At 28.4% G+C, this 230,686-nt stretch carries 192 protein-coding genes, 14 tRNA genes and 1 other RNA gene (2 of these 207 only partly in view); 74 read left to right on the forward strand and 133 right to left on the reverse strand.

The annotated features are described in order from the left end of the window. Nucleotides 1-713, reverse strand: the 5' portion of a protein-coding gene (locus tag U881_RS0103815; protein WP_051374040.1) for a hypothetical protein. It extends 52 nt beyond the left edge of the window; the window shows 713 of its 765 coding nt (coding positions 1-713); the start codon lies at nucleotides 711-713; the stop codon falls past the left edge of the window. Next, entirely contained in the window at nucleotides 655-1,245 is a 591-nt protein-coding gene (locus tag U881_RS0103820) for an ATP-dependent Clp protease proteolytic subunit (protein WP_024653296.1), read from the reverse strand. Before U881_RS0103820 ends, U881_RS0103815 begins: the two co-directional genes overlap by 59 nt. 234 nt (nucleotides 1,246-1,479) lie before the next feature. On the opposite strand from U881_RS0103820, the gene U881_RS10790 reads away from it, so the two are divergent. From U881_RS10790 to U881_RS0103850, 6 genes are all read left to right on the forward strand, one after another. Next, nucleotides 1,480-2,535 (forward strand): NAD(P)/FAD-dependent oxidoreductase, encoded by a 1,056-nt coding sequence (locus U881_RS10790; RefSeq protein ID WP_038363626.1) that lies wholly within the window; start codon nucleotides 1,480-1,482, stop codon nucleotides 2,533-2,535. Between the two features lie 328 nt (nucleotides 2,536-2,863). Next, entirely contained in the window at nucleotides 2,864-3,823 is a 960-nt protein-coding gene (locus tag U881_RS0103830; protein ID WP_024653297.1) for a ribonuclease Z, read from the forward strand. A gap of 21 nt (nucleotides 3,824-3,844) precedes the next feature. Beyond that, entirely contained in the window at nucleotides 3,845-4,771 is a 927-nt protein-coding gene (locus U881_RS0103835) for an ABC transporter ATP-binding protein (protein WP_024653298.1), read from the forward strand. Beyond that, complete coding sequence (locus U881_RS0103840; protein ID WP_024653299.1) at nucleotides 4,768-5,502, forward strand: ABC transporter permease; 735 nt, start codon at nucleotides 4,768-4,770, stop codon at nucleotides 5,500-5,502. The genes U881_RS0103835 and U881_RS0103840 overlap by 4 nt, the downstream gene beginning before the upstream one ends. Before the next feature lie 7 nt (nucleotides 5,503-5,509). Continuing rightward, a complete protein-coding gene (locus U881_RS0103845) occupies nucleotides 5,510-7,024 on the forward strand; it encodes a GldG family protein (RefSeq protein ID WP_024653300.1) in 1,515 nt (504 codons plus the stop codon). 9 nt (nucleotides 7,025-7,033) lie between these two features. Beyond that, complete coding sequence (locus U881_RS0103850; RefSeq protein ID WP_024653301.1) at nucleotides 7,034-8,041, forward strand: DUF4340 domain-containing protein; 1,008 nt, start codon at nucleotides 7,034-7,036, stop codon at nucleotides 8,039-8,041. Here the strand turns inward: U881_RS0103850 and U881_RS0103855 are convergent. Beyond that, a complete protein-coding gene (locus U881_RS0103855) occupies nucleotides 8,004-8,522 on the reverse strand; it encodes a hypothetical protein (RefSeq protein ID WP_024653302.1) in 519 nt (172 codons plus the stop codon). The genes U881_RS0103850 and U881_RS0103855 overlap by 38 nt on opposite strands. A gap of 28 nt (nucleotides 8,523-8,550) precedes the next feature. Then, a complete protein-coding gene (locus U881_RS0103860) occupies nucleotides 8,551-9,951 on the reverse strand; it encodes a hypothetical protein (protein ID WP_024653303.1) in 1,401 nt (466 codons plus the stop codon). 105 nt (nucleotides 9,952-10,056) lie between these two features. Here U881_RS0103860 and U881_RS0103865 point away from each other — a divergent pair, with 105 nt between their 5' ends. Genes U881_RS0103865 through U881_RS0103875 form a run of 3 tightly spaced genes read left to right on the forward strand, consistent with a single transcriptional unit; the run spans nucleotide 10,057 to nucleotide 12,333 of the window. Then, nucleotides 10,057-10,497, forward strand: coding sequence for a septum formation initiator family protein (locus tag U881_RS0103865; RefSeq protein ID WP_024653304.1), 441 nt, complete (start codon nucleotides 10,057-10,059; stop codon nucleotides 10,495-10,497). A 37-nt stretch (nucleotides 10,498-10,534) separates the two neighbouring features. Next, entirely contained in the window at nucleotides 10,535-11,476 is a 942-nt protein-coding gene (locus U881_RS10795; RefSeq protein WP_038363694.1) for an ABC transporter permease subunit, read from the forward strand. Between the two features lie 5 nt (nucleotides 11,477-11,481). Next, the gene (locus tag U881_RS0103875) at nucleotides 11,482-12,333 is read left to right on the forward strand and encodes an ABC transporter permease subunit (protein ID WP_024653305.1); all 852 of its coding nucleotides are present in this window, start codon (nucleotides 11,482-11,484) and stop codon (nucleotides 12,331-12,333) included. Between the two features lie 7 nt (nucleotides 12,334-12,340). Here U881_RS0103875 and U881_RS0103880 read toward each other — a convergent pair whose 3' ends face one another. Then, nucleotides 12,341-12,958 carry an endonuclease III domain-containing protein gene (locus U881_RS0103880; RefSeq protein ID WP_038363630.1) on the reverse strand — a complete coding sequence of 206 codons (618 nt, stop codon included), beginning with the start codon at nucleotides 12,956-12,958 and terminating at the stop codon, nucleotides 12,341-12,343. Between the two features lie 102 nt (nucleotides 12,959-13,060). Between U881_RS0103880 and U881_RS0103885 the strand changes: the two genes are divergently transcribed. Both U881_RS0103885 and U881_RS0103890 read left to right on the forward strand, forming a co-directional pair. After that, nucleotides 13,061-13,134 (forward strand) — tRNA-Arg (locus tag U881_RS0103885). Between the two features lie 9 nt (nucleotides 13,135-13,143). Beyond that, nucleotides 13,144-13,216: transfer RNA gene (locus U881_RS0103890), tRNA-Pro, on the forward strand. A 78-nt stretch (nucleotides 13,217-13,294) separates the two neighbouring features. On the opposite strand, the gene U881_RS0103895 is transcribed toward U881_RS0103890, so the two are convergent. From U881_RS0103895 to U881_RS0103905, 3 genes are all read right to left on the reverse strand, one after another. Further along, nucleotides 13,295-15,676, reverse strand: coding sequence for a P83/100 family protein (locus tag U881_RS0103895; RefSeq protein ID WP_024653307.1), 2,382 nt, complete (start codon nucleotides 15,674-15,676; stop codon nucleotides 13,295-13,297). A gap of 127 nt (nucleotides 15,677-15,803) precedes the next feature. Next, a complete protein-coding gene (locus tag U881_RS0103900) occupies nucleotides 15,804-17,489 on the reverse strand; it encodes an outer membrane protein assembly factor BamB family protein (protein WP_038363698.1) in 1,686 nt (561 codons plus the stop codon). Between the two features lie 22 nt (nucleotides 17,490-17,511). Next, the gene (locus U881_RS0103905) at nucleotides 17,512-19,143 is read right to left on the reverse strand and encodes an ABC-F family ATP-binding cassette domain-containing protein (RefSeq protein WP_024653309.1); all 1,632 of its coding nucleotides are present in this window, start codon (nucleotides 19,141-19,143) and stop codon (nucleotides 17,512-17,514) included. 156 nt (nucleotides 19,144-19,299) lie between these two features. Here U881_RS0103905 and groES point away from each other — a divergent pair, with 156 nt between their 5' ends. Beyond that, nucleotides 19,300-19,572 (forward strand): co-chaperone GroES, encoded by a 273-nt coding sequence (groES, locus tag U881_RS0103910; protein ID WP_024653310.1) that lies wholly within the window; start codon nucleotides 19,300-19,302, stop codon nucleotides 19,570-19,572. Nucleotides 19,573-19,777: 205 nt separating this feature from the next. After that, entirely contained in the window at nucleotides 19,778-20,452 is a 675-nt protein-coding gene (mnmD, locus tag U881_RS0103915; RefSeq protein WP_024653311.1) for a tRNA (5-methylaminomethyl-2-thiouridine)(34)-methyltransferase MnmD, read from the forward strand. A 33-nt stretch (nucleotides 20,453-20,485) separates the two neighbouring features. Here the strand turns inward: mnmD and valS are convergent, their stop codons facing one another. Together valS and U881_RS0103925 are read right to left on the reverse strand one after the other, a co-directional pair. Further along, entirely contained in the window at nucleotides 20,486-23,107 is a 2,622-nt protein-coding gene (valS, locus tag U881_RS0103920) for a valine--tRNA ligase (RefSeq protein ID WP_024653312.1), read from the reverse strand. Next, nucleotides 23,107-24,102, reverse strand: coding sequence for a tRNA dihydrouridine synthase (locus tag U881_RS0103925; RefSeq protein ID WP_024653313.1), 996 nt, complete (start codon nucleotides 24,100-24,102; stop codon nucleotides 23,107-23,109). Before U881_RS0103925 ends, valS begins: the two co-directional genes overlap by 1 nt. A gap of 228 nt (nucleotides 24,103-24,330) precedes the next feature. Here U881_RS0103925 and U881_RS0103930 point away from each other — a divergent pair, with 228 nt between their 5' ends. Next, nucleotides 24,331-26,382: an ATP-dependent DNA helicase gene (locus U881_RS0103930; protein WP_024653314.1), complete on the forward strand. Its 2,052-nt coding sequence runs from the start codon at nucleotides 24,331-24,333 to the stop codon at nucleotides 26,380-26,382. Here the strand turns inward: U881_RS0103930 and U881_RS0103935 are convergent. Next, nucleotides 26,379-27,200: a septal ring lytic transglycosylase RlpA family protein gene (locus U881_RS0103935; protein WP_024653315.1), complete on the reverse strand. Its 822-nt coding sequence runs from the start codon at nucleotides 27,198-27,200 to the stop codon at nucleotides 26,379-26,381. The two genes, U881_RS0103930 and U881_RS0103935, sit on opposite strands and share 4 nt — an antisense overlap. Before the next feature lie 142 nt (nucleotides 27,201-27,342). On the opposite strand from U881_RS0103935, the gene U881_RS0103940 reads away from it, so the two are divergent. Next, nucleotides 27,343-28,350, forward strand: coding sequence for an L-threonylcarbamoyladenylate synthase (locus U881_RS0103940; protein WP_024653316.1), 1,008 nt, complete (start codon nucleotides 27,343-27,345; stop codon nucleotides 28,348-28,350). Between the two features lie 7 nt (nucleotides 28,351-28,357). Here the strand turns inward: U881_RS0103940 and U881_RS0103945 are convergent, their stop codons facing one another. Both U881_RS0103945 and plzA read right to left on the reverse strand, forming a co-directional pair. Continuing rightward, entirely contained in the window at nucleotides 28,358-29,446 is a 1,089-nt protein-coding gene (locus U881_RS0103945) for a tetratricopeptide repeat protein (RefSeq protein ID WP_235048129.1), read from the reverse strand. Between the two features lie 7 nt (nucleotides 29,447-29,453). Then, the gene (gene plzA / locus U881_RS0103950; protein WP_024653318.1) at nucleotides 29,454-30,242 is read right to left on the reverse strand and encodes a c-di-GMP-binding receptor PlzA; all 789 of its coding nucleotides are present in this window, start codon (nucleotides 30,240-30,242) and stop codon (nucleotides 29,454-29,456) included. 480 nt (nucleotides 30,243-30,722) lie between these two features. Between plzA and U881_RS0103955 the strand changes: the two genes are divergently transcribed. The 5 genes from U881_RS0103955 (at nucleotide 30,723) to U881_RS0103975 (ending at nucleotide 38,393) form a co-directional block, all read left to right on the forward strand. Then, a complete protein-coding gene (locus U881_RS0103955; RefSeq protein WP_024653319.1) occupies nucleotides 30,723-33,557 on the forward strand; it encodes a penicillin-binding protein 1A in 2,835 nt (944 codons plus the stop codon). Nucleotides 33,558-33,563: 6 nt separating this feature from the next. Beyond that, nucleotides 33,564-33,962: a ParB N-terminal domain-containing protein gene (locus U881_RS0103960; protein ID WP_024653320.1), complete on the forward strand. Its 399-nt coding sequence runs from the start codon at nucleotides 33,564-33,566 to the stop codon at nucleotides 33,960-33,962. 35 nt (nucleotides 33,963-33,997) lie between these two features. Continuing rightward, nucleotides 33,998-35,572, forward strand: coding sequence for a glucose-6-phosphate isomerase (locus U881_RS0103965; RefSeq protein ID WP_024653321.1), 1,575 nt, complete (start codon nucleotides 33,998-34,000; stop codon nucleotides 35,570-35,572). Nucleotides 35,573-35,658: 86 nt separating this feature from the next. Further along, nucleotides 35,659-37,041, forward strand: a complete 1,383-nt coding sequence (locus U881_RS0103970) for an L-cystine transporter (RefSeq protein WP_038363633.1) — start codon at nucleotides 35,659-35,661, stop codon at nucleotides 37,039-37,041. Nucleotides 37,042-37,061: 20 nt separating this feature from the next. Next, complete coding sequence (locus U881_RS0103975) at nucleotides 37,062-38,393, forward strand: CoA-disulfide reductase (protein ID WP_024653323.1); 1,332 nt, start codon at nucleotides 37,062-37,064, stop codon at nucleotides 38,391-38,393. Between the two features lie 28 nt (nucleotides 38,394-38,421). Here U881_RS0103975 and U881_RS0103980 read toward each other — a convergent pair whose 3' ends face one another. From U881_RS0103980 to U881_RS0103995, 4 genes are read right to left on the reverse strand one after another with little or no spacing between them, the layout of a single operon-like run. Next, nucleotides 38,422-39,765, reverse strand: coding sequence for an ATP-dependent 6-phosphofructokinase (locus tag U881_RS0103980; protein ID WP_024653324.1), 1,344 nt, complete (start codon nucleotides 39,763-39,765; stop codon nucleotides 38,422-38,424). A gap of 34 nt (nucleotides 39,766-39,799) precedes the next feature. Beyond that, nucleotides 39,800-40,771 carry a nucleotide-binding protein gene (locus tag U881_RS0103985; RefSeq protein WP_024653325.1) on the reverse strand — a complete coding sequence of 324 codons (972 nt, stop codon included), beginning with the start codon at nucleotides 40,769-40,771 and terminating at the stop codon, nucleotides 39,800-39,802. Between the two features lie 12 nt (nucleotides 40,772-40,783). Further along, nucleotides 40,784-41,566, reverse strand: a complete 783-nt coding sequence (locus U881_RS0103990; protein ID WP_024653326.1) for a potassium channel family protein — start codon at nucleotides 41,564-41,566, stop codon at nucleotides 40,784-40,786. Between the two features lie 6 nt (nucleotides 41,567-41,572). Next, on the reverse strand, nucleotides 41,573-42,892 hold the full coding sequence (locus U881_RS0103995) for a TrkH family potassium uptake protein (protein WP_024653327.1): 1,320 nt from the start codon (nucleotides 42,890-42,892) through the stop codon (nucleotides 41,573-41,575). A gap of 90 nt (nucleotides 42,893-42,982) precedes the next feature. Between U881_RS0103995 and cyaB the strand changes: the two genes are divergently transcribed. After that, a complete protein-coding gene (cyaB, locus tag U881_RS0104000) occupies nucleotides 42,983-43,510 on the forward strand; it encodes a class IV adenylate cyclase (RefSeq protein ID WP_024653328.1) in 528 nt (175 codons plus the stop codon). Here the strand turns inward: cyaB and U881_RS0104005 are convergent. The 18 genes from U881_RS0104005 to U881_RS0104085 all read right to left on the reverse strand — a co-directional run bounded on the left by U881_RS0104005 (nucleotide 43,487) and on the right by U881_RS0104085 (nucleotide 62,358). Next, nucleotides 43,487-44,926 (reverse strand): hypothetical protein, encoded by a 1,440-nt coding sequence (locus U881_RS0104005; protein WP_024653329.1) that lies wholly within the window; start codon nucleotides 44,924-44,926, stop codon nucleotides 43,487-43,489. The two genes, cyaB and U881_RS0104005, sit on opposite strands and share 24 nt — an antisense overlap. Continuing rightward, complete coding sequence (gene pgsA / locus U881_RS0104010; RefSeq protein ID WP_024653330.1) at nucleotides 44,916-45,539, reverse strand: CDP-diacylglycerol--glycerol-3-phosphate 3-phosphatidyltransferase; 624 nt, start codon at nucleotides 45,537-45,539, stop codon at nucleotides 44,916-44,918. Before pgsA ends, U881_RS0104005 begins: the two co-directional genes overlap by 11 nt. A gap of 1 nt (nucleotide 45,540) precedes the next feature. Next, the gene (gene thrS / locus U881_RS0104015) at nucleotides 45,541-47,292 is read right to left on the reverse strand and encodes a threonine--tRNA ligase (RefSeq protein WP_024653331.1); all 1,752 of its coding nucleotides are present in this window, start codon (nucleotides 47,290-47,292) and stop codon (nucleotides 45,541-45,543) included. A gap of 162 nt (nucleotides 47,293-47,454) precedes the next feature. Continuing rightward, nucleotides 47,455-48,774, reverse strand: a complete 1,320-nt coding sequence (rodA, locus tag U881_RS0104020; RefSeq protein WP_024653332.1) for a rod shape-determining protein RodA — start codon at nucleotides 48,772-48,774, stop codon at nucleotides 47,455-47,457. 3 nt (nucleotides 48,775-48,777) lie between these two features. After that, nucleotides 48,778-50,577, reverse strand: coding sequence for a penicillin-binding protein 2 (gene mrdA, locus U881_RS0104025; RefSeq protein WP_024653333.1), 1,800 nt, complete (start codon nucleotides 50,575-50,577; stop codon nucleotides 48,778-48,780). A gap of 5 nt (nucleotides 50,578-50,582) precedes the next feature. Then, on the reverse strand, nucleotides 50,583-51,065 hold the full coding sequence (locus U881_RS0104030; RefSeq protein WP_024653334.1) for a hypothetical protein: 483 nt from the start codon (nucleotides 51,063-51,065) through the stop codon (nucleotides 50,583-50,585). Further along, on the reverse strand, nucleotides 51,062-51,907 hold the full coding sequence (gene mreC / locus U881_RS0104035; RefSeq protein ID WP_024653335.1) for a rod shape-determining protein MreC: 846 nt from the start codon (nucleotides 51,905-51,907) through the stop codon (nucleotides 51,062-51,064). Before mreC ends, U881_RS0104030 begins: the two co-directional genes overlap by 4 nt. A gap of 2 nt (nucleotides 51,908-51,909) precedes the next feature. Then, nucleotides 51,910-52,959, reverse strand: a complete 1,050-nt coding sequence (locus U881_RS0104040) for a rod shape-determining protein (RefSeq protein ID WP_024653336.1) — start codon at nucleotides 52,957-52,959, stop codon at nucleotides 51,910-51,912. A gap of 12 nt (nucleotides 52,960-52,971) precedes the next feature. Further along, a complete protein-coding gene (locus U881_RS0104045) occupies nucleotides 52,972-53,937 on the reverse strand; it encodes a tetratricopeptide repeat protein (protein WP_024653337.1) in 966 nt (321 codons plus the stop codon). 20 nt (nucleotides 53,938-53,957) lie between these two features. After that, an RNA gene (rnpB, locus tag U881_RS11545) (RNase P RNA component class A) lies at nucleotides 53,958-54,301 on the reverse strand. 25 nt (nucleotides 54,302-54,326) lie between these two features. Beyond that, the gene (locus tag U881_RS0104050) at nucleotides 54,327-55,085 is read right to left on the reverse strand and encodes a zinc ribbon domain-containing protein (protein WP_024653338.1); all 759 of its coding nucleotides are present in this window, start codon (nucleotides 55,083-55,085) and stop codon (nucleotides 54,327-54,329) included. Between the two features lie 14 nt (nucleotides 55,086-55,099). Beyond that, a complete protein-coding gene (gene rpoD / locus U881_RS0104055; protein ID WP_024653339.1) occupies nucleotides 55,100-56,992 on the reverse strand; it encodes an RNA polymerase sigma factor RpoD in 1,893 nt (630 codons plus the stop codon). Next, nucleotides 56,985-58,757 carry a DNA primase gene (gene dnaG / locus U881_RS0104060; protein ID WP_024653340.1) on the reverse strand — a complete coding sequence of 591 codons (1,773 nt, stop codon included), beginning with the start codon at nucleotides 58,755-58,757 and terminating at the stop codon, nucleotides 56,985-56,987. Before dnaG ends, rpoD begins: the two co-directional genes overlap by 8 nt. A 6-nt stretch (nucleotides 58,758-58,763) precedes the next feature. Beyond that, nucleotides 58,764-59,798, reverse strand: a complete 1,035-nt coding sequence (gene mltG, locus U881_RS0104065; RefSeq protein ID WP_024653341.1) for an endolytic transglycosylase MltG — start codon at nucleotides 59,796-59,798, stop codon at nucleotides 58,764-58,766. 231 nt (nucleotides 59,799-60,029) lie between these two features. Next, nucleotides 60,030-60,112 (reverse strand) — tRNA-Tyr (locus tag U881_RS0104070). A gap of 4 nt (nucleotides 60,113-60,116) precedes the next feature. After that, a tRNA-Thr gene (locus U881_RS0104075) sits at nucleotides 60,117-60,191 on the reverse strand. 70 nt (nucleotides 60,192-60,261) lie between these two features. Then, complete coding sequence (locus tag U881_RS13265) at nucleotides 60,262-60,582, reverse strand: hypothetical protein (RefSeq protein WP_024653342.1); 321 nt, start codon at nucleotides 60,580-60,582, stop codon at nucleotides 60,262-60,264. Between the two features lie 6 nt (nucleotides 60,583-60,588). After that, on the reverse strand, nucleotides 60,589-62,358 hold the full coding sequence (locus tag U881_RS0104085) for a hypothetical protein (RefSeq protein ID WP_024653343.1): 1,770 nt from the start codon (nucleotides 62,356-62,358) through the stop codon (nucleotides 60,589-60,591). A gap of 123 nt (nucleotides 62,359-62,481) precedes the next feature. On the opposite strand from U881_RS0104085, the gene U881_RS0104090 reads away from it, so the two are divergent. After that, nucleotides 62,482-63,705 (forward strand): CCA tRNA nucleotidyltransferase, encoded by a 1,224-nt coding sequence (locus tag U881_RS0104090; protein ID WP_024653344.1) that lies wholly within the window; start codon nucleotides 62,482-62,484, stop codon nucleotides 63,703-63,705. On the opposite strand, the gene rnc is transcribed toward U881_RS0104090, so the two are convergent. From rnc to U881_RS0104160, 14 genes are all read right to left on the reverse strand, one after another. Further along, nucleotides 63,677-64,408, reverse strand: a complete 732-nt coding sequence (gene rnc / locus U881_RS0104095; protein ID WP_024653345.1) for a ribonuclease III — start codon at nucleotides 64,406-64,408, stop codon at nucleotides 63,677-63,679. The two genes, U881_RS0104090 and rnc, sit on opposite strands and share 29 nt — an antisense overlap. A 5-nt stretch (nucleotides 64,409-64,413) precedes the next feature. Beyond that, nucleotides 64,414-64,656, reverse strand: coding sequence for an acyl carrier protein (acpP, locus tag U881_RS0104100; protein ID WP_024653346.1), 243 nt, complete (start codon nucleotides 64,654-64,656; stop codon nucleotides 64,414-64,416). Between the two features lie 22 nt (nucleotides 64,657-64,678). Beyond that, nucleotides 64,679-64,861, reverse strand: coding sequence for a 50S ribosomal protein L32 (gene rpmF, locus U881_RS0104105; RefSeq protein WP_024653347.1), 183 nt, complete (start codon nucleotides 64,859-64,861; stop codon nucleotides 64,679-64,681). A 51-nt stretch (nucleotides 64,862-64,912) separates the two neighbouring features. Further along, nucleotides 64,913-65,410 (reverse strand): pantetheine-phosphate adenylyltransferase, encoded by a 498-nt coding sequence (coaD, locus tag U881_RS0104110; protein ID WP_024653348.1) that lies wholly within the window; start codon nucleotides 65,408-65,410, stop codon nucleotides 64,913-64,915. A gap of 19 nt (nucleotides 65,411-65,429) precedes the next feature. Continuing rightward, complete coding sequence (locus tag U881_RS0104115; RefSeq protein ID WP_024653349.1) at nucleotides 65,430-65,984, reverse strand: hypothetical protein; 555 nt, start codon at nucleotides 65,982-65,984, stop codon at nucleotides 65,430-65,432. A gap of 834 nt (nucleotides 65,985-66,818) precedes the next feature. Further along, nucleotides 66,819-67,181 carry a 50S ribosomal protein L19 gene (gene rplS / locus U881_RS0104120; RefSeq protein WP_024653350.1) on the reverse strand — a complete coding sequence of 121 codons (363 nt, stop codon included), beginning with the start codon at nucleotides 67,179-67,181 and terminating at the stop codon, nucleotides 66,819-66,821. After that, complete coding sequence (trmD, locus tag U881_RS0104125) at nucleotides 67,159-67,881, reverse strand: tRNA (guanosine(37)-N1)-methyltransferase TrmD (RefSeq protein ID WP_024653351.1); 723 nt, start codon at nucleotides 67,879-67,881, stop codon at nucleotides 67,159-67,161. The genes rplS and trmD overlap by 23 nt, the downstream gene beginning before the upstream one ends. Beyond that, nucleotides 67,878-68,378, reverse strand: coding sequence for a ribosome maturation factor RimM (rimM, locus tag U881_RS0104130; protein ID WP_024653352.1), 501 nt, complete (start codon nucleotides 68,376-68,378; stop codon nucleotides 67,878-67,880). The genes trmD and rimM overlap by 4 nt, the downstream gene beginning before the upstream one ends. Nucleotides 68,379-68,381: 3 nt before the next feature. Continuing rightward, nucleotides 68,382-68,630 carry a KH domain-containing protein gene (locus U881_RS0104135; RefSeq protein WP_024653353.1) on the reverse strand — a complete coding sequence of 83 codons (249 nt, stop codon included), beginning with the start codon at nucleotides 68,628-68,630 and terminating at the stop codon, nucleotides 68,382-68,384. 9 nt (nucleotides 68,631-68,639) lie between these two features. Then, nucleotides 68,640-68,891, reverse strand: coding sequence for a 30S ribosomal protein S16 (rpsP, locus tag U881_RS0104140; protein WP_024653354.1), 252 nt, complete (start codon nucleotides 68,889-68,891; stop codon nucleotides 68,640-68,642). After that, complete coding sequence (gene ffh / locus U881_RS0104145) at nucleotides 68,888-70,237, reverse strand: signal recognition particle protein (protein ID WP_024653355.1); 1,350 nt, start codon at nucleotides 70,235-70,237, stop codon at nucleotides 68,888-68,890. The genes rpsP and ffh overlap by 4 nt, the downstream gene beginning before the upstream one ends. A gap of 60 nt (nucleotides 70,238-70,297) precedes the next feature. Then, nucleotides 70,298-71,506: a host adaptation transcriptional regulator BadR gene (gene badR / locus U881_RS0104150; protein WP_024653356.1), complete on the reverse strand. Its 1,209-nt coding sequence runs from the start codon at nucleotides 71,504-71,506 to the stop codon at nucleotides 70,298-70,300. A 265-nt stretch (nucleotides 71,507-71,771) separates the two neighbouring features. Beyond that, nucleotides 71,772-73,781: an elongation factor G gene (gene fusA, locus U881_RS0104155; RefSeq protein ID WP_024653357.1), complete on the reverse strand. Its 2,010-nt coding sequence runs from the start codon at nucleotides 73,779-73,781 to the stop codon at nucleotides 71,772-71,774. Between the two features lie 130 nt (nucleotides 73,782-73,911). Further along, nucleotides 73,912-74,433, reverse strand: coding sequence for a Dps family protein (locus U881_RS0104160; RefSeq protein WP_024653358.1), 522 nt, complete (start codon nucleotides 74,431-74,433; stop codon nucleotides 73,912-73,914). A 69-nt stretch (nucleotides 74,434-74,502) separates the two neighbouring features. Here U881_RS0104160 and U881_RS0104165 point away from each other — a divergent pair, with 69 nt between their 5' ends. Beyond that, complete coding sequence (locus U881_RS0104165) at nucleotides 74,503-74,967, forward strand: CAP domain-containing protein (RefSeq protein ID WP_024653359.1); 465 nt, start codon at nucleotides 74,503-74,505, stop codon at nucleotides 74,965-74,967. A gap of 32 nt (nucleotides 74,968-74,999) precedes the next feature. Beyond that, a tRNA-Val gene (locus U881_RS0104170) sits at nucleotides 75,000-75,073 on the forward strand. A 121-nt stretch (nucleotides 75,074-75,194) separates the two neighbouring features. Here the strand turns inward: U881_RS0104170 and mvk are convergent. Genes mvk through U881_RS0104200 form a run of 6 tightly spaced genes read right to left on the reverse strand, consistent with a single transcriptional unit; the run spans nucleotide 75,195 to nucleotide 81,472 of the window. Then, the gene (gene mvk / locus U881_RS0104175; RefSeq protein ID WP_024653360.1) at nucleotides 75,195-76,088 is read right to left on the reverse strand and encodes a mevalonate kinase; all 894 of its coding nucleotides are present in this window, start codon (nucleotides 76,086-76,088) and stop codon (nucleotides 75,195-75,197) included. Next, nucleotides 76,089-77,030 carry a GHMP family kinase ATP-binding protein gene (locus U881_RS0104180; RefSeq protein WP_024653361.1) on the reverse strand — a complete coding sequence of 314 codons (942 nt, stop codon included), beginning with the start codon at nucleotides 77,028-77,030 and terminating at the stop codon, nucleotides 76,089-76,091. After that, on the reverse strand, nucleotides 77,021-77,959 hold the full coding sequence (mvaD, locus tag U881_RS0104185; protein WP_024653362.1) for a diphosphomevalonate decarboxylase: 939 nt from the start codon (nucleotides 77,957-77,959) through the stop codon (nucleotides 77,021-77,023). The genes U881_RS0104180 and mvaD overlap by 10 nt, the downstream gene beginning before the upstream one ends. 1 nt (nucleotide 77,960) lies before the next feature. Further along, on the reverse strand, nucleotides 77,961-79,211 hold the full coding sequence (locus tag U881_RS0104190; RefSeq protein WP_024653363.1) for a hydroxymethylglutaryl-CoA reductase, degradative: 1,251 nt from the start codon (nucleotides 79,209-79,211) through the stop codon (nucleotides 77,961-77,963). Beyond that, nucleotides 79,201-80,265, reverse strand: a complete 1,065-nt coding sequence (gene fni, locus U881_RS0104195; RefSeq protein WP_024653364.1) for a type 2 isopentenyl-diphosphate Delta-isomerase — start codon at nucleotides 80,263-80,265, stop codon at nucleotides 79,201-79,203. Before fni ends, U881_RS0104190 begins: the two co-directional genes overlap by 11 nt. Further along, nucleotides 80,249-81,472, reverse strand: a complete 1,224-nt coding sequence (locus U881_RS0104200) for a hydroxymethylglutaryl-CoA synthase (RefSeq protein ID WP_024653365.1) — start codon at nucleotides 81,470-81,472, stop codon at nucleotides 80,249-80,251. The genes fni and U881_RS0104200 overlap by 17 nt, the downstream gene beginning before the upstream one ends. 100 nt (nucleotides 81,473-81,572) lie before the next feature. Here U881_RS0104200 and mnmA point away from each other — a divergent pair, with 100 nt between their 5' ends. Then, nucleotides 81,573-82,637 carry a tRNA 2-thiouridine(34) synthase MnmA gene (mnmA, locus tag U881_RS0104205; protein WP_024653366.1) on the forward strand — a complete coding sequence of 355 codons (1,065 nt, stop codon included), beginning with the start codon at nucleotides 81,573-81,575 and terminating at the stop codon, nucleotides 82,635-82,637. A 39-nt stretch (nucleotides 82,638-82,676) separates the two neighbouring features. Here the strand turns inward: mnmA and U881_RS0104210 are convergent, their stop codons facing one another. From U881_RS0104210 to U881_RS0104230, 5 genes are all read right to left on the reverse strand, one after another. After that, nucleotides 82,677-84,584, reverse strand: a complete 1,908-nt coding sequence (locus tag U881_RS0104210) for a methyl-accepting chemotaxis protein (RefSeq protein WP_038363707.1) — start codon at nucleotides 84,582-84,584, stop codon at nucleotides 82,677-82,679. Nucleotides 84,585-84,622: 38 nt separating this feature from the next. Beyond that, complete coding sequence (locus U881_RS0104215) at nucleotides 84,623-86,851, reverse strand: methyl-accepting chemotaxis protein (RefSeq protein WP_024653368.1); 2,229 nt, start codon at nucleotides 86,849-86,851, stop codon at nucleotides 84,623-84,625. Between the two features lie 171 nt (nucleotides 86,852-87,022). Next, on the reverse strand, nucleotides 87,023-87,949 hold the full coding sequence (locus tag U881_RS0104220; RefSeq protein WP_024653369.1) for an ABC transporter permease: 927 nt from the start codon (nucleotides 87,947-87,949) through the stop codon (nucleotides 87,023-87,025). Beyond that, nucleotides 87,921-89,072 carry an ABC transporter permease gene (locus U881_RS0104225; protein ID WP_024653370.1) on the reverse strand — a complete coding sequence of 384 codons (1,152 nt, stop codon included), beginning with the start codon at nucleotides 89,070-89,072 and terminating at the stop codon, nucleotides 87,921-87,923. The genes U881_RS0104220 and U881_RS0104225 overlap by 29 nt, the downstream gene beginning before the upstream one ends. After that, on the reverse strand, nucleotides 89,072-90,652 hold the full coding sequence (locus U881_RS0104230) for an ABC transporter ATP-binding protein (protein ID WP_024653371.1): 1,581 nt from the start codon (nucleotides 90,650-90,652) through the stop codon (nucleotides 89,072-89,074). The genes U881_RS0104225 and U881_RS0104230 overlap by 1 nt, the downstream gene beginning before the upstream one ends. 213 nt (nucleotides 90,653-90,865) lie before the next feature. On the opposite strand from U881_RS0104230, the gene U881_RS0104235 reads away from it, so the two are divergent. From U881_RS0104235 to U881_RS0104250, 4 genes are read left to right on the forward strand one after another with little or no spacing between them, the layout of a single operon-like run. Further along, a complete protein-coding gene (locus tag U881_RS0104235) occupies nucleotides 90,866-91,528 on the forward strand; it encodes an HAD family hydrolase (protein WP_024653372.1) in 663 nt (220 codons plus the stop codon). Further along, a complete protein-coding gene (locus U881_RS0104240; RefSeq protein WP_024653373.1) occupies nucleotides 91,525-92,388 on the forward strand; it encodes a hypothetical protein in 864 nt (287 codons plus the stop codon). Before U881_RS0104235 ends, U881_RS0104240 begins: the two co-directional genes overlap by 4 nt. Beyond that, nucleotides 92,382-93,428 (forward strand): hypothetical protein, encoded by a 1,047-nt coding sequence (locus tag U881_RS0104245; protein WP_024653374.1) that lies wholly within the window; start codon nucleotides 92,382-92,384, stop codon nucleotides 93,426-93,428. The genes U881_RS0104240 and U881_RS0104245 overlap by 7 nt, the downstream gene beginning before the upstream one ends. After that, nucleotides 93,425-93,946: a hypothetical protein gene (locus tag U881_RS0104250; protein WP_024653375.1), complete on the forward strand. Its 522-nt coding sequence runs from the start codon at nucleotides 93,425-93,427 to the stop codon at nucleotides 93,944-93,946. Before U881_RS0104245 ends, U881_RS0104250 begins: the two co-directional genes overlap by 4 nt. Nucleotides 93,947-93,948: 2 nt before the next feature. Here U881_RS0104250 and U881_RS0104255 read toward each other — a convergent pair whose 3' ends face one another. From U881_RS0104255 to U881_RS0104290, 8 genes are all read right to left on the reverse strand, one after another. Beyond that, the gene (locus tag U881_RS0104255; RefSeq protein WP_024653376.1) at nucleotides 93,949-94,389 is read right to left on the reverse strand and encodes a response regulator; all 441 of its coding nucleotides are present in this window, start codon (nucleotides 94,387-94,389) and stop codon (nucleotides 93,949-93,951) included. Nucleotides 94,390-94,437: 48 nt separating this feature from the next. Then, the gene (locus U881_RS0104260; protein WP_024653377.1) at nucleotides 94,438-94,926 is read right to left on the reverse strand and encodes a chemotaxis protein CheX; all 489 of its coding nucleotides are present in this window, start codon (nucleotides 94,924-94,926) and stop codon (nucleotides 94,438-94,440) included. Nucleotides 94,927-94,938: 12 nt separating this feature from the next. Then, a complete protein-coding gene (locus U881_RS0104265) occupies nucleotides 94,939-96,336 on the reverse strand; it encodes a CheR family methyltransferase (RefSeq protein WP_024653378.1) in 1,398 nt (465 codons plus the stop codon). A 7-nt stretch (nucleotides 96,337-96,343) separates the two neighbouring features. Next, a complete protein-coding gene (locus tag U881_RS0104270; RefSeq protein WP_024653379.1) occupies nucleotides 96,344-98,950 on the reverse strand; it encodes a chemotaxis protein CheA in 2,607 nt (868 codons plus the stop codon). Between the two features lie 73 nt (nucleotides 98,951-99,023). Next, nucleotides 99,024-100,061 carry a flagellar filament outer layer protein FlaA gene (locus U881_RS0104275; RefSeq protein ID WP_024653380.1) on the reverse strand — a complete coding sequence of 346 codons (1,038 nt, stop codon included), beginning with the start codon at nucleotides 100,059-100,061 and terminating at the stop codon, nucleotides 99,024-99,026. Nucleotides 100,062-100,143: 82 nt separating this feature from the next. Next, entirely contained in the window at nucleotides 100,144-100,683 is a 540-nt protein-coding gene (locus tag U881_RS0104280; RefSeq protein WP_024653381.1) for a hypothetical protein, read from the reverse strand. Beyond that, entirely contained in the window at nucleotides 100,673-101,677 is a 1,005-nt protein-coding gene (locus U881_RS0104285) for an N-acetylmuramoyl-L-alanine amidase family protein (RefSeq protein ID WP_407637305.1), read from the reverse strand. The genes U881_RS0104280 and U881_RS0104285 overlap by 11 nt, the downstream gene beginning before the upstream one ends. Then, nucleotides 101,661-102,620: a glycosyltransferase family protein gene (locus tag U881_RS0104290; RefSeq protein ID WP_024653383.1), complete on the reverse strand. Its 960-nt coding sequence runs from the start codon at nucleotides 102,618-102,620 to the stop codon at nucleotides 101,661-101,663. The genes U881_RS0104285 and U881_RS0104290 overlap by 17 nt, the downstream gene beginning before the upstream one ends. 45 nt (nucleotides 102,621-102,665) lie before the next feature. Between U881_RS0104290 and U881_RS0104295 the strand changes: the two genes are divergently transcribed. After that, the gene (locus tag U881_RS0104295) at nucleotides 102,666-103,322 is read left to right on the forward strand and encodes a hypothetical protein (RefSeq protein ID WP_038363646.1); all 657 of its coding nucleotides are present in this window, start codon (nucleotides 102,666-102,668) and stop codon (nucleotides 103,320-103,322) included. On the opposite strand, the gene U881_RS0104300 is transcribed toward U881_RS0104295, so the two are convergent. The 3 genes from U881_RS0104300 to U881_RS0104310 are packed head-to-tail and all read right to left on the reverse strand — an operon-like array spanning nucleotide 103,323 to nucleotide 104,524. Beyond that, nucleotides 103,323-103,751 carry a DUF192 domain-containing protein gene (locus U881_RS0104300; protein WP_038363649.1) on the reverse strand — a complete coding sequence of 143 codons (429 nt, stop codon included), beginning with the start codon at nucleotides 103,749-103,751 and terminating at the stop codon, nucleotides 103,323-103,325. A 2-nt stretch (nucleotides 103,752-103,753) separates the two neighbouring features. Further along, nucleotides 103,754-104,164: a hypothetical protein gene (locus U881_RS0104305; RefSeq protein ID WP_024653386.1), complete on the reverse strand. Its 411-nt coding sequence runs from the start codon at nucleotides 104,162-104,164 to the stop codon at nucleotides 103,754-103,756. A gap of 12 nt (nucleotides 104,165-104,176) precedes the next feature. Next, the gene (locus U881_RS0104310; RefSeq protein ID WP_024653387.1) at nucleotides 104,177-104,524 is read right to left on the reverse strand and encodes a primosomal protein N'; all 348 of its coding nucleotides are present in this window, start codon (nucleotides 104,522-104,524) and stop codon (nucleotides 104,177-104,179) included. A gap of 97 nt (nucleotides 104,525-104,621) precedes the next feature. Between U881_RS0104310 and era the strand changes: the two genes are divergently transcribed. Together era and lysS are read left to right on the forward strand one after the other, a co-directional pair. Next, nucleotides 104,622-105,494, forward strand: a complete 873-nt coding sequence (gene era, locus U881_RS0104315; RefSeq protein WP_024653388.1) for a GTPase Era — start codon at nucleotides 104,622-104,624, stop codon at nucleotides 105,492-105,494. 85 nt (nucleotides 105,495-105,579) lie between these two features. Continuing rightward, nucleotides 105,580-107,145: a lysine--tRNA ligase gene (gene lysS / locus U881_RS0104320; RefSeq protein WP_024653389.1), complete on the forward strand. Its 1,566-nt coding sequence runs from the start codon at nucleotides 105,580-105,582 to the stop codon at nucleotides 107,143-107,145. A gap of 85 nt (nucleotides 107,146-107,230) precedes the next feature. Here lysS and gpmA read toward each other — a convergent pair whose 3' ends face one another. After that, complete coding sequence (gene gpmA / locus U881_RS0104325; RefSeq protein WP_024653390.1) at nucleotides 107,231-107,980, reverse strand: 2,3-diphosphoglycerate-dependent phosphoglycerate mutase; 750 nt, start codon at nucleotides 107,978-107,980, stop codon at nucleotides 107,231-107,233. A 216-nt stretch (nucleotides 107,981-108,196) separates the two neighbouring features. Between gpmA and rpiA the strand changes: the two genes are divergently transcribed. Beyond that, nucleotides 108,197-108,883: a ribose 5-phosphate isomerase A gene (gene rpiA, locus U881_RS0104330; RefSeq protein ID WP_024653391.1), complete on the forward strand. Its 687-nt coding sequence runs from the start codon at nucleotides 108,197-108,199 to the stop codon at nucleotides 108,881-108,883. On the opposite strand, the gene psgB is transcribed toward rpiA, so the two are convergent. Then, complete coding sequence (gene psgB, locus U881_RS0104335; RefSeq protein WP_024653392.1) at nucleotides 108,870-109,976, reverse strand: HemN-related non-iron pseudo-SAM protein PsgB; 1,107 nt, start codon at nucleotides 109,974-109,976, stop codon at nucleotides 108,870-108,872. The two genes, rpiA and psgB, sit on opposite strands and share 14 nt — an antisense overlap. A 118-nt stretch (nucleotides 109,977-110,094) precedes the next feature. Here psgB and U881_RS0104340 point away from each other — a divergent pair, with 118 nt between their 5' ends. Next, nucleotides 110,095-110,943, forward strand: coding sequence for a DnaJ C-terminal domain-containing protein (locus tag U881_RS0104340; protein WP_024653393.1), 849 nt, complete (start codon nucleotides 110,095-110,097; stop codon nucleotides 110,941-110,943). On the opposite strand, the gene U881_RS0104345 is transcribed toward U881_RS0104340, so the two are convergent. The 6 genes from U881_RS0104345 to groL form a co-directional block, all read right to left on the reverse strand. Continuing rightward, nucleotides 110,940-112,091, reverse strand: a complete 1,152-nt coding sequence (locus U881_RS0104345) for a hypothetical protein (protein WP_024653394.1) — start codon at nucleotides 112,089-112,091, stop codon at nucleotides 110,940-110,942. The two genes, U881_RS0104340 and U881_RS0104345, sit on opposite strands and share 4 nt — an antisense overlap. Nucleotides 112,092-112,114: 23 nt before the next feature. Further along, nucleotides 112,115-113,011: a protein translocase subunit SecF gene (gene secF, locus U881_RS0104350; RefSeq protein WP_024653395.1), complete on the reverse strand. Its 897-nt coding sequence runs from the start codon at nucleotides 113,009-113,011 to the stop codon at nucleotides 112,115-112,117. Next, nucleotides 112,995-114,758 (reverse strand): protein translocase subunit SecD, encoded by a 1,764-nt coding sequence (secD, locus tag U881_RS0104355; protein ID WP_024653396.1) that lies wholly within the window; start codon nucleotides 114,756-114,758, stop codon nucleotides 112,995-112,997. Before secD ends, secF begins: the two co-directional genes overlap by 17 nt. A gap of 72 nt (nucleotides 114,759-114,830) precedes the next feature. Further along, nucleotides 114,831-115,154 (reverse strand): preprotein translocase subunit YajC, encoded by a 324-nt coding sequence (gene yajC, locus U881_RS0104360; protein WP_024653397.1) that lies wholly within the window; start codon nucleotides 115,152-115,154, stop codon nucleotides 114,831-114,833. 14 nt (nucleotides 115,155-115,168) lie between these two features. Further along, the gene (locus U881_RS0104365) at nucleotides 115,169-115,465 is read right to left on the reverse strand and encodes a hypothetical protein (protein WP_024653398.1); all 297 of its coding nucleotides are present in this window, start codon (nucleotides 115,463-115,465) and stop codon (nucleotides 115,169-115,171) included. Between the two features lie 60 nt (nucleotides 115,466-115,525). Further along, nucleotides 115,526-117,160: a chaperonin GroEL gene (gene groL, locus U881_RS0104370; protein WP_024653399.1), complete on the reverse strand. Its 1,635-nt coding sequence runs from the start codon at nucleotides 117,158-117,160 to the stop codon at nucleotides 115,526-115,528. Between the two features lie 223 nt (nucleotides 117,161-117,383). Here groL and U881_RS0104375 point away from each other — a divergent pair, with 223 nt between their 5' ends. The 3 genes from U881_RS0104375 to U881_RS0104385 all read left to right on the forward strand — a co-directional run bounded on the left by U881_RS0104375 (nucleotide 117,384) and on the right by U881_RS0104385 (nucleotide 120,705). Further along, nucleotides 117,384-119,072 carry a hypothetical protein gene (locus U881_RS0104375; RefSeq protein WP_024653400.1) on the forward strand — a complete coding sequence of 563 codons (1,689 nt, stop codon included), beginning with the start codon at nucleotides 117,384-117,386 and terminating at the stop codon, nucleotides 119,070-119,072. A 91-nt stretch (nucleotides 119,073-119,163) separates the two neighbouring features. Then, complete coding sequence (locus tag U881_RS0104380) at nucleotides 119,164-119,703, forward strand: transcriptional repressor (RefSeq protein ID WP_024653401.1); 540 nt, start codon at nucleotides 119,164-119,166, stop codon at nucleotides 119,701-119,703. A 12-nt stretch (nucleotides 119,704-119,715) separates the two neighbouring features. Then, nucleotides 119,716-120,705, forward strand: coding sequence for an alpha/beta hydrolase (locus U881_RS0104385; RefSeq protein WP_024653402.1), 990 nt, complete (start codon nucleotides 119,716-119,718; stop codon nucleotides 120,703-120,705). Nucleotides 120,706-120,743: 38 nt separating this feature from the next. On the opposite strand, the gene U881_RS0104390 is transcribed toward U881_RS0104385, so the two are convergent. After that, entirely contained in the window at nucleotides 120,744-122,303 is a 1,560-nt protein-coding gene (locus U881_RS0104390) for a PTS transporter subunit EIIC (protein WP_024653403.1), read from the reverse strand. Between the two features lie 48 nt (nucleotides 122,304-122,351). Continuing rightward, a complete protein-coding gene (locus U881_RS0104395) occupies nucleotides 122,352-123,047 on the reverse strand; it encodes an N-acetylmannosamine-6-phosphate 2-epimerase (RefSeq protein WP_024653404.1) in 696 nt (231 codons plus the stop codon). Between the two features lie 150 nt (nucleotides 123,048-123,197). Here U881_RS0104395 and ylqF point away from each other — a divergent pair, with 150 nt between their 5' ends. The 5 genes from ylqF (at nucleotide 123,198) to U881_RS0104420 (ending at nucleotide 127,934) form a co-directional block, all read left to right on the forward strand. Beyond that, complete coding sequence (gene ylqF / locus U881_RS0104400; protein WP_024653405.1) at nucleotides 123,198-124,046, forward strand: ribosome biogenesis GTPase YlqF; 849 nt, start codon at nucleotides 123,198-123,200, stop codon at nucleotides 124,044-124,046. Between the two features lie 83 nt (nucleotides 124,047-124,129). Next, complete coding sequence (locus U881_RS0104405) at nucleotides 124,130-125,173, forward strand: ABC transporter ATP-binding protein (protein WP_024653406.1); 1,044 nt, start codon at nucleotides 124,130-124,132, stop codon at nucleotides 125,171-125,173. A gap of 5 nt (nucleotides 125,174-125,178) precedes the next feature. Further along, nucleotides 125,179-125,976, forward strand: a complete 798-nt coding sequence (locus U881_RS0104410; protein WP_024653407.1) for an ABC transporter permease — start codon at nucleotides 125,179-125,181, stop codon at nucleotides 125,974-125,976. A gap of 14 nt (nucleotides 125,977-125,990) precedes the next feature. Next, nucleotides 125,991-126,782: an ABC transporter permease gene (locus U881_RS0104415; protein ID WP_024653408.1), complete on the forward strand. Its 792-nt coding sequence runs from the start codon at nucleotides 125,991-125,993 to the stop codon at nucleotides 126,780-126,782. A gap of 102 nt (nucleotides 126,783-126,884) precedes the next feature. Then, nucleotides 126,885-127,934, forward strand: a complete 1,050-nt coding sequence (locus U881_RS0104420; RefSeq protein WP_024653409.1) for an ABC transporter substrate-binding protein — start codon at nucleotides 126,885-126,887, stop codon at nucleotides 127,932-127,934. 43 nt (nucleotides 127,935-127,977) lie between these two features. Here the strand turns inward: U881_RS0104420 and U881_RS0104425 are convergent, their stop codons facing one another. After that, on the reverse strand, nucleotides 127,978-129,303 hold the full coding sequence (locus tag U881_RS0104425; protein ID WP_024653410.1) for a Na+/H+ antiporter NhaC family protein: 1,326 nt from the start codon (nucleotides 129,301-129,303) through the stop codon (nucleotides 127,978-127,980). Nucleotides 129,304-130,157: 854 nt separating this feature from the next. Next, nucleotides 130,158-131,591: a glucose-6-phosphate dehydrogenase gene (gene zwf, locus U881_RS0104430; RefSeq protein WP_024653411.1), complete on the reverse strand. Its 1,434-nt coding sequence runs from the start codon at nucleotides 131,589-131,591 to the stop codon at nucleotides 130,158-130,160. Nucleotides 131,592-131,763: 172 nt separating this feature from the next. Between zwf and U881_RS0104435 the strand changes: the two genes are divergently transcribed. The 5 genes from U881_RS0104435 to U881_RS0104455 all read left to right on the forward strand — a co-directional run bounded on the left by U881_RS0104435 (nucleotide 131,764) and on the right by U881_RS0104455 (nucleotide 141,837). Continuing rightward, nucleotides 131,764-133,209, forward strand: a complete 1,446-nt coding sequence (locus U881_RS0104435) for a nicotinate phosphoribosyltransferase (RefSeq protein ID WP_024653412.1) — start codon at nucleotides 131,764-131,766, stop codon at nucleotides 133,207-133,209. Between the two features lie 3 nt (nucleotides 133,210-133,212). Then, the gene (locus U881_RS0104440; protein WP_024653413.1) at nucleotides 133,213-136,428 is read left to right on the forward strand and encodes an exodeoxyribonuclease V subunit gamma; all 3,216 of its coding nucleotides are present in this window, start codon (nucleotides 133,213-133,215) and stop codon (nucleotides 136,426-136,428) included. Nucleotides 136,429-136,434: 6 nt separating this feature from the next. Then, nucleotides 136,435-139,881, forward strand: a complete 3,447-nt coding sequence (recB, locus tag U881_RS0104445) for an exodeoxyribonuclease V subunit beta (protein ID WP_024653414.1) — start codon at nucleotides 136,435-136,437, stop codon at nucleotides 139,879-139,881. A gap of 8 nt (nucleotides 139,882-139,889) precedes the next feature. Beyond that, entirely contained in the window at nucleotides 139,890-141,728 is a 1,839-nt protein-coding gene (gene recD / locus U881_RS0104450; RefSeq protein WP_024653415.1) for an exodeoxyribonuclease V subunit alpha, read from the forward strand. A 35-nt stretch (nucleotides 141,729-141,763) separates the two neighbouring features. Further along, a tRNA-Asp gene (locus tag U881_RS0104455) sits at nucleotides 141,764-141,837 on the forward strand. A 57-nt stretch (nucleotides 141,838-141,894) separates the two neighbouring features. On the opposite strand, the gene pfkB is transcribed toward U881_RS0104455, so the two are convergent. Further along, entirely contained in the window at nucleotides 141,895-142,812 is a 918-nt protein-coding gene (gene pfkB / locus U881_RS0104460) for a 1-phosphofructokinase (protein ID WP_024653416.1), read from the reverse strand. A 128-nt stretch (nucleotides 142,813-142,940) separates the two neighbouring features. Between pfkB and U881_RS0104465 the strand changes: the two genes are divergently transcribed. Then, nucleotides 142,941-144,800: a fructose-specific PTS transporter subunit EIIC gene (locus U881_RS0104465; RefSeq protein WP_024653417.1), complete on the forward strand. Its 1,860-nt coding sequence runs from the start codon at nucleotides 142,941-142,943 to the stop codon at nucleotides 144,798-144,800. A gap of 42 nt (nucleotides 144,801-144,842) precedes the next feature. Here U881_RS0104465 and U881_RS0104470 read toward each other — a convergent pair whose 3' ends face one another. After that, nucleotides 144,843-145,568, reverse strand: a complete 726-nt coding sequence (locus tag U881_RS0104470; protein WP_024653418.1) for a hypothetical protein — start codon at nucleotides 145,566-145,568, stop codon at nucleotides 144,843-144,845. A gap of 101 nt (nucleotides 145,569-145,669) precedes the next feature. Between U881_RS0104470 and U881_RS0104475 the strand changes: the two genes are divergently transcribed. After that, nucleotides 145,670-146,938: a M18 family aminopeptidase gene (locus U881_RS0104475; RefSeq protein WP_024653419.1), complete on the forward strand. Its 1,269-nt coding sequence runs from the start codon at nucleotides 145,670-145,672 to the stop codon at nucleotides 146,936-146,938. A 57-nt stretch (nucleotides 146,939-146,995) separates the two neighbouring features. Continuing rightward, on the forward strand, nucleotides 146,996-147,517 hold the full coding sequence (gene rnmV / locus U881_RS11900) for a ribonuclease M5 (protein ID WP_235048138.1): 522 nt from the start codon (nucleotides 146,996-146,998) through the stop codon (nucleotides 147,515-147,517). On the opposite strand, the gene U881_RS0104480 is transcribed toward rnmV, so the two are convergent. The 3 genes from U881_RS0104480 to U881_RS0104495 form a co-directional block, all read right to left on the reverse strand. After that, nucleotides 147,479-147,550, reverse strand: a tRNA-Asn gene (locus U881_RS0104480). The genes rnmV and U881_RS0104480 overlap by 39 nt on opposite strands. A 75-nt stretch (nucleotides 147,551-147,625) precedes the next feature. After that, nucleotides 147,626-149,725, reverse strand: coding sequence for a LysM peptidoglycan-binding domain-containing protein (locus U881_RS10800; protein WP_038363710.1), 2,100 nt, complete (start codon nucleotides 149,723-149,725; stop codon nucleotides 147,626-147,628). After that, on the reverse strand, nucleotides 149,682-150,644 hold the full coding sequence (locus U881_RS0104495; RefSeq protein ID WP_024653420.1) for a hypothetical protein: 963 nt from the start codon (nucleotides 150,642-150,644) through the stop codon (nucleotides 149,682-149,684). The genes U881_RS10800 and U881_RS0104495 overlap by 44 nt, the downstream gene beginning before the upstream one ends. 99 nt (nucleotides 150,645-150,743) lie before the next feature. Here U881_RS0104495 and mfd point away from each other — a divergent pair, with 99 nt between their 5' ends. Both mfd and U881_RS0104505 read left to right on the forward strand, forming a co-directional pair. After that, nucleotides 150,744-154,121 carry a transcription-repair coupling factor gene (gene mfd, locus U881_RS0104500; protein ID WP_024653421.1) on the forward strand — a complete coding sequence of 1,126 codons (3,378 nt, stop codon included), beginning with the start codon at nucleotides 150,744-150,746 and terminating at the stop codon, nucleotides 154,119-154,121. A gap of 11 nt (nucleotides 154,122-154,132) precedes the next feature. Next, the gene (locus U881_RS0104505) at nucleotides 154,133-155,359 is read left to right on the forward strand and encodes an acetate kinase (RefSeq protein ID WP_024653422.1); all 1,227 of its coding nucleotides are present in this window, start codon (nucleotides 154,133-154,135) and stop codon (nucleotides 155,357-155,359) included. 78 nt (nucleotides 155,360-155,437) lie between these two features. Here U881_RS0104505 and U881_RS0104510 read toward each other — a convergent pair whose 3' ends face one another. Next, entirely contained in the window at nucleotides 155,438-155,983 is a 546-nt protein-coding gene (locus U881_RS0104510) for a DJ-1 family glyoxalase III (RefSeq protein WP_024653423.1), read from the reverse strand. A 16-nt stretch (nucleotides 155,984-155,999) separates the two neighbouring features. Then, nucleotides 156,000-156,073: transfer RNA gene (locus U881_RS0104515), tRNA-Met, on the reverse strand. Between the two features lie 412 nt (nucleotides 156,074-156,485). Between U881_RS0104515 and U881_RS0104520 the strand changes: the two genes are divergently transcribed. Then, a complete protein-coding gene (locus tag U881_RS0104520) occupies nucleotides 156,486-158,030 on the forward strand; it encodes a glycoside hydrolase family 3 N-terminal domain-containing protein (protein ID WP_051374045.1) in 1,545 nt (514 codons plus the stop codon). Here the strand turns inward: U881_RS0104520 and U881_RS0104525 are convergent. After that, complete coding sequence (locus tag U881_RS0104525; protein ID WP_024653425.1) at nucleotides 158,020-158,979, reverse strand: DHH family phosphoesterase; 960 nt, start codon at nucleotides 158,977-158,979, stop codon at nucleotides 158,020-158,022. The genes U881_RS0104520 and U881_RS0104525 overlap by 11 nt on opposite strands. A 131-nt stretch (nucleotides 158,980-159,110) precedes the next feature. On the opposite strand from U881_RS0104525, the gene cdd reads away from it, so the two are divergent. Then, a complete protein-coding gene (cdd, locus tag U881_RS0104530) occupies nucleotides 159,111-159,566 on the forward strand; it encodes a cytidine deaminase (protein WP_024653426.1) in 456 nt (151 codons plus the stop codon). Between the two features lie 42 nt (nucleotides 159,567-159,608). On the opposite strand, the gene U881_RS0104535 is transcribed toward cdd, so the two are convergent. Further along, a complete protein-coding gene (locus tag U881_RS0104535) occupies nucleotides 159,609-159,977 on the reverse strand; it encodes a hypothetical protein (protein WP_024653427.1) in 369 nt (122 codons plus the stop codon). Nucleotides 159,978-160,087: 110 nt separating this feature from the next. Between U881_RS0104535 and U881_RS0104540 the strand changes: the two genes are divergently transcribed. From U881_RS0104540 to rpsD, 3 genes are all read left to right on the forward strand, one after another. Next, a complete protein-coding gene (locus U881_RS0104540; RefSeq protein WP_024653428.1) occupies nucleotides 160,088-161,356 on the forward strand; it encodes a cation diffusion facilitator family transporter in 1,269 nt (422 codons plus the stop codon). Nucleotides 161,357-161,411: 55 nt separating this feature from the next. Continuing rightward, nucleotides 161,412-161,485, forward strand: a tRNA-Met gene (locus U881_RS0104545). An 18-nt stretch (nucleotides 161,486-161,503) separates the two neighbouring features. Next, a complete protein-coding gene (gene rpsD, locus U881_RS0104550) occupies nucleotides 161,504-162,130 on the forward strand; it encodes a 30S ribosomal protein S4 (RefSeq protein WP_024653429.1) in 627 nt (208 codons plus the stop codon). 28 nt (nucleotides 162,131-162,158) lie between these two features. Here the strand turns inward: rpsD and U881_RS13065 are convergent, their stop codons facing one another. The 12 genes from U881_RS13065 to U881_RS10805 all read right to left on the reverse strand — a co-directional run bounded on the left by U881_RS13065 (nucleotide 162,159) and on the right by U881_RS10805 (nucleotide 171,783). Continuing rightward, complete coding sequence (locus U881_RS13065; RefSeq protein ID WP_200861715.1) at nucleotides 162,159-162,305, reverse strand: hypothetical protein; 147 nt, start codon at nucleotides 162,303-162,305, stop codon at nucleotides 162,159-162,161. A gap of 33 nt (nucleotides 162,306-162,338) precedes the next feature. Beyond that, nucleotides 162,339-164,747 carry an endopeptidase La gene (gene lon, locus U881_RS0104560; RefSeq protein WP_024653430.1) on the reverse strand — a complete coding sequence of 803 codons (2,409 nt, stop codon included), beginning with the start codon at nucleotides 164,745-164,747 and terminating at the stop codon, nucleotides 162,339-162,341. Further along, nucleotides 164,722-166,014: an ATP-dependent protease ATP-binding subunit ClpX gene (gene clpX, locus U881_RS0104565; RefSeq protein WP_024653431.1), complete on the reverse strand. Its 1,293-nt coding sequence runs from the start codon at nucleotides 166,012-166,014 to the stop codon at nucleotides 164,722-164,724. The genes lon and clpX overlap by 26 nt, the downstream gene beginning before the upstream one ends. A 23-nt stretch (nucleotides 166,015-166,037) precedes the next feature. Further along, nucleotides 166,038-166,622 (reverse strand): ATP-dependent Clp endopeptidase proteolytic subunit ClpP, encoded by a 585-nt coding sequence (gene clpP / locus U881_RS0104570; protein ID WP_024653432.1) that lies wholly within the window; start codon nucleotides 166,620-166,622, stop codon nucleotides 166,038-166,040. 14 nt (nucleotides 166,623-166,636) lie between these two features. Further along, nucleotides 166,637-167,989 carry a trigger factor gene (gene tig, locus U881_RS0104575; RefSeq protein WP_024653433.1) on the reverse strand — a complete coding sequence of 451 codons (1,353 nt, stop codon included), beginning with the start codon at nucleotides 167,987-167,989 and terminating at the stop codon, nucleotides 166,637-166,639. Between the two features lie 48 nt (nucleotides 167,990-168,037). Beyond that, nucleotides 168,038-168,109 (reverse strand) — tRNA-Gly (locus U881_RS0104580). A 6-nt stretch (nucleotides 168,110-168,115) separates the two neighbouring features. After that, nucleotides 168,116-168,196: transfer RNA gene (locus U881_RS0104585), tRNA-Leu, on the reverse strand. Between the two features lie 57 nt (nucleotides 168,197-168,253). After that, nucleotides 168,254-168,327: transfer RNA gene (locus U881_RS0104590), tRNA-Arg, on the reverse strand. A 16-nt stretch (nucleotides 168,328-168,343) separates the two neighbouring features. Next, a tRNA-His gene (locus U881_RS0104595) sits at nucleotides 168,344-168,419 on the reverse strand. 97 nt (nucleotides 168,420-168,516) lie between these two features. Next, nucleotides 168,517-169,938, reverse strand: a complete 1,422-nt coding sequence (pepD, locus tag U881_RS0104600; RefSeq protein ID WP_024653434.1) for a beta-Ala-His dipeptidase — start codon at nucleotides 169,936-169,938, stop codon at nucleotides 168,517-168,519. A gap of 157 nt (nucleotides 169,939-170,095) precedes the next feature. Further along, nucleotides 170,096-170,587 (reverse strand): chemotaxis protein CheD, encoded by a 492-nt coding sequence (locus U881_RS0104605; RefSeq protein WP_024653435.1) that lies wholly within the window; start codon nucleotides 170,585-170,587, stop codon nucleotides 170,096-170,098. Nucleotides 170,588-170,847: 260 nt separating this feature from the next. Then, complete coding sequence (locus U881_RS10805) at nucleotides 170,848-171,783, reverse strand: D-alanyl-D-alanine carboxypeptidase family protein (protein ID WP_051374046.1); 936 nt, start codon at nucleotides 171,781-171,783, stop codon at nucleotides 170,848-170,850. A gap of 79 nt (nucleotides 171,784-171,862) precedes the next feature. On the opposite strand from U881_RS10805, the gene U881_RS0104615 reads away from it, so the two are divergent. Together U881_RS0104615 and U881_RS0104620 are read left to right on the forward strand one after the other, a co-directional pair. After that, complete coding sequence (locus U881_RS0104615; RefSeq protein WP_024653436.1) at nucleotides 171,863-173,365, forward strand: lactate permease LctP family transporter; 1,503 nt, start codon at nucleotides 171,863-171,865, stop codon at nucleotides 173,363-173,365. 211 nt (nucleotides 173,366-173,576) lie between these two features. Beyond that, nucleotides 173,577-175,409 (forward strand): integrin-binding adhesin P66 family protein, encoded by a 1,833-nt coding sequence (locus U881_RS0104620; RefSeq protein ID WP_024653437.1) that lies wholly within the window; start codon nucleotides 173,577-173,579, stop codon nucleotides 175,407-175,409. 143 nt (nucleotides 175,410-175,552) lie between these two features. Here the strand turns inward: U881_RS0104620 and U881_RS0104625 are convergent, their stop codons facing one another. Genes U881_RS0104625 through U881_RS0104640 form a run of 4 tightly spaced genes read right to left on the reverse strand, consistent with a single transcriptional unit; the run spans nucleotide 175,553 to nucleotide 180,589 of the window. After that, nucleotides 175,553-176,302 carry a J domain-containing protein gene (locus U881_RS0104625; RefSeq protein WP_024653438.1) on the reverse strand — a complete coding sequence of 250 codons (750 nt, stop codon included), beginning with the start codon at nucleotides 176,300-176,302 and terminating at the stop codon, nucleotides 175,553-175,555. Between the two features lie 26 nt (nucleotides 176,303-176,328). Further along, nucleotides 176,329-177,582 (reverse strand): serine hydroxymethyltransferase, encoded by a 1,254-nt coding sequence (glyA, locus tag U881_RS0104630; RefSeq protein WP_024653439.1) that lies wholly within the window; start codon nucleotides 177,580-177,582, stop codon nucleotides 176,329-176,331. Beyond that, complete coding sequence (locus U881_RS0104635; RefSeq protein WP_024653440.1) at nucleotides 177,572-179,125, reverse strand: DNA-binding protein; 1,554 nt, start codon at nucleotides 179,123-179,125, stop codon at nucleotides 177,572-177,574. Before U881_RS0104635 ends, glyA begins: the two co-directional genes overlap by 11 nt. A gap of 3 nt (nucleotides 179,126-179,128) precedes the next feature. Next, entirely contained in the window at nucleotides 179,129-180,589 is a 1,461-nt protein-coding gene (locus tag U881_RS0104640) for a cysteine--tRNA ligase (RefSeq protein WP_024653441.1), read from the reverse strand. 202 nt (nucleotides 180,590-180,791) lie between these two features. On the opposite strand from U881_RS0104640, the gene murB reads away from it, so the two are divergent. Then, nucleotides 180,792-181,709, forward strand: coding sequence for a UDP-N-acetylmuramate dehydrogenase (murB, locus tag U881_RS0104645; protein WP_024653442.1), 918 nt, complete (start codon nucleotides 180,792-180,794; stop codon nucleotides 181,707-181,709). Nucleotide 181,710: 1 nt separating this feature from the next. On the opposite strand, the gene U881_RS0104650 is transcribed toward murB, so the two are convergent. Next, nucleotides 181,711-183,909 (reverse strand): methyl-accepting chemotaxis protein, encoded by a 2,199-nt coding sequence (locus tag U881_RS0104650; protein WP_024653443.1) that lies wholly within the window; start codon nucleotides 183,907-183,909, stop codon nucleotides 181,711-181,713. 199 nt (nucleotides 183,910-184,108) lie between these two features. Here U881_RS0104650 and U881_RS0104655 point away from each other — a divergent pair, with 199 nt between their 5' ends. Genes U881_RS0104655 through argS form a run of 3 tightly spaced genes read left to right on the forward strand, consistent with a single transcriptional unit; the run spans nucleotide 184,109 to nucleotide 188,693 of the window. Beyond that, complete coding sequence (locus tag U881_RS0104655) at nucleotides 184,109-186,325, forward strand: methyl-accepting chemotaxis protein (protein ID WP_024653444.1); 2,217 nt, start codon at nucleotides 184,109-184,111, stop codon at nucleotides 186,323-186,325. A gap of 15 nt (nucleotides 186,326-186,340) precedes the next feature. Then, complete coding sequence (locus U881_RS0104660; RefSeq protein ID WP_024653445.1) at nucleotides 186,341-186,943, forward strand: hypothetical protein; 603 nt, start codon at nucleotides 186,341-186,343, stop codon at nucleotides 186,941-186,943. Then, the gene (argS, locus tag U881_RS0104665; RefSeq protein WP_024653446.1) at nucleotides 186,936-188,693 is read left to right on the forward strand and encodes an arginine--tRNA ligase; all 1,758 of its coding nucleotides are present in this window, start codon (nucleotides 186,936-186,938) and stop codon (nucleotides 188,691-188,693) included. The genes U881_RS0104660 and argS overlap by 8 nt, the downstream gene beginning before the upstream one ends. A gap of 25 nt (nucleotides 188,694-188,718) precedes the next feature. On the opposite strand, the gene U881_RS0104670 is transcribed toward argS, so the two are convergent. Further along, entirely contained in the window at nucleotides 188,719-190,650 is a 1,932-nt protein-coding gene (locus U881_RS0104670) for an AMP-binding protein (protein ID WP_024653447.1), read from the reverse strand. A 10-nt stretch (nucleotides 190,651-190,660) separates the two neighbouring features. Further along, a complete protein-coding gene (locus tag U881_RS0104675; RefSeq protein ID WP_024653448.1) occupies nucleotides 190,661-191,386 on the reverse strand; it encodes a CPBP family intramembrane glutamic endopeptidase in 726 nt (241 codons plus the stop codon). Between the two features lie 101 nt (nucleotides 191,387-191,487). Here U881_RS0104675 and U881_RS0104680 point away from each other — a divergent pair, with 101 nt between their 5' ends. Continuing rightward, complete coding sequence (locus U881_RS0104680; RefSeq protein WP_024653449.1) at nucleotides 191,488-192,768, forward strand: ComEC/Rec2 family competence protein; 1,281 nt, start codon at nucleotides 191,488-191,490, stop codon at nucleotides 192,766-192,768. Nucleotides 192,769-192,774: 6 nt separating this feature from the next. Then, the gene (gene rsmA / locus U881_RS0104685; protein WP_024653450.1) at nucleotides 192,775-193,620 is read left to right on the forward strand and encodes a 16S rRNA (adenine(1518)-N(6)/adenine(1519)-N(6))-dimethyltransferase RsmA; all 846 of its coding nucleotides are present in this window, start codon (nucleotides 192,775-192,777) and stop codon (nucleotides 193,618-193,620) included. On the opposite strand, the gene pta is transcribed toward rsmA, so the two are convergent. Further along, nucleotides 193,603-194,649, reverse strand: a complete 1,047-nt coding sequence (gene pta / locus U881_RS0104690; protein ID WP_024653451.1) for a phosphate acetyltransferase — start codon at nucleotides 194,647-194,649, stop codon at nucleotides 193,603-193,605. The two genes, rsmA and pta, sit on opposite strands and share 18 nt — an antisense overlap. A gap of 109 nt (nucleotides 194,650-194,758) precedes the next feature. Between pta and metG the strand changes: the two genes are divergently transcribed. Both metG and U881_RS0104700 read left to right on the forward strand, forming a co-directional pair. Then, on the forward strand, nucleotides 194,759-196,957 hold the full coding sequence (gene metG, locus U881_RS0104695; protein ID WP_152520680.1) for a methionine--tRNA ligase: 2,199 nt from the start codon (nucleotides 194,759-194,761) through the stop codon (nucleotides 196,955-196,957). Nucleotides 196,958-196,978: 21 nt separating this feature from the next. Then, nucleotides 196,979-198,028 carry a lipid II:glycine glycyltransferase FemX gene (locus U881_RS0104700; protein WP_024653453.1) on the forward strand — a complete coding sequence of 350 codons (1,050 nt, stop codon included), beginning with the start codon at nucleotides 196,979-196,981 and terminating at the stop codon, nucleotides 198,026-198,028. On the opposite strand, the gene murD is transcribed toward U881_RS0104700, so the two are convergent. Together murD and U881_RS0104710 are read right to left on the reverse strand one after the other, a co-directional pair. Next, on the reverse strand, nucleotides 198,025-199,380 hold the full coding sequence (gene murD / locus U881_RS0104705; RefSeq protein WP_024653454.1) for a UDP-N-acetylmuramoyl-L-alanine--D-glutamate ligase: 1,356 nt from the start codon (nucleotides 199,378-199,380) through the stop codon (nucleotides 198,025-198,027). The two genes, U881_RS0104700 and murD, sit on opposite strands and share 4 nt — an antisense overlap. 24 nt (nucleotides 199,381-199,404) lie before the next feature. Next, complete coding sequence (locus U881_RS0104710; protein WP_024653455.1) at nucleotides 199,405-200,748, reverse strand: MATE family efflux transporter; 1,344 nt, start codon at nucleotides 200,746-200,748, stop codon at nucleotides 199,405-199,407. 396 nt (nucleotides 200,749-201,144) lie between these two features. On the opposite strand from U881_RS0104710, the gene U881_RS0104715 reads away from it, so the two are divergent. Beyond that, nucleotides 201,145-201,939 carry a M15 family metallopeptidase gene (locus U881_RS0104715; protein ID WP_024653456.1) on the forward strand — a complete coding sequence of 265 codons (795 nt, stop codon included), beginning with the start codon at nucleotides 201,145-201,147 and terminating at the stop codon, nucleotides 201,937-201,939. Nucleotides 201,940-201,941: 2 nt separating this feature from the next. Here the strand turns inward: U881_RS0104715 and recG are convergent, their stop codons facing one another. The 9 genes from recG to U881_RS0104765 all read right to left on the reverse strand — a co-directional run bounded on the left by recG (nucleotide 201,942) and on the right by U881_RS0104765 (nucleotide 214,843). Then, the gene (gene recG, locus U881_RS0104720) at nucleotides 201,942-204,005 is read right to left on the reverse strand and encodes an ATP-dependent DNA helicase RecG (RefSeq protein WP_024653457.1); all 2,064 of its coding nucleotides are present in this window, start codon (nucleotides 204,003-204,005) and stop codon (nucleotides 201,942-201,944) included. Nucleotides 204,006-204,014: 9 nt separating this feature from the next. Continuing rightward, nucleotides 204,015-204,587 carry a YggT family protein gene (locus U881_RS0104725; RefSeq protein ID WP_024653458.1) on the reverse strand — a complete coding sequence of 191 codons (573 nt, stop codon included), beginning with the start codon at nucleotides 204,585-204,587 and terminating at the stop codon, nucleotides 204,015-204,017. Between the two features lie 12 nt (nucleotides 204,588-204,599). After that, a complete protein-coding gene (gene dnaE, locus U881_RS0104730; protein ID WP_024653459.1) occupies nucleotides 204,600-208,031 on the reverse strand; it encodes a DNA polymerase III subunit alpha in 3,432 nt (1,143 codons plus the stop codon). Nucleotides 208,032-208,157: 126 nt separating this feature from the next. Continuing rightward, on the reverse strand, nucleotides 208,158-209,339 hold the full coding sequence (locus U881_RS0104735; RefSeq protein ID WP_024653460.1) for a methyl-accepting chemotaxis protein: 1,182 nt from the start codon (nucleotides 209,337-209,339) through the stop codon (nucleotides 208,158-208,160). 107 nt (nucleotides 209,340-209,446) lie between these two features. Then, nucleotides 209,447-210,049, reverse strand: a complete 603-nt coding sequence (locus U881_RS0104740) for a hypothetical protein (protein WP_024653461.1) — start codon at nucleotides 210,047-210,049, stop codon at nucleotides 209,447-209,449. Nucleotides 210,050-210,135: 86 nt separating this feature from the next. Continuing rightward, nucleotides 210,136-211,743, reverse strand: a complete 1,608-nt coding sequence (pyrG, locus tag U881_RS0104745; protein WP_024653462.1) for a glutamine hydrolyzing CTP synthase — start codon at nucleotides 211,741-211,743, stop codon at nucleotides 210,136-210,138. Nucleotides 211,744-212,007: 264 nt separating this feature from the next. Beyond that, a complete protein-coding gene (locus U881_RS0104755; RefSeq protein WP_235048132.1) occupies nucleotides 212,008-212,742 on the reverse strand; it encodes an ABC transporter permease in 735 nt (244 codons plus the stop codon). A 157-nt stretch (nucleotides 212,743-212,899) separates the two neighbouring features. Then, a complete protein-coding gene (locus tag U881_RS0104760) occupies nucleotides 212,900-213,718 on the reverse strand; it encodes an ATP-binding cassette domain-containing protein (RefSeq protein WP_024653464.1) in 819 nt (272 codons plus the stop codon). 60 nt (nucleotides 213,719-213,778) lie between these two features. Continuing rightward, the gene (locus U881_RS0104765) at nucleotides 213,779-214,843 is read right to left on the reverse strand and encodes a glycosyltransferase family 2 protein (RefSeq protein ID WP_024653465.1); all 1,065 of its coding nucleotides are present in this window, start codon (nucleotides 214,841-214,843) and stop codon (nucleotides 213,779-213,781) included. Between the two features lie 212 nt (nucleotides 214,844-215,055). On the opposite strand from U881_RS0104765, the gene pyrH reads away from it, so the two are divergent. Next, nucleotides 215,056-215,745, forward strand: coding sequence for a UMP kinase (pyrH, locus tag U881_RS0104770; protein WP_024653466.1), 690 nt, complete (start codon nucleotides 215,056-215,058; stop codon nucleotides 215,743-215,745). A gap of 8 nt (nucleotides 215,746-215,753) precedes the next feature. Then, nucleotides 215,754-215,837: transfer RNA gene (locus U881_RS0104775), tRNA-Leu, on the forward strand. Nucleotides 215,838-215,965: 128 nt separating this feature from the next. On the opposite strand, the gene U881_RS0104780 is transcribed toward U881_RS0104775, so the two are convergent. From U881_RS0104780 to U881_RS0104810, 7 genes are all read right to left on the reverse strand, one after another. After that, complete coding sequence (locus U881_RS0104780) at nucleotides 215,966-217,309, reverse strand: Sapep family Mn(2+)-dependent dipeptidase (RefSeq protein WP_024653467.1); 1,344 nt, start codon at nucleotides 217,307-217,309, stop codon at nucleotides 215,966-215,968. A 48-nt stretch (nucleotides 217,310-217,357) separates the two neighbouring features. Beyond that, nucleotides 217,358-217,732 carry a response regulator gene (locus tag U881_RS0104785; RefSeq protein WP_024653468.1) on the reverse strand — a complete coding sequence of 125 codons (375 nt, stop codon included), beginning with the start codon at nucleotides 217,730-217,732 and terminating at the stop codon, nucleotides 217,358-217,360. Between the two features lie 41 nt (nucleotides 217,733-217,773). Then, on the reverse strand, nucleotides 217,774-219,546 hold the full coding sequence (locus U881_RS0104790; RefSeq protein ID WP_024653469.1) for a BB0569 family chemotaxis protein: 1,773 nt from the start codon (nucleotides 219,544-219,546) through the stop codon (nucleotides 217,774-217,776). Continuing rightward, entirely contained in the window at nucleotides 219,546-220,697 is a 1,152-nt protein-coding gene (locus tag U881_RS0104795) for a CheB methylesterase domain-containing protein (protein ID WP_024653470.1), read from the reverse strand. Before U881_RS0104795 ends, U881_RS0104790 begins: the two co-directional genes overlap by 1 nt. A 61-nt stretch (nucleotides 220,698-220,758) precedes the next feature. After that, the gene (locus U881_RS0104800) at nucleotides 220,759-222,897 is read right to left on the reverse strand and encodes a chemotaxis protein CheA (protein WP_024653471.1); all 2,139 of its coding nucleotides are present in this window, start codon (nucleotides 222,895-222,897) and stop codon (nucleotides 220,759-220,761) included. A gap of 23 nt (nucleotides 222,898-222,920) precedes the next feature. Beyond that, on the reverse strand, nucleotides 222,921-223,232 hold the full coding sequence (locus U881_RS0104805; RefSeq protein ID WP_024653472.1) for an STAS domain-containing protein: 312 nt from the start codon (nucleotides 223,230-223,232) through the stop codon (nucleotides 222,921-222,923). 14 nt (nucleotides 223,233-223,246) lie between these two features. Then, complete coding sequence (locus tag U881_RS0104810; protein WP_024653473.1) at nucleotides 223,247-223,780, reverse strand: chemotaxis protein CheW; 534 nt, start codon at nucleotides 223,778-223,780, stop codon at nucleotides 223,247-223,249. Between the two features lie 652 nt (nucleotides 223,781-224,432). Here U881_RS0104810 and U881_RS0104815 point away from each other — a divergent pair. The 3 genes from U881_RS0104815 to U881_RS0104825 all read left to right on the forward strand — a co-directional run bounded on the left by U881_RS0104815 (nucleotide 224,433) and on the right by U881_RS0104825 (nucleotide 226,358). After that, complete coding sequence (locus tag U881_RS0104815) at nucleotides 224,433-224,942, forward strand: BAPKO_0422 family outer member beta-barrel protein (protein WP_024653474.1); 510 nt, start codon at nucleotides 224,433-224,435, stop codon at nucleotides 224,940-224,942. A gap of 229 nt (nucleotides 224,943-225,171) precedes the next feature. Beyond that, a complete protein-coding gene (locus tag U881_RS0104820; protein WP_024653475.1) occupies nucleotides 225,172-225,690 on the forward strand; it encodes a BAPKO_0422 family outer member beta-barrel protein in 519 nt (172 codons plus the stop codon). 128 nt (nucleotides 225,691-225,818) lie between these two features. Next, complete coding sequence (locus tag U881_RS0104825; protein WP_024653476.1) at nucleotides 225,819-226,358, forward strand: BAPKO_0422 family outer member beta-barrel protein; 540 nt, start codon at nucleotides 225,819-225,821, stop codon at nucleotides 226,356-226,358. Between the two features lie 16 nt (nucleotides 226,359-226,374). On the opposite strand, the gene gnd is transcribed toward U881_RS0104825, so the two are convergent. Beyond that, complete coding sequence (gene gnd, locus U881_RS0104830) at nucleotides 226,375-227,769, reverse strand: decarboxylating NADP(+)-dependent phosphogluconate dehydrogenase (protein ID WP_024653477.1); 1,395 nt, start codon at nucleotides 227,767-227,769, stop codon at nucleotides 226,375-226,377. Nucleotides 227,770-227,885: 116 nt separating this feature from the next. Between gnd and htpG the strand changes: the two genes are divergently transcribed. Further along, the gene (gene htpG / locus U881_RS0104835; protein ID WP_024653478.1) at nucleotides 227,886-229,733 is read left to right on the forward strand and encodes a molecular chaperone HtpG; all 1,848 of its coding nucleotides are present in this window, start codon (nucleotides 227,886-227,888) and stop codon (nucleotides 229,731-229,733) included. A 37-nt stretch (nucleotides 229,734-229,770) separates the two neighbouring features. On the opposite strand, the gene crr is transcribed toward htpG, so the two are convergent. Both crr and ptsP read right to left on the reverse strand, forming a co-directional pair. Further along, nucleotides 229,771-230,340, reverse strand: a complete 570-nt coding sequence (gene crr / locus U881_RS0104840; protein WP_024653479.1) for a PTS glucose transporter subunit IIA — start codon at nucleotides 230,338-230,340, stop codon at nucleotides 229,771-229,773. A 3-nt stretch (nucleotides 230,341-230,343) separates the two neighbouring features. Then, on the reverse strand, nucleotides 230,344-230,686 hold the end of the coding sequence (ptsP, locus tag U881_RS0104845; protein WP_024653480.1) for a phosphoenolpyruvate--protein phosphotransferase. 1,379 nt of this gene lie beyond the right edge of the window; 343 of the gene's 1,722 nt are visible here — the last part of the coding sequence; its start codon lies beyond the right edge, outside the window — the gene reads right to left on this strand; the stop codon is at nucleotides 230,344-230,346.

Below are 230,686 nucleotides of genomic sequence, written 5' to 3' on the forward strand. Positions count from 1 at the left end.
AAATAGCTTAAAATAACATACATTAAAGAATGAAGAGAGATTTGTGCTGCAAAATTAGAACAAAATTTAGAATCAATGACATTAATTATATGAAAAGGACTGGTTGAATGGTAAAGCAAATTAAAAAAACCATTTCTAATGATCATATTCAATAAAACAAGTTCACTCTTATTTAAAATAAAAAGCAAATTTTCATATCTACGACTTAAATATTTTATTTGCTCATTAATAATAGCAATATCTAAATTATCAGCTATTTTTTCATCAAAATTAAAAACAACAATACCATAATTCCGATCTTTAAACATAAAATCAACAACCACACCCAATCTATACTCATAAAACCCTTCTATCAACTCTAAAATTTGTATTTTAATTTTTTCTTTAGCAAGAAGACCTATAGATAAAATATCATTTTGTCTAATAAAATATGCATTCTGAAAATCTCCAAATGCAACCTTATTATTAACTAGATCTAACTCCTCTTTATTACTTAAATTTTTAATGATAACCAAATCAAAATCCGAACAAAACAGATTATAAGCAATATCTACTAATAGATTAAGTGAAACTAAATTCTTAGGAAAATTAGCAACACTAAACTCTAAAATATTAAAATTTCTTTTTGAAAAACTACAAGATAGCACCAATAAACTAAGAAATAAATTTCTCAAGTTCAAGTCTAGTCTTAATAATCTTAAAGACAAGCCCATATTTGACTGCTGATTCACTGTTTAACCAAAAATCTCTATCAGTATCCTTCTCTACCTTATCAAGGTCCTGACCCGTCTCTTTTGCAATAATATCATTAAGTTCACTCTTAACCTTATTAAGCTCATTTGTATAAATTTCAATATCTGTAGCAACACCCTTAAAGCCACTTAATGGTTGATGCAATAAATATCTTGCATGTGGCAAAGAAAACCTACTCTTTGAATCTGCTGCTAAAAAAATTAAAGCACCAGCACTTGCAACAAGCCCAACTCCAATCGTAAAGACCTTAGGCCTTACAAAACGTATCATATTAAAAATAGCAAAGCCAGCATCAATATCACCACCCTCTGAATCAATATAAACAAATATTGGTTTACTTGAATCTGATGCTTCTAAAAATAATATTTTTTCTTGAAATAACTTAGAAGTATCCTTGTCAATCTCACCTGTAATAACTATTGATCTACTCTTTAACGCAAATTCTAATGATTTTTGTATTTCTGCTTGCACATTTTTATCCTTAAAATCCATAAACTAACCCTTGAAACAATATAATTTAATATACATATTATAGTTAAAAACAAAAGGTTTTTAAATCTTCATACAAATATAAAAATAAATAACATGAAAATAATTAAATATAAACAAAACAAGTAAAAAATTTTAATAAAAATAAACTGTAAAATAATTTATAAACAAATTGCTTACTTGAAAATAATTTTTTAAAATTACAAAAAAATCAAATTCTAAATAAAGGAAAACCAAATGGAATATGAATTTGCAATTATTGGGGGTGGTATTGCTGGAAGCACTTTAACTTATGAAATAATCCAAAGAAAAAAAAGTGTAATTTTATTCGATGACGGAAAAGACAAAGCAACAACAGTAGCTGGAGGACTTATTAACCCTATTATGGGAAGAAAAATGAATATTGCTTGGAAAGAAGCTGAAATTTTTACATTTGCAATTCAATATTACAAATCAATGGAAAAAAATATTCATTGTAATTTTTTCAAAGAAAATCATATATTTAGACCATTTACCACAAAAACCCAAAAAGGAGAATTACTTTCAAAAATCAACAATGATGCAAATTTGAAAGACTTTATTATAGAAATAAAGAATGATAGAATAAATAATTTTTCTAATGATAACGATGGAGGCATACTAATAAATGGAGCAACAATTAATACAAATTTATATATAAATAACCTAAAGAAATACTTTATTAAGTATCATAAATATATAGAAAAAGAGATCAATCACAAAAATATTAAAATAAACGAAAAATTTTTTACAATAAACAAATTAAAATTTAAAAAAATAATCTTCACAAAAGGATATAAAGAAAAAATTGAAGGATTCTTTTCATATCTTCCATTCAAATTAGCAAAAGGAGAAATGCTTATAATAGAAATTCAAGGACTCAATCTTAAAGAAATCTACAATAGGCATGTATCATTAATACCTTTAAAAAACAATAAATATTATCTTGGAGGAACTTATGAATGGCAAACTCTAGATAAAAGCACAAATGAATGGGCAAAAGCAGAATTATTAGAAAAACTCAAAAAAATTACAAATCTAAATTACAAAGTAATAGAACACAAAGCACACATAAGACCCTCCACACTTGATCGAGAACCCTTTATTGGAGAACACCCACAATATAAAAATATATTTATATTAAATGGATTTGGAACAAGAGGAATATCAATGGCACCATATTTATCCAAAAAAATTTTAGATTATATTGAAAATAAATCTAATTTACCAACTTATTATGACATTAAAAGGTATGAAAACTTATACAATCCTTAAAATGAAAGTACTCTAAAATAGCCAATTAATTTTTTTCAAACTTTTATTGCAATGAATAATTTATATTTAAAATATTTCTAATTTCACAAAAAAATAATATAATATGTCTAGTGTGTGTCAAACTAAAATATAATAGTCAAAATAACACCTATCTATCTCTTACTAAAGCAAATACTCAACATACAATATCAAGGAGTATCTGTTATTAAGTTAAAAAATTATTTTAAAAAAATGCCAAATATCAATATAACCATACTGCTTATTTTGAAAACCAATTTTGACATATATATTTACAACTTACTAAACAAAAAAAATTGGGAGATCATTTTTGAATTTTAATATCAATATCCTTGGCACGGGGGGCACAAGACCACTATATAACAGATATTTAACATCTATTTTAATTGAATACCATGGAGAAAGCTTTCTTTTTGATTGTGGAGAAGCCACGCAAATGTCTCTTAGAAAACAAAAAATATCATGGCAAAAAATTAAAATAATTTGCATCACGCACTTACACGCAGATCACATCACAGGACTACTTGGAATAGTAATGTTAATGGCACAAAGTGGCGATACAAGAAAAGAACCTTTAACCATTATTGGTCCTATAGGTATCAAGAAGTACTTGGAAACAAATATTGAACTATTAAGAGTACACAAAAATTATCAAATAATATATAAAGAAGTAATAATTAATAAAACAGACCCTATATTATATGAAGATAAAAGAAAAAGAATCGAATACATTAAACTTAAACATTCAATAGAGTGTATTGGATATCTATTCATAGAAAAAGACAAACCCGGAAAATTTGACACACAAAAAGCAGAAAGCCTAAATATACCAAAAGGACCTATTAGAAAAAAACTCCAAGAGGGAAATGAAGTAATACTTGATGGAAGAAAAATATCACCTTCTGAAATATTAGGAGAGACCCAAAAAGGACTCAAATTTGCATATATTACAGATACAGCTTATTTTGAAGAATTAAGCACACAAATTCAAAATTTTAATTTAGTAATTATTGAAAGTACATTTAAAAATGATTTAAAAGAAGAAGCCAAAAAAAAATTACATTTAACAGCAAAATTAGCAGCACAAATTGCAAAAAAAGCAAAAGTATATCAAACTGGACTTATACATTTTAGTGAAAGATATACGCTAAATAAAGATTTATGTGAATTACTAAATGAGGCACAACAAGAATATCCAGATGGAAACATATTTTTAACAAAAGATGGTATGAAACTTAAAGCAAATAAAGATAAATTTATTATAAAATAATAATATCTAAGGAGATAACATATGATACACGTAAACAATATTACTAAAACATATGGTTCATTTACAGCTCTCTTAAATGTTAGCTTCAAAGTTGACGAAGGGGAAGTGCTTGGAATACTTGGTCCAAATGGAGCAGGAAAATCGACATTAATTAAAATTTTAACATCATTTCATTATCCAAATAAAGGAAATGTAAAAATCTTTGGAAAAGATATAACTGAAAATTCAAAAGAAATATTACAAAACATAGGGTACATACCTGAAAAACTGGCTCTTTATCCTGAACTCTCAGTTAAAGAATATTTAAATTTTATATCAGAAATTAAGGGTGTTACAAATCAAACCAAAGAAATAGATAAAGCAATAAGCATTTTTAAACTTGGAAGTGTTAAAAATAAACTAATATCCACACTATCAAAAGGATTTAAACAAAGAGTAGGAATAGCTGGCGCTTTAATTAACAATCCCAAACTTGTAATACTAGATGAACCAACAAATGGTCTTGATCCAAATCAAATTATTGAATTTAAAGAATTTTTAAAAGAACTTGCAAAAAATAGTACAATACTATTTTCTTCTCACATTTTAAGCGAAGTTGAATCAATTTGTAAAAGAATAGTCATTATTAATAATGGAAAAATTATTGCTGATGACACTAAAGCAAATATAGCCAAAAATAGACTTCAAGAAGGTGAACTAGAGCTTATTATTTATAAAGATTCTGGGAAAATCAAAGAACATTTCAATAACAATGATATCTTTACATCAATTAAAATAGAAGAATTTGAAAAAGAAATCAATATTTCATTAAGACTCAAACCCAATAAAAGTGAGAGAGAACTTTTTAATTATATTATAAGTAAAGAAATGATACTCAAAGCAATGATTCCAAAACATGAAAGTTTAGAGAAAATATTTAGCAAACTAACAAAGGAGAAACAAGAATGAAAATCGATTTAAAACAATCTTTAATTTTATCAAAAAAAGAATTAAAAGTTTTATTTGGAACACCAACTGCATATGTTGTAATGCTATTTTTTTTAATATTTGTCAATTTTTCCTTTATTTTCTTATCAGGATTTTTTATTAAAGACAATGCCTCATTAATGTCCTATTTTTCATCAATGCCTATAATCTTAATGTTGGTTCTTCCAGCTCTAAGCATGGGAGTATTTTCAGAAGAATATAAAACGGGAAGTATCGAATTACTTTATGCACTACCAATAAACCCACAAGAGATAGTACTTGGCAAATTTATTACACTTAAAATATTTACACTAATACTTTTTGCTCTCACGTTGCCACTAACATTAATGACAATCTTTATGGGTGAATTTGATCTTGGTATAATATTCCTACAATATTTAGGAATAATTCTTTATTCTCACTCAGTGCTTAGCATAGGAGTCTTTATATCTTCTATTACTAGAAGTCAAATAGTGTCTTACGTAATAAGTGTGTTTATTTTAGTCATAATAGTATTTTCAGGAAAGTTAATAATGATATTTGGAAAAGATAATATATTTGGACAAATACTCAACTTTATTTCAATTAGTAATCACTTTGCTTATTTTAATATGGGAATATTAAATTTATCAGACTTAATCTACTTCACTACACTTTCAATTATATTTTTAATATTAAGCTCATACAGCATAAGACTAAAAAAATGGAGATAGTTATTTTATGAAAAACAAAAATCAAGAGGTTTTAAATTTAATCTTAAATCTTATAATAGTACTTCTAATCTTTTGTAACATATCTATTTTTACTCTCAAAATAGACTTTACTAAAAACAAAGCTTTCACAATTTCTCAGGTTACAAAAGACTTATTTTCAAATGCAAATGAAAAAATATATATTACTTACTATAATTCCGCAAGCCTTAGCAATTATTTTGCATTCCCAGAACAAATAAAAAATTTTTTAACAAGTTTTGCCGATGCTTCAAGTGGAAAAGTCATCTACAAAGATATAGATGCTGATAAAATAACAACTCCATTAGAACAAATTGGAATTCCATCACAACAAATAGATTTAAGAGAAATTAATCAGCTCTCAATACTAAAAATATATTCAGGGATTGAAATCACTTATGAAAGCAAACGTGAAGTACTTCCAATAGTAACAGAAATTGGCAATTTAGAATATGATCTTGCAAGCAGTCTAGATAAATTAATAAACAATACACAAAAAGTATTAGGACTTGTATTTGGAGATACAAATTTAAAATCAACACATAAAAATTTTATAGAAATAATGGAAAAAGCTTTTAAAACTAAAGTCAAAGAAATAAATATAGAAAACGAACAATTAAAAGATATAAATGGACTATTTATTATTGGTTCCAAAGATATAAATGAAAATACATTAAAAAAAATTGACGAGTTTATCGTAAATAACGGAAAGATATTGATAACTACAAGCAAAATTGATTATAACCCTCAAAATCCATATGCAACAGCTCCAATTCAATCTCCAATATTTAATCTCATTGAAAGTTATGGTATTAAATACAACGAAAATATTGTACTTGATAAGAAATCACCAAGTCTTTTTTTGGGAGGCAATTTTCAAGCATATTATCCATGGATCTTGGTTAATAAAAACAATATCATAGATTCCAATAATCCTTTACTGAAGAATTTCTACGATGCCATAATTCCTTGGAGTAATTCACTAAATCTTATAGAAATTAAAGAAAATAATAAAGAAAATAATGATGACATCAAATATTTACCTCTCTTTGCAAGTTCTAAAGAATCTTGGCAAGCTAACAACGAAGAGGTTGCAAATATAGCTATGTATTCATTCAATGTACCTAAAACATTTGACAAAGACAATCAACAAATTCTTGGATATTCGCTCGAAGGAAAAATTAAAAGTTTGTATAAAGATATAAAATCTGAAAATTCAAAAATAATTTTACTAGGTTCAAGCATGATCTTTAGTGATTACATGTATAACGGTTCACCTTCAAATTTTGAATTTGCCGGACGAATTTCAGATTACCTAATGCAAAAAGAAGCCTTTTTTAACATCAAATCAAGAGAAGTACGCTCAAAACTCAAATTTATAAATTCCTCAAAAGAAATGTTAAACGCAAAATTTTCGTTAATAATAATAAATCTAGTCATATTACCCATAGCAATAATCACCTTTGGACTTGTTAGATTTACAAAAAAAAGAAGAACCAATTAAGGAGAATTTATGGAAAATAAAAAAATCTTTCTAGGAATGAGAGAAAATATCAAAATAATAACAATTATAATATTAACATCCACATTTTTGTTAGGAATAATATTCTCCAATCAAAACCAAGTTACAAAACTTTTAGAAGAAAAATTTTTTGCAATTGATTTCAAGCAAACTGCAAAAATCGAAACAGCTCTTGAGGGAACAATTACAAAATCGGGTAAAGGTTGGGAACTTAAATACAATGATATCAAACTTCCAATTGACGAACAAAAAGTTAACTCTATGATTCAAGATCTAGAAAAACTACAAAAAAATAAACTTGTAAGCAGGAATCCAAATAAACATAAAGAATTAGGAATAAAAGAAAACCCTGATTTTAAATTTTTTGATGATCAAAACAATTTAATAACCGAAATATTTATTGGAAATAGAGGAAAAGGAGATTCAAGATTATCTTATATCAAGGGTAGTGATGACCATGTATACTTAACAAATAATATCTTCCTATCTTATAAAGATAATTCTTACAATACATTTGCAAATACCAAACTCTTTGATGAGGACAATGCAAAAATAGAAAGTTTATCCTTTAAAATAACAAACAAGTCAAAAAAAACTGAAGAGGATACAATAAAAAATGATTATAAAGTATATATCAAAGATGGTCTTTATTTTTTCAATCAAGAAGTATTACGCAAAGAAAAACTTTTACAAATAATTCAACAATTCACAACAGATGGTCTTGAAATAGATAAAAACAAAATCAATGATTATGATCTCCAATATAATATTGAAATACAATGGGACAACAAAAGTATTAATAACATTGATGTTTACACTAGCAAAGATGAAAAAAATAGAAATATCCTAATGAAAAAAGACAATGATATATATTACTATACCACTAACAGATGGTCTTTTTTTGATATATTTAATTTAGAGAAAAAAATACAAACAAAAGATACAGATACCAATACTGATCTCAATGAAAATCATCTAGAAAACAGTGAGCATAATTGATATCTTGATATATGCAATATAAAACAAAGATAGAAAAACAAAAATATAAAAAAGATATTAAAAACAAATAAGAATGCAAAATATAAAGTATCCTGCTCTTGGGCAGGATATTGTAATATACAACTAAACTTATAAACTCATCACCAAGTTCAAAATTAACTTTAATTTTTTTTATAAAAATACCATTTATTAAAGAAGTTGGTTCTAATTTATCAGATAATTTATAAATTGAATCATCTTTTGCCTTACAAACCAAAACACCATTAACCGATGAAAACAAATAATAAAAATTAACCAAATCGTCATCAAACAAAGTGTTATTAAAATAATTTTCAAGATCTAAATCTTTAAAAAAATTTACATTATACGATTTTATATCATTAATTAAATCATCAATATCAAAATCAATCTGATTTAAAAATTTATTAATAAAATAAAAAAAAGTTAAAAATAAAAGCAAAATTGAAGTTAGAAAAAACAAAAAATAGTATCTAATTAAATAGATAATCCTACTCTCTTATTAGTAAATGCTTAATTTTTTGCAAAATCTCATATTCTTTTTTAATTTTAAAATTACTGCTCTTAAGATTCAAAGAAAGTTCATTTTCTAATTCATTAATAAACTTAATTAACGAAGCACATTCTTCTTTATTTAATTGAATCTGGCTTAAATAGTCATTATCATCAAATTTATTTATTATAGCCTCAACATCATCAAAACTAAAATTAGAAACATCATGACTCTCCTCAAGCCCCCCTCCTTGCTCTTTTAGAGAAGATTCATCCAATTTAACACCATGTTCCACCTTATCTTCAAGATCAATTGTATCATCATAAAGATTTTTTTCTTCAAAATCTTTAATACAACCCTGCAAATCCATACAATTTAAATCCGCCTTTAATACATCCTCAAAATTATCAAGTTTTTTCAAATTACCAGAAGCAAAATTACTAATTTCCTGTTTTTCTGTTGCAAGCAGATCACTATTATCACTCTTTTCCTCTAAATTTATGCCATCACTTACATCCACATCATCAATCTTATGATCAGTAATATCAGTTAAATCATTTAATGTCTCATTCTTTTCCTGAAACTTCACATCATTTGCATCTTGTAAATCTTGACTTAAAAACTTAGCCTCATTTAAATCGGTATTTAAAGATTGTTGTTCATAAGATGAAATATCACTTTTCAAATCTGAGAAAGGTTCATTTAAAATAGAATTATCCTTATGATTACCATTGTCCTTTAAAGCGACACCAGTAGAATTTTCATCATCAATAGACTCAGCTAAAACCTTATCAGGTTCACCTAAATTCGCAACAATATCCTGCTCACCACTATTAGCATCTAAAGATAAATTATTATCACTATCCAAACTCTTAGGCTCACCTCCAAAAACTTCTGCCACATCAGAATCATTTCCCACAGTATTACTATTATCGAAATTTTTTTTAATATCACCTGAAAGCTCGCCAAAACCCCCAAGTAAAGCATCCAATTCTTCTTGAGCAAGTGAAACATTTGGCAAATTATTCTCTCGTTTTACCAATTCACCAAATTCATTATCCATAACCCCAGTTTCATCGCGAGAGCCAATAAAACTCATTGATTTCAAATTAGCACTATCAGAATTTCCAAGAGAATCCAAACTACGTCTCAATATTTCATTCTCAACTCTAGAAATACGTCCCTCAACTTTTTTTAAATAATCAACTAGCTCACCATGTCTTTGTTTTAAAGAATAATCAAGTTTTAACAATTTTTCATCTAATAGCTCTTTGATATCATCAGAACGCAAAGGAATAACTTGAGTATTGACTGAATGTTGCAAAAACACACTATGCATATCAAAATCAACTTCTTTAGGACCTTCTTTAATAAAAAAAGAATTTTTATGATTTACCATATCAAAAGCTTTTCTCCAAATCTATTTGAGCAAAGATCATACACTCACAGTCAACAAATATACACTTGTAAATATAATATATTAAAGATATAATTACAATACAATATGTTCTTAATAAAAAAAATTATGTTCTCTATTTATATAGGGGTAATAAGTTATTTTATGATGACACCAATTTTTGGAGAAATGGGGGTTATTAACTATAAAAAATTAAACAATAATTTAGTTATGATGAAAAATCATATCGAAAACTTAAAAGTAATACAAAAAAATCTAAAAACAAAATATATTAATTTACAAATATCAAAGCCAACTATCTTAAGAGAGGCAAGTAAACTAGGTTATTATCCCAAAAATTCAATTATTATAAAAAATCTTAATGGAGATAAAAATTATTACCAAGGTAATATCTTGACCATAAAACACACATCAAATAATAAAAACATAGACAAAAATTTTTACTTAATATCAATAGTAATTTCACTGATATCTTATTTTTTAATCAGTTATTTTGAGAAAATAAAAATTCTTCACAAAGGGAGATAAAGCTACAATTTCATTCATTATAAAAAATATGCTCTATATGTTGATCAATGCTATTATATCAACATTTCTTTGTATAACAATATTCAATGCATTTTCAAATAATCATTCAAATATTCCATTTACAAAAAAAAACATATTCAAAGATTATTTGGAATATATCGGAATTGTTAAAAGTATTGAAAGCTATAAATTAATATATGATTTCAATCCAAATACCCCATTAGACAAAGATTATTTTGCCAAACACATTTCAGGCAGTCTGTACATAGTTTATAAAACAAAATACAAAGGATTAATCTGGGGAACTACATATAATACCCCTCTTATAAAAGACAAATCGCCAATAAGTGTAATTTTTAGCAAAATAAAAAACACATTGACAATATCAATTCCAGGCTTTATAACATCTTACCTAATAGCCATCTTTTTCATTATCATTTGGACTTTTTTTGTAAAAAATGAAATTTTAAATAACATTTTGGAATATATAATGTTATTTTTGCATTCACTACCAAGAAATCTAATTGTAATCTTGGTAATTACTTTACTCTACTACCTTAAAATAGATCAAAAAAACTTAATAATAGGCGGCTTTGCATGGTTTTTTTCATTTTTCATATTTAATGCTGTAATTTTCAAACAATCGCTAGAGCACAATTTAGCTGAACCCTATATAATAACTGCAAAATCAAGAGGCATTAAAAATTTTTCAATAATAACACTCCATGCATTAATTCCATCTTTAATTCCATTAATAACTCAACTCAGATCTACTCTCACAAGAGCATTCTTTGGCGCTTCTTTTATTGAGATAACATTTGGAATTGATGGAGTTGGAGCCTTAACAATTAATGCAATGAAAAATAACGATTATGTAGTCTATAGAGATTTACTATTTATTGGGGTATTTATTATGCTAATAACAAATTTAATAACAGACATACTAACATACAGTATTAATCCTTACAAGGATGTATAAGAATAATGAAGAAATTAAAAAAAATATATATCTTATTATCGGGTATTTTCATTTTATTTTTAATAATAACTCCTAATTTAATTAATGAAAATTCAAAATTTGCAATATACAGGAAAGATCCAAACAAAATATATATTAAACAAACAAACAAACTACCTCAATCACCAACAAACACAAATCCTTTAGGAACCGACAAAATGGGCAGAGATATATTATCAAGACTAATAATTGCAACTAGAAATTCTATTTTACTTGCATTTAGTTATGAAGCAATTTCTGTAATAATTGGAATTTTCATAGGAATAATAATAGGAAGCTTTAAATTCAAAACTTGCTTGATAATTTCAAAACTAATAGAAGCATTACAAACAATACCATTTTTTTACATACTAATGTTAATTTTTTATTATTTTGCAAAACAAGAAAATTACAACGTATTAGAAGTTGCATTTACTCTAGCAATAATACACGGATGGATCAAATTTACATTTATCACAAGAAATAATACACTACTAATCAAAAACCTGGATTATGTAAAAGCAAGCAAAACAATGGGTGCAAGTAAATTTAGAATAATAATATATCACATATTTCCCGAAGTTTTTTCGTCAATATCATCAATCATTCCTCTACAAATCTCAAAAAGTCTTACTACTTTTGAAGTAGTAAATTTTTTACAACAACAAGACAAAAGTTCTTATCCAAGCCTTGGAGAACTTTTGGGATATATTGAAATGGGAAGAGAATATTTTTGGATATGGATAAATCCCCTAATTATATTATTAATCATAAACATTATATTAACATCAATAAGTTTAAAACTTAAAAAACACATAAAATCTTTTATATCATCATAAATTACAATCAAACAAGTCTTGGTGCAAATTTTTCTAAAAAACAATTCTTACAAGTTTTACTACGTGATGTACAAATATCTCTTCCATGTCTATTAATAGCCATAGAAAACCTATACTGTTTATCAGAAGGTATCTTACTCCTTAAATCCAGCTCAATTTTTAAAGGCGTCTTCTCAAAAGTAATTCCATGTCTAATAACAACTCTACTAAAATGAGTATCTACAATGATAGCCGGTTTATCATAAACAACACCAAGAATAACATTAGCGGTTTTTCTACCTACTCCTGGCAAAGATATAAGATCAAAAACATTATCAGGAATAACACCATTAAAATGGTCTAAAACCATTCGTGCACAACTTATAATATTTTTAGATTTATTTGAATAAAATCCTAATTTATAAATTAATTTTTCAACATCTACCAAATCAGCACAAGCCAAACTTTCAAAATCACCATATTTTTCAAAAAGTTTAGGCGCAATCTTATTAACCATATTATCAGTTGTTCTTGCACTCAAAATTACCATTATTAAAAGTTCATAATTATTCCTAAAAGTTAAAAAAGGTTTAACACAAGGATATCTAGACAAAGTTTCATCCACAATTAAATTAATGTTAAGCATAAAATAATTATAAAATATCCATAGCTCTAACAGAATATAAACAACAAATATTTTTATTGACAAGGGTTTTTCAACATGATATACTCAACTTTAGGCTCAAAAGCGCCAATAGCTCAATTGGATAGAGCAACAGACTTCTAATCTGTAGGTTTTAGGTTCAAGTCCTAATTGGCGCGTGATTTTTTCGGGACATGGCCTAGTGGCTAAGGCACCTGCTTTGGGAGCAGGGGATCGTGAGTTCGAATCTCACTGTCCCGATTCCACATAAAAAACAGGAAGAATAAATTTTATTCTTCCTGTAGCTGTTGTAAACATATTAATTAATTAAAATCTGACTTAATGTACTTTTTCTAAAGTGTTTAGATCTAAAGTAATGATTGATTTAGATGCATCCTGTAAATAAACATAATTTGCATTCACAGTAAAATTTGTAAATGGTAAGACTTCCTCTTCTGAAAGAATAAACTTACTCAAATCATTTGAAGAAAATTTTGCCAATTTCCAGACATTATTATCCTTAACAACTACCAAAATCATTTCAGAATCAACAAAAAGAGAAGAATCTCTACTCAATTCAAAACCTGCTTGAGATTTTACCTTTAAATTTTCTGTTTTACTTAGTACTTGAAGCTTTGCAATACCTGAACAAAGTTTTATAGCTACAAGATCATCTTCTCTCTCATAAACCCCATACCTTCTAATACCATATTGATAATCCTTACCCACTTGCTCTGTATCTGAATCAATTAACCTAAGAACACCCAAATTAGTGCTAGGATTTAAAATTTCTAAAAATACAGGTTTTGTGTTCTTATCTTTAAGGGGTAATTTATTCATATCTTCAGATTGAACTGGTTTCTCTTTAGCATTTAAAGATTTATTGGGTAATAACTGAGAAGATCGATTATTTGCAATATTAGGAGAATTTTTTGGAACATTTGCCGTAGCCTTTTCAAGTTGTTTTTTCAACTCCTCAGCTGATTTTAATTTTTCATTACTCTTTGATATATCCTTAGGCTTTGACAAACTGTCCTTTTTCTTTTCTTGATTTACATTACTTTGCAACTTATCTTTAATTGGACCTTTTTGTTTATTAAATCCATTATCTACCCCTTTAAGCTTACCTAGATTACTCTCTAAAGCATTTTCTTTAACTACCTTATCATCAACCTGCTTCTCAATCTCTTTTTTCTCAGCATCATCAGTAGCCTTTCTAAGCTGCTGTGCTAAATCCTTAAGTGATTTCAATTCTGCACTACTTTTTGATGTACTTTTAGGTTTTGGTAGTAAATTGTCCTTTTTCTTTTCTTGATTTACATCCTTATCATTCTTTGATATATCCTTAGGCTTTGGTAGTAAATTGTCCTTTTTCTTTTCTTGATTTACATCTTTATCGTTCTTTGATGCATCCTTAGGTTTTGATAGTAAATTGTCCTTTTTCTTTTCTTGATTTACATTACTTTGCAACTTATCTTTAATTGGACCTTTTTGTTTATTAAGTCCACTATCTACCCCTTTAAGCTTACCTAGATTACTCTCTAAAGCATTTTTTTCAATCATCTTATCACGAATTTGCTTATCAATCTCTTTTTTCTCAGCATCATCAGTAGTCTTCTCAAGCTGATTTTCTAGTTCTTCAATAGTCTCAATTAATTGTAATTTTTCATCTACTTTTGGAGAATTTATATCCCCAGGCTTTGGCAAATTTTTATTTTTATTACCCTTATCAATATCCTTCTGTATCCTATCCTTTACTACATCTCTCTGTTTATCCAATTTTTCCTGAGAACTATCTAATTTTTTCTGTGACTTTTTAAGTCCCTCTGTTTTATTTTTTAAAACATTTTTTTCAGTTATTTTATCATCAATTTGCTTTTCAATCTCTTTTTTCTCAGTATCATCAGTAGCTCTCTCAAGTTGCTCCCTCAAATTATCAATAGTCTCAGTTAATTCATCATCGATACTTTTTAAAGTATTAGATTCAATATCAATTTTTTCCTGATCAACATCACGCATGTCACCTTGAATATCAGTTAAATCTCTCGCAAAATTTGTACCAACTACTTCATTCTCACTCAAAAGAGAGGCCAATACTTTTTCCGTAACTATTTTATCAAGATCAACATCTGATTCAATGTCTCCTGACAAAATATTTCTCTTAAGAGGAATAAAAATATGAGTCTTTCCAGCCCATTGACTATAAACTCTTGAAAGCCCTACATTATTCTTACTTAAATCCGTAAGAGACGAATTAATATAAGCATCATTATAATAATCCAAATCACCACGATAAGCAGCATTATATATGGTAATAGCCTTAGCAAGCAATTCTGCACTCTCTTTACCGTATTTAAAACCTTCCATCAAATATCCTGTAAGTATTCTTCTAAGATTTAAAATGCTATCAAGAGACGATTTTGAAGCAATAATAAAAACATCAGAACTACTTTTTTCATCTTCACGATCAATATACCTATTAACATAATATCTGTCGTAATAATTAGCCTTATTATCAACTAAATTCTTAGCCAAAAATTCACCAATACCCACTATCTGTTGGTAAGTATCTGTAGAATCATAAGGACCTCTATAATTAACAAATTCAAGATCCATATTAATAAAATCTTTTAATTTCTTCTTATCAACTTCTCTAGCATGAAAAGTAACAATATTTAAAAAGATTAATAACAAACTAAAAAGTGCCCATATTCTTTTCATAATAAATTCTCCCCCTGGTCAACTATAAACTTTATTATTACTCAATTGGTATAAACTAAAACATCAATTTTAACACAACATAAAATGTATTCAATACATGATACCATAAAATTAACAACAAAATGAATCACAAATTCATAATAATCTCATTAACAAACTTACTAATTTTCTCAGAAAAATTCTGGCGCTTTATAAATTTCAAAAGAATTAGATATTTATCCCTATACTTTTTAAGATTATCATCTGTAGAATTTAAAATAATCTTTCGCAAGCTTAAAAGAACAGCATAAGCTATCTCTAAATTACCCTGATAATTTAATATTATATATTGAATATACTTATACACAAGTTCACCTTGATCATGATAATATTCAAATTTAGCAATATTTTTAACCAATTGAATTACATTGGTAATATCTTTCTCCTGAATTGCAACATTAATAAAACTCTTAACTGAAGTAATATCATCAACATGCATAAAATATTTATAAAGTTGTCCTCTTTGAGATATTCTATCAACTCCATCTCTTGGAGTAAGCCAATTATCAAGAGCCTTTCTATATAAATTTAAATATTTTTTAGGAAAACTACCATATCTCTTTAAAAGGGAATCAAGAGTACTTATAAATTTACGATAAGTAGCCTTATCATATGCAGAATTCAACATTTCATCAAGATTCAAATAAATATTTTCATGTTCTGCCAAAGATTTTTCTCTAAAATCTATTCTATTTTGATGGTATCTATTACCCAATGTATGATTCCAAACAACAACATCAAGCATATCTTTATATTTATAATAATAAGTGGTCAATATCCAATTAAATCCTCCAGTAACAATTATCCCGACATTAGCTACAAGACCCGATATCTCCTTCGTATTATCATACTTATCAACTGATCTAAAATATTCATCAAGAGCTAAAACAGAATTTGATTCTAGAACAATACAAAGATTTTTATTATTATAAAGTACAGCTTCTTTAACATTTAGGGACAAATTTTTAAAAAACATTACTTCAAGAGCTTTACTTAAATTAAAAAAAACCCCAATATCAGATACGGCAACATATTCTCCATTAAATTTTTCAAACAAAAACTTAATAGGATAATTCAAACTAACAGAATTTAATACATCACCAAATTCACTATCATAAACAACGATCTTTCCAGATTGCAATCCAACAATTATATTATTGTCAGTATTTATCATAAATACACTGGGAGAAGACATAAGCGAAACAGTCCACATTTGCTCTCCAGCATCATTAAAAGCAAACATTTCATCATATTCATTGATAATAAAAAAATTACCATTCTCAAGAACAACAGATGGAGTTAATGCCTTTCCTTCTATATCTATCTCAAAAACCTTATACCCATCACCAAGCCTTAAAGCAATAACCCTACCATCAACTGTAGGAATCAAAATATAACCATTGCCTATTGAAGGAGCTTTTGTAGGAGCGACATCCAAGTTATATTTCCATATAAGTTTTCCTCTTCGAATTTTTTGAACCTCATTACGTCCTGTAATAACGTAATATCCACTACCAAAATCCTTTAATAAGAAAGGATAAGGTGTTCTATCTAACCTATAAGAATACTTTTTACTCAAAGACATAGTATAAGTTATTAACCATCTATCTTTTGTCAATACAGTAATAGTATCACGTCTCTCATCAAGGATAGGATTTCCTAAAATTTGTCCTGTTAAAGCTTTTTGGAAATAAAGATTAATATCTGCAAACAAAAAAGAACAAATATTAAAAAATATCAAAACATAAAAATTTACTTTCAAAATCACAAACATCCTAAAATGGGTCAAAATGTGACTAAAGCTTTAAGCTGGCATGTCCTTCATAAAGTTTGTCCCTTAATTCCTTAACTCTAAGATCATCAATATATTCTGAAAAAGTCATAAAACGATCAATTATTCCATTAGGAGTAAATTCAATAATCCTATTAGCTATCGTATCAATAAACTGATGATCATGAGATGTAAACAAAACCACTCCCTTAAAATCTTTAAGACCGGTATTTAGAGATGTAATTGCCTCAAGATCTAGATGATTAGTCGGTTGATCCAATAATAATACATTAGCTCCGCTAAGCATTATTTTTGCAAGCATACACCTTACCTTCTCACCTCCTGAGAGAACATTAACTTTCTTTAAAGCCTCATCTTGGCTAAAAAGCATTCTTCCTAAAAACCCTCTAATATAAGTTTCATTTTGGTCTTTAGAATATTGTCTAAGCCAATCTATTAAACTTAAATCTACATTAAAATATTCTTCATTATCCTTTTTAAAGTATTCAAAATTAACAGTAGTACCCCATTCATAATGCCCCTTATAATCTCTATCTTCATTAGTAATAATATCAAAAAGATAACTTGCTGAAATTGGACTACCTAAAAAAACAATTTTTTGCCCAGGTTCTATGACAACACCAAATTTATTTAAAATAAACTGTCCTTCAAATTCTTTAGTGAGATTCTTAATTGTAAGAACATTTTTTCCAAGATCTCGTTCACTCTTAAAATTAACATAAGGAAATTTTCTTAAAGAAGGTTTTAAATCTTCAATTTTAATTTTTTCAATCAATTTTTTCCTTGAAGTTGCTTGCCGAGATTTTGATGCATTACTTGAAAATCTTTGAATAAAAGTTTTAAGTTCTGCTATTTTCTCTTCAGATCTTTTCTTAGCATCTTTCAATTGCTTATTAAGTATTTGACTAGTCTCATACCAAAAATCATAGTTACCAAGATAAACTTGAATTTTTCCATAATCAATATCAACAATGTGAGTACAAACTTGATTTAAAAAATGTCTATCATGTGAAACAACAATAACTGTATTTTCAAAATTAATTAAAAATTCTTCCAACCACTTAATTGATTGAATATCAAGATTATTAGTAGGCTCATCAAGAAGTAATATATCAGGATCCCCAAAAAGAACTTGAGCTAAGAGTATCCTTACTTTTAAAGCCGCCTCAACATCTCTCATTAAACTAGAATGCAAATACTCATCTATACCCAACCCCCTTAAAAGCACTGCAGCATTAGACTCAGCTTCATAACCTCCAAGATCGGCAAATTCTGCCTCAAGCTCTCCAGCCCTAATACCATCTTCATCGCTAAAATCAGGTTTCAAATAAATCTCATCTTTTTCTTTTTGCAAAGAATAAAGTTTTTTGTGACCCATAATTACAGTATCAATAACTTTAAAATCATCATACGCAAACTGATTTTGTTCAAGAACAGCCATTCTTTGATTTTTAGCAATCGACACTTCGCCCTTGCTAGGCTCAATTGTTCCACCCAAAACTTTTAAAAATGTACTCTTACCAGCACCATTAGCACCTATTATGCCATAACAATTTCCAGAAGAAAACTTAATATTTACATCTTTAAATAAAATCCTCTCTCCAAATGCAACTTCTAAATTACTTACTCTTATCAAACTACTTTTCCACCTAAACTTGACATTTTATTAAAAGAATTATCTTTAAAATAAAGCTAATTTTCAAGTAGTAAATCAATATTTGTATTAATAAATCTTGACTTACTACTTTACTTTTTCGTATATTTATATTATCAAATTAAGGAGATGTTTGAAATGAAAAATATTAAACCTTTAGCAGATAGAGTTTTAATAAAAATAAAAGAAGCTGAGAGTAAAACAATTTCAGGATTGTACATACCAGAAAATGCAAAAGAAAAAACACATATTGGAACGGTTATGGCCATTGGATCTAGCAAGGAAGAAATTAATGTCAAAATTGGAGATACCGTACTTTATGAGAAATATGCTGGTGCTGCAGTAAAAATTGAAGACAAAGAACACCTCATTCTAAAAGCAAAAGAAATAATAGCTATTATAGAAGAATAAGGAAATAGAGAAACTAAAATTGTGATTTAGTTTCTCTATAAAAGGGAAAGTTTTCAAATTTAGTAGTTACATCCTATTATCCTAATCAAACAAAATCTAAGATTGATATATAAATAACATTACTATCAAATTAAAAGTAATGGACTTTTTGATTTAATCTCTCTAGAGGGATAAATTATTATCTCGTGATTTATTTATAAAAACGATGTACAAATTAATCTTTAAAGGTAAAACCATATATTCAAATAAATTTGGAGATATTTATTATGATCCTCAATATGGACTTGAAGAGAGCAACTATGTGTTTATCAAAGGTTGTGAACTAGAGAGAGAACTTGCAACTGCCAAAAGTATAACGATTGCAGAATTAGGATTTGGAACGGGACTGAACTTAATAGCCCTATTAAAATATTTAAAAGAAAATAACCTTAAAACAAAAATCAATTATTATTCAATTGAAAAATTTCCGTTAAAAAAAGCACAAATAAAAAAAATATCACTACTTTTTAACAACGAAATACAATATTTTAAGACAATGCTTAAAAAATATCCAAAAATACCAATAAAAGATATAAAATACAAAGTATCAGATAATATTAATTTAAAAATACTCATTGGTGATGCTAAACAAAAGCTTAAAGAATTACCAAAATATATCGATTATTGGTTCCTAGACGGATTTACTCCAAGCAAAAACATCAGAATGTGGAGCAAAGAAATATTTACAATAATCTCACAAAAGAGCAAAATTGGAACAAAACTCTCAACATTTTCTGCAGCAAGAATTGTAAAAGATGGACTGAAACTTGCCAATTTTCATTATTCTAAAATAAAAGGATTCAATCACAAAAGACACATGCTCAAAGCACAAATGAAATAACACAAACAAACTCTAAAGCAATAAAAAGTATTTCTATTTCTTTAAATTAGAAATATAATTACCAATCTTTAAAACAAAAGAATCAAATTCTTCTAATTTTGCTCTCTCAAGATCAATAATTTCACCAGGAGCATTGGACAAAAAATCTTGATTTTCTAGCTTTTTAAGAGTTAAATGTTTAAGCTTTTCATATTTTTCTAATTGTTTACTAAGTTTTGTCAGTTCCTTATCAGTATCTATGAGATTTTTAATATCTGCAAAACTTTCAAAATCAACATTGGGAACGCCTATCATATTCTCATAATTTTCATTGTAAAAGATACAATCAAAATTAATAAGCTTTTTTGCAATATGTTCATTTTGTTTAAAATACTTTTCAAACTTAAAATTACTACCAAATTTTAAAGCAACATTAATCTTAACATTAGGAACTACATTAAATTCGCTCCTAAGAGTTCTAATTGAGATAACAAACTCTTTAAATAAATTAAATTTTTGAAATTCTTCTTTAAAATCTCTTTGACTTTCAAATTCAGGATACTTTTTTAAAGACAATATATCTTTTGACAAAAACTTAGAATAAATTTCTTCAGTAATAAAAGGAATAAAGGGATGCATAATAAGCAAAGCCTCTTTCAAGAAAAAAATTAATTTCGAAATGGTCATATTTTGTAAATCAAGATCATCACCATATAAATTAATTTTACTAATCTCAATATACCAATCACAAAAATCATTCCAAAAAAATTCGTATACAGCCTTTGTAGCCTCATTATACTTATAATTTTTAAATGCTTGATCTATAATAGCAACGGTTGAATTTAAACTTGTAATTAACCATTTATCAACATCATCAAATTCTAAAGTACTTAACAACAATCTACCCTTTAAATTTGATAAAATAAATTTAGACGCATTAAATACTTTATTTGCAAACTTAGCTCCAAACATAAAATCTTTAGTGTCAATGTTTAAATCTTGACCTTGTACAGACAGAAATGAAAGAGTAAAACGCAAGGCATCACTTCCATATTGATCTATAATCTCAAGAGGATCTATGCCATTACCCAAAGATTTTGACATCTTTTGACCCTTTTTATCTCTTAAAAGAGGTGTTATATATATATCCTTAAATGGCACTTCTCCCGTAAATTCAAGTCCTGCCATTACCATCCTTGCCACCCAAAAAAATATTATGTCATAAGCAGTAATCAAAGTATTTGTAGGATAATAATTTTTAAAATCAAAAGTCACATCTGGCCATCCAAGAGAAGAAAATGGCCATAACCAAGAAGAAAACCAAGTATCAAGCACATCCACATCTCTAACAAAACTCCTTCCTCTATAATCTTCACTAAGTGAAGGATCAGATTCACTAACAATAATCTCTCCTGTCTGAGTATCATACCAAGCAGGAATTCTATGCCCCCAAACTAATTGTCTAGATATACACCAATCTTTAATATTTAATAACCAATGCTTATACGTATTTTCCCACTTTTTAGGATAAAACCTAATCTTTCCATCCATCAATGCCTGTAATGCAACATCGGCTAATGGTTTCATTTTCACAAACCACTGATTTGACAAATAAGGTTCAACAACTTTTCCAGATCTATGACAATGTCCAACCTGATGCTTATGTTGCTTAATATCTATTAAAAAGCCTTTTTCTTTTAACTCTTTTTCTATTCTACTTCTTGCAGCACTAACACTTAAACCTTGGTACTCAACTGGAACATTTTTATTAAGTTTTGCATCCCTAGTCAAAATATTTATTTTAGGGAGATCATGCCTTTTTGCAATATCAAAATCATTAGGATCATGTGCGGGTGTTATTTTCAAAGCACCACTACCAAATTCCATATCAACATAACAATCAGCTATTATCTTAATTTTTCTATTTGCAATAGGGATTACAACTTCACTCCCAATCAAAGATTTATATCTCTCATCATCAGGATTAACAGCAATAGCTACATCTCCAAACATAGTTTCAGGCCTAGTAGTTGCAACTTCAATAAAACTACCATCACACAATAAATATTTAACAAAATAAATCTTTCCCAAAATCTCTTTATATTCAACTTCTTCATCGCTAACAACACTTCCAGAGCCAGGATCCAAATTTACAAGATATTCCCCCTTATAAATCAATCCTTTATTATACAAATCAATAAAAACTTTATTAACAGCCCTTGAAAGCCCCTCATCAAGAGTAAATCTCTCCCGCAAATGATCATAAGAAGCTCCAAGCTTTTCTACCTGATTTATAATTATTTTTCTATGCTTATTTTTTAATTCAAAAATTCCTTCAACAAACTCCTCACGGCTAAAATCGTCTTTACTTTTGCCAAGTTCTTTAAGCTGTCTCTCAAAAATTGTCTGAGTCGCAATTCCAGCATGATCCGTTCCAAAAAGCCAAAGAGTATTATATCCCTGCATCCTTTTATAACGGACAAGAATATCTTGTAAAGTAAAATTAAGAGCATGTCCCATATGAAGAATGCCTGTAACATTCGGAGGAGGTGCTACCATACTAAATTTTGATTCAATCTTATCATTAGGACTAAAGACACCATTATCTAACCATTTTTTATAAATTTTATCTTCAAAAACCTTAGGATTATAACTGCTTGAAAGTTCATCGTCCATTATTTAAGCTTATCTCCTATAATATTAATTCGATTTAGATTTTTATAAAGTTCATCATAACTACTTGAACTCATAATATTCTGAAAATATTCACTACACATTTCACTCTCATTAAAGTAAATTTTGAAGTACTTCTTAAGCTTATTAAAATCTTTAGTAGAACCCCAAGTAGAATGAAAATCCGTTATATGCAATTTTAATATATTTAATCTAAAATTCAAATCGCTATCTAAAAAGCCAGGTTCATCTTTTCTAAACAAGTTTAAATTTTTAAAAATCCCACGACCAAACATTACCCCATCAATAGCATATCTATTAATCATTTGATATGCCTGACTTAAGCTTAAAACATCTCCATTCCCAATAATCACTACAGAAGGATTAATTTCATTTTTCAACTTAACAAGTTCATCAAACACATTAATATCTATATGCCCCTCACTTTGATTAATAACAAGTCTAGGATGCAAAGTTAACATATCAATACCCAACTTAAGCAAAAAACCCAACCAATCTGTAACCTCATCAGAAAAAAAACCATGTCTGGTCTTAACACTAAGAGGTAATCCATATTTCAAACATGCCTCTTTACTTGCAATAATTATTTCACGAGCCAAGGATTTGTTATTAATTAAAGCAGAACAAACCCCCTTTTTAATTATTTTTTTCTTAGGGCAACCCATATTAAGATCAATTCCCCAAAATCCCAAACCAGCTAAAATTTCTATTGCCTTAAAAAATTTATCGGGATCATCACCCCAAATTTGAGCAATCAAAGGTCGCTTAAGTTCACCATTTGTCGTTAAAACATGTTGCATTGATTGCTTTGATTTATTCAAAAGTCCCCTTACAGAAATAAATTCGGTAAAATAAATATCAGGAACATCCTTTCCATTTCCTATCAAATGAATCAAATTTCTAAAAACAGTATCTGTAACATCTTCCATAGGTGCTAAAATCATAATTGGACGATTCATATTACTTAAAAAAGTCATAAAATAAATAATATAATAAGTCAATAACATGGTAAAGAAGGGATTTAAATATGAATTTTAAGATCGCAAGCAATGATAAAAATTTTTATTAAATTTGAATAAAAGATATCTAAAAATATTGAAAATATCTCTTAAAATAAATAACAATGACAAATTTGAGATATCATAATACAAGACATATCATAATACATAAAATTTATAAAACCATTAAAAAAGGATATTTACTAAATGAACTTAAGCGAATATATACTCAAGCAAGCAGAATTAAATATCAAAGGATTCATAAAAAGAGACACACAGATTAGGATGATAAACAAAATAAACCAAACCTTTGAGGATCAAAACTTTTTGGTCATTGAAGCACCAACAGGAACTGGAAAAAGTCTTGCTTATTTAATTGCTGCTATTGATTTCATTCAAAAAACACAAGAAAAAGTCATAATTTCAACATCATCTATCAATCTTCAAGAACAACTAATAAAAAAAGACATTCAATCTTTAAAAAAAATTATTCCTTCTAAAATAAAGTTTGGAATAATTAAAGGAATGCGCAATTATATTTGTCTTAAACGACTTGAAGAACTTAAGAGAAGTCTTTTAATATATACATTAAACAAAAAAAATTTAGAAACATTAATAAATTGGGCAAAAAATACAAAAACAGGAGACAGAGATGAACTTAATTTCATAGATGAGCAAATCTGGGAAGAAGTATCAGCAAATCCTGAAACATGCTCAGAGATCACCTGTCCTAATGAGAATAAATGCCTTTTTAAAAAGGCAAGAAATAAAATATTAAAATGCAATATCATTATAACCAATCATCATCTACTCTTAAACGACCTTTACATAAGAAACGAAATACTAACAGAAAAAGAAAACCATGACAATAATTTTGAACCAGAAAACACAGATATTAACTTAATATTACCTAGTATAAAAAACATAATAATTGACGAAGCTCACTATCTAGAAGAAGCTGCAAGAAGCCTATTTAATAAAAATTTTTCAAAAATTGAAATAAAACAAATTTTCATCAAAATAGATAAAATAATTAGACAACAAAATATAAATAATATTTATAAAAGGGATCTCGAAATTGCAACAATACAGAACTTTGAAAATATCGAATATATAATAAACATGCAAAAAGATTTACCATCAATCTATAGAATCACCAATGACACACATAAAACAGATTTTTATATACGTATTAAAACGTCTCTACAAAATATCATATATCATCTGGAAAATTATCAAACAAGCATAACATCAATAATACAAACCATAGAAAACAAAACAGCAAAAATTGAACTAAACAGATTAATTAAAAACATAGAACAAAAAAAATCATTAATTCAAAATTTTACATCCGAAAATCAAGATAACAATCTTTGTTTTTGGATAGAAAATAAAAAAAACATAATCATATTTCAAACATCAGAAATTCACTTAGGTCCTCAACTAAACAAAATAATGTATCAGCGAATCAAAAGAATAGTTTTTACTTCAGCTACTCTTACGATAAATCAATCATTTTCATATTTTTTAAACCAAACGGGCCTGAACCTAAGTAATAAACACATCGAAATGGAAAACTTGCCATACTCTTTTCCCTATAAGGAAAAATCAATACTCACAATTACATCAGATATTGAAAACCCTAATAACGAAGAAGAATTTTTAAATCAATCAACAAGATATATTAAAGAACTTGTGATATTAAACAAAGGCGGAACTCTAATTCTTCTAACTTCATTTAAAAGCTTACAGTACATAAGTCAAAACATTAAAGATTTTTTAATCGAAAACGACATCAACATTTTTATACAAGGAGAATTACCAAAAAATGAACTTATAAATTCATTCAAAAAATCACCCAAAAAAAGTGTACTTATAGGAATAAAAAATTTTTGGGAAGGAATCGATATTAAAGGAGATCAATTAACAATGATTATAATCCCCAAACTGCCATTTCAAAGCCCTTCAGATCCGATCTTAATAGCAAAAAACGAATTATGCAATAAAGCAAATGAAAATTTTTTTATAAAAGAAACACTGCCACAAGCAATAATGAAATTTAAACAAGGATTTGGCAGATTAATTAGAGATTCAAAAGATTATGGAATTATAGTATGTTTTGACAAAAGAATTTTTAATAAAACTTATGGTAAATTATTTTTAAAATCATTACCTACAATAAAAACTTACTACTCAAATTTTGTAACTATCAAACATACAATTAATACGTTTTTTCAAACAATAGATCAAAATAATTAATCCATAAGAAGACTATCACCTGGAATTTTAGTCTTTCTTATCAAAATATCTTTGTATCCTGTAGATTTAACAAGTTCAACATTCCTCTGAACATCATCAGCATAAGTAGGAACAAAAACTGTAAAAAAAGGTCCATGCGAATTGACAAAAACACTAAGACCAGCACCTTTAAGTATCTTATAGGCTCTCTCAGCATAATCCTTAGTCTTATAAGAACCAACCTGTATATAAAAATCTGGCTCCTTTGCATCATTTAAAATTTGACCTGCAACCTCAGTATGCTCCTTACCTAAAGCAACACTCTTATCTGCTTTTAAATCAACAACATCATTACCAAAATTAGTATCAGAAGCATCTTTAAGATTAACATTCCTCTTAGATTCTTTCTTAGATTCTTGAGTAACATTTTCCTTAGATTTTTGAGCTTTAACGCCTTTTGCATTAGCTTGTTCTAGTATTTCAATTTTTACAGGAGCAACACCTATTCCTATAAAATCTAACTTCTCAGCAGCAGACTTCGACAAATCAATTATTCTATCTTTTCTAAAAGGACCCCTATCATTAATTCTTACAACAACCGTTCTATTATTAAGTAAATTTGTTACTCTTACAACACTATTAAATGGAAGCTCCTTGTGGGCAGCTGTAAGAGCAGTCATATCAAATTTTTCACCATTAGCAGTAGTCTTCCCATGAAAAGCTTCTCCATACCATGAAGCAAGCCCTACAGTAGCACTATTTAATTGCACAGTAGCAAAAAATAAAAATAAGAACATAAATTTTACACTAATACCCATAAGGTCAAATAAACTTACCATAATTACATATTGTATCATATCGCATATTACAATATAAAGCATAAGATTTATAACACAAAATTAATGAAGTAAGTTAATTTAAATTGCTTATTTGCAATTTTTTGATTTAATAAATATACTAAGATAAAATTAACAGGTAACATTGATGAGAACAGAAATAATAAAAGAAACTGAAATCGAAAAAGCAGCAAAATTGATCAATTCAGGAGAATTAGTAGTATTTCCAACAGAAACAGTATACGGAATTGGAGCTGATGCATATAATGAAGACGCTATACGAATGCTCTTTATAGTAAAAAAGCGCCCTATTACAAATCCCTTAATAGTACATGTTGAATCAATAGAAAAGATAAAAGAACTTGTAGAATATATACCAGAGAGTGCTTTAATTTTAATGCACAAATTTACTCCAGGCCCCATAACATTCATATTGAAAGATGCAGGTAAAATATCTAAATTAATAAATGGCGGTCTTAAAAGCATAGCAGTAAGAATACCCTCAGAACCTATAGCCCTAAAATTAATCAAGATGAGCAAAGTTCCAATAGCAGCCCCATCGGCAAATTTATCAAAACGGCCAAGTGCCACTAATTTTGAAATGGCAATAAGAGAACTTGAAGGTTTAGTTAAGGGAATAATTAAGAAAAACGAAATATCACAAATTGGCATAGAATCAACTGTTATAAGTTTCGACGATAAAGGCAATATATCAATATTAAGACCAGGCTCAATAACAAAAGAAATGATAGAGAGAGAACTTAATGGAAAATTTAGTGTAAAATACTCATTAGAAACGGATATGATCCATCAATCACCTGGAAACTTATTAGAACATTACAGGCCAAGCATACCCGTTTATCTATTTAAACAAAAAGACAACATAAGACAGTATGTATCACAAAAAGATACAAAAATACTCATTATGAAAAATACTTTTAAATCATATTGGCTTAGTGAGTTTTGGAATACAAATAACATTTGTGTATTTCACACATTAGAAGAATATGCAAAAAACATTTATAAAATTTTTGTAGAATCTGAGAAAACATACAAACAAATACTTGCCGAATTTGTAGATAATAACCAACTTGGATATTCAATAAACAACAGACTAAAGAAAGCAAGTTCAAATAAGTTTATTTCTAAATAATTTGAAATTATTTGTCCAATAACTTCAAATACTTACGCGCAATAGGATCATTTGAATCATATTCAAGAATAATTTGAAAATAGTCCCTAGCCTCTCTTTTACGCTCCATCTTTAAATAAAGAATACCAAGATTTGAAATAATTTTAATATTATCAGGTTCAAGTTTTAATGCTTTAAGTAAATACTCAAGACTCTCATTAAATTCAAGCAGCTCCATAAGGCAAATTGCAATTTCATTCATAGCATCAACATTATTAGCATCAAAAGACAATACTTTCAAAAAAGCATCTTTTGCCTGTAAATAAAATCCCTTTCTCCTATATCCCCATCCAAGCAAGAACCAAACATTCCAAGAATCTTTGTGATATTCCAATAACTCAATAAGTTTACAAATAGCTTCATCTTCTTTTGATAAAATTATCAAATCATATATTTTTTCAAGATTTAAAGCTAAATTCTTATGCACCTCTATAACATTCAAAACTTCATTTACTTTATTCTTCAATCCTAAATTACTAGAAATTTTCAAATAATGATTAAGTAATTCTTGAGCCCTATCCAATTTATATTGCTTAACAAAAAAAAATCCAGCATTTGCAAATACATTTTCATTAGGATTCTCAAATTCTAATAACCTTTCATAAATATTTAAAGCATTTTGATTACTATTAATAGCATCCATATATTGCTCAAGCCTTAAAAAATTTTCAGCTATCCTTTCATATAATAATGCCAAATTAAAAAGAATAATCTCATTTTCACCCTCAATACCTTTTAATGACAAAAAAATCTCAAGAGCCAAATTATAATCTCCCTCATCAATCTTAGAAAGACCAACATTAATAAGCATACTAACAATATTTGGATTTAAAGCCAATAAAAGCTTCTTATAATAAGGAAAATTAACATTATCTTGCTCATAAGCAGAAATCTTAAGAATTGCAGACATAATAGATTCAAAAATAAGTTCATCTTGAGAAAAATGCTCAATATCACTAACCTCAACTGGTAATAGTATCCTGGGATCAAATACAAAATCTTTAATCTGTCTTGTAAAATTCTCAGGAAGAGAAACATAAACAATATTCTTAAGCATAAATCCTCTAATTAAAATAATCATGAATTAACATCGTATAATCAAGAGGAATCTTTTCTTCGCAAAATGCAATACCTATAGCTAAAACCTTACCATTGGGAGTTTGAATAACACTTAAATTTCTTGCCTGTCCTATAATAGAGACTTCTTTACCTGCAATCTCAAAATTTAAAATTAAATCGGTATTACGCTCTTCAAATTTCTCATAATCAAAATAAGATATTAAAAGAGCACCTCCATAAGACATATCTTTAATCAAGCATTTATGCTTAACTCCATTAACTTCAATAAAAGCTTTATCAGAAGCAAGATTAAGTTTTTTTAAAGACTCCTTATCAATAATAATACGCTCATGAATTCTTTGATTCTGACCAAGTTTTAAATCAAGCAATTTCCCAATTTTAACTAAAATCTCTTCTGGCATAGAAGATAAAAACTCTAGAGTCAATAAATTATATTCTTTATCTTGAATAGAATAAGAAGACGTATTGATCAACTTCACAACTAAAGAAGGAATATAAAAAGTATCATCCCCAGCACTACTGTCATAACTCCTAATCTGAATATTACCCAAATTTCCATTTTGAGCCAAAATAGGTAAAATTTTGTCTTGTTGCAAAATAATTTTAATAGTACCCATAGAAATAGAATAAATTACACCAACTACCACATAAGTACCAACTTTTATTTCAACAGAATTTTTCATATTAAGGAAACTATTAATTTCAGTACTCATTTTAATTTCCTTACCCCTATACTTAGCCTCATAATCTTTTATTTTTTTAGATAAAAACATAAACCTCTCCTTTGAAATCTAACAAACATGTTAAAATTGATATTCAGGAACTTGAAAGTAATAAAATTCAAAAATTTTAATTTATGCATATACTTTAAAATAATTTTATCCCAAAATATTAAATACAACCAATAGTTAGTAACTTATTGAATGTATGATTAAATAAATATAAAAATCAAATTCATCCTAAAAATCAATATAAAAAACCAATTGTATAAATCAAAATTTCAAAAAAGCCATAACGTAAAATAATCTATCATTCAAACTAACAATCGTAATTCTTATTATTTTTACCGTTTATTTAAAAAAAAACAATACCTACAGATAAAGACCCGTTCTTTTCAAACTTTCAATTCACAGACAATTAATATTTAAAAACTCTAAATATCAAAACAAAGACATATAAGAAGGAATTATAACAATATCTTGTCTCAAGAACAACTCAAAAAACTTTTTAAGTTTATCATATTTTATAGTATAATTAAGCATAAAGGATATAATTTGAAAAGTATTACTCTTAGCAAAAAGGCTAACATACTTATTTATCTTACGTATTTTACTATCAGCTTTTCTATAATTTCTTTATCAATCACAATAGTCGAAACTATAAATATCCAAAAAGACAAAAAATTTGGATATGTAAATCCTGCTATACCATCAAAAGTTTTTGATAGCAATGGCAAGCTCATAACACAATTTATATCTGATGAAAATAGAGAACTACTATCTTTAAAAGAAATGCCTGACAATTTAATAAACACACTTTTAATACGAGAAGATCTTAGCTTTTTCTTTCACAGAGGTTTTTCACTAATGGGAATCTTAAGAGCTGCATTTAATATTGTTCTTGGAAGATATTTCTCAGGTGGTAGTACTTTAACGCAACAATTAGCAAAATTACTCTATACAAACCAAGCAAAAAGATCTATCTTAAGAAAATTAAACGAAATTTGGTGGGCAATACAACTTGAAAAAAAACTATCAAAATATGAAATACTTGAAAAGTATTTAAATAAAGTCTACTTTGGAAATGGAAATTATGGAGTGGTAGCAGCTTCAAAATTTTTTTTCAACAAAAGCGTTAAAGATATCAACACAGCAGAAGCCGTGTTGATGGTTATACAGTTACCAAATGCAAAACTCTATTCACCATTTTACAATCCAGAATTTGCAAAAAAAATACAAAGAACAGTACTAAATCAAGTAGTATCTAATGGTATTATCAGTCCTGAAGTAGCTGAAGCAGAATTTGATGAATACTGGCAAAATTATGATTGGACTCGCATGGCAGATACACCAGCCATGTCTGATAAAGAAGATAATGCTCCTTATTTCTCAGAATATATAAGACAACGAATAAGCAAATATCTTCCAGCAGAAGCAAACATATACAAAGATGGATATTCAATATATACAACACTTGATCTCGAAGCACAACAACAGGCAAATGAAATCACACAAGACATGATTACAAGAGCAAGAAAAATGTATAATTCTACAAAATCATCAGAAACACTAGTAATAAATTCAGAAATAGTGCCAGTAATTGACACGCTAGCTGATCTGTTTGGAATAAGAAACACTAGAATAAATGGTAGACAATACACAAAATTAAAAACAAGAAAATTTTACGAAGATAATATTGATCTAATTGCAAGCTTTGCCGCAATCTTAGGCATTGATAAAATAGATAAAGCAACAAGAGAATACACAATAAATAATAAAACAAATCCAAACTTACTTGTGCAACCAGAAGGTGCATTAATATCAATAGATACCACAACGGGAGCCATAAAAGCAATGGTTGGAGGAAGTGGATACAAAAAGGGAAGTGAATTTAATAGGGCAACTCAAGCAAAAATTCAACCTGGAAGCTCATTTAAAGCTTTATATTTCTCAGCAGCTATTGAATTAAAAAAAATCACAGCCGCAACAATGTTTTCAGACTCTCCAGTAGCTTTCTTTAATCAAGAAGGAGAAATATATGCTCCTGAGAACTATGGAGGAAAATGGAGAGGCAATGTATTAACACGCAAAGCACTGGCTTTCTCACTAAATATTCCTGCTCTTAGAATACTTGACACATTAGGTTTTGACAATGCAATCAAATATGCAGCTAAATTACTAGGAATAAAAGATCAAAATGAGATAAACAAAACATTCCCTAAGGTATATCCCCTTGCACTTGGAGTTATATCAACTTCCCCAATACAAATGGCAAGAGCATTTGCTATTTTGGGCAATAATGGAAAAGAAGTAGAGCCATACGGAATTAAATATATAGAAGACAGAAATGGAAAAACAATAGCAAATGTAGAATCCGAAATTCTAACATCAATTAAGAATAAAGGTATTAATGCACAAATAGTATCTCCACAGACTGCTTATATTATGACAGATATGATGAAATCAACAGTACAATATGGAACCTTAGCAAGTCAAAGATATACAAATCTTAAAAATTTCAAATCCGATATTGCCGGAAAATCAGGAACAACCCAAAACTGGGCCGATGGATGGACAATAGGATATTCACCATATATAACAACAGCTGTATGGGTTGGTTTTGACAAAAAGGGATATTCATTGGGAACCGCAGGAACAGGAACAGCACTAGCTGGACCTACTTGGGGTAAATTTATGGCAGAATACCATAAAAACTTGCCTCAGAAAGTATTTATCAGACCTAAAGGCATAATAAACATACAAGTACAATCAGAAACAGGTCTACTACCAGAAGGTGTACCCAATGAAACAGTAATAAATGAAATATTTATTCCAGGAACCCAACCATTAGAAAAATCAAAATATTATGAAAACAAATCTGAATTGTTAAACAAAATGGAATTTAATATCTACGGTATCGACAATATTGATGACAATGAAGAACTAAACTTTGATAGTAATGAATTCGAATATCTAACAAACGATTTTAAGCAATTCACCAAAACAGAAAACAAAAAAATTACTGAAAATGATATTAATATAACTAACAATAATCAATTTGATGATAATATTAATACAGAAGAACAAAATGATAATTTTGAAAACAACAATGAAGAAGAAAATATAGAAGAAGAAAATATGAAACAAGATATCCAAGATACAAAAATAAACAACAATATAAATAATACAAAAATAGATGATAATATTAATACAGATAGTAATATTAATATTGAAGATAAATCAAGTGAAACGAAACTTAAAGAAAAGTTTCTCACTAATGACAATGAACAACTTAATGATGATAATAACGAACAAACTAATGAAAGTGAACAAAAAGACGTAAATGGAGAAAACATCCAATTGGATTAATAAAATATGTTAATAGACTTAGAACAAATAAAAATCAAAAAAAGAATCAGAAAAAATCTAGGGGATACAACTAACCTTAAAGAAAGCATTAAAAAACATGGTTTAATTTATCCCATAATAATAGATAAAAACAAAAACCTAGTAGCAGGTTTTAGAAGATATCAAGTATTAAAAGAACTTGGATATAAAGAAATCGATGTCAAAGTAATACCAATAGAAGATAAAAAAACATTACTTGAAATTGAACTTGATGAAAATAATGTCAGAAAATCATTCACAAAAAGTGAGACAGAAGCAGGTGAAGAACAACTCAAATATTATTCAGAAAAAAACACAATAATAAGATTTATAAAACTAATATTATTAAAAATTAAAAAAATATTTACAATAAAAAAACAAAATTAAATTTAAATACACAAAAAACTATTGGGAGATGATTAATGAGCAATTACAATAATCTGAATAAACTTAAAAGTTTTCAAGAACTAAAACAAATTAATCCCGAAGAGCTAAAGAAAGCATTAAATGAAAATAGAATTAAAGAATATGACATCAAAATAGAAGGAAATCATGTACACTACAATTATGCTACAAAACAAATTAACGAAGATCATTTAAGACTATTTCAAAATCTAAGTGATGAAGCTCATCTAATAGAAAAATATAAAGAAATCATTGATGGAAAACATATCAATATCAGTGAAAACAGAAAAGTGTTACATCATTTAACAAGAGGACAACTTGGTACAACAGTTATAGAAAACAATGAAAACATGCGAGAATTTTTTGAAGGAGAACTTAACAAAATCTTCGCATTTGCAAAAAAAGTACAAAATGGAACGATTCAAAACACAAATGGAAAAGCTTTTAAAAATATAGTACAAGTTGGTATTGGAGGCTCGAGTCTTGGACCAAAAGCACTATACAGTGCAATTAAAAACTATGCTAAACATAAAAATTTATGTAAGATGAAAGCCTATTTCATCTCAAATGTTGACCCAGATGAAGCGGAAGAAATTTTAAATGAACTAAACCTCCAAGAAACACTATTCATTATAGTATCAAAAAGCGGAACCACGCTAGAGACAGCATCTAATATGCAATTCTTAATCAAAAAACTCAAAGATAACGGAATTAACGAATACAAAAAACAAATTATAATCATCACTTCAAAAGACAGTATGTTGGCTCTTGAAAAGGGATATCTTGAATACTTTTTTATGCATGATTCAATTGGTGGAAGATTCTCACCAACATCAGCTGTCGGACTTGCTTTAATTACCCTTTGCTTCACAGAAGATATTACAAAAGAAATATTAAAAGGAGCTCATGAGGTTGATAAAAAAGCATTAAATAAAAATATAAAAGAAAACGCACCTCTCCTAGCAGCAATGATTAGTATATATGAAAGCAACATTCTAAATTATAGCAGCAACTGTATTATTGCATATTCAAAAGCAATGGAAAACTTTTATCTTCACTTGCAACAACTTGAAATGGAAAGTAATGGAAAAAGCGTAAACAGATTTGGAGAAAAAATTGATTATAAAACAGTAAGAATAATTTGGGGAGGCATTGGAACAGATGTTCAACATTCATTCTTTCAAATGCTTCATCAAGGAACAGAAATAGTACCAATGGATTTAATAGGATTTAGCGAATCCCAACTAAAACAAGATGTAATTTTAGAAGGAACATCAAGCAATGATAAACTAAAAGCAAATTTAATAGCCCAAATAATTGCATTCTCTATTGGAAAGGAAAATACAGACAAAAACAAAAACTTTCAAGGAGAGAGACCTTCTGCATTAATATATGCACAAGAACTCACACCTTACACAATAGGTGCAATACTATCTCACTACGAAAATAAAGTAATGTTTGAAGGATTCTTGCTAAATATAAACTCATTTGATCAAGAAGGAGTTCAGCTGGGCAAAGTTATTGCTACTCAAATTTTAAAGAATGATAATTCACAAGATGAAATAATCAAATCTTATGATAGATTACTTTAACGAAAAATAATCATATTTATAAATTAATATGATTAAACACGTAATTAAACGTACTATATAAAATTTATAAATAAGAGGCCAAAATTATGGAGATGACAATAATGTATGTAATATTAAATATTACAACAATGCTTATATTAATAGGATCGTTATACTTTTTACGCAAAAAACATATCTCATTTACAAAAAGAATATTAATTTCTTTAGGATTAGGAATAACATTTGGCACAGTCATGAAATATTATTACGGACAAGACTCAACAATAATACAAGAAACTATTAAATGGACTAATATTATAGGAATTGGATATATAAGACTTATTAAAATGATGATAATACCATTAGTACTTGTTTCAATAATATCTGCACTAATAAAATTAACAGATAGTCAAGATATTTGGAAAATGAGCTTATCAGTAATATTTATACTCGTATTTACAGCAGGAATTGCCGCAATAATTGGAATTGCAACATCTCTTTTCTTTAAATTAACGGCAGAAGGACTTCAATCTGGAATTGATGAAATCATTCAAGGTCAAAAACTAGATCAAAGACTGCAAGAGCTACATAAAACTCCAATTGCACAAAAACTATCAGAATTAATTCCCGATAATATATTTGCAGATATGGCAGGCAAAAGACCAAACTCAACAATTGGAATAGTAATATTTGCCGCTTTAATAGGAATTATAGCTTTAAAAACTGCCAAAAAAAAACCAGAATCAATAAATTTCTTTAAACAAATAATATCAACAGCACAAGATTTAAATTTGGGAATGATAACTTTAATTTTAAAGTTAACACCTTATGCCATACTAACAATGATCACAAAAATAGCAGCAACAAGTGATACTGCAAGCATAATGAAACTTGGAAAATTTGCACTGGCATCTTATGTTGCTATTGGGATCACACTTTTAATGCACATGACAATTATTGCATTGAACAGATTAAATCCAATAACCTTCATTAAAAAAGCATGGCCAGTTTTAACATTTGCATTTATATCTCGTTCCAGCGCAGCAACAATACCTGTTAATGTAGAAGTACAAACCAAAAAATTGGGAATTAGTGAAGGAATTGCAAACCTATCAAGCGCACTTGGGACATCTATTGGACAAAATGGTTGTGCAGCACTTCATCCTGCTATGTTAGCAATCATGATTGCACCTACACAAGGAATAAACCCAACAGATCCTTATTTCCTACTACAACTTATAGGAATAATAATAATAACTTCATTTGGAGCAGCCGGAGCTGGAGGTGGTGCAACGATAACATCTCTAATGGTTCTCTCTTCAATGAATTTGCCCGTTTCACTCGTTGGACTATTCATTTCTATTGAACCTTTAATTGATATGGGAAGAACATCTGTCAATGTAAGTGATTCAATGGTTGCAGGACTAATAACAGCTAAAAATTTAAAGCAATTGGACAAAAACATTTATAATAACCAAAATATTCAATAAATAGATAAATAGGAAATTTTATGAAAATAATAATTATTGGAGGAACTGCTGCAGGAACAAGTGCTGCAGCAAAAGCAAAACGCATAAACAAAGAATTAAATATAGTTATTTATGAAAAAACAAATATCACATCTTTTGGTGCTTGTGGATTACCATACTTCATTGGAAAATTTTTTGATGAAACAGATAATATGATAGCCAGAACACCTGAACAATTCAAACAAAATGGAATATCAGTATTTACTGAACACGAAGTTATTAAAGTAGATATCAAAAATAATACTATACAAGTAAAAAACCTTAAAACGCAAGAGATATTCAATGATACTTATGATAAATTAATGATTGCAACTGGGGGTAATCCTATAATCCCACCAATCAATAACATTAAACTAAATAATTTTTATACTCTAAGAAATATGCAAGATGGCAAATCAATCAGAACGCTTTTAAGCCAAAAAGAAATAAAGGACATAGTAATAATTGGAGCTGGATATATTGGAATTGAAATGGTAGAAGCTGTTAAAGCCCTAGAAAAAAACGTAAGAATTATTCAACTGGATAAACGAATATTAAGCGAATCGTTTGATAAAGAAATCACCAATATAATGGAAGAAGAACTTATAAAAAACAATGTTTTACTCCACACAGATGAATTTGCAAAAAGCTTAATAGGAAAAGAAAAAGTCGAAGGAATCATTACAAATAAATCCAAATACAAAGCAGATCTCGTAATACTCTCCACAGGCATTAAACCTGCTACTGAATTTCTAGAAGGTCAACTTGATACATCACAAAACGGTGCAATAATTGTAAACGAATATGGCGAAACAAGCGCAAAAAACATTTTTGCCGCAGGAGATTGTGCCACAATATATAACATTATAAGTAATCAAAATGAATACATCCCCCTTGCAACAACAGCCAATAAATTAGGAAAGGTCATTGGTGAAAATCTAACAGGAAAACGAGTGGCTTTTAAAGGAACTTTAGGATCCGCATCTATTAAAGTTTTATCACTCGAAGCAGCTAGATCTGGTCTTACTGAAGAAGCAACATCAAGACTTGGAATTAAATATAAAACAGTATTTATCAAAGATAAAAATCATACAAATTATTATCCCAACCAAGAAGATCTATATATTAAACTAATCTATAATGAAGATACAAAAGAGATAATTGGTGCACAAATAATTGGAAAGGACGGAGCTGCACTAAGAATGCACGCACTATCTGTTGCTATATACGCAAAGCTTAAAACATATGAACTTGGAATGATGGATTTTGCATATTCTCCACCATTCGCAAAAACTTGGGATGCATTAAATATTGCTGGTAATGCAGCAAAATAAAAAAAGTAAAATTTAAACTGTTTTTACTTTAATTCTTCATACTAAAAGGCTGACCAGTACTTGCAAGGACATCTCGCCAGAAAGAACCATTTACATTAACCTTATTTCTAGCAATGACAGCCATTTTGATGGGAACATGCACAAATTTTGTACTCCACAAACTAATTAATAATTTAGTTTTACCAGACATAGCAGCATGAACAGCATTTGAACCAAGACGAGCGCAATAAAGAGAATCACTAGCATTAGCTGGAGCACTTCTAATAAGATAACTAGGATCAATATATTTAAGATTAATTGGAATATTTTTTGACTTAAAATAAACATTAATCTTATCTTTAATATAAAGTCCAATATCCTCATAAAGCAAATTACCAGAATCATCTTTCTTACGCATACTAGAATCAAAATATTTTTGTCCTGCCCCCTCTGCTATCAATATAACTGCATGGGGAATTTCATCCATACTTTCTTTTTTGAAAAGTCGTCTCTCAAGATGAGCAAGGAGTCCATTTGATCCCTCAATATCAAAATCTAGTTCTGGTATCAAACAAAAATTAACATCATTAGAAGAAAGAGCAGTATAAGCAGCAATAAATCCAGAATCTCTACCCATCACTTTAACAAGACCAATTCCATTATAAGCACTATTTGCTTCAAAATGTGCACCGGCAACAGCAGCAACTGACTGCTCCACAGCCGTTTCAAATCCAAAAGATTTTTGAACAAACATAAAATCATTATCTATCGTTTTAGGAATACCTATAACAGCAATTTTCAAATTCCTCTTCTCTATTTCTTCAGCAATTAAAATAGAACCTTTTTGTGTTCCATCTCCACCAATATTAAAAAGCATATTAATGCCCATTTTTTCTAAAGTATCAACTATCTCAACAGGTTTAATTCCCCCTCTTGATGAACCAAGTATTGTACCACCAAGCTGATTAATATCATCAACCACATCAGGATTTAACTCAACAAAATTTAAATTAGATTCTGATAAGAGTCCCTTATATCCAAATTTAACTCCACAAATATTATGTACGTCATACACATTCCACAACGTCCTAACAATTGAACGAATCACATCATTAAAACCTGGACAAAGACCCCCACAAGTAACAATTGCAGCCTTAACATGTTTTGGAACAAAATAAATTTTACGCCTAGGTCCAGCTTTTTCTAAAAAAATATCCTTATATTGACTCCAACCCTCTTCATTTTGATAAACATTAAATCTAATCTTACTCTTCTCATCAGTAAAATGAACATGTCCCTCATTAGCATAAAAATTAATTAAAGGATTATCATAATTACATTCCCCTAAATTTTCTATATTAAAATCTAAATTTTGATTTTTAAGCCTATACATAATTACCCCCTCCTAAAGTATCATTATAATCCAATTACTTCCTAATAAACTGACTTTGCTCTTTAATCATATCGTATATATCATCATAAATATAAGGTGAACCCTCAACAGGTGATTTAATTAAATTACCTGCAATAAATTCAAAATATTTATTAAGTTTTGAATTTTTGTCAAAATCAATAAATGGAATTCTATTATTAACAGATGCTCTAAAAGTTTTTGCAAAGGGAATAAAACCAATAAATTCAACTGGTATATTAATATTATTTTTAACAACATTTATTAAATTTTCACACATAGCTATCTCTTCGCTAGACTCTATTCTATTTAATACAACTCTAGGATAAAAGCTATTCATCATTTTTTTCACCTTAAGTGATGAACTTAAAGATACAACTTCAATTCCGGAAACTAAATCTCTAAATTTAACGTTTGTACCTTCTATTTTATTTTTAAAAAAATTACTAATATATTCACGTTCAGGACTTTTTGGAGGAAAACCCAAATATAAAAGCCTATACAGAGCATTTTTTAAAAAAGAGTAGGCATTAAGAATTGAAGGAGTTTCTGGAACAGTAACGATTATGCCACTATAAGATGACAAATAAAAATCAACTGTATTATAAGATGTCCCTGAACCTAAATCTATAAAAACAAAATCAGCAACAAGTTCTCTTTGAATAGACTCTATTATCCTTTTTTTTACAGAAAAAGGAATATTGGCTGTACCCGTATAAAGCACATCTCCTGGAACTAGGTAAAGCTTTTTATAAGGAGTTTTAAGAACCAAACTAGAGAAATCTTTTTCTTGTTTATTAATAAAAGAGCCTATTCCAATACCAGTATTTTTAACACCTAAACATGTATGCAAATTAGAACCACCAAGGTCAAGATCAACAAGTATCACAGTCTTGCCTAAACATGAAAGTTTATAACCAATATTAGCAACAAAAGATGTTTTGCCAACACCTCCCTTTCCACTTGCAACAGGAATAATTTTAGTCATCTTAAAATCCTATTAATTATTTTTCTTATCTTTATTAAACTTCTTCATGAAATCAAAAAACCTTAAAAAACTTAATTTTTTAGAGCTATTTTTACAAGAAGCATCCTCTGCTTCAGAAACTGATATTAAATCCTTAATTAAATCTTTATTATTTGTAAAACTTTCAATCTTATCAGGTTTGCCACAAATTACAATTTTATCATTATTCAAGAAAAAATAATCTCCATCCACAAGTTCATATCTAGAATTACTTAAATTTCTAACAGCAATAACAGTAATTCCTTTTTCTCTTCTCAAATCAGCCTCAAGCAAAGTTTTACCCACATATTCTTTTGGAATAACGGTCTCAGCAACAATAATATCATGCCCCACAATACTATACGTTGAAAGATTGGGAGATACCAATAATGGTGTCAATCTTCTAGCAGCATCCTTACTTGGAAATATAATTTTTGTAGCACCAAGAGTTTTTAATATTTCAGCATCATCTCCATCCTCAGTCTTCACATATATCTCTTTAACACCTAAGAGATTACAATAATGAGTAACAAGAGCACTCTTACCAAGATCATTATCAAAATCAATAATAACAGCATCAGTATCTACAGGAATAACCTTCTTTAATGCATTCTTCGTAAACTGATCTAAAATAAAACTTTCTGTAGCAATTACATCATATTCTTCAACCAATTCTTTTGAAGTGTCAACAATAATAATTTGACAATCAAGCTTACTTAAATTTTCAAGAACATGAATTCCCAAATTACTAAGACCAATAATAACAAATGTTTTCACCCTATTTTAACCCACTAAAATATCTTGTCTTGGCCTTGTAAATTCTTCAAAACGAGATTTTCTTGAAACAAAAATTGCCATTGAAAAAAGCCCTATTCGACCTGCAAACATAGTAAAAATTATAATTACTTTACCTAAAAATGACAAATCTTGTGTAACCCCAACTGATAAACCAACAGTACCAAAAGCAGAAAAAACTTCATATCCCAAATCAATGACTCTCCATTTTCCACCACTCTCAGCAGCAAGAAGAACAAAAAATGAAAAACATAAAATAAAAACGGCTCTAACAAAAAATAAAAGCGCAAATCTTATGCTATCAATTGAAACTTTATAAGAACCAATAATATAACCATTACCATCTTGAGATTTGATTACTGCAAGAATAATTAAAAAAAATGTAGTAATCTTAATTCCCCCAGCAGTTGAACCTGGAGCACCACCAATAAACATAAATGGCAAAGAAAGCATTTGCGTTCTACTTGAAATAAGTGCATTGTCAAGATAATTAAAACCAGCCGTTCTTGTACTTATTGAATAAAATATTGCATTAAATATCAAAGTACCAAGTGAATAGCCATTTTTTAGTTTATGAATTTCCGAGAAAAAAAACACTATTGCACCAAAAATAATCAAAAAAAAACTAAATATAAAAACAATTTTAGCATGAAGAGACAATTTTTTGCGATATTTAATAGTATTAGTAACATCACGATATACCATAAATCCAAGGCCTCCACAAATAATCAAAATAGCAATAACAATTATAGCTTCAGGGACATCACGCCATGCATAAATACTCTCAGAATGCATAGAAAATCCTGCATTACAAAAAGCAGAAACAGCCGTAAATAAGGCCTCAAGAAAAGAAATACTCACACCCCGAAGTTTAAAACAAACTAATATTAATATTAGTCCAATTAATTCAATTAAAAAAGTTACAAAAAGTATACTTTTTAAAATTTTTAAGGGATTATATTCAATATTTGAAAGAGAATATTGCTTTATTATCCTAGCATCGGTTAACTTTAATTTACGCTTAGGAATCAGTAAATAAAAAGTAGTAATTGTTATAAAACCAAGTCCCCCAAATTGAATCAACAACATTATTATGATAAATCCAAAAGTAGAAAAATTCTCCATCTTAACAGTAACAAGCCCCGTAATACTAACAGCAGATACAGACGTAAATAAAACATCTATGTATTTTAATTTTTCAACACCGTTCCACGCAATAGGCAACAACAATAACAAAGAGCCTAAGAACATAATTAAGATAAAATAACTAAAAAGAAAAAACCTATCACTAAATTCAAATTTCAACATATAAAAATAAAATATAACAAAACATACCAGATATCATGATAAAAATCGTAGAATGTTGAAATATTAACATAATTTTACTATTTTTAATACATGTATGAAATTGAATTGAAAGCTTTTATTCCCAGAAACAGACTTAAAAAAATTTTAAAATTAGCTAATCAAAAATTCAAATTTATAAAAGAAGAAATTAAAAATGATATTTATTATTACAATTCAGAAAAACTTATTAGAATCAGAAAATCCAATATTTCAGATGAAATTATAACATTTAAAATTAAGTCCTTAGACAAGGATATGGAAATAAACAAAGAAATTGAATTTAAAGTAGATAAAATGGATAATTTCATATCTTTTATAAAAGAAATGAATTTCAAAATTTTATATAAAAAAATCAAAAAAAGCCTAATTTATAAAAAAGACGACTTAAATATAGAAATTAACGAAATTCATAACCTTGGTTTCTTTTTAGAAATCGAAAAATTAATTTATATTGATAATAAAAACGAATGCGATCTTGCAAAGAAAGAAATTTATGAAACAATAAAAGAATTTAAATTACAAGACAATATTGAAAAAAAATCATACTTTGAACTATTATCTAATCAACTTAAGGAATAAAACCTTAAAATCTAAACTCAAACATGATAATATAAATCCTTCCTTTTGATATCGTGCAAATTGGGGCTTACAAACAGATTTTTGAAAAATTTCAGATTCATTTAAATAATACCAATTATAATCATTTAAATAAATAAGTCTTATATTATTATCATCTTCAAAAGTAAAGAATAAATCATTGCGATATTTTAAAATATCGCCAATCTTTCCTTTAATTTTAATATTTGGACTTACATTCTCCCATCTGTCGCATTTAAGAGTAGATATACTCACAATAGGTCTATCTTTTGTTATATAACCCAAAATAATTTCGTCTGACTTAGAATCAGATAAAATCTTAACAGAATCTGCCATATTTGCAGATTGCATATTTGCATTTGACCAAGTTTTTCCCCTATCAACAATAAATTCAGAATTAACATAATCATTTGCCTTATAATTATAAAAAATTCCTAAAAAAGGTTCAGAAATAACACCAATACTTAAAACATCAACATCAGAACTGCCTTTAGATACATAAGAATCGATAATACTATTCCAAACAGTTCCATATCCTTTATTTACAACAAAGTTTAATTTATATTCATGACCAATTTTTTTCAAATAAGCTACATACAAATTATCTTTCCTGTCAATACTAATATTGACCAAAAATCCAATATTTTCTCTAAATTTAGGACTAACATCAATCCACTTGCGACTATTAAATTTCTTAACTATAAGTTCACTAGGAAAATCACTGGTATTCTTAGTAGTAAATACAACATACAATTCTCCTTTAGAATTAATTGCAAAATCAAAACATGAAATATCAGTAATATTATCATTAACAGCAGAACTTATATCAAACCAACCAATATTTTCAATAAATGAAGCAACTTTAATATTTTCATCATCTTCCATCTGATATGCAATATAAATATTGCGCTTATAAGTTTTTAAAACATATTTCTTAAGCCTTGAACTTAACTTCAAACTTGGCAAATCTGTTGACAAAAAAGTTTTATCTTGTTTCTTTATATTAGATATTTTCGACTTCAAAGAACTATCACTAATTATTGATAAATCCAAATCACTAAGAGTAAAATCAATGTTTACATTTTCTGATGTAACATAAATTACAGCATAAAGAACATCCTTTTCTAATTCAATCTTAACATCATTTTTTCTTATCTTATCTGTTATATATTTTTTGTTCAAAACATCATATACCATATATACAAAATCTATACCTGACGCAACATCAAAAGTTAAGATATAATTAGAAGACTTGTCAACTTTTAAATAAATGCTTCCTTTTCCACTTTTACTTGAAATACTTAAAGGTTTCATATTTGTTAATACTTGCTTTACATCAGCATAAGAATAAAAACTAATCAACAGAAAAACAAATATTAATAATAACTTACTTTTCATACTTACAAAGATCCAATAATATCATAATATAATCAACTAACGATATAACAGTTATAAGAGCAGAAATAGCATATATTATTTCAACAATAAAGGAAAAACTAAAAGTTAAATTTAAAATTGAACTAATAAAATTTTCAATAAATTTCATAACTTTTAATTTGTTTAAGGTATAAAACAAAAGACTAGCAAATGTTGCAATAGCATAGAATAATGATTTTATTTTACCTGAAATTTTGGCTTGCTGGATTATATTAAATTGAATAATTAAATTTCTAATAACACCAACAGAAAGTTCACGATATACAAATATCACAAAAAAATAATATGGGGTAATACCTTTATAAAAGAAAAAAACAAAATATGTAAAATGCTGCAACACATCTGCATAGGGATCCAAAATCTTACCCACATTACTAACCAAACCATATTGCCTAGCAATATATCCATCAATAATATCTGTAATCTCATTAAAAATGATTAAAAACCAAATTAAAATTAAAAATAAATAAGGATTCCACAAATATTCAAAACATAATATAAATAAAACAACAAAAGACAATATAATTCTAAAAAAAGTTATTTTATTTGGACTAATTACATTTGTATTATTCAACCTACAGACTCTCCTTACTACTTATCTTTAACCTCACAAATTCAAGAGCTTCTTTAAGTTCAAGTCCATTAATTTGCTCATTTGTTCTAGTCCTAATTGAAATTTTTCCATCTACCACTTCTCTCTCTCCTATAATAAACATATAGGGAACTTTTTTGGACTGATATTGTCTAATCTTTGCATTCATCCTCATATTATAATCATTGTCAAATTTTATCCTAATTCCTTCATTTTGAAACCGAGATAACACTTCTAATGCATATTCTTCTACAATACTATTTACAGGAATAATTACAACTTGAAGAGGAGCTAACCACACGGGAAATGCTCCGCCATAATGTTCTACTAAAATTCCAAAAAATCTCTCAATAGAGCCAAGAAGAGCTCTATGAATCATAAAAGGTTGCTTTTCCTTACCATCCTCTGCTGTATAAGTCATCTTAAATTTTTCAGGAAGATTAAAATCAAACTGCACTGTACTCATCTGCCATTCCCTTCCAAGAGAATCAATTATTTTAAGATCAATTTTAGGACCATAAAAAGCTCCTCCACCCTCATCAACCTCAAAACCAATATTAAAATCAAGCAAAGCTTGCTCTAAAACTGCAACAGACATTTTCCAATCATCATCATTCCCCACAGCTTTTTCAGGTTTTGTTGAAAGGTATGCCTTTAAATTGGTAAAGCCAAATTTATTCCACATATCAAGAGCAAATCGCAAAACTTCTTTAACCTCATACTTCACTTGCTCATAAGTACAGATAATATGTGCATCATCTTGTGTAAAACCTCTAACACGCATAGTACCATGAAGTGCACCTATCTTTTCATAACGATACACAGTACCAAGTTCAGCCCATCTAAATGGCAAATCTCTATAAGAATGCTTACTGCTATTATAAATTGCAATATGAAACGGACAATTCATAGGTTTAACATAATAATCACTCTTATCCATCTCAATTTTTTCAAACATATTTTCTTTATAAAAATCCAAATGTCCAGAAGTTTCCCAAATCCAAGATTTACCAATATGAGGAGTAAAGAGTATATCATAACCATTCTTAAAATGCTCTTCTCTCCAAAAATTTTCTATCAAAGCTCTTATCCTAGCACCATGAGGATGAAAAAATATAAGACCAGGACCTATCTCCTCATGAACAGAAAACAAATCAAGCTCACGACCAAGTTTTCTATGATCTCTATTTTTTATTTCTTCTTGCAATTTAAGATATGCTTGCAAGTCCTTTTCATTATTCCATAAAGTTCCATAAATACGACTTAACATCTTATTCTTCTCATCACCACGCCAATAAGCACCAGCAATACTGATTAATTTAAATGCTTTTGGATCAATTTTATCCATACTATCAACATGAGGACCTTTACAGAGATCTGTAAAATTATGACTCTTATATATTGAAATCTCATTTGTAGCATCAAGATTTTGAATTAAATCCATCTTATAAGGTTCATCTTTAAAGAGCACTAAAGCCTGTTCTTTAGTTATAACTTCTTTTATAAAAGGACTTCCCGTCTTTAAAATTTCTCTCATTTTTTGTTCTATTAATAAGAGATCATCTTCTGAAATGCGCTTTTCAAAATCAAAATCATAATAAAAACCATCTTTAATTGAAGGACCTATAGCAATTTTAGTATTTGGAAATAATTCAAGCACAGCTTCTGCCATAACATGTGCAATCGAATGTCTCTTCTTATAAAGAACACTATCCTTATCTAATTTTTCACCCATGACAACACCTTATAAACTTTAAGATTTGAAGTATAAAAACATTATAATTATAATAAATTAACATTTATACACGCTATAGAGTAAACACTAAATCTTATCAATACAATATACAAAAAAATTTACTAAAAAAACAGATAAAATCACAAGAAAAAATGAAATTTATCAGTCCATAGTAACTATAGATTCAATATTAAAATAAAGAGCCATTGCCAAAAAAAAAGTAATAGTAGATGAACCGCCATAAGATAAGAAAGGTAAAGGTATACCCGTAATTGGCAATAAACCTAAAGACATACCAATATTAAAAGAAGTATGAAAAAACAAAAGACCCAATACACCAGCAAGAAGTAAAGACATATATCTGTCTTTACTTTTATCCATTATGATTAAAATTCTAAAAAAAATAAAGAAAAATAATGTTAAAACAATACTTACTCCTAAAAAACCAAATTCTTCAGCAAGAATTGAAAAAATAAAATCCGTACTCTGAGAGGGAACATAATTTGCATGAGTATAAGGACCCTTTAAAAATCCCTTTCCGAAAACACCTCCAGACCCAATGGCAATCTTGACCTGATTTAAATTCCAACCAGCACCTTTAAGATCAATATTTGGATCTAAGAAAACTAAAAATCTCTTAATTTGATAAGGTTTCATAAATTTTGATAAAAATTTAGAAAAAAAAGCTGCCATTAATAAAATGGAACTTACAAATAATATATAAAAATAAACAAGTCTAATATTTAAATTATATTTTGAAACAAAAAAACCTATAGCAGAGGATAAAAATATTAATGCTAATACTAAAAAAGCTACTTTAAAATAAAAATTATTAGAAAAAATTAAATATAATATATTACCCATATCTGCTTTATATTCATACCACACCGGCAATACTATAAAAAGGAATGATAAAAATCCCGTTAAAGTAAAATATAAAATATAGTGTATATCCACACCAGCAAAAAAAGAAATAAATATAAACATATTCAAATAAACTACAGCCGTACCAAAATCAGGCTGCAAAAATACAAGCAAAATAACGGGCAAAACTATAATAAAAGCAAAAGCAAAAACAAAAAAATTATGATATTCACTTTTACTACTATAAAATTTAGCAAGGGTTAAAATAACAATAATCTTGCCAAACTCTGAGGGTTGTCCACCTAATTTCCAAATTCCAATCCAAGATTTAGCTCCATTAACAGTAACACCAAAAATGGCAGTAAAAATCAAAGAGACAACCAACAAAAAATATAAAGGATAAACCATACCATGTATAATCTTAAGATCATATTTTCCCACCACAAAAACTACAATAAATCCACCAATAACCCATACAATCTGCTTAATATATTCTATTTTCATTAAAGAACCATTAGAAGTATAATCACTAGAATATATAAGCAAAATTCCAATAAAAGATATCATTACTAAACTAAATAATGTCAAACTATCATAACTTTTTCTAAAAACAGCCATATTTTACCTAAGATACCATGGTCTATATTCTCTAAGAATATCCTCATAACTCTGTTTAGCAAAAATCCCTTGAATCATTAAATCTACAGACTTAGCAGGCCACATACCTGCATTACTTCTCCCCTCAACAAAACTAAAGATAATAATTTGTTTATTAGATGGCCCATTATAAGGAGCAAGACCAATAAAAGAATTATTCTCAACTCCAACAACACCCGTCTCACCCGTACCTGTCTTACCTACCACCTCAACAGTTTTTGTTAAAACTGAATTCTTAGCAGTACCATAAGTTACAACATTTCTCATATATTTCTTCAAAAGCCTAAAAGTAGATTTACTAATAATACTTGTTTTTTTAAGAACTTCCGGAACATTTTCAAGAATAACCTCATTAGTATTACCATCTAAAATTTTATTAACAATTCTTGGTTTATAAATAACACCTTCATTTGCAATCATAGCTACCATATTGACAATCTGAATGGGAGTAGCGTTTAAAAAACCTTGCCCTATTGAAAAATTAACAGTATCACCACCTACCCAAGGTTGATTAAAAGTCTTCTCTTTCCATTCCGGACTTGGAAGAAGTCCAGACACTTCATTTGGCAAATCAATTCCTGTTTTTTCACCAAAGCCATATTCTTTTGCATATTTAACTATTCTCTCAACTCCAAGATATTTAAGTCCCATCATATAAAAATAAACATTACACGAATGAGCAACAGCATGTTCTAAATCAACATAACCATGACCAACCCGGTTCCAACAATGAAATACTCTATTACCCACTCTAAAATACCCTGGACAATTAATTTTTTTATCCTTATCAAAAACTTTTTCTTCTAATAAGGCCGTAGTCATCACCAACTTAAAAATAGATGCAGGCGGATAAACTGATTGTATTGCCCTATTTAAAAACGAATAATCTTCTCTGGAATATTTATTATAAACATCATTCATTGAATAGTAAGGATAATTATAAAGAGCACACACACCTCCTGTTGAAGGTTTTAATACCACTAAAGTTCCGTATCTCTTACCTAAAGCGTTCTTAGCAAGCATCTGAATATCTTTATCAATATTTAAAACAAGATTATTACCAGGTGTCATATGCTCAATAATAGAACCACTATCTATTTTTCTCTCTCTAGAATCAACTCTATATTTAATTAAGCCCTCTTTACCTCTAATATAACTATCATAAATTTGTTCAACCCCCAATTTTCCTATTGTAGAATTGTTATCATATCCTTTAACATTATAAAAAGCACGTAATTCTCTCTGATTAATCCTACCAACATATCCAATAGGATGAGAATAAGCATCATCTACCAAATAATTCCTTTTAAACGAATATGTCCACAAGAGAGCAGGATAGTAACTTCTCTTCTCAGCAATCCTAAATAACATTTCTGGCTCAAGTTCAACTATTTCTACATCTTTTAAATACCCTCTAGTAGCCTCAATCTTAGAGAGAATAAGTTCCCTCTCTATACCTAAAATGTTTGAAAGAAAATTTAACATTCCATCTCTATCTTCAATAGACATATTATAATACTGCTCCAAACTAATCTTTAAAACAAAAGCCGTAAGATTGTTTGCAAGAACATTAAAATTTGAATCTAAGATTTCACCTCTTGAAGCACTAACCTTTTCAACCCTAGATAAAAGAAATGTTGCTTCCCTATCATAAAGTAAATGCTTACCAATTTGCATCTTGAATAAAGTTAAAAGGTAAGAAAAAAAAACCAAAGATAAAAGTAACATTCCAAACCTATATCTGCCACTTAAAACAAGATTCATTGCAATTAATATTCCTCCCTAATAGTATGAAGACTTCTTGTGAAATAATTTAAAATTGGATACAAAAAATTTAAGAATACTATATTGATAATAAGATTTATATTAAATATTGAATAATTAAATCCTTTAAGATCAATAAAATCTGAAAAAATCATTGCCACAAACCAAATAACAAATTTTGCAAAAATAAAAAACATTGTTATGCTAAACATACTTTTTGGAACAACCATCTTAATTTTATAGAGAAGATAAAATATCAAAACATAACTAAAGACAAAAAAACCAAGTGGCAAACCATTAAAATATTCCATAATAAAACCATGTAAAATACTTGAAATTAAACCCACATTAAAAACAAAATTTAAAGAATTGAAAATTAAAATAATTAAAAATATATCTATTGAAAAAGAAAAATTAATATCACAATAATACTGAAACACTTGTCCCAAAAGCACACTAATAATATAATAGAATATAAAAGATATCAATTCTGTATCCTCTCATTGCCTTTAATTAAAAAAACATATTCTAATTTATCTAAAACTATTATGGGTTCGATCTTAATACTTAATAGAGAATTATATTCAAGAACGTCAAAATGAGTAACCTTACCTATATAAATGCCACCAGGATAATCACTAAACCCAGCAGTAACAACAGAATCTCCAATCTTTAAAAAATTTTCAGCTAGTTTATTAACATAATTCATCTCAAGAACTTCACCATATCCCTTACCCTCAACAAGACCTATAAATTTACTATTTTGAATCTTAGCAGAAACAAAATTTTCATAACTAGTTAAAGGTAAAATCCTAGCAGTATTTGCATAAACTTTAACAACCTTACCAACAAGACCACTAAATCCATCTTGATAAGCAACCGCTATCATATCTTTTTGAACACCATCATTATAGCCTTTATTAATTGCCATTAAAGACGAAATATTTGCATAATTTAGATAAATTATTTCAGCTGAAATAAAGTCATTAGAATGTGCAGAATAAAATCCAAGTTGTTCTTTAAGTCTAGAATTTTCCTGTCTTAATACCTGAACATTCTGAATCACTATTTCAAGTTGTTGTATTCTCTTCTTATAAGATTCTATTGTCTCACCATAATCTTTATATTCATTTATTGCTTTAAAAATACTAGAGACAAAATTAAAAAATTCATGCATATTCCTCTGAATATATGAATTTATAGTAAAAATAAAAAAACTATCTCTTTTCTCTACCCTAGAACCATTTGTATCATAAAACATAAGAACAGTAGCAAATATTAATACAGGTAATATCTTAATAAAATGCCTGAAATTAAGAAGAAACTTCATATTTACTCATTAATAAAACTATATATGTTTTTACTAATATCTATTCTATTAGCATAATCATAAAATAAACCAGCTCCAACAGCCACAGATAAAAGAGGATTATCTGCAACGTAAACTGGCACTCCTGTTTCCTTTGATAAAAGTCTACTAAGCCCTTTAAGAAGAGCTCCACCTCCTGTCAATATGATTCCACGCTCAACAATATCTGTTGCAAGTTCTGGGGGAGTTGCTCCAAGAGTTCTCTTAACCTCATCAACAACAGTACTAATAGGTTCTTGTAAAGACTCCCTGACTTCCATAGAATCAATAATTTGCTTTCTAGGAAGACCCGTAACAGCATCTGTTCCCTTAATATCTATTGTCTCGATCTTTAAATTATGAGTATCTGGATAAACATTACCTATTTGAATTTTTAATTTCTCAGCCGTTTGTTGTCCAATAATAATATTATGAGCATTCCTCATATATTTAATGATGCTCTCATCAAACTCATCACCACCCGTCCTAATAGCCCTACTTACCACCATACCACCAAGAGAAATAACTGATATCTCAGTGGTTCCTCCTCCAATATCACAAACCATATGACCTGTTGGTTCAAAAATGGGTATATCAGATCCAATAGCAGCCGCAAGAGATTCTTCAATAACCTTAACTTCACGAGCACCAGCATTCATTGCACTCTCTTTTACAGCTCTTCTCTCAACTTCAGTAATACAAGTTGGAACCCCTATTACCATCCTAGGTTTAAAAAATAACTTTTTTCGAGAAAAAATTTGACCTATAAAATATCGAATCATTTTTTCTGTATTTTCAATATCAGCAATAACACCATCACGCAGTGGTCTGACTGCCTTAATATTTTCTGGCGTTTTCCAAAGCATCTTCTTTGCATTGCGACCAACAGCCACCACCCTATTATTCTTATTAAGATCAATAGCAACTACTGAAGGTTCACTCATAACTACACCATAATCCTTAATATAAACCAAAGTATTGCACGTGCCAAGATCAATACCAATATCTATCAAAAAAGATTTAAAAAAACTCAAACCAATCTCCCTCTAAAAATTCTCCAGACTAATTTTAAGCCTTTCCCTTGCTTCTTCTAAATAAGGATCAATGCTTAATGCTTCTCGCCAATATTTTCTAGCCTTAGGATAATCTTTATCTCTTTTTCTATATATGTCTCCTATTTTAACATAAACATTAGGATTTAAACCATTAATTTTCAAGACTTTATCATAGCAATTAAAGGCATCCTCATAAGAATTCTTCTCAAAATAAATATCTCCATACAGCAAATATACCTTTTGCATTAAATTATCATCACGCTTTTCTCCTCTTAATGAATCATGATCTCCTTGTAAAAACTTATTTATATATTCAACACTCTTATCAATATCGCCTGCCTTATAATTAACATATGCCAAACTCCAAAGAATAAGATCAGATTTATTTTCTCTATAAGCCTTTTCAAAAAATTTTAAACTAGAATTATAATTTCTTAAAAGCTGATAAGAATATCCTAAGTACTCAAAAATATCTTCTTTGACACTCATAAAATCAAAACTACTTGAATACAAAGCCTTATTTAAATATTTAACAGAAAGATCACTATAATACTCGCCCTTATGAGAATAAGCTTTTCCTAAAATATAATAAAGAGAACTCATAGGAACATCATCATTAATAGACATTAAAAAACGTAATCTTTCTATTGCATTATCTAAAAATTGATTTTTTAAATAACTATCATTTAACATTAAGGAATGATAAAAATATGAAAATCCAAGAAGTAAATTTAAATTAAAATCGAACTTATTTTCTTTAAGACCATTCTCAGCATAATCTATTATCTCTTTATATTCCTTATTATCCCACAAAACAAGCAAATTAACCTCAGTAGGACCTGCTTTTAAATAAGAGTTAGAAAAAGCTTTAAAATAAGATATAATAAAAAAAATAAAGAATACTAGTGATAAACTTATAATCAAATAAAAAATAGATTTCAAATAATTGATCCCCATAAAGACTCTCTAAAAAAAATTTAAGTTGATATCCATAAGCCGAGTTCTGTATTATGTCATCATCTATCTTACTTTTTCATCACTGAAAAAATCATGCAATCCACCCACAAGCACATCCTCAAGAGCTAAGGAAACTTGTTTATTTGATTTTGCTCCTAATGAGGTTTATCTTGACCTTATTTATCACTAAATAAGCGGTGAGCTCTTACCTCACCTTTTCACCCTTACCCTAAGGCGGTAATTTTCTGCGACACTCTCTTAAGTCTTAAAACTCCTAGGCATTACCTAGCATTACGCTCTTATTGGAGCCCGGACTTTCCTCTCAATGTACTTAAAGTATATTGAGCGATGACTGGATATCAACTTTAAAAACATATATAAAAAAAACACTAGTCTATGAGATCTGCCAAACCACCAGGAACCATTTCCAAACCAACTTCAAACTTATCTTGATAATAAAGTATTCTACTACAATAAGGACAAAACTTAATATCATCTGGTTCACGTCTTACCTTATTTGCAAATTCCACAGGAAGTATCATATGACAACCCTTACAAACATTTTCAATTAAAGGCACAACTCCATTAGATTTATTTCTAATAATTCTTTGAAATTTAAATAAAAAGTCCTCATCCATACGGGAAGAATATTTTTTTTCTTCATTTTTTATAGAATCAAGCCTTTTTACAATTTCTGAAAGCTCATTTTCAAGATCATTACTCTCAGTAGCATAAATATCCTGTTCAATCTCAAGTTTACCCTTAACATCTGCTATTTCCCTGTCTACTTTTGTCTTAAGACCAGTAATGTGTGTCATTTTTTTTCTAATAGAAACCTCATCATCAATAATGGTCTGTAACTCCTTTTCAAGAGCCTCATACTCCCTCTGAGTTTTTATACTATCAATCTTTTCTTCCGCCTTACTCTTTCTTACATTAATATCCTGAATATCCAATTTTAATGACGCATCCTCTTTTTGATATTCTTTAAATCGCAATTGCAATTCGGCAAAAGCCTCAACAAGTCCATCAATTTGTGCCTTTTTAGTTTGCAAATATTTAGGAATATTTCTTTGTCTCTCCTCAAGCTCAAATCTAGCTTTATATATACTTTCAAGATTTTTCAGTATATCAATATTACTTTCCATGAAGCCCTCCTTATTCAATTTAAATCCTCCAAATAATCTTTAAGTCTTTGAGTTTTTTTGGGATTTTTCAGTCTTCTTAAGGCTTTAGATTCAATCTGTCTAATTCTCTCTCTTGTAACATTAAAATGCAATCCAACTTCTTCAAGAGTTAAAGAATATCCATCTTCAAGACCAAACCTCATCTTAACAACTTCCTGCTCTCTTTCTGGCAAAGTCCCAAGAACGGCTCTTATTTGATCTTGCAACACAACAAAAGATGTATGCTTTGCAGGATTTTTGATAGCCTTATCTTCAATAAAATCACTAAGCACAGAATCCTCTTCTTCCCCAATTGGTGTTTCAAGCGAAACTGGTTCTCTTGAAACATTTTTGACAATCTTTACTTTTTTAAGATCCCAACCAAGCCTCATTGATAACTCTTCATCTGTTGGATCTTTACCTAAAACCTGAATTAAATATCTTGTTTCTCTATTAAGTCTATTTATCTGTTCAATCATATGTACAGGCACACGAATGGTACGCGCCTGATCTGATATTGACCTCGTTATTGCCTGACGAATCCACCATGTAGCATAAGTAGAAAACTTAAATCCTCTCTTATATTCAAACTTTTCAACTGCTTTAATAAGGCCAATATTACCCTCTTGCACAAGATCAAAAAAATGCAAACCACGATTGGCATACTTTTTAGCAATACTTACCACAAGCCTTAAGTTAGCTTTAATTAACTGATCCTTTGCATGTTGCATCATTTGTTTACCCTTAAGGATTTCTTCTGACATACTTATTATCTTATCCATTGGATATTCATAATACATCTCAATCCTTTCAAGTTCCTTTTGAGCAAGCTGTGCTTCTGTAATTTGTTCTTTAATCAAATCTTCCCTAATATTTAAGGCTTTTTCTATTCTCTCTCTCCTTTCAGGAATAGCCAAATCTCTTCCAAGAATTCTAAGGTTCCGCACCTTATCTATTTTTAATCTATCTAATATGGATTTTTGCTGTCTCTTTAAATCTTTTATCTTGCTAGCAGAATCAATATAATCATCCGAAAACAAACGCAATTCTTCTTGATATAAAGGAACCGATTTAAGCTGCTCTTTTATTTGCAATCTCTCATTAGTAATACTTTCTTCAAAAATATCCTCACCAAGTTCATATAATTCATGCTTTCTCTCAACATATTTGACCAAACGATCCTGAAATGGCTTTAATAAAGATTTATAAAAGGAAGTAATTCTTTTTTTTTTGTTATAATAATCGAAATTATTATCTTTCTCTCTTTCTCGCTCTTTTTTGAAAAACTCTTCCTTATCCACTCTTGAATAAATAGCATTAACTAAATTATAATAATTTTCTATAACTAATCCTTCATTTTTAAGAATATTTTCAATAATACTCTCGCCAGAATCCATCTGCTTTGCAAGCTCTACTTCTTGATTTCCAGTTAATAAAAATTCCTTTCCTATTTCCTTTAAATAAAGCCTTATTGGATCTTCAGAATTACCATCTTTTAATAAACCACTCTTGATATATCCCGCATTATAATCTTCTTTTTCTAAAGTCTCATCATCAAAATCATCTAATTTATCATCAAGATCATCATCAACCTGAATAGCATCGTCTAGTACCATACATTGACTATCAAGTTTGTTTGCATCATCAAGCTCATCACCCTCAGAAGCATCGGTATCCATTTTTTCATTAATCAAATTTATTCCCTCATGTTCAAGAATTCCATAAACATAATCAATATTATCAGGTTCTAACATATTTCCTGATAAAAAAGTGGATAAATCTTCAAAAGTAATTTCCTTTTTATCTCCCAAATAATTTAATATGGTCTTTACTAATTTTGAATTTTTTCTTTTAAAAGCCTGCAAGTCTTTACTATCTATATTATTCATTCAAATATATCCTCAGATTTGCTCTTTGCATATTTAAAAACATCAATTCTCTTATTTGGGCTTTAGCATCTAGCGAAACATAATTTTTGCTCATTTCCTTAAACGCCAAAATTCGATTTTCTATTTTTCTCTTTTTAATAGCAAATACAATTTGCTTAACCATCTCATCATCCACTTCAAACTCTACTCGTAACATATTTTCAAAAAAAATTTCGCTAACACAATATTTACTTTTTAATAATTCTTTTAAATTAAGCAATGAAAATTTCTCATTGTTTTCAAACAAATCTTCAAAGCATACAAAAATTTTTTTTACATCAACATCATACAAGTCACTATCAATAATATTACGCCTTATTATAGTAAAATAATTAAAGTCTTTCAATAAGGCAACTAATAAATATCTCTCATAGGTATTTACCTCATAAGAATATGCACTCTTTTTATAACTAGAAATCGCATTCTTTTCTCTCATACTATAATAATCTTCCCTTAAAGTTTCCAACTTAACACCCACCCTACTCTCAAGTTTTGACAATAGAAGATCTCTTTGGGTATTAGTACTTGATAGACCTATCAAATTTATAAACAAACTAATCATATTGTTGAAATCTGTTGTCTTACTTAAATCATATTTAGTTGAATATTTTTCCAGAAGATATTCAAAAGCTTCACAACTATTATTAACCATATTATTTAAAGCAATAGTACCTTTATTTTTTAAAACATCCGCAGGATCAGTCCCATACTGCATCTTGATTACACTCACATCAATATTAAAAGGTAAACAGATTTGATATGCCTTAAAGGTAGCCAAAAGTCCAGCAGAATCATCATCAAAACATATTACTATTCTATTTGCATATCTCTTAATTAAAGCAAGATGTTCTCTAGAAAAAGTCGTTCCAAGCGTAGACACAGCTGTCCTTACACCAGCCGTAAAAAATGCAAGAACATCTATATATCCTTCTGTTAAAATGACAGATTTACTTTCCCTAATCATAGAAAGGCCTTCATAAAACCCATAAAGCAACTCTCTTTTTCTAAAAACTTTTGTTTCACTCAAATTAATATATTTAGGTCCCTTATCCTTAGTTAAACTTCTACCTCCAAATCCCACCACATTTCCTTTAAAATCTCTTATTGGAAAAATCAATCTCCCAGCTAAAATCGAAAATTTCTGTTTCCTGTTTGAAAATAGACCACTCTTGCTTAAAATATCATCAGAATATCCTTTTGATATCAAAAAATCATAAAAACCTAACTTTCCTGTAACATCACACGGCAAATAACCAACATTAAACAAATCAATAATATTTCTAGATATCCCTCTCTCTTGCAAAATATAATTCAAAATTTTTTGATTATTATTTAAAAAAAACACAAAAACTTTAATTAACTTAGCATTCAAACCATATATTTCTGAAATTATTTCTCTGTCATGGGTTTTGCTTTTAGTTTCCATATCTTCTTTGAAATTCTCACATTTAATCCCTATTCTAGCGCATAAATACTTAACAGCATCATTATAATTAAGCTTTTCAATATCCATTAAAAATTTAATAACATCTCCACCTTTTTTACAGCCAAAACAGTAAAAAATTCCCTGAGAAGGAGTTATAGTAAAAGAAGGTGTCCTCTCAGCATGAAAAGGACAAAGACCTTTATAAAAAGCTCCCGCTTTAACCAAGTTAATATGTTCGCCAACTAAAGCAACAATATCTATTCTTTGTTTAACTAAACCTATGATTCTAGCATATTCCATATCTCTTTAATCCTTAGTAATAAAATTACGAATATACTTATTTGCAGCTAAGAGATGATCACTGTAAGCTGAAGAAAATTTATGTGTTCCAACTTTAGGATCCTTGACAACAAAAAACAAATAATTTGTATTATCTGGAAAAAAGGCTGCATTTAAAGATATAATCCCAGCATTAGCAATAGGACCTGGAGGATAACCTTTATTAATATAAGTATTATATTGAGAATCAATTTTCAAATCTGAAAAATAAATCCTTGTAGGATGAGGTTTCTTTAATTCTTCAGTAATAATATACTCAATTGTAGCACAAGACTGTAATGCCATATTAGATTTCACTCTATTATAAAATACAGATGCCATTATTGACGCTTCCTTTTTAACTCGATACTCACGTTCAACAATAGATGCAATAATAACTTTATCATAAAGCTCTTTACTAGAATAAGATTTATAATCTATACCAATAGAATCAAGTTTACTAAAAAAATTGCTAACAAAAATCCGAATTATCTCCTTCATATCCATACCTTTATAAAATTTATAAGTATCTGGAAATAAAAATCCTTCAACAGAATCATAATCAAGTCCAAGTTCCCCAACAAATTTGACATCATTTATTAAATCAACGAAACTTTGCACATCACTAATAATACCTAATTCATGAAGCTTTATAGCTATCCTTCTACCAGTATATCCTTCAGGTATAGTAATACTAATAGGTAGTATGGGCCTTCCTTTTAAAAATTCTTTATAAACATCAAAAGTTGACCAATGACCACTAATTAAATATTTACCTTCCCTAAAATTTTTATCACTACCAAAAAGATAAGAAATGGCTATCAATAAATTACCAGATCTAATTAAACCCTTTTTCTTAAGTTCCCAAGCAATTTTCTTAACTCTCCATCCCTTTTGAACCTCAAATTCATATACTAAACCAGATTTAAGAGGAGAAGAATTTATAAAATATAAAAAAAATAAAAAAAAGAATAACAAAAAAAACAACATAATAAGGGAAATAAAAAAATTTTTTATTACCATAAGAATCCAAAATCTCTTTTCAAGAAGAAAATCAAGCCCACATATTCCCAACTAAACAAAAACGAAAAAACACTTTATCCTACAAAATATAACTTAAAAGTGTTAACTAAAAGTTAAGCATAACAAATACTAAAATATTTCTAAACTACAATAACTTTACATTAAGGCTATATTCTACACAACAAAATCACATCTTATAAAACATTAAAATAAATCATACAACCTTTAAAATGGGGAGGGTGGGATTCGAACCCACGTAGGCAAATGCCAACAGATTTACAGTCTGCTCCGGTTAGCCACTTCGGTACCGCCCCATAAAGCCGACTGTCGGATTCGAACCGACGACCTGCGGTTTACAAGACCGCTGCTCTAGACCAACTGAGCTAAGTCGGCATAATAAAAGCTAATGGTTAGTTTATAAAAATAAAATACATTAGTCAATAGCAAGTTTAAAATAAATAAATTATCTCTCAAGAAAAACCTTCACAAAAAACGCAAAAAAACAAATAATAAAACTAAGAATTAAAATGAAACAATGTTTAATTCTTCGTCCTCTAAATACATAAAAAAAAATTATTCGGGTAATTTCAAGACAAAAGGAAACCGAACTTAATACAATCGTCAATTCAAGTGAAAATTTCTGAAAAGAATGCATAAAAATATTATAAGCACCAGCTAAAAACATAAAAAAACTAAGTATAGAATTAAGAAATAAAACTATTACCAAAGCCCGAATAAGAATTGAAAATAACTGTATCAAATCATTTAAATTAGAATTTTTCATAATGAATTATAAATTTTCAATTATAAAAAGCGATTGCTTAATTATAAGCAATATATTACTGATAACATAACTCAAAGTAATTTTTACATTATCTTCCGGAGACAACTTGCTAAAAACATTAAGAGCACTTTGTATAAAAGCACTATTATTGTCCAAAATAGAAATATATTTTTCTTTAAGATCAACAAAATAACCCATAAAATTAAAAACCAACCTTTTAATCGTCTCAGTCTCTTTTAAACACCATTCAAAAATTTTATCTTTGTAAGAATCATAACCGATATAATCTTCCCTATTATAGCTTGCATACTCTTCATTTTTATAATTAAGTTCAAAATACAAGTCATAAATCTCTTTTCTTAACACACTGATATCTTTCTCAAGCTTAATATATGCACTTCGTAAATCGGTATTATGGGCAAGTACCACATTGTTTACGGTTTTAAATACATCAATTATTCTTACATCATAAATGCATTTAAAAAATTCATTCATAAAATAAAATTTTTTTAAAACTGAATATTCAAGATCTAGTCCTTGAAAAATTATTTTATCTAAATTCATAATGACACTATAATTTTCAATTAAACTTTTAAGTTCCTTAGTTGCCATAGAAGTTACAGATTTAGAATAGTTTTCAACAAGCTGTTCACTAACATTTAAAAATAAAATATTCTCATAAAAACTTCTAACATCAAAATAAGGAATATATTTTTTAGGTCTTAACACAGGATTTTCATAATAAATTTTAAAAACATCTAAATAAGGTAAAGTTTTTGATAAATCAATAATTCCTGTCATAATACTTGAAACATTTTTAAATATAGAATCAACCTCAACAAGACTCTCTTCACTTAAAACGCCATTTTCATTTGATTTCGCTATTAAAAAATAATTTTTAATAATAATTTTTAATACCTCTTCATTTATTAAAATCTCTTTCAATGTGTACAAAATTTCACAAAAACACTTAAAATATTTATCAACACTTTCAAAACTAGCACTCACTGTCGCATCAAGATCAGAAATATCAAAACTATCCTTATCATCTAAAAGTTCAACATTAAAGAAAGCAAAAAAAGATTTATAAGGAAAAAAGGCAACACCATGTAAAATATAAAAAAAATCAAACATATCCTCTACAATTCCATAAACTTGCGAAGGTATTGAATTAATATAATTACTAATTTTTACCTTAATAATCTCGTCCAACTCTTTTTGAGTTTTATCTTTTTTTACAAATTGTTCATATTCTTCATGTTCTAAAAAATCTTCCATCTTGCACTGAGAATTAGGTATGTTACCCTGAATAATCTCCAACATTGCCTGTTCAACAATATTATCTGCCTCTAACATCCTAAAATATCCTTTAAGCTTCACCACATAAGAATAAAATTCAAAAAACATTTCTACAAAACCTACTCGTAGATAACCTTTTGTTAAATCTATGACAGAATTTCTGTACATACGATTAACACGTCGCTCTAATTTTTTTAGAAGATGTATTTTATAAATATCTTCCTTAGTCCGATCTCTCTGAAAAAAACTCAAAAGATATATCCATATCCTTATCCAAAATGACTCTTCCATAAATTTATTAGAAAGAAAATCATCAACCTGCACATCAGATTCTGAATCTAAATAATTAGAATTATTTGAAGACAATATCGAAGAATTTAAACTTAAATTTTTTTTAATTTCTCTTATTAATTTAGTTCTTGAATCCTTTGAAAGTTTATCAATAGAATCATATACACTAACACTACTCTTGCCCATAAAACCCCATTTATAAATGTTTAATATAAATCGAATAAATATTATTTTATGATATTTAATAATAAACTAAAACCTTATCCCAACCTTAGAAAAAATAATATTTCAACTATAATATATTTCTATATGAATCTAGGCAATAATACTAAAGATATAATAAAAATTAGTAAAATTTTTAGCAATAATAACTATGAGTTTTTCCTTGTAGGAGGCGCATTAAGAGACTTACTTCTTAAGAAAAGACCTTATGATTTTGATTTTACAACAAATGCAACCCCAAAAGAAATAATGAAATTATTTCCAAAAAATATACAAACGGGGATAAAGCATGGAACAATAAGTATAATTTTTAATAAAAAAATTTTTGAAATTACAACTTATAGAATAGACATAAATTATGAAAATAAAAGATCTCCTAAACAAATACAATTTACAAAAAGCCTAAATGAAGACTTAAAAAGGAGAGATTTTACAATAAATGCAATCGCAATGAATACACTGAACTTTGAAATAATAGATTACCATAACGGCAAACAAGACCTTCATAAAAAGGTAATAAGATGTATAGGAAATCCAAATAAAAGATTTGAAGAAGATGCTCTTAGAATTCTAAGAGCTGCAAGATTTGCATCCACACTTGATTTTACAATTGAAAAAAATACATTAATTTCAATGAAGTATAAAAAAGACAATATTTTACTTCTTTCAAAAGAAAGGATAAATAATGAATTTATTAAGCTTTTAGAGGGAAAAAATCCAATAAAGGGGATTAAATATTTACAAAAAATAAATTTTTTCAGATATTTTTTCAATATAGAAATCAACAAAAAATTGATAAAAAAAATTAATCTTTTAGATAGAAATAAATTTTATTTAAAAGCAATAGTTATTTTTACAATTAAACAAAATATTGTAGATTTAAAACAGAATCTAAAATTACTTAAATTTTCAAATAAAGACATTAAGCTAATACTATTTTATAAAAAAATTATTAAGGAAATTTACACTATCGAATCAAAAAAATTGCATAATATTAGAATCCTATTAAACAAAGCCACCAGAGAAAATTATAGAGAAATATTTGATATATATAAAGCTCTTAGAGGAAAAGACAACAAGCTTAAATTTATAACAAATAAAATTAAAAGAAATAAATTATTAAACGACCCATTATCCTTAAAAGAATTGCAGATAAATGGAAATGATATTAAAGAACTTAAATTAAAAAACAACAAAGATATTGGACAAATCTTAAACAATTTACTTCAAGAAGTACTAATGAATCCCAAATTAAACAAAAAGGAGATCTTGATTCAAAAAATTAAAGAGCAATATTTGCAATATTTTTAAGTGCCATTTCAGCTGCTATCATTTCAGCTTCCTTTTTAGACTTTCCTTTTCCATTAGATATAAATTTATCATTAACATAAAGTTCAACACAAAAAATCTTATTATGATCAGGTCCTAACTCTTTAGCCAACTTATAACTTGGTGAAATTTTATATTTCTTTTGAACATATTCTTGCAAAAGACTTTTATAATCTTTAAAATCACCACGATTAAACATCAATCTTATATGTACTTCAAAAAGTTCTACCACGAAAGTAGAGGCTTTTAAAAAGCCCCCATCAAGATAAAGTGCACCAACAAAGGCTTCAATAGCATCTGCAAGAATACCCTTCTTATTACGTCCATCATTATTTTCTTCGCCTCTACCAAGTAAAATATAATTACCAAGGTTAAGTTCTCGAGCAATACTAGAGAGAGAATCTTCGCTAACAATATAAGACCTGGCCTTACTAAGTTCACCTTCACTCTTATCAGGATAAAATTTATACAAATAGTCTGTAATAATAAGATTAAGAACAGAATCTCCTAAAAACTCCAATCTTTCATTATTAGCATATTTCTGATCAAACTCATTTGCATATGATGAATGACTTAAAGACATATTTAATAAATCAATGTCATTAAAATCAATATGTAAACCCGCTAAGAACTCATCTAGTTTCCGTTTTCTATCCACATCCAACTTCATCATTGAAGAACCCATTATATTTAACCCTTTTTTTTCTCAATAAAGGCAACAACATCACCTATAGTCTCAAATTCACTAGCTTCATTTTCTGGGATTTTATCATCAAATGCTTCTTCAAGCAAATATAAAAGCTCATAAATATCCAGACTGTCTGCACCAAGATCTTCAACAAACCTAGATTCCATAGTAATCTCATCCTCTCTCTTGTCAAGTTGCTCGGATATAATAGACCTAACTTTTTTAAAAATCTCATTTTGATCCATAAACAAACATTCCTCGTTCAAATTACAATCCTAATTCTAAATATTGAATATCTCGATAATAACCACATTTTGCACATATTCTGTGCCTTATTGCAAGATTACCACAATTTGAACATTCCTGGAATTGAGGGATTTTTTTCCTCATATTCACACTGCGCCTTGTCCTACTTCTAGACTTTGAAGGCTTAAATTTTGGAACAGCCATATCCTTGTCTCCTTAAACATAAACAAACGTATCCTAATAATATATATATTATTAAGATAATTTGTCAACAAATTTAGATTTCAACTTTTTTTGTACTAACTCTGGAATAAAATTTGAAAGGTCAAAATTTTTATTTTTTATCAACTCTTTAACAAGATCTGATCTTACAAACAAGTATTTATCACTACTTGGTAAAAATATCGTATCTATTGAAGAGTTAAGCTTATTATTAACAACATATCTCTCAAATTCAAATTCAAAATCATGAAAAGCTCTAACACCTCTTACAATAAAACCAATATTATTCTTTAAAGCATAATCTAAAACAATGCCATCGTATCTATCTACAGAAATTTTTTCCCATCCTAAAGACATAATAACCTCAAAAGTAAGTTCATATCTCTCAATATCGCTAAGCAAATAATTCTTGGTACTATTATTAGCAACAAGAACAACTATTTTATCAAAAATAAATGATGCCCTTTTTACTAAATCAATATGTCCCCATGTAATAGGATCAAATGAACCAGGAAATAATGCCACTCTCATAATTAATATCTCTCATAACTTAAGATAACTTAAAACCCTTACTCATACCATCAAGAATTTTTTGTCGCCAAATAGGACGACTCTCCAAATTTTCAAAATCAATCTCCTTAATAATTTTAAAAGCCAAATTATCTCCTCTAAGTGACCTATCAACAACAAAAAATTTACCAACACCCTTATATACCAAACCATTATTTTTTAAAAGCTTATTTTCAGATCTTAACTTATCAATAGCACAATCAAAATGTATAGGTTTATCTTCACCATTAAATTTAATGGACATACAAGACAGAATATCTCTAATCTGCTTATCACAAATAGGACATACTTCTTTAAATTTTATACGCGACCTTTGCCCCTTTTCCGAGCCTTTATGTCTATTACCCTTATAATTTTTTTGACCATTAGAATTAACAATCACAGATTTATTATTATTACCAGTATTATTACCATTACTTGAAACCGCAGTATTTTGTTTCTTAGACTCAGATCGTGTTTTCCTAATTTTCCAATAAGGAACTCTATTTCTTCTATTCAAATTATTTCCATTAGTTCCACTTCTACCTACCTTCAATATTAACTCCCTCAATGATGATCAAATAAATATTCCAAATAATAAATATTCCAAATAATGTAAATTATAAAATTACATAATTTAATGCAATACCTATCATACTTATCATTTTTCCTAGTAATAAAACAATTTAAAATCAAAGCATTGCACCAAATATTAATTTGTCTATCATTCATAACTCACTATTCCCAAATTCATAAACAACAGATAAAATCTGTGGTATCATTTCATCAAAAAATAATCAATACCCTTTACAAAAATTAATCCACAATTAAAATCCTTAAATTCTTAAACTGAATTTAATACACCTACATCGCTTATATTATAACAAATAAAAAAATTTTAAAAATCTCTTATAATATTATTTTTATACAAATCAAAATCTAAAATATATTTTTAATTTACAAATAAAGCAAGATTTACTAAAATCACAAATAATTTTTTCTTCTGCATGGAAAGACAAACAAAACTCTACTCAATAGGTTGGCTTTTAATCTTTACAAAAAAACAAAAGCAAAAAGCCCATTTTTTGCATCAATCCAAAAGAAAAAAAATAATAAGATACCATCATCTTCAATAAAAATTGATAGTCCATTTCAATGCTTTTTCAGTCTCATCTTAACATCAAAATAATCATAAATTTTTAAAAACTATGCTTTCTCCATGCCTCAAGCATACAAAACTAAAATAAAATTTAAAAAGATTCATTTTTTATAAATGAACTAGCACAAATATTTTTAAATCATCTTAAACATTGTCATTCAAAATTATTTTCCTCACTTAAAGAAAAATTAAAGGAAAATATTTATTTACAAGAAATTCAAATTACACTAACTATTTAAATTTCTTAACATCAAGACGTTCTTTTACCTTCATAGCAGCCTTACCAATTCTATCACGCATATAATAAAGCTTAGCTCGTCTTACTTTCCCTCTCTTTAGAACCCGCACTCTTTCGATAATAGGTGAATGCATTGGAAAAATTTTTTCAACTCCAATTCCTGAAGAAATTTTTCTAACCAAAAAGGTTTGACCTATTCCCTTATTCTTAATAGATATCACAAGACCCTCAAAATTTTGAATTCTCTCATTAGTTCCTTCTACTATCTTATAACTAACACGTATAGTATCTCCTACTCCAAAATCAAAACTTTCTGCCCTCTTCCCTTTAGCTTCAATTTTGCTTATCAAATCCACCATTTTTTTCTCCTCTCATTTCCAAATATTTAAGGTACAAATCAAATCTATTTTTTTTCGTTTTTTCAACTGACTTAATAAATCGCCATTTTTTTATTTCTTCGTGATGCCCTGATAAAAGCACATCAGGAACTTTTAATCCTCTAAATTCATAAGGCCTAGTATAATGCGGATATTCAAGTAAGCCATACTCAAAACTAAAGGATTCTTCAAATAAAGAATCAGGATTTATTACACCGTCTAATAATCTATATACACTATCTACTATGACAAGAGCAGCAACTTCACCTGAAGATAATACATAATCTCCAACCGAAATTTCAAGATCAACGTACAAATCAATTACACGCTGATCAAGCCCCTCATATCTCCCACAAATTATAACAAGTTCATCTTTCTTTGACAAGTCATAAGCCAATTTTTGAGTATACTTTAATCCAGACGGACTTACGAATATTGTAGTCTTTGAATTTGAATTTATATATTCAAGAACATCAACAATGGGTTGCGCTTTCAAAACCATACCTGCGCCTCCGCCATAGGGAATATCATCACATCTTCCATTTTTATCTTCAGAAAAGTCACGAATAGATATGACTTCATAACTTATAATACCCTTATCTACAACTTTTTTCATTATTGAATTTTCAAAAAATGGAGTAATGATTGAAGGAAATAAAGAGAGAATTGTAATTTTCATTGTAAAAGTTCTAATACCTTAAGCTCAATGGTCTTAAATTCTCTATTAATATCTCCAAGATACACATCCAAAAAAGGAACAAAAAACGATTTATTGCCAACTTTAACTTCAAGCAACACTGATCTTACACCTTCAAAAAAAGATACAACAACTCCCAACGCTACCCCATCATTGACTATTTCATACCCAATAAGCTCGCTAAAATAATATTCATCTTTCTCTAATTTAGACGCAAATTCATTACCTACCCACAATTCAAAACCAATTAAATCCTTAATAGGTTCAGGTGCACTAAATTCTCTAAACTTTAATAACAAAGAATTATTTTTCAAAGATATATCTTCAACTGTAACCTCAATTGAAGAACAATCTTTTTTTTTTAAAACTAAATTATTACCTTTCAAACAAAAAAAATCATTAACATCATTGGATATGCTTTTAATTTTAGCATATCCATTAATTCCATAAGACGATAATATTATGCCTTTTACAAACATAAATTAGTCCAAAATTTCTAATTGCACTCTCCTATCTGTTCTTGCAGCACAAGCACTAAGAAGCGTCCTAATGGACCTTGCAATGCGCCCTTTTTTTCCAATTATTTTTCCAACATCATGTGCAGAAACTCTTAATTCAAGAATAGTTGATTTCTCACCTTCAACTATATTTAATCTAACCTCATCTTTTTTATCTACAAGAGATTTTACTAAAAATTCTATAAGTTCAATTTCGCTACCGTACTCTTTCATTAGTTCCTCCTAATTCTCAACTTTAAAGTTACTTTTATTTAAAATACTCTTAACCGTATCACTTGGAATAGCACCTTTGCCTATCCAATCGTGAAATTTATCCTTATTGATTTTGACTTGATTTTGCCTCTCAACAGGATGATAATATCCAAGCTCCTCAATAGCTCGTCCATCTCTAGGCGAAGAAGAATCCATTACTACAATCCTATAATAAGGCCTCTTTTTTGCCCCCATCCTTTTTAATCTTATTCTAACACTCAATCTACCATTCCTCCTTTACCTCCAAAAAGAGATGCTATTTTGTTTTGAAAGCTCTTATTTTTCATTTTTTTTAGCATTAAAACCAGATGACTAAATTTTTTAATAAGCTTATTTACCTCAAAAATTGTTGTTCCACTTCCCAAAGCTATTCTTTTCTTTCTTGAAGGATTATTTAAAATGACAGGATTTATTCTTTCCTTTTTGGTCATAGAAAGTATAATCGCTTCTTCTCTTTTAAGTTCTTTCTCATTAATATTATGATTAAGCATTTCTGATAACATACCAGGAATCATTCCCACCAAACTAGAAACCCCACCCATACTACGCATATACCTAAATTGATTCAAATAATCTTCAAAATTAAAACTAGCTTTTCTAACTTTTTCCTCAAGCTTTAATGCTTCTTCCTTATCTATAATACTTTGAGCTTTCTCTACAAGAGTAACAACATCGCCCATACCAAGAATCCGTGAAGCAACCCTATTTGGATAGAAAACATCAAGATCTTCAGGCTTCTCTCCAACACCAACAAACTTAATAGGAGCTCCGCAAATAGTTTTAAGTGAGAGTATTGCACCACCTCTAGCATCAGAATCAAACTTCGTAAAAATTACACCCGTAATTCCCACACTCTCATTAAATCTTTTCGCAATATTGGCAGCAACCTGACCTGTCATTGCATCTGCAACTAATATTGTCTCAGTAGGAACCACAATATTTTTAATATCTACAATCTCTCTTAACAATAAATCCTCAACTTCAAGACGCCCTCTAGTATCTATTATCACAGTATCAAAGAGTTCTAATTTCGCATATTCAATAGATCTTTTTACAACTTTAATAGGATCACTCTCACCCTCAAGAGTAAAAACAGAAATGCCAATTTGAGAACCTAAAATCTTCAATTGTTCAACTGCTGCTGCTCTGAATGTATCTGCTGCAACAAGAAGAACTTTACGATTCTCTGATCTAAGTCGCATAGCAAGCTTTGCACAAGTCGTAGTCTTGCCAGAACCTTGAAGACCAAGCATTAAAATGAATGATAACTTATTAACGGGATTTAAAAGAAGCTCATAATGCTTATCTCCAAGAAAATTTACAAGCTTATCATTAACAATTTTAATAAATTGAGACTTAGGATCAACACCCCTTAAAACTTTAATTCCTTTTGCCTCTTCCACAACAGAATTGACAAAACGCCTTACAACTCTTAAATTAACATCGGCCTCAATTAAGGCATTCTTAATAGTGTCAACGGCTGTTTCAATATTCTTCTCATTTATAACAGCTTTCCCAGAAACATATTTTACAAAATTTCTAAAGCCTGCACTCAAATTATCAAACACTAAAAGTTACCTTCTTTTGTTAAAAATCCTACAAAGTATACAATACAAAAAAAGAAAATATTAATCAATATCTCCCCCAGTCAAATAAAATTTATTGAAAATAACACTAGAAGCAGGTCCAACAACAGATACTTCAGTATCTAGAGAACTAAGTTTTAATACTATACTTTCTTTATTTAATCTCTTGATTTCCTCTTTAAGCAAATCAAAAAAAGCTTTAAGTTTAAAACTTTGTCCATAAAGAACTAAATAATTAAAATCAAGAACCCTTTGGATATTAATAATTACAATTGCCAAATATTTTACCGTATCTTCCATTATTTTATGTATAAAATCATATTTATCATGGAGAGCAAAAATGTCATATATTGTAACTTTCTTAAGCCTACTCTCATACTTATCATAAAGCTCAGGAATCTCCCCATTCATAAACTCTTTTGCAATTAAACGCTGAAGTGCAAAATTAGAAATCAACATATTAACACATCCCTTATTTCCGCATGTAGGACAATTTTTCTCACCTCCATAATCGATCACCATATGACTAACCATACCAGATTTATTATTAAAACCAGAATAAACATTACCATCAGACCAAATAGAAAGCTCAGCGGTATCTGTATAATCAAAAAACATGATATTATCTACATTCCTACCCATAAATTCAGCAAGAGAAAGGTTTTTTACATAACTCTCAAGATATACAGTAAGAGAAAAATACTCTTCTAATATAGCTTTAACGGGTACATCTTTTTCAATCCATGCACCATGACTATCATTAACAATACCAGATTCCTTATCCTTAATTATTCCAGTAATACTAAATCCCAATCCAATAAATTTGTCCCTTGAAAAATTATGTTTCCAAATAATTTCAATCATATGATCTTTAATTTTTTCCAAGATATCATAAGCACTAACTGGAGGTTCAAAAGAATAAGTTTCACTTATCAAAACCTCGCATTTAAGATTGGCAATTCCTATCTGAAAATAATTACTTGAAATAATAACTCCCATTGAATACGCAAAATCTTTGTTAATATCAAGAAGTATTTCTTTTCTCCCATGTTTTTTAATGTCTGATTCCTTTGAGCCAACCTCAACTAAAATATTCTCTTTGATCATATGATTAGTAAGAATAGTCACAGCTGCATTTGTTAATGATAATTTACGAGCCAAATCAGTCCTTGAATACTGCATATTCTTTAAACTAAGGAGTATCTTTTTTCTATTACCACCTCTAATTGAAACCATATTCTCACCCTGCATACAAGCCTCCTTTATTTTTAAAATAAAAAAATATTAATAATAAGACATAATATCAAAAAATTACCCTAATATTCTAGTAGAACTTACAAAGACAAAACACAATCTTTTAAGAATAAAAAATATTCCATATTTCTTAATTATTGAAATAATCCAGAAAAGGATTGAAACACGAAATTCAGCTAAATAACCCACAAAAAAGACATTCTAAAATTTAAGAAAATACAAAAAATAAACTTGCAAAGAAACTCAAACATATAAAAAAACATCATTCTGATTTTTCCCTAAAATATAGAAATTCCATAGTAAAAACCCCTCTACCTTTAGTAGAACTTCTTAAAACAGAAGTATACCCAAAAAGTCTCTCAAAAGCCGCCTCAGCTCGTATTATTTCATAATCATCAACATTACTAATAGAGTGAATCATTCCACCAACAAAATTTAAAGTAGAGACAACATCCCCTGTATATTCAATAGGAGTTCTGATTTCCAACATCATGATAGGTTCAAGCTTAATAGGATTTGCTCTTCTGAAAAACTCATTAAATGCCAACCCCGATATTGATTCCATAGCAGATTCGCCAACCTTAGCTTTATCATAATCCACAGAAACAATCTTAACTTCAGTATCAATAATCGGATACCCAATAATTCCACTTGAAAAGGAAGAAGTAATACCTCTCCATATAGCAGATTTAAACAAAGGCTCAACATTACACTCAAATTCAATTTTATTCCCTTCACCTCTTGCCAAAGGACTTAAAATCATTCCTATTTTTAAATTAATCTCTTTACCTGCAAACATATTAACAAATTCAAACACATCATCAACCGTTACACTTAAACTTTCTCTATAGCTTACTTGAGGTTTTCCTGTATAAACATTAAGTTTGAAATCATCTCTAATACGCATAATAATAATCTCAAGATGTAACTCACCCATACCAGATATCAACAATTGTCCAGTTTCTTTATCTTCCCTATAACTAAACGTAGGATCTTCTTTGGCAATAATTTCAAGAACTTCTTTAAGCCTAGCATCATCAGATGCTCTCTCTGGTTCAATAGACATTAAAACAACTGGTTCTGGAAATACCAAAGACTCAAGAACAATTTCATTTCCCTCTTCAACAAGAGTATCACCCGTTACAGAATATTTAAGTCCAATAACTGCTCCAATATCACCTGCCTTAACCTCATCAATTTGTTCATTTTTATTTGAAAAGACACGAAAAATCTTTGTAAATTTTTCACGTTTATTTTTAACAACATTAAAAATTTTTTTTGACGAATTAAGTTCTCCTGAATATACCCTAATAAAATAAAGATGTGCAGCCATTACACTAAAATATTGAACCTTAAAAACAAGTGCAGACAATTTCTTCTCTTCTCCAAGATCAATTGACATATTTCTATCTGTTTTTAAAGAATGAATATTAATTTTTTTTTCAAAAGGATTTGGCAGATAATCCACAATCGCATCTATTAGAGGTTCTATGCCAATATTTTTAAGACTAGTACCCATCAAAACGGGAATAACAAAACCACTAATAGTACATCTTCGAATCTCTTTCATTATGACAAAATTATCAATAACAGAATTTTCAAGAAAAAGTTCAGTGATCTCTTCACTAAAATTACTAAGAGAATCTATTAAATTTTCCCTACAAGTTTTAACAGTCTCAACAAATTCCTCACGAACCATATCCTCAATAACAATAGGTTTTCCATCCTTAAATTCAAAATGTAATTCTTTATTACGAATAACATCTATAACGCCTTCAAATGCACTCTCATTGCCAATTGGAATTTGTAAAACAATTGGCATTATGCCAAACTTAATCTTTATATCCTCAACTACTTTAAAAAAATTAGCTCCCACACGATCCATTTTATTAACATAAGCAAGTCTTGGAATACCATACTTCGATGCCTGCTTCCAAACTGTTTCAGTCTGTGCCTGAATTCCATCAACAGCACTAAACACAACAATACCGCCATCAAGCACACGAAGAGATCTCTCAACTTCAGCTGTAAAATCAACATGTCCAGGAGTATCAATAATATTTATCTGATAATTTTTCCAATAACAAGTAATAGCAGCAGAGCTAATTGTAATGCCTCTATCTTGTTCTTGGGTCATCCAATCAGTAACAGTATTGCCAGAATCAACATCTCCTATTTTATGAGTACGACCAGTATAATATATAATTCTCTCTGTAGTAGTAGTCTTACCAGCATCAATATGTGCCATAATTCCAATATTTCTAATTTCCATAAAACCCTCAAACACCATAATAAAAGCTATAGATCTTGCTATAGCTTTATTCAATTAATCATTATTTATCGACTAACTAAGACATATAAAATAACATTAAATTGTTTTATCATAAATAAGATCAATACTTTTAAACAGAATATTCCTCCAAATCAGACACAGACACAGATGCACAATCACCCAACAAAGACTTATACATCCATAAATACTTTTCAAAAGAAACAATAAGATCATCTAAAATATTAGCCGTCCCATAATCAAAAGTAGTATTAATAAAGTATCTTGTCTTAGACATATTTTGAAGAATATCATTTAAATTACAAACAATACTCTTAATTGAAGGTATAAGAGATGAACTGACATCTAAACTAATTTCTTTAATAAACGACCTCTTCATAAATTCAGAACATCTAAATTCAGAATCATATCCAAGTGCTCTAGATCGTTCAGCTATAATATCAATAACCTCTCCAACATAGTCATAAAGTTTTTCAGTTTTTTTGTGTATCACAAAAAAATTAATATCCTTAATATTCCAATGAATACCTCTTAAATTAGCATAAAAAACATGTAACCCTGCCAACAACTCCTGAAGTGCCAAATGAATTTTACCCGAATCTTCTTTTTTTAAATAACTTAAATGATTTTCCATATCATTCTCCTAACTAAGATAATCAAATATATGTTATGATGGTATTATTTTAGTACAAGTAGGTCCATTATGCAAAAAAAATGTTTATACATTATTATTTTAATTTTTACAACTCAATGTGCACTCACAGGCACCAATAAAGAACTAAATTTTCTTTACTTAGACATCCACCAGTTCAGAAATAATTTAAATTTAAAAAAATTAGAAGTGGATACAACTCTTGAAACCGTGGCAAAAGAATATGCAATAAATTTAGACAAAAATAACGTATTAACACATACACTCTTTGGAACAACTCCTATGCAACGAGTAAGCAAATACGACAAAAATTTTTGCAGAATAAGAGAAATTCTAGCATCAGGAATAGAGGTTCAACATGTAAAAGATGCATGGCTTCAAAGTCCAAAACACAAAGAAGCTCTTATAAATAAAGATACAAGCAAAATAGGTGGATATGTGCTACGCACAAAAGATAACAAAAATATATTTGTGGTTCTTTTTGGGGAAAAATGTAAAAAATTTGACACAAATTAAGCTTATCTTATATAATATCTATTGGTATCAAAGGGTTCATAGCTCAGCTGGCCAGAGCGCCTGCCTTACAAGCAGGATGTCGGGGGTTCAAGTCCCTCTGGACCCAAAATTATTTTATAAGTTAATTTAAAATACAATCTCTAGTTTTCTGGTAATTAGAACCAAAATTTACAACTAAGTATTCTATGAAAATGATTTGGTCAAAAAATCTTCTTAATCACCAAAAGTTAACACTCAAATAATCTAAGATTAAACACTAAATTAATATTATTTTGCTCTAAATCCCTATTTAATTTTTCTAAACACAATATGGCCTCATTTTTATCTTTAAAAAGCAAAATAAAGGCCCCACCCCTACCAGCACCACTCAATTTTCCAGCAATAGCCTTAAATTTTTTTCCCCTAGCTATTACATAATCAAGCATATTTGAAGACAAGCCCAAAGAACGTAAACAACTATCTGCAATATTAATATTATTTGCCAACAAATCAATATCTTGCATCTTAAAAGCATTATAAGAATCCTCAGCAATATATCCAAGTTTCTCAATAACATCAAATTGGCTATTATCAATAGAAATCCTATAATTCAAATCAGATATTATTTTACTTGTATCACATTCTCTTTTTACAGCACCAACCAAAAAATACAAATTACAAAATTTTATTCTTTGATAACTTAAAACACCATTTTTATTTTCCAAATAAAAAGTTCCATTTAACTCAACAAGCAAAATATCCATACCAGAAGATTTTCCATGAAAAATGTTTTCAATTTCTTTTGCCAATAAAATCTTATCACAACTACTATATTCATCATGACATAAAATATATTCAGCAAAACATAAACTAAGACTGGCAGAAGAACCAAAGCCCAACCCAACTGGAATTTGAGAAAATATTAAAAAATCAATAGGTCTAACCTTACTAAATTTTTTACTAATAAAAGATATAACTTCATCTATCTTTGAAGAAGAACTTCCCAAATATCTCCAAGAGTTAGAAAAAGTATAAACAAAGTACATATAAAAAGGCATAGTAGCACCAATTACTGGAAAACCATAAACAGCACTATGTTCACCTAACAATAATATTTTAGAAGCTTTTTTTATTATAAACATCTAACAAAATTTAACACCATCTAAATCTAGATTTAAGGGTTCAATATTAAATTGTTTAAAAACTTTAAAATTTGGATTATAGACTAAAAAAGTTTCATTCCCAGCACCCAAAGCCTTAATCAAAGTACACTCATCTTTAAGATAAGCAAGATTTAAAGGTAACTCAGCAGAAATGCCTATTCTATTTCCAATTTCCAATCCTATATTTCTTGCCAATTTTAAACTGGATAGAAAACAATTAGCAGAATTACTCACATTTAAAACAATGTTTTTCATTACAATATTAACATCTCTCATAAAACTCATTAAAGAATCTCTATGCACATTATATCTAACAATGGCATTGGTAGTCTTAATTGAATTTGGACCTTGCATTAAATAGAAATCATTAAAATTCATTTTCTCTAAAAGCTCATAGCTGGGGAAATTTCCTCCCCTAAACATAACGACACCACCAAAAAGACTTGTAACAATATCATATCCACTACCCATGCCTCCTTGAGCATATCTGTAAGCTTCAAGACAATACATGAAAATTTTATCTTTAATAAAATTTTCACCCCCATTGAAAATAAAATAGATTCCACATATAATTCCAACAGCAACAACAGCACTTGAACCAAAGCCTTTTTTAACACCACTATTTAAAAAAAAGTTACTTGTATCAATATAAACATTAAAGGAAAGATCCTCTAAGGTAAAGAAATAACGATGCTTTAAATACCTAAACATTTTAAAAACAAGATCATCATTGTCTTCGATTAAAGTAAAATCATCAATTTTAGTTTTTTTAGCAAAAAAACGCCATTCGTCACTTTGTCTAAAAGAAAAATAAGCTCTCTCATTAATTGCAATTGAGAGGCCAAAACCATCTTCTTCTAAAATAGAATATTCACCCATTAAAAGCAAATTACCGGGCACTGAAAAATTTATCACATCCATTCCAAACCACGTCCAATCTCTGAAACAATAAAATCAATATCCTTAAAATTGCTAGTAAGTTTATCCAAAATTAATGCTAGATCTTTTTTCAAACACAACACCTTAACTTGTGGACCAGCATCCATAGTTTCAAAAACAGAATAACCATCTCTTCTCAGATCAGCTATATATTTTATCAAACTTATAGTGCTATCTTGAAAATAGACAATGGAAGATGATAACATCAATGCAAACATACATTGATAACTCTTGATAATCTTAAGACCAAACTCATTAAAATTTCCTACCAAAAAAAAATATAAAGCCTCTCTAAATATGTTTTGACTAGATCTAACCCACGCATCCCAATAAAATTTTTCTTTCTTACAAAGCTCCATAGCAGCTCTTGAAGACATTTCTTTTTCTTGCTCATCAACTATGGCAAATATGATACATAATTCATTAAAGCAATTATAATCACTCAAATTAAATGCTCTTAAAGCCCCATCTTTTAACAAAGTAAATCCACCATAAATGGCTCTTGCTGCTGAAGCTGAACCTATTCTTGCAAGTTCTGAAGCTTTTTGATGAGAATATTGATCAAAATATTTTAAAATACAAGCAGCAATAGATGCAAAACCAGAACTCGAACTTGCAAGCCCTGCTGATGTTGGAAAATTATTTTCACTTACTATCCTAAATTTAACATTTGACCTATTTAATATTTTTCTTGCATAATTAAAAAACTTTTTTTCTCTATCTTGCAATACAATTGATTTAGAATTTAAAATTATCTCATCTCTAGATGACAATGCAAGTTCAGTTAAAGAATAAAATTTATCAATACTAACAGCAATACTTGATGTGGCAGGAATATTTAAAAATTTATCTCTCTTACCCCAATACTTAATCAACGCAAGACTAGGATTTACTTTACATCTAATCTTCACACTAAGCTCTCAAATCATTTAAAAAATTCAATGCAAAATCAAAAGAATAAATTTTATTCTCATGCATATTCAATAGTATTTTTTCTCTCTCATCAACAGACAAATTATAATCTCTTTCAAGAATATATAAAATCTTATTAACATGCAATTTCATATGTCCCCTTTGAATTCCCTCAAAAGCAAGTGCCCTTAAAGCCGCAAAATTGCTTGCAAGTCCAACACAAGAAAGAACACCCATAAATTCTTTTTTGCAATCAATTCCCATAATTTTAAAGCTTAACATAGATGCTTCATGTGAGCCAACTGAACCTCCTTTAACACCAACCTGCAAAGGCAATTCAATCTCTCCTATCAAATTTTCATCAGAAACATAAAATTTACTAAGAGGCAAATACCTACCACTTTTTGAAGCAAATTTATGTATGCATGCCTCAAGAGCTCTTGTGTCATTAAGTGTAGCAACACATAAACCTGTTATGCCATTCATAATACCTTTATTATTGGTAATAGCACGTTCTTCTTCGAAAAATCCTATCCTTGAAACAAGTGAAATATTATGCGCTAAAATCAGAGATTCTTTATTATTTTTAAACAAATTATTAATATTTAATCTAAAATTAGCCTTTACAACAAAATCATTAGAATCATTACTTAAAATTTTAAGTACACATTTATATCCAAACTCTAAATTGATATGATAGGCTATCATTTCAGCCACTGAATTTAGAAGATTTGAACCCATAACATCACAAACATCTATGTAAATATTCAATTTTTGAATACCAATCTCTCTAATAAATTTAGTTGAAAGTTTTTTAAAACCTCCACCTCTAAGTTCCATATTACGTAATAAAGGTTTAGACCAAAGATCTATTTTTTCATGAAGGCCAAGGAGCATATTACTTAAGTCTTGATCCGTACTTATATAGATTTGAGCAATACCTAATATTTCACCCACAGAATAAGTTAAATTTGCATTCTCAAGAATTTTAGCCGCAAAATTTAATGCAGCAACAACAGATGGTTCTTCTGTTGCAATAGGTACAGTATAATACTTGTCATTTATTTTTAAATTTTTAACAATACCAACAGGTAAAGATAAGTAACCAATATAATTTTCTATCATATTAGACAAAAAATTTTCATCCACAGAATCATAAAAAAAATCACAAGCATTTAATTTTAAAATATCTTTTATCTCTTGTTTCTTATCTAAAATATCTTTATTTCTAAAATTATCACTAAGTTTCATAACAATCTTTAAAACTATTAACATTTAAAGGCAATGGATGATTTAAAAAATATTTATTTGCCCTAAACTGTGCCAAATTTTTACTATTGCTTAAAAGCATAGACATCTTTAAAACATATTCATAATCTTTGAAAAGTTTATACAAAGCCTCTTCACCTCCCGAATAAAAAGCCCTAAGAACGGCTGCCGCAATTCCTACCAATTTAGCCCCAAGAGCAATACCTTTTGCAATATCCATTCCTGTTTCATATCCGCCTGATGTAAAAATTTTATCTTTAAAAGATTCATTAATACTAAGTAATGTCAAAACCGAGGATATACCCCAATTAGCAAAACAAGATGCAATATCTAAATTTTCTTCTTTAATGCCCTCAACTAAAACCCAATTAGTCCCACCACTACCAGCAAGATCAACATAAGAGACCCCAAGCGCTAGCAGATTAATAACGGCACCGGGTGACATCCCAAAACCAGTTTCTTTAACTATGACCGGCAAATTTGAAACAGAGCAAAACTTATCAATTGTGTCTTTGATACCTTTAAAGTTTCTCTCACCCCTAGAATTCATTAATTCCTGACCAGAATTTAAATGCAAAATTATAGCATCAACCTCAAGTCTCTTATTCATCTCAATTATTTCAAAAGCACCAAACTCTCTTAACTGAACAATACCTATATTCGAAAATAAAGGAATATTATCAGCATATTTCCTCAACAAAAAATATTTAATATACTCAGGATATTTAAATATAAGCTTGAAAGAACCAAGACCCATTGGAATACCCAAATCATTTGCAATCTTAACTAGAGATTTATTCAATTTATTACCTTCCCTAACCCCGCCTGTCATTGATGAGATAAAAATAGGCATGCTAATATCATAACCAAATATATTTTCACGAGTATCTATCTCAGAAAACTCAAGCTCACTAAGTGCATCATGCTTTAAATTAACAAAATTTAAAAGATTATCACTTTTACTAACATCATTTTTGCTCAAACAAATTTCAATCTGCCGTTTTTTATTATTTAATATATTAGGCTCGATACCCATAAATCCGGTATCCATCCTCCCTAATTTCTTTTAAATAAAAACCTTGTGATTCATGTGGAACAATCTTATTTTCAAAAAAATCTCGATATTCATCAAAATTTGCATTATGCCTTACTGAGAGCAGTTTATCAATATCCCAAGTTTTAACAACACGATGAGCAGTCTCTTCAACCTTAAGTTCATAAATAACCATAATATTTCCAGATCCATAAGAACAAAAAAGTATGCTCTCTCCACTAATATCCTTTTTTGCAAATACTCGCTTTAAATAAGACATTAAAGATAAAAATATTGATCCCGTATATAAATTACCTACCTCTTTTGACGCTTCAACAGAATCATAAAAATCTATTGATTCTAAATAAGCATTTATCTCAGATTCATCTTCACTATAATATTTTTTTAAAACATAATGCATAGAATCTATAGGCATTTTTGCAAAAGGAACATGTAAAATAAACCTATACTTAGAAAATAAATCTTTAATGCTCATATTTTTTTTATGAGCAAAATCAGCTAAAGCCTCTTCATTTGCCTTATTATAACACTCAATAGAATAACGTCCCTTTACCTTAGCTTCAAGACTTCCAAATGGTCTAAAAAAATCATCAACATCATCGGTATAAACTCCAAAATCAGACAAATTCATAGACAAAACTTTCGGATTCTTTTCAATTAAAACTGCTGCAGCTCCAGCACCTTGAGTAATCTCTGCTGTAGTAAGATTATTATAATGTGCTATATCACTGGAAAACACTATTCCATATTCAGATCCATTCAAATGACTCAAAACACTAGCAGCACTATGTAAAGAAAGTGCGGTTCCTGCACAAGCATGCTGAGCTTGAAAAGTTAAGAAATTGTTTTTTAAATCAATACCAGCCAACTTTAAAGCCCCATAAACATAAGACGAAATGGATTTTGAATGATCTACTCCTGTTTCAGTTCCACCTAAAAATACCCTCATCTTATCTAATTCAAGATCATTATTATCAAAAATCATCTTAACAGCAGAACTTGCCATTGTAACACTGTCTTCATTAGTACTTGTAAACCTAAATGCCTTTTGAAGTGTTGCATCAATTGCTCTATTAAATTTTTTAAAAAAAATTTCATCAGAATTATACAAAGAATTTTCTAAAAGAACACCAAAATCTAAACAATTTAAAGGCAAAAAGACTCTAATATCACTAATACCAATTCTCATCAGACTCCTCCTACTTAAAAAAATAATTACCAAGTATTCTATACTATAGATCATAAAAACATCAAAGTTCAATATGATATGCTAAAAGGAGAAACAAATTATGAAAATAGCAGTACTTCTATCTGGTGGCGTAGACAGCTCTGTAGCTCTTTATAAAATGATACAAAAAGGATATAAGAACATCAAATGTTACTATCTAAAAATTTGGCTTGAAGACGAACTTTCATACATAGGAGAATGTCCTTGGAGAGAAGATATCAATTATGTAGATTCTGTGTGTAAAAAATTCAATGTACCATACGAAATCATTAATTTACAGGAAGAATATTACAAAAGAGTTGTAACCTATGCTATTGAAGAATTAAAAATTGGAAATACACCAAGCCCAGACATATTTTGCAATCAAAGAATCAAATTTGGTGCATTCTTTGAAAAGATAGAAGAAAAATATGACTTAATTGTTACAGGGCACTATGCCAAAATAGAAAACAAAAATAATTGTCATATATTAAAACAAGCAAAAGATAAAATCAAAGATCAAAGTTATTTTCTCTCTCATCTCTCTAAAGAACAGATATCTAAATTACATTTTCCATTGGGTGATTTACTGAAAAATGAAATAAGACAAATAGCACACACAATAGACTTACCCAATAAAAACAGAAAAGACAGCCAAGGAATTTGCTTTCTTGGAAAAATCAAATATAACGAATTTATAAAATATCACTTAGGAGAACTTAAAGGTAATATAATTGAACAAGAGACTGGCAAAATACTTGGAACACACAATGGATATTGGTTTTTTACAATTGGACAAAGAAAAGGCATTAAACTCAGCCATGGGCCATGGTTCGTAACAGAAAAGGATATCCAAAACAACATCATTTATATTTCAAACAGTACAAATTATCTAAAACAGGGCAAAACACAATTTTTAGTCCACAAAACAAACTGGATAAATAAATCACTAAATAATGACAATTTAAGTGCAAAAATAAGACATGGAGAGAAAAAAATAAAATGTAAAATAGAAATGCTAAGATACGACATTATGAAAGTTAATCTAGAAGAAAAAGACTATGGAATCTCACCAGGACAATTTTGCATATTCTATAAAGAAGATGAATGTCTAGGTGGAGCTAAAATTCTTAAAACAATAACATAGCAATATAAATTCAAATTATAGGGATAAAATCCCTATAATTTATTTATCAATCTTAAAATAATCTACTGAATCTTTTAAATGCTTAACACTCTCGAGCATTTTTTCTGACATTGCTGATAGTTCTTCACTACTTGATGCTGTCGTTTGAACCAATTGATTAACCTGTTCTATTGCATTTTTAAATTGTACAATTTGATTACTCTGATTAGAACTCTCACGAGTAATATTTTTAACAAGCTCAGCTGTTTGTTTCATTCCAGGAACGATCTGCTCAAAATTATTACCTGCTTTACTTGCAATAATCAAGCTTTTGTGTGCAATATCAATAATTTCTCTAGCAGACTCCTTACTCTGATCAGCAAGCTTCCTTACTTCAGCAGCAACGACTTCAAATCCTTTACCTTTATCTCCAACTCTAGCAGCCTCAATAGAAGCATTTAAAGCAAGCAAATTGGTTTGTCTTGTAATCTCATCAATAACGCTTATTTTATCTGTAACAAGTTCCATAGCTTGAATGGCTTTAGTAACAGATTCATGCCCTTCGTTAGTTTTCTCATTAGTATTAACAGCAATACTCTCAGTAGTAGAAGCATTATCGGTATTCTCAGTAACACCCTGAGATATTTGCTCAATATTTGCTGTCATCTCTTCCAATGTAGAGGCCTGCTCAACTGCACCAGAACTTAAATTCTGACTTGCATTTGCTATCTGAATTGCATTTTCATAAAGATAATCCAGATTTTCATTAATTACTTTAGCAACAGATGAAAATTTAGTCCTCAATAACCCCAAATTCTCATATAGTTCATGAATCTCTAAAGTATCCCACCCTAAAGTATAATCCGAAACTGTAAAATCTCCAGAGGCAAGTTTTTCAGAATAAAACAAAATTCCATTTAAAGCAGCACTAAGTTTACCTACAAGGAAAAGAGTAAGAATAGCAAGAATCAATAAAGTAATTACAAAACTTATTCCCAAAACCCAAGTAGTAAGATTACTCATATAATAAAAACCTTTACTTGTAGCTCTCAAATATACTATAAACGACTTATCGGACAATTTGCATTTTATCCTTTGAGCAAGTCCAATATATTCATCATCCTTAGGGTCAACATAACGTCCAAAACTCATTTCTTTATTCTTTTGTATTAAATCTACATAACTATTATTAAATACACGCGTATAATAATCATGAGAATCCACAAAATTATCACCAGGAAGCCACCTATGATGAACAAGAAAAGAACCCGTTTCATCAAAGACCATGACACGACCGCTATTTAAAGTTCCAAAACGAATACCTTTAAACGAATTATAAAGATAATCAAAAGAATAAAAAATTATAAAATATCCAAAAATATCACTGGTAATATGATCTCTTAAAGGAACACCTACTAACAAATAAGGAATTTGTCCTGCCTTATTTTTCATCTGAGAAATATCTCTCATCAAAACCTCTTCAACAGAACCAGGATCTGCCAATAAAACAGAAGAATTATACAAAAAACTAGAACCTTGTAATTTAAGAAAATATCCTTTATCTGCAACAGAAACACCATAATCACTATTATCTTTAACAGCAGTAGTAAATATTATTTTACCCGCTTTATCAGTAATCATTAAGTTATTCCCTCTGCCCGTTTTAAGCAAAATCTCAATTTGATCTAAAATTGCCTCTATTCTCTTAGGCTTACTTGTAGCAATAGATTCAAATCTCTCTGAAGAATCCAAATACATTGCATTAACCTTTACCCGCTCCTCCATTGAAGACAAATAAATGGCTAAAGAATTTCTTACATTGCCAACAAGATTTTGCATAAGATCTAATTGCTGTGCCACCAAACTAGAATTAATCAACATCCCAAATCCAACAAATAGTATGGAAATAAAAATTGATATAAACAAACTTCCAAAAAGTAACATCCTAATTTTTAGCTTCAGTTTCATATGCTTCATATGCTAATTACCCCTTACAAAAATAAGTTCTAAAAATCTGAAAAATCATCATCAAAATCCAAATCCTTATCGACAACATCAATAGCTTTCTTAGGATCCACCCTTGTACTCACAGGTTTAAAATTCATATTTGAATCAGCAAGTTCATCATTTGTTTTACCACCCAAAAATGCACCATTTTTCATATTCAAAGAAGCAAGATTTCCACTCACCAAATCATCATCAACTTCAAGTTCACCAGGAGAAACAGCACCTTCAAAATCTTTAGTCTTGAAAAAAGATATTACCTCTCTTAGTTCCTTAGCTTTCTCAAGCATTTTATCAGCCATACTTGAAAGCTCTTCACTGCTTGATGCTGAAGCTTGTACTACTTCTCCAACTTGATCAAGAGCCGTTTTAAATTGCACAATTTGTTCATTTTGTTTATAACTTCCTTCAGAAATTTTCTTTACAAGATTAGTTGTCTTCTCTATATCGGGTAACATATCTTCAAATATCAATCCTGCTTCCGTTGCTAATCTAGAATTTTCTTCCACTAACTCACCAATCTCAAGAGCAGATTCTTTACTAAGATCAGCAAGCTTTCTAATCTCACTTGCCACAACAGCAAATCCTTTACCTTCTTCTCCAGCTCTTGCAGCTTCAATTGCCGCATTTAAAGCAAGCAAATTAGTTTTTCTAGCTATCTCTTCAATAACACTAACCTTCTCAACAATAGCCTGCATAGCCACAACAGATTCTTCAACAGCTTTACCACCTATATGAGCATTTTGATCAGTAACTAAAGCTATCCTTTCAGTTTCTCGGGAATTATCAGCACTCATCTTAACCCCATCCGATATCTGTTCAATATTAGCTGACATTTCTTCAAGTGTTGAAGCCTGTTGCAACGCACTAGAACTCAAACTTTGACTTGAATTTGCAACTTCAATACTTGCCTTATTAACATAATCAATATTCTGAAGAACACTTGTAATAGCATCTGCAATAGCATTTCTCATTTTAATAATTTGCACACCCAACAAAGTAAGTTCATCAGAATACCCATCATCATCAATAATGTAACTTTTATCCAAATTTCCTTGGATCATTTTTTTGACCAAATTCCCAACCAAATTTAATCTAAAAGCAATAAGCGACTCTATTCTAACTGATAAAATAACAACTAATATAATGATTCCCAAAACAACACACGCAATAAATTTAAAAGATAAGCTATCAATAACTCCATGAATATCATCATAAGGAATCCTAGCAACAAGAATTCCACTATTACTTCCAAGCTCACTGCTAATCGGCAATATAGTAAAATAATTATACAATTCCATCTCTTTAAAATAAAGCTTTTCAATTTCATAAACCGGTGTTTCAGTTGGAACAACAGGCTTTCTAGGAGGCTCAGATAATGTATTCTTTAAAGAATTAAGAAAAAGATCACTAATTTTAGAACTCTCATTATATTCTATTAAAGGATTAACAAGATTATTATACGGATCTAAATAGGCTAAATTTCCTCTCTTATAAAACCCAAATCTAAATCTATCCAATTCAGCTCTGATACAATCTTCAAGTAAATAACCTACTAAATAGCCAAGAAACACCTTGTCTTCTGCCGAATATACAGGAACAACTACAGCAGAAGCTCTTTTATCCTTATAATGAGACCTAATAGCAACTTCTTTGGCTATCCCCTCGTTAAGATCAGTATACCAACTGACAAAACCTAATCTATCTTTATTATAACCTTCAACAGATTTTTTAAAATATTCTGTCTCTGACTCAGATTGTCCAAAATCAATATTACTCTCATGTCTTGTAGTAACAATGATCTTACCTTCAAAATCAAGGAATGCAAATTCTTCATAAAAAGTATCAAGCTTCAAATTCCATAATATGTTATACAAACGACTCCGATATTTTTTATCAAACTTAACAGTATCAAGAACTATTTTGGAATTTTCTCTAAATACATCCAATTCCATATCTGAAAACATGCGTCCACCATTTTTAACTAACTCATACTTAGTCATAGTCTCAAGAGCTAAAGTACTACTTGCACCATCAATTATAATGTAAAATGTATCCAACAAAGCTTGTACAGCAAAAGCAGCTCGTCTTAATTGAGATCTCGTTAACTGTTTATAATAATTTTCCAAATAATTACCCAAAATAAACTTAAAAATTAAAGAAAAAAACAAAATGATCATCACTAAATATAAGAATAAATATACAATAAACTTGTACTTAATTTTTAACATAAAACTACCTCGTAAATTAATCTCTCACCCAATTAATTTAACAAATAATAAAATTACACAAATATAAGAATTAAAATAGACACTCAACATATACTTTATACCAAAAAACATAATTCCCAAATAGACCTTACAATCATTACAACTGTATCTTAAAAAAAATCAACATAAAAATCAATCTTCTCGATAAGGCAAACCTAAAGCTTGAGGAGCATAATTATTTTTTGCAAAAAACATAAGACTTAGAATCACGACAATATACGGTAAAATAATCAATACTTTAAGAGGAATCACAAAAGAAAAAAAAGAAATTTGAGATATCATAACAACTAAAGTCCTTATAAAAGAAAATAAAAAACTACCCATTAAAATTCCAAAAGGTTGCCAATTTCCAAAAATTACCATAACAATAGCAATAAAACCTTGCCCACCAATAATTCCCTGCATATAACTTGAAGCAATAACAGTAGAAAAAACTGCTCCAGCAATCCCTGCAAATAAACCACTACATAAAACACAAAAAAATCGAATCATCAAAACATTAACTCCAAGAGATGCTAAAACGTCTGGTGCCTCACCACTAGCTTTAATTCTAAGCCCAATTTTAGTATAGTTAAACATTACATGAAAAACAATAACACAAATTATTGCAATATAGAGTGAATATCTTTTTCCAAAAATCTGAAATATAATAGATCCTTTATCCAAAACCCCATCAAAAAGTATAGGTAACTTAATATCTATTGGAGGAGTTGATGCAGATCCAAAAATAAAAGTTCCAAATAACATAGCAATAGCTGGTCCTAAAAAATTAATAGCCATTCCAGTTATTATTTGATCTGATTTAAGGAAAATAGTAAAAATAGCATGTAAAAGTGAAAGAATAAGACCTGATAACCCCCCAGCAAAAATTGCAAATAAAGGACTACCATAACAATATGCAATTGTAGAACCAACAAATGCACCAAGAACCATTGTACCCTCAATGCCAACATTAATTATTCCGCTTCTCTCACTTACAAGTCCGCCAAGACCAGCAAAAATCAAAGTCTGAGAATTTACAAGCGTTTCGCTAATTAGAAATATTAGTGCGTTTAACACCTTCAATCGCTCCCAAAAAAACCTTTCTTAAAAAATTACTAGCAGAAATCACAATCACCACTATCCCTATCATCAAAGATACAATTGAAGAAGAGAGACCCATTAAACTCTGAACTCTACTACTACCATAAATCAAAACTGAGAATAAAATACTTGAAAATATTATTCCTATTGGAGAACTATTGCCTATTAAAGCAACAGCTATACCATTAAGACCTGTTCCTTCCATATAAGAAAGCTTAAATATTACCTTATTAACACCCATAACTTGTATAGCACCTGCAAGTCCAGAAAGAGCACCTGAAAGGAACATAACAAAAATCAAAACTTTTTTAATATCAATGCCTACTCGATAAGAAGCCACAATATTATGTCCTATAGAACTTATTTTAAACCCAAGCATCGTTTTATTCAATAAAATCCACATTAAAATAGCAACAATAATACCAATAATTATGCCAAAATTAAGAGGAGCTTTTAATAAATCATTAATAAATGGATGTTCTCCCCTATAAGCAAGTCCTTGAGGTGAAAGTTTCCAAGACCCAAAAAAATCAATAAAAGCACTCTCCCTAATTGACTTAGATAAATCACTATCACCCTTTTTAATACCAGGCAAATCAATGATTATATTATTTAGATGAAATAAAATCCAATTAAACATTATTCCTGAAATTACTTCATTGATATTAAACTTAATTTTTAAATATCCAATTAAAATACCTAAAATCCCTGATAATAATGCTGCAAAAAATAAAATGAAAACTACATGTAATAAAGGAAAAAAATCAAAAAAAATTCCAGCTATTAAAGCTGCAATTGAACCAAGCATAAATTGACTCTCAACACCAATATTAAAAAGTCCCACTTTTAATGCAATACCAATTGAAAGCCCCGTAAAAATCAAAGGCGTAGCATAGCTTATAATATATCCTAAATGTTTAGGAGAGGAAAACATAACTTCTATCATGATAGAATACATTCTCAAAGGAGAATACCCAAGAACTAATACCATTAAACCAACAATTAAAATTCCCAAAAAAAACGCAAAAAAATTGATAAACATTGAGGAACTTAAAAATGTTACAAGTATTTTTCTCAATCTATAATTATTAATTAGCATTAAATTGCACCCATCATCATCTTGCCAATAACACCAGCATCAAAATTATCTTCCAAAACACCTATAATTTCACCACCATACATTACAGCTATTCTATCACAAACACGAATAAGCTCATCAAGTTCAAGAGATACAAGAAGAATTGTCATTCCTGCATCTCTTTGCTCTATAATTTTTTTATAAATATTTTCAATGGCACCTATATCAAGTCCTCTTGTAGGTTGAACCGCCAAAAGAATTTCGGGCTGCAAATTAATCTCACGTGCAATAATTACTTTTTGCTGATTACCTCCAGAGAGATCTTTAACCTTGCTTAAAACATCTCTTGGCCTAATATCAAACGAAATCGCAAGTTGTTCACTTATTTTCTTAAGAACAACCAAATTAAAGTCAACAAATTGTTTTCTAAGAGTATTTAAAAATTCAAATTTTGATTTACCATTTCTCATATCACCACTCTTCATTTTTAAATACTTAACATCATCAAAACTCTTAATACCAATATTTTGCAAAATATTAAAATCCAAAATAAGTCCGTGCCTTTGCCTATCAGACGGAATATGTCCAATTTTTTTATCTATTATCTGTTTAACGGTAAGACCTTTTATTGATTCAAATTTACCATCAACCTTTTTAATTATATCTCCACTAACAATAGCTCTAATACCAAGAATAGCCTCAACCAATTCATCCTGACCACTTCCTTCAATACCAGCTATCCCAAAAATTTCACCTTTCTTAAGATCGAAACTAATGTCTTTAACTCTTAAAACACCTCTATCATCTTTCACTTTTAAATTCTTAATCTCAAGAACATTTGTATGAGTAACATTCTGCCTCTTAGACATATCAAGAAAGGTTTCTTTGCCTATCATCAATTTAGTAAACATCTTCTCATCAGTACTCGCAACATCAAAAGTTCCAACAACCCTCCCAAGACGCATTACTGTACATCTTTGTGCAACAGACTTTATTTCTCTTATTTTATGTGTAATCAGTATTACAGTATATCCCTCTAAAACCAATACTTTTAGAATATTCATAAATTCATCTATCTCTCTAGAAGTAAGTACTGCCGTAGGTTCATCAAAAATAATAATATCTGCTTTTCTATAAAGAACTTTGAGTATTTCTATTTTTTGTCCCATTCCAATACTTAAATTTTCAACAGGCTTATCAGTATCTATTTTTAAACCATATTTTTCAGAAAGTTCAATTATTTTCTTTCTAGCACGCTTATAATTGACAAACCCAAATTTCGAATCTTCGTATCCTAAAATAATATTTTGTACTGCCGTAAACTTAGGAATTAACATAAAATGCTGAAAAACCATACCAATACCACTACGAATAGATTCACTCGAATCCTTAAGTTTAAGCTCATTTCCCCTTAAAAAAATTCGCCCGCTATCAGGTCTGTAAATTCCATAAATAATTTTCATTAAAGTGGTCTTACCAGCACCATTCTCACCAAGAATTGCATGTATCTCTCCCTTTTTAAAACTCATACAAACATTATCATTAGCAATAAAGCTTCCATATCGTTTGGTAACTTTATCTAAAACCAATATATCTTGCATTAAAGATAACCTGAAAATATAACGAGGTTAAACAACACTTATTTATATCCTTAACCAGAGATAATAAAACTAAAAACAAATATTTTCAAGAGCGCTTTAGAAAAAAAACAAAAATAATGTAAAATACTAAAATAATATAATAAGCTAAATAAAAAATAAAAATAATGATAAAATGAAGGCAAATGATATATAAATTTTTCAAGGGATTACAATATGAAAATAAAAGCTTGTATTTTTGACATGGATGGAACTTTAATAAACAGCATTATAGATATTGCATCCTCAATGAACTTTGCTTTAAAAAAATTGGGATATAGTGAAATTAACACAGATGAATTTAACAATTTAGTCGGAAGAGGCTATTCTAAATTAATAGAAAATACTCTAAAGCATCTTAACATAAACTTAAATGATAAGGATCTCAATGATACTCTTTACCAAGAATTTGTAAGAACATACAATCAAAATTTATATTCCCACACAAGGGCATACGATGGAATACCAGAACTTTTAAAAAAATTAAACTCACTTAATATCCCAATAGGAATATTAAGTAATAAAAACCATGAAGAATTACTAATAATAACAAAAGACATATTCAAAGATATTAAATTTTTTGAAATAAGAGGTTATTCATCAAAATTCGAAGCAAAACCAGATCCTGCAAATGCACTTGACATGATTCTAGAATTAAACCTTATGCCACAAAAAATAGCATATATTGGTGACAGTGATGTTGATATGTTAACCGCTCAAAACGCTGGTTTCCTACCCATAGGAGTTTCATGGGGATTTAGAACAGTACAGGAATTAAAAGAAAACGGGGCAAAATATATCCTAAACAACCCAATTGAGCTCCTAGACATAATCAAATGAATTTAAAAGTATATTTTCCACATCTTTATCATTATTTATTTAATCATGAAAGTATAAAAGGATTATCAGTTTTTGAAAAAGAAGTTGAAATAATCAAATACATAGAAGAAAATAAAAAAACCATTTCAACATTTATAAATGAAAATTTTAAATCTGACATCGATGCACTCATTGAATACGTTAAAGAAAAAACAAACATAATAATCAATCCTATTATTTTGTCAAATATTGAATCTATTGATATAAATGTCGTAAAAGATCTTTTTAATAAAAAATTTAATAAAAATAATCTGGAACTAATATTCAACTCCATTAAAGCAAATCCTCATTTAAGAAAAGAATTTTTATACAACTTTAATGTCATAATTAGTGGATACATAACATCTTATATAAATAAACTTTTTGAAGATAAAAATTCTTACACAATATATTTAATAAAAAAAGAAAATAATATTTTTGATTCTTCTAAGATTCTCAAAAACTACATTAAAACTCTACTATTGTTAAAAATAATAGTAATTAAGTTTTATTTAGAAAAAAAAATAAAACTGGTTCCCCAAAATATTGAAAACACAGCACAATTAGTTAGCAGGGAAATTGAATTTTTAGATGATAACACGATTAAGATAATAACTCAAAGTCTGTTTAAATATGAAAATTTAAGCAATATGTCACCAATTGCAACCTTAATATCAATTTTTTCAAACAGAACAAAAATTCCAAATATTAAAAATAACAAAACAAAAGGGTTTATAGGATACGATGAGAGCTGGTTTGCAATAAAACAATCAACTTCCAAAGACTACGATCCAAGAATTATTAAAGAACTCTTAGAAATAGCTAGGAAAAACAAATGGTAAAAATATTTCCAAATTTTTTTAAAGCCATATTAATAGCATCTATACTTACATTTTTAACAGAAGAACTATCAATAATACTTTTTTTGCCATATAAAGTTCGATTTGCCTTAATATTTATTGGATTTTTATTTGATATAATATTGATCTTGATTTTCTTATACAAAATTTTAAAGGCATATTTTTTAAAAGTATCACAAATATACATAAGGAATAACCTATTTTTCGACTTAATTCACTGCCTAATTCCTTTAATATTTTACAGTTCTAACCAGGTTCAAAACATACTAAATCCTCACGAAACAATCTTAAGCCCAATAATACTCTCACTCTTTAAATTAAGATTTTTAAGACTTCTTAGATTTAACGATTTAATGATTGAAATTTATTATAATCCAAAAGAAAAAAACTTAATCTTAATTGCATTTGCCAGAACATTTTCAATAAGTTTACTAATCCCATTTATATTTTTCATAATATTCTCAAGTTCAAGCTTTGCAAATACAATTCCAGAAAAGCAAGAATTCAATGTAATCAAAAATATCTCTATCACGACTGAAAAAAATTATATCAAGGAAAAATACCCCTTTATCCTTATAATTAAAGATAAAGACCAAACAATATACTCTAAATCCAATGATATATTTTTTTATTACAGTCCTAGTGAATATAAAATTATAGAAATAGATCAAACAAAATTCTATATAGATAAATATTTACAAAGAAAAAACGATTCTATAATAGGAATATTTTTATTTACACTCTTCATATCATTTACAATATTTTTGACAAACTTTTACAAATTTTTCAAAGCAAGTTTTCTAAATCCAATTATATTAATGCACAAAATCTTACAAGATCCAATTGAATATAGAAAAATTCAAATTCCATTCAACTTTAGCGAGGAAAAAGTATATGAAATGGCAAAAACATTTAACAATACTTTATTAAAAGATAAGCTAAATGCAAAAAGGAGAAGCAAAATTCCACTAGAAATTGAACAAATAAAGAAAATAATTAATAGTAATAAGGAACACATATGATAAGAAAAATACTTCTGTTACTTAGTATTAATACATCAATTTATTCACGACTAATAACAAGTTCAATAGAAAAAAGATCATCAGAGGTAATAAAAAAATATCATGCCTTTAATTTAATAACAGAAGAAGAATATTATACTCAAAATCCAAAAAGCACAAATGAAATAGAAATATATGAAATAACAGAAAATTTTATAAAGAGCATTTTTAACAACAAAATAGATTATACTAAAATCACTCCAAGATACAGAGAAACCAATAAATATTTACTTAACAGTGAAATCATAGACAAAGATTTCCTAAAATACAAAATATTTAAAATTAAAACCATAGACTCAATCTTTAAAAGCTCAGCATTAATATACACAAAACAAGGATTTTACAAGTTAGAACTATATATAGGTAAAGATAGCAAAGAAAAACTAGAAATCTTCAACATCAATCCATCCTACTTCAAAAAAAACCTAAATGAAATAAGCAATGAAATTATTTTTTATACAAAAACTAATCAAAATTAATTTCATTTAACAAATACAGACATAACTCTTTGAAGAACCTTAGCCCTGTCAAGGGGTTTTACAATAAATGTCTTTGCACCTTTAATCAAACAATCTTTAACTAACTGTTCCTTTCCTAAAGCAGAAATCATTATTACTTTAGCATTTTTATCAAATTCAATAATCTTATTAAGACATGTCATTCCATCCATTTTTGGCATGGTAATATCAAGAGTAACAACATCGACATTAGGATAATGGTTTTTATACTTAATAATAGCTTCCTCACCATCACCAGCAGTATCAATAATGTTAAATCCTTCAGAAGTAAAAATCTGAGTAAGCTGTTTTACGGTAAAAACCGAATCATCCACAATCAAAACATTAAAAGGAACTCCTGTATCATAATTAATACCCCTTGGTTTATTTGCAGAATCCATAGCAATTGTAGTTTTCTGGATCATATTAAACCCTCTTTTCTAATAATAAGCACTCTCAGTTTCATAATAATATCAAACCCTCTCTCTTATTGCAATATTAACTTCAATAATTTTATTACCTGGCAAAGTAAAAGGTACTATTAATGCCTCAGCCCCACAATTATTAAGTATATTCATATTTTCGCCATAAATGAAAGCTGGAGGAGTTATATCAAACACAAACCCCTTATAATGTAGAGTAGTAACAAAATGACCAGCAATAACATTCCCAAGTTCTGTAAGAGTTGCTGTCACCATATCTCTAGTCTCATCATCATTAAAATTGACAAATTCTGTAAAATTTAATTTAGATGTAACAAAAAGTGCAGTATCAAGATCCATATCAATAACAATACTACCTTCAACGGAACCTGCAAGTCCCACAATTACAGAAACTCCCTTTATAGTTTTATCCCTTACATGTAGCCCTGGCGTACCCATCTGAATATCATCAATATACAACATATCTCTTAATACTGAAGAAGCAGCATCTAAAAATGGCTCTATATAATCTATTCTCATGATATCTCTCCTTTAAATCCTTTTATACAGGTTAAAATATTTTACAGAATGATCTTTTACAAAAAGACCATTATTCTTAAGTTCTTCATTATCTCCCAAAATCAAAAGAGCACCCTTAACAGATTTTTCTGCAATTGTATGTAAAATCAAAGTTTGTCCATCATCATTTAAGAAACACAAAATATCCCTTAAAAACACAATTCCCAAATTTTCTGGAAATTCCGACAGAATGGCATCTGAATATTCAAATAAAATATTATTCATAATCTCTGGTTTAAACTTATAAACCCCTGGACTCTGTTCAAAGGAATTTTTTTTATAAATCTCACTCAAATTAATTTCAGATTCTAAGAAAACTAAATTGGAGGTACCTATGACCTTTTTAAAATCATTATCAATAGATGTTACTTTAAAAGGATTTCCATAAGATTCATATAAAACATTCACAAAAGACACCGTTTCCTTTCCCTCACCACACCCAATCTCAAAAATATTTAAAATGGTACCAATATCACTCATATTATTAATATGCTGTTGAACAATTTCCTCCTGAAATTCTTTCAAATACTGATCATTCCATAACTGACCTGATGACTTTGAATAAAATTCATTTAAGAAATTATCATAAGCTAAATCATTAATATTTGCAATATCTAATTCAACTCCAACTCGCTTTAAAAAATCATCACTTACACAAGACGAATTAAAAGAATATTTAAAAAGATTTTCCCTAATAACCTTTAAATCATCCAAATTATCTTTAGAAGATGACACAAGTTCACTATCAGATGAATTTGATAACTCTAAAGAATTATCATTAGAAAACAATGATTGCTCCTCATGCTCAGAAGAACCCATTTTATAATCTTCATTTTTCCTATCTTCTAATAAAACCTCTTTTTCGTTTATATCACTATCATAATGAAAAATTCTCTCAACATCAAGAATAATATACAATTTGGAACCGTGTTCAACTACACCTTTTATATAATCTATAAGTGTTTCTTGAGACAAAACAGGATGGGGATCTTGAATCAAAGAAGAATCAATTGAAAAAACATTATTAACTTTATCAACAATAACTCCTATTAATAGGTCGTCATTTCTAAGCACCATAATATCTTCAAACTCTCTTTTAATGGTTTCTAAATTAAACATTATGCGCAAATCAATAATAGAAATTATTTCCCCTCTCAAATTATCAAGACCAACCACATATTTCTTAGCATTCGGAACATATGTAAAATTATTAGACTTTCGAATTTCTTTAACTTGCATAATATCTACCAAATAATTATCATTCCCAATATTAAAAGATACTACCTTAAAATCCAAATTCACAGAATCTTTTTCTTTAATCCGACTACTAAAATTATGCTCATCTAAACAATATATCTCTTTTATTTCCATCATCAGACTATCCCTTCATATCCCTTAAATCAAACAACCTAAACACATCAATAATTAAGACAACCTTACCATTACCAAGAGTCGTAGCGCCAACTATTCCAGGACTAGAAGCATATTTATCTTTAATAGGTTTTACAACAAAATCTTCCTCTCCAAGAATAGAATCAACAACTATCCCTGCTTTCTTATCATTAATATTAATCACTATCAAAAATTTCTCATATAAATTTTGATGATCATTTTCTATATTAAAAAGCTCATCAAGTCGCAGCACGGATATAACCTCTTCCCTTAAATTATATACCTCATGATCATTTTCAAGAAGTTTAATATGCTCTTCATTAATTCTATGAGTTTCAAGCACACTATTTAAAGGAACAACATAAATCTCACTGCCCGATTTTACAAGAAGACCTTGAACAATTACCAATGTTAAAGGGAGTTTAATTTTAAAAGTAGTTCCAACATCAATTTTTGAATCTATAATGATAGTTCCATTTAATTTTTTAACATTATTTTTAACAACATCAAGTCCCACACCTCTACCAGAAACATCTGTAATCTTACTGGCCGTAGAAAATCCAGGTTCAAAAATCAAATTAAGTATTTCACTCTCAGAGAGAACTGTATTTTCACTTATCAAACCTTTTTCAATTGACTTTTGCCTAATAACATTTGGATCTATACCCTTTCCATCATCTGCAATCTCAATTGATATCACATTACCCTCATTTTTGGCACGCAAAACTATGTGACCAACTTTATCTTTACCCTTACTAATCCTCTCATCTGTAGTTTCAAGTCCATGATCCATAGAATTTCTAATACAATGCATTAAAGGATCTACAAGATCATCTATGACAGATTTATCAACTTCAGTCTCTTCTCCTTGAGTACTAAGTTCTACAATCTTGCCCAATTTTTTTGAGAGGTCTCTTACCACTCTTGTAAATCTTGAGAAAATACTAGAAACTGGCAACATCCTTGTTCGCAAAACACTCTCATGTAAATCAGTAATTATCCTAGAAAGTCTACTAGAAGCAAACCTAGAATCTTGAAGAATTTTAAACAATAAATTTTTTAGATTTATCATATCATGCAAACTTCTATCAAGTTTATGTTCCAGCAAAGCTGCTATCCGCGTCTCAACAGAACTCTCCAAATCCAAACTCACATCTTTAAAAATCATCTTTAAATCTGACAAAAAACTATTACGAAAACTTTCTTGATAATCATAAAAATAATTAAAATCATAAAGGAAAGATGTCATATCAGAATTTATTTGGTTATAGGATGATTTACTAATAACAGCTTCACTTACAAGATTCAATATAGAATCTATCCTTTTACTATCAATTCTAATTAAGTTGACATTTAAAGCTGATTTTTTAGATTCTTTAACGGGAGAATAAGCATCAACCCCAGTACTAGCATCCAAATTAACATCTTTTAAATTAATTTCATTCAAATTAATTTCGTTAATATCAAAACTAACAACGACATCTGATAAATCTACCTTCTTAGAAATACTCTCTACTGATGTGCTTGATATTAAATAATATACAATAAAATCAAAAAATTTATCTGTTAATAATTCTTCACCATCAGGAATAGACTTATAAACTTCACCCAAACTCTTTAATGCCTGCAACATTTGAAGTCCAGAAATCGTTGACATAGGATTATCTTTATTGAAATATAATTTTACTTCAAATAATTTCAAGTCTCCAATATTTTCTTTTAAATTCGCAATCTCATTGTGAGACAGCTGCAAACTACCTCTATTAAATACTGTATCATCTTTAGAGAGTGTATTATGAACAACTGGATCTTTTTCTCTTAACTCTGCCTTTGCCAATTCGCTATCAATATCAAATTCATCAATTGAATAATTTGACGCAACATCAGACAAAGTTATCTTTTCTTCAACATTATGACTATTTAAACATATTAAGTAATAATCAACCCTTTCAAAAAACTTATTGGTAATCAATTGATCATAATTTGGAACGGTATGAAGAATTGGACCTAAATCCTTTAAAGCCTGAAACATCTGTATACCAGCAATTGTAGCCATGGGATTATCTTTATCAAAATCAATGCTAACTCTTAAAATTTTCTGACCAAGTCCCACAACTTCACGCATATCACTAATTTCAGAAGAAGAGAGCAAAAATTCATCATTATCTTTATTCCCTAAAACTGCAACAGAATCTGCCTGATTATCATGTTCTAAAAACCCTCTTAATTTATTTTCAAGTCCGCTTACATCTTGTAAATAAACATTTCCATGAAGACGCGCATCAAGCATATCTTTTATTACATCAAGTGCATTTAAAAGCAAATCAACAAGATCATTGCATATCTTTAATTTATTATCTCTAATAGAATCAAATACATCTTCAACAACATGAGTAAAACTTGAAAGTTCCATCATATCAACAGAAGCTGAACTGCCCTTAATAGTATGAGCTGCCCTAAATATCTCATCAATAGTTTCCATATTATTAGGGTCATCTTCTAATGATATGATATTCTCTTCAAGAGTATCTACAAGGTTTTGAGCCTCTTCAAAAAAAATTTCTAAAAGATCTTCATTATCTGAATCTATCATTAACCTAATTTCCTATTTTAGCTCAATAGAGTCAAACTTAAAAAAATTAACCCTATTTGCATAATTAAATCTATTATCTCTTAGTACGAACCCCAGATTCATCATTAGTACCCTCTTGAAACGCATCTTGAAAAGATTCATCCGGTATTGACACATTTTCTCTAACCTTTAAAACTTTTTTAAGAGCCTCTTGTGTCTTTAATTTTCGAAGGAACTCAACTCCACGCTTTTCATAAATATTAAATATGGACTCATTATCAATATCAGAATCCATAGAAATACTTAACTTATCATAAATAACTCTTACATCCTTGATATAAAAAATCAAATTTTGTTCCTTTAAAGTATGAAATTTTGAAACCCTAAATGCCTTCAACCTCATTTTGCTTGAAGGAAGAGGATAATTAGGAACATTATCATTAGCTATTTTAGAACTTATTCCTGGAAGATAATTAGGATTCGTCCACAATAAATCTGCCCAACCCTTAAATTTCAAGGAACCTAAAGGATAAACATATTCCATACCACTCATATCTTCAAATAAAACTTCAAGATCAACATCATGACCCAAACTGTAAACTGCAACCTTTACTTCTTTCATAATTTTAACATTATCAATAAGCCCTTTCCCTACAAATTGATTACCATCTTCCCCAGCATAAAAAGGAATTTGAAATGGAGGCAACACCATTGCAGAAGACTGAATACGACTTGGAAATAATACTCTAACCCCTAAAATTGTCTCTCCTGGATACCTCTTAGAGTCACTCTTAACAACAGCTGAAACAACAGTAGAATTTTTTACATATGCCTGCATTCTAGCTGAAGGCGTTAAAAGAACAGTCCAATTATCTATTCCAAGATCTAATATCATATCCTCTGGCTTCATAATACTTGAAGCTCCAGAATATACACGATCAACATAATCTGTAAGATCAAGATTAGTAGAACTTGAATCTTTTGAAAGTTCTGCAAAATCAATAACCAATTCACCAGGTTCACTCTTGGAAGAATCATCATTTGGTACTGTTTCAGACGTTCTCTGTCCAAAAACAGGAATTAAGCAAACAAAAAAAAATAAAAGAAAAATAATATTTTTTACTTTAGCCATAAAATCAACCCCTTCTATAAAATAACTTAATTTTTTTATTTGACAATTTTTACAGCACATTTAGTAATATTTACAAATAGCCTCAAACATTTAGAATATACCCCTCAATAAAAACAACAACATTTGTAACCTTCCTAGGATAATTGAAATTAAGCGTATCTTTTAAAGATTTAACAAATACACTTACCTTCAATTTATCAGAGTCATTATAAACACCATTTTCAAAAGAATCATAAAACTCTTTAGAAAGATTTATAAAATATACATCATTACTCATAAAAGAATATAAAAGCTTTATATTACCTGTTCCAAATTGCAAAGAAAAACCTTTACTATTACCTAACAAAAAGTCTTTAACTAACAAATCCAAATTTTCTTTAAAAGTTTTCTTTTCTTTTAAATAGCGTACATCAGAAATCAATTCAGACTGAAAATGGAAATAAAATACCTTTCTAAAGAAAAGATTATCATAATTAGAAAATACCATATATGAAGAGAATAAAAAAGTTAATAATAAGAATAAAATGAGTATTTCAAGTAAATACTTTGAACAATTACGACTAAAAAAATTATAATAAATACAAATACTTTTCACAAACACATCCAAAATATTACTTTTCATAAAATTCAATAAATTTAATTAAAGACTTAAGTACCAACATATTTATTTTGCTCATATAATTATAATCTAAAAGTAAAATCGCATCATCAATATTAGACAAAAACCCAATCTCAATTAAGACAGCAGGCATACTACTATTCTTAATCACAAACCATTGTTCTTCTCTAATTGTTCTAATTTTAGTCTCACACAAAACGTTACTAAAAGTCTCATACAAAATTTCTGCTAATTTCCTTGACTCATATTTATACTTAATATCAAGTATATCATTAAGCTCCCTTAAGTATCTATTCCCTCTAATATCATATCCTTTCAAATTCCTTACAACTTCTCTTTTTGAATTTTGAGGAAGATACCAAAATTCAACTCCCCTAGCATCAGGATTTGGAGCATTATTTGCATGTATTGACAAAAATATAACATTATTGGGAAAATCCGGTTTAATTGCATTTGCAAACTCAGATCTATCCTGCAATGGAACAAAAACATCATCCACACGTGTTAATAAAATATTTCTATCTAGAAAATAATTACTAAGAATCTTATACAAATGCATAGAATAAGTTAAAACAAAATCCTTCTCAAAAAGAAAAATATCATGTTCCTTCAATTTATGAGTCACAACAGCTCCACTATCATGCCCACCATGACCAGGATCAATTACAATCGATGTTATTCGTGGTTTACTATAACTTTGCAAAGATCTAAAATGGTTCTCAATCTGCATCAAAGCTTTTTTGGTTATTAAAATTTCCCCATTTCTTAAAATAATAGGATCTACATAAATATAATAACCAATAGATGATAGACCATATTCAAAGCCTTCTTTAAGCTTAAGATATCCCTTCTCATGTTCAATTGTAAGGATATCCCTTTCAATATTAAAATTAAACTTAAAGAACTTACTATCAAATGAATCAAGAATATTAACATACTCAACTTCATTTGCATGCAAAAATGAAAACACAAAGACTAAATTAATCAATAATATTATTTTCCCAAAGTTCAATTGCACTCTTTAAATCACCTTTAAACCTTAAGCTGCTTTTAATAATTTCATATTTGATTTCTTTAAACTCTCTGCCAAATTTAAAAGGATTAATACCATATTTTAAGCATAGCCTCACAAATCTCAAAAATGAAAATTTTATTCCATTTCCAATAAAAATAGGAACATAATTTTTAAGTAAAAAGATCAAAAAACTTCTATTTTTTGTTAAATCTTCTGGAACATTTAATGCTGTATATTGTATACGTAGTTTTCTATAAATATGGATGCTTTCTCCAAAATAAATAGCTCTAAGTCCAAAATCCAATCTTTGAAAATATTCGTTCTTAATCCTTTTGTCAAAACCCCCTAACTGAATAAACTTCTCCTTAGAATAAAGACCACAATAATCCATAGTAATTAAAGTTTTATCATAATCCCGTTCAGAATTTATTAAAATCACCTTTAATCTTTGACGTTTATCAATAGTGGGAAGAAAAACCGATGGAACAACTTCTTCTTCTTTATCAAAAAATTCACCACCAACAAGAAGGACATTTTTTTTAACAATTTCATCAAATATATTGGGAATCCAAAAAGGATTTAACAGATACATATCACTCTGCAATACAAAAACAAAACTACAGATGGATTCTTTCATAGCTAAATTAACTTTTTCTCCAGAATTCAAATCATCAGAAAGCAAGATAAACTTTAATTTATCATAATTTTCTGAAATGAATTGAAGAGAAGTCCTATTACTCTGCTTTTCAATAGAAATAATTTCCCTGATAAAGTCAAAATTAGAAAGGAATTCAAACAGATCTTCCCTAAAAATTTTCGTGCCTCTATTTAAAATCACAAAAGATATTCCAAACGTTGACTTTTGTACATAATTATTTTTAGACTGAATAACCGTATAAGAATAATCATTACTTTTAAAATACATATAACTTACTTCAAAAATCCTTATAATTAAACTATAATAAATTACATGGTAAGCACTAACATGTTAAAAATAAGTATGATAAACATTGAACAATTAAAATATAGCATAGTTATTGCCGTTTTAATACTCATAACATTAATAAGTTGCAAAAATAAAAATGTAACTTATGACAAGAGAATAAAAAAAATACTTGATAATAACAAACTAGAATATAGAATAGACAAAGAAAACGATTTCATCGTATCAAAAATCATTAACGATACACATATAGAAATAATAGTCAGGTCAAAACTAAATTCATATCAAAATTCAAAAATAAGAGAAATATTTGGTATTGTCGAAATATTTGATGTTAATTCGAATAAAATTCAAGAAATATCAGAATCTCTAATGAGTGATAGTTACAATAATCGCGTTTTAGGCTCATGGGAAATAATCCATGATCCAGAAAGAGGTAACAATTCTTTAGTATATATTGTCAAAGCTGAAGAGAATGCAAAAGAAACATTTTTACTTGATGCACTTGAAGAAGTAGCAACAACAATATGTATTTTTAAAAAGGTAATAAAGGGCAATGAAGAAGTCAATATTGAAGACACACCTAATGAAAATTTAAATAAAATTTCTAATGATACACTAAAAAATGAAGACGACATCAAAGACCATGCAGAAGAAGAACTTCAAAAAATAAAAGCTGAATAATTATTTTATATTTAACGAACTAACATCAAAATTAAACTGAATTTTATCACCTATCTTAATTTTAAATTTAGAAAAAGTACCCTTTGGAACCTCAAGGGCATATTTGACCTTATATTTAGAATTTACTCTTCTCTCTGAGAAAGGAATCAAGCTATAAATCTCTTTAATAATACCTGCAGCATTAATATAGGCAATCTCAAGTGGCACAGGAGTATTTTTCATCCAAAAAGATAAATTTTTTTCCCTATCAAAAATAAAAAGCATGCCATTATTTTCATTTATATGCTTAGTTCCCATATAACCTTTAGCCCTAGTAACATCATCAATTGCAAGTTTAACAAAAAACTTAGTATCTTTGACAATGATTTCTCTATCATATACATGACTAACACAAGAGACATATAAAATTAATGCAAAAAGAAATCTCAAGCTTAATTTTCCCCATTAATGTAAGACTTTAATGTCATTCTTAAGATATTATGACTCAACACAATGACCGAATCACCAATATCCCAAACATAATTAAAAGGAGTTACAATAATAGGATCACCAAACTTTTCATTAATACTCAAAATAATAGAATATTGCGGAATCAATTTTTTATCAAAAACAAAAGTATATGAATAAAGCTTATCCTTATTATCAAAACTAAAATAAGCATCTATTACAGAAGTTTTCCCTTTAAAATTTAAAATTTGTGTCTTAAGAGAGACAATTTCAACTTCGTCAATATCATAATAAAAAATAGAATTTCCTTTAACATTATCTTCAATAGATTTAACATCATCTCCTAGCTTAAAAGACAAAAAAACAGAAAACAAATAAAAAACCGTAATTCCCATATGGGTTTATCCTTAGAAAAAAAGAATATAAACAAAAAGTAAAATAATCAAAAAATTAGCAAACAAATAAAGCATAACATTAACATAAAATCCAAAATAAAATCTTTTCCTTAAAAAACTATCACCATGCCATAACCTTTTAAATCCTCTTTTGAAAAAATGCTTTTTTGACTGTTTTTTAAAAGGATTATAACTACATTTTGGACAACCACGCTCAAATGCAGAGACAACACCTACATATCCACAATTTGGACATTCAAGATCCCCTAACTTAGAATGACAATTTAAACATACTGACTTATCAAGCCCAACCACCTCACCACATCTTTCACAAAAAACCTCAAAATTGACTTTTCTCAAATCTAAATCCTCGAAATACAATATTTAAAGATAGTATACATTAATTAACATATAAAATATATTAATAATATTAATAGATCAAAATAGGAAAATTAAAATGAAATCAGGATTTGTATCAATAATAGGTAGACCCTCAACAGGTAAATCTACACTTTTAAATTCAATATGTGGACATCAAATATCAATCATTTCCTCTACACCGCAAACAACAAGAAATAAAATAAAAGGAATATTTACAGACAAAAGAGGACAAATTATCTTTATAGATACACCGGGATTCCACCTAAGCAAAAAAAAATTCAATATATCACTAATGAATAACGTATACTCTGCAATTGAGGAAACAGAACTAATTATCTATGTCATAGATATCCAAGATCAACCTGGAATTGAAGAAAATAAAATATTGACAATTATCAAAAAATCCAAAAGCAATTTTTTAGTGGTTATAAATAAAATTGATATTCAAAAAACAAAAGAAAAAGAAATAATGATATTTTTAGAAAAGAACAAAATACCAAAAAACAAGATTATAAAGATCTCTGCTGAAAAACAAATCAATATTGAACAAATCAAAGATAAAATTTATGAAAATCTTAACGAAGGACCTCTTTATTATTCAGAAGAATATTACACAGATCAAGAAATTAATTTAAGAATTAGCGAAATAATTAGAGGAATCACTATTAAAAAACTTAAGAAAGAATTACCATATTCTCTATACATAGAAATTGACATTTTAGAAGACAGAGAAAACAAGCTTTTAATTAAGGCAAACATTATTGTAGCTGGGGAGAGTCAAAAGGGAATAATAGTTGGCAAAGGAGGAAAAGGAATTAAAGCTATTGGTGAAGAATCAAGAAAAATAATATCAACAATATTTGAAAAAAAATGTAATTTATTCTTACAAGTAAAATTAAGGAAAAATTGGAATAAAAATACCAAATTAATTAAAAACTTAATAAACTAACACGGTAATATCTTTAAACATCCTTTATAATATTGAAATAACAAAAATAGAATGATAAAATTAGATTTTAAACAGAGGAAATATTATGAAAACATCACACTGGGCAGATTTTTACGCAAAAAAAATAATATCAGAAAAAGATGAAAAAGAACAATACACAGTTGCATCAGGAATTACACCATCAGGAACCGTACATATTGGAAATTTTAGAGAAGTAATTTCTGTCGATCTTGTAGCAAGAGCACTAAAAGATTTGGGCAAAAAAGTAAGATTCATATATTCATGGGACAACTATGATGTATTTAGAAAAGTACCCAAAAACATGCCTAATCAAGAATTATTAACAACATATCTAAGACAAGCAATCACAAGAGTTCCTGACACAAAAACTAATAAGTCAAGTTATGCAAGAGCAAATGAAGTAGAATTCGAGCAATATTTACCTCATGTAGGCATTAACCCAGAATTTATAAATCAAAGTTTAAAATACATGTCAAGTGATTATGCAAATCAAATTAAGTTTGCACTAGATCATAAGAATGAAATAGCAACAATACTAAATAAATATAGAACAACAGAACTTACAGATGACTGGTATCCTATTAGCATTTTTTGTACCAAATGTAATAGAGATACTACAACAATAAAAAATTATAACCACTGCTATTCCATCGAGTATTATTGCGAATGCGGTCACAAAGAATCAATAGATTTAAGAAAAACATGGGCCTGCAAACTTCTATGGAGAATTGATTGGCCAATGCGATGGAAATATGAAAATGTTGACTTCGAACCTGCTGGAAAAGATCACCACAGTAGTGGAGGAAGTTTTGACACATCAAAAGAAATTGTAAAAATATTTGGAGGAACTCCTCCAATAACATTTCAGTACGATTTTATATCCATCAAAGGACATGGCGGAAAAATATCCTCATCATCTGGAGATGTCGTATCATTAAAAGATGTTCTTGAAATATATACTCCTGAGGTTACAAGATTTTTATTTGCGTCAACAAAACCTAATACAGAATTTTCAATATCATTCGATCTTGATGTAATAAAAATTTATGAAGATTACGATAAATTTGAAAGGGTATATTATGGAATTGATGAAATTCAAGAAAAGAAAAGAGAAGCGTTTAAAAGAATTTATGAACTCTCACAACCACAATCACCAGACAAAGAAATTCCTTATCAAATTGGATTTAGACATCTAAGCGTAATATGTCAAATTTTTGAAGGAAATAAAGATAAAATTTTCACACTTTTAAATGATGTAAAAGAAAATCAAAAAGCAAAACTTATAAATAAAATTGAATGTGCCATCAATTGGATCAAAAAATTTGCACCTGAAGATTTCAAATTTTCACTAAGATCAAAATTTGATAATATTGAAGTACTGCAAGACAATGATAAACAAGCGGTAGTACAACTACTACATTTCTTAAAAAAAGATTTTAACAATATTACTGAAAAAGAAATTCAAGATGAAATTTATAATATTGCAAGAAGCAATAATATTGAACCCTCATTATTCTTTAAACAGCTATACAAGATATTAATTGATAAAGATAAAGGACCAAAATTAGCAGGATTTATTAAAATAATTGGTATTGAAAAATTTGAAGAAATTGCAAAACATTACATCTAATCTCAATTATAAAGTATTTTAAATACAATAATAAGAAATCATTAACAAAATATGATCTCTTATTATTAATTTAATACGTTTTTATCTATCTATTTTTCTTTCCTTGATTAGCAACAGATTCCATAGCTGCTTTAACCTTGGCCTCATCCCCCAAATAATAATGTTTAATCGGCTTTAAATCCTGATCAAGTTCATAAACTAAAGGAATACCAGTTGGAATATTCAACTTTAAAATATCATCCTCACTCATATTATCAAGATATTTAACAAGAGCTCTTAAAGAATTACCATGAGCAGCAATAATCACTCTTTTTCCTTCAATAATAGCTTTGGCAATTTTATCTGTCCAATATGGTATAACCCTTGCAACAGTATCTTTTAAACACTCAGTTGAAGGAAGTTCACTTTTAGGAATATTTTTATATCTTAAATCATGAATTGGATGACGCTTGTCAGATTCATCTAAAGGCATAGCAGGAACATCATAACTACGTCTCCAAATTAAAACCTTATCCTCGCCATACTTCTCAGCCGTTTCAGCCTTATTTAATCCTTGCAATGCTCCATAATGTCTCTCATTAAGTCGCCAAGATTTCTCTACATCAATATACGATTGACCCAATCCACGCAAAATAATATTTAAAGTATCATTAGCTCTGACTAACACTGAGCTAAAAGCAATATCAAAAGAATATCCTTCCTCTTTAAGCACTCTACCAGCTTCCAAAGCTTCAGCAATACCCTTCTCAGAAAGTTTAACATCAGTCCATCCTGTAAAAAGATTTTCCTTATTCCATTCACTCTCACCATGACGCACTAAAACTAATTTATACATAAAATCTCCTAAGAAATGTTTTAATTACCTTAATAACACCTTTATCAATTAAAGTAACACAAAATCTCATTAATGTTAATACTCAAATATTGCCCAAACACAATAAATTATCAAACTATTCTATCCAAATAAAACACTATTACTTACTCTATTCTTAATGATATAATTTATTGTAAAGTTCACATAAACAATTTAGCAATAACAAGGATTATCACAATGGAAGAACAAAAAAAATTACTTTCAAAATATGCAATTGATAATTATATAAAAAGCAATATGTTCATTGGAATTGGAACAGGAACAACCGTTTTTCATGCAATCAAATATTTAAATTACAAAATACAATCTGGTGATTTAAAGAATCTAACATTCTATCCAACAAGTAGTGACACACAATATTTACTTGCAAAAGAAAAGATTGCATATAAAACTAAATTCACAGAATTTACCAAAAATATAGATATTACAATTGACGGAGCTGATGAAGTTTTATTAGATCAAAAAGCCTTAATTAAAGGTGGTGGAGCAGCTCATTTAATGGAAAAAGTAGTAGCTTATAATTCTAATCAGTTATTAATTATTGCAGACGAAACCAAGATTGTACAAAACTTAGGAAAAAAAACACCTGTACCAATAGAAATTGCTCCAAATGCCCTTGCATTTATTAAAGCCAAATTAAAAGAAATGAACTTTAATCCTGTTTTGAGAACCTGTAAAGCTAAAGCAGGCCCAATAATTACTGACAATAATAACTATATTTTAGATGTAAAAATGAATATTGAAAATCCCAAAGGGACCGAAAAATATTTTAAATTATTCCCTGGAATACTTGAAATTGGCATTTTTAATCACCAAAACACCAAAATCATATACTACCAAAATGGACAAATTAAAGAAACTTAAAGCTTACCTTAAAAGCATTATCAATCAAATATGCTTCTATCAACCGCAAATAAAAATCCAACTTAAACCTTTCAGATTGCTCCAAATAAAGAATATCATTACGAAAAACAACTGATTTATTTAAATTTAAAAGATAATCAATAAACTTATAAAAAGCTTTTTGATCATATACAAACCTACGCTTCAAAATAGAGATATCAAGACCACGCCGGGTACCAAGATTTGTAATAAAATGATAAATAAAAAAATCTAAATCACTTAAATTTTCAAAAGTCGCAGAAGAGTCCATTCCAAGTAAAAAATTATCATCCTTCCTAATTACGGCCTCAAGACCATTATTCTTAGAAAAAACAAGTAAACTGACAGAATGCAATCCAAGTCCTAAATATGGACTCAGCTCCCAATATCGCAAATTATGTTTACTCTCATATCCTTCTAATGCAAAATTCGAAATCTCATAATTTAAATAACCATGAAACTCTAAAAAATCAAAAGCATAAAACCATAAATCTTCAACTCTACTATCATAATTACGATTATTCTCATCAATTAAAACTTCTGAGAGAGAAATATGTTCAGGAGCATATGATATTAATCTTAATAAATCTCTCTTAAGATACATCTCATTTTGAGGAGAAATACTAATACTTAAGTCAATATTCAGATCAAAATTAAATTGACGAATATTTTCAATTATAGCATTCATCCTATCCATCGATATCCCAACAATATTCATCATTTTTAATAATTTTGCAGAAAAGCTACTTATATCAAGGCTAATTCTACTAACAAAAAAATCATCTAAAATCATTAAAACAGAAGTTGTAATATCCCCAGGATGCAATTCAAAAGTAAACTCATCTAATAAAGCAAAATCAAATTTATTAGACAAAGATATCAAAAAAGATTTTAATTGACAAATATCATACATTTTTAAATCATTACACTTAATATAAAGGGTTTTAATTCTTGGAAATCCAAAAACCTCTAAATAATAAGACACCTCAAGAAGTATTTTTTCACAAAAAACACCATTAAAACATTTGCTAAGATCAATATAAATACTTAGATCTCTTAAACACAAAAAGCCCAATACTACAAATAGCCTTTAAAAAATTGAAATTTAATTATAATATATATAATGATAGCATTAACTATGATGAATTTAACTAATTTCAATATAAAATGGAAAATAAAAACAAGAGGTTTGAATGTCTAAAGATTACTACAACATACTTGGAATAAATAAAAATGCTACAACGGAAGAAATAAAAAAAGCCTATAAAAAATTAGCAATCAAATATCATCCTGATAAAAACAAAGGAAACAAATTTGCAGAAGAAAAATTTAAAGAAATAAATGAAGCTTATGAAGTCCTTTCATCTCCTCAAAAAAAAGCAAATTATGACAACTTTGGAAATGCAGATTTTAATAATAACTTTAATACAGAATCATTTACTAAAGGCTTTAAGAATTCTGGTTTTCAGCATTTTGACAACTTTGATTTATTTTCTGATATTTTTGGAGAATTTACAAAAGGAACCATTAAAGATAAAGAGATAACTATTAAGATTTCTTTATATGATGCTTATATGGGAAGTAAAAAATCCATATTAATAAATAATGAAAAAATTGAAATTAATATACCAAAAGGCACAATTGAGACCACCAAATTAAAATTTAATGGAAAGGGAAACATAAATCCAATCTCTGGCAAGAGAAGTAATTTAATTATCAAATTTGAAATATCAAGTTATAAAAATTTCACATTAAAGGAAAGAAATTTAGAAACACAAATCAACATATATCCATGGGAAATAGCTTTGGGAAGTGAAAAAATCTTTGAAACAATTGAGGGTAAAAAAATAAAGATCAAAATTCCACAAAATACAAAAAATGGAGAAATACTTAATTTAAAAGGTCTTGGAATGCCTGCTCTTGGAAATACAACTAAAGGAGACCTTAAAGTTAAATTAATAGTAAATGTACCACCAATTATTAATGATGAGGTTAGAATAATATATGAAAGACTAAAAGAAATATATAATGCAAAGCTTTAAACAAATAATTGTTCAAAATTTTTTAGGGTTTTTTCCCAATCAAGCTTGAGTTCATTAAACTTATCTATTTTAAGTTCATATTCTTTAATTCCTTCCTCAAGGCTACTAAAATTTTTATTGATATCCACTGCAAACTGGATAATATCGCCCTGACGTGGTGAGAGAGTAAAAAAAGTAAATTTCCAAGATCCAGAATTTATAGTAGATATTATTCTTTTTTGGAAAACATAATCTGATATTAAAACAAGTTTCTGAAATTCTTTCCTACGCAAATAAATAATTTCATTCCATTCATTAAAAATGGCATCGGGTAATTCATCTAGGCCAATCTCAATAATATTACTTATTGATAAGAGAACATTAAGAACTTCTAATAAATTCAAATAATAACTTTCAAAACAATGGATAGTGATATCTAACAAAGAAATTTTAATAAGCAATTTAGATATATCAAAACTATGCTCTTTCATAATTTTTGATATTCTCTCTTTTGCATACTCTACAACAAATTTTTTATGTGTATCTTTAATATACTCACTAACTTTAACCTGCTCTACTTTTTCACAATACTCATCAATTTCTTTATTAATTAAATCTAAACTATTATTATTAGCCTCATTAGAGAAAAAATCAATTGAATGCTCAAGTCTTTCTAAAAATTCTTCTTTAATAAAACAAGTTGCAATTTTAATACACGAATATGGTGTTTTATTTTGTTTATCAAATTCTTCAATCTTTTTCTTAAGATCTACTCTAAAATTCAAATACCTAAGCTTATCTAAAAAAATATTAAAAGTGTCCTCATCATCTAAAAGCACATCACATTCAACATTTAAAAACTCTGATTCTGGATAATATTTTTTTATCAAATTCTTAACAGTACTTAACACATCAGAAAATATCTTTTTATTAATATTAAAACCATCACTTTCTTTTGAAGAACTGTGAACAATATTAGTAATATCTTTATGAATTTTATCTAAAAAGACAACCTTATGTTTAAGTAAATTAGCATCATTAATAAGTGTTGACTGTTCTTTATAAGAATAGTAATTTATTAAGCTATATCTAAAAATACTAAAATTGAGATGCTTTTGAAAATCAAAAAACCTATAAAATCCTAATGAACCAAAATCAAAAAACTTCATATCATAATATTATAACAAAACATCTATTTAATTTTTTTATAACAACTTAAAAGAATAGGAGAAGCTATAAAAATTGAAGAATAAGTGCCGACAATAACACCTACCATAAATATTAAAGAAAAATCCTTAATAGCACCCTCAGTAAATATATATATAGAAAGGACAGCAACAAATGTAGTAATAGATGTCAAAATGGTTCTTGATAAAGTCTGACTAATACTTATATTTAAAACGTTTAAAAATGAACTATCTGTCATATTTCTAGAATTTTCTCTAATTCTATCAAAAATAATGATCGTATCATTTAAGGAATACCCAATAATTGTTAAAATAGAAACAATTATTGAACTATTTATCTCTATTCTAAATAAACCTAAAAAAGCAACCACAAAAAGTATGTCGTGCATAGTTGCAAATATTGATGAGACAGCATAACTTAATCTAAATCTCAATGCCACGTAAACCAAAATAAGTGCCAATGTTAAACAAACTAATAAAACGGATTTTGTCCTTAAAACAGATGAAAATCTTGAATCAATAAAATAAGAATCAAGAACTTCAACATCAGCCTCAAACTCAGAACTCAGTTTATCGATTAACATACCCTGAATTTCTTTCTTGAAAGCATAATCAGTAACATCCGACTTTACTATAATAACAAAATGACTCTTAGAATCATTTGAAATAACTTTACTAACATCAAATGTTTTATAAATTGGAGAGAGCACCCTTTTCATATCAGAATCTCTAATGTCTGCTTTATCTATCACAAAATTAATATTTACTCCTGAAGAAAAATCTATTCCCCAATTATAACCACCATGATACATAAAGGTGTAAAGAAAACCTAAAAAAATTATACACAAACTAACTATAAAAACTTTATTCCCATACTTTAAAAAATTAAACACCTTTTGCATAATTTGAACTCCAAGAGATACTTACACATTTGTTTTGATTCAAAGACATAATAAATTCCAAAACAAATCTTGAAAAGACTAAACTACTAAAAAGTGATGCTACAATCCCTATAGATAAAGACCATGCAAAACCTTGAATAGTCCCTGTTCCAAGAAGAGTTAAAAAAAGCACAGCTATAAATGTCGTAACATTGGAATCCATTATTGCCCAAAAAGCTTTTTTAAATCCATCCTCAAATGCTCTTTCAAATTTTCTACCATTTCTAATCTCTTCTTTAATCCTCTCATAAATAATTATATTAATATCAACAGCCATACCCATTGTTAATACCAGACCTGCAATACTTGTAAGAGTTAAAGTAAAATTAAACGCAGAAAGAATTGCCAATATTAAAAATAAATTATAAATCACTAATGAAAATCCTGCTACAAAACCACCCGTTTTATAATAAATAAACATAAATAAAAAGACCAGAACAAGAGCAAGCAGTGAAGCCTTTATGCCAAGCTCAACCGTCTTCTCTCCAATAGTAGGACCAATAATTCTTAGATCATCTATTTTTATATCAACGGGAAAAGCTGCTGTCTTAAAAACAAATGCAAGCTCTTGCGCTTCCCTTTTATCAAAAGAATCTCCTTGAATTGACACATTGCCACCAGCAATAGCATTATTAATACTAGCTACTGACTTAATTTTGCCTTCCATAACTACGGCTAAAGCTTTTCCAACATTTTTTTGAGTAAACCTAAAAAACTTTTCACTACCCTCATTATCCAAATTAAATGTAACCATATCTTTACCCGTTTTATTATCATTTAAAATGCCAGCATCTTGAATATGAGAACCATCAAAAGAATTCTCAATATCAGAATCAACGACATAATAACGAACTCTAGCCTCATCATCAACGCCATAAGCATCCTTTACATACCACGGAAAAATCTTCTTATGCTCATCAAGTTTCATACTATCCTTAATATCAGATATAGAATAAAGAGGACCAGCTTCTAATATTTTAGAATGCAGAACAGAAGTAGCTTCGCTATCAACAACATAAAAGATCAAATTCCCTCTACCATTCAAGAGAGAATCAACGCGTCTTTCATCTTTTTCTCCTGGAATATCCAAGAAAATTCTATTACCACCTGCTTCTCTTGTAATTTTAGGTTCTGTAAGTCCAAAAGTATCTACTCTCTCTTTAAGTATCTGCATTGTACGACCAAGAGCTTCTTCCTTCTCTAGAGCACTTAATGTTCTTCCCAACCTTTGCTCAAGCGCTAAATAATCAAGAGAAATAGTAACACTCATACCACCAGACAAATCAAGTCCAAGTTGTATTATTCTACTTTTATTTCGCTTTATCTCTTCATAATATCTATAAATCTCAAGACTCAGTTCTTCAATATCAGAATCTGTTAAAAAACCATTTTTCAATGTCTCGATATTATTAAAAGATCTAGGAAATTCTCTTCCATAAGTTTTATAATTATTTTTTGCAACTGGAATTAAATATTTCAAATCATCTGGAATCTGAGCCTTGGGATCTTTGCGATACAATTCCTTAAGTTTCACAAGTGAACTTAAAGCCTTAGCCTTAGAATAATCTCTCAAAGCCTCTTTTGAATATGCACTAATTTGCTTATCCTCATCTTTGGTAAAAAAATACCATTTTAAAGTAGGAAATATTAAAAAATAGGCAAACGAGGTTACAAACAGTATTAATATAAATTTAGAGACTTTATTCATAAACAGCATCCTTTTACGTTAATTTCAAATCAAATATTATGTCAAGCTAATATTATATATTAAAATTGCAAATCATTTCTCATGCTTTAATTTTTTATCTTTAATTTCGTCAAAAACAATCTTCTCAATTGAACTTTTTATAAATTTTGCCTCAGAAGTTGAACTAAGCTCAAGCAAAACTTCATCATCATCAACTTTCTTAACAATCCCAAAAATTCCACCTATGGTTAAAACTTTATCACCCTTTTTAAGGTTTCTTAACATTTCTTTCTTTTTTTTCTCTTCTTTGCGTTGAGGAGATATTACCAAAAACCAAAATATAGCTATTACGGGAACAAAAACCAATAAACTTCTAAAAAAACTACTACTATGGCTAAACTCTTGTAATAAAAACATAAAATTTCCTAATACTAAACATAAGTAACTTTGATACTAGCAATATCATCCGGATAAATTACCCCAAAGAGGAGCTCAAGCTCCTCTTTTTTACTATAAGCAGATTTACTAATGTGATTATATCTCTCAATCAAATAATCAATAAGAGCATTATCTTTTTTATAAAGAGCCTTACTAAAAGCGCTTCTATAAAATCCAAGATCAAAAAGCTCTCCAACACTTTTATCTTTATGCTGACTTAAAAGCTCTTTATCTACTATTGCTCTAGTCCCATCATAACCTATACAAAAGACAAACTCATTCTCACTCAAATCTTGCTCCTTATCACAATAGAAACCCAAATAAAAGAAAAACCTGCAAGAAAAACTAACTTACATCATTCCCATCCCTGGTTCCATAGGATAATTACCACCACCAATATTTTTTTCTTCCTTAACTTCAGTAATAGCACATTCAGTTGTCAATAGCAACCCTGCAATTGAAGCTGCATTTTGAAGAGCGCTTCTTGTGACCTTAGCAGGATCAATTATACCACTCTCAATCATATTAACCCATTTAAAAGTAGCCGCATCAAAACCAAGTCCTTTCTTATCAGTCTTAATCTGATGAATATAAATAGAACTCTCAAACCCAGCATTAGCAATTATTTGTCTCATTGGTTCTTCAAGACTTCTCTTAACAATCTCAAAACCTTGTTTTTCTTCGTAACTAAGTTTACTTACATCAACTGTATCAAGATACATAGCAACTTCAATTAAAGTTGATCCACCCCCAGGAACAACACCTTCCTCAACAGCAGCACGAGTTGCAGACAAAGCATCCTCTACTCTCTGTTTTTTCTCTTTAAGTTCAACTTCAGTAACAGCTCCAACATTAATAACAGCAACACCACCAACAAGCTTTGCAAGACGTTCTTGTAATTTTTCTCTGTCATACTCAGAACTTGTCTCTTCAATTTGTCTTTTAATAAGTTCAGCACGCTCTTTTATTTGTTCTTTATTTCCAGTATTAATAATAGTAGTATTATCTTTATCAACTTTTATTGATTTAGCTTGACCAAGTTGTTCAAGTTCAACATTTTCAAGAGTAAGTCCCAGTTCCTCACTAACAAGCACCCCTCCAGTAAGTATCGCAATGTCTTCAAGCATTGCCTTACGTCTATCACCAAACCCAGGAGCCTTAATTGCACAAACCTTCAAAGCACCACGCACACTATTTAAAACAAGTGCTGCAAGAGCATCTCCCTCAATATCCTCAGCAATAATTAACAAAGGTTTATTCGCGTTTACAATTTTTTCAAGCACTGGTAAGAGTTCTTTAATTGTGCTAATTTTTTTCTCACATATCAAAATATAAGTATCATCAAAATTCACACTCATATTTTCTTTATTTGTAGAAAAATAAGGAGATAAATATCCTCTATCAAACTGCATACCCTCAACATAAGAAATTGAAGTATCAAAAGTCTTTGATTCTTCAACAGTAATAACTCCATCTTTTCCAACTCTGTCCATTGCTTCTGCAATTTTTTCACCTATTGAAGTATCATTATTTGCAGAAATAGATGCAACCTGTGCAATTTCTTCTTTAGTAGTAATTTTTTTAGCAGACTTGCGAATTTTTTCAGCAGCTAAAGCCACAGCATGATCTATCCCTTTTTTTATTCCAATTGGATTAATCCCTGAAGAAACATTTTTAAGCCCTTCTCGCGCAATTGCATAAGCAAGAACAGTAGCCGTAGTAGTTCCATCTCCAGCCAAATCATTTGTCTTAATTGCAACTTCTTTTAAAAGTTGTGCCCCCATGTTTTCAAATGAATTTTCAAGATCAATTTCACGCGCAACACTAACTCCATCTTTTGTAACAATAGGAGACCCAAATTTTTTATCAATTAAAACATTTCTACCCTTAGGACCAAGGGTTACCTTTACAGCATTTGATAATTTTTCAATACCACTAAGCAGACTTTTTCTAGCATCTTCATTAAAATATATGTCCTTAGCCATAAATTTTACTCCTTTTAAGTATAAAATTTAAAGTTAAATAATAAATAGCACATTATAAAGTTAACATGAACTTCATACATATCACTATAAAAATATAATTTTTTTTGTTCCATTAATCAAGCTAAAATAATATAAAAATTAAGAAACCTAATTATAGTAATTTACTGTAAAATCAATACTATTTATACTAATTTAATATATACTTATGTAAAGATTTTTTATGATGTTTAGAAAAATTAGAAATTCAAAAACTTATATCGTGATTATTTCCATAACTTCATTTGCCGAAGGCAAATTATATTCCATTCTATCAAATGCCAAATATTTAATTGAAAGTAAAAATCTAAGCTATAAAATACATTGGACATTCCCAACGTATTTTTTTGAAATTTTAAAATCAAATGCAGAACTCAATGAATGGTTTTTTAAAAGACTTAAAAATAATGAAGACATTTATATTCCAAGCACATATAGCGGAAGTCCCCATGAATACATGTTACACGATGAAATACATGTAGACTTGTACTGGGCTTTAAAAAACCCATTTAAAAGTGGATATAAAGATTTATTTCAAGACAATCCTAACACATTTTACATATACAATATGGAAAAACTAAGAAAAAGGGTACTTGACTTATACAGAAAGCTTAATTTTAATTATATAGAAGGAATAAGGACTGCAAAAAATAATAAAAAATATTTGGTTTTCTATAAAAATAACTGTCAATTTTTAGAAGAAATACAAGAACCCAATACACAAAACCACAATACAGACTCACTCATCTACTTCCATGAAATTAAAGATATATACGACAATCAAATATTAAAAAATTTTTTACTATCTCTAAAAGAATTAGACACAAATTTCTATAGTATTAAGATACAAAATCTAGAAGGTAAAAAAATAAATATAGAACTCTTAGAAACCCCAGAATTTAATTCATTAAAAGAACAAGCATTGATATTGCAATTTCAAAACCAAAGACTTAAAGAATATCAAATAAATGAAAATTCTTTAAAGGAATTTCTGACCAATAAAAATTTTGAAGATCAATCAACAAATTTAGAACCCATTACAAGTAAAAATCTCGAATATAATATGGAAGGAAATTTTACATTATCTCATGAAAAATATCATGTAAAATTTGAAAAAGGCAAATTAAATAAAATCAAATACAAAGAAAGAAAAGCTGAATTTTTAGATTCTTGCAGAACTTATATTAAAATATTATCAAAAAAAGAAATCATCATAGAACCAATTATTGAAAGTTCATTTTCATTCTCAAATGAGAAAATCGTAGGAATTAGACAATATTTAGATTTTAATGCAAAAGAAAAATCAATAATCGATTTCTTTCTAAATGAAGACCTTGCAAGTTTTTTCATATCGCTCAAAATAGTATGGCCAGAGATTATAAATTATAACAATAAAAAGATAAAAACAAATGATATAAATTATTTACTTGAATACTCAAGCCTAGAAATACCCATATTTGAGATTGAAAAAGGGACAAATTTAAAAATTACCGCAAGATACAATGATTCTGACACCTATGAAAAAATCATAGAAACAAAAAAAGATATAAAAGGATATATTAATGGAACAGAATTTTTAATATCAAAAGGCAACGATCAAAACAGTAATTTTTTCATAAGTTTTTTAAATATCGAAAAATATATTATATATACAATAAATTACAAAATTGAAAAAAAAGGCTTTAAGAGATGGTTTATCTTAAACATAGGAGGATCTTACAACAGAATAAAAACTGAGGATTTGCAAAACTATTCTTTGAGTTTAAATTTGCTATTATTACCAAATAATAATAATTTTGATAATAAAATAAAGCTAAACTCGAAAACAAAAACCCTACTTTTTTATCCAAATATAAAAAAAAATGAAAATAAATAGCTATCAGTAGCAAAATATTAATAAACCGTTATAAAATTATTTTTATAAGGACATTAAAGTACTTAATCTTAAATAATAAAGGGTATTATATATGAACAACAATACAATAGAGGTACATTCTACTTTAGAAAAAGTCGGGATTACTAATGACCCTATCTTGCTAAAATCATTAACAACAGAGCTGGGCATGAAAGCCTCACATTCAAGAAATAGAATCATTTTACATATTGCATCAAATCCAAGAGAATATTTTACAGCAAAAGAAATTTATAACAAACTGATAAAAGAAATACCAAGCTTATCAAAAGCAACAGTATATAATACATTAAACATCTTGAAAGAACGCAATATTCTTAAAGATATTAAAACAACAGACCAAAAAGAAACAAGATTTTATCTAAGTTTGACTTCTACAATAGCCCACTTTAAATGCAACAAATGCAATCAAGTTTATCCAATACAACTTGATGACATTAAAGATATTCTGAAAGACAAACTTGGAGAAGAATGGAAAACAAAATCCATTGAAATTATTTACTCAGGCTCATGCAATAATTGTCCTCAAGAATCTAGAAAAGAACAATCTAATATAGACAATGAAGATTCTAATGTGGAGAACGAAAATATTTAAAGGGAAAAATATATGAACACAACAAAAAACTTTATTTTTATTTTTATATTCTTATTTTTATTAATCGTAGTAGGACCAAGAATAAAATTCAGGAATGAATTTGACAAAGTTCAAATTCCCAACAAACTTGAAGAAATTGATCAATACATACTCATTGAAGAATCTAAATTTAATTTGACAGAAAACACAAAAAAAGAAATTATATGGAATAACAAAAGAGAAAAAACAAAATATGCTGTGGTATATATTCATGGTTTTGGAGCATCTAAAAATGAAATTTATCCTATTCCACATAACATAGCTAAAGCATTAGGAGCAAACATCTTCTTTACAAGACTTAAAGGACATGGCATTGATAAAAAAAATGCATTTAAAGGAGTTAAAACCAAAGATTGGTTAAGAGACATCGATGAAGCAATGCAAATTGGTCAATCAATAGGAGAAAAATTAATACTTATTGGAACCTCAAATGGTGGTGCTTGTGTAATTTGGGCACTGAAAAACTATCAAGAAAAAATACATTCTGCTGTTTTAATATCACCCAATATCTATCCTAAAGATAAAAGAACAAATTTGATTTACTACCCTTGGGGACGTCAAATTGCTTATCTAATAACAGGAGGATACAATGAACCTGATATAACACCAAATAAAAGAAAAGAATACTCAAAAGTAAAAGTATTCCACACCCCAATACGACAAATTGATTCAATAATTGCAATGATGGGTCTTGTTAAATTAATTAATGCTAACAACTTTAATGAAATTAAAACTCCACTAATAATAACTTACTCCCCAAACGATCCAATAGTAGATTCTGGAGAAACAAATAAATTTATAAGTCAGTACGGAGGATATAAACAAACAATACCAATGCTACTTGTTGAGAATCCTTATTCTCATGTTCCTGTAGGAAATCACAACTATAGAAGTGCACAAAACACATCTTATCTAACAAAATATGCTGTTAATTTCATTCAAAACCTAAAAAAAAGCAAGTGATATAAAAAACATACACTTGCTTAAAATTTTAACTTTTCTTAATTTTCAAGAAATTCTTCAAGTTCATTTTTAAGAACGCTAACACCAGGACCATAAATTACCTGAACGCCACTACCCTTAATAATAACTCCTTTTGCTCCAGTATCCTCCAAAATACTTTTTGAAACTTTAAGAGAATCTTTTACAGTAACTCTAAGTCTTGTGGCACAACAATCAAGCTCAATAATATTATCATTTCCTCCAAGACCCATAATTACTTGGTAGGCAACATTACCTCCATTCTCAGATCCACTACTTGATCCATTACTTGAAGAAGATAAATCTTGCAAATCCACAATATCCTCTCTACCAGGAGTCTTATAGTCAAATTTAGACACTAAAAAAGTAAAAGTAAAATAATATAGCCAAAACCAAAAAACACCTACTACTGGAACCAAAACCCAATTCGTCCTTGCATTTCCCTGCAAAATTCCAAAAAGAATAAAATCAATAAATCCTCCAGAAAAAGTCTGTCCTATTGTAATTTGCAAAATATGAGAAATCATAAATGCAAACCCATCAAACACTGCATGAACCACATAAAGGAGTGGTGCCACAAAGAGAAAAGAAAATTCAAGAGGTTCTGTAATTCCTGTTAAAAAGGAAGTTAAAGCTGATGACAACAAAAGAGCCACAACTTTTTCCCTTTGATCAGGTTTTGCAAGACGATAAAGTGCAAAAGCAGCACCAGGTAATCCAAACATCATAGTAATAAATCTTCCACTCATAAAACGACTAGTGCCAATAAAAAATTTATCAGTACTATGAGATGCAAGTTCAGCAAAAAAAATGTTTTGAGTTCCTTCTACCAACTTACCATTAATAATGACAGAACCACCAATACCAGTTGTCCAAAAAGGCAGATAAAATATATGATGAAGTCCAAAAGGCCCAAGCATACGTAAAAAAACACCATAAATAAAAGTACCAATATATCCTGTTGCGTCAACGAATCCACCCACCTTACTAATTCCAGACTGCATAAATGGCCAAAATAAAAACATAAACACGGCAAGAAAAATACTTGATAGAGAAACTATTATAGGTATAAATCTAGATCCTGAAAAAAAACCAAGTACTCTTGGAAATTCAACTTTATTAAACCTATTATGAAGACAATAGGTCAAAATACCAACAATAATGCCACCAAAAACACCAGTCTCTAAAGTCTTAATACCAAGTATGAATCCAACAGCTCCACTTGAAAAATCTTCAACATTACCAAACATATCAACTAAAATACCAATTGTAGCATTTAAAACTAGATATCCAATGAAAGCCGCAAGTCCTGCTGTTCCCTTATCCGATTTTGCAAGTCCAACGGCAACACCAATTGCAAATATCGGTGGCAAATTAACAAAAATAATAGCACCTGCAGTACGCATAATATTAAACACTGATTGAAGCAAAAATATATCCAAAAAAGAATATACATTAATAGTTGCTGGATTGGAGAGAGCACCCCCAATTCCTAAAAACAATCCTGCTGCAGGAAGAATAGCAATAGGCAACATAAAAGAACGACCAAATTTTTGGGCATTCTCAAAAAATTTCCCCATAAAACCCTCCTATATATCCAAAAAAATATTAGATTATTCAAAATACACTTAAATTTCTATAACATCATTTATTTTATTAACAAAACTTTTAGTAATTTCCATAGGACGTGTAATAGCGCCACCTACCACAACCCAAGAAACTCCCAACTCAAAGCATCTCTTAGCCTTAAGAGGAGTATCAATTTTACCTTCAACCACTAATTTTGATTTTAAATTACATTCAAGTAAACTCTTTAAAAAAGCAAAATCATTATCCACAATATTAAATTCTTTAGTATCTTCTGTATATCCATGCAAAGTAGTAGCAATAAAGTCAAATCCAAGTTTGTCCGCATTTAAAGCCTCATCTAGAGACGCAATATCCGCCATTAATAATTGACTGGGATACTTTTCCTTAATTTTACTAACAAATTCAGATAACAAAAACCCATCAGGACGATTTCTAAGAGTAGCATCAAGAGCAATTACATCAACCCCCTCATCACAAAGCTCATCGACTTCTTTAATAGTAGGTGTAATAAAAACAGAAGAATTATTATAAACCCTCTTAATAATACCTATGATAGGCAAATCAACTTCCAATTTTATTTGACGAATATCAAGAACACCATTAGCCCTAATGCCAATTGCTCCTCCCATTTTTGCTGCCAAAGCCATCTTAGACATAATAAAACTACTATGAAGCGGCTCTCCTTCAAGTGCTTGACAAGACACAATAAGACCTTTTCTAATTTTTATACTAATATAAGACCTCCCTAGATTTAATCATTTTCAAAGCTTAAGATTACAAACTATAATATTTTTACAAAAGATACAATTAACCAACGACTTAAATACACAGAAAACATAAATATTATATAAAAACATACAATAAAATTAAGATATAATTTAACAATGCCAAATAAAATTAACTGGTTTCCGGGTCATATGAAAAGGGCTTTGGAATTAATCCAAGTAAATATTAAAAAAACAAATATCGTATTAGAAATACTTGATGCTCGAGCTCCATTTAGCAGCAAAAATCCACTCATTGAAAAAATAATTAAAAACTCAAATAAAGATAAAATAATACTTCTACACAAATCAGATCTTGTACAAGAAGGAGAAATTTTAAAATGGATAAAATATTTTGAAAATACTGGTAATAATGTATTGCTCACAAACATATACAAAAAAGGGATGAAAAAACAAATAATAGATAATATAAAAAAAATAGCCAATGTAAAACAAATTAAAAATTACAAAGAAAAAATAAAAGTTCTAGTAATTGGAGTACCAAATGTCGGAAAATCATCGATAATTAATCTATTAGTAGGCAAAAAAAGCACAAGTGTCGCAAATAAACCAGGACACACAAAAAATATACAAATATTAAAAGTGAATGAAGAGATTAATATCTTTGACATGCCAGGAATATTATGGCACAACTTAGAAAATCAAGAAATCGCAAAAAAATTGGCAATATTAGACATGATTAAAAATGAAATTATAGATAATACAGAACTTGCTCTATATCTACTTAAAGAAATGCATATCAAAAACAAAACCAAGTTTATAGAAAAATATAATATAATATCAACAGACGCACTTGGAATTTTAGAAGAATTTGCAAAAACAAGAGGATTTATGAATAAAAAATATGTAGATATTGAGACTGCATCAAAAATACTTATAAAAGAATACAGGGAAGGAAAATTTGGGAAAATCATACTTGACCTAAAGCGTCATAATGAAAATAAATAAGATCATTTACATAAGCATTAATATAAAGTATAATCTAGTTTCATGTGACTTAATTGACACATGCAAAAGGAGGGTCCCATTAGTTGGAGAATTACATCCTAGAGATTCAAGACTTAAGCCATTATTACACTGATAGTGATAATAAAACTCTAGATAAAATTAATTTAAAAATAAAAAAAAACGAATTTATTACCCTACTTGGTCCATCAGGATGCGGAAAAACAACATTAATCAAAATAATAGGTGGTTTTTTAAACCAAAACGAAGGAAAAATTTATTTTCTATCAAAAGAGATTTCAAAAATTACGCCTAACAAAAGAGAGATCAATACAGTATTTCAAAATTATGCTCTCTTCCCACATATGAACGTTTTTGACAATATTTCATTTGGACTTAGAATGAAAAAATTAAACAAAAATTTAATTAAAGAAAAAGTCAAAACAGTACTATCACTAATTGGCATGCAAAAATACGCATATAGAAATATTGATGAACTATCGGGTGGACAAAAACAAAGGGTTGCAATAGCAAGAGCAATAATTATGGAACCAAAACTTTTATTATTAGACGAACCGCTCTCAGCACTAGATCTAAAAATGAGACAAGAAATGCAAAAAGAACTTAAAAAAATACAAAGAAAACTTGGAATAACATTCATCTACGTGACACACGATCAAGAAGAAGCATTAACAATGAGTGACAGAATAGTAGTGATGAATGAAGGGGTAATCCTTCAAATTGGAACACCTGAAGAAATTTACAATGAACCTAAAACAAAATTTGTAGCAAGCTTTATTGGTGAGAGTAATATTTTCGAAGGAACTTATGAAGAAGAATTTGTCGTTAAAATGTTTGATAAAAATTTCAAATGTCTTGACACAGGATTTAAAAATAAAGAATCTGTTGACCTTGTAATTAGACCAGAAGACATAAAAATACTACCAAAAGGTCAAGGGGATTTAAGCGGAGTAATTACTTCAGCAGTATTTCAGGGTGTACACTACGAAATGACATTAGAAATTCAGAAAGCCAATTGGTTAATTCAGAGTACCAAATTGACAAAAGTCGGCGAAGAAGTTGACATTGCATTGGGTCCTGATGATATTCATGTAATGTGTAAGGAATAATAAGTATGAATAGGATAATGTTAATATTGTATACACTATTCTTATTAATCTTCATAATATTTCCATTAGTCATAATAATAACTTTAGGATTTCTCAACGAACAAAACAAATTCACATTTGCAAATTTTATAAGACTATTAGAACCAAGCTACTTGAAAATCTTTTCAAGAAGCATCAATTTCGCATTAATTACAACAATTTTTTGCATATTAATTGGGTATCCCACAGCATGGTTTATATCTATGTCAAAAAAAAGTGTTCAAAATAACTTAATAATAATGATAATACTTCCTATGTGGATTAATACCCTGCTTAGAACTTATGCTTGGATTAGAATACTTGGCAAAAATGGAATTATCAATAATTTACTCTTAGCAATGGGACTTAAACCCATAGATTTGATTTACAATGAAAAAGCCGTCATAATCGGCATGATATACAATTTTTTACCATTTATGGTTCTACCAATATATATAGGTCTTACAAAAATAAAACATGAATACATTGAAGCAGCAAGAGATCTTGGGGCTAGAATGTGGCAAATATTGTTATATATCAAAATACCATTAACATTATCATATCTTGCCACAGGAATAATAATGGTTTTTATTCCCTCAATCACAGTATTCATCATCTCAGATCTATTAGGAGGAGCTAAACAAATATTAATTGGAAACTTAATTGAAAAAGAATTTTTATTTGTACCAGACTGGAATACAGGAGCTGCCATATCATTTATCATAATGATAGTAATAGTAATATTTAATTTAATAATACTTAAACTAATGCAAAAAACAACGTAAAATATAGGGTAAAAATGCTTAAAATATTAAAAAACACTTTTTTATTTTTGATATTTAGTTTTGTTTATGCTCCCATATTAATTTTAGTAATTTACTCTTTCAATGCAGGAGATAATGGATTTTTCTTTCAAGGATTTAGTCTAAAATGGTATAAGGAAGTATTTGTATCACAACAAATAAAAACTGTCATATACAATACCTTACTAGTAGCAATAATATCGTCTTTAATCTCTATTATAATGGGAATTTTAGGGGCTTATAGCATATATAAAATTAAAAATAAAAAAATAAAAACCATACTCTTATCAATAAATAAAATACCAATAATCAATCCTGACATTGTAACAGGAATTAGCCTGATGACATTTTATTCTTTAATTAAAATACAGCTGGGCTTCTCTACAATGTTAATGTCACACATAATCTTTTCAACACCTTACATAATAATCATAATTCTACCTAAGCTATATTCTTTTCCAGAAAATATCATTGACGCAGCTCGTGATCTTGGAGCATCAGAGAGTCAAATTTTTAAAAACTTAATACTACCAGAAATAATTGGAAGTATAATAACAGGAGGACTTATTGCATTTATGTTATCGGTTGATGACTTTTTAATATCATTCTTCACAACAGGCAAAGGATTTAATAATCTGTCAATACTAATAAATTCTTTAACTAAGAGAGGAATCAAACCCATAATCAACGCCATTTCTTCTATACTATTTTTCGTAATACTTAGTCTCCTATTCATTATCAATAAATGCATAGGCATCAAAAAATTAACAGTAGACACAGAAATTTAACTAAAAAGAGTTTAATTGGAAAAAAAATTTTTAATATTTATAATAATTTATAATAATCTTATTAACAATAGACACAGAAATTTAATAACAAGGAGTTTAATTATGAAAAAAAGTTTCATATTCATAACAATTTTAATGATTATATCTTGTACATCACAAAAGAAACAAGTCTCTCTCAGTATCCTCAATTGGGCAGAATATATTAATGAAGATCTACTAGCTCAATTTGAAAAAGAACACAACATTAAAATAAATTATGAATATTGCAACAATATTGAAGAAATGATGGCAAAGTTTAATAATACACAAGGTTATTATGATATTGTAGTTCCATCAGAGTATCTGATTGGTGAATTAATAAACGAAAATAAAATTGAACCTTTAGATTATTCAAAATTACCAAATGTCAAGAACAACATATTAAACGAACTTAAAAATTTAGAATATGATCCCGGCAACCTCTATTCTGTACCTTTTTTTTGGGGAGTAATGGGAATACTTTACAACAAAAACAAAATTGATATAAAAGACATGAACGAATTTGATATATTATTTAACCAAAAATATAAAAAAGAAATCGCAATGTTAGATTCTCCAAAAGAAAATATCGGTGTTGCTCTTAAAAAACTTGGTTATTCACTCAATGAACACAACATCCCTGTAATAAGAGAAGCTGAAAAATTATTAAAAGAACAAGCTTCTCTAGTAGTAGGATATTTCTCAGATATTGCTGCAAAATCATTAATGCTAAATGGCGAAGCATCTATTCAACTAACATGGGGTGGAGAAGCTTTAGATGCCATGAATCAAGACCCAAATTTAGACTTTTATACTCCCACAAGCACAAATCTATGGATTGATGTTCTTGTAATCCCATCAGATGCACCCAATAAAGAACTTGCCTATAAATTTATAAATTTCCTTTATGAAAATGAAGCATCTTATCTTAATTTTAAAGAAACAAAATACAATTCTCCAAACAAAAACGTTTTCGAAAGATTAAAAGAAGAAGCAAAAGAAAATCCTAAAATAAATCTATATTTAGACGAAAGATTTGCTCCAAAAGATTTTTTAAAACATGAAGTATTCAAAACGATACCAAAAAAAGTAAAAGAAGAACAAATGAGAATATATGTAGAAATATCATCCTAAAATCAAGGCACCTTGAAAAAGGTGCCTACCAAATTGATAAAATTCAAAAACTAATTTTTCCTAATCTAAAAAAAGCTATGGAAAAAATAATAATAATGGCTAAAAACACCTGGTAATACAAAAATGGCATAATTTCAAGTGGAGATATGGAACCCTTTGCAATATTCATAACACTTATCATATGCATTCCATATGGCAATGCACCAATTAAAGCACAAGAAGAAATTGAAAGCAATGCCGCACAACGTTTAGGACAAACAGAATTGGCCTCAGATATACCCTTAGTAACAGTTTCATTAACTAAAATTGCAAGACCACTATTTGATAAAAATCCTGTTACCATAATGATTAAAAAAGTAATTGTAAATTCAGCACTTCTTCTACATCTAGCTAAATACTTTAATTTAGTCAAAATCCACTCAAAACCCCCATGTCGAATAGTCATATACGAAATTCCACCTGTAAAAATAACAATAATAAGCATCTCACTTAAATCTAAAAGGCCATCATTAATCTTCTGAGCCATTAAAAGCAAAGTTAAATCACCATTAAAAATACCAATACCACCAGCAATCAATATTCCAAAAAATAAAACCAGAAAAACATCTACACCTAAGAATGCAAAAATCATAACAAAAAGATAAGGAACTACTTTAAAATAATTTATATCGCCAAGCTCAATATCAACTCCAACACCACCTATATAAGAACCCAAAATAGCAAATGCCACAGTTGCTAAAATAGATGCAGGAAATGTAAAAAAAGCACCATTTCTAAAAACATCTATAATCCTAACTCCTTGGGTACGACTTGCAATAATAGTTGTATCTGATATTAAAGACATACTATCACCAAAAGCACCACCTCCAAGCACAGCTCCCGCGACCACTGGCAATGGAATACCACTCTTACCTGCTATCTCAAATCCAATTGGAGTAATAGCAACAACGGTTCCAAGAAAACTACCAGTCGCTGTTGAGAGAAAAAGACATATCAAAAATATTCCTGCTACTAATAAATTAGCGGGTATATATTTAAGACCAATATTTGCTACAGTTTCAACACTACCTATTTCCTTACAAACAGCAGAAAAAGCACCTGAAATCATAAAAATAAAAGATATAAATATAATATCATTTTGCGCACACCCTTCAACAAATTCATTCAACTTATCTACAAATGAACCCTTAAATAAAAGAAAGGCTGTAACAACAGCTAATAACATAGCAATTATTGGTGGCATTTGATAAAAAGCCATCTCCACACCTCGAATCTCTAAAACCACTCCTGTTCCTACATACACAACAATAAAAACAAGAAAAGGAACAAGCCCCAAAAAATTTGGTTTTATATGATTATCTTTCTTCATTTTAACCCCCCTATGCAATCCACAAATTAATGAATTACCATCTAGATCTCTTTCCTTTTTTGACCATTAAGAAATCTAAACAACTTAATTTATAGCAAAAACTAAAAAATCCCTTTATCCCAAAATTAACCATAGATAAAATCATAAAAATAAAAACAATTAACAAATCTAAACTATCATTACCTATACAAGGAATACAAATCTTAATTCTACAAAACCCATATGGAAATTTGAGACCTGAAAATGCAAATAAAAATTTCTTAAAAAGAAGGACTTATATAAATAAGAAATATCATCTACAAACATTCCTCTTGCCTTCTTATCACAAATCAGTACACAAATACATCAACAAATAAGAAGATATCATTAACCATAACATAACAAAATACAATGACAAAATCCTGTTAAGTTATCGCTTTAAATTAAATCCTAAATCTTAAACACTATATCCTAGCCATTTATCACAATTAAAATAAAAACTTGTCATTCAATATATCCAGGTAACAAACCAAACTTAAGATCTCTCCTCCTCTCAATAAATTTTAATAAGATCCCAAGATCAATATCAAAAGTTTAAATAGCTCCACCAATACCCATATTGATACAGAGTAACAATTCTATATCAAACCTCATTATTAATAAATTCCAGTCAAACCTCAAGAACAGTAAAATAAATAAAAAAATACTAAAAATCTAGATATATATTTCTAACATTATACCATAAAATACAATATTAAAGGGTTCTAATGAAAAAATTTATATTAAATAGAAAACTCAATTAAAATAAAGAGCATAAATTCAATTTACACAAATATCATTTGTATTTTATAAAATGAAACTATCATATATGATAATTACATTTTACGCCAAAAATGATCTCTTTCTAATATTAAGTCGGCTTCAATTGGACCTTCTGAACCATAAAAATACTCCCTATTTTCTATATTACCCCATTTATCAAGAATATCTGATACAAATTCCCAAGAGCTATTAATCTCATCATTACGAGCATACAAAGTTCTATCGCCTAAAAAAGCATCAAAAAGTAGTCTCTCATAAGATTCACAAAAGAATTTATTAAATGAAGCATGATAAGAAAATTCCATATTGGCCTCTTGAATCTCATAATTATAGCCTGGTCGTTTAGTGTTAAATTTAATTTCAATTCCATCTCTCGGTTGAATTCTAAAAATCAAAGCATTTGAAAGATTATGTAGTCCAGCATTAAAAATAGTAAAATCGGGCTTTTTAAACTGAATATATATCTCTGAAAATTTCCTAACAAGTGCTTTTCCAGTTCTAATATAAAAAGGAACACCAGACCAACGCCAATTATCAATAAATAATTTCATGGCCAAATAGGTTTCTGTATTTGAAGTACTTAAAAAATTAGCCTCCTCTTTATATCCTTTTTTTAAAACCCCTTGCACCCGAGAAGAGACATATTGCCCCTTAATAATATTATTTTGCATAGTCTCTTTATTAAATTTTCTTAAACTTTTTAAAACCTTAACCTTCTCATCATGAATAAAATCAGCATTAAACCCAATAGGAGGCTCCATAGCAATGAGACTTAAGAGTTGCAAAATATGATTCTGAACCATATCTCTCAATGCCCCAACAGAATCATAATATTCAGCCCTACCATCAATACCAACTTCTTCTGCTACAGTAACTTGAACAAAATCCACATAACGATTATTCCAAATATTTTCAAAAATAGAATTTCCAAATCTAAATGTAAAAATATTTTGAACTGTTTCTTTTCCCAAATAATGATCTATTCTATAAATCTGTTCTTCTTTAAACACAGAATAAAGAAGAGAATTTAAGCGCCTAGCAGTATCAAGATTACTCCCAAAAGGCTTCTCAAGAATAATTTTAGACAAATATGAAGTATCATCAAATAAATATAATTTCAAATTTCCAATTATTGCTCCATAAAATTCAGGAGATGTTGAAAGATAATATATCCTCTCTCTATTGCTTAAGAGAGATGACAATTGCAAATAAGCATCCTTATCTCTAAAATCTCCTGATAAATAAATAGCAAATTTCAAAAAATCATCAACTAAAGCAGTAGATTCTTCTTGCCACAAAGAATCCTTAATATAATTTTTAAGTTCTTCATCGGTAAAATCTTTACGTGAAAATCCAATAATCCTAAAATTGCTAATATAACCATCTTTATATAAATTAAAAAGCGAAGGAATAAGTTTTTTTTTAGCCAAATTACCAGTAACACCAAAAATCACAACATCAAAATTAGATACATTCTTTTCACTCATAAACTATCTCCAACAAGTTAATTATACTATTATTCGCATACCAAAAACCATCAAATTAACCCATTTGGTAGCCAATAGTTATACCTGCCTTAAATTCACCAGGACAAAGCTGATTTAAAATCAAATATCATCAAATACAAAAATCAAATACCTATTGGTGTATAATTAAGAAATGAAAAATTTATCACTCTTTACAGACTTTTACGAACTATCAATGATGAATGCTTACTTTACAAAAAATATCAATCCAAAAGCCAAATTTGAAATGTTTTTTAGAAAAACACCATTTAATAATGGATATATAATCTTAGCAGGAATCCATACACTAATTAATATCTTAAAAGAACTACACTTCACCAAAGAAGAGATTAAATACTTAGAGAGCCTTCAATATTTTGATAAAAAATTTTTAGAACATTTACAAACATTTAAATTGAATATAAAAATAAGCTCAATCGAAGAAGGCAGAATTGTCTTTCCCTATGAACCCATACTCATTATTGAAGGAAATTTAATTGAACTTTTACTAATAGAAGGACTAGTATTAAATACAATAAACTTTGAAAGTTTAATTGCAACCAAAACAGCAAGAATTAAAGAAGCTGGTGCTAACACTTTAGCAGAATTTGGGCTAAGAAGAGCACACGGAATTAACGGAGCACTCTCAGCAAGTAAAGCTGCTTATATAGGAGGTGCCGATTTTACAAGTAATGTTATTGCAGGATATAAATATAATATCCCTATAACCGGCACAATGGCTCACAGCTGGGTAATGAGTTTTGAAAATGAAGAAGAAGCCTTTTGGGAATATGCAAAAACATATCCAAATAATGTAAATTTACTCATTGACACTTATGACACACTTAATAGCGGACTTAAAAATGCAATAAAAGTGTTCAAAAGATTAAAAGACCAAGGAAAGAAAAATTTTTCGGTTAGAATCGATAGTGGCGATCTTGAATATTTAAGCAAAAAAGTTAGAAAAAAACTTAATGAAAATGAATTATTTGATGTAAAAATTATTATATCAAATGAACTTGATGAAGAGATTATTATGTACTTAAATTCAATTAATGCTCCCATTGACTGCTGGGGAGTTGGAACAAATCTGGTTACTGCAAAAGGAGAATCCAATCTTTCAGGAGTATACAAAATGATATCTATTGAAAAAAATGGCGAATTTGTTCCCAAAATGAAAATATCAAACAATATCGATAAAGCAACACTACCTTCTCAAAAAGGAATTGCCAGAATATATTCCAATGAACAAATGATTTTTGATATAATTTTTCTAAAGGAAGAAGAAGAAGAGATAAAAAAAATGTTAAATTTAAAAAAGCAATTTACAATTTTTCATCCCACACAAGACAATATATTTAAAGAAATAAAAACGTACGATAGTTTTGAATTTTTAATACATACAATTTTTGAAAACAGTAATACTACGCAATTCTACGAATCAAAATTAGAAAATATAAAAACAAAGGTTCAAAATGACCTTAAAAAAATTGATCATACATATAAAAGACTCGTAAATCCACATATATATAAAGTCAGCATTACTGAAAGATTAAAAAACTTAAGAAACACACTTACTAAAGCAAATAAAATAATGTGAGCCATGTATAAGATATATAAAACAAACAAAATAAGTAATATCTACGCTAAAATTAGCGAATTAATTAAAAATGACAATCTGTTTAAAAAAGAAACTATTATTCTTGTAAAGAACAACATTTTAAGTGATGAAATCAAAAAATATCTAGCAACCGTAAATGGGGTTTCATATAATCTCAATATAAGAAAAAACACAATCAAGGCAATATACAATATTGCAACAGAAAATCAAAATATAAAAAAATTCTTAGAAGAAAATACTTTACTTTTTTATAAAGAAATAGAAACATTAATTTTATATCATATATTAACAGATAATCAAACAAAAGACATTAAACAATTTCAATCAACAAAAAACAGATACGCATTTGCATCAAAAATGATCAATCTATTTCACAAATACTACTCTCAATTTTCATATCTGATCGATACTTGGAGAGAAAATAAATTTTTATTTGAAGAGCAAGATAAACACTACTACGAATCAATACAAAAAGAAATATTTGAAAAGCTATTTCAAAATCAAATCAATATACTCGATTTACAAGAAAAAATTGAAAAAGAAATAACAAATACCAAACAAGACATTGAAATAAAAAAAATAATAATAATTGGAGAGAGTAGAGAAATTGACAGAAAAATTTTTGATTTCCTGCAACAAATTTTCAACATTACAGTACACGAATTAATACTTGAAGATATAACACAAATTCACTCTAATCTTATAAATGAATTAATACCAATAAAAATCAAAAAACTAAAATCAAACATACAAATTAAAAAAGAAATTGATATTCAATCATTTGACGAGATCAATTTTTTAGCAAGTTTTAAAAATAATATTATTAAAGGTACTCCTTTATTAAATCTAGATGACAGTTTCAAAATCATAGAAGCAAAAACAAAAAAACGAGAAGTAGAAATTTTAATAAATAATATTTTACACTCAACACAAAATAAAAATATTAAAACAAATGATATAATAATAACTTGTCTTTCAAAAGAAATGGACACGTACTTGCCACACATAGAAGAACTTTTAAGCAAATACCAACTTAATTTTACCATTCTAGATTCCAAAGATATATTAAATAGTAAAAGCGTAATAGCATTAAGACAATTAATGAATCTATTTACTTCAAATAGAGGAACTATCAGTAATTTTAACAGAAAAGAAATAATTGAATTTTTAAGTAACATAAAAGTAATGAATAAATTTAACATCTCAACAAACGAATTAGAATACCTAATTAAATTTAGCGATACGATGAACATCAACTTTGGAATGAACGATACACATAAAGAAAAACTATCTTATGACCAAAATTTTTTAAACTCATGGGAAGACGGATTTAACAGATTTTTAATGTCTTTGATTTTTGACACTAAATACGAATGCAACAATAATCATCAAAGTGTAAGCTTTCAAGATCCAGAATCAATAATAAAACTAATAAGCATAATAAGAAGCCTATACGAAGACATCACCTACTTTCAAGACCAAGAATATACAATATACGAATGGGCAGAAATAATATATATATTTATAGACAAATACATTCAACTTGAAGATAATAATAAAATTGACATATATATAAGCACAAGAATACAATACCTGAAAAATTTTTCCAAAGATTTTAATGAAAATCTTTATAAAGATTACATAACAAAAATAAAAGAAAAAAAAATCAATTTTTTACTATTTAAAGCAATTTTTGAAGAAATCATAACACAAAAAACACATCAATTAAACAGTAAAAATACAGGTATACTTGTTGCAAGCTGTGATAAAATCGAATATCTACAAAAATCTGAAATTCACTTTTTGGGAATTCATGCATTAAACTCAAATATTCATTTTGATAATATGGATCTACTAAATGAATATTATGATTATGCAAATTTGGAACAAGACAATATTTCGAACCTAATTAAAATAATATTTGCAGCATCAGAAAAATTTTATCTATATTACTCACTAAGCACATCACTAAACCCAGACATCAATAATCCTAAAATAATAGATAAAATAATAAATCACATAAAAGATATGGGATTAGACATAGAAATCGAAAGACACCCAAATGAAAATTACGATCTTGAATATTTCAAATACAATAAAGCCAATTATCTAATTAACTATGACATCGAAGCTTTTAATATTGTAAAATCATTACAAGAAAATAAATCTTCAAACTTGAAACAAAAAAGACTTACCTTAAACAAACAAATCACAATAGATACAGAAAATATCAATAAAGCCATAACCAATCCATACAAATATTTTTATGAAGAAATATTAGGCGTACAAATCAAAGATACAAGCTACATCAATGATATTAAGGAAAAACAAGAAGAACAGATTATTAATATTGACAATATAAATTATAAGATAATTAGTAGTCTAATACCAATACATGAATGTATCAAAGATCAAACTAACGAAGAGATATTAGAAAAAATAGATGATATAATAGAAAGCCAAATTCAAAGAGGAATAATTCCCATAAACATAGAAAAAACAAAAATAAAAGAAGAATTTTTAGCAAAATTATTGCAAATCAAAAACAATATTGATATTAATTTCAAAGAACTTCTTACAATGCAGGAAGCTGATATTACACTTAATAAAAACATACCTATTAATTTTGAAGGCAAAACACTAGAATTTAAATTAGACGGCAAACTGAAAAACATATATAAAATAGACGATAGATATTTTTATCTCAATCTAGAAAAAAAAGATTATGGACAAGACACAATTATAAAAAAAATAAATCTATATATAATAGGAATAATGATAAAAACTGTAGTCCCAAATATAAAATCTATTCAAGAAATCAAAATAAATTATGACACTTCTAAATTATCAATTGAAAATCAATACAAAACTGAAGAAATAAACTACAAAGACATGGTAAATCTATTAAAACAAATAGCATATATTGCAAGTTATCCTACTCCCATCTACAAAGATTTAATACAAAAAAGTTTACTTAAGATAGCAAATATAAATGAACTACCTATAGCATTAAAAAACCAAATACAATATCAGCAAAAAAGCATCAGTATGAATAAAAGTATGGAATTCATTCTTCAAAATAAAGATATCACATGGTGCCCATATTATAATCGATTTAAAGATACTCATGACTTCAAAATAAACAATAATTTAGAAACACTACTTAAAGATTTTTATGCTAAATTCATAAAGGTATAAGATAATATGACAGAGATAATAGAAAAAATCAAAAATAACGACAAAATATTAATTGAAGCCTCAGCTGGAACTGGAAAAACATACACACTTGAACACATCATTACAAATCTACTCACAAATAAAATGTATACTCCAAAAGAAATTCTAGTATTAACATTTACAAAAAAGGCAACAGAAGAAATGCACATTAGAATATTAAAATCAATTGAACATATATATCAAAATGCAAAAACGAACAATTTCCTAAAACATATTTATGAACAATCAAACAAAATATTTATTTCAACCATCAATAGATTTGCATTATACTCCCTAAATAACTTTCAAATAGAAACAGAAAATTTTTCCAAATACACAGTAAAAGAAAGTTTTACATCAGAAATAGATGAAATAGTTTATGAATTTTTAAGAAAAGAAAATTCACTAAAAAAAGAACTTGAAATTGACAATTATGAATTTGAAATTTTTAAATTTGAATTTAAAAATACAAAAGACATGATTCAATATCTAAGACAAAGTTATAAAAGAAATAAAACACAAGAACTTGGAGATTGGCTAGAATCCCAAACAATTTTTAAACAAATACTTCAAAATAAAGAAAGATTAATTTGTAAATACAATGCAATAGTCGACGAATTAGACGAAATGAGCACAGAAGAAAAAATAAATTTTAAGGACAAACATAATCAAGGAATAAAAATAACAGATATAGAATATAGTCATGAAACGGACATAATAAAAATAACAGATATACTTATAAACAATAAATTTTTATATAAAATAATAGAAGCCAATCTTAAGAAAAATGTTACTCTTTCACCTAAAGAATTAAGCATACAAACTTCCCTAATACAACTCAGCAATGAAACAAAGACAGATAAAGAAAATAAAAACGCACTTAAAAAATTTATTACACTAAAAGTTGAATATAAAATACTTCAATATATAGAACAAGAACTTAAAAATATCATCAATGCAACAAACATAATAGACCAAAAACATATAATGATAAACTTTAAAAAACATCTAGAATCGTCCCATAAACTATTAAATTCAATCAAAAATAGACATAAAATCATACTAATAGATGAAGCACAGGACTTAGATCAAATACAAATAAAAATATTTGAATTATTAAATTCCTGTGGCATAAAAATAGTATTTATAGCTGATCCCAAACAAATAATCTACACGTTTAGAAATGCTGATATATCATTTTACAATCAAGACATCAAAGATAAAATCAATAAAGATGCAAGAATAACTTTACTTACAAATTACAGGTCAAATAAAAAATTAATTCAACCTTTAAATATTATGTTTGAACGTATCTATAATAAAACACATACGAATCAAATTGAAAAAATAGAATTTGTCAAATTAAAAACCGACCCCAAAAATGACAACAATAAAATCTTTATAAATGATCAAGAGATAGAAGCAATAAATATAATAGAAGATGAAGAAAATGACAATATATTACAAAAAGTAGCACTAATAATAAAATATTTATTAATAAACGGAAAAATCAACGATAATAATAAATTAAGACAAATTAAAGAATCAGATATAAAAGTACTCTGCAGAACAAGCAAAGAAATAAACCTAATATACAAAGAACTTAAAAATCACAATATAAACACTCATAAACCTGAAGAACCATTTTTCAAAACAAAAGAATTCAACGAAATATTATATCTTGTCAAATGTCTAGACAGAAAACAAAATTTTCAAACATTAAACTATGTCTTAAGTAGCAAAATGATAAATTTACCATGGGAATTACATCTCAACTTAATTGAAAATAATGAAATAAAACACATAGAAGAAGCCATTAGTGACATAATATATTTACTTGAAAATCAAGAAATTACATTAATACAAGCAATAGATGAAATCATATCAAAACAAGATTTATGGACAAATCTTGCAAAAAATTTTAATAATGATAAATTCACCAAATTTACACAAACAAAACAAAGTTACAGAGAAATCCTAATAAATGAAAACAAACTTGAAGAACTTAAAAAGTATGAAACAATTCTAAATTTCATTTTAAAAATTTACCATAAAGACAAAAACATAGAATCACTAATTTGTATCCTAGAAGACCTAATACTTGAGAGAAACATTGAAAATATTGCACAAAATGAAGAACAAACTACCAATGACAATCAATCCATAGAAATCATGACAATTCACAAATCAAAAGGACTAAGTTTTAATATCGTATTTCTAATAGGTGATACTCAAAATAACAACACTTTAATTAAAAAATCAGAAGTATTTTATAAATTTTACTCACAAAATACAATAAAATATGATTTTTTAAAATTAAAAGAAAATCAACAATTGGCTAGAATTAAAATTTTAAATGAAGAAAAAAATATTTTCTATGTGGGAACAACACGATCCAAATTTGCACTATTTATAGTAAATAAGGGCACAATAACAAAGACAATGTTAGAATTGGCAGAAATAAAAACAATTGATAGAATAAACCCAGATTACAATATATACAATCTAGATAACGATAATCAATGCAATCAATTAGACATAAATGATCATCCAAAAACAAAACTAGTACCTCCAACACCAATAAATAAATATCTCTTTAGACAAGAATATATACATAGTTACACAAGTCTTACATCAAGCTATAATGCTACATACCATTCAAATCAAAATATAATCAATGATGAAACTTATGATAATGATGATGTAACTAACAGCAAGAACATCTTACCAAAAGGAAAAGATATTGGAAATATTTTACATGCAATAATGAAAGATATCAATTTTAATGAAGCAAAAGACAGTTTAAGTAATTTTCAACAAAATAATATAATGCTTGTACAACAAAAAATAGAATACTTCAATTCAAAGTTAAATACACCCACAATACAAGAATTGTTAATCAAGACGATTTATAACATATTAAACACAAAAATTAATTTTATTGGTGCAAAACTATGTGACCTTCAAGAATTGCAAAAAGAAATGGAATTTTTAATAAAAATAAATACAAAAATTCATAAACAAAGATCTCTATTTGAGCAATATAATAAGTTCAATTTGACATTCAATGATGGATATATAAAAGGCATTATTGACTTGATATTTAAAATAAACAACAAAATATATATTCTAGACTACAAAACAAATTATCTTGGAGAAAATATTCAAGATTACAAACTAACCAATTTAACTAAAAAGATGCAACAAGAAAATTATGATTTACAATACAAAATTTATACACTAGGAATAAAAAAAATACTCTTTAAAAACAAAGAAGAATATGAACAATATTTTGGAGGAGTAATATACCTGTTTACAAGAGCATTTCAAAAAGACATTCAAAAACAATCTCAAACACAAAATGGAATTTACTCTACAATACCAAATTTTCAAGAAATAGAATTAGAACAAATATATTTACAACTAAAACAATAAAGGAAAATATGAGAAATTATCTAGTATTAAGAGAGTTTTTAAAAGAAGAACAAAAAAATCACTTAAATCCAGAGCTTGAAATTTATGAAATAATTGAAATTATAAACATAAATGTAGAACAATATTATAAATCACATTTACTTACAAAAAAAATACAAAATGACAAATATGAAGAACTCACCATTTTTCTAATATTTTTATTTAATTATTTCTCTAAAGGACATCTAAGAGCCAATATCAATCTACTGATAAAAGATATTCAAAATACAATTGAATGTGCTTCACTCGAATTAGAAGAAGAAAATCAACTATATCAAAAAGCAAAAAACACACTAAAAGAACTTACAAAATTCACACAAGAAACACATATAAAAGAAATGATATTACATTTACAAAAAAATAATATAATGACAAATTATAATCAAGATGAAAAGATAACAACTCCTTTGATATTAGAAAACAGTACTCACATCTATACTCAAAAAAATTTTAGAGAAGAAGAAGAATTAATAAAACAAATAGATAAAAGACTTCAAAATAATAAAGCAGAAATAAGTGATGAGAGCATACAAAATATCATGGACAACTTAAATACTCAAAATTTAAGTGAAGAACAAATAAATTCAATCAAAAAAGCTTTAAAGAGCAATTTTTTTATATTAAGTGGTGGACCAGGCACAGGCAAGACAACAACAATTAATTATATTCTCAAAGCAATTGATATCAATTTAAATATCAAACAAAAAGTAGCTCTTGTGGCACCAACTGGAAAAGCAAGCCAAAAATTAAAGTCAAGTCTTAAAGAATCATTTAAAAATATTGAGACAAAGCATAGCACAATACAAAAATTATTAAAAATGTCATTTATAAATAAAGACGATAAATATGATGAGAATAAGCCTTTAGAATATGAAATAATCATAATTGACGAAGCATCTATGATAGATGCAAACACCTTTTTAAAACTACTAAGAGCACTAAAGATAAGCACAAAAATCATAATAACAGGAGATAAAAACCAACTTCCATCAATAGCTGGAGGAAACGTATACTCAAGTCTTACACAAATAAAAGAAATAAATGATGATCTTGTAGAAATACTTAAAAAAAATTTTAGAAGCAATGACGAGATAAATTTATTAGCCGAAGCAATATATAAAGAAGACACAGACTTAATTGACACTCAACTTACAGCTAGCAAAAACATAATTTTAAAAAGTCTAGATAAAACAAATATTGAAAATGAATTACTAAATCACACAAAAAAATTGTACAATAATATCTCCCATTTTAACCTTGACTCATTACATGACAGAGAAATTGAATCAATAATTAATACTTTACTTAATAATATAATTTTATGTTCAACAAATTTTGGCAAATTTGGAACACAAAAAATAAATGAAATAATCAAATTATACTTAAAGAAGATCTACGGCAATTTAATTGGACAAATAATTTTAATCACTCAAAATGACTATAAAAATGATCTATTTAATGGAGAGAGAGGAATTTTGTTTAAAGAAAATTCTAAAATTTATGCCATATTTAAAAGAGAAGATGAAAAATACAAAAAAATAAACTTTAATTTAATAAATAAATATGAACTTAGCTTTGCAACAACAATACATAAAAGTCAAGGGTCTGAATATCAACATGTACAAATCATAATAGAAAATCATCCATTCTTAACAAAAGAATTACTCTACACTGCAATAACAAGAGCTAAAGAAAGAATAGAAATAATATCAAACAAAGACATAATTAAAAATGTTAGTTTAAAGACAATCAAAAGAGATTCAAAAATTATAGAATATATAGACTCATTAAAACAAATTGACAAATAAAAAGAAAAACAATATAATCATAAGGTATTGCGTTTGGGGGCGTAGTTCAGTTGGTTAGAATGCCTGCCTGTCACGCAGGAGGTCGCGGGTTCGAGTCCCGTCGCTCCCGTAATTGTCTTTAAAACAAAAACTTCAAAAAGCTTTACATAAAAAACACATTAGTAAGCTACTCTAGAAAAGACTTTTCAAGTTCCACTTTATTTAAAATATTTTTAACATCATCAAGATTACAAAGTTGTCCCTTAAATGCTGTTGCAGTACCTGATGCAACTGCAAATCTAAAAGAATCAGAAAAAGAACTTCCATTGTAATAAGCATATACAAATCCAGCAACAACAGAATCTCCTGCCCCAATAGTACTTAAAGAATCAATTCGAGGAACATTAGCCACATAAACATCCTGCTTATTTATAAAAACAGCTCCCTCACCTCCCATCGAAATTATAATATTTTGAACACCCATTTCTATAAGCTTATACCCGGCATTAATTAAATCTTTACGAGACGTCAAGTTTATACCCAAAAGTTCTTTAAGTTCATTAATATTTGGCTTTATTAAAAAAGGTTTAATTTCTATAATCTCTCTTAATGCAGAACCACTAGTATCAATAATCACTCTCAGACTACTTGATAAATTTTTAGCTATCTCATTATAAACTCGACACCCAAGTGAATCTGGCACACTCCCAGACATGATTAATATACCAGTATCCAACTTTTTCAACTTCACAAGCAAAGACTCAAAATCACTCTCTAAAATTGCCGGTGAATTCCCATTAATCTCTGTTTCTTTTCCATCTGACATCATTTTAATATTGACCCTAGTATTATCAGATATGGTAACAAAATCATGCCTTATTTCCATTAAATCAAGATAGCTCTTTATGTAATCACCCGTAAAACCACCCACAAATCCCAAAGCAATACTTTCCATTTGTAAATTCCTAAGGACATTACTTACATTAATCCCCTTCCCTCCAGCAAAAAAATTACTCTTAATAACACGATTAAGAAACCCATGCTGAAACCCCTCCACAACTATCTTATAATCAACAGCAGGACTAAGAGTAAGAGTATATATCAATTAAGTTCTCCTTCAATTAAATTAAGTAATATGATTAAATAATCTTATATATTATACATTATATGATATAATCATAATATATTACGCCTATTATAATAGGAATTATACACTATAGCAAGGAGTTTCCTATGCAAGATTTATTTTCTAATAAATTAATATTATTGAATTATGAAGCAAAAAGCAAAGATGATGTAATTGAAAAAATGGCTGAAATGCTCGACGAAAATGGATACCTGAGAAATAAAAAAGATTTTATAACAGACATTAAAAAACGAGAAGAAATCAACGGAACAGGTCTTGAAGAATATATTGCAATGCCACATGCAAAAGGTAATTTTGTTAAAAAACATGGAATAGCAATATTGAGGGTTAAAGACAAAGGATTCGATTTTGGTGCCTCAGATTCTAAACCATCAAAACTATTTTTCATGATAGCCGTTCCTGAAAATACAACGGGCAATGACCATATCAAAACAATATCATATCTAAATAATATATTTAATAATGATATTTTAAGACAAGAAATAATGAACACAAACGATACAAATAAATTTCTAGACATCCTGTTACATACAAACAACACCAACACAACAATGAACAAAACAGACTTGCAAAATTTCATCTTAGCAGTAACAGCCTGTCCCACAGGAATTGCCCATACGTATATGGCAGCAGACAGTTTAAAGAGAGCAGCAAATGAACTAAACGTAGAAATCAAAGTAGAAACCAATGGCTCTAGTGGAACTGAAAATCCACTAAGTGAAGAAGATATCAAAAGAGCAAAAGGAATAATCATTGCAACCGGAAAAACTGTTAATAAAGACAGATTCGATGGCAAACCACTAATTGAAGTTGGTGTTAAAGACGGCATACACAAGGCAAAAGAACTAATTCAAGAGATTCTTGATAACAAAGCAAAAATTTATATAAGCAACACATCAAAAGAAACAGAAAGCACGATAATAAAAAAAGCAAGTAACCCGGGTATATACAAACACTTAATGAATGGTGTATCCTTCATGCTTCCATTTGTAGTATCTGGAGGAATAATAATTGCAATATCATTTATGTTTGGGATTAAAGCTTTTGACTCAAGCGATCCAAGTTATAATAAAATAGCAGATATCTTAATGCAAATTGGTGGTGGCAATGCGTTCTTTTTAATGATTCCAATACTTGCCGGTTATATTTCATTTAGTATAGCAGAACGCCCTGGACTTGCACCTGGAATGATTACAGGACTAATGATGAGCAAAGGAAATGCAGGATTCTTAGGAGGAATACTGGCAGGATTTATTGCAGGATATGTCACTGTATGGATAAAATCAATAAGTAAAAAAATCATACCACAAAGCATAAGTAGCATTAATCCTGTCTTAACTTATCCATTTTTTTCAGTATTAATAGCAGGCTTTTTAACGTATGCCTTATTAGCACCAATTGCATATTTCAATACATCCCTAATAAATATGTTAAATTCACTAAGTGGCACAAATATGGCATTACTAGGTGCATTGCTTGGGGGAATGATGGCAATAGATATGGGTGGTCCAGTAAATAAAGCTGCCTATGCATTTGGAATTGCAATGATAACTTCAGGAAATTACATTCCCCATGCAAGCGTAATGGCAGGAGGAATGATTCCCCCACTAGGAATTGCACTTGCAACCAGCATATTTAATAATCGGTTCTCACAAGAAGAACATGAAGCCGGCAAAGTTTGTTATGTTTTAGGAGCATGTTTTATAACAGAAGCAGTAATTCCCTTTGCAGCATCAGATCCTCTAAAAGTAATACCTGCTTGCATAATAGGCTCATCTATTGGAGGTTTTCTATCTGCATTATTTCAAGTAAAACTTATGGCTCCACACGGAGGTATTTTTATTCTTCCAATAGTAACCAACCCATTAATGTGGATAATATCTATTTTAATTGGAACTCTAGTAACCGGACTATTAATAGGATTTATGAAAAGAGATAAGAAATAATTCTTATCTCTACTTGTCTTTAAAATAAATACTTAAATAAAATTAATAAACTAATCTCAATTTTATTGGGGTTTGAAGACTTAAAGCCTTAATCATATCTAGATTAAGTTCCAAAGTATTTGAGTTAACTTGAGTAAATCCAAATTGTTCTTGAATTTTCCTTGATGTTCTAATTTTTAATTTTAAGCTAGAATTATCAATAAGCTCACTTGCACGATCAGTAAAATCTGACAAAAAATACATCAATACATCTTTATATTCTTTCTCAGACATTGGTATCTCTTCTGAAGGCAATAGCGCTGCAAGTGCATCATTTACATGTTCTTTATTTTCATTAACAACTTTAGTAAGACTCTTCAAATTTAAATCAATATCAATAATATTCTTCCCATATTTATTCTCTATCTTAAACATAGGCATAGATTCTTTTGAAAGATAATCTTTCAAAACTTTAATTAAGCTATCAAATTGAACAACCAACCTAAGAGAATCACCACTTGACTTAATATTTAAAAGTTTTAAACCTATTTTTGCTCCATCATCACGAAAATACTTCTTTATCTCATCAACAGGAAAAAGAGGCATCTTGGCAACTTCATCACCCACAAGAGTTGTAACAAGTTCTCTTCTAATCTTTTCAAATTCTTTATTAACATTAAAAATTACTGAAACTGTACCGCTAGCATCATCTTGCAAATCAACTTCTGAAGTTGCCGTACAAGAAATAAATATTAAAGTCAAAAATATCAATCTATAAAATTTACCCATCTAACAATCTCCTTAGTACATATACATAAACCTATATACATGCACAAGCTATTATAATAAAATAATATATATTAAAACAATAAAGCCAAAGGAGAAAACACATGCATGATCACGCATTAGATATATCCCATTTTCAAAACTTACTAGATCAAAGTTTAACACCATATCATCTAGTAAACCATATAGAAGAAAAATTATTATACTATCTTAATGCAAAAGAACTTAAACTTGATGAAAAGTGGAAATTAGAAACAGGATATTATTATGTAAAAAAGGAAGGAACAAGTCTTATTGCTTTCAATATCAATACCAATAACATACACGAACCATTTTTAATAGCATCAGCACATTCTGATAGTCCTGGATTAAAACTTAAAATAGAATCTACCAATAGTGAAGGTAATATCTTCTCTCACCATATTGAAACTTATGGTAGCCCAATAATCTCAACCTGGACTGACAGAGACTTAAGTTTAGCAGGAAATGTATATTTCATTAAAGATGGAGTAATCAAGTCACAATTAATCACAATTGACAATATCGGCACTATACCAAATGTCGCAATACACCTAAACCGCAAAGCAAATGAAGGATTTACATACGACACTCACGAAAACATAATTGTTATAACAAGTCTTAAAAAAAGTATTAAAGAAAATATACTACAAAAACTACAAATATCCCAAAAAGATTTATTATCATGTGATTTAATATTTACAGCATCCGAACCTTCTAAAATTATAGGTAGTGAAGGTGAATTTTTGGCATCAAAAAATCTTGACAACAAATCAGGATGTCATGCTGTAATGAACGCATTTATTCACACAAATAACAAAAAAAACAAAGTGGCAGTATTTTTTGATAATGAAGAAATTGGTTCGTCAACCTCAAGAGGCGCAAACTCAATCTTATTAACAGAAATCTTAGAGAGAATAGATTATGTTTTAAATCTAGGACAAGAAGAACATATGATCAAATTGCAAAAATCATTTAATATTTCAATGGACGGAGCACATGGAATACATCCAGGATATAGATCCAAACACGATCCTTCATACCAAACAAGTCTGGGAAAAGGTGTAACTATTAAAAGCAATGCCAATTTTAAATACGCAACTACAGCAAATGGATGGGCAAAACTTAAAGCTTTAGCTATAAAAAATAACATTAAAATTCAAGAAATACTAATGAAAGCAAACACCAATAGCGGAAGCACAATTGGTCCAATTGTAAATTCAAAAACCGGAATTGAAACTATCGATATTGGAACTCCAATGTGGGGAATGCACTCTTTAAGAGAGACTATTGCAATATCAGATCATAAAGAAGCAATTAAACTTCTAAGAGCATTTTTTGAAGATTGGACTTAAAATCTGAAACAAATAAAAGAAATAATTGTAGTTGAAGGTAAAGACGATGCTAAGAGAATAAAAGCTCTATTTAAATGTACCATAGTTGAAACTGGTGGATTATATCTACAAGAATCAACCATGAATGTTTTAAAAAAAGCAATAGAAACAAATGGTATCATTATTTTTACAGACAGTGATAAAGCAGGAAATCTTATTAGAAAACAAATACTTACAAGAATAGGACATTTAAATCACAATAAAATCAAGCATGCATATCTTAAAACCCAAAATCAAGAAGTTGAAATGTCTCCTACATCTGAAATAAAAACAATTTTACAAAAAGTAGGCACCTTTGAAGACGAACAACAAAAAGGAAATTTAAACTTAAGTGACCTAATAAAACTTGGCATAACAGGAGAACACGCAAAAAAGAAAAGAGAACAAATACAAAAACATTTTAATTTAGGAAATGGAAACAACAAAAAACTACTTGAAAGACTCAATTACTTTAAAATAAAGCGCAAAGACATAGAAAAAGCACTCTCTGAAAATCAAAAACTCCCCCAGAAGGAATCGAACCTCCGGCCAAGTGGTTAACAGCCACCTGCTCTACCGCTGAGCTATGAGGGAATGAATACCTAGATATTATGCTAAATTGAAAATTTTTTGTCAAGCATCAAAATCCAGAAAAAACAATCAACAAATTTATAAAATTTTTAAAATAGCATTAGCAAGAATTTTAGAATCCAAATCTCTAAGCTTAGAAGATCTAATTGCCCAAGCTTCCTCATCAAATGCCAAGTTTCTAACTTCAACTAACAATTTAATCTTAACAACATTATTTTTTAACATATAAAGATTTTGTCCTTTAATATAAGGTGGTCTCTTAAAATCTTCTGTCATTTTTTCAATCATATTCTTAGAATGATCATCAAATCCCTTTCCATCTTCAGATTGATAATAAAATCCCATGCACCTAGGTGCACCAATACTATTATCAGCATGCAAACTAATATAAAGAATATTTTCTCTTTTAATATTTTTATATTTGTTTACAAATTTATTGACAACCAATAATCTTTTTTTCAAACCTTCCAAAGTACCATTTATCCAAGAATCAACTGTATCTGTCTTATTTAAATCATAATCATTATAAACTTCATTCTTAATATTAACAAACGTATTATTAGCAGCTAAACTATCCCTAATTAAATGATCGGGAGATAAAATAGTAAGTTCAACATTAGCCCCATATTCTTTAAGATAAACATAAAGCCTCAAAGCAATATCATAAACATATTCATCCTCAACAACAAAAATTTCATTATTAAGTCCATCTTTAGCTTTAACAATAGCACCAGGATCAAGTCCACCATGTCCAGGATCAATAATTATCAATTTATTTTTAAGCCTATTATTTTTAATCGGACGAGATTGCACAAGATTTTCAAAACTATTAAAAAGCTGACTTGCCTTCTTATATGCATTAAGAGGTGAATACCAATCTTCTGAATAAAATTCACTTGGTTGACTTACTTTTTTAGATTTATACCAATAATAAAAGATTCCATTAACCTCAAAAATAGGTATTTTAGGTTCAAGCACAACTAAAGAACTAATATCAAAAGCATCTTTATGTTCTAAAATATTAGAAAAATTCAAATTCAACTTTTTATTCTTAGAAGAAACAACATTTGCAATCGCTTTAACCTTACTCTTAGAATCACTAGAATCACCTACAATTCCATCTAAAGCTCTACTTTCGACAACCGACCTTTTGTTCTTATCATAAATCTTAAGTTCCTGGTTATGAAAAATATAATTTCCAATTAAATTATTCCAACTCTTCAAATCTTCAAGCAAAACTCCATACTGACGAGCAATACTATATAAGGTCTCACCAATAGAAACTTTATGATACACAAAAACTTCATTATTTACCGCATCTTCCTTTAATTGCTCAACATTAGGAGCTGATAAATTTGATTCTACTACTTTAGAAACATCCAAAATTGAATCTGCCTTTAAATTTATTGCCTTATCTCCATTCAAACGAACAATATGCTTTGCAGTAATACCATAAATATATGCTATCTTACCAAGTGTCTCTCCTCGCTTTACATAATGAAAATGCATATTGCCAGAAGCTCTCTTTAGATATAGTTTTTGTCCAACTACCAAATTTTTATTATCTAAAAAATTAAATCGTATAATATCTGCAATACTAATATCAAAATCAACAGAAAGTTTTGAAAGTGAATCACCCTTTTTAACGATATATGGCTTTAAAAAATCAGGCTCATCTAAATTCAACTTAGAGCCAACCTTAAGAATTTTAGAAATCAAACTATTCCAAGCAACTAATTCTTTTTCCTTAATGCCATATTTCTTAGATATATCTTCAATAGTATCCCCAACTTTAACAACATGAATTTTAGCATCATGCTTATTGCTAACTTTATTACTAACAACATTTTTATTACCAATCTTTACTTTCTCATCATACTTTTTGGTAATAACCTTCTTAGTAGCAATATTAGCCTTAGAAGAACTTGGAATAACCAATACACGTCCAATTTTAATTTTCTCAGATTTTAAATTATTTGCATTCTTAAGTTCTCTTACTGGTACCTTATATTTAATAGAAATTGAATACAGAGTGTCCCCTTTGACAACTTTATGCTTAATATCAGCATACAAATCAATAGAACCTATTATATATAAAACAATCCAAAACCCTTTAATTTTCAAAATAAAAGGCCTAATATTTCTCCTTAATTCCAGTATTTTGAACAGTATAATCATAAATAATCCAATAATAATCATACTTCTTTAAAAAAAAGGTATACCGCTTAGCAAGATGAAAATGACCATCTTCAAAATACACATCAGAGACAACTCTCCCCGTAGAATCCGTATAAGTAGTCTCAACAATAGAAAATTTACTTGGAACCTTTGAAATATAAGAATTGCTATTATTCCATAAATATTCCTTATACTCTTCAATCATATTATTAGAACCCGATTTAAGTTCTTGCTTATAGAGATATGATTTATTTTGATCATTTAAAATAAAACTTTCAATATCAATATATAAAAAGAATTTTTCTCTCTCTCCAAGTCGCAATGCTGAAAATAAATATTCTATAACTTTATCAGGAGATAAATTTTCTCTCTTTAAAACATTTTGTACCTCACGATTGGAAGCTAAATTAGAAAAGTCAAATGTCTCTGAAACATTATCCATTTTAGGTTTTAAAAATAAAGTAATGACATTAGATTCTACACGCTTTTGAGGATCAGAAATATATGGGAAAAATACACCTTTAACAAAATAAACACCATCTTTATCAAATTGCACAAATTGATTTAAACTCATCACTACAGAAAATTTCTCATTGGGCCTTAAACTAAGAGTTCTTACAGGAATTACAATATTTTTTGATCTGTCTTTAACATATTCAAGCGATCTCTTAACTTTTATATTGGTAGTATCAGTAACATCAAAATCAAAACCAAAAGTATTAATATCTCCTATCTCAAGAGTAAGCAAATCATCAGACAAGTTACTAATCGAAACTTCAACAGAAATACTACTATTAACACGATAAATTGATTGATTGAAAAATTTTATTTTAAAATCAAGCCCCTTATAATCCCCAGAAAAAAAAATCGAAGGAACAATCATAAAAAACAAAACAAAGAATAACTTTCTAAATTCCATAAACCCCTCAAAATATAATTAATATTATACATAACGACGCAGAACATATCTATTATATATATAATATTATACTAAACTACAAAAACAAAAAGGTAAAAAATGAATATAGAAAAAGAATTGACTATAAAATTAAATGACAATCAAAATTTAAAAAAAATACAAAAATTTATTGAACAAAATATATCCTTCACATTAACAGGATATGAAGGGTTTTTTAAAGCTTTTTTAATTCACAAAATCAAAAAATATAGTAATAGTAATCAAGTGATATTAATAGTTAAAAATGAAAATATATCAGACGAAATTAAAAACGATTTAACGCAAATTACAGATCAGATATACGAACTCAATTATTTCAGTCCTCTGGTATATAAAGGAATTGGCTCAAGAAGTAAAGTTTTTTGCGATCGAGTAAAATTTTTAATAAACTTTTATGAAAATAATCCTGGCATATATATTGTTTCACTCAAATCCCTACTTAGCAAAATCCCTTCAAAAAACAATCTATTTGATAACATATACAAAATTCAAACAGATAAGATAATTGATATAGAAAATTTTGAAAAAAAACTTATAAAATTGGGATATGAAAAAACAATGAGGGTTACATTACCTGGAGAATTTACAATAAAGAACGAAATAATAGACATACACTCATTTAATCACAAAGAACCAATAAGAATTTCTCTTAATACTGAAAAAGTAAAACAAATACACTATTTCAACCCTTTAACCCAATTAAACCACAAAAATGACATTTACGAATTCGACATAATTCCCAAAAAAGAAATAATTTGGAGTGAAAAAAACATAAGTAAATTGAAAAATCACATCAAAGAAAATGAATATAAAAAATTCTTTAAACAAATTGAAACAAAATATAATGCAAGAATAGAAGAAGCATTTTATCCATTAATAGGAAAGACTTTACTAAGTCAAGAAATCAATGAAAATACACTAATTATCAATTTTGAAATACCAGACTTAAGAGAAGAAATCAAACAAATATATAAAGAATATGACAAACTCTATAGCCAAGCAATAGAATCAGACATAAAAATAATAGCACCAAAAGAAATCTTCATTAATGCCAATGATTTAAAATTAAAGACCAATATCTATTTCACAAAAACCAATACAAACAGCCAAACAAAAGAATTTGTAGAATTTCAAATTGAAAGTGAGCATAGATTTTCTTCAAATATTGTACTTGCAAAACAGGAAATACAAAACTGGCTTAATAATGGATTTCAAGTAATTATTGCAGCAGAATCTAACTCACAAAAAGAAAAATTAAAATACATTTTTAAAGACATACCTAAAATCAAAATTACAGTTATAAAAATATCAAGCTCACTTATAATAAATGAAAACAAAATAGCTATTATTACCGAAGCAGATATCTTTAATAAAAAACAAAAAACAAATAAAAACTTCGAATCATCAAAAACAAAACCTATTGATTCATTTATCGAAGTTGAAAAAAATAGTCATATTGTCCACATAAACCATGGAATTGGAATATTTAGACAAATAAAAAGAATTAAAACAAGCCTTATTGAAAAAGACTATATTGAAATTGAATATGCTGATAATGAAAAATTATTTATTCCTATTGAACAAACACACCTCATTCAAAGATATATTGGAAATGAAGCTCAAAATATAAAGCTAGACAAAATAAGCTCAAAAACCTGGGAAAAGAAAAAGGCTTATGCAAAGAAAAAAATCGATGCAATTGCCGATCAACTTGTTGAACTTTATGCAGAAAGAGAAAACACCACAGGATTTAAGTATCCTCAAGATGATGAATGGCAATTATTATTTGAATCAGAATTTCCATATGATGAGACTCCAGATCAATTAACAGCAATATCAGAAATCAAACAAGACATGATGAGTGCCAAAGTAATGGACAGACTCTTATGCGGGGATGTTGGATTTGGAAAAACTGAAGTTGCAATGCGAGCCGCATTTAAAGCTGTTATGGGGAAAAAACAAGTGGCAATACTATCTCCAACAACAATTCTTACAGAACAACATTTCAACACCTTTAAAAAAAGATTTAAAAACTTTCCAATTCAAATTGCAATGATCAGCAGATTTACAAACAAATCAAAAGAAAAGGAAATTATGCAAGGTCTTAAAACAGGAAGCATTGACATCATAATTGGAACACATAAGATACTATCCAAAAAAATAATATATAAAGACTTGGGTCTAATTATTATTGACGAAGAACAAAGATTTGGAGTTAGAGAAAAAGAAAAATTAAAAGAAATAAAAGTCTCTGTTGATTCTCTTGCGCTCTCAGCAACTCCAATTCCTCGTTCTCTTCACATGTCATTAATCAAACTAAGAGACATTTCTGTTTTAAAAACTCCACCCCAAAACAGAATTAAAATAGAAACTTACGTTGAAGAATTTAGCGAAATATTAATTAAACATGCAATTGAAAATGAACTCTCACGAGATGGACAAGTTTTTTTTGTACATCACAATATTCAAGAACTAGATTCAATAAAAGCAATGATAGAAAAAGTAGTCCCCTATGCAAGAATTGCAATTATTCATGCAAAACTTACAGGCGAACAAATTGAAAATATCATGCATAATTTTATAAATAAATTATATCAAGTACTACTAGCAACAATAATCATTGAAAATGGAATAGATATTGAAAATGCAAATACAATAATAATCAACAATGCAAATAGATTTGGACTTGCACAATTATATCAACTAAGAGGAAGAGTCGGTCGAAGTTCAAAAAAAGCATTTGCCTATTTCTTATATAAAGAAAATTCAAATCTCAATGAAGGTGCTATTGAAAGACTAAGAGCGATATCTGAATTTTCAGAACTTGGAGCAGGATTTCAAATCGCAATGAAAGATATGGAAATAAGAGGTGTTGGAAATTTACTTGGAAGAGAACAACATGGTGAGATTGAATCTATGGGACTCGATTATTACTTAACAATGTTAAATAAAGCAATTGAAAAAAGAATGGGTAAAATTTCAAAGAAAAATGAAATCAACATTGAAATCAATTACAATGGATTTATTCCCGACAACTACATAAATAATGAAAAACATAAAATATCAATTTACAAAAGAATTTCAGCAATTCAAAGTGAAGAAGAAAATAACCAAATAAGAGCCGAAATTTATGATAAATTTGGACCAATACCCAATGAACTCAATACCCTGTTTATTTTATCAGAATTAAAATTACTTGCAAAAAAACTCAATATTACAAGCCTTAAAGAAAGAAATGGCTTACTTGAAATTGAATATCTAGATATAGATAGTATTCCTGTTACAAGGATAATGCAAATTATTAAAGATAATCCCACTATCTTAAAACTCAATCAAGAATATAAAAATTCGATTTTTTTAAATCTAAATCCCAATATCATTCAAAATACAGACAAAATAAGTTGGATATATAAAAATTTAAATGTATTATTAGAATAATTGGATAAAATATGAGAATATTAATATTAAATACAGGAAGTTCCTCATTAAAATTTACACTCTATGAACATCAACATAAAAACACACAAATATTAGCATCAGGAATAATTGAAAAAATCAAAACAAAAGAATCAATAATCAAAATTAAGTTCAAAAATAACTTCCTCGAGCTAACAAATCTAAATATCAAATCACACAAAGAAGCACTAAAACATTTAATTAAAATTTTAACAAACAAAAAAACAAAAATTATCAATCACCCAGATGAAATTCAAGGAATAGGACACAGAGTCGTACATGGAGGTCCAAAATTTAAAAACTCAGTTATACTTAACAAAAACATATTAAATGAATTAAAACAAATATCTTACCTTGCACCTCTTCACAATCCAACTGCAATAAAAGTAATAGAAAAAGTGTTTACACTATTTCCAAATACAAAACAAGTTTCATGTTTTGACACATCATGGCATCAAACCATAAATGAAAACGCATTCTTATATGCCGTACCATATTCTTGGTATAAAGATTATCATATTAGAAAATATGGGTTCCACGGTTTATCATATGCATATATAACTAAAAGAGCCGCAAAAATACTTAACAAGTATATATGCGATCTAAATCTAATAATATTACATCTAGGCAATGGAGCAAGTATTAATGCTGTTAAGGGAGGAATATCACACGACACAAGCATGGGTCTAACTCCTCTTGAAGGACTAGTAATGGGCACAAGAAGTGGAGATATAGATCCTGCCATTTTTCCTTTAATGAGCAAAATATTAAAAAAAACTCCAAGACAAATTGAAGATATCCTTAACAAGGAAAGTGGTATACTGGGCATATCTTGCAAATCAAATGATTTAAGAGATATTTGGAAGGAAATTGAACATAACAAGTACAATTCTAAACTTGCAGTTGAAATAATGGCTTATAGAATCAAAAAATATATTGGTTCTTATCTTGCCGTTCTAGACTTTAATATTGATGCAATAATTTTTACAGCAGGAATCGGTGTTACCGATTATGAAATCAGAAGATTATCACTTCAAGGCTTTAAAAAAATTGGAATTGACATTGATCTTCAAAAAAACAATTTAGCAATAGATAAAAATAAAGAATCTGACATATCAAGCAGCAAAAGTAAGGTAAAAATACTTGTAATACCAACAAATGAAGAATTAACCATACTTGAAGACACTTACAATCTCATCAAAAACAATCACAATGATTGATATAAAATTTTAACTCAAGATATTTCCTCTAAACAAAATAAATACCTAATAGCAATACCTCATGATACATAAATCAAATCAAAGCAAGGCCTTCGCTTTAACATCCTCAAGTACACTCTCACCCTTAACAATCTTAAGTAAAGCAAAAGCAAACTCAAAAGCCGTGCCAACACCCTTAGAAGTGATAAAATTATTACTAATAACAACAGCCTCATCAACAAACTTGCCATCAATAACACCATTCTCAAGTCCTGGATAACAGGTAAACTTGTTTTTACCCAAAAGTCCTTTTGCAGCAAGAACAACTACTGGTGATGCACAAATAGCCGCAATCAACTTGCCCTGTAAATTCATACTTCTTAAAATATTATCTAAATCCTTAGATTCAAAAAGATTTGTAGCACCAGGCATTCCTCCAGGAAGTATAATTAAATCAAAATGATCCGATGTGCAATTTGATATTTTTTCATCTGCTCCAAAAATAAATCCTCTAGAACTTGAAACAAGTTTATTATCATTTAAACTTACAACTTTCAAATCAACATTTCCACGCTTTAAAATATCCATAGGAACTACAGCTTCAATCTCTTCAAAACCATCTGCAAGTACAATTGCCACTCTCATAATACAAACTCCTTAATGCTGATGGAGGGACTTGAACCCACGGCCACTCGGATATGAGCCGAGTGCTCTAACCAACTGAGCTACATCAGCTTACAGCCATTAAAGTGTATAAATTCAAAGATATTTTGTCAATATAAAACCACACTCTTTATGATATTTACTAATTTTTTACTAAAAAGCAGTATCAAAACTCTAAATGATAACAAAATTTCAAAAAATAATACTTATAATCAATTAAAACATCTAACATAAATCGGAAATAACAATTCATTTATAATTTAAGTACAAAAAATATATTGAAATGATTTTGAAAATATCAATAAACTTGAAATAAGGAAATTCAAAACAATATGATATACTTATAAATCGAAAAAAAACTGGTATGGTTTAAATGAAAAAAATTATTTATATAATTATCTTCTTAATTAACAATAATTGCTCTGCTTATGATTTTTGGAGCATAGAAAACAAAGAAAAATTAATAGAACAAATAGTAAGTCAAATGAATGACAAAGAATTATTGGGACAAATATTTATGATAAGCTATCCAAAAGAACAAATAACGAAATTTACTCTAGACTTCATAAAAGAAAAAAATTTAGGTGGAATTAAAATCTTTGGATGGAATGCAAAAAATTTGCACAAGCTAATAGAAAGCATAAATAAAGCACAATCAATGTCTCAAAACAATAGATTTAAAATTCCTTTATTTATAGCAACAGACCAAGAAGGTGGATGGACACAACATGTTAAACTTCACACATCAAAAACAATAGGAAATCTTGGAATTACAGCCACTCTATCACCAAATGATTCTTATCTTACAGGATACCACATAGCAAATGAATTAAAACAACTTGGAATTAACATGAATTTTGCTCCAATAACAGATATCTATAGCAATGAAGAAAATTTTATAATAGGACCAAGAACATATTCAAATAATCCACAAATCGTATCTCTATTTGCATTGGCTTTTTACAAAGGACAAAAACAAGCAGGAGTAATCTCAACGGCAAAACACTTTCCCGGACATGGCAATACCATTACTGATTCTCATACAAAAATACCAATAATAAGTTCAAATTTAAAAGAAATTCAAACAAATGAATTATTACCATACAAAATACTAATAAAAGAAAACATTCCAATGATTATGAGTGGACACTTAGCATATCCAATGCTTACAAATGGCAAAGCAATACCTGCCTCCTCATCAATCAAAATTATCAAAGAGATACTCAGAAGAGACTTAAAATATGAAAATTTAATAATAACAGATGACCTGTTGATGAATGCAGTGAGATATCAAAATGAAAGTATTTATGACACAATTGAACGAATTATCAGAACAGAAACTGACATTTTATTAATATCATTAAACGAAAATATACAAAACAACGCATATAATCAATTATTAAATCTTATGCAACAAGACAATGAAATAAGAGAAAACATTATCAAATCCAATAAAAGAATACTTAGAATAAAATTAGAATACTTAAAAGAAAAAAGAAACAAAAAAGACATTTTTCCAAACTATAAAAATGCTCAAGAAATACCTACAAAAGAAGCCAAATTTTTTTTTGAGCAAAATACATTAAGAGGCATAACAAAAATAAAAATATCAAAAAAATTATCAAAGGACAAAAAAACATTATTAATATCACCCTATAAAACAATGATTCAGGTAGGGAAAACAATATTTAAAAATAATTATGGATATTATTACGACTATTATCCACTAAACAAAATAAATCCCAAACAATTGCAAGAAATAAAAAATTTAATTGAAAAAAATGAACAAGTGATTTTTAATATATCAACGCCTGCCAGTCTCAAATACATAGAAAACCTGAAAGAATATAAAGATAAAATAAGTATAATCGTCTCCCTTACTCCCCAACACATTAAAAAACTTAACTGGATAGAAAACATAGTAATAGTATATGGAACTACAACACTATCTTTTAAATCTGGATTTTTAACTTTAACAGAAGATTTCAACCCACAAGGACAAATACCTTTAATGAATTTTAAAAATTAATAGCATCCTTAATATATGCAATTATTTGATTCTCCAAAAGATTTAAAGCACTATTTTTTACCTTAAATCCACTGGCATGCTTATGTCCGCCACCTCCAAAACATTTTGCAAGTTCCCCCACATCAAAATATTCCTTAGAACGAAGTCCCACCAAAATAGAACCATCCTCTGTTTCCTTTAAAATAATTAATATCTCATTATTCTCAACATTAGAGAGAAGTGAATAAAACAGCTCATTCACACCACTAACACTATTATCTCTCTTAGAATTAAAGGGTAAAATAGTTAACAATACCTTTCCATCAAAATATGTTCTAAGATTATTTAGCATAACACCAAGCATATCTATTGAAGCTAAACTTTTCACAGATTCAACATAATTATAGATATCTTTAAGGATTAAACCTTTAGAAACAAGCCTGGCTATCATTTCAAAAGGCTCAGGATCACTATTTGAAATAAATCTAAAAAATCCTGTATCTGTGCAAAATCCCACTAAAATATACCATGCCTCTTCCTTAGTAACTTCATATCCAGATGCTCTAATTAACTTTTCAATTAAAAAAGTTGTTGATGGAGCATTAGGATCAATATATCCAAGGGTATCCAACCTATCTCCAGAAGCATGATGATCAATAACAAGAATAGGCATATCTTTTACATAAAAAACAAATTCATCTCCAATGCGATCAAAGATGGAACAATCCAAAATAATAACAGCATAACCTGATGAATTAATATCCGGCCATCTAGACAAAAATTGATCTCTAAAGGGAAGTATCTCTTTCCTTACAAATGGACCTTCATTTATCATAATAGCCTTTTTACCTATTCTACGCAAAAAAGAAGCCAAAGCTAAAGATGAACCAATACAATCAAAATCGGGATCCTTATGTCCAACAATAATAAAATTGTCATACTTTTTAATAAATTCAATAACATCTATCATAAAAAAACATTAACAAACCTTTCATATAAAGCAATAATTACATCTTATAATTAAATATTTTACAATATTTTCATAAAAAATTATAAGCATCATGTTATAATTGAACGTATCATAATCTTAAGGATTTATAAATGGATAACAACGAACAAAGCGTAATTGTAAAAGCATTTCAATTGGCTGAAGCTGCAAGAAATAATGCATATTCTCCGTATTCAAAATTCAAAGTGGGAGCTTGTATTAAAACTAAAGACAATTTATTTTTTCAAGGTTCAAATGTTGAAAATGCAAGTTTTGGAGCAACTCGATGTGCAGAACAAGCTGCAATAATAAACATGATATCATCTGTTGGAACACAAAAAATAGATTTTATATTAATCACAACAATCCCAGCAAGTGTTCCATGTGCAATATGTCGTCAAGTAATGTCAGAGTTTTTCCAAGATGATACTAAAATACTAATAACAGATCCCAACCAATTTAATATAAGTAAAACGGTTCTAAAAACTTACACACTTAAAGATTTACTTCAATTTCCATTTAACAAAGAAGAACTATCAAAAATATTTCAAGCAAATCAAATAACATAACATACAAATCTTACATAAAGGATTTAGCATAAAATCTAAATATCACTTTAAAACGCCAAGAGAAACAATAGCCTTAGCAAACTCACTTAACTGATTGGAACTAATGGTACCTGCTGATAAATCAAAAATTTCTAAGATAATTCTTTTCTCATCAAAATTAAACTCATGATCCACGATTTCTAATGACAAAAAATTAATAATTGGAATAAATTCATCAATAAAAGCATATATTCCCTTATCAAAATTAAAATTTTCATAATAATAATTAAACACATTTTCCAAAGCTTTCTTATCAAAGATTTTAAGAAAATCATAAAAAACATTCTCGACATTCTTCACATTATTCATTAAAATTTCATCCTTAGAAATACACTTTTTACACTTTTTAACAAATAATTTAGATTGCAACATCAACTTCCTCCACTTCATTTAAGCTAATACAATTAATTGAATATTAAAAAAAATAATGTTATCTTTACACATAATAGGATTATGCAATAAACTAAAGGAAAAGTGCAAATATGATTAAAATAATCACTTACAAAAATATCAATAACTGCACTCATTTAAATCTTGGAAAGATAGAAAAAAACGAAATTTACATAGCTCATGTAGAAAACAATGTTAAGGTAATTTCATATTTAAAAGCTAAAATACAAGATGAAACAATTCAAATCAATCATTTTTACATGGATCCAAATTTTCACGCAGAAGGGATAGAAAAAATATTAATACGTAATTTAATCTATTATGGAAAAAAAAACAAAATACAAAAAGTATTATGCAAAATCAATGATATAAGAGAAGAGTTGCAAAATCTAGGATTTATAAATAACAACAGTACATACGAAAAAGATTTAAATCCTGAAATAAAAAAAAATACAATAATCATGAGAATAGGATTAATCTCAGTACTAGCAGAAATAGCATCAATAGCATCTAAACTTACTGTTGGTATTCTTTTTAATTCATTTGCACTAATAGCAGATGCACTTCATGTCACATCAGATTTTATTTTATCCACAATTACATACTTCAGTTTAAAAATTACAGACAAACCAGAAACAATTCACTATCCTTATGGATATAAAAAAATGGAAAACCTAATAGCATTAATTATAGGAATAGTGATAATAATCTCAGGATTTACAATATTTGTAAAAACAACAGGATTAAATCAAATAATACATTTTACTAAGGAATCTGCATTGCATAATCATCATGAACACGATGATAAGGAAAACATATTAGAAATATTCTCAAATAATTCTTTTAAAAAAAGTATCTGGATACCATTAATACCTTTTATATTCTTTTTAGTAAAGATAATCGAACATATGGTAAAATTCCAAATCGGTAAAAGATATAACAACTATTTACTACTAGCATTATCATCATCCGATAAAAATTGCATATTTTCTCACGGTGGCACCACATTAAGTTTATTACTTGCAACTTATGTATGGACAGGTTTTGACAAAATAATATCCATATGCATTAGTCTTATGATGATCAAAGAAGGACTACACGTAATTATCAACAATGCAAACAATCTTTTATCAAAACAAGACATAGACTTAAAAAGAGAAATAAAAAATACATTAAAAAATATGAATATCAACTTTAGAGAAATTAATTTTTATCATCAAGGAAATGAATTAAATCTTTATATCAAGCTAGATTTAAACCGTGAAGAAAATTTAGAAAAATTAATACAAAAAAAAGATAAAATAAAATATATAATAAAAGAATATTATCAAGAGATATGCGAGATTCATATATTGATATAAGAAAACAAAATCAATTGACACTATAAGCAAAATTGTGTTAAATTATATTTTAAGACGCAGGGTGGAGCAGTTTGGTAGCTCGTCGGGCTCATAACCCGAAGGTCGTAGGTTCAAGTCCTATCCCTGCTATTTAAATGTGAGGAACTAATGAACAGGAAAAATATAGCTAAAGGAAAATTAGTTAGACGATTTGGTGTTAACATCTTTGAACAACCAAAATACGACAAATTACTTAAAAAGAAACCCAATCCGCCTGGAATGCATGGGAGATCTAGACGATCTAAAATAACAGAATATGGAAAACAATTAATAGAAAAACAAAAGGTAAAATTTACTTATGGTATAAGTGAAAGACAACTCACTAATATCTTTAAAGAAGCAAGAAGACAACACGGAGTTACTGGTGACAACCTTTTGGCATTGCTTGAGAGAAGAATTGATAATGTTGTCTACAGAGCTGGATTTGCCATTTCAAGAGCTCATGCAAGACAAATAGTTTCACACGGAATTATTATACTTAATGGAAGAAGAGTAACAATCCCATCAATTACCTTAAGAGCAAATGACATAATACAAGTAAAAGAAAAAGACAGCTTAAAGAAGCTGATTAGATCTAATATAGAAAAAACATCTGCACTTAGAAAATTACCAGATTGGATAGAAGTAAACGCCGATGATTTAAATGTAAAGATAACCAGGCTCCCAGCAAGAGATGAGATACCTACCCTTGCAAATGAACAAATGATTGTTGAATATTACTCTAAGAGAGCATAACTTAAAAAATAGCATGGCTAGTGCCATGCTATTTACCTTTTTTCTTTTTTGCAAAATTTTTACTCAAATTACTATTTACAAGGTTTGAAAAGTTATTCTTAATTGAATTTTTATTAAAACCTTGAAAACTCAATGATGTCCTACTACCTGACGGTTTTCTAACTCCATCTTTCATAGTTCCTCCTTAATAGATTTTATCATATAAATTCTAAATAATATTTAAATAATCAAATACTTCTTTTAAATGAGAAACATACTTAACATTAATATTATCTCTAATATCTACTGGAAGTTTAACATAATCTATCTCATTATCTCTTGGAATAATAATTTTATTTATGCCATTCCTATAAGCTGCAAGCACTTTTTCTTTAATACCTCCTACAGAGAGAACTAAACCTTTAAGAGTAACTTCTCCAGTCATTGCAACATCTAAAGGTACTTTTTTATCAGACAAAACAGAAGCTATAGCCGTTGCAATAGTAATTCCAGCAGAAGGTCCATCTTTTGGTATAGCTCCTTCTGGGAAATGAATATGAATTTCTGGAATTTCATTTATATCAAAATTAAGTTTAGAAGAATAAGTCTTAACAATAGAATATGCCAATTGCGCACTCTCTTTCATAACAGATCCAAGACTACCCGTTAAAATAATATCACCTTTCTTATCAAACTTAATAGCTTCAACAGGAAGTACAGCACCACCATAATTTGTCCAAGCAAGACCATAAACAAATCCAGAAGAATCAATTTTCATCAAATTAAATCTACACTCACAATTTACATACAAACGAAAGTTATACATATTAATTATCTTATAAATACCACGAACATCAGGATCATGAGTAAAGAGTGAATTATTACCATGCATCAAAGAACTTGGAAAATAAAAATTTCCTTCAATAATATCTTCCTTTGAATAACTATAAAGCAATTCTCTTACAACCATTCTAAATAAATTGGTCAAAATTCTCTTTAAATTCCTAACTCCAGACTCCATAGTATAGTTTCTAATTATATGCAAAATAACATCATCTTCTACCTTTATATAAACTTTATTTAAACAACTTTCCCTAATAATCTTTGGTATTAAAAAATCCTTTGCAATTTCCAATTTTTCAAAACAAGAATACCCTTCTATCTTAATAATCTCCATTCTATCAAGAAGAGGCTTAGAAATTTCATTTATTGAATTGGCTGTTGCCACAAATAAAACATTAGAGAGATCATACGGAATCTCCAGATAATGATCAACAAACCTAGAATTTTGTTCAGCATCTAACACTTCTAAAAGAGCTGCTCCTGGATTCCCTTTATAAGAACCGCTAATCTTATCTATCTCATCAAGAAGAATAACAGGATTAGATTTACCCGCAACTTTGATTGCATTAATGAAAACCCCAGGGAGAGCCCCAACATAAGATCTACGATGCCCTTTAATTTCTGTCTCATCTCTAAGTCCACCAAGCGAAATTTTGGAAAATTCTCTAAAGAGAGATTTAGCAATAGAGAAAGCAACAGAAGTCTTTCCAGTTCCAGGTGGCCCTACAAGACATAAAATAGGAGCTTGAACCTTAGAATTAATATGATAAACAGCTAAAAAATTCATTATTTTCTCTTTAGCCTCATCCATACCATAATGAGAATTTTTTAAAATAAGCTCAATTTCCTTTAAAGAATTTTGCATCTCAGTATTTTCATTCCAAGGTAAATCAAGCAACAACTCAATATAATTCCTAACAATATTGGCATCTGGAGAATTGGCATTTGTACGAGCCAACCTAGATATTTCTTTCTCAATTCTCAATTTAACATCTTGAGGAATATCCTTTAAATCCAACCTCTCAAGATAATCAGTCTCATCCCTACCTAACCTCTTTTGAATCTCCTTAACTTGTTCAGTTAAAAAATATTCTCGCTGTCCCTTATCAAGCTTAGATTTAACTTTAGTCTTAATATCTCTCTTAAGTATTAAAAGCTCAGTCTCAATATTCAAATTTACGATTAATTTCTCTATTCTCAACTTAACGTCTAATTCTTGTAAAAGTTCTACCTTAACTCTATATTCCAAATCCACATTAGAAGCTATAATATCAACAAGTTTAGACGGACTATCAAAAAAATTGCAACTCTCATCATCTTTGAATGTTTCGGGAGGCAAATAAGACTTATAAGTATCATACGTTTCTCTTAAAAATTTAGTATAAGCAAAAAGTTCACCATTAAATTCACATTTATCAGATATAAAATCAACTTTTGCCCTTAGATAATTATTTTTCTTCAAAACATTCTTAAGAACAACTCTATCTTGAAAATCAACTAAAATTTTTACTAAATTCTTAGTAACTTTTATAACCTGAATAATCTTTGAATAAATACCAACAGAATATAAATTATTCACATCAAGCTTGTCATCAACAGCATCAGGCTTAAGATCATTAACACAAAAAAATAAGATCAATCGATCTTCCAGCATAGACTGATATACCGCATTAATGGCAACATCATTATCAAGACTAACCCACAGAGTCATATGGGGAAAAAAAACATTTTGTTTTACAACAATAACTGGAAGGTCATCTTTTTTAGAACTAATTAGATTTAGAATTGATTTCATAAAGTTCTTTTGCCCAAGGCTTATTAACATGCCTTCCTGTTAAAACTAAGGGCGCAATATCAGCATTTAAAACAGAATCTTTAGTGACAATAACTTTTTTAATTTGTTTACTTGAAGGTATCTCAAACATCACATCTTTAAGTAATTCTTCTAAAATAGAACGCAAGCCCCTAGCACCCGTATTTTTAAGCATGGCTTCTTCTGCAATTGCACTAATCGCAGCCTTTTCAAATACAAGATCAACATTATCCATCTTAAACATATGACAATATTGCCTTACAATAGAATTTTCAGGCTCAACTAATATTTTAATTAAATCTTCTTTCTCTAATTTATCAAGATAAGAATGCACGGGAAGTCTACCTACAAATTCTGGAATAAGTCCAAATTTAATTAAATCTTCCATTTCTAAATATTTTAAAGAATTATCTACACCTGTATCTTTTCGACCTGAAGATGAAAATCCAATAAAAGTCTTATTAATTCTTTTCCTAATAATATTCTCAAGACCAACAAAGGCTCCACCACATATAAAGAGTATATTATGAGTATTAATTTCAATAGTATCTTCATAAGGATGCTTTCTACCACCCCTTGGTGGCACATTTGCAATAGTACCCTCAATTATCTTAAGCAAAGACTGCTGCACGCCTTCTCCAGATACATCTCTTGTAATTGACACATTTTCACCTTTCTTTGCAATCTTGTCTATCTCATCTATATAAATGATACCTCTTTCTGCAAAAGTCACATCTCCATTAGCAGCATGGATTAGTTTAAGTAAAATATTCTCAACATCCTCTCCCACATATCCAGCTTCAGTAAGCGTTGTAGCATCAGCAATTGCAAATGGAACATTCATCTCAGCTGCCAACTTTTTTGCAAGCAAAGTCTTACCACTACCAGTAGGTCCTACAAGTAGCACATTTGATTTCTCAAGTTCAACACCGCTATTATCTCTCTTATTTCCCTTAAAGATCCTTTTATAATGATTATAAACAGCAACAGACAATACTTTCTTAGCATCTTCTTGTCCAATAATATACTTATCTAAATGATTCTTAAGCTGCTTAGGGGTTGGAAGATTTCTTGGGGCCCTATTATTTGCTGGCTTGTCTGACTCTTCTTTAAAAAGATTATGACATATTTTTGAACATTCAAAACAAATGGCAACAGAATTTGCCGAAATAAGCTTACCTTCAGCCTCAGCGCTAGTACGACCACAGAATGAACATCCTTCAATTTTTTGACTTTTACTTCTTGCCATATAAATCTCACCTAAAATTCAAATTAATTTCTCACTAAAATGCCATCAATAATTCCATAACTTAAAGCATCTTTTGGCGTCATAAAATAATCTCTTTCAATATCAAGAGATAATTTTTCTTTAGGAACTCCTATTTTTTCAGACATAATATCTATTATCAACCTCTTAAGTCTTATAATTTCATTTGCTTGTATACTAATATCACTAGCTTGACCACCTATTCCACCCCAAGGTTGATGAATCATTATCCGTGAATACGACAATGACTCTCTTTTCCCCACAGTACCTCCTGCAAGCAAAAACGCAGCCATTGAAGCTGCCTGCCCAATACAAATCGTTCTTACATCTGGTTTGATATACTGCATAGTATCATAAATTGCAAGTCCTGCAGTAATACTACCTCCTGGAGAATTTATATAAACATATATATCCTTTTTAGAGTCTTCAGATTCCAAAAACAAAAGTTGAGCAATGATTGTATCCGCTCTTAGATCATTAATCTCTCCACTCAAAAAAATTATCCTATCTCTTAACAATCTTGAATATATATCAAACACACGTTCATAATTTCCAGTATGTTCCACAACAGTAGGCACTAAATTATGCATATATCCTCTTATCATCATTCACCTGTCTTATAATTAACAAAATCTCTAAAGGAAATTTTTTCAAGTCTAATCTCTACCACATCTTGCAAAATTTTTTCCTTAACTTTTTGTCTCTTAATTTCATCCTTTAAAAATCCAAATAAATTTCTTTCTTTATAAAATTTTTTAATCTCTTCAAGTGTCATTTTTGAATGTTCAGCCTGTTTAATAAGTTCATCCTCTAACTCAGCATCTGTAACTTCTCTTAAATCATTATCTACCATTTTTTGAAAAACCAATTTAGACTTTAATTTTTTAAGTACATTTTCCTTTAAAACATCACTAACACTCTCCAAATTTATAGAAGAATCACCCAATTGAGTAAGATTAATCTTATTTTGATGTGAAAATTCATTAATCACATTCTTTAATTCAGCCTCCAACATGACAGATGGTACCTCTATATTTAACCTCTCTGCGATATTATACAAGAATTTTGAAAATTTGAGAGATTCACTTCTTTCCTTAATGATTTTTAACATATTTTCTCTTATATATTCTCTAAGTTCTTCTAGAGTGTTTAAACTATCTCTAATATCTTTTGCAAAATCATCATCAAGTTCAGGGATATCACGTCTCTTGATTTCCTTAACAACTATTTTTAATCTCTTGAAGGTATTAGCAAGTTTACTAAATCTATAATCAACATCATAATTTTTCTCTATTATTTTCTCTTCATCCTTCTTCATCCCAATAATATCATCATCAAACCCATAATAATTATCAGACTCTCCAATAGTAAACACAAAATCTTGCCTTTTAGTTTCCAAAATCTCATTTAAAGAATCATCAAGTTCAACAAAATTTGCCCTAACAATACTACCTACTTTAACACTACCACTGTCTTCAACAAGCACTGAATTTTCAAGTTGTAATAATTTAAGTTCATCTTCCACATCCGAATCAGAAACAGTAACTTCTGGTATTTCTACTTTAAAATCTGACTCTGATATATCAGAAATTTCAAATTCAGGATAAGCTTCGTAAACAAAAGTAAACTCAAAATCTTTATCAAAATCTATTTCTAATTTTTCATCTAATATTTTAGGAACAGCACAACTTAATGGCTTATAAGTTGCACACCCAAAGAATTCCTCCAAAGATTTATTCACCAACTTTTCTATAGTAAGAGCCCTTATATTATCAGAATACTTGCCTTCAATAACACTAAAAGGAACCATACCAACCCGAAATCCTTTAATCTTAAGACGAGAAGAATAATCTTTTAAAATTTCATTGTACTTATTCTTAACAAATTCTTTTGAAATTTTAATAACAGCCTGAACCTTAGAACCAGGCATTAATTTTACATCATTATCTAATATCACACTATTCCTCTAATTAAAATAGATTAACACTAATAATTTATAAATTTAAGCGAAAGACGGGATTTGAACCCGCGACTTTCACCTTGGCAAGGTGACACTCTACCCCTGAGTTACTTTCGCATTTTTTGCAGAAGGTGGGACTTGAACCCACATGCCTAAGGCACTAGATCCTAAGTCTAGCGTGTCTGCCAGTTTCACCACTCCTGCATACCTTAGGTAGTATACAAAACTTAAAAAGCTTTTGCAAGTACAAAAACAACACTTCACACCCAGCAGGGATCGAACCTGCAACCTTTGGATTCGAAGTCCAACGCTCTATCCAATTGAGCTATAGGTGTACCTAACAAAAATAAAAGGTGATTGACGGGATTTGAACCCGCGACACCCGGAACCACAACCCGGTGCTCTAACCAACTGAGCTACAACCACCAATCACTCAATTACACGCAAATTTCATTTTATATATATTCAAAGAGTAAGTCAACTAAAACATACATTCAACACAAAATAATATGAAAAATATATAACTACAAAATTTCTAAACTTCTCTTTAAAAAATCATAAACTCTAACAACTGAAGCAATATCAACACGTTCTCTTGGTGTATGAGGAAAGTTGATCCAAGGCCCAACTGTAACTGCATCTATCCCGCCAAGCTTTGCAGATATTACTCCAGTCTCAAGACCAGCATGAATCATTACAATCTTAGCTTCCTTCGAATACATATCCCTATATACATTTTTCAGATGATTTAACAATTCACTATGCTTTGATGGTTGCCAAGCAGGATAATCATAAATTATTTTCAAATTAGCACCCGAAAGATTGCCAATAGCCTTTAAATGACAATAAATATATTCCTTTTGAATATCCAAGAAAGATCTTATTGTAAATGCAAATTGATATTCATTACCAACCCTCAAAAGACTAGCAAAATTTAAAGACGTGTCAATAAGTTTTTCACCATAGTCTCTAACTTTTTGGACTCCATTCAAAAATGCCATTCCCATATCTAAAAGTTTACACTGATCTACATCATCCAAAACATCACCAGAAAAATCAACTCTCTTTAAAATAATCTCAAAATCAGTCTCAAATTCATGCATTTTCTGAAAATTACATCTAAATAATTCTAATTCTCTTTCTAAAAAGGAATAATATTCATCTTCAATTAATATTAAAACCTTTGATTCCCTAGGAATGGCATTGCTTTTATCTCCACCAGATATATGTCCAATCTCAAATTCTATTTTTGTCCTAAGTATATTTAAAGCAAAAAAAATTAATTTCAAAGAATTTGCCAAATCAATATGAATGTCAGCACCAGAATGGCCTCCTTGAAGACCTGTAAATAAGATCTCAACGCATGTTTTTTTCCTACATTTTCTATATTTTGGCTCAAAATTAACATGAACAAGTCTAGAACCAGCACATCCAACTAAAAAATAGCCTTCCTCTTCTCCATCAAGATTAATTAACATTTTACCACTACACAAATTAGGATCAAGTCCAACAGCACCTATTAAGCCTATCTCCTCATCAACAGTAAAAAGGAGTTCTAAAGCAGGATGTTTAAAAGCAAGAGACTCACTCATAATAGCAAGCATCATTGCAACCCCAATTCCATCGTCAGCACCAAGAGTAGTACCCGATGCAACAAAATATCCATTATCTTCAATAACCCTAATAGAATCTTTTGAAAAATCATGCATAACAAATTCATCTTTTTCGCAAACCATATCTGTATGAGCCTGCAAAATAACAGGTGAAATGTTATCGCATCCATTAGCATTAATATTAACTACAATATTCCCAACGCTGTCTTCTTTAAAAGAAAATCCAAATTTTTTAGCTTCTTCTTTAATAAAATCACTAATACCTTTCAGATTTTTTGAACATCTAGGAATCTGAGATATCTGTTTAAAATAACGTATGACAATATTCTCCATCCATAATCTCCAATAAATATTAAAATAAAATCAAAATTTAAAATTAAGACTAAACATAACTACCACATATTAAATATAACACAATTTAAAAAATTAATTTTAAATAAAAAAAAATATCAAAATTAATATGTAAGTTTACTTTGTTCATACAAAAAAACTAAAAAACTCTAACACCATCTGGATATTCAACAACAACCTTAAAATTTTCAGGATAAGCAAAAATCTTTCTGGATTTAGACTGAGCAAAATCCTGAGCCAAAATTGGAATACCATGCTTAGTCAAGGCATCAACTGCAAATGATGAATTCTCAGCACCCACCTGCATCATCCCACTGGCCATAAAATTAGCACCTCCAAAAAGCTTAGCTTTAAGATTACTCTTTGATGCGCCATTTTGCATCATAGCATCAATTAACATAGGAATAGCATAAACACCATATCTACCCCTTTTATCATGATCTACAGCCGAATCGGATTTCACAAGTACATAATGATTTGCACCTATAAGTTTACGCAATCCATCATAAAGCACAACAGAAACACAAGATCCAAGTATCGTAGATATAACCCTATCATTTGATACAAAAGCCTCACCTGGAACTATGATTGTAACATCTCTCTTCAATTTAAAATTAAAATGATTTAACATAAAATTAATTACTCTCTTTAAAAATTTTTATAAAACCACATAATTACCATCAAATGGTCTGGTCTAGCTCTTAAACACAATTAAACAAATAAATTTAGAATTTAGAATATAAAAACATGCAAAAATCAGTCCTCCAAATCTTTCATTAGTTTTAAATGTAGCATTTAATAATTTTCATGCTAGATCTTATTATTAAATCATTATCTCTTGAAAAGATATTCCAAATCTATTTTAAAGAAAAAACAATTCATAGCTTTTCATTATAGCTCCTTTCCTTTACTTTTGCCAATGCAAATAGAGTTAGAATAATTACTAAATCCATACTCAAATAATTTTTGTGCAATCAATGCACGTCTCTTCTTTCCAGCATTATCAACGCCCTTATCAACTCCCAAGATCACTGATATTAGTCTTACATTACCTTTTTTAGCTGTAGCAACCAAATTTAAACCAGATGTCCCAATATAACCTGTTTTTAATCCGTCAGCATAAGGATAATTAAATATCAAAATATTTTTATTCTCGTGTTTAAAATTTAACAACTTTGAAAAAGAAGTACTGCCTAAATTTTCAGGTTTTGGATAAACAAAATCCTTAAGAGAATGTATCTTAAGCATAAATTCAAATTTATCTATGTAAATTTTTGCAAATAATGCCATTTCTAATGCCGTAATTTTATTGTCCTTACTATAACCCGATGTATCAACAAAATTTGTATTGACAAATCCCAATTTTAAAATATTGCTATTCATTAAATTAATAAAATTGCTTAAATCTTTGCCAGCTATAAATTCAGCAATTGCAATAGCAGCATCATTACCCGAAGAAATTATAAGGCCTTTAAGCAATTCTTTAAAAGTTACTTTATGGCCTTCTTCCAAAAACATCAATGAAGAATCCAAAGGCAAATTATAATACGATGCAGAACTACTAATAGGGACAATGGTATTTAAATCCATATTTTTCTTTTGCAGCGCAACTAAAGCAGTATAAATAGTAACAAGCTTAGTAAGTGATGCTGGAGGAAAAACCAAATTTGGATTTTTAGAATAAATAATACATTCGGTATTATAATCAAGCAAAACAACCGACTTAACATTTGATGTTATTTTTTCAACTTCTAACAAATTCAATGAAAATAATTCATGCGCACCAAATAAAATAAAAATACCTAGAATAATCGAAATAACTTTCATACAATAAACATTGTATATTATTGTATGAAAATTTGTTATAAAATAAATGGTAAATATAAAAAGGAGCTCACATCTTATTATGAACTTATACGATTTCATTAAAGCCTTAATTCCAATTATAATGATTATCATCGGACTTGGAATAATAAAAAAACCAGCCTGTTATGTAATACCAATATGTTTAATAGCCACTATAATAATAGTCTTATTTGACAAAAATCTAGGTATAGCCAATACGGGCCTTGCAATCCTTGAAGGAACAATAATGGGAATATGGCCAATAATTATTGTAATAATAGCTGCTATATTCACATATAAAATGACTGAAAGTCAAGATGACATGAAAATTATAAAAGCAATGTTATCAAATGTATCTTCCGATAGGCGAATAATCGTTTTGCTTGTAACATGGGGATTTGGCAACTTCTTAGAAGGAGTTGCAGGATATGGAACTGCTGTTGCAATTCCTGTATCAATATTAATAGCAATGGGATTTGAACCATTTTTTGCATGTCTTTTATGTTTAATCATGGACACATCCTCAACTGCCTATGGTTCGGTAGGAATTCCGATAATATCTCTAGCACAAGCAACAGGATTAGACGTTAAGATGTTATCATACGACATCTCTTTACAATTAATAGTTCCAACACTTTTGATACCATTTATATTAGTCATTCTTGTAGGAGACGGAATTAAAAGCCTTAAAGGAGGAATGTTTATACTCACACTCCTATCTGGCGCATCGATTGCAATATCACAAGTTTATGTTTCAAAAATCCTAGGCCCAGAACTTCCTGCAATAATTGGCAGCATACCGGCAATGGCAATAACAATAATTTATGCAAAATTCTTTGACAAAACAAATACAAATTGCAATAAAATAAAAGTATCGGCAATGCAAGGATTTCTTGCATGCATGCCTTATATTTTAATAGTATCACTCATAATAATTGTCTCCCCGCTTTTTCATGGAATAAATAAATATCTCTCAGGCTTTAAAACAATTATTACAATTTATCCAGAAGCAAATCCAATACAGTTTAAATGGTTAACCTCACCAGGTCCTATAATTATTCTTGCAACGATAATATCTTATTCAATAAGAGGTGTTCCTATAATTAATCAAGCAAAAATATTCCTACTTACAATAAAAAAATTGGCACTCTCTTCATTTGTAATCATTTGCATAGTATCAATATCAAGACTAATGACACATAGTGGTATGATCAAAGATCTTGCAGACGGAATATCAACACTTACAGGTACATTATACCCATTATTTAGCCCATTAATTGGCGCGCTTGGAACCTTTTTAACAGGAAGTGATACCGTTTCAAATGTTCTATTTGGACCACTACAAACACAAATTGCAACAAATATTGACGTCAATCCATACTGGCTATCAGCTGCAAATACAACAGGAGCAACAGGAGGTAAAATGATCTCACCTCAAAACATCACAATAGCAACAACAACTGCAGGACTGATTGGACAAGAAGGAAAATTACTATCTAAAACCATTGTATATGCCATTGGATACATTGTGATATCAGGCTTATTAGTTTATTTTTTATTGTAAACAAATAATAAATCTAAATATTTAATAGATATTAATAAATAAGACTAACAATTAACTTGTTGGTCTTATTTAAAGATAATCTATATACAACCTAAAATCACTTGAATTTTTATCTAAGAATTAATATCATAAAATCATCAACACCTAAAAAATATGTAATTATTAAAGCTTCTAACGAAGTCGCAAATCTTATAACAAAGGAGATATCACAATGAAAAGAACAATAACAAAAGTTCTCATAATGCTATTAAGTAATATAATGATCTTTGCAGCAGATAATGATACTAACGATACGGGCAATGCAACTATAAATAATAATAACAACACAAACTCAGGAATTCCCATTAAATTAACATTTGCCAATAGCAGCCAATTTAGATTTGATATGGATGAATTAGTTCCTGGTTTGGAAAACAAACTTGATTTAAGCATCAATATTACACCATTTATAACTACAAAAGAAGTGGGCAAAAATGATCCCTTATCGGGTTACGTTAAGATAGAAGACTTAACCTTAAAAGCTAAAGGACGAAATGATGCTCCAATACAATTTCATGTAGAAAACATCATAGCACAAATTAATATGTATGATTTTTACCTTAAATTGGAATCAATGACTGATTTCAATTTTAATCAAGAATCATTATTTAGTTTTGCACCAATGAGTAAAATTTCAAGCAAATATTACGGTTTTCCAAGTAATGACGATGCTACAAGAAGAACAATTCTTGCACGAAGTACAGCAAAAAAAATAGGTACACTTCAATTTGGATACAATCTCCCATCACAATTAGAAGTGATACTATCAATTGGAGCAACAGGAACAGGAAACAGAAATAATACAAAAAATAATGATGATTCTGATGAGGATAAAAAAAAGAAAGACGAAGCTCCTTATAACAATACTTACAAAGGCATGCTATATGGAACCCAAGTTACATGGACGCCAATAAAAAACGAACTAACACAATATAACTCAAACGTTATTGTAGAAACTCCACTTGAAATAAATTTTGGAATATCAGGAGCAATTGGAAATTCAACATTCAATAATTCATCAATAACATATGGACTTAAAGATGAATCTATTATCAATTCGGATCTTGTAAGCCCAACTTTATCAAACGCATCCATAATCACTTCCATTGGACTTCTTTACAAGATTGGCCTTACAAAAATCAATGATAAAAACGCTTATCTGGTACTAAAAGCCGGTTCTGATTTTGGAATAGACCCATTTGCAAGCGATTTTTCTATACTTGGACACATATCTAAAAAAGCAAATACAAATAATAATCAATTCGACCCAACAACCAATGCTCTTAACTTTAATAAACAGCAAAGCACAAATTTTGCATTCTCTATGGGAGCTGGTATAGGTTTAGCTTGGAATACAGATGACGGAGAAAAAGAATCGTGGTCAATTAGTGGAAAAAAATCTTATAATAAACGAATATTTGGATCACAAGACAAAAAATCCGGTATTGGACTTGGAATTACCTATGGAAAAAATTTATATAAGCCTAAATCTACAAACACATTATTGCAAGACATTGCCACAAAATCATTCCAAACATTTAATGCCGAGCTTTCAACTTATGAAGATGGCAAAAAAGGTATTATTCCCGGTCTTGGATGGATAGCTTCAATAGGAATTTATGATCTCTTAAGAGAAAAACCTAAATCAGATAACATAATAGCAGTTTTCAAACAAAGCACTGCTACCACTACCAACACTAATGCCGCTACTACTAATTCCAATACTCCATTTATCGGAGCAACTCAATTAGGAGCCGCATTATACATTGACTACGCAATACCTTTAGAATCCATATCATCAAAGACATATATCACTCCATATATGGGTACTCACATATTACAATCTCTTTATGAGCCAAATCACAATCTATATCTAAAAGCTGGGATAGAATTTGAAAACCTTATTAAGTTAACAAAAATAACTATTGGATGGGATTCAAACAATATTCTTTCATCTCAAGATCAAAAGGGAAGTGTATTTATTACAGTCAAAATAGCTATCTAATAATTACTTATAAATAAATAAAATAAGAAATAAGAAAATAGACACAAAATTGTTTAAAGAGCAGATTTGCTCTTTAAACAATTTTACATATAACATTAACATTCAAATGATTATATAAATTGCTATATTTAAGCAACTAATTTTTATTTTAAATTTCTTTCTTTAGAGATTCTCTCATAAGCATCCTGAATCTTAATAAATTTTTCACTTGCCTCTTTTTGTTTAATAGGATCATTTGCAAATTTATCTGGATGGTATTTTATAACCAATTTTTTATAGGCTCTCTTTATATCATCATCACTAGCATCATACTTTAAACCTAATATTTCATAAGGATTAACAATCTTTATATTAACATTTTTATAAGAATCATGACTTTCAAAATCAAGTTCAAGAAATGAAATAACATATAGAATAAATTTATCACCTTCTGGATTCTTATACCGAGCCAAATTATTGATTTCTTTCAAAACGGAAACAAGCCATACAAAAAGATCTTTATGTTGAAAATATCCAAGTTTCAGCGTATACAATATCTTATCTGCATTCCTGTTCTGTGTCACATAAAAATGAAATATATTATAAAGTTCACTCTTATGTCTCTCAGATAAATTTAATGAAGTAATTATAAAATTAATATAATTTAATTGCTCACCAGTCATCGATCCCAAAATAGAAATCAACTTAGCCATCAATAAAAATGACAATTTATAAAACTCAAATTCCCTTGACTTAGAATAAAAATAATCCCTTGTTGTATATACCCTAAACCCACCTAAAATACTAGAAATCACAAAAAATATAAAAAATATAAAAAATATACTTAAAATAAAAGGACTAAAAATTAAAATAAATGGTAACAACAAAAAGATAATCTGAAACAAATTAGACACTTAAATAAACAACCTACAAATTAAAATCAGGGCATATCAAAACTAGTAATAAACTTTATAACTTCTTGTTTTATCTTCTTAAGTTCATCAACAGATTTCGTCTTTAAAGCTCTAATAATAAAATGAGCCACTTTAATAGAATCATCTCTCTTTAAGCCTCGTGAAGTAATAGCAGGAGCACCAATTCGAATTCCAGACGCCACAGAAGGATTTTGAGAATCAAAAGGAATTGCATTTTTATTAAGTATAATATTCACACTCTCAAGAACCTTTTCAGCATCAGCTCCCGTAATACCCAAATTACCAAGATCAACTAAAAACAAATGATTATCTGTACCACCACTAACTATTCTAAAACCTTCTGACATAAAGTACTCAGCCATCGCTTTGGTATTCTCTATAACCCTAGAAATATAATCTTTAAAGTCTGTCTTTAATGCTTCTCTGAAAGCCACTGCTTTACCTGCAACAACATGCATTAAAGGTCCACCCTGAGTTCCAGGAAAAACGCAAGAGTTAACAGCTGCTTCCAATGTTCTCTCCCTATTATTATAATTGACCATCATATCAAATTCTCTACCTGCAAGAATCAAGCCTCCTCTAGGCCCTCTTAAAGTTTTATGAGTAGTGCTTGTAGTTAAATGTGCAACATCAATAGGAGAATTATGAAAACCCGTAGCAATAAGACCTGCTGTATGAGCAATATCACATAAAAGATAAGCTGAAACTTCATCTGCTATTTCACGAAATTTTTTAAAATCAATTTCCCTTGAATAAGAAGATGCACCAGCAATTATCAAATTTGGCCTACACTCTTTAGCTATTCTTTTAACATCATCATAATCAATCATCTCAGATTCCCTTGAAACACCATAAGAATATGCATCAAAAAACATACCAGAAAAACTAACCTTACTACCATGTGTCAAATGACCACCATGTGATAATTCCATCCCAAGAATTCTATCTCCAGGTTTAATAAGTGACATTATAGCAGCCATATTAGCTTGCGAACCACTATGAGGCTGCACATTGGCATAACTTGCACCAAACAACTCCATAGCTCGTGATATAGCCAAATTTTCAATATCATCAACAACAAAACATCCACCATAGTATCTTCTTGCAGGATACCCCTCGGCATATTTATTGGTCAAAATACTTCCAACAGCCTGCCTTACATCTGATGAGACAAAATTTTCCGAAGCAATCAACTCAATATTTTCTCTCTCTCTTTTAGCTTCCCTCTCAATTAAATCAAACAGAACGCTATCTGTCATTATTATTTTCCTCCAAAGTAATTTTATAATCCAAAGAATAATTATTCTTTGTTAAACTTTTATATTTAAACAATAGCAAATCAATATATTCATCAAATAATGAATTTCCATCATAATCTTCTCTATATCCATAATGAATATAATTTTCTGACATATTCAAAAAATAATTAGAGCTATCTTTAAATAATACTGCATTTACTATATCAAAATAAATAAAACCAATACGCTCTAAGAAAAATTCACACCAAATATGTTTCCGAAGACTAGAAGATGAATTATCAAAATAAAATCCAATAGCATTTCTTAAAGGTATATTATGTCGCAAAAACAATAAATTTGTAAGCAAAATCAAATTATCAACTGAAATTTTTTTCATCTTAATAGACTCATCCAAAGTCAAATCATTATCTACAAGTGTAAAATGTGATACCAAAGCATCAATAATAGATTTTGCCAACTCATAAGCTGAATCTTTATTATTGACATTCAAATTAATTGAATTTAAATCAAGTAAATCATAAGACAAATAATGATTCCTTTTATCTAAAACATAAGTTTTAAATTCAGGTATATCAACATCTGTATTTACCTTAATATCCTTCAAGACTTTTACATCAAAGATGTCTAAATTCAATTGAAAAGTCTCAACTTCAAATTTGAAATTATATTTATTTGATTTTAAATTTTTAAAAAATAAATTATCCACATCCAATAAGGTTCCATTATTATATGAAGATTGAATTTTTTGTCTTTCATTTTCAACTGGACTTAAATAAAAAACATTAAAATTAATGTCACCTAATGTTACATTAGAATTAGCATTTTTGTCCTTTAAAAAATAAATTTCATGTGCTATTTTAAAATTTCTGCCCTTCTTCAAATTCCATGAAAAAAAATTTTCCTCAAACTTAAAAGAAAGTTTATTGCTCCTAAGTCCATCAACAACCACAAAGACTTCTCCACCAATATGCAAAGTTTTAGGAGGAATAAATTGTATTTCCCCTTCAGTAAAATTCAATATATCTTTAGTAGGAACCTTATAAAGTTCATGTTTAGTCTGAATAAATATTTCAATGCTATTAGAATCTGATATTAAATTTTCACCTCTCAATACAACAGGAATATTGGTCATTAAAACCAAATTTTGTGCAGAAAAAAGAAAAGGACTATCTCCTCTCTCAAGTTTTATTGGAACTTGTCTACTAATAACAAGAAAAAGCTCATTACTAATACCTTGATCATTTTTTACAAAAACAAGACCCGAATTAATTTCATTTGTAATTTTAAAAACTACTTTTTCATTACTCCAACTAATAATACTACTTTTCATTAAATAATAATCATTAATATTAATCTCCCCAACCTTATCACCCAAATTACGTCCTTTAATTATAATCACATCTTCATGAGAAGCAGGCATCGGTGAGATTTCATAAATTGTAGGCTTTAGATAAAATAAAAATCCAGAAAAAATAAATAAGCTCAAAAAAATTAAAAAAACAAAACTTAAAATGAAATATTGCCCCTTAATAAATACTGCCAAAAACTACCCTCTTTTAACTTTAGTACCCTCTTCAGTATCAATTAATATAAAACCTTGAGAACGACAATATTCTCTAATCTCATCAGCACGTTTAAAGTCTTTTCTTAATTTGGCAAGTCGTCTCTCTTCAATCAAAGAATTAATAGCATCATCAACAATTACGCTCTTCCTATTTTCAATTTCTCTTAAAATTTCTTCTCTTAAGTTTAGAGATAAAACCTCATCAAATTTAAATGCAAGTCTAAGTTTTACAAGAGCATCTAAACTATCATCTCGCAAAATATCCCAAAGCAAAGCCAATACTTGAGGAATATTTAAATCAAAAGCTATTTTTTCTAAAAAACTATTGTAATATTGACTGTTCAACACAGAATCAAAATCAGAATCAATATCCACATCAATTTGATTAAGTAAATTAATGTCACATTGATTTAATGAAGAATAGTAAGATGCCAATTTAATGATCATATTTTCTCTAGCTACTTTGCAAGCTTTCAAATTATTAAATGTAAATTTCAGTTGTGTTCTATAATGTGCAGTTAAACAAAAATATCTAAAATCTAAAGGTAAAAAACCCTCATCTTCCAAATCTTTGATAGTAATAAAATTATTATTTGATTTTGACATTTTTTCATTTTCCATAATCAAAAACTCACTATGAACAAACGTGTCACACCAAATTTCACCCAAATAAGATTCTACTATAGCTATTTCATTTATATGATGAACTCCAATATGATCAATTCCTCCCAAATGGATATTGAGAGTATTTTTAAAATAATCCAGATTCATCGTTGCACATTCTAAATGCCAGCTTGGATAACCAAACCCCCAAGGAGAATCCCACTTCATCTCTTGATTTTTAAATTTTGAATTTGTAAACCATAAAACAAAATCTGATTTATTCCTTTTTGATAGATCCATCTCAACTCTGGAAATAGAATGTTCATCAGCATTATTCGGATTAATACCAGCCATCTGTCCGTAATTTTTAAAACGCGAAGTATCAAAATAAACATTACCATTTACAAAATAAGTAAATCCCTTTTGCTCAAGAATTCTAACCACCTCTATCATACTTGCAATATATTCACTTGCAATTAGTACTTTATCAGGACACACAATATTTAATTTTCTACAATCACAAAAAAAAGCTTTAGTAAAAAATTTGCCAATCTCATAAACCGTAAGACCTCTTTCTTTTGCAGCCTTTACTACCTTATCTTCTCCATCATCAAAATCACCCGTCAAGTGCCCAATATCTGTAATATTCATTGCATAATTAACATTATACCCAAACAACTTTAAAGACTTAATAAGAAGATCTTCAAAAATATAAGTCCTAAGGTTGCCTATATGGGCATAATTATAAACAGTAGGACCACAAGCATAAACCTTAGTTTCACTTAAATTTTTTATTTCAGACAAACGTTTTGTTTTTGTATTATACAATCTAATAAGCATATATACCGTAAAAAATTAATCCTAAAAATCAAAAATATTCTAACAAAATTAAAATTAACACAATCCCTATATAATTTATTATACAAGTCTATTATATTTAAAACAATTTAACAAATTTAGATAGCAATTGATACATATACATCAGATCTCAAATATAATCCTCATTTGAAAAAAGTAATAATCCAATATAAAATGAAAAAATATGTTAAAAAATACAAATAATTTTCTTACAAAGATCAATCTTCAGCCTCAAATGACAAATCTTGCCAATTACACAACTTATAAAATAGGAGGTATTTCTAAATTATTCTTAGCTCCCAAAACAATCAAAGATGCAGAACACATATTTAAAACAGCAATAGAAGAAAAAGTCAAAATATTTATCTTAGGAGGAGGTTCAAATCTGCTAATAAATGATGAGGGAGAAATTGATTTTCCCATTATTTATACTGGAAATCTAAATAAAATTGAAATACAAGACAATCAAATTACTGCAGAATGTGGAACCAAGTTTAACGATCTATGTAATTTTGCACTACAAAACGAATTAAGTGGATTAGAATTTATATATGGACTTCCTGGAACACTTGGAGGTGCAATTTGGATGAATGCCAGATGTTTTGGAAGTGAAATTTCTGAAATATTAGATAAAATTGTTTTTGTTGATGAGAATGGAAATCTTATATGCAAAAAATTTGATAAAAATGAGTTTGCATACAAAATTTCGCCCTTTCAAAATCGACATACTGTAATATTAAAAGCAACGCTAAATTTGAAGAGAGGTAATAAAAAACACATTGCAGAAATCATGAACCGGAATAAGCAAACTAGAATAGATAAAGGACATTACCTATTTCCAAGTAGTGGAAGCACATTTAAAAATAACAAAAATTTTTTGAAACCCACTGGACAAATAATTGAAGAATGCAATTTAAAAGGACTTCAAAGTGGAGGAGCAACAGTATCACATTACCATGGCAATTTTATTATTAACAATAATAATGCCAGCGCTCAAAATGTCAAAACCCTTATTGACAGAGTAAAAACCATAGTCAAAATAAACACAGGATTGTTACTTGAAGAAGAAGTACTATACATAGGATTTGATGACAAAAAATAAATTATATATCCCCAAATTCGCTAATTATATCCTCAATAACATTTTTCATCTTGGCAACCTTTTCCCTGCACTCATTAACCAAAATTATATGTTCACGCAAAGGTTCTAATGCATCAAAACTCATTTTAGAAACTTCAAATTCACTCAAATCACTATTTAAATTATGAAACTTACCACTAACAACAAAATAACTATTAAATATCTCTTTACACATATTCTTAGCGTCTTTAATCCTAATATCATGAGATAAATAGTGCTCTTTAAATTCAGCTATTTCTTTTACATGTTTAGCAAGAGTAACACTAATTCTCTCATGCTGCATAGAATTATTATTAATATTACCCTGAATATCAATAAAATCTTTATAAATAGAATCAATTCCTGAACTTATAACTGAAATAATATTATTAACCTTTTTAAGCTCATCTTTAATGGTTGTAGAATACTTGCCAGAATTAATAGCAAGTTTTCTAATTTCTTCTGCAACAACAGAAAAGCTTTTACCAGCATCCCCTGCTTTAGCTGCTTCAATAGCTGCATTCATTGCAAGCATATTAGTCTGAGCTGATATTAATACTAAAAGCTTATTTGCACTTTGAAGATTATTAGTTTGAGATAAAAGTTCAGAAAAATTTTTATTTACATTTTCAAAAACAGAATTAAGTTCAACAACTTTATCCTTTACACTATCAATACTTGTAGAGTTTAACATTACAACTTTATTAAAAACTTCTAAATTTTTATCTATTCCATAAAAAGCATTAGTATTCTCTTCAAATCTACAAGAAATGTCTAATATATTTTTATTATGCTCAGTAATTGGATTAGATATTGATTCAAAATCTTTTGAAATATTCATGATTGATTTTTCAAATTTAGAAAAAGCATCCCCTATTCCATCATAAGTAGCAAGACTATTACGTACCCTCTCCATGTTTTCTTCTGGTATACTCATTTCAGTTAGGTAATGTCTCAATTTTTGTACATAAGATTTAACATTATCAATGATATTATTAGTCTTGAAAAACAAATTTTCAAATTCAGCATTAATATGAGAAAAAATAAAAGACTTATATCCAACTTCTAAAGGAGAATCAAAATTTAAAATATCTTCTCTCCCCTTTTTATGCTCCATTAACACTTTAAAATCTCTAAAAAAGGGCAAAATAAAACCATTAAAGAGATAAAATACGATAAGATAAGCAAAAAATATAAAGCCTAAGAAAAATATTGCATTTGACTGAAATTGAAAAGGAATATAATTCATATTAAGAACAATACCCTGCACTCCATGCCCAGAAATCTGAGAAGTACTCAAAACATAAGAAGAGGTATCATGCGTTAAAATCTCTTTAGAAAGATTAGGATTATCTTTAACACGTTCTATCACACTACTAAGCACACTATTTGCATAATTTTCTGAAAAATTTTTAATATGCAAATCATCAAAATTTAACAATAAAGGCTGAAACTCTCTATCAACCATAAAAAACTCATAATTTTTATTGCTAAACTTAAGATAAGAACTAAATTGATTTGAAATATCAATAAACACATTGTCAAAACAAACAAAAAAACAGATTATACCTAATACCACATGATTATCATTAGTAACTGGCATACTTACAACAGAATAAAGCTTATTTTTAACTCTCTTATAACCTGAATAATATACATTACTCCCCTTTACAGGTACAGAATAAATTGGATTCTCAATAATGTTATTTATATCTAAGAATGAAAAATTTTTATTTGAAATTAAAACATTCTTTTCAACAGGAATATAAAAAACACCCTCTAAAGAATCAGCCTCAAGGGGAATATGTTGAAAAATTTTGCTTACAGCATTAAATCCTTTAGAACTCAAAAAAAGAGCAATACTCGTGTTTAAATCCATAAATCTTAAATCAATGCTTGAAACAAAATTATTTGACACCTCAAGCAGTACATTCAAAACATTATTATCATGAATTAAATTTTTTAAAACATTAACAGCAGCATCATATTTTTTCTTTATTTGAAAATTCACATTACGTGAAAAAAGTTTAAAATCAGTATCAACACGATCCAAATATGCATTTTTATAATTCAAATAAGCTTGACTTAAAAACACAAAACTAAAGCAAATAAAAATAAAAAGTATCAAACAGAGAAATAATCTAATATTTTTTATTTTAACATTTACCAAATTTTCATTCATAAAAGACATTCTCCAAAATTTAATCCCTAAAAATAAAGTTTCAAGCTACAATAACGAATTATAGTATAATATAAATAATTAATAAATATTCAAAAAAATATACATTTACTATCTAATATTATGTATATAATTATATAATAAAACATATATAATACTATGTTAGTTAAGACATTTTGTAAAAAGTTTTGTGAGGCCTTAAATGAAAAGAAATCATTCCAGTTCCACTCTCTTTTATAAATTTAATATTGTCATCGTAATTTACACAATAATTATTGCAATGACTATTTTTATATTACTAGATCGCGGATATAGAAAAATACTAACAAAAGAACTTCAAAATTTTACAAAATTTGTCAATAACATAATGATCAAAAGTTTCTCTAGAGATACAAGAAACATGTTAATAGCTATTGACAACTTTGCAAAATATCACAATCAAAATATAAACAAACCAAAAAATGAACGTTTCAAAAATATAATATCTCTTGAAGAGTTAAATGCATTCCCATCATATATAAAAATATTAGAATACGCAGATAAAAACGGAAAAATATTGTATTCAAGTGATGCGAGAAGACTTAATACTTACATAAGCTTACAAGAAATTGAAACGGCAAACAAAACAAACGGTTATCATACACTTACACTAAACCAAGATCTAATAATAATAAATAACAGATACTACATACCAATGTTATATCAACTTCCTCAACAAGAACAAAATGATCTATATGAAACAAACAATGAAAACATAAAATCAAAACAAGACATAAGAATAGATCATACTGGATACATTGTTTTGTATGTAGACATACTAGAACAAATTAAACAACTAAGAAACAATATATTTATGCTATTAGAGAGATCCCTACTAGATAAAAGCAATCACCACAAAAGCTCCCACTACTTTAATATATATGCAATTAACAATCAAGGAGACGTTTTTGGTGACAAAGACGAAGATACACTCAAGCCCATCAAATTATCAATCAATAATCTACTTAAAAACAACACAAACATGACAACTCCATTACTTAATGCAATAACTCAAAGAAAAAGCAACTATAATATTAGTCATAATAACAACATAATATCTATAACAAGACTTACATCTTCATCTTGGTATTTGGCAATACAAATGAATCATAACAATATATTTTCAAACGAACTTCACAACATCAAATTAATGTCAATATCAATAATAATCTTACTTGTAATAATATTCATATTAATTATGATAATTACAATCAGGAAACTAATAATATCAAAAATAGAAAAACTCAATGATATTATTCCAAAAGTTAAAGAAGGGGATTTAACTGTTAAAATTAGCTCGCAAGGAAAAGATTCAATCAGTGCAACCATAAATCACTTTGGATATTTCATTGAAAACTTAAAAAATGTAATAAATTCACTACAAGGCAGGGTAAAACTGTTAAAAGATAATGGTGATTTACTATTTAACGAAATAAATAAAGCCTATGATACAATAACAAACTCAAATAAATATATAGAAAAAACACAGGGAGAAATCGAAAAACAAGTTGAATTTATATCAAATACAACAAATACAATCGAAAACTTGTCTAAAAACATTGCATCACTTGACAACTCAATTGAAACCCAGGCTGCAAGTGTTGAAGAATCATCTTCAGCCATTGAAGAAATGATAGGAAGCATACAATCAGTTACAGAAATAACACAAAAAGCTGCAAAAAGCACAGAAGAACTTAAAGCCTTTTCTGATGATGGAAGAAAAAAACAAGAAGAAATTATCATGCAAATTAAAGATATTTATAAAAATTCAACAAGACTACAAGAAGCCAATGCATTAATATCGTCTATTGCTAGTCAAACAAACTTATTATCCATGAATGCCGCTATTGAGGCATCTCATGCTGGAGAAGCTGGCAAAGGTTTTGCAATTGTCGCAGAAGAGATAAAAGACCTTGCAGAACAAGTAACTTCACAATCAGAATCAGTTGCAGCATCAATAAATGAAATAATGGACTCCATCAATCAAACAGTAAAAACATCAGAACTAACAAATAAGGCTTTCAATCAAATATTTAATTCAATAAATCTAGTGGTCCAAGTTATAGAAGAAATAAATCATACCATGCAAGAACAATCAATTGGTAGCCAAGAAATTTTAAAAGCTCTAAACACAATGAGAGAAATAACATATGAAGTAAAAATAGGCTCAAATGAAATGTTTAGAGGAAATAAAGAAATAATCAATACAGTATCTGTCTTAGAAGAAATTAATATTACTGTTTCAAACTCAATGAAAGGACTCAAAGAAGAGATCAAAAAACTAATAGAAGCCATTGAAAGCATTAAAACCTTTGGAACAACAAACTCAAATCATATTACAGAAATCAGCACAGATACAAATCAATTTAAAACAAAATAACTTAAGGTAAATCTTATGAATGATGACAAAACATTTTATATAACAGATAAATATTTAAAAACATCCTTAATGTTATTTCCAATCTTTGCATACACAAAGAATTTCTTAGAAGGAATCATAATATCAATCTGGATATCTCTATGCATTCTAGCTCCAGCAATGCTTATTCAAAAAATCGAAATGTTTATGCAAAAAACAAAATTTCAAAATCAAATATTAGGAATTTACTTATTAATAATAGGATTTATCATAGGGTTAACTTACCCATTTATGCAATATCTAACTCCCATTCTTTATGAAGATTTGCGATTTTCAATTCCCATTTTAACAGTTATAATAATCTCCTTTCATAAAAATGAACCTTTTAAATCAGTAAACATATGGCAATACTCCAAACTACCCATAATAATATTCATATCACTAAGCATAATAATTTCACTATTTAGAGAAATACTTAACACTGGTAGTTTACAATTCTTTAATATGAAACTTACAATCATTCAAAATTACAATATAACAAAAATACCAGCTTATAGTTCAAATATTTTTTTAATAACATCTTTAATCTTTCTATCGATTAACACATTAATAAACATTAAAGGAAAAAAGAATGATTAAGAGAATAAAAAAAGATCTAGAAGATAAAATTAACAAAACAATAAAAGAACTTGCATCAAGATCAAACATTAAATTAGACAAAATAAATGTAATAATGCAAAAACCCCCAAAAAGTGAAATGGGAGATTTGTCAATATTAATATTTGAATTTAGCAAAATACTAAAATTAAGCATACCCATAATAGCCCAAGAGATAATAAAACACATTGAAAATGAATACAAAATTACACCAATGGGACCTTATTTAAACATAAAATTTAATAGAAAAGAATATATTAAACATACAATCAATAAGGTCAACACAGAAAAAGAAAATTATGGAAATAATAACTTACTTCAAAATAAAAAGATCATAATAGAATTCTCATCACCAAATACAAACAAACCATTACACGTAGGACATCTTAGAAACGACATTATTGGAGAAAGCTTATCAAGAATATTAAAAGCTTCTGGTAGTCAGGTAACAAAAATAAATCTCATAAATGATAGGGGAACACATATTTGCAAATCAATGCTTGCTTACAAAAAATTTGGGAATAATATAACCCCCAAGCTTGCACTAAAGAAGGGCGATCATTTAATTGGTGACTTTTATGTAAAATACAATGAATATGCCAGTCAAAATAATGAAATTGCAGAAAATGAAATACAGCAACTACTATGTCAATGGGAACAAGGAGATGAAGAGACAGTTCAACTTTGGAGACAATTAAACGAATGGGCAATTGACGGAATTAAAGAAACATATAAGATTACAAACATAACATTTGACAAAATCTATCTTGAAAGTGAAATATTTAAGCTTGGAAAAGAAGTTATACTTAAAGGACTAGAAAAAGGCTTATGCTATAAGAGAGAAGATGGAGCAATATGTATCAACATACCTACAGAAACAAGTGAAACAAACAATCAAAATTTCAAACAAAAAGTACTATTAAGATCTAATGGCACATCTATTTATCTAACTCAAGATTTGGGAAACATAGTAGCCAGAAAAAATGAATTTGATTTCGATGAAATGATTTATGTAGTTGGAAGTGAACAAATCCATCATTTTAAAACCTTATTTTACGTAGCAGATCAATTAGGAATTACCAAAGAAAACAATTTAGTACACTTATCATATGGAATGGTAAATTTACCCGAAGGCAAAATGAAATCAAGAGAAGGAAATATAATTGATGCTGATAATTTAATTCATGATTTAAGCAAATCAACTATACAAGAACTTAACAAAAGATATGAAGATGAACAAGATTTGCAAAAACTTGCACTAAATATATCACTAGGAGCCATTCACTATTATCTACTAAAAACAGCAATACACAAAGATATATTATTTAATAAAAAAGAAAGTTTATCATTTACAGGAAATTCAGGTCCATATATTCAATATGTAGGAGCAAGAATCAATAGCATACTTGAAAAATATAATGATTTAAATTTACCCAAAGAAAATATTCATTTTGATTTACTAGTAAACGAAAATGAATGGGAAATAATTAAAATCATCTCTGAACTTGAAGAACATATAATTAAAGCGGCAAAGGATCGAAATCCTTCAGTAATAGCTAATTACTCCTATTTACTTGCAAAAAACTTTAGCATGTACTACCAAGACACAAAAATAATAGACAAAAATAACATCAAGCTCACACATGCAAGAATTGATTTATCAAAAGCAGTGTTACAAACAATAAAAAACTGTATGTATTTACTCAATATACCTTACATGAAAAAAATGTAAATTGGACAAATTTCAATACACTAAATCATAATGATTCAAAATCATCCTTGTTAAATATAGACATTATCTTCTTATTGTATTTCTCAAATATATAATATCTCTTAAGTTTAAGAGTATTGGTAAGCTCATCACCAACAACAAAAGCATCCTTTAATAAAACAAATCCAACAATTCTCTCAAAAATTTTAAACCCAGACTTAACATTAACTATATCTGATATACATTTAGAATAAAATTTATTAACAAGCTCATTTGATAATAAATCATCAATAGAAGAAAATGCTATTCCACTAGAATTGGCCCATTTCTCAAGAACTTCAAAATTAGGTACAATAATAGCCCCTAAAAATTTCTGATCTTGCCCAACAACAACAACATTTTCAATAAACATAGATTTTGATAAAGCTCTCTCAATATGTTCAGGTTCAATATTCTCTCCACCCCTTAGCACAATTGTATCTTTACTTCTTCCAACAATTGAAATTTCATTATTAATTGTTGCACAAACCAAATCACCTGTTTTAAACCAACCATCTCTTGTTAAAACTTCTCTTGTCGTAGTTTCATCTTTAAAATAACCACTCATAACCTGTGGAGATTTTATCCAAAGTTCACCTTTTTCACCTGGTGGCAAAGCATTTCCATTCTGATCAACTACCTTATATTCAATATCTGGAAACAAAGGTCCAACAGTATTTGCAACAGGACACTTAAGACGCCTTACGCTCAAAACGGGTCCCGTTTCTGTAAGACCATAACCTTCAAGAACAACAATACCCACAGCTTTAAAAAAATAATCAACATAATCTATTAAAGCTCCCCCACCAGAAATGCCAAATTCAAATCTTTTTCCAAGTGCTTTCCTTATCTTTCTGAAAATCAAAATGTCTCCTAAAAATTTAAAAGGAAAAATCAAAATTAAGCCCAAAAGACACATAATTTTTATAAAAAATAAAACTAAAAAGTTTGTCTCCCTATAAACAGGAACAAGTCCCAAAAACCTTTCCTTAAGCTTTACATAAAAAATTCCCACTTTTAAGAAAAAATTAAATAAAATTTTTTTAAAAAACGATTCTGATACTCTTTTAATAATACCAGCTCTTATTCCTTCCCATATTCTTGGCACAGAAATAATTGCATGGGGATTTAAAGCTGCAAAATCTTTAAGCAAAATAGGTCCTATAGGCTTTGAATAAGCAATTGCCATACCATTAAGAGTAACAATATATTCGCAAGTCCTCTCAAATGAATGCCAAAGAGGAAGAATAGATATCATTGTGTGACCTGGTTCAAGTGCTGGCAAATAATCATTAATTCTATCTATTTGAAAAATGAAAGATTCATGACGAAGCATAACACCTTTTGGAAACCCTGTTGTTCCTGAGGTATATATTATAGTAGCTATATCCTTACCAGAAACTTTCTCAAGTTCAAGGTCAAACATTTTGGGATTATCTTTTAAATAATCATATCCCAAATTCAATAATTTTTTATAAGAAATTATTGTAATATCTCCCAATTTATCTTCATAAAGCTTATCATCATCAATAATCACAACATGTTTAACAAATTTAAGTTCATGTTTTTTAGCAATGATTTTTTGAAGCTGCTTAGCATTCTCTACAAAGACAAAACTCGATTCAGAATGATTAATAACATAAGCCAATTCATCCTCAGACGAATCATTCCCTCTTGGAACATCAATACAACCCAAACTCATAACAGCAATATCAATGATTATCCATTCTCTTCTTGAATCAGAAACAAGGGCCACCTTATCTCCTTTCCTCATTCCATAATGCAAAAGACCAGAACCAATACCCTTAACTTCATTCCAAAAATCAAAATATATTTGCCTCTTAAAATCTCCAGAATCATTCTCTTTATAAATAAAAATATCAAGATCGCCATAAAGCCCTATAATTTCCTTAAAACGCTTAGGAACAGTATCTAGCATAAAATCCTCCTTATGAAACATCTTCTAAATAATTTGACAAAAAAAGTAACAAACTAACAAAGTTATTATAAAAACTATGGACAAAAATTGAATAATATACATTCTTATATCTTAAACATATAAAAGAAAAAAATACCCCAAATATTAAAGATACAAAAAACCCTATAAATCCATAATAATAATGGCCACAAGCAAAAATAACACTACTAAGCAAACCTGCAATTAAAGAAGAAATTCTCATCTGTTTAAATTTAGTAATAAAAAAAGATCTAAAAAACAATTCTTCAACTCCTCCTACAAAAAAAGAAGTAATAAACATCAAACAAAGCGCATTAATACTACTTATTTTCCACCTAAAACCAGAACTATCCATCTCCATCAAAGATATTAGTGACTTTGAAAACAAAAATGCAAAAAGCAAATACAAAACAATTAACACAACAAAAATACAAACAATCAACTTAACAAAAATTAAAAATGCTCGCCAAACAAAGACAAACTGAAATTTTGGAATACAAAATTCATCCCTAAAATTATAAGAACATGTTAACCTGGCAAAATGCACAATAAAAATAATTTTAAAAGAACCATATAGCCAATAAGAATAATGATTGTTATTAAAATTCCAAAAATCAACATCGACATTTTTAAAAGGAAAAACAAAAGTCAATATAAAATAAGACAATAGAAGTTCCAAAAAAGCATACTTTACAGGATATTTATTCAACAATGTCATGATAAATTATAGATATATAAATACAAGATTGTCAAACTTTAAATAATTAATACAAAAATGATCTGATATCATTAAAATATACTTTCAAAAAGAGATTTTTAGTGATTTTTTTATTTATAATAAGTGCATTAAATTTATCAATAAGATATTACTTAAAATTAAATCTAGTATATCTAAATTCAATTTTAATATTGATCTTTATAATTAAAAAAAATGCTCATCTATCGCTCACATTCATAATTAGCACAAGTCTACTTATCATTTTTGAAATTAGCCTAACTTTTAATAAACCTGAAAATAATTTTTATCAAATAACCAATATCACTACCTATATTTCAAAATATGCAAATACCAAAATTGAAGCAATAGATGGCTTTGGCAAAAATCATAAATTTATATTCAAAAATATTGAAAATAAATATCATATAGGAGATATTGTCAAAATTCAAAATGATAATATTCAATTTATTAAAAAACCGCTGCCAATTAAACTTAGAGAAAAATATAACAAACTCATTAATCCATTTTTAAATTCAATTAGTATCAAATATTCTTACTTTTTAAAAGCAATTCTTATAAAGAAGAAATCGGATATAACAAAATATGAAAAAGATTTATTTCAAAAAGCAGGCTTATCACATATACTCGTAATATCTGGTCTACATTTTTATCTAATTTATATTATTTTTAATTACTTACTGCTTATAATTAAAAATCACAAACTAAAATATCTAATTATAAACACAATACTACTCAATTATTTAATCTTAACAGGACTATCACCATCTGCATTAAGGGCATTTATAATGATAACAACCCTTATAATCTACAAATTAATATACGGAAAAATCAACTTACTTAGTACATTATCAATTAGTTTTATAATAAATGCTATTATTTTCCCATACACATTAAATTCAATAGGCTTTCAATTATCTTATCTCTCAGTAATTGGAATATGCATTTCCATTGCTCTAAATCAAAGATACAACCTAAATAAATTTCTATACCCAATGATTACAACCTTTTTAATTCAAATCTCAACGGCTCCCATTCTTTATATCAATGACTTAAATATTCATCCAATATCAATACTATCAAATATAATACTTACTCCTCTAATTTTAGTATTTTTAACAATAACAATATTTTCTCTAATAACTTATGCAATAAATACAAGTCTATTTCTCTTCTTTGACCTAATTAATAGTCATATATTCAGAATAATAAAAAATGCAATTACTATCTTTAGTAAATTTGAAACAATAAACAATTCAAATATAGGAATATTTTTAATATCAAGCATGATAATACTGTCATTTTTAATCTATAAATTAGAACAAGAAAAAAGACGCAGCAACAAAAATATAACAAACTCATAAAAATAGATGATATTATTCTTATTATCTATGAACATAAATTATAACAGCATAAACAGCATAAAGAATGTACTAAAAAGTAAAAATATAGCTCCAAGAAAGATATGGGGTCAAAACTATTTAATTAATGAACATATAAGAGAAAAAATAATAGATGCACTTGAAATTAAAGCAAATGAAAAAATTTGGGAAATTGGTCCAGGGCTTGGCGCAATGACAATGCTCTTACTAAATAAAGCAAATTTTTTAACAGCATTTGAAATTGATCCTCAATACTCAGAAATTTTAAATGAACGATTTGGAAATTTTACAAACTTCAAATTAATCAAAGGTGATTTCTTAAAAAGATATAAATACGAAGAACAAACGATCAATAAAATATTTTCAAATTTACCTTATAATATTGCATCAAAAGTAATATCAACTCTCATTGAAAATGAAATCTTAACACACATGGTATTTACAGTACAAAAAGAACTGGCAGACAGAATGCTTGCCAAACAGGGAAATAAAAATTATTCATCATTTACAATATTAGTGCAATCACACTTCAATGTAATTAAAATAATGGATATTGATAAAAAAAATTTTTATCCAATTCCCAAAGTAAAATCAACAACCATTAAATTAATTCCTTGTAAAAAGGACATTAAAAATTTTCAAACATTCAATAAATTAGTCAGAACAGCATTTACAAGTCGTAGGAAAAAATTTAAAAATACAATTGTAAATTTTATTAAAGATAAAAAAATGCTTAAAGAAGATTTTTTAAAAAATTTTTTGGATAAAAGACCTGAAGAAATTTCTGTTAAGGAATTCATTACAATTGCAAACAAATTAACTACATATCATTAATGCACTCGCCAACACAATATCATCCACAGAACAACCCCTTGAGAGATCGCTAACTGGATCTCTTAATCCTTGCAAAAAAGGACCATAAGCTTTAGCAAAAGCCAATCTCTCAACAAGTTTATAACCAATATTCCCAGAATCCAAATTGGGAAAAATAAGCACATTTGCAATACCCGCAACCGAGGAAGTGCTACACTTTTTCTCTGCAACGCTTTTAACCAAAGCTGCATCAAGCTGAAATTCTCCATCAATCAACAAGTCTGAGCATTTGCTCTTTACAATATTCAAAGCATCTCTTACCTTTTCAACCTCCAAAGAATTAGCAGATCCCTTTGTAGAAAAGCTTAAGAGAGCCACTCTTGGCTCTTGATTGAAGATATTTTTAAATGAATTTGCACTCTGTATTGCAATTTCTGCAAGTTGCATAGAATCGGGATTAATTATTACAGCACAATCAGCAAACATCAAAATCCCTTCATATCCAACACAAGTCTCAAACTGACCACAAATATTTCGGGTATCCATAATCATAAAAGAAGACACAAATTTAGTCCCTCTAAGTTTAGGAAGTATCCTAAAAACAGTCCTTAAGACTTTAGCAGAAGAAGCTAAAGCACCACAAACACAAGTCTTAACATCACCAAGTCGAACCATCATCATAGAAAATACAATCTCATCTAAAAGCTCTTCTTTGGCTCTCTTAACAGCTAATTGTTTATTATGACGCAAACTCAAATACTCATCTAAATATCTATCAAAATCCGTAAAAGAACTAGGATCTACAATTTCCACTTTATCTAAAATATCATCTCTAAAACCTACAAGTTCTTTCAATCTCCTTAAGACCTTATCTCTAACACCAATAAGCACCACAAGTCCTGCTAGTCCCTCCCGCAAAATATTAATAGTAGCTTTTAAAACCCTAATATCAACACTCTCAGGAAAAACAACACTAGCCTGCTCCCTTTTATCCATTACAATTTTTTTTGCTCTACAATAGACGTAATCCTTAAAATTAAAAGAGTCCATCATTTTACCCCACACTTAATGAATAAAAACATAAATTAATAAAAAAACTAAATAAAATAATATATGTTAATATTAAAATTATGAATATAATACATCAAAAAAGGAAAAAATAAATCAAGTGAAAAAAAAGAACTTAATTACAGCTGCATTGCCATATGTTAACAATATACCTCACCTTGGAAACCTAGTACAAGTATTATCAGCAGACGCATTTGCACGATATTCAAGAATGATGGGAATAGAAACACTTTATGTTTGTGGAACAGATGAATATGGCACAGCCACAGAAACCAAAGCTTTAATTGAAAAAACTACACCCGAAGCATTGTGTAACAAATATTATGAAATACACAAATCAATTTATGAATGGTTTAATATAAAATTTGATATCTTTGGACGAACAACTAACAAAGAACACAAAGACACCGTACAAAACTTATTTTTAAAGCTAGAACAAAATGGATATATCAAAGAAAAAGAAAACGAACAATTTTTTTGTCAAGAAAATCAAATGTTTTTAGCAGATCGATATGTAACAGGAGAATGTCCAAATTGTGGAAATAATGCAAAAGGAGATCAGTGCGAAAACTGCTCTGAACTGCTAGTTACAAACGAATTAATAAATCCAAAATGTATCATTTGTAATCATAGTCCAACTATAAAAAAAACCAAACATCTCTATATCGATCTACCAAAAATAAAAAATGAACTTGAACATTGGATGCAAACAATTGACCAAAACACAAATTGGAATACCAATGCCATTAAAATAACAAATGCATTCTTAAGAGATGGTCTTAAAGAAAGAGCAATAACAAGAGATTTAAAATGGGGAATACCCGTACCCAAAAAAGGATACGAGAATAAAGTATTTTATGTATGGTTTGATGCACCAATTGGATATATATCAATTACAAAAGAAGTCTTCAAAGATTGGGAATCCTGGTGGAAAAATAATGAAGAGACAAACCTCGTACAATTTATTGGAAAAGACAATATTTTATTTCACACTGTTATGTTTCCTGCAATAGAACTCGGAAGTAAGGAAAATTGGACAATATTAAGCAAGCTAGCCTCAAGTGAATATTTAAACTATGAGAACTTAAAATTTTCAAAATCTGAAGGAACTGGAATATTTGGAAATGATGTCATTAACAGCGGCATACCTTCTGATATTTGGAGATTTTATATATATTACAACAGACCTGAGAAAGCTGATTTTCAATTTATGTGGGATGATTTCTCAGAAAGGATCAATAGTGAACTTATAGGAAACTTTTCAAATCTCATTAATAGGGTATTAACATTTTATAAAAAATTCTTTGGAGATAAGATTGACAAAATAGAACTAAGTACAGATTTTTGGCAAATAGTAAATACTAAATATAAGAAAATCTTAAATTTTTTCAAACAAATAGAATTAAGATCGGCTTTAAAAGAAATTCTTGATATCTCAAGAATAGGTAATAAAATATTTCAAGACAGAGAACCATGGAAAACAAAAGACAGTACACCTCAAACAACAAAAGAACTACTTACAAATCTAATATATTTAATAAGGGACCTATCAATATTAATCTCACCATTCATGCCACATACAAGCGACAAAATAAGAAGTTTTTTTGGCAACAGTTATGAAATTTCCAACAAATTTTTAGGAACAAATACAGGATTAACTACAATTCAATATACAGAAGTATTATTTACAAAACTAGAAAAACAATTAATTGATAGTTTAAAATTAAAATACTCAGGGAAAGCAAACATGCAAGATGAACAAATAAAAAATACTATAAATCCAATAAATTTATTTAGCGAGCAAATATGCTTAAAAACAGTAAAAATAAAAAAAATAGACAGAAATCCAGACGCAGAAAAATTATTCATTTTAAAACTCGATGATGGAACTCCCGATGGAAAACAGATTGTAAGTAGCCTTGCAGATCATTACACAGAAGAAGAACTCATTGAAAAACATATAATCATAGTTGACAATTTAAAACCTGCAAAATTTAGAGGCATTAAATCTGAAGGAATGTTAATTGCAACCGAAGATGAAAACAAAAATTTTAAAGTAATAATTGTAGAAGACTTTAAAAATAATCCAATTCCTGGAGAACGAGTGATACTTGAGAGTGATAGTGGCAAAGAATTAAAATCACCAGCAAAAATCAGCATAGATAAATTTTTGCAAACTCAAATTGTAGCAGACAATGGAGAACTTAAAATAAATGGTATCAATTTGATATTAGAGCATTCTAAAGAAAAAGTGCTCTCAAAAGACATTCACAATGGAAAGGTGTATTAAAATTTTAATTCAACAGAAACAATGAATATTAAAAAAATAGAAATAGAAAACTTAAATAAAAATTATCTCCAAAGCAAGCTATGGACAGTTGTAAAACAAACTTCCAGCAAGAAAAGTGCATGGAAAGCCATAGCACTAAGCAGTAACCACTTTAATAAAATTCTTGTGATGCAAAGAAAGCTTTTTGGAAATTTTTATTTAAGTTATATTGCTCATCCAGAATTTTCAAACAAAAGAATTGAAGATATCAATGTAGACGAAATTAACAACAAAATAAAAGAATTTAGTGAAAATATAAGACAATATTTACATAAAAATACAATATTTATACGATACGATTTAATGTTCTATACTTCAAGAAATATCAAAGAAGAATATATTCCATTAAAAGTTAAATTCAAGAATCTAAAAAAATCATTTGATGATATACAACCATCAAATACAACAATACTAAACTTAAATGACTCACTAGACGATATTAAAGCTAAGATGAAAAAGAAAACAAGATACAACATCAATCTTAGCAATAAAAAAAATATTAAAGTTATCATAGATGACAACTTTAAATATTTTGATGCATTTTATGAACTTTATAAAGAAACGGCCCAAAGAGACAAATTTGCCATTCACTCAAAAGACTATATAAAACACCTAATAAAAGCATTTAAAGAAGATAAACACTCCACAATAAAACTAATAATTGCAATACACAATGAAAAATTAATATCTGGAATCATCGTTGGTATATATAAAGACAAAGCCACATATCTTTATGGTGCATCAAGTAGTAAAAATAGACATCTAATGCCAAATTATGCAGTACAATTTCACACAATACAAATGCTTAAAACCCTATCAATAAAAGAATATGATTTGCTAGGAATTCCTCCAATTGCTGATGCAAGACATCCTCTATTTGGACTATTTCAATTTAAAACAGGATTCGGGGGCATAATTATTCACAGAATTGGATGTTATGATTTTGTATACAAAAAATTTTTATACAAAATTTATAATATTCTTGAAATACTAAGATATATCTATTATAAGGTCATAAAAAAAAGAATTTAAATCATCCTATTAACTAAATTTTTAAAACAAATTCCCCTATCAAACTCATTATCAAAAAGTTCAAAAGAGGCACTAGCTGGGGAAAATAAAACTATATCATTGAGCATAGCAATTTCCTTAGCACAATAAACACATTCTTTTAAAGAAGAAAAAACAAAATAATCAATATTCCTAGCCTCTAGAAACTCAATAATTTTTAAAGTAGCACTTCCTCTAAGTAAAATCCAAGTCTTAACCAAAGTTAAAATACCAGAAAAAACTTCAAAATCAAGTTCCTTGTCAGTCCCACCAGTAATCAAATGAATCGATTCTACATTGGCTTTTAAACTTCTAATAGACAAAACTGTAGAATCAGGAATTGTCGATGCCGTATCATTGTAATATTTAACACCGTTAATTTCTTTTACGAATTCTAACCTATGCTCAATGCCATTAAAACCAGCCACAATCTTAGAATAAATATTTAAATCCAAATGCAAATGATTTGCAACAAAAATAGCAATCATCTTAGAAATTAACAGCACAATTTTTGATTCCTCAAGAACATCTATTTCACTATTATTTAGATATATTTTTCCCTCTTTAAAATAAAAGATATCCTCTTTAAAATCTAAAGGCACAGTTTCTGAAAACAAAATAAGCTTAGAACTATGTTTAAACTTAGAAAAATAATTATAATAAGCATGATCTTGAGAGATCAAAATTCCTGAATTTTGATTTATAAAGATTTTTGCTTTATCCGCTATATAATCATCAAAATTTGAATAATAATTTTGATGATCACAATAAATATTTGTAATAATGCTAATTATAGGAGATAAATGTTCAATATCATGTAATTGCCAAGAAGAGAGTTCCAAAATAATTGGCGACGTGCCATCAAGTTCATCTAAAAAACTCAAAGGAGATACTCCAATATTACCTCCAAGCTTAGAATTTGGATAACTAGCAACCAAAGCTCTATGCAAAAGAGATGCAAGAGTTGATTTTCCCTTAGTACCAGTAATAGCAATTATTGGATTTTGATTAAACATTAAAAATAAACTAATATCGCTCTCAACTCTTTTTGCAAGCTTCAAATATCTATTGTCAAAATTCACACCAGGGTTTTTAATTACAATATCTGCTCTCTTAAAATCTTCCTCATCATGATATCCCAAGACATATCGAACGTTACTTTCAAACTGCTTTAAAGAATCAATGCTTGGCTTTAACTCAATTTCATTTTTCAAATCGGTAATTACCAAATTACCACCATGTTTTAATAAGAATTTTGCAACAGACAGACCCCCTCCATGAAGTCCCAAACCCATAATTAAAAAATTCTTACCTCTAATCTCATCTAAACACACAGCATCAGTATTATAACAAAATAATTAACCTGTTTTAATAGACTTAATCCATTTAGTACTATAAAAATAAGGCAGAGAAATACTAAATTTAATGACATCTTCAAGAGTTGGAATAAATACAACAAGCTCAAAAGGAACTTGTGTATAATTTGCCAAAAAATATGCAATGGGAATTGTATAAACCAAAGTCACAATACCTTCCATAATAGCCCCAAAATTTGGGGACGCACCCGCACGGAAAAAGCCAAACAGATATTGAAATGCAAGTGATGTAAAGAAAGCTGAAATTGAATAATATCTTAACATAACCCCCATAAGGCTGGCATACTCTAATTTATAAAAAACATAAGGAGCTACAAATGACAACATAAACATTATCATAGAAGTCAAAGCAGCCAAAACGAAACCTATTTTCCTCAAATAGCATGCAACAGACATTATCTCATCCTTATTATTACTCATTTCACGTCCCATCACAATATTAACAGCAAAGCAAAACGCATACAACATGTTAAATGCAATAAGATAAGTAGAAAAAGTGATACTATAGGCTGCATATTTGGCCGTATCAATTCTTGAAAAGATAGCAATTAAACCAAAATATCCCACATACCAAATAAAATCATTGAAAAAAATTGGAACAAAAACCTTAATTAACTCAGAAAATATCACAGGATTAATTTTTAAGTCTTCACACTTAAGATAAAAATGTGAATTTACATTAAAAACAGTATAAAAAAGATAAAAAACAAGCTCAATTAAACGAACCAATGTAGTTGCAATAGCAGCACCAATTACTCCCATATTCAAAACAAAAATAAATACATAATTAAAAAATATATTTACAACAACTGCAATAATAGAAGTAATAATTTGAATTTTAGTCACTTTAACAACTTTTAGAGAATTAGCAATAATTCCCTTAACAACTGCAAATACAAAAGAATAAACAGCAATATCAAGATAAGATACTCCATAAGATATAGCTACCAAATCATCAGACAACAATCCAAGAAAAAAATATGAATAAAATAATGAAACCACTATAAATAAAGAGGAAAAAAATAAAAGTATTATAATACTAATAAAAAAAGTGTTTTTATAACCATCAATATCACCTTGAGCATACTGCCTTGTTGCCAATATGTTATAAGCTCCCATAACAGCAAAGGCAATAGTATTAAAAAGTTCAAACAATTTATTTGCAAGAGAAACACCAACAACAGGATAATCACCAAGATAAGACACCATAATATTATCCGTAAATGCAACAATGTTAAACAAAAAGAATTCAATGGCCGTTGGAATTGCAATATTAAAAACATCTCGATATACACTGTTTTTTTTAGATTTGCTTAATGAATACATAATATCCTCTTAAATACAAAAACAGCAGATTTTTACATAGTCAGAAAAACAAACAAAACCAACTTAAAAAAATATGCTATAGAAAATTAGCAGCAATGCCTTTATTAAATAAAATCAAAATAAATTTTAAATTCATATTGCTCATATAATATCCTTAATTGCCATTATAATATATTTTTAAAATTAAATCAGTGTTTCAGAATGAATCTTGATTCAATTACCTTGAAAAAACTCTATTAAAAAAATATTAGGAATTACATAATCCTCAAAACAATAATCATGATGATCAAAAAACATTATCAATTGAAACAAAAAAAGACTCAAAACCTAAAAATATAAAACATTAATAATTTTTTCAAGCATTAAATAATATAAATGCAATATAATTATACATTAATGAGATCGCACAATATTTTTTCATTAATATTGCTAATCAATAATTTTTATTTAGCAGCAAACCCAATATCAAAACAAGATTTTCAAATCTTACTAAGTACAATAAAAACTTTAGATAAAGCTCATCAAACAAAAATAAAAAAAGAACCCATTTCATTTATTCAAGAACTAAAACCATTACTTGAAGCAGAAGCAAACAATCTATTAATACTTGTAAATAAAAAAATTCCCATTCCCAAAGGATATAATCCAAACGACTTAGTTTATCTAAAAAATTTTCAAGAACTAAAGAATCTTGTTAAAGAAAATTTACAATTAAGAAAAATAGTAATAAATGACTTAATCGATCTTATAAACGCAAGCAAAAAAAACGGATTACAAATAAAAATAATATCAGCATACAGAACAAAAGAATACCAAAATTTTTTGTTTCAGTATAATGTAAAAACGTATGGTATAAAATCAGCACAAATCCAATCAGCAATTTCTAATCATTCGCAACACCAGTTAGGAACAACCATAGATTTCATAAATCTAGATGACAACTTGCTAAATACAAAAGAAGGCAAATGGCTTTATGAACATTCATCAAAGTATGGATTTTCATTATCATACCCCAAAAAACATGAAAAAGAAACTGGCTACAAAGCAGAACCTTGGCATTACATGTACATTGGCAAAGAAGCATGTAATCTACAAAAAAAATACTTCAATAACTTACAATATAAATTCCTTGAATTTTGGAATCAACATAAAAAAGAACTTTCACAGCTAATTCAAAAATACACAAACTAATATTAAGTACTCTTATGAACCGATTTTAAGTATGATACTAAAAGACTATCTAGTAATTCAATATCTGATTTATCATAAAAATCCCTATTTGCACAAAACATATCAAGTTCTTCTCTCATTAAACCTATAATTTCTTTATCTTCCACAAAATCAGATATTCTAAGATGCAAATAACCACTCTGTTCAAGACCAAATAAATTACCAGGACCTCTTAATTTAAGATCTTCTTCTGCTATTTTAAATCCATCTGTATTTTCCTTTATAGTTTTAAGTCTAAATTTTCCTGCTTCGGTTAAAGGCTCCTTATATAGCAAAAAGAAGAAAGATTTTAAATTACTTCTACCAACACGTCCTCTAATTTGATGCAATGTGGAGAGCCCAAAACGTTCTGCATTCTCCACTACCATACAAGTTGCATTGGGACAATCAATACCAACTTCAATAACGCTTGTTGCAACTAAAATATCTATTTTCTTCAAATAAAAATTATGCATAATCTCTTCTTTTACATGAGATTCAAGCCTAGAATGAATCAACGCAACAGAATATTTGACAAAAACATTTTGAAGATTTAAACACATACTGGTAGCATCCTTTAAATTAAACTTTTCTGAAGATGATATTAAAGGATATACAAAATAAACCTGATGTCCTTTTGCAAGTTCCTTTTTCAAAAATTCATACACCTTTTCTTCATTGCCATGTCTTGCCAAATACGTAGTAACAGGCATCCTACCCGCAGGACCCTTTTTAATTAAAGAAACCTCAAGATCTCCAAAAATAGTTAAAGCTAAACTTCGAGGAATAGGAGTTGCTGACATCAAAAGAACATCAACCTCCTCACCCTTATTTCTAAGCTCTTCTCTCTGTTCAACACCAAATTTATGCTGTTCATCAATAATCACATAAGCCAAGTTTTTAAATTTTGTTCCTTGAGAAAAGATAGCATGGGTACCAATAACCAAACTATAAATTCCACTCTGAATTTTTTCCAAAACATCATTTCTATCTTTTTTTTTCAAACTGCCAGTCAAAAGAGCCACAGAAACATCAAAATCTTTCAATATATTTTTCAAATTATTATAATGCTGACGAGCCAAAAGATCAGTAGGTACCATAAATGCAACCTGATATCCAGCCTCAATTAAAGGAATGCTAGACAAAAAAGCAACAAGAGTTTTTCCACTCCCAACATCACCTTGTAACAATCTATTCATTGGCTTATCTTTTTTAAGATCATTAATTATCTCAGCAATTGCAAATTTTTGATCCCTTGTAAGTTCAAATGGCAGTTTTGCAACAATTTGCTTAAGTAAATTAGTGGACAAATATTTTTCTTTCCTTAAGAAAACTCTATAACTCCTGCCTCTTGAAAAAAATTGAAGTAAAAAAATTTCTCTATAAATTAAAGTTTTTTTTGCTCTTTTAAGCATTGCAATCGAACTTGGAAAGTGAATCTCATTTAAAGCATCATGCAAAGGCAATAATGAATATTTATTTATTAAAAATTCAGGAATATCTGACTGGCCAAATTTAAAAAAATAAAAAAGAGCACCCTTAACATAAGAGGATATTTTTTTAGAACTAAGTCCCTCACTAAGAGAATAAACCGGCATAATTTTTTTAAATTTTGAAGGATTATAACTAAATATTTCACTATCAAAATTGGAACAACTCCACATCCTAGTGTAATCGTTATAGCTAAATCTAGCATAAATATAAAATTTTTGACCTATTTGAAAAATCCGCTCCAAAAAACTTCTATTAAAGAGAAGAATTTCAAATAGTTCATTATTCTCACTTCTAGCTATAATTTTTAAATTTCTTTTGAAAGGATTCCCAAAATTCTTATGTTCTATAACAGTAAAAATTGTCATAAGTTCACAACTTCTAAATTTAGATGGATCTGGGAATGGTATCATATTTAGACGATCTTCATATTTTTTAGGAAAATATTCTATGAGTTCCTTAATATTTGTAATGCGAATATTATTTAATCTATCAATTCCCCTGCTACCAAGGCCATTAATGCCCTGTAAGCCATACTGAAACTCATGCAAAAACATGAAAAATCCCTAAAAAGGTAAATAAACGCCTAAAATATTAATAGCCAACACAGCCTGCTCACAAATAATGATGAATGCCAACAATAATGATGCTGCCACAATTAAACTAATAACATAAGACATATGTTTATCTGTAACAATATTTTTTATTTTAAAAGACAATGGGACTAATAAAGAATCAACACTTCTCATAAAATCAGTACCATCAAATAAACGTAAAAACAAAAATATTACCCTTAAAACAAAGAAAAAAATAAGAGCAACAAAAATACTTCTCAAGATTCCCCAAACTTCAATAATAAATAATATTATAAACGTAGAAAGTTTATAATCACCATAAGATAACATTCTCTCAACTATCAAAAGAGTAATTAAAGCTGCAACTGGGGAGAAATCATAAATACCAAATCTAAAAAACCTAATCCTTCTAAAAACAGATAAAAATGGCTCTGTTGTACTATATATAAATCTAAAAAATGCATTAGTACTAATTCCTGAGGATACAAACCAACTAAGAAGAATTCTGATCAAAATCAAAATTCTATAAATGTCCAAAAATACAATTAAAGTCTCTATTATCACAAACTAATCCTCCTAATCAAACCAAATATCCTCCACTATTTTATGACCTCGCAATTCATTAAGTTTCAACTCATCAGGTTGAAAATTTAGAGTCACATCCATCTTAAGTTTTAAGTTTTTATCGTTGTTTTTTAAATAAAGATAGACATATGAACACCCAGTATCATCCTCAAGATTAAAAATTGCATCTTTTAAAGAAATAAGAAGTTTAGAATCATTTAATCCCTCTTTAGATAATTTAATATGAAGATTATTAATTTTTTTAACAGAAATTTCTTTAATAGTTAAGATTTTTTCAACTATAATGGAAAATTTATCTCTACTAAATGTCAGTTTACCTATAACACCAATTACATCATCTTCAATCAATAAATGCCTATATCGCTCATAACTCTCAGAAAAAACTACAATCTCTATTGCACCGTCAAAATTTTCGACAATTCCAAAAGCCATCCTAGCATTATTTTTCTTAAGATGAACAACCTTAACCAAGTTCAAACTACCTGCAAATCTAACAACAGTATTTTTTCTAGACGCAAGATCTCTTGCAACATTAAAGTTTGTAAAGCATGCCAATTCCGATTTATAAGGATCAAGAGGATGCCCAGACACATAAAAACCTAAAAGCTCCTTTTCAAATCGTAAAAGTTCAAGATAAGAATATTCTTCAAACACATTATAATTAAAACTATTTTCCATAATATCTTCGGAACCAAATAAACTATTTTGTCCCAATTTTTTTGCATTCTTATTTTCCAATACAAAAGCTATTAATTTATCAAAATTTTCAATAAGTGTTCTTCTATTTTGGCCAAGACTATCAAAAAGACCAGACTTTATTGCAGCTTCAAGAAATTTTTTATTTATAACTTTTTCATCTACTCGTTTAACAAAATCTTCAAAAGATTTATACTTCCCATTCTCTTGCCTTTCATTAAGTATAAGATCAACTATCGATTCACCAATGTTCTTAATACCATTAAGACCATAAGAAATATCAGAACCAACTACACGAAAATCTTTAAAAGACTGATTTATGTCGGGTCTTAAAACATTAATTCCCATCGATCTTGTCTCTTCAATATAGTAAGACAACTTTTCAGTATTATTAATCTCATTTGTCAAGTTAGCAGCCATAAAACTTGCAGGATAATTGGCTTTAAGATATGCTGTCTGATAAGCTATTAAAGAATAAGCAGCTGCATGTGATTTATTAAAACCATAACCAGCAAAAGGCTTTAGAAGTTCAAATATATCACTTGCAAGACTTTCAGCATAACCCTTATCAAGAGCACCTTTGATAAAGTCAATTTTCATCCTATTCATCTCATCTTCTTTCTTCTTACCCATTGCCCGTCTTAAAATATCTGCTTTTCCAAGAGAAAACCCACCAATAATCTTTGCAACTTCCATAACTTGTTCTTGATAAACAATAACACCATAAGTTGGTTTTAAAACTTCTGTTAAATCTGGGTGAGGATATTTAATACGCTTAGTTCCCGTCTTAGCAGCAACAAATTGTGGTATAAATTGCATAGGTCCAGGACGATAAAGTGCATTTAAAGCAATTAAATCCTCAATACTGTCAGGTTTTGAATCTTTTAAAACTTGCTGCATACCTTCAGATTCAAATTGAAAAACAGAAGTGCTACGCCCTTCAGAAAGCATTTTAAAAGTCTTAGCATCACTATCAGAAATATTAGCAATACTAAAATCAGGATTAGTAATCCGAATAAGTTTTTCTGCATTTTTTATCAAAGTCAATGTCTTAAGTCCAAGAAAATCCATCTTTACAAGACCACAATCCTCTAATAAATCCATAGTATACTGTGTAGAGACTGTGTCTTGTTTATAATCCTTATAAAGAGGAACATAATCTGTAAGCGAAGTCCTAGCAATCACAATACCTGCTGCATGAGTTGAGGCATGTCTATTCATTCCTTCAAGCAGAAGAGCAGCTTCCATCAATTCATTATAAATAGGTCCCTTATTCAAATATTCCTTTAATGCTTTATCTTTAAAAACTTCTCTTAAGGAAATTTTTGGACCATCGGGAATAAGTTTAGTAAGCTCATTAGATTCAACAAAAGGAATATCCAAAACCCTACCCACATCCTTAACTACAGCCTTGGGTTTTAGGGTTCCAAAAGTAATTATCTGTGCAACCTTATCTTCTCCATATTTTCTTGTAACATACTTTATAACCTCATCTCTACGCTCAAAGCAAAAATCAATATCAAAATCAGGCATAGACACACGTTCAGGATTCAAAAATCTCTCAAAAAGCAAATTATATTTCAAAGGATCAACATCAGTAATACGTAAGGCATATGCAATAATAGAACCAGCACCAGAACCACGACCAGGGCCAACAGGAATATCATTATCATGAGCAAATTTAATAAAATCCCAAACAATTAAAAAATATGCCTCAAATCCCATCTTGATAATTGTCGAGAGCTCATAAAAAGCACGCTCTTTAATGCTATCAGTCACATTTGCATATCTAAATTTCAAACCATCAAATGTTAAATATTCTAGATATTGACCAAGAGTATTAAATTTCTCAGGTATCTGGTATTCGGGGAAAATGGGACCTGGAAATTTAATTTCAAAATCATCACATTTCTTGGCAATCTTTACAGTATTTGCCAAAGCTTCTGGCAAATCTTTAAAAAGTTCACACATCTCTTCTTGAGATTTAATATAAAATTCATCCGTTTCCATTTTAAATCTGCCAGAATCGCTTCTCTTAGCACCAGTCCCAATGCAAACAATAATATCTTGAGCTGCAGCATCCTCCTTATTGACATAATGAGAATCATTAGACACGGTCAACTGAACATCAAACTCTTTAGAATAAGCTATCAATTTTTCATTAACTATATCCTGCTGCTTAATCCCATGACGTTGAAGTTCAAGATAAAAATCATCACCAAAAATACTTTTAAACCAAAGAATTTCATTCTTTGCATCATCAAACCTATTTGATAGAATAAGTTGAGGGATAATCCCTCCAATACATGCAGACGTACAAATAAGTCCTTCTGAATATTTTACAAGATCATCTTTATCTATTCTAGGACGATAATAAAATCCCTCAAGATAAGAAACACTTGTAAGTTTCAATAAATTTTTATATCCCTGTTCATTCTTGGCAAGAAGAATCAAATGATAATAGGGTTTTCCAAGCTCATCATTCTTTTTTATATGTTTTGAAATACTCGACATGTAAGCTTCAATACCAATTATGGGCCTAATTCCTGCTTTTTTTGCTTCCCTATAAAACTTAATAGCACCAAAAAGATTACCATGATCAGTTAAAGCAATATGAGACATATTATACTCTTTAGCCTGTGCCACAATATCCGTAATCTTGGCAGCCCCATCTAAGAGTGAAAAATCTGAATGCACATGTAAATGAACAAACCTAGCTAAATCCATACTTACACTTATTTTACCAAAAAATTTGACCTTCTAAGTAGTACATACCTTAAACTAAAGTAAAATACTAAATGAAAAACCTTTAAACATTAAACTACTTAAGACTAAAATAAACAATAACTTTAATTATTCAAAAACATTAATACCCTGACTTTCATATTCAATTACCATTTTTTTCACAGATTCAAGTTCAGCAATTATTTCATCCGACAAACCCTCAGCCTGTACTAACAAATCTCTTGCATACTTAAAATCGACATCGTTACAACTACCTTCTGAAAAGATTTTTATTATATCACCAATAAATTTATGAATATTTACATAATAAGAATAAATATTTTCCCAAACTTCTCTAATCTCAAGTACTTTTGGAGCAAAACATTGATAGAACAAACCAAAACCATGCTTCATAGGATCACTCTGAATTGCCATATTCTTTCGATTCTCAACAATCATTTTTACAATATTCATCCAAGACATATGTTCTGAAATAATAAATTCCAATTCATTTAAAAAATCATCATTAGAATACACAAAAACTTTAGAACTAGATAAAGAATCACAATTCCTTGATAAATAAGAAACGCTAGATTCAACATTTTCAAGCTCATCAATTAGAGTTGAAAATTCACTTCGCTGACTAACACAATATTTAAATAACTCATCCAGAGAAGTAAGCTCTTTGATAACGTTTGAGAAAAAATTATCAATATCTAATTGCAATTCTTGAATATTCTTAGAGACCAAATCCTTAGATACTTGTTCAATTTCTTTAACAGAAATCATGTTCATAACACCCTTTGCCTGATCTGAGAGTCTCTTAATCTCATCAGCAACAACAGAAAATCCTTTTCCATACTCTCTTGCTCTTGCTGCTTCAAGTTTAGCATTAAGAGAAATCATATTAGTTGCACCCAAAAAATTATTAATGGTCTCTAAACTTTTCTGAACACCCACAATAACATCAGTAACCTTTTGTAATTTTTCTCTATTACTTTTTTCAATATCTTCAAAAATAATATTTACTTGACTACGAGCATCATTTGCCTTATTGATAAGTGATTCAAAAACTTTATCAATATTTTCAAAATTAGAAAATAAATTTTTATATAAAAATTCAATCCTAACTAATATATTACTAATAGACGATTTAGCGTGATAAAAACCCCTTACCACTTCTTTCAAAGAACTTGCATCCTCACATACACCTACATCACTAACAATCATCTCTTCAACATCACCTAAAGGCTCATTTTTCAAAGCAGACATGTCAGACTTTTTTTTACGAAAAAACGGAAATTTATACATGAAAAAATTTTACCATAAAAAAGAATTTTCTAACAACATAAAACAAATAATCTAACAATTATTTATAATAACACAAATCCAAAAGAAATATCTATAAATTATTGTTTTTAGTTATAACTATTATTCTTATCCTTAATGAAAAAATATTTACCCGTTATTTTATTATACTCAAATAAAACATCCTCATAAGAAAAAAATCTCATAAAAATATTAATAAAATCTTCTAATTTCTCTTTAACCACTGGCAAATAAAAATCGTTATCTAGTTTAAAGATATCATCCGCATCTAATACAATCAATTCTTCATCTTGTTTCAAAATAGTCCGTTTAGGCTGCCAAAAAAGAACATTCACCTTACTACCCTGAATTAAAAACCTATTTATCTCATATTCAAGATCAACATGCTCTTCTTTTACCTCAATTACACCAATAATAACACATTTTTCATAATTTAATCTTTTAATAAGTACTGCATCTGTAAGCACACCCTTTCCTGCAATATCAAGAAAAAACTGTTCTTCAATCTCATATTGCTTATAAAATGGAAGACTGGCTATTTTTCTTAAAAGATTAAGCAATATATACTTTTTAGTCATATATTTATTATTTGGTCTAAAACAAGGTATCTTCATTTTATATTTAAGTTCATCAAAAAAATATTTAACCAATCTCTTAACAGAAATTGCCTTCTTAACATCATCCTCATTCATTTTATACCTCCAACCAAATATCACAAAAAAATTACTTATCAACCATATTAAATTTATACACTAAAATTTAAAAAAAAACCTTAAAATCAAAGACATGCCTTAACTAATCCTACAAAAAGCTTAGACGGATTTTCCAATCTAGTAATAAGTTCAGGATGAAATTGACAAGCCACAAAAAATTTATTTTTAGGTATCTCTATTATTTTTACTATTTGAAAGTCCTCAGAAAATCCAGAAACAACAAGACCATGTTTACTAAATAAATCAAGATAACCATTATTAACTTCATACCTATGCCTAAATCTCTCAATGATCATATCACTTCCATAAAGCTTAAAAGCAAGAGTATCTTTTTTAAGTAAAACAGGATGCCCACCAAGTCGCATTGTAGCACCCTTATCCTTAAGTTCTTTTTGTCCAGACAATAAATGAATAACAGGATTTATAGAACATAAAGTAGAATTATTCTCATATAAAATCTCCTCAGTATCAGCATCAGATATTCCACAAATATTACGAGCAAATTCAATAACTGCAAGTTGCATTCCAAGACAAATACCAAGAAAAGGAATATTATTCTCACGAGCATATTTAATTGCACGAATCTTACCTTCATATCCTCGACTTCCAAATCCACCAGGCACTACTATTCCATCTATACCTTTCATCATTCCTTCATCAAAATTAATACCATCAATTACAGTTGTCTTAACCAATATATCTAAATTAGCAGAAACATGGGTTAAAGACTCAAATATTGATGCATAAGAATCACCAAGTTCAGTATATTTTCCACAAATAGCAATATTTACAACCTTTTGAGGGGAGATTAGATTTCGCTTTATTATATTTACTAACTTTTCAAATTCATCCAATTTGGGCGTAACATTAATTTTCAATTTTGAACCTAAAATCTCATGTAATCCTTGTCTATAAAAAGATATGGGTATTTCATAAATAGTTGCAACATCAATATTATCAACAATACAAGAAGCATCAACATTGCAAAACATTGCTATTTTTTGTCTTATCTGGTTTGTTAGAAGCCTAGAACTTCTTGCAACAATCAAATCTGGAAAAATGCCCGATTTATTTAAAGTCTTTACACTTTGCTGTGTAGGTTTGGATTTTTGTTCATTTATTCCAGCAGGATTTGGGATATAAGTTAAGTGAACAAAAGCAATATTATCACTTCCAATCTCATACCTTAGCTGTCTCATTGTCTCAATAAATAAGATATTCTCCATATCTCCCACAGTACCACCAATTTCAATAACCAGAAGTTCACTATGCTCTTCTTTAGCAATATTTAAAATTGTCTCTTTAATCTCATCAGTAACATGAGGAATAAGCTGCACAGTTCTACCCAAGTATTTTCCACGCCTCTCATTTTCAAGAATATTTTTATATATTTTACCCATTATAATATTCCAACTAGACTTAGAATTTTGATTCAAAAATCTCTCATAATGACCAAAATCCATATCAACTTCACCACCATCATCAAGAACAAAAACTTCTCCATGTTCAACAGGATTTATAGTCCCAGGATCAGTATTTAAATAACCATCACACTTAATTGGTGTTATCTTTAAATTATCCTTAAATAATCTTGCAATACTTGCAGATGTAACCCCTTTACCTATTCCAGAAATTACGCCACCTGTTATTACCAAAATTTTTAGACTATTCATTGTCAACACCCTCCAAATAACTCAAATAAGAAACATCACAATTTGCAAACTTTTTAACCAATTTCACATTATAATTTAAAAGGTACATTAGCTATAAAAAGACCCATACAAATTAAGAATAATACCTTCTTTACCTAGCTAAAAAATAAATGTTTTATAATATTTACTCCCAGAAAAAAGATCACCTTTAGTTAGTATTTCAAAAAAATTTTAATCATGAAAATCAATATGTACTTCATTCACACAATCAACAATTACCAACTCTCAAGCATGAAGTACATATGATGCATAAATGGCATAAAGAACTAAAAATGTCAAAAAACAAAAGACAAATACAACAAAAAAAGATGTAAGCCCCATTAAAATGGTAAAACCAATTTTTCTAGTATTTAAATTGCCCAAATTTCTAAGCACAAAGTATAAATAAAAATAAATAAATCCTGCAAAAGATATGCCAATATATTTAAAGAAATAAGATTCTACCCAATTATAAAAACCACTCATAACTTTAAATAAATAATTATCAACAAAAAATATTATAAAATTAAACAAAATACCCAATAAAATAAAATATAAACTCACAATGATAACTGATTTAAAAAAAGGATGACTTTTAAACATAATCCTAGAGAACAAAAATATGGAAAATCCAAATAAATATACAAGATAAGTATTTTTAATAAATAGCAATGAAACATCAAAAGGTATATAATAATGCATCTTACTTTCCATAATAAGGTTTTGATCCAAGAATACAACTATATTGAAACTCAAATAACAACAAATAAGTAAAAATAAAGGCAACAGAAATAAAAATTTCAATAAAACAAAAAAATATCTCTCTAGAGTAGAAACGGGCAAAGACAAATAAAACACATTTTTAAGCGGATCATGAATCGACTTATAGTGATTAAACATATTATGTACTGAGACAAAAAAAATAATAGGAAATAAAATAAAATTAAACACAAAATCAAGTATCATCTTATCTAATAGCACTCTATCAACTACAAAATCAATAAAACTATAGGCTCCACAAATCATACAAAAAAAATAAATGAAAGGAAAAAATAAAAAAATTGAAATAAAACAATAAAAATAAAATTTTTTATTATAAAAAAAATCAAGATCAAATAACTTTAAAAATCTCCTCAAATTAAACACTTGATAAATCCTTTAAGCCCTCATTAATGATATATAAAAAGAAAAATTCAATGTCAAAATTATTACTAAAAGTTCCATTTTCAAAATAAAGTGACTTAAAACCACCCTTTACCTTTGCATAATAAAGTTCTCTTCCATCTAATTCCTCTACAATTTTAATTTTATAATTATTTTTAATACAAGATATCGAATTTGAAAAAAGAACACTATTATTACCAACAATGATCAAATGCTCTACAACATCTGATAAATCTCTAACATTATGTCCCGTAACAAAAACCATCCTGTCCTTCAAATCATTTAAAATATCTCTAAAAACATTTTTTGACTCAATATCAAGACCATTTGTTGGTTCATCAAATATCAAAACAGAAACACCCGTAGCAATAGCAAAAGCAATAATACTTTTTTTCTTCTGACCGTATGATGAAGATGAAAACCGCAAATTAACATCCAATTCAAATTTTGATAGATATTCCTTAAAGTTTTTTTCATTAAAATTTGGATAAAATTTAGATAAAGACCTACAATAATCATTTAAAGAAATATCAGGCAAAGAGAATTCTTCTGGAACAAAAAACAAATTTACTAAATTTAAAGGATTTCTTGGAAAATTTTTTAAAGAATTAAATACAACTTCCCCTGAAGATGGATTTAAAAGTCCACTAAGAAGTCTAAGCAGAGTGGTTTTCCCTACCCCATTCTTACCAAGAATCAAATAATTTTGTGATTTTTCAAAACTTAAATTTAAATTCGAATAAACATTAGTTTTATAATAAGAAAATGAGACATCCCTAAATCCTACCTGCAACTAAATTTCTCCCTTAGACCCATTATAAAATAGTACAAAAATAAATACAAGAATAAGGTATTAATTTTTCAAAAAAACTCTATAGACAAATATAGAAAAATTAACATACAACACAGAACTAAAACGCCAAATTTTCAACATCATCTTTGGCAAAGTTTGTAACTCACTAAATCTGGAACTCTTAAGACTTGCATAATGACTTTGAAATTCCTTTGAATCCTTAATTTCATTAAGAACAGAAACGAGTTTTGCTTTATGAGCCTTATATACAAGTTTATCCTTAATGTGCCAACTAATAACATAAACCTGCTTAAAAGAAATATAATAATAAAGCTGCAAATAAAACTTTTTATAGTATTCAAAATATTTTTCAAAAAATCCCTCTTCCTTTAAAATATTTTCCACAACTTTAAGAGACGTATCAACTTTAGTAATTACACTGATTGACGAACTGGCACTCCCCATTCTTTGAAAATTAGTATAAAAATAATTATTTACAAAAGAAACTTTACTTGCTTTTAAAAAAACGTGTAGCATAAAAACTACATCTTCTAATATTACATCACTAAATCTAATATTATTCTTTACAATCAAATCCCTTCTAATCAATTTATCCCAAACCGTACCTACAACAAAATTCTTTTTACAAAAACTAGCAAAAACGGTCAACAGCAAATTCTTAAAAGCCTCTTCACCAGTTATTGGGTAATTTGGGAAAGGAAGAACAGATTTTCTTTTAATCTTCCTTGCAAGAAAGTAAATATAGAATTGAGAACAAACAATATCTGAATTATCAGCTTTTGCCCTATTATATAATACCTCAAGCATAGTATTCTCAACAGAATCATCACTATCCCAATAGACTATATATTCTCCTTCAGACTGATCAAAACCATTATTTCTAGCAACAGATATTCCCATATTTTTCTGATTAATAATTTTGATACAATCATATTGCTCAGCAAATTTTTGCACTATCTTTAAGCTATTATCATAAGAACCATCATTTACCAAGATAATTTCTTTATCTCGCAATGTCTGATTAACAGCATTCTTTATCATCATTTCAAGGGTACTCTCAGCATTAAAAAAACAAATGATCACAGAAACCTTGTACTTATACATAAAATCCTCCTAAATAAATAACTACTACCTAACAAAAATCTGTAAGCAACTCAATATACTAAATACTTTTAATTACAAGATATAAGGAAACAGTCTATAGCATAGTTAATAAGCTTATATGATTTAAATATATTTTCCAACAAACCGAATATAAATATACTATATAATACGAACTTAAAAAATAATAATAAACTCAAAAATAAGAGGCTTAAATGATAAAAATAATTAGTCTTGGAGGTGGGATCATAAATCCTACTCACATTAATACAACATACATTAAAGACTTTAGAAATCTTATTTTTCAATGGATAGAAAAAGAGAATAACAGAAAAGTTATTTTAATTATAGGGGGAGGAAAAACAGCAAGAGAATATCAAGATGCTTATAAGCAAATTAATCCTAAATTTAAGAATCATGAACTTGATGAGATTGGAATAATGGCAACCAAATTAAACGCAATGCTTATAAGCAAAGCAATGCAACCATTCTGCATAGACGATATTGTAAGCAATCCAACTGAAGATTTTCAGTTTAAAGGACAAATATTGATTGCATCAGGATGGAAACCCGGATTTTCAACGGATTATATCACCGTAAAGTTTGCTGAAAAGTTGAAAACAAATGAAATAATCAATTTAACCAATGTTAATCAAATTTACGACAAGGATCCCAAAAAATTTAATGATGCAAAAGGATTTAAGAATATCACTTGGAATGAATTACAAAATATTGTGGGAAAAAACTGGGAACCTGGTTCAAATCTGCCATTCGATCCAATAGCAACTAAATTAGCATTAAAACTTAGTCTTAAAGCCTATATACTCAATGGCACTGATCTTAAAAATTTGCAAAAAGTTTTTAATAAAGATGATGATTTTTTAGGGACTATTGTAGTAAAATAAAATCTATTGCCGGTATGGCGGAATTGGTAGACGCGCCAGACTCAAAATCTAGTGAGAGCAATCTCGTGTCGGTTCGACTCCGACTACCGGTACTGTTTAACTGAAAAAGTTAATATTAAAATTTAAGACAAGATTACTGCCTATTAACTATTCATTAACACAAACAAATATAAGAAAATAGGACTTCAATTACTATGGCAAAATTTTAAAATATGAATTTTTAAGTATTAAGTTTTTCAATAGCATTCTTATAAATTGAAATAAGGTTTATAAGTTCATTTTCATTCATATACTCATTAGTCTTATGGGCCGTATTATCTGAACCCTTAAATAATGGACCAAAAGCAACACAATTTTTCAAAGCTCTTGAATAAGTTGCACCACCAATAGCAATAGGATTAACATCACGATCACCCGTAAAATTTTTATAAACTTCCATCAAAGACAAAATAAATTTTAAATTAGAATCAACATAAAGAGGATCAAGAAAAGAAACCTCACTATAATTTAGAGAATACAAATTTAAAGTTTGCTTTATTAAAGATACCAGTTCTTCTCTCTTATAACTTATAGGATATCTCATATCAAAAGATAAAATCTGATTAGATGTCTTAGACAATTTAACTTTTGTCAAACACAGAGTAAGTTTTCCAGATTGCACATCTTCAAACACACTACCAAACAATTTTTCTCCATTAATAGTAAAACCAATTTTATCTTCAAAAAAATTAATAAAATTGGCCCTTACACCTAAGGATCTAATAATATCTAATGCATAAGGAGCAACATTAACACCAAGTTCAGGCAAAGAAGCATGTGCAGAAGTACCATAAATGAAAACATTATTTTCAAAAAACTTATACCTAATGTTACCACCAAAACTATCAAGCAAGATTCTAAAATCATCTTTATTAGAATCACCAAGTTCAAAAGAACATTCATCAGGAATAACATTATACCCTACGCCAAGCTCAAAATTCATAAAAAATTTTTCATCACTAATAACATCAAACTGCAATAATCCCTTCTCAGCATTAACAATAGGAAAGTCGCCATCAGGAGTAAAAGAAAAATCTGGAATCTCTTCTTTAATTTTATATTGCTCAATACAACGCCATGCTGTCTCTTCATCTGTTCCAAAAATTACTCTAAATCTCTTCTTGAAATAAATTCTCTCCAATAGCAACATTTTAAAAGCATAAAGAACAGCCATTAAAGGACCCTTATCATCCAAAATACCTCTAGCATATACTCGTCCATCTCTAAAATCAAGTTCAAAAGGATTTGAATGCCACTGAGATATATTTCCAGCATCAACAATATCAATGTGAGTTAAAATACCTATAAGTTCATCACCCTGACCTATCTCAGCAAAACCATAATATCCATCTCGATCTTTATGCACCTGAAAACCAATATCTTTAGCAATTTCTAATACCTTATCTAGACATAAATCAATCTGAGATCCAAAAGGCTTACCCTTTAATGCAGGAGCATTAACACTATTAAATTTTATCAATTCCCCCAAATGAAAATAAAATTGTTTATCTAACTTAAAACTCATAAGCCTAAACCTTAAGACAATGTAAAAATAAAGATTACAATATAAAAACTAAAATATTTTTGATATTGTTTTCATAAGAGTATCGGGATTGAAAGGTTTAACAAGCCAACCAGTAGCACCAGCTTTACGACCTTCATCAACTTTTGATTGCTCAGATTCAGTAGTTAAAACAAGTATTGGAACAAAACTTCCAAACTCTCTTATCTGCTTTATCACTCCTATTCCATCTAAATTAGGCATATTTATATCCGTAATTACCAGATCAAAATCTTTATCACTCTGTCCAACAGCCTCCTTAAATTTAGATACACCCTCAAGACCATCTTGAGCCTCAGCAACTACAAAACCATTCTGCTCCAAAATATAAGCAACACTTTGCCTAATAGCTCTATTGTCATCTATGACCAAAATCCTTTTTTGCATGAAACGCTCCTAAACCCATACATATAAAAAGTATACAAAAGTTAGAACAAAATTACACTACCCTCATCAAATGAATGAACATCCTTTTCATCCTCAATAAGAGACAATAAATACTTCTTGTGAACAAACAAAGTAAATCTATTAGCAATTCTACGAACAAACTCTTTGTCTTCAACATCAACACACTTAAGATCATGTCTTAACAATTCTACATTAAGAGCATCATTAACATTATTTTCCATTTCAATTAAAATTTTTTCAAGATTTACAAGATCTTCTCTTAAAGATTTAATATTATGAATATCTAATTTTACCTCTTCAAATATTTCTAAAAAATCAACGGGAAACATTTCATAAGATAATACATTATCAATAGCAATTTTCTTTATTTCAACAATATTATTCTTTATCTCAATAAATAGCTTTTTAAATTTATTAAAATAATTTTTTTCAATATAAAAGCGATTGTCACAATCTTTTACAACTTTTTCAAAGAAAAATATTATTTGAGATAAAAATTCTCGTCCTTTAGTAATATTTAAATCAATATTACTAATAATCTTGGACATCTCAGAAATATTGCCTTTCATATCTTCAAGTTCAACTCTTTTTACAACTTCTATTTTAGAAGCTATATTGATATTTTGAAATCTAGACGAAATAGCTGAAATATTTGAAAACATTAATTCTAAAGATTTAACAAGCTTAATTTGTTCATAATAAAGATTTAAAAAATTAGAATTATTTTTTTCAACATCATCTATTCTCCTAAGTAAATTTGATAAAATAATGGAACAAGATTCAACAGCCTTTGAAATATCAAGATATAAAGAACTATCTGACTTTAAATCATTAATGGTCTGAATAGAAGAAATAGACGTATCAATAAATTCTTCAAAAGTCATCAGATTTTCATCTAATTTAGAAATAATATCTCTAACTATCATTTTAGACGAATCCGTAAAAACAGATAAAATTTTTAACTTTTGAATCTCACTTATATCTCTAAACTTAAAAACATCAATACTAGAATACATAACATTTAAATGATGTAAAGACTGAGTCAGCCTATCTTGAAACTGCAGGTAAGATACGGCATTTACAAATTTAAATTTAAATTCATTCAGTATTCCTAATATGTTATCATAAAAGGCAATAACTTCTCCAATACCTCCTGAAAATTCATCAATATTTTTTATCAAATCCTCTTTAAACTCTTCAAGGATTTTATTTTCAGCCGTATTATTTTCAAGGACTTGCTCCTTAACACGATCAAGTCCAACTTTAATATCTCTACCCTTACTAGTCAGCTGATCTGCTTGCTTAATCATAGATTGAGTTAAGATTTTAATCTCATTTGTAATATAAGAAAAAGCGCCTCCTGCTCTCCCAGCCCTCATGGCAACAGTTAGTGTATTAATCGACATTATTTCCATATCGATAGAACTTTTTTTCATTTTTTCAATTACATCTTCAAGAATTTCTATATCCTTAACCTTATCCCTTATTACACTAAACTGTGATTCAAGAATTTCAGTTGAAGAATTAAAATAAGATACGAAATCATTAAGTACTCTGATTACCTTAGATATAAAATTATTTAGAGAATAATCATTATCGATATCAAGATTAGAAATAAACCCAATATTAAAAGACAAATCTTTAATATCCTTAGAAAGCCTTTCTATTAATCGAGGAATTGACTTACTTAAGCTTGCATAAACTAATCTTGAATTATTATCAAAATTCTCAAGTTTTGTTAATATTTTATTAATATGCGGGTCAATATCTAAAAATATATCATCATTTTCCATTAAGATCTCCTTAAAATATACTCAGATATTTCATTTAAAGGAAGGACCTTGTCCACAGCACCTATCTTTATTGCCTCCATAGGCATACCAAATACTACAGACGTAACTTGATCTTGTGCAATATTATACGCACCACTTTTTTTCATCTCAAGCATACAACAAGCACCATCATCCCCCATTCCCGTAAGCATAACCCCAATAGCATTTCCTCCTGCAAAAATAGCAGCAGAACGAAACAATACATTAACCGAAGGTTTATGTCTGCTAACTGGAGGACCATCTACTAGACTAGCAAAATAATTTCCATTAGCATACTTCACAATTAAATGATAATGACCATTTGCAATTATTACAAGACCGGGTCTTAAAATATCTCCATCTTCAGCCTCTTTTACATCAATTTCAAGTTCATTATTTAAACTTTTTGCAAAAGATGTTGTAAAACCTCCTGGCATATGTTGAACAATAACAATTGGAGGAGAATCTTTTTTAAATGATTTTAAAAAAATTCTCAAAGCCTCAGTGCCTCCAGTTGAAGATCCAACAAAAATCACCTTTCCTGTTTTATCTTTATTAACCACACCTTTATATTTAAGAATAACGTCTGGATCATTTTTAGGAGAAACGTTAATAACATCTGAAACCTTATAACTCTTAGTTATATTATCAATATCTCTCTCAAGCTTTTTATTATCAGATTTTTCAAAAGAATCAGGAGCTTTGATTCTCTTAGTTTCAAAAGAAGCTACAAATTGATGATCAGCTAATCTCTTAATTTCAGATTTTATCAAATCCAAATAATCACTTCTAAACAGATTAACTGTAAGTTTAAAGTTAAGTTTATTTATTATTAATTTAATTTTTTCTTTTTTAGAGTCAAGAAACCCAAATTTTGGATAAATTTCATCCTCTGCTATAAAAACGACAGGAAGCGAAATATTATTAAGAACATTATTAAGCGCATTTCCAAAGTGCGACTTAGCTGTATTCTCGTCAATAATCACTAAATCAGGAAATTTTTGCAAAAAAACATTAATAAGATTTAAAGAATTAGAACCTGGATTTAATATCTCTACATTTACATCTTTTAAAAAAGCTCTAACAAAAACTTGCCTTATAAGACCTTGAATATCAATTACCAAAATTTTCATTGTTATTATTTAATATAAACCTACCTTTATAAAAACCAAGATACGTTACTTTAAAAGTACATTACCTTATAATTTTAGTTATAGTATCAATATCAATGACTAATGCTAAACTTCCATCTCCAAGTATTGTAGCCCCAGAAACTCCTTCTACTTTAGAATAAATCTTACCTAAAGTTTTTATAACGGTCTGATGTTGTCCCAAAACCTCATCTACCACAATTCCCATCTTACCACTATTTGTATTTACAACAACAACATGTTCACTATTACTCTCTTTACTAGAAATCTCAAAAAATTCTCTCAACCGTATAAAGCTAATCATACTTCCCCTATAAGTCATGACATTGCCACCATTCTCAAGCCCATATACTTTAGAATCTAATTTATCAGCCTCAAGGCAAGACTCAACACTAGATAAAGGAACAATAAAATGCTGATCTTTAACCCTAACAAGCCATCCTTCAATAATTGCCAAAGTCAAAGGAAAAATCAACTTTATTCGCGTATACTTACCAAACTCACTCTCAATAACTACACTACCTCTAAGAGACTCTACCTGTTTTCTAACAACATCCATTCCAACACCACGACCCGATATATTTGTAACAACATCTGCTGTTGAAAACCCAGGTTCAAAAATCAAATTATAAACATCCACATCAGATAAAGTTCTAGATATAGCCTCAGATATTATATTTCTCTCTATAGCTCTCTTAATTATTTTATATTTATCAAGTCCCCTACCATCATCTTCAATAATAACAATTACAGAATCACCCGATTGCTGAGCAGAAAGCTTAATCATCCCCTGGAAATTTTTTCCTGCTTTTACTCTATCTTCACTAAGTTCAATTCCATGATCAATTGCATTTCTGATTAAATGTACCAAAGGCTCATTTAATCTTTCAATAATACTCTTATCAAGAACAGTATCACCACCTTGAGAATAATAATGAATTGATTTACCAAGTTGAACAGAGAGATCTTTAACTATTCTTTGAAATTTTACAAACAAAATATCAATAGGAACTGTTCTAAGTCCTGTAGTATAATCTCTAAGTTCATTAATAAGTAAAGAAAATTCAGCTGAAATTGAATTTAAAATATTATTATTATTAGTCTCAGCCTCTTTTGCAAGTTTAGAATGAATTGTAACAAGTTCACCAACAAGATCTACCAAATGATCTAATTTCTTTGAATCAACTTTAATGCTTGCAATATTTACTTTGCTCTTAGCAGTATCATCATTAACATTAATTACATTAGCCTTAAGAGCAACTTTATTATAAGGTTCTTTTTGTTTTGATAAGTCTTTTTGATCCTCCTTAGAAAACACTTCATCAACATTTTGAATTACACTATTTGTCAAGAAATCAAAACCATAAGGTATTTCATAAGATGCATCAACTTCTTCAATAACAAATTTTGACTGCCCATCCAAAAACATAAAAATATCTTCTATGGCACTTTTACTCTCTTCTGTCTCAAGTTTTACTTCCCACTCAACATAAACATTATCAGGAGATATAAACTCCAAATCAGGAATATTTCCTACCCTAGCTCTAACTTGTCCATTGCCTAAATCCAATAACTTTTTTAAAAAATTGATAGGTTTATGCCCATGAAATAAAATTCCTCTTGAAGGCACAAAAATTATTTTGTAAACTTTAGTATCAACACGTAAAGCCTCATCCTCATATCCATTTTGATTTAAAGACAAATCCAATTCTGATTCTTGCAAATCTAAATTATTTGATAAACTTTGAACTTCACTAGTAGCATTTAAGCTCATATCACCCTTAACACCAACACCAAGTCCCTTTTTAATCATATCTATCAAATTCTTTTCACGATCCTTATATGCAACCTCATCAATAGCCTCATCTCCTTCAATAAGTTCACGAATAAAATCAACCGCCATTAAAGTAGCATCAACAGTATCTTCATTAAATTTATCCAACCCTCCCCTTATAGAATCAAGAAGCGTCTCTATTTCATGCACAAGGGAAGCTGTCAAATTAAAACCAAACATTCCTGCACTACCCTTTATTGTATGAAAATTTCTAAAAATAGAATTGATAACTTCCTCTCCAGACTCAAACTCAATATTCAGAAGTGCATGTTCAATATCTGAAATATTTTCTATAGACTCCTCTTTAAAAGAATCTTTAAATTTATCAATTACATCACTGCTATTCATAAATTGCCCTTAAACAAATAAAACTAAAATTCAATCAAACTAAGGCCTAAATCTAAGTTATCAATATCCTCAATATCTATCAGAAATCCACCATATATCAACGAACTTAAAACCTCATCAGAAGGATACTCTATCTTGATCAATACATTTTTCTCTTTAGCATACTTATTAGAAGAATACAAAATTTGTATAAAAGTAACATCTATTTTTTCTACATTTGCAAGATTAATCACCAATATATCTTTTTCTTTCATATCTTTAAGAATACTTAAAAGATCTTCTTTAACTTTAAAAATATTATTTACTACAAGTTCTCCTTCTGGTTTATAAATCATAACACTCAAAACTCCTACTCATCACCAGGATTATCTATTGTAGTATTTTTAAATTTAGAGAGTTCTTTAATATCAAATAAATTCTTTACATCAAGAATAACAATAAATTTATCATTATATTTACCAATACCAGATATAAATCTTGAATTAAAACCCACACCAATCCTTGGAGCATCATCAATATCAGAAGAACTCAACTCAAGAACCTCATTAACATGATCTACTAAAATTCCAAGACTCAACTCATCGCCTTCATGTGTGAGAGTCAATATAATAATATTCGAAATATTAACTTCCTTTCTCTTAACCTCATCATCACTAAATTTACGATCTTCCATACCAAATTGCTTTCTAATATCAATTATTGGGACTATCTTTCCTCTATTATTAATGATTCCTGCCATATAATCAGGAGTCCTTGGTATCTTTGAAATTTTAGTATATTCTAATACTTCAACTACATATTTAATTTCAATTGCATAAAGTTCATCTAAACTAAATAAAAGATATTGACCCAATGTATCTTGCATATCTACTTCTAATTCCATAAATGCCTCTTCTTAATAATATAACTAACTAAAATAACTATCATAAATTTTATTCAAATTTAACATATCCAACATACTATTATGTATCAATTATAAATCAAAAACCTCAATACTAAACAAATATCAATGTTCAATATAAATGTCAATCTATAATTTATAAATCACCACTTTTAAATCAAGATTATACAATCAGCTTCTATATTTTAGCATCTTTTGATTCCAAAAATGATTGTACAAATACTTGATAAAAATATCCTTTATATTGTTATATTTCTTATAATTTCACTCTTTCTAAATTTCCCATATAATTTAATTTCGAAAATCCTATTTTAGGTAACCCGTTTGCATTATTTATCCTTAACCAAAATTCTTGATAATGTGTTCCATACGTATGTTTGTTTTTCTAGGACTATATCTATAAACCTAATTTAAACTTATTGCATTTATATTGCTATTGTAACATAATATAGGTGGCAAATTCATTTACAACTAAGTTTAAAAGATTTGCAATTAAATTATTTAGTCTTGTTGTTTTTATTTTAAAATAACAAGACTAAATAATTTAAACCATCTATCACAAATACAATTTATCTATTAAAATAGATTGAATTATGTCAATGCAAAATTTAATTTTTATATTAAAGGAAAATCTATGAAACAAAAAAACATATTAGCCTTAATACTATTATTATTGTCAATATCTGCTTTTCCAAATTCAACGGCAAGAAGTAAGTTTGGAATAGGGATTTTATTACCATTTCCAATTGCATTAGAATTTAACATCAAAAACTTTGACATAGATTTAGGAATTTATAGCGGAGTAAACAATCTTTTTCAGGATTGGCAAACTTTATTCTTTGCACTAGATTACATATTTTATATGCACACTTTTGAAGAATTAAATGATGTTCTAGATTTCGCAATTGGTGGTGGTGGATATGGAACAATATGGTTCTCCAGATGGAGTCACTTCCAAGCAAAAAGTGGTCCAGTAAGCATAGGAGCCAGATTGCCATTAATATTAAATCTGGCAATATTTAGAAAAAAATTTGATATATTTTTAAAAATAGCACCCGGTATTGGACTTAATATTTGGAGTGGAGGAGCTGGATTTAGATGGGAAATGTTTACTGCTCTTGGTATTAGATATTGGTTTGAATAAAAATGAACGTACAAATTAAAAGAGAAGTACCTATTACTTCTCTTTTAAAATTAAATAACAATATAAATTAAACACAAATAAAACAGATAACAAATAAATCAACCTACAAAATACAAAATTCACTTAAGTTTTCATAATATATATTCTATGTAAACATAAAGAATTAACATCATTCTTTTTATTTGAAAAAATCGAATATATACTTAAGAATGAGAGGATTGATTGTCACATGAAAAGAATAATCTTAATTTTTTTATTAATAAATTATTTTAATGTTTCAGCACAAAACAAAGATACAAAAAATAAAGGTTATTTTGGAATTGGAATACTTGGACCATTTCCAAATGTATTTCAATTTACCTTAGCAAAAAACATTGAAATAGAATTTGGAATTTACAATGGACTTAAAAACCTATTTCAAAACTTTAATACATTATTTGCATCTATAGAATTTAATGTATTCTCATCAAGCACATTTGACAAACTTAAAACCATAAATGCTTCACTGGGAATTGGAGTTTATGGGTTATGGTGGCTATCTCAATGGCAAACAACAAATAAAATATCTAATGCAACAAACATTGGCATCAAAATTTCTCTCTCTTTAAGTCTACCAGTTATCAAAAGGCATTTTGACTTATTTTTAAAAACAGGTCCAGGAATCAACATATGGGGAAAAGGAAATGACAATCCAAGACAAAAATGGGAAATATTTGCTGGACTTGGTATAAAACTTTGGCTTGCATAAAAATAAAAAACATAATTAACATTATGCAGCTTAAAAAAATTTCAATTAAAAAGATTTTTTTATAAATTTTATTAATAATTAAAGATAAAATATAATGTGAGATACAAAGATAAATTATCGGGGACCTGATGCAAAAAATAATACTAATAATAATACTAATATCAAGCATATGGGTTAATGCATTTGGCAAAAGCTCATATTTAGATAGAAAAATAGGATTTGGCGGAAGTATTGGAAATCCAATATTTAACTATATTATGTCATTCCCATTTATTGATATTGAAATAGGCTACGGAGGAACCAATGGTATTAACCTGTCAAAAAAAATGCTCAAATCAAAAAAATACGATTTTAATGTATTTGTACTCTCAGCCATTGACTTAATATTTACAATACCATTAATAGAAAAACTATTTATTGGAACAGGAATTGGGAGCAATATACACATATCATCCCACAAATCAAATTATAAAGATATGGAAATGGGCTTTGGATTTAGAATTCCAATAGCTATTTTTTATGATATAACAGATAACATAGAACTTGGACTTAAAATAGCACCTTCAATAGAATTTGTATCAAACGCACCATCTGTTGCATACCAATACCTCTACTTAGGACTTAAGATAAATATAATAGGAGGAATATTTATTAAATATTATATTTAAATAATACAACCCAAAATTACTCCCAAGTACTATGAAAGAATTCACCTCTATTTGAATCTATTCTCTCAAAACTATGTGCACCAAAGAAATCTCTTTGAGCCTGAATTAAATTTGCCGGCAAATAATTAGTAGAATAGGAATCTAGAAAAGAAAGACTTGCACAAAATGCTGGCAAAGGTATCCCAATCTCACTGGCCTTTGACACTATACGTCTTAAAGACTTATGATGATTTTTTATTATATCTAAGAAATAATCATCAAAAAGCAAAGTAATAAGATGTGGGTTTTTGTCATAAGCTAATTTAATCTTAGACAAAAAAACACTCTTAATAATACAACCTTCTCTCCAAATTAAAGAAATTTTTCCCAAGTTTAAATCCCAAGCATAATTAACAGATGCATTCTTAAGAATCATAAATCCTTGAGAATAAGCTAATATCTTAGCAACTAAAAGAGCATAATATAAATCTAAAATCCAATCACTAAGATCAAATTCGACAAAGTCAATATCCATCTTAAGGATATCACTAGCAATTACCCGTTCATGCTTTAATCCTGATAGAGCTCGTGCAAATACAGATTCAAAAATCAAATTTGCTGGTACATTTAACTGCAAAGCCTCAATTGATACCCACTTTCCAGTACCTTTTTGATTTGCAACATCCAAAATTTTGTCAATTAAATATTCATTATTCTCTTTATATTTTAAAATTTTAGATGTTATCTCTATCAAATAACTCGACAAATCACCTTCTGACCACTTATCAAATACTTCAGCAATTCTCAAATTATCTAAATTAAAAGCCTTTTTCATAAAAAAATATGCTTCACCAATAAGTTGCATATCTGAATATTCAATTCCATTGTGAACCATCTTTACATAATGCCCAGCTCCATCTTTACCCAAATAAGCAGAACAAATGTCTCCCTCATTAGTCTTAGCAGCTATTTTATTTAAAATAGGTTCAATTAATTCATAAGCTTTCTTATTTCCACCATACATCAAAGAAGGCCCAAATCTTGCTCCTCTCTCACCACCTGAAATGCCAAGCCCAACAAAATAAATGTCCTTAGAAGATAAATCTTGCTCTCTTCTTATAGTATCCCTATAATAAGAATTTCCACCATCAATAATGATATCAAATTTTTCAATTAAAGGTAAAAGTTCGCAAATAACCCCATCAACAGCCGAACTTGATATCATTAAAAAGATCTTTCTAGGTTTTTTTAAACTTCCAATAAAAGTTTCAATATCTTTAAAAGCACTAATTTTTTTATGCGGATTGTTTACAAGAAAAACTTCTGTCTTCTCATTATCCCTATTATAAACAGAAACATTAAAACCACTATCGGCAATATTTAATGCCAAACTACTACCCATAACTCCTAGTCCATAAATACCAATATCCATTGCACCATCCCCTATCCTAATTTTGATCATAAAAAAACTTATTTATTCATTATTTTTAGATTATGTTATATTATAAAAAAAGTAAAGATTAAACCAATACAAGACAGGAGAATTTTATGAAAAAACAATTTACTACAGAGGTTAATGATTTACTTTACTTAATAATACATTCTCTTTATTCACACAAAGAAATATTTTTAAGAGAATTAATATCAAATGCCTCTGATGCTATTGACAAACTTAAGTTTTTAAACATAACTGATGAAAAATTTAAAGATATAAAATTAGATCCCAAAATAGAAATAAACTTTGACAAGAAGTGCATAAAGATAAAAGACAATGGAATTGGTATGAACAGGACAGATTTAATTAATCATCTGGGAACCATTGCAAAATCAGGTACTAAAGAATTTATAAATAAGTTAAAGAAAGACGAAAAAAAAGATGCAAGCCTTATTGGCCAATTTGGTGTTGGATTTTATAGTGCTTTTATTGTAGCAGAAAAAGTTGAAGTTATCACAAAAAAAATTTTAGAAGATATTGCATATATCTGGTCTAGTGATGGCAAAACAGGATACGAAATCAATGAAACAAGCAAAGATGACAATGGAACTGAAATAGTACTTCACCTTAATGAAGAAGGAACTGAATATACTAACAAATGGAAAATCCAAGAAATTGTCAAAAAATACTCAAATCACGTAAATTACCCTATCTTTATTAAATATCAAGAACCCATAATGAAAGACGGCAAACAAGAAGGTGTTGAAGAAAGGGAAGAAAAATTAAATGACACAACAGCAATTTGGACAAAAAATAAAAATGAAATCACCAATGAAGAATATAATGAATTTTATAAAAACTTAACCCTTGACTATGAAAACCCATTGCTACATATTCATACAAAAGCTGAAGGAAGTATTGAATACACAAATCTTTTTTATGTTCCAAGCAAAGCTTCTTACGATCTATATTATCCAAATACTAAACCTGGCGTAAAATTATTTATAAACAGAATTTTCATTACAGATTCTGCTGACAGTTTGCTTCCAAATTATCTAAGATTTATAAAAGGAATAATAGATTGCCAAGACTTGCCTCTAAATGTAAGTAGAGAAATTTTACAACAAAATAAAATATTAGCTAAAATAAAGGTATCTTCCATAAAAAAAATACTTAGTGAACTTGAAAAATTAAGTGAAAATGATCCTAACAAATTCAATGAATTTTTTAAAGAATTTGGAAGATGTTTAAAAGAAGGGGTTTATTCTGATTTTGATAACAGAAACAAGTTAATATCCCTAATTAGATTCAAATCTTCTAATGTAGATGGGTTTGTATCATTAAAAGAATATAAAGATAGGATGCCTGCAGAACAAAAAAGCATATATTACATAACTGGAGGGAAGGAAAATATTCTTAAAATCAATCCTATTGTAAGTGCTTATAAAGAGAGAGGATATGAAACTCTTATTATGGATGATGAGATTGATGAGGCTATTTTAAATTTCATCACAGAATATGAGGGAATCAAATTAAAAGCAATAAACAAAAACGAAACAAGTGATGAATTAAAAGATGAAAATTTCAAACAAATTGAAGAAGAATTTAAAGACATACTCTCTAAAATAAAAGAAATATTAAAAGATCATGTTAAAGATGTATCTCTATCAGCAACACTAATACAAGAACCATCGGCAATAATAATTGACAGCACTGATCCCACTTATCAAATGCAAAAAATAATGATGTCAATGGGACAAGAAGTCAAAGAAATAAAACCAATTCTTGAACTTAATCCAAACAATAAAATTATTAAAAATCTAAAAAATCTAGACGATGCAAATTTAGAAAAAATAAGCATCATTCTTCTTGAAGAAGCAATAATTACTTCAGGATTACCAAGTAAAAATCCAAATCAATTCATAAACATAATAAATGAAATGTTAGAACAAAATATATAATACGACAAAAGTAGGTTTGCAGCATAAGCTTGCAAACTTACTTTTTAACTTTAAGTACTATATCTTTACCCGCCTCAACAGGCTTAGTCTGAGATATTTGAGTCTTAATCTCTTCAGTTAAAGTGGTAGTAGAAGGCAAAACATATTCAGAACCATCGTCAAGCTTGCCAAAAACATATTCAATACTTGAAACTTCATCAGAATTTGCAATAACAACAGGAGTAACTATTGATTCTGCATTGGCTTTCAGATATTCAAGATCAAGTCTAATAATAGTATCACCCTGTTTAACACTCATGCCTTCCTCAGCAACTCTTGTAAATCCCTTACCATTTAAATTAAGAGTATTAATACCAAAATGCACAAAGATTTCAATGCCCTCTCTAGTTTCAAGACTAAATGCATGATTGGTTTTAAAAATTTTACCAATACTTCCATCACAAGGCGCAACCAACTCACTTCCAGTAGGCATAATTGCAATTCCATCCCCAACTATCTTTTCAGCAAAAGCCTCATCTGGAACCTTATCAATTGAAACAACCTTACCACTAACAGGTGCTATCAAATCTAAAGTAGCAGATTTTTTAAAAAAACCTAAAAATCCCATAAGTTACTCTCCTATATATTTATCTAAAAATTTTAAAGTCTCTGATTCTGATTTACTATGTAACACTTTAAATGCCAATTCATTTAAGTCTGACATAGTATATTTTCTAAGCAAATATTTAATTCGAAGCGAAGCACTAGGAACCATACTTAAAGATTTAAAGCCAAGTCCAATAAGAATTAAAGCTCCAGCTTCATCTCCCCCAAGCTCACCACAAACAGAAACATCAATACCAAAATTATTTCCAGCATCAAGAACATTTTTAATCAATCTTAAAACAGCAGGATTATATTTATCATATAAATTTGATATTTTTTGATTGCCCCTATCTACAGCCAAAGTATAT

The sequence above is a fragment of the Borrelia persica No12 genome (genome assembly GCF_000500045.1).
Taxonomy (GTDB): Bacteria; Spirochaetota; Spirochaetia; order Borreliales; family Borreliaceae; genus Borrelia; species Borrelia persica.

Coding starts and splice junctions, on each gene's coding strand:
- U881_RS0104660 (WP_024653445.1), top strand. CDS start 186,341: ATGAATGATGACAAAACATTTTATATAACAGATAAATATTTAAAAACA.
- U881_RS0104265 (WP_024653378.1), bottom strand. CDS start 96,336: ATGGAAATAAAAGAGATATATTGTTTAGATGAGCATAATTTTAGTAGT.
- U881_RS0104495 (WP_024653420.1), bottom strand. CDS start 150,644: ATGGAATTTAGAAAGTTATTCTTTGTTTTGTTTTTTATGATTGTTCCT.
- recB (WP_024653414.1), top strand. CDS start 136,435: ATGACAGAGATAATAGAAAAAATCAAAAATAACGACAAAATATTAATT.
- mreC (WP_024653335.1), bottom strand. CDS start 51,907: ATGAAGTTTCTTCTTAATTTCAGGCATTTTATTAAGATATTACCTGTA.
- badR (WP_024653356.1), bottom strand. CDS start 71,506: ATGCAGGGTGAGAATATGGTTTCAATTAGAGGTGGTAATAGAAAAAAG.
- U881_RS0104005 (WP_024653329.1), bottom strand. CDS start 44,926: ATGAAAAGTAAGTTATTATTAATATTTGTTTTTCTGTTGATTAGTTTT.
- U881_RS0104045 (WP_024653337.1), bottom strand. CDS start 53,937: ATGGGGATCAATTATTTGAAATCTATTTTTTATTTGATTATAAGTTTA.
- pepD (WP_024653434.1), bottom strand. CDS start 169,938: ATGGAGAATATTGTCATACGTTATTTTAAACAGATATCTCAGATTCCT.
- U881_RS0104785 (WP_024653468.1), bottom strand. CDS start 217,732: ATGCAAAAAAGGATTTTGGTCATAGATGACAATAGAGCTATTAGGCAA.
- U881_RS0104510 (WP_024653423.1), bottom strand. CDS start 155,983: ATGAGAGTGGCAATTGTACTTGCAGATGGTTTTGAAGAGATTGAAGCT.
- crr (WP_024653479.1), bottom strand. CDS start 230,340: ATGGGATTTTTAGGTTTTTTTAAAAAATCTGCTACTTTAGATTTGATA.
- U881_RS0104615 (WP_024653436.1), top strand. CDS start 171,863: ATGAACTTATACGATTTCATTAAAGCCTTAATTCCAATTATAATGATT.
- U881_RS0103880 (WP_038363630.1), bottom strand. CDS start 12,958: ATGCTTAACATTAATTTAATTGTGGATGAAACTTTGTCTAGATATCCT.
- U881_RS0104540 (WP_024653428.1), top strand. CDS start 160,088: ATGATTAAAATAATCACTTACAAAAATATCAATAACTGCACTCATTTA.
- cdd (WP_024653426.1), top strand. CDS start 159,111: ATGGATAACAACGAACAAAGCGTAATTGTAAAAGCATTTCAATTGGCT.
- U881_RS0104780 (WP_024653467.1), bottom strand. CDS start 217,309: ATGAGTTTTAAGTTAGATAAACAATTTTATTTTCATTTGGGGGAATTG.
- htpG (WP_024653478.1), top strand. CDS start 227,886: ATGAAAAAACAATTTACTACAGAGGTTAATGATTTACTTTACTTAATA.
- pyrG (WP_024653462.1), bottom strand. CDS start 211,743: ATGAATAGTCTAAAAATTTTGGTAATAACAGGTGGCGTAATTTCTGGA.
- recD (WP_024653415.1), top strand. CDS start 139,890: ATGAGAAATTATCTAGTATTAAGAGAGTTTTTAAAAGAAGAACAAAAA.
- zwf (WP_024653411.1), bottom strand. CDS start 131,591: ATGAGTGAAAAGAATGTATCTAATTTTGATGTTGTGATTTTTGGTGTT.
- cyaB (WP_024653328.1), top strand. CDS start 42,983: ATGTATGAAATTGAATTGAAAGCTTTTATTCCCAGAAACAGACTTAAA.
- U881_RS0103975 (WP_024653323.1), top strand. CDS start 37,062: ATGAAAATAATAATTATTGGAGGAACTGCTGCAGGAACAAGTGCTGCA.
- U881_RS10795 (WP_038363694.1), top strand. CDS start 10,535: ATGTTGATCAATGCTATTATATCAACATTTCTTTGTATAACAATATTC.
- gpmA (WP_024653390.1), bottom strand. CDS start 107,980: ATGTATAAATTAGTTTTAGTGCGTCATGGTGAGAGTGAATGGAATAAG.
- gnd (WP_024653477.1), bottom strand. CDS start 227,769: ATGGATATTGGTATTTATGGACTAGGAGTTATGGGTAGTAGTTTGGCA.
- U881_RS0104700 (WP_024653453.1), top strand. CDS start 196,979: ATGAATATTAAAAAAATAGAAATAGAAAACTTAAATAAAAATTATCTC.
- U881_RS0104165 (WP_024653359.1), top strand. CDS start 74,503: ATGCAAAAAAAATGTTTATACATTATTATTTTAATTTTTACAACTCAA.
- U881_RS0104475 (WP_024653419.1), top strand. CDS start 145,670: ATGCATGATCACGCATTAGATATATCCCATTTTCAAAACTTACTAGAT.
- fni (WP_024653364.1), bottom strand. CDS start 80,265: ATGGGTATCGAGCCTAATATATTAAATAATAAAAAACGGCAGATTGAA.
- U881_RS0104715 (WP_024653456.1), top strand. CDS start 201,145: ATGAGATCGCACAATATTTTTTCATTAATATTGCTAATCAATAATTTT.
- secD (WP_024653396.1), bottom strand. CDS start 114,758: ATGAATAAAGTCTCTAAATTTATATTAATACTGTTTGTAACCTCGTTT.
- U881_RS0104190 (WP_024653363.1), bottom strand. CDS start 79,211: ATGAAACTTAGTGATAATTTTAGAAATAAAGATATTTTAGATAAGAAA.
- U881_RS0104815 (WP_024653474.1), top strand. CDS start 224,433: ATGAAACAAAAAAACATATTAGCCTTAATACTATTATTATTGTCAATA.
- U881_RS0104295 (WP_038363646.1), top strand. CDS start 102,666: ATGGTAAGCACTAACATGTTAAAAATAAGTATGATAAACATTGAACAA.
- rsmA (WP_024653450.1), top strand. CDS start 192,775: ATGATATTATTCTTATTATCTATGAACATAAATTATAACAGCATAAAC.
- mltG (WP_024653341.1), bottom strand. CDS start 59,798: ATGGTAATAAAAAATTTTTTTATTTCCCTTATTATGTTGTTTTTTTTG.
- era (WP_024653388.1), top strand. CDS start 104,622: ATGAAATCAGGATTTGTATCAATAATAGGTAGACCCTCAACAGGTAAA.
- U881_RS0104135 (WP_024653353.1), bottom strand. CDS start 68,630: ATGAAAGAGTACGGTAGCGAAATTGAACTTATAGAATTTTTAGTAAAA.
- rpiA (WP_024653391.1), top strand. CDS start 108,197: ATGGAAGAACAAAAAAAATTACTTTCAAAATATGCAATTGATAATTAT.
- U881_RS13265 (WP_024653342.1), bottom strand. CDS start 60,582: ATGAAAAATTCTAATTTAAATGATTTGATACAGTTATTTTCAATTCTT.
- pyrH (WP_024653466.1), top strand. CDS start 215,056: ATGATAAAAATAATTAGTCTTGGAGGTGGGATCATAAATCCTACTCAC.
- mrdA (WP_024653333.1), bottom strand. CDS start 50,577: ATGAATCTTGTTTTAAGTGGCAGATATAGGTTTGGAATGTTACTTTTA.
- U881_RS0104420 (WP_024653409.1), top strand. CDS start 126,885: ATGAAAAAAAGTTTCATATTCATAACAATTTTAATGATTATATCTTGT.
- U881_RS0103995 (WP_024653327.1), bottom strand. CDS start 42,892: ATGTTGAAATTTGAATTTAGTGATAGGTTTTTTCTTTTTAGTTATTTT.
- U881_RS0104790 (WP_024653469.1), bottom strand. CDS start 219,546: ATGGAAAATGATGATATATTTTTAGATATTGACCCGCATATTAATAAA.
- U881_RS0104735 (WP_024653460.1), bottom strand. CDS start 209,339: ATGTATAAATTTCCGTTTTTTCGTAAAAAAAAGTCTGACATGTCTGCT.
- U881_RS0103980 (WP_024653324.1), bottom strand. CDS start 39,765: ATGTATAGGCTTAAAAATCAAAATTTAGATTTTAATATAGAAAATTTA.
- recG (WP_024653457.1), bottom strand. CDS start 204,005: ATGTTTTTGCATGAGTTTCAGTATGGCTTACAGGGCATTAATGGCCTT.
- U881_RS0104250 (WP_024653375.1), top strand. CDS start 93,425: ATGATAAGAAAAATACTTCTGTTACTTAGTATTAATACATCAATTTAT.
- U881_RS0104425 (WP_024653410.1), bottom strand. CDS start 129,303: ATGAAGAAAGATAATCATATAAAACCAAATTTTTTGGGGCTTGTTCCT.
- mvk (WP_024653360.1), bottom strand. CDS start 76,088: ATGTTTATAATAAAAAAAGCTTCTAAAATATTATTGTTAGGTGAACAT.
- dnaE (WP_024653459.1), bottom strand. CDS start 208,031: ATGGATTTAGCTAGGTTTGTTCATTTACATGTGCATTCAGATTTTTCA.
- ylqF (WP_024653405.1), top strand. CDS start 123,198: ATGCCAAATAAAATTAACTGGTTTCCGGGTCATATGAAAAGGGCTTTG.
- U881_RS10805 (WP_051374046.1), bottom strand. CDS start 171,783: ATGAAAGTTATTTCGATTATTCTAGGTATTTTTATTTTATTTGGTGCG.
- coaD (WP_024653348.1), bottom strand. CDS start 65,410: ATGAGAGTGGCATTATTTCCTGGTTCATTTGATCCTATTACATGGGGA.
- clpP (WP_024653432.1), bottom strand. CDS start 166,622: ATGCATAATTTAGTGCCTACTGTTGTGGAACATACTGGAAATTATGAA.
- U881_RS0103930 (WP_024653314.1), top strand. CDS start 24,331: ATGAACTTAAGCGAATATATACTCAAGCAAGCAGAATTAAATATCAAA.
- U881_RS0104340 (WP_024653393.1), top strand. CDS start 110,095: ATGTCTAAAGATTACTACAACATACTTGGAATAAATAAAAATGCTACA.
- U881_RS0103965 (WP_024653321.1), top strand. CDS start 33,998: ATGAGCAATTACAATAATCTGAATAAACTTAAAAGTTTTCAAGAACTA.
- U881_RS0104470 (WP_024653418.1), bottom strand. CDS start 145,568: ATGGGTAAATTTTATAGATTGATATTTTTGACTTTAATATTTATTTCT.
- U881_RS0104050 (WP_024653338.1), bottom strand. CDS start 55,085: ATGGAAAGTAATATTGATATACTGAAAAATCTTGAAAGTATATATAAA.
- glyA (WP_024653439.1), bottom strand. CDS start 177,582: ATGACAGATAGCGTTCTGTTTGATTTAATTGAGAGGGAAGCTAAAAGA.
- thrS (WP_024653331.1), bottom strand. CDS start 47,292: ATGGGTGAAAAATTAGATAAGGATAGTGTTCTTTATAAGAAGAGACAT.
- U881_RS0103835 (WP_024653298.1), top strand. CDS start 3,845: ATGATACACGTAAACAATATTACTAAAACATATGGTTCATTTACAGCT.
- U881_RS0104675 (WP_024653448.1), bottom strand. CDS start 191,386: ATGACATTGTTGAATAAATATCCTGTAAAGTATGCTTTTTTGGAACTT.
- U881_RS0104810 (WP_024653473.1), bottom strand. CDS start 223,780: ATGGAATTAGAAGTAGATATGCAAGATACATTGGGTCAATATCTTTTA.
- U881_RS0103970 (WP_038363633.1), top strand. CDS start 35,659: ATGGAGATGACAATAATGTATGTAATATTAAATATTACAACAATGCTT.
- rnc (WP_024653345.1), bottom strand. CDS start 64,408: ATGGGTTCTTCAATGATGAAGTTGGATGTGGATAGAAAACGGAAACTA.
- U881_RS0104305 (WP_024653386.1), bottom strand. CDS start 104,164: ATGGGAATTACGGTTTTTTATTTGTTTTCTGTTTTTTTGTCTTTTAAG.
- lysS (WP_024653389.1), top strand. CDS start 105,580: ATGAAAACATCACACTGGGCAGATTTTTACGCAAAAAAAATAATATCA.
- U881_RS0104605 (WP_024653435.1), bottom strand. CDS start 170,587: ATGTTAAATCATTTTAATTTTAAATTGAAGAGAGATGTTACAATCATA.
- U881_RS0103935 (WP_024653315.1), bottom strand. CDS start 27,200: ATGGTAAGTTTATTTGACCTTATGGGTATTAGTGTAAAATTTATGTTC.
- U881_RS0103850 (WP_024653301.1), top strand. CDS start 7,034: ATGGAAAATAAAAAAATCTTTCTAGGAATGAGAGAAAATATCAAAATA.
- U881_RS13065 (WP_200861715.1), bottom strand. CDS start 162,305: ATGAAAGATGGAGTTAGAAAACCGTCAGGTAGTAGGACATCATTGAGT.
- valS (WP_024653312.1), bottom strand. CDS start 23,107: ATGGACGATGAACTTTCAAGCAGTTATAATCCTAAGGTTTTTGAAGAT.
- U881_RS0103860 (WP_024653303.1), bottom strand. CDS start 9,951: ATGGTAAATCATAAAAATTCTTTTTTTATTAAAGAAGGTCCTAAAGAA.
- U881_RS0103960 (WP_024653320.1), top strand. CDS start 33,564: ATGTTAATAGACTTAGAACAAATAAAAATCAAAAAAAGAATCAGAAAA.
- U881_RS0104505 (WP_024653422.1), top strand. CDS start 154,133: ATGAGAATATTAATATTAAATACAGGAAGTTCCTCATTAAAATTTACA.
- U881_RS0104245 (WP_024653374.1), top strand. CDS start 92,382: ATGGTAAAAATATTTCCAAATTTTTTTAAAGCCATATTAATAGCATCT.
- U881_RS0104160 (WP_024653358.1), bottom strand. CDS start 74,433: ATGGAAAATCATTTAAGTTATTTAAAAAAAGAAGATTCGGGTAAAATT.
- U881_RS0103865 (WP_024653304.1), top strand. CDS start 10,057: ATGTTCTTAATAAAAAAAATTATGTTCTCTATTTATATAGGGGTAATA.
- murB (WP_024653442.1), top strand. CDS start 180,792: ATGTTAAAAAATACAAATAATTTTCTTACAAAGATCAATCTTCAGCCT.
- U881_RS0104375 (WP_024653400.1), top strand. CDS start 117,384: ATGTTTAGAAAAATTAGAAATTCAAAAACTTATATCGTGATTATTTCC.
- yajC (WP_024653397.1), bottom strand. CDS start 115,154: ATGTTTTTATTACAAGAGTTTAGCCATAGTAGTAGTTTTTTTAGAAGT.
- U881_RS0103875 (WP_024653305.1), top strand. CDS start 11,482: ATGAAGAAATTAAAAAAAATATATATCTTATTATCGGGTATTTTCATT.
- U881_RS0104215 (WP_024653368.1), bottom strand. CDS start 86,851: ATGTTAAAAATTAAGTACAAGTTTATTGTATATTTATTCTTATATTTA.
- U881_RS0104440 (WP_024653413.1), top strand. CDS start 133,213: ATGTATAAGATATATAAAACAAACAAAATAAGTAATATCTACGCTAAA.
- U881_RS0103900 (WP_038363698.1), bottom strand. CDS start 17,489: ATGTTTGTGATTTTGAAAGTAAATTTTTATGTTTTGATATTTTTTAAT.
- U881_RS0104415 (WP_024653408.1), top strand. CDS start 125,991: ATGCTTAAAATATTAAAAAACACTTTTTTATTTTTGATATTTAGTTTT.
- rodA (WP_024653332.1), bottom strand. CDS start 48,774: ATGGCTGTTTTTAGAAAAAGTTATGATAGTTTGACATTATTTAGTTTA.
- lon (WP_024653430.1), bottom strand. CDS start 164,747: ATGAAATCAATTCTAAATCTAATTAGTTCTAAAAAAGATGACCTTCCA.
- U881_RS0104825 (WP_024653476.1), top strand. CDS start 225,819: ATGCAAAAAATAATACTAATAATAATACTAATATCAAGCATATGGGTT.
- U881_RS0104085 (WP_024653343.1), bottom strand. CDS start 62,358: ATGGGCAAGAGTAGTGTTAGTGTATATGATTCTATTGATAAACTTTCA.
- fusA (WP_024653357.1), bottom strand. CDS start 73,781: ATGGAAATTAGAAATATTGGAATTATGGCACATATTGATGCTGGTAAG.
- U881_RS0104820 (WP_024653475.1), top strand. CDS start 225,172: ATGAAAAGAATAATCTTAATTTTTTTATTAATAAATTATTTTAATGTT.
- U881_RS0104385 (WP_024653402.1), top strand. CDS start 119,716: ATGAACACAACAAAAAACTTTATTTTTATTTTTATATTCTTATTTTTA.
- U881_RS0104270 (WP_024653379.1), bottom strand. CDS start 98,950: ATGATAGATTCAGATAATGAAGATCTTTTAGAAATTTTTTTTGAAGAG.
- U881_RS0104655 (WP_024653444.1), top strand. CDS start 184,109: ATGAAAAGAAATCATTCCAGTTCCACTCTCTTTTATAAATTTAATATT.
- U881_RS0104800 (WP_024653471.1), bottom strand. CDS start 222,897: ATGAATAGCAGTGATGTAATTGATAAATTTAAAGATTCTTTTAAAGAG.
- U881_RS0104465 (WP_024653417.1), top strand. CDS start 142,941: ATGCAAGATTTATTTTCTAATAAATTAATATTATTGAATTATGAAGCA.
- U881_RS0104435 (WP_024653412.1), top strand. CDS start 131,764: ATGAAAAATTTATCACTCTTTACAGACTTTTACGAACTATCAATGATG.
- U881_RS0104650 (WP_024653443.1), bottom strand. CDS start 183,909: ATGAATGAAAATTTGGTAAATGTTAAAATAAAAAATATTAGATTATTT.
- dnaG (WP_024653340.1), bottom strand. CDS start 58,757: ATGGAATATGCTAGAATCATAGGTTTAGTTAAACAAAGAATAGATATT.
- U881_RS0104230 (WP_024653371.1), bottom strand. CDS start 90,652: ATGCAAGATATATTGGTTTTAGATAAAGTTACCAAACGATATGGAAGC.
- U881_RS0104255 (WP_024653376.1), bottom strand. CDS start 94,389: ATGATCCAGAAAACTACAATTGCTATGGATTCTGCAAATAAACCAAGG.
- mnmD (WP_024653311.1), top strand. CDS start 19,778: ATGTACAAATTAATCTTTAAAGGTAAAACCATATATTCAAATAAATTT.
- U881_RS0104710 (WP_024653455.1), bottom strand. CDS start 200,748: ATGTATTCATTAAGCAAATCTAAAAAAAACAGTGTATATCGAGATGTT.
- U881_RS0103945 (WP_235048129.1), bottom strand. CDS start 29,446: ATGCTTAAGAATATTGTTTATGTTTCTCTTCCTGAGAATTTTACAAGA.
- U881_RS0104765 (WP_024653465.1), bottom strand. CDS start 214,843: ATGTATAAGTACAAGGTTTCTGTGATCATTTGTTTTTTTAATGCTGAG.
- U881_RS0104740 (WP_024653461.1), bottom strand. CDS start 210,049: ATGAATGAGGATGATGTTAAGAAGGCAATTTCTGTTAAGAGATTGGTT.
- mfd (WP_024653421.1), top strand. CDS start 150,744: ATGAATATAGAAAAAGAATTGACTATAAAATTAAATGACAATCAAAAT.
- secF (WP_024653395.1), bottom strand. CDS start 113,011: ATGCAAAAGGTGTTTAATTTTTTAAAGTATGGGAATAAAGTTTTTATA.
- argS (WP_024653446.1), top strand. CDS start 186,936: ATGATTAAGAGAATAAAAAAAGATCTAGAAGATAAAATTAACAAAACA.
- U881_RS0104390 (WP_024653403.1), bottom strand. CDS start 122,303: ATGGGGAAATTTTTTGAGAATGCCCAAAAATTTGGTCGTTCTTTTATG.
- U881_RS0104235 (WP_024653372.1), top strand. CDS start 90,866: ATGAAAATAAAAGCTTGTATTTTTGACATGGATGGAACTTTAATAAAC.
- U881_RS0104640 (WP_024653441.1), bottom strand. CDS start 180,589: ATGCTTATTAGATTGTATAATACAAAAACAAAACGTTTGTCTGAAATA.
- U881_RS0104380 (WP_024653401.1), top strand. CDS start 119,164: ATGAACAACAATACAATAGAGGTACATTCTACTTTAGAAAAAGTCGGG.
- rpoD (WP_024653339.1), bottom strand. CDS start 56,992: ATGAATAATATAGATAGTAAAGACTTGCAGGCTTTTAAAAGAAAAAAT.
- U881_RS0103840 (WP_024653299.1), top strand. CDS start 4,768: ATGAAAATCGATTTAAAACAATCTTTAATTTTATCAAAAAAAGAATTA.
- plzA (WP_024653318.1), bottom strand. CDS start 30,242: ATGTTTTTATCTAAAAAAATAAAAGATTATGAGGCTAAGTATAGGGGT.
- U881_RS0104180 (WP_024653361.1), bottom strand. CDS start 77,030: ATGGATGTGATAAATTTTTCAGTGCCCGGTAATTTGCTTTTAATGGGT.
- U881_RS0104520 (WP_051374045.1), top strand. CDS start 156,486: ATGAATGACAAAGAATTATTGGGACAAATATTTATGATAAGCTATCCA.
- U881_RS0104200 (WP_024653365.1), bottom strand. CDS start 81,472: ATGAGAATTGGTATTAGTGATATTAGAGTCTTTTTGCCTTTAAATTGT.
- U881_RS0104525 (WP_024653425.1), bottom strand. CDS start 158,979: ATGATAGATGTTATTGAATTTATTAAAAAGTATGACAATTTTATTATT.
- U881_RS0104260 (WP_024653377.1), bottom strand. CDS start 94,926: ATGAGAATAGATTATATAGAGCCATTTTTAGATGCTGCTTCTTCAGTA.
- U881_RS0104410 (WP_024653407.1), top strand. CDS start 125,179: ATGAATAGGATAATGTTAATATTGTATACACTATTCTTATTAATCTTC.
- U881_RS0103925 (WP_024653313.1), bottom strand. CDS start 24,102: ATGACTTTTTTAAGTAATATGAATCGTCCAATTATGATTTTAGCACCT.
- U881_RS0103895 (WP_024653307.1), bottom strand. CDS start 15,676: ATGAAAAGAATATGGGCACTTTTTAGTTTGTTATTAATCTTTTTAAAT.
- U881_RS10790 (WP_038363626.1), top strand. CDS start 1,480: ATGGAATATGAATTTGCAATTATTGGGGGTGGTATTGCTGGAAGCACT.
- U881_RS0103820 (WP_024653296.1), bottom strand. CDS start 1,245: ATGGATTTTAAGGATAAAAATGTGCAAGCAGAAATACAAAAATCATTA.
- U881_RS0104225 (WP_024653370.1), bottom strand. CDS start 89,072: ATGCTAATTAATAATTATAGATTGAGAAAAATACTTGTAACATTTTTA.
- pta (WP_024653451.1), bottom strand. CDS start 194,649: ATGGACTCTTTTAATTTTAAGGATTACGTCTATTGTAGAGCAAAAAAA.
- groL (WP_024653399.1), bottom strand. CDS start 117,160: ATGGCTAAGGACATATATTTTAATGAAGATGCTAGAAAAAGTCTGCTT.
- U881_RS0104210 (WP_038363707.1), bottom strand. CDS start 84,584: ATGAAACTGAAGCTAAAAATTAGGATGTTACTTTTTGGAAGTTTGTTT.
- groES (WP_024653310.1), top strand. CDS start 19,300: ATGAAAAATATTAAACCTTTAGCAGATAGAGTTTTAATAAAAATAAAA.
- acpP (WP_024653346.1), bottom strand. CDS start 64,656: ATGGATCAAAATGAGATTTTTAAAAAAGTTAGGTCTATTATATCCGAG.
- U881_RS0103985 (WP_024653325.1), bottom strand. CDS start 40,771: ATGACTAAAATTATTCCTGTTGCAAGTGGAAAGGGAGGTGTTGGCAAA.
- U881_RS0104795 (WP_024653470.1), bottom strand. CDS start 220,697: ATGAAAATTTTGGTAATTGATATTCAAGGTCTTATAAGGCAAGTTTTT.
- trmD (WP_024653351.1), bottom strand. CDS start 67,881: ATGAAAATTACAATTCTCTCTTTATTTCCTTCAATCATTACTCCATTT.
- U881_RS0103845 (WP_024653300.1), top strand. CDS start 5,510: ATGAAAAACAAAAATCAAGAGGTTTTAAATTTAATCTTAAATCTTATA.
- clpX (WP_024653431.1), bottom strand. CDS start 166,014: ATGGCAAGAAGTAAAAGTCAAAAAATTGAAGGATGTTCATTCTGTGGT.
- U881_RS10800 (WP_038363710.1), bottom strand. CDS start 149,725: ATGATTATACTGTTCAAAATACTGGAATTAAGGAGAAATATTAGGCCT.
- rpsD (WP_024653429.1), top strand. CDS start 161,504: ATGAACAGGAAAAATATAGCTAAAGGAAAATTAGTTAGACGATTTGGT.
- U881_RS0104670 (WP_024653447.1), bottom strand. CDS start 190,650: ATGCTAGATACTGTTCCTAAGCGTTTTAAGGAAATTATAGGGCTTTAT.
- U881_RS0104805 (WP_024653472.1), bottom strand. CDS start 223,232: ATGATTTATAAACCAGAAGGAGAACTTGTAGTAAATAATATTTTTAAA.
- U881_RS0104280 (WP_024653381.1), bottom strand. CDS start 100,683: ATGAAAAGTAATATTTTGGATGTGTTTGTGAAAAGTATTTGTATTTAT.
- rpmF (WP_024653347.1), bottom strand. CDS start 64,861: ATGGCTGTTCCAAAATTTAAGCCTTCAAAGTCTAGAAGTAGGACAAGG.
- U881_RS0104345 (WP_024653394.1), bottom strand. CDS start 112,091: ATGAAGTTTTTTGATTTTGGTTCATTAGGATTTTATAGGTTTTTTGAT.
- U881_RS0104290 (WP_024653383.1), bottom strand. CDS start 102,620: ATGTATTTTAAAAGTAATGATTATTCTTATACGGTTATTCAGTCTAAA.
- U881_RS0104090 (WP_024653344.1), top strand. CDS start 62,482: ATGAATCTAGGCAATAATACTAAAGATATAATAAAAATTAGTAAAATT.
- U881_RS0104535 (WP_024653427.1), bottom strand. CDS start 159,977: ATGTTGCAATCTAAATTATTTGTTAAAAAGTGTAAAAAGTGTATTTCT.
- U881_RS0104240 (WP_024653373.1), top strand. CDS start 91,525: ATGAATTTAAAAGTATATTTTCCACATCTTTATCATTATTTATTTAAT.
- mnmA (WP_024653366.1), top strand. CDS start 81,573: ATGAAAATAGCAGTACTTCTATCTGGTGGCGTAGACAGCTCTGTAGCT.
- U881_RS0104620 (WP_024653437.1), top strand. CDS start 173,577: ATGAAAAGAACAATAACAAAAGTTCTCATAATGCTATTAAGTAATATA.
- U881_RS0104275 (WP_024653380.1), bottom strand. CDS start 100,061: ATGGCTAAAGTAAAAAATATTATTTTTCTTTTATTTTTTTTTGTTTGC.
- rimM (WP_024653352.1), bottom strand. CDS start 68,378: ATGTTTGTAAAAGGCATAATATTATCGTCTTATGGAATTAATGGATAT.